The 230686-nt window shown below is 64.9% G+C and carries 191 protein-coding genes and 2 pseudogenes (2 of these 193 cut by a window edge); 85 read left to right on the top strand and 108 right to left on the bottom strand.

Annotated elements, in window-relative coordinates; all coding sequences use genetic code 11:
* The 5 genes from GDH07_RS13850 to GDH07_RS13870 all read left to right on the top strand — a co-directional run.
* Positions 1-1201, top strand: the 3' portion of a protein-coding gene (locus tag GDH07_RS13850) for an NAD(P)/FAD-dependent oxidoreductase (protein WP_152897905.1). 161 nt of this gene lie to the left of the window's left edge; only the last 1201 of its 1362 coding nucleotides appear in the window; its start codon lies beyond the left edge, outside the window; the stop codon is at positions 1199-1201.
* A gap of 83 nt (positions 1202-1284) precedes the next feature.
* A complete protein-coding gene (locus tag GDH07_RS13855; protein WP_152897906.1) occupies positions 1285-1887 on the top strand; it encodes a TetR/AcrR family transcriptional regulator in 603 nt (200 codons plus the stop codon).
* 19 nt (positions 1888-1906) lie between these two features.
* Entirely contained in the window at positions 1907-2659 is a 753-nt protein-coding gene (locus GDH07_RS13860; protein WP_152897907.1) for a DUF3313 family protein, read from the top strand.
* A 59-nt stretch (positions 2660-2718) separates the two neighbouring features.
* Complete coding sequence (locus GDH07_RS13865; protein WP_022644365.1) at positions 2719-2997, top strand: transporter suffix domain-containing protein; 279 nt, start codon at positions 2719-2721, stop codon at positions 2995-2997.
* Positions 2994-3302: a DUF7693 family protein gene (locus tag GDH07_RS13870; protein WP_022644364.1), complete on the top strand. Its 309-nt coding sequence runs from the start codon at positions 2994-2996 to the stop codon at positions 3300-3302. Before GDH07_RS13865 ends, GDH07_RS13870 begins: the two co-directional genes overlap by 4 nt.
* A 38-nt stretch (positions 3303-3340) precedes the next feature.
* On the opposite strand, the gene GDH07_RS13875 is transcribed toward GDH07_RS13870, so the two are convergent.
* The gene (locus GDH07_RS13875; protein ID WP_031321672.1) at positions 3341-3682 is read right to left on the bottom strand and encodes a hypothetical protein; all 342 of its coding nucleotides are present in this window, start codon (positions 3680-3682) and stop codon (positions 3341-3343) included.
* Positions 3683-3920: 238 nt separating this feature from the next.
* Here GDH07_RS13875 and GDH07_RS13880 point away from each other — a divergent pair, with 238 nt between their 5' ends.
* The gene (locus GDH07_RS13880; protein ID WP_022644362.1) at positions 3921-4169 is read left to right on the top strand and encodes a hypothetical protein; all 249 of its coding nucleotides are present in this window, start codon (positions 3921-3923) and stop codon (positions 4167-4169) included.
* Positions 4170-4236: 67 nt separating this feature from the next.
* Here GDH07_RS13880 and GDH07_RS13885 read toward each other — a convergent pair whose 3' ends face one another.
* Both GDH07_RS13885 and GDH07_RS13890 read right to left on the bottom strand, forming a co-directional pair.
* Complete coding sequence (locus tag GDH07_RS13885) at positions 4237-4671, bottom strand: nuclear transport factor 2 family protein (protein ID WP_152897908.1); 435 nt, start codon at positions 4669-4671, stop codon at positions 4237-4239.
* 74 nt (positions 4672-4745) lie between these two features.
* Positions 4746-5465, bottom strand: coding sequence for an SGNH/GDSL hydrolase family protein (locus tag GDH07_RS13890; protein ID WP_152897909.1), 720 nt, complete (start codon positions 5463-5465; stop codon positions 4746-4748).
* Between the two features lie 125 nt (positions 5466-5590).
* Here GDH07_RS13890 and GDH07_RS13895 point away from each other — a divergent pair, with 125 nt between their 5' ends.
* On the top strand, positions 5591-6214 hold the full coding sequence (locus GDH07_RS13895) for a TetR/AcrR family transcriptional regulator (protein ID WP_152897910.1): 624 nt from the start codon (positions 5591-5593) through the stop codon (positions 6212-6214).
* A gap of 128 nt (positions 6215-6342) precedes the next feature.
* Complete coding sequence (locus tag GDH07_RS13900) at positions 6343-6906, top strand: transcriptional regulator (RefSeq protein WP_022644358.1); 564 nt, start codon at positions 6343-6345, stop codon at positions 6904-6906.
* A 342-nt stretch (positions 6907-7248) separates the two neighbouring features.
* On the opposite strand, the gene GDH07_RS13905 is transcribed toward GDH07_RS13900, so the two are convergent.
* Entirely contained in the window at positions 7249-8571 is a 1323-nt protein-coding gene (locus GDH07_RS13905) for an MFS transporter (protein ID WP_152897911.1), read from the bottom strand.
* Positions 8572-8597: 26 nt separating this feature from the next.
* Positions 8598-9773: a M20 aminoacylase family protein gene (locus GDH07_RS13910; RefSeq protein ID WP_152897912.1), complete on the bottom strand. Its 1176-nt coding sequence runs from the start codon at positions 9771-9773 to the stop codon at positions 8598-8600.
* Positions 9774-9916: 143 nt separating this feature from the next.
* On the opposite strand from GDH07_RS13910, the gene GDH07_RS13915 reads away from it, so the two are divergent.
* The 3 genes from GDH07_RS13915 (at position 9917) to GDH07_RS13925 (ending at position 13448) form a co-directional block, all read left to right on the top strand.
* The gene (locus GDH07_RS13915; protein ID WP_152897913.1) at positions 9917-10867 is read left to right on the top strand and encodes a LysR substrate-binding domain-containing protein; all 951 of its coding nucleotides are present in this window, start codon (positions 9917-9919) and stop codon (positions 10865-10867) included.
* A gap of 86 nt (positions 10868-10953) precedes the next feature.
* A complete protein-coding gene (locus GDH07_RS13920; protein WP_022644353.1) occupies positions 10954-11334 on the top strand; it encodes a RidA family protein in 381 nt (126 codons plus the stop codon).
* Between the two features lie 113 nt (positions 11335-11447).
* Positions 11448-13448, top strand: a complete 2001-nt coding sequence (locus GDH07_RS13925; protein ID WP_152897914.1) for a peptidase U32 family protein — start codon at positions 11448-11450, stop codon at positions 13446-13448.
* A 231-nt stretch (positions 13449-13679) separates the two neighbouring features.
* Here GDH07_RS13925 and GDH07_RS13930 read toward each other — a convergent pair whose 3' ends face one another.
* Positions 13680-13871 carry a PLD nuclease N-terminal domain-containing protein gene (locus GDH07_RS13930; RefSeq protein ID WP_022644352.1) on the bottom strand — a complete coding sequence of 64 codons (192 nt, stop codon included), beginning with the start codon at positions 13869-13871 and terminating at the stop codon, positions 13680-13682.
* 301 nt (positions 13872-14172) lie between these two features.
* Here GDH07_RS13930 and GDH07_RS13935 point away from each other — a divergent pair, with 301 nt between their 5' ends.
* Positions 14173-14868, top strand: coding sequence for a peptidoglycan DD-metalloendopeptidase family protein (locus GDH07_RS13935; RefSeq protein WP_022644351.1), 696 nt, complete (start codon positions 14173-14175; stop codon positions 14866-14868).
* A 106-nt stretch (positions 14869-14974) separates the two neighbouring features.
* Here the strand turns inward: GDH07_RS13935 and GDH07_RS13940 are convergent, their stop codons facing one another.
* A complete protein-coding gene (locus tag GDH07_RS13940; RefSeq protein WP_152897915.1) occupies positions 14975-15304 on the bottom strand; it encodes a hypothetical protein in 330 nt (109 codons plus the stop codon).
* A gap of 650 nt (positions 15305-15954) precedes the next feature.
* Between GDH07_RS13940 and GDH07_RS13945 the strand changes: the two genes are divergently transcribed.
* The 3 genes from GDH07_RS13945 to GDH07_RS13955 all read left to right on the top strand — a co-directional run bounded on the left by GDH07_RS13945 (position 15955) and on the right by GDH07_RS13955 (position 17788).
* The gene (locus tag GDH07_RS13945) at positions 15955-16512 is read left to right on the top strand and encodes a CocE/NonD family hydrolase C-terminal non-catalytic domain-containing protein (protein ID WP_152897916.1); all 558 of its coding nucleotides are present in this window, start codon (positions 15955-15957) and stop codon (positions 16510-16512) included.
* 165 nt (positions 16513-16677) lie between these two features.
* Entirely contained in the window at positions 16678-17148 is a 471-nt protein-coding gene (locus GDH07_RS13950; protein WP_152897917.1) for a YbaK/EbsC family protein, read from the top strand.
* Between the two features lie 250 nt (positions 17149-17398).
* A complete protein-coding gene (locus GDH07_RS13955; RefSeq protein WP_022644347.1) occupies positions 17399-17788 on the top strand; it encodes a hypothetical protein in 390 nt (129 codons plus the stop codon).
* On the opposite strand, the gene GDH07_RS13960 is transcribed toward GDH07_RS13955, so the two are convergent.
* Positions 17785-18726, bottom strand: coding sequence for a helix-turn-helix domain-containing protein (locus tag GDH07_RS13960; RefSeq protein WP_152897918.1), 942 nt, complete (start codon positions 18724-18726; stop codon positions 17785-17787). The two genes, GDH07_RS13955 and GDH07_RS13960, sit on opposite strands and share 4 nt — an antisense overlap.
* Before the next feature lie 163 nt (positions 18727-18889).
* Here GDH07_RS13960 and GDH07_RS13965 point away from each other — a divergent pair, with 163 nt between their 5' ends.
* The 3 genes from GDH07_RS13965 to GDH07_RS13975 are packed head-to-tail and all read left to right on the top strand — an operon-like array spanning position 18890 to position 22695.
* Entirely contained in the window at positions 18890-20248 is a 1359-nt protein-coding gene (locus tag GDH07_RS13965) for a glutamine synthetase family protein (protein WP_022644343.1), read from the top strand.
* A 48-nt stretch (positions 20249-20296) separates the two neighbouring features.
* A complete protein-coding gene (locus GDH07_RS13970; RefSeq protein WP_152897919.1) occupies positions 20297-21385 on the top strand; it encodes a polyamine ABC transporter substrate-binding protein in 1089 nt (362 codons plus the stop codon).
* Entirely contained in the window at positions 21382-22695 is a 1314-nt protein-coding gene (locus GDH07_RS13975; protein ID WP_152897920.1) for an NAD(P)/FAD-dependent oxidoreductase, read from the top strand. The genes GDH07_RS13970 and GDH07_RS13975 overlap by 4 nt, the downstream gene beginning before the upstream one ends.
* Before the next feature lie 12 nt (positions 22696-22707).
* Here GDH07_RS13975 and GDH07_RS13980 read toward each other — a convergent pair whose 3' ends face one another.
* Entirely contained in the window at positions 22708-23655 is a 948-nt protein-coding gene (locus GDH07_RS13980) for an alpha/beta fold hydrolase (protein ID WP_152897921.1), read from the bottom strand.
* A 231-nt stretch (positions 23656-23886) separates the two neighbouring features.
* The gene (locus GDH07_RS13985; protein ID WP_152897922.1) at positions 23887-24636 is read right to left on the bottom strand and encodes a TetR/AcrR family transcriptional regulator; all 750 of its coding nucleotides are present in this window, start codon (positions 24634-24636) and stop codon (positions 23887-23889) included.
* A gap of 376 nt (positions 24637-25012) precedes the next feature.
* Here GDH07_RS13985 and GDH07_RS13990 point away from each other — a divergent pair, with 376 nt between their 5' ends.
* Genes GDH07_RS13990 through GDH07_RS14005 form a run of 4 tightly spaced genes read left to right on the top strand, consistent with a single transcriptional unit; the run spans position 25013 to position 29657 of the window.
* A complete protein-coding gene (locus tag GDH07_RS13990) occupies positions 25013-25690 on the top strand; it encodes an ABC transporter ATP-binding protein (protein WP_178124080.1) in 678 nt (225 codons plus the stop codon).
* Positions 25687-26886, top strand: a complete 1200-nt coding sequence (locus tag GDH07_RS13995; protein ID WP_152897924.1) for an ABC transporter permease — start codon at positions 25687-25689, stop codon at positions 26884-26886. Before GDH07_RS13990 ends, GDH07_RS13995 begins: the two co-directional genes overlap by 4 nt.
* Entirely contained in the window at positions 26879-28372 is a 1494-nt protein-coding gene (locus GDH07_RS14000; RefSeq protein WP_152897925.1) for a TolC family protein, read from the top strand. The genes GDH07_RS13995 and GDH07_RS14000 overlap by 8 nt, the downstream gene beginning before the upstream one ends.
* The gene (locus tag GDH07_RS14005) at positions 28362-29657 is read left to right on the top strand and encodes an efflux RND transporter periplasmic adaptor subunit (protein ID WP_152897926.1); all 1296 of its coding nucleotides are present in this window, start codon (positions 28362-28364) and stop codon (positions 29655-29657) included. Before GDH07_RS14000 ends, GDH07_RS14005 begins: the two co-directional genes overlap by 11 nt.
* A gap of 234 nt (positions 29658-29891) precedes the next feature.
* Here the strand turns inward: GDH07_RS14005 and GDH07_RS14010 are convergent, their stop codons facing one another.
* From GDH07_RS14010 to GDH07_RS14055, 10 genes are all read right to left on the bottom strand, one after another.
* On the bottom strand, positions 29892-31595 hold the full coding sequence (locus GDH07_RS14010) for an AMP-binding protein (RefSeq protein ID WP_152897927.1): 1704 nt from the start codon (positions 31593-31595) through the stop codon (positions 29892-29894).
* Between the two features lie 19 nt (positions 31596-31614).
* Entirely contained in the window at positions 31615-32913 is a 1299-nt protein-coding gene (locus GDH07_RS14015) for an acetyl-CoA C-acetyltransferase (protein WP_152897928.1), read from the bottom strand.
* Positions 32913-33803 carry a MaoC family dehydratase gene (locus tag GDH07_RS14020; RefSeq protein ID WP_152897929.1) on the bottom strand — a complete coding sequence of 297 codons (891 nt, stop codon included), beginning with the start codon at positions 33801-33803 and terminating at the stop codon, positions 32913-32915. The genes GDH07_RS14015 and GDH07_RS14020 overlap by 1 nt, the downstream gene beginning before the upstream one ends.
* Positions 33804-33806: 3 nt before the next feature.
* Positions 33807-35159, bottom strand: coding sequence for a 3-oxoacyl-ACP reductase (locus GDH07_RS14025; protein WP_152897930.1), 1353 nt, complete (start codon positions 35157-35159; stop codon positions 33807-33809).
* Positions 35160-35189: 30 nt separating this feature from the next.
* Positions 35190-37739: an acyl-CoA dehydrogenase gene (locus tag GDH07_RS14030; RefSeq protein WP_152897931.1), complete on the bottom strand. Its 2550-nt coding sequence runs from the start codon at positions 37737-37739 to the stop codon at positions 35190-35192.
* A gap of 267 nt (positions 37740-38006) precedes the next feature.
* On the bottom strand, positions 38007-39449 hold the full coding sequence (locus tag GDH07_RS14035; RefSeq protein WP_152897932.1) for a TonB-dependent receptor domain-containing protein: 1443 nt from the start codon (positions 39447-39449) through the stop codon (positions 38007-38009).
* Positions 39450-39571: 122 nt separating this feature from the next.
* Positions 39572-40078 carry an alkane oxidation protein activator PraB gene (gene praB / locus GDH07_RS14040; RefSeq protein WP_152897933.1) on the bottom strand — a complete coding sequence of 169 codons (507 nt, stop codon included), beginning with the start codon at positions 40076-40078 and terminating at the stop codon, positions 39572-39574.
* 134 nt (positions 40079-40212) lie between these two features.
* Complete coding sequence (praA, locus tag GDH07_RS14045) at positions 40213-40704, bottom strand: alkane oxidation protein activator PraA (RefSeq protein ID WP_022644327.1); 492 nt, start codon at positions 40702-40704, stop codon at positions 40213-40215.
* 156 nt (positions 40705-40860) lie between these two features.
* On the bottom strand, positions 40861-42138 hold the full coding sequence (locus tag GDH07_RS14050) for an alkane 1-monooxygenase (protein ID WP_085597775.1): 1278 nt from the start codon (positions 42136-42138) through the stop codon (positions 40861-40863).
* 290 nt (positions 42139-42428) lie between these two features.
* Positions 42429-43424, bottom strand: a complete 996-nt coding sequence (locus GDH07_RS14055) for an alpha/beta fold hydrolase (RefSeq protein ID WP_053129519.1) — start codon at positions 43422-43424, stop codon at positions 42429-42431.
* A 260-nt stretch (positions 43425-43684) separates the two neighbouring features.
* On the opposite strand from GDH07_RS14055, the gene GDH07_RS14060 reads away from it, so the two are divergent.
* From GDH07_RS14060 to GDH07_RS14075, 4 genes are all read left to right on the top strand, one after another.
* Positions 43685-45253 (top strand): flavin-containing monooxygenase, encoded by a 1569-nt coding sequence (locus tag GDH07_RS14060; RefSeq protein WP_022644323.1) that lies wholly within the window; start codon positions 43685-43687, stop codon positions 45251-45253.
* Positions 45240-46139, top strand: a complete 900-nt coding sequence (locus GDH07_RS14065; RefSeq protein ID WP_022644322.1) for an SDR family NAD(P)-dependent oxidoreductase — start codon at positions 45240-45242, stop codon at positions 46137-46139. Before GDH07_RS14060 ends, GDH07_RS14065 begins: the two co-directional genes overlap by 14 nt.
* Before the next feature lie 33 nt (positions 46140-46172).
* Positions 46173-47012 carry a metal-dependent hydrolase gene (locus GDH07_RS14070; protein ID WP_022644321.1) on the top strand — a complete coding sequence of 280 codons (840 nt, stop codon included), beginning with the start codon at positions 46173-46175 and terminating at the stop codon, positions 47010-47012.
* A gap of 170 nt (positions 47013-47182) precedes the next feature.
* Positions 47183-47968 carry a DJ-1/PfpI family protein gene (locus GDH07_RS14075; RefSeq protein ID WP_152897934.1) on the top strand — a complete coding sequence of 262 codons (786 nt, stop codon included), beginning with the start codon at positions 47183-47185 and terminating at the stop codon, positions 47966-47968.
* On the opposite strand, the gene GDH07_RS14080 is transcribed toward GDH07_RS14075, so the two are convergent.
* The 8 genes from GDH07_RS14080 to GDH07_RS14115 form a co-directional block, all read right to left on the bottom strand.
* A complete protein-coding gene (locus tag GDH07_RS14080; RefSeq protein ID WP_152897935.1) occupies positions 47944-49146 on the bottom strand; it encodes an MFS transporter in 1203 nt (400 codons plus the stop codon). The genes GDH07_RS14075 and GDH07_RS14080 overlap by 25 nt on opposite strands.
* Before the next feature lie 92 nt (positions 49147-49238).
* Entirely contained in the window at positions 49239-50105 is an 867-nt protein-coding gene (locus GDH07_RS14085; RefSeq protein ID WP_152897936.1) for an NAD(P)-dependent oxidoreductase, read from the bottom strand.
* Between the two features lie 124 nt (positions 50106-50229).
* Positions 50230-50814, bottom strand: a complete 585-nt coding sequence (locus GDH07_RS32765) for a TetR/AcrR family transcriptional regulator (RefSeq protein WP_022644316.1) — start codon at positions 50812-50814, stop codon at positions 50230-50232.
* A gap of 97 nt (positions 50815-50911) precedes the next feature.
* A complete protein-coding gene (locus tag GDH07_RS14095; protein WP_085597782.1) occupies positions 50912-51673 on the bottom strand; it encodes an ABC transporter permease in 762 nt (253 codons plus the stop codon).
* On the bottom strand, positions 51673-52872 hold the full coding sequence (locus GDH07_RS14100; RefSeq protein WP_053129501.1) for an ABC transporter substrate-binding protein: 1200 nt from the start codon (positions 52870-52872) through the stop codon (positions 51673-51675). Before GDH07_RS14100 ends, GDH07_RS14095 begins: the two co-directional genes overlap by 1 nt.
* Positions 52838-53677 (bottom strand): ABC transporter ATP-binding protein, encoded by an 840-nt coding sequence (locus tag GDH07_RS14105; RefSeq protein ID WP_022644313.1) that lies wholly within the window; start codon positions 53675-53677, stop codon positions 52838-52840. Before GDH07_RS14105 ends, GDH07_RS14100 begins: the two co-directional genes overlap by 35 nt.
* Positions 53674-54738, bottom strand: coding sequence for an acyl-CoA dehydrogenase family protein (locus GDH07_RS14110; protein ID WP_152897937.1), 1065 nt, complete (start codon positions 54736-54738; stop codon positions 53674-53676). Before GDH07_RS14110 ends, GDH07_RS14105 begins: the two co-directional genes overlap by 4 nt.
* A gap of 47 nt (positions 54739-54785) precedes the next feature.
* The gene (locus GDH07_RS14115) at positions 54786-55346 is read right to left on the bottom strand and encodes a carboxymuconolactone decarboxylase family protein (protein WP_022644311.1); all 561 of its coding nucleotides are present in this window, start codon (positions 55344-55346) and stop codon (positions 54786-54788) included.
* 104 nt (positions 55347-55450) lie between these two features.
* On the opposite strand from GDH07_RS14115, the gene GDH07_RS14120 reads away from it, so the two are divergent.
* The gene (locus tag GDH07_RS14120) at positions 55451-56362 is read left to right on the top strand and encodes an AraC family transcriptional regulator (protein ID WP_053129489.1); all 912 of its coding nucleotides are present in this window, start codon (positions 55451-55453) and stop codon (positions 56360-56362) included.
* Between the two features lie 3 nt (positions 56363-56365).
* Here the strand turns inward: GDH07_RS14120 and GDH07_RS14125 are convergent, their stop codons facing one another.
* Positions 56366-57880 (bottom strand): MFS transporter, encoded by a 1515-nt coding sequence (locus GDH07_RS14125; RefSeq protein ID WP_152897938.1) that lies wholly within the window; start codon positions 57878-57880, stop codon positions 56366-56368.
* Positions 57881-57969: 89 nt separating this feature from the next.
* On the opposite strand from GDH07_RS14125, the gene GDH07_RS14130 reads away from it, so the two are divergent.
* Positions 57970-58884 (top strand): LysR family transcriptional regulator, encoded by a 915-nt coding sequence (locus GDH07_RS14130; RefSeq protein WP_152897939.1) that lies wholly within the window; start codon positions 57970-57972, stop codon positions 58882-58884.
* Positions 58885-58892: 8 nt separating this feature from the next.
* Here the strand turns inward: GDH07_RS14130 and GDH07_RS14135 are convergent, their stop codons facing one another.
* The 5 genes from GDH07_RS14135 to GDH07_RS14155 are packed head-to-tail and all read right to left on the bottom strand — an operon-like array spanning position 58893 to position 62661.
* Positions 58893-59564 (bottom strand): methionine ABC transporter permease, encoded by a 672-nt coding sequence (locus GDH07_RS14135; protein WP_053129481.1) that lies wholly within the window; start codon positions 59562-59564, stop codon positions 58893-58895.
* A complete protein-coding gene (locus tag GDH07_RS14140) occupies positions 59561-60538 on the bottom strand; it encodes a methionine ABC transporter ATP-binding protein (RefSeq protein WP_152897940.1) in 978 nt (325 codons plus the stop codon). Before GDH07_RS14140 ends, GDH07_RS14135 begins: the two co-directional genes overlap by 4 nt.
* Positions 60535-61338: a MetQ/NlpA family ABC transporter substrate-binding protein gene (locus tag GDH07_RS14145; protein ID WP_152897941.1), complete on the bottom strand. Its 804-nt coding sequence runs from the start codon at positions 61336-61338 to the stop codon at positions 60535-60537. Before GDH07_RS14145 ends, GDH07_RS14140 begins: the two co-directional genes overlap by 4 nt.
* A 27-nt stretch (positions 61339-61365) precedes the next feature.
* Positions 61366-62403, bottom strand: coding sequence for an isopenicillin N synthase family dioxygenase (locus GDH07_RS14150; protein ID WP_152897942.1), 1038 nt, complete (start codon positions 62401-62403; stop codon positions 61366-61368).
* Between the two features lie 42 nt (positions 62404-62445).
* Positions 62446-62661, bottom strand: coding sequence for a TOBE domain-containing protein (locus GDH07_RS14155; RefSeq protein ID WP_022638908.1), 216 nt, complete (start codon positions 62659-62661; stop codon positions 62446-62448).
* Between the two features lie 232 nt (positions 62662-62893).
* On the opposite strand from GDH07_RS14155, the gene GDH07_RS14160 reads away from it, so the two are divergent.
* The 5 genes from GDH07_RS14160 to GDH07_RS14180 all read left to right on the top strand — a co-directional run bounded on the left by GDH07_RS14160 (position 62894) and on the right by GDH07_RS14180 (position 71350).
* A complete protein-coding gene (locus GDH07_RS14160; protein ID WP_152897943.1) occupies positions 62894-63715 on the top strand; it encodes an aldo/keto reductase in 822 nt (273 codons plus the stop codon).
* 163 nt (positions 63716-63878) lie between these two features.
* Positions 63879-66845 (top strand): ATP-binding protein, encoded by a 2967-nt coding sequence (locus tag GDH07_RS14165; RefSeq protein WP_152897944.1) that lies wholly within the window; start codon positions 63879-63881, stop codon positions 66843-66845.
* A gap of 141 nt (positions 66846-66986) precedes the next feature.
* A complete protein-coding gene (locus GDH07_RS14170; RefSeq protein ID WP_152897945.1) occupies positions 66987-70184 on the top strand; it encodes a hybrid sensor histidine kinase/response regulator in 3198 nt (1065 codons plus the stop codon).
* Between the two features lie 77 nt (positions 70185-70261).
* Positions 70262-70909: a response regulator gene (locus tag GDH07_RS14175; RefSeq protein WP_053129468.1), complete on the top strand. Its 648-nt coding sequence runs from the start codon at positions 70262-70264 to the stop codon at positions 70907-70909.
* Positions 70910-70939: 30 nt separating this feature from the next.
* Positions 70940-71350, top strand: coding sequence for a TIGR03067 domain-containing protein (locus tag GDH07_RS14180; protein ID WP_022638914.1), 411 nt, complete (start codon positions 70940-70942; stop codon positions 71348-71350).
* A gap of 41 nt (positions 71351-71391) precedes the next feature.
* Here the strand turns inward: GDH07_RS14180 and GDH07_RS14185 are convergent, their stop codons facing one another.
* A complete protein-coding gene (locus GDH07_RS14185; RefSeq protein WP_343038232.1) occupies positions 71392-73677 on the bottom strand; it encodes a helicase C-terminal domain-containing protein in 2286 nt (761 codons plus the stop codon).
* Positions 73674-75326, bottom strand: coding sequence for a VRR-NUC domain-containing protein (locus GDH07_RS14190; protein WP_343038233.1), 1653 nt, complete (start codon positions 75324-75326; stop codon positions 73674-73676). The genes GDH07_RS14185 and GDH07_RS14190 overlap by 4 nt, the downstream gene beginning before the upstream one ends.
* Before the next feature lie 202 nt (positions 75327-75528).
* Here GDH07_RS14190 and GDH07_RS14195 point away from each other — a divergent pair, with 202 nt between their 5' ends.
* Positions 75529-75753, top strand: coding sequence for a YgdI/YgdR family lipoprotein (locus GDH07_RS14195; protein WP_103325114.1), 225 nt, complete (start codon positions 75529-75531; stop codon positions 75751-75753).
* Between the two features lie 10 nt (positions 75754-75763).
* On the opposite strand, the gene GDH07_RS14200 is transcribed toward GDH07_RS14195, so the two are convergent.
* From GDH07_RS14200 to GDH07_RS14255, 12 genes are all read right to left on the bottom strand, one after another.
* On the bottom strand, positions 75764-76153 hold the full coding sequence (locus GDH07_RS14200; protein WP_343038234.1) for a hypothetical protein: 390 nt from the start codon (positions 76151-76153) through the stop codon (positions 75764-75766).
* Between the two features lie 167 nt (positions 76154-76320).
* The gene (locus GDH07_RS14205; protein WP_152897948.1) at positions 76321-78174 is read right to left on the bottom strand and encodes a polyurethane esterase; all 1854 of its coding nucleotides are present in this window, start codon (positions 78172-78174) and stop codon (positions 76321-76323) included.
* Positions 78175-78282: 108 nt separating this feature from the next.
* Entirely contained in the window at positions 78283-81282 is a 3000-nt protein-coding gene (locus GDH07_RS14210) for an autotransporter serine protease (RefSeq protein ID WP_178124081.1), read from the bottom strand.
* A 191-nt stretch (positions 81283-81473) separates the two neighbouring features.
* A complete protein-coding gene (eprS, locus tag GDH07_RS14215; RefSeq protein ID WP_152897949.1) occupies positions 81474-84470 on the bottom strand; it encodes an autotransporter serine peptidase EprS in 2997 nt (998 codons plus the stop codon).
* Positions 84471-84603: 133 nt separating this feature from the next.
* Entirely contained in the window at positions 84604-86289 is a 1686-nt protein-coding gene (locus GDH07_RS14220) for a polyurethane esterase (RefSeq protein ID WP_152897950.1), read from the bottom strand.
* Between the two features lie 47 nt (positions 86290-86336).
* Positions 86337-87698 carry a TolC family outer membrane protein gene (locus tag GDH07_RS14225; RefSeq protein WP_152897951.1) on the bottom strand — a complete coding sequence of 454 codons (1362 nt, stop codon included), beginning with the start codon at positions 87696-87698 and terminating at the stop codon, positions 86337-86339.
* 2 nt (positions 87699-87700) lie between these two features.
* On the bottom strand, positions 87701-89017 hold the full coding sequence (locus GDH07_RS14230; RefSeq protein ID WP_425502120.1) for an HlyD family type I secretion periplasmic adaptor subunit: 1317 nt from the start codon (positions 89015-89017) through the stop codon (positions 87701-87703).
* A 14-nt stretch (positions 89018-89031) separates the two neighbouring features.
* Positions 89032-90819, bottom strand: a complete 1788-nt coding sequence (locus GDH07_RS14235) for a type I secretion system permease/ATPase (RefSeq protein ID WP_152897953.1) — start codon at positions 90817-90819, stop codon at positions 89032-89034.
* A 210-nt stretch (positions 90820-91029) separates the two neighbouring features.
* Positions 91030-91416: an AprI/Inh family metalloprotease inhibitor gene (locus GDH07_RS14240; RefSeq protein ID WP_022638926.1), complete on the bottom strand. Its 387-nt coding sequence runs from the start codon at positions 91414-91416 to the stop codon at positions 91030-91032.
* 93 nt (positions 91417-91509) lie between these two features.
* Entirely contained in the window at positions 91510-92961 is a 1452-nt protein-coding gene (locus GDH07_RS14245) for a serralysin family metalloprotease (protein WP_152897954.1), read from the bottom strand.
* 286 nt (positions 92962-93247) lie between these two features.
* Positions 93248-94363, bottom strand: coding sequence for a DmpA family aminopeptidase (locus GDH07_RS14250; RefSeq protein WP_152897955.1), 1116 nt, complete (start codon positions 94361-94363; stop codon positions 93248-93250).
* A gap of 9 nt (positions 94364-94372) precedes the next feature.
* Positions 94373-95737 (bottom strand): APC family permease, encoded by a 1365-nt coding sequence (locus GDH07_RS14255; RefSeq protein ID WP_022638929.1) that lies wholly within the window; start codon positions 95735-95737, stop codon positions 94373-94375.
* A gap of 205 nt (positions 95738-95942) precedes the next feature.
* Here GDH07_RS14255 and GDH07_RS14260 point away from each other — a divergent pair, with 205 nt between their 5' ends.
* Complete coding sequence (locus GDH07_RS14260; RefSeq protein ID WP_022638930.1) at positions 95943-96746, top strand: helix-turn-helix transcriptional regulator; 804 nt, start codon at positions 95943-95945, stop codon at positions 96744-96746.
* 152 nt (positions 96747-96898) lie between these two features.
* Here the strand turns inward: GDH07_RS14260 and feaR are convergent, their stop codons facing one another.
* The 4 genes from feaR to GDH07_RS14280 all read right to left on the bottom strand — a co-directional run bounded on the left by feaR (position 96899) and on the right by GDH07_RS14280 (position 101673).
* A complete protein-coding gene (feaR, locus tag GDH07_RS14265) occupies positions 96899-97837 on the bottom strand; it encodes a transcriptional regulator FeaR (protein ID WP_343038235.1) in 939 nt (312 codons plus the stop codon).
* Positions 97838-97976: 139 nt separating this feature from the next.
* Positions 97977-98570, bottom strand: a complete 594-nt coding sequence (locus GDH07_RS14270; protein WP_152897957.1) for a DUF3156 family protein — start codon at positions 98568-98570, stop codon at positions 97977-97979.
* Positions 98536-100056, bottom strand: a complete 1521-nt coding sequence (locus GDH07_RS14275) for an APC family permease (protein WP_053129436.1) — start codon at positions 100054-100056, stop codon at positions 98536-98538. Before GDH07_RS14275 ends, GDH07_RS14270 begins: the two co-directional genes overlap by 35 nt.
* A 129-nt stretch (positions 100057-100185) precedes the next feature.
* Entirely contained in the window at positions 100186-101673 is a 1488-nt protein-coding gene (locus GDH07_RS14280) for an aldehyde dehydrogenase family protein (RefSeq protein WP_152897958.1), read from the bottom strand.
* A 225-nt stretch (positions 101674-101898) separates the two neighbouring features.
* Between GDH07_RS14280 and GDH07_RS14285 the strand changes: the two genes are divergently transcribed.
* The 5 genes from GDH07_RS14285 (at position 101899) to GDH07_RS14305 (ending at position 107110) form a co-directional block, all read left to right on the top strand.
* A complete protein-coding gene (locus GDH07_RS14285; RefSeq protein ID WP_343038236.1) occupies positions 101899-103233 on the top strand; it encodes an aspartate aminotransferase family protein in 1335 nt (444 codons plus the stop codon).
* Between the two features lie 129 nt (positions 103234-103362).
* Positions 103363-104028, top strand: a complete 666-nt coding sequence (locus tag GDH07_RS14290) for a helix-turn-helix transcriptional regulator (RefSeq protein ID WP_152897960.1) — start codon at positions 103363-103365, stop codon at positions 104026-104028.
* An 89-nt stretch (positions 104029-104117) separates the two neighbouring features.
* On the top strand, positions 104118-104933 hold the full coding sequence (locus GDH07_RS14295) for a molybdenum cofactor biosynthesis F family protein (RefSeq protein WP_152897961.1): 816 nt from the start codon (positions 104118-104120) through the stop codon (positions 104931-104933).
* A gap of 36 nt (positions 104934-104969) precedes the next feature.
* Complete coding sequence (locus tag GDH07_RS14300; RefSeq protein WP_103325099.1) at positions 104970-106352, top strand: aspartate aminotransferase family protein; 1383 nt, start codon at positions 104970-104972, stop codon at positions 106350-106352.
* Complete coding sequence (locus GDH07_RS14305; protein ID WP_152897962.1) at positions 106349-107110, top strand: SDR family oxidoreductase; 762 nt, start codon at positions 106349-106351, stop codon at positions 107108-107110. The genes GDH07_RS14300 and GDH07_RS14305 overlap by 4 nt, the downstream gene beginning before the upstream one ends.
* A 171-nt stretch (positions 107111-107281) precedes the next feature.
* Here the strand turns inward: GDH07_RS14305 and GDH07_RS14310 are convergent, their stop codons facing one another.
* Genes GDH07_RS14310 through GDH07_RS14325 form a run of 4 tightly spaced genes read right to left on the bottom strand, consistent with a single transcriptional unit; the run spans position 107282 to position 111090 of the window.
* Positions 107282-108373, bottom strand: a complete 1092-nt coding sequence (locus tag GDH07_RS14310; RefSeq protein ID WP_152897963.1) for a polyamine ABC transporter substrate-binding protein — start codon at positions 108371-108373, stop codon at positions 107282-107284.
* 46 nt (positions 108374-108419) lie between these two features.
* Positions 108420-108761 (bottom strand): cupin domain-containing protein, encoded by a 342-nt coding sequence (locus GDH07_RS14315; RefSeq protein ID WP_022639895.1) that lies wholly within the window; start codon positions 108759-108761, stop codon positions 108420-108422.
* A 55-nt stretch (positions 108762-108816) separates the two neighbouring features.
* Positions 108817-110223 (bottom strand): NAD(P)/FAD-dependent oxidoreductase, encoded by a 1407-nt coding sequence (locus GDH07_RS14320; RefSeq protein ID WP_152897964.1) that lies wholly within the window; start codon positions 110221-110223, stop codon positions 108817-108819.
* Positions 110224-110274: 51 nt separating this feature from the next.
* Positions 110275-111090 (bottom strand): helix-turn-helix transcriptional regulator, encoded by an 816-nt coding sequence (locus GDH07_RS14325; protein WP_152897965.1) that lies wholly within the window; start codon positions 111088-111090, stop codon positions 110275-110277.
* Between the two features lie 275 nt (positions 111091-111365).
* On the opposite strand from GDH07_RS14325, the gene GDH07_RS14330 reads away from it, so the two are divergent.
* Positions 111366-111635 (top strand): DUF1652 domain-containing protein, encoded by a 270-nt coding sequence (locus GDH07_RS14330; protein WP_053129414.1) that lies wholly within the window; start codon positions 111366-111368, stop codon positions 111633-111635.
* Positions 111636-111673: 38 nt separating this feature from the next.
* Here the strand turns inward: GDH07_RS14330 and GDH07_RS14335 are convergent, their stop codons facing one another.
* Positions 111674-114139 carry a UvrD-helicase domain-containing protein gene (locus GDH07_RS14335; protein ID WP_343038237.1) on the bottom strand — a complete coding sequence of 822 codons (2466 nt, stop codon included), beginning with the start codon at positions 114137-114139 and terminating at the stop codon, positions 111674-111676.
* 273 nt (positions 114140-114412) lie between these two features.
* On the opposite strand from GDH07_RS14335, the gene GDH07_RS14340 reads away from it, so the two are divergent.
* Positions 114413-115108: a pirin family protein gene (locus tag GDH07_RS14340; RefSeq protein ID WP_152897967.1), complete on the top strand. Its 696-nt coding sequence runs from the start codon at positions 114413-114415 to the stop codon at positions 115106-115108.
* Positions 115109-115187: 79 nt separating this feature from the next.
* Here the strand turns inward: GDH07_RS14340 and pgm are convergent, their stop codons facing one another.
* Together pgm and GDH07_RS14350 are read right to left on the bottom strand one after the other, a co-directional pair.
* Positions 115188-116834 (bottom strand): phosphoglucomutase (alpha-D-glucose-1,6-bisphosphate-dependent), encoded by a 1647-nt coding sequence (gene pgm, locus GDH07_RS14345; RefSeq protein ID WP_152897968.1) that lies wholly within the window; start codon positions 116832-116834, stop codon positions 115188-115190.
* Between the two features lie 209 nt (positions 116835-117043).
* Positions 117044-118066: a zinc-dependent alcohol dehydrogenase family protein gene (locus tag GDH07_RS14350; RefSeq protein ID WP_022639901.1), complete on the bottom strand. Its 1023-nt coding sequence runs from the start codon at positions 118064-118066 to the stop codon at positions 117044-117046.
* 259 nt (positions 118067-118325) lie between these two features.
* Between GDH07_RS14350 and GDH07_RS14355 the strand changes: the two genes are divergently transcribed.
* The 4 genes from GDH07_RS14355 to GDH07_RS14370 all read left to right on the top strand — a co-directional run bounded on the left by GDH07_RS14355 (position 118326) and on the right by GDH07_RS14370 (position 123914).
* Positions 118326-119240 (top strand): LysR family transcriptional regulator, encoded by a 915-nt coding sequence (locus GDH07_RS14355; protein ID WP_152897969.1) that lies wholly within the window; start codon positions 118326-118328, stop codon positions 119238-119240.
* 965 nt (positions 119241-120205) lie between these two features.
* A complete protein-coding gene (locus GDH07_RS14360) occupies positions 120206-121468 on the top strand; it encodes an ABC-three component system protein (RefSeq protein ID WP_152897970.1) in 1263 nt (420 codons plus the stop codon).
* Positions 121465-121953: a three component ABC system middle component gene (locus GDH07_RS14365; RefSeq protein ID WP_152897971.1), complete on the top strand. Its 489-nt coding sequence runs from the start codon at positions 121465-121467 to the stop codon at positions 121951-121953. Before GDH07_RS14360 ends, GDH07_RS14365 begins: the two co-directional genes overlap by 4 nt.
* A complete protein-coding gene (locus GDH07_RS14370) occupies positions 121950-123914 on the top strand; it encodes a DUF3732 domain-containing protein (RefSeq protein ID WP_152897972.1) in 1965 nt (654 codons plus the stop codon). The genes GDH07_RS14365 and GDH07_RS14370 overlap by 4 nt, the downstream gene beginning before the upstream one ends.
* A 187-nt stretch (positions 123915-124101) precedes the next feature.
* On the opposite strand, the gene GDH07_RS14375 is transcribed toward GDH07_RS14370, so the two are convergent.
* Positions 124102-125391 (bottom strand): DUF5623 domain-containing protein, encoded by a 1290-nt coding sequence (locus tag GDH07_RS14375; protein ID WP_152897973.1) that lies wholly within the window; start codon positions 125389-125391, stop codon positions 124102-124104.
* Positions 125392-125695: 304 nt separating this feature from the next.
* On the opposite strand from GDH07_RS14375, the gene GDH07_RS14380 reads away from it, so the two are divergent.
* The 6 genes and pseudogenes from GDH07_RS14380 to GDH07_RS14405 all read left to right on the top strand — a co-directional run bounded on the left by GDH07_RS14380 (position 125696) and on the right by GDH07_RS14405 (position 138710).
* Positions 125696-126655 (top strand): restriction endonuclease, encoded by a 960-nt coding sequence (locus GDH07_RS14380; protein ID WP_152897974.1) that lies wholly within the window; start codon positions 125696-125698, stop codon positions 126653-126655.
* A 560-nt stretch (positions 126656-127215) separates the two neighbouring features.
* On the top strand, positions 127216-127866 hold the full coding sequence (locus tag GDH07_RS14385) for a hypothetical protein (RefSeq protein WP_152897975.1): 651 nt from the start codon (positions 127216-127218) through the stop codon (positions 127864-127866).
* Between the two features lie 585 nt (positions 127867-128451).
* A pseudogene (locus GDH07_RS14390) lies at positions 128452-130325 on the top strand (AAA family ATPase).
* A 2-nt stretch (positions 130326-130327) separates the two neighbouring features.
* Positions 130328-130963, top strand: coding sequence for a 4Fe-4S single cluster domain-containing protein (locus GDH07_RS14395; protein ID WP_053129405.1), 636 nt, complete (start codon positions 130328-130330; stop codon positions 130961-130963).
* Positions 130964-130977: 14 nt separating this feature from the next.
* Positions 130978-137364 (top strand): AAA domain-containing protein, encoded by a 6387-nt coding sequence (locus tag GDH07_RS14400; protein WP_152897977.1) that lies wholly within the window; start codon positions 130978-130980, stop codon positions 137362-137364.
* Positions 137361-138710: a coiled-coil domain-containing protein gene (locus tag GDH07_RS14405; RefSeq protein ID WP_152897978.1), complete on the top strand. Its 1350-nt coding sequence runs from the start codon at positions 137361-137363 to the stop codon at positions 138708-138710. The genes GDH07_RS14400 and GDH07_RS14405 overlap by 4 nt, the downstream gene beginning before the upstream one ends.
* A gap of 60 nt (positions 138711-138770) precedes the next feature.
* Here GDH07_RS14405 and GDH07_RS32715 read toward each other — a convergent pair whose 3' ends face one another.
* Both GDH07_RS32715 and GDH07_RS14415 read right to left on the bottom strand, forming a co-directional pair.
* Positions 138771-139388 (bottom strand): TetR family transcriptional regulator, encoded by a 618-nt coding sequence (locus GDH07_RS32715; protein WP_218584736.1) that lies wholly within the window; start codon positions 139386-139388, stop codon positions 138771-138773.
* Positions 139389-139396: 8 nt separating this feature from the next.
* On the bottom strand, positions 139397-140179 hold the full coding sequence (locus tag GDH07_RS14415; protein WP_022639909.1) for an IclR family transcriptional regulator: 783 nt from the start codon (positions 140177-140179) through the stop codon (positions 139397-139399).
* 197 nt (positions 140180-140376) lie between these two features.
* Between GDH07_RS14415 and GDH07_RS14420 the strand changes: the two genes are divergently transcribed.
* Genes GDH07_RS14420 through GDH07_RS14430 form a run of 3 tightly spaced genes read left to right on the top strand, consistent with a single transcriptional unit; the run spans position 140377 to position 146131 of the window.
* A complete protein-coding gene (locus GDH07_RS14420) occupies positions 140377-141525 on the top strand; it encodes an efflux RND transporter periplasmic adaptor subunit (protein WP_343038238.1) in 1149 nt (382 codons plus the stop codon).
* A gap of 14 nt (positions 141526-141539) precedes the next feature.
* Positions 141540-144677: an efflux RND transporter permease subunit gene (locus GDH07_RS14425; protein ID WP_103325075.1), complete on the top strand. Its 3138-nt coding sequence runs from the start codon at positions 141540-141542 to the stop codon at positions 144675-144677.
* Positions 144674-146131: an efflux transporter outer membrane subunit gene (locus GDH07_RS14430; protein ID WP_152897979.1), complete on the top strand. Its 1458-nt coding sequence runs from the start codon at positions 144674-144676 to the stop codon at positions 146129-146131. The genes GDH07_RS14425 and GDH07_RS14430 overlap by 4 nt, the downstream gene beginning before the upstream one ends.
* Before the next feature lie 421 nt (positions 146132-146552).
* Here the strand turns inward: GDH07_RS14430 and GDH07_RS14435 are convergent, their stop codons facing one another.
* The 10 genes from GDH07_RS14435 to GDH07_RS14480 all read right to left on the bottom strand — a co-directional run bounded on the left by GDH07_RS14435 (position 146553) and on the right by GDH07_RS14480 (position 156767).
* On the bottom strand, positions 146553-147707 hold the full coding sequence (locus GDH07_RS14435) for an OmpP1/FadL family transporter (protein ID WP_083456825.1): 1155 nt from the start codon (positions 147705-147707) through the stop codon (positions 146553-146555).
* Positions 147708-147866: 159 nt separating this feature from the next.
* Complete coding sequence (locus GDH07_RS14440; RefSeq protein ID WP_152897980.1) at positions 147867-148778, bottom strand: SMP-30/gluconolactonase/LRE family protein; 912 nt, start codon at positions 148776-148778, stop codon at positions 147867-147869.
* A 79-nt stretch (positions 148779-148857) separates the two neighbouring features.
* Entirely contained in the window at positions 148858-150042 is a 1185-nt protein-coding gene (locus GDH07_RS14445) for an acetyl-CoA C-acyltransferase (protein WP_152897981.1), read from the bottom strand.
* Complete coding sequence (locus tag GDH07_RS14450) at positions 150035-150814, bottom strand: maleate cis-trans isomerase family protein (protein ID WP_152897982.1); 780 nt, start codon at positions 150812-150814, stop codon at positions 150035-150037. Before GDH07_RS14450 ends, GDH07_RS14445 begins: the two co-directional genes overlap by 8 nt.
* On the bottom strand, positions 150811-151269 hold the full coding sequence (locus tag GDH07_RS14455; RefSeq protein WP_053129376.1) for an acyl-CoA thioesterase: 459 nt from the start codon (positions 151267-151269) through the stop codon (positions 150811-150813). The genes GDH07_RS14450 and GDH07_RS14455 overlap by 4 nt, the downstream gene beginning before the upstream one ends.
* Positions 151266-152426 (bottom strand): FAD-dependent monooxygenase, encoded by a 1161-nt coding sequence (locus tag GDH07_RS14460; RefSeq protein ID WP_152897983.1) that lies wholly within the window; start codon positions 152424-152426, stop codon positions 151266-151268. The genes GDH07_RS14455 and GDH07_RS14460 overlap by 4 nt, the downstream gene beginning before the upstream one ends.
* Positions 152426-153268 carry a VOC family protein gene (locus GDH07_RS14465; RefSeq protein WP_152897984.1) on the bottom strand — a complete coding sequence of 281 codons (843 nt, stop codon included), beginning with the start codon at positions 153266-153268 and terminating at the stop codon, positions 152426-152428. The genes GDH07_RS14460 and GDH07_RS14465 overlap by 1 nt, the downstream gene beginning before the upstream one ends.
* 25 nt (positions 153269-153293) lie before the next feature.
* On the bottom strand, positions 153294-155027 hold the full coding sequence (locus tag GDH07_RS14470) for an AMP-binding protein (protein ID WP_152897985.1): 1734 nt from the start codon (positions 155025-155027) through the stop codon (positions 153294-153296).
* Positions 155028-155079: 52 nt separating this feature from the next.
* Positions 155080-156330 (bottom strand): alpha/beta hydrolase, encoded by a 1251-nt coding sequence (locus GDH07_RS14475; protein WP_218584737.1) that lies wholly within the window; start codon positions 156328-156330, stop codon positions 155080-155082.
* 101 nt (positions 156331-156431) lie between these two features.
* The gene (locus tag GDH07_RS14480) at positions 156432-156767 is read right to left on the bottom strand and encodes a LysR family transcriptional regulator (protein ID WP_053129370.1); all 336 of its coding nucleotides are present in this window, start codon (positions 156765-156767) and stop codon (positions 156432-156434) included.
* 81 nt (positions 156768-156848) lie between these two features.
* On the opposite strand from GDH07_RS14480, the gene GDH07_RS14485 reads away from it, so the two are divergent.
* On the top strand, positions 156849-157583 hold the full coding sequence (locus GDH07_RS14485; RefSeq protein ID WP_053129367.1) for a TetR/AcrR family transcriptional regulator: 735 nt from the start codon (positions 156849-156851) through the stop codon (positions 157581-157583).
* Positions 157584-157598: 15 nt separating this feature from the next.
* Here GDH07_RS14485 and qhpR read toward each other — a convergent pair whose 3' ends face one another.
* Together qhpR and GDH07_RS14495 are read right to left on the bottom strand one after the other, a co-directional pair.
* Positions 157599-158669 (bottom strand): AraC-like transcriptional regulator QhpR, encoded by a 1071-nt coding sequence (qhpR, locus tag GDH07_RS14490; protein WP_343038239.1) that lies wholly within the window; start codon positions 158667-158669, stop codon positions 157599-157601.
* Positions 158670-158853: 184 nt separating this feature from the next.
* Positions 158854-159870, bottom strand: a complete 1017-nt coding sequence (locus GDH07_RS14495) for a phosphotransferase enzyme family protein (RefSeq protein ID WP_152897986.1) — start codon at positions 159868-159870, stop codon at positions 158854-158856.
* A gap of 214 nt (positions 159871-160084) precedes the next feature.
* On the opposite strand from GDH07_RS14495, the gene fabG reads away from it, so the two are divergent.
* Genes fabG through GDH07_RS14510 form a run of 3 tightly spaced genes read left to right on the top strand, consistent with a single transcriptional unit; the run spans position 160085 to position 163763 of the window.
* Complete coding sequence (fabG, locus tag GDH07_RS14500) at positions 160085-160858, top strand: 3-oxoacyl-ACP reductase FabG (protein WP_053129362.1); 774 nt, start codon at positions 160085-160087, stop codon at positions 160856-160858.
* A 29-nt stretch (positions 160859-160887) separates the two neighbouring features.
* Positions 160888-162438: an APC family permease gene (locus GDH07_RS14505; protein ID WP_103325064.1), complete on the top strand. Its 1551-nt coding sequence runs from the start codon at positions 160888-160890 to the stop codon at positions 162436-162438.
* A gap of 11 nt (positions 162439-162449) precedes the next feature.
* A complete protein-coding gene (locus GDH07_RS14510; protein ID WP_152897987.1) occupies positions 162450-163763 on the top strand; it encodes an aspartate aminotransferase family protein in 1314 nt (437 codons plus the stop codon).
* A 332-nt stretch (positions 163764-164095) separates the two neighbouring features.
* Here the strand turns inward: GDH07_RS14510 and GDH07_RS14515 are convergent, their stop codons facing one another.
* From GDH07_RS14515 to GDH07_RS14570, 12 genes are all read right to left on the bottom strand, one after another.
* Positions 164096-166000 carry an acetate--CoA ligase gene (locus GDH07_RS14515; protein ID WP_152897988.1) on the bottom strand — a complete coding sequence of 635 codons (1905 nt, stop codon included), beginning with the start codon at positions 165998-166000 and terminating at the stop codon, positions 164096-164098.
* Between the two features lie 186 nt (positions 166001-166186).
* On the bottom strand, positions 166187-166882 hold the full coding sequence (locus GDH07_RS14520) for an anaerobic ribonucleoside-triphosphate reductase activating protein (RefSeq protein ID WP_152897989.1): 696 nt from the start codon (positions 166880-166882) through the stop codon (positions 166187-166189).
* Positions 166879-167046, bottom strand: a complete 168-nt coding sequence (nrdD, locus tag GDH07_RS32855) for an anaerobic ribonucleoside-triphosphate reductase (protein WP_053129344.1) — start codon at positions 167044-167046, stop codon at positions 166879-166881. Before nrdD ends, GDH07_RS14520 begins: the two co-directional genes overlap by 4 nt.
* 33 nt (positions 167047-167079) lie before the next feature.
* Positions 167080-169092 carry a ribonucleoside triphosphate reductase gene (locus tag GDH07_RS14530; RefSeq protein WP_053129342.1) on the bottom strand — a complete coding sequence of 671 codons (2013 nt, stop codon included), beginning with the start codon at positions 169090-169092 and terminating at the stop codon, positions 167080-167082.
* Between the two features lie 441 nt (positions 169093-169533).
* Complete coding sequence (moaA, locus tag GDH07_RS14535; protein ID WP_152897990.1) at positions 169534-170526, bottom strand: GTP 3',8-cyclase MoaA; 993 nt, start codon at positions 170524-170526, stop codon at positions 169534-169536.
* A 10-nt stretch (positions 170527-170536) separates the two neighbouring features.
* The gene (locus tag GDH07_RS14540; RefSeq protein ID WP_152897991.1) at positions 170537-171460 is read right to left on the bottom strand and encodes a peptidylprolyl isomerase; all 924 of its coding nucleotides are present in this window, start codon (positions 171458-171460) and stop codon (positions 170537-170539) included.
* Positions 171461-171470: 10 nt separating this feature from the next.
* Positions 171471-172151, bottom strand: coding sequence for a respiratory nitrate reductase subunit gamma (narI, locus tag GDH07_RS14545; RefSeq protein WP_152897992.1), 681 nt, complete (start codon positions 172149-172151; stop codon positions 171471-171473).
* Positions 172144-172899 (bottom strand): nitrate reductase molybdenum cofactor assembly chaperone, encoded by a 756-nt coding sequence (narJ, locus tag GDH07_RS14550; protein WP_152897993.1) that lies wholly within the window; start codon positions 172897-172899, stop codon positions 172144-172146. The genes narI and narJ overlap by 8 nt, the downstream gene beginning before the upstream one ends.
* 2 nt (positions 172900-172901) lie before the next feature.
* Positions 172902-174440, bottom strand: a complete 1539-nt coding sequence (narH, locus tag GDH07_RS14555) for a nitrate reductase subunit beta (protein WP_053129321.1) — start codon at positions 174438-174440, stop codon at positions 172902-172904.
* A gap of 11 nt (positions 174441-174451) precedes the next feature.
* Positions 174452-178219: a nitrate reductase subunit alpha gene (locus GDH07_RS14560; protein ID WP_152897994.1), complete on the bottom strand. Its 3768-nt coding sequence runs from the start codon at positions 178217-178219 to the stop codon at positions 174452-174454.
* A gap of 70 nt (positions 178220-178289) precedes the next feature.
* Complete coding sequence (locus tag GDH07_RS14565; protein WP_085597845.1) at positions 178290-179687, bottom strand: NarK family nitrate/nitrite MFS transporter; 1398 nt, start codon at positions 179685-179687, stop codon at positions 178290-178292.
* Complete coding sequence (locus GDH07_RS14570) at positions 179674-180969, bottom strand: MFS transporter (RefSeq protein WP_152897995.1); 1296 nt, start codon at positions 180967-180969, stop codon at positions 179674-179676. Before GDH07_RS14570 ends, GDH07_RS14565 begins: the two co-directional genes overlap by 14 nt.
* Before the next feature lie 314 nt (positions 180970-181283).
* Between GDH07_RS14570 and GDH07_RS14575 the strand changes: the two genes are divergently transcribed.
* From GDH07_RS14575 to GDH07_RS14585, 3 genes are all read left to right on the top strand, one after another.
* On the top strand, positions 181284-183074 hold the full coding sequence (locus GDH07_RS14575; RefSeq protein WP_152897996.1) for a HAMP domain-containing protein: 1791 nt from the start codon (positions 181284-181286) through the stop codon (positions 183072-183074).
* Positions 183071-183718, top strand: coding sequence for a two-component system response regulator NarL (gene narL, locus GDH07_RS14580; RefSeq protein ID WP_053129309.1), 648 nt, complete (start codon positions 183071-183073; stop codon positions 183716-183718). Before GDH07_RS14575 ends, narL begins: the two co-directional genes overlap by 4 nt.
* A gap of 81 nt (positions 183719-183799) precedes the next feature.
* Positions 183800-184477 carry a Crp/Fnr family transcriptional regulator gene (locus GDH07_RS14585; protein ID WP_053129307.1) on the top strand — a complete coding sequence of 226 codons (678 nt, stop codon included), beginning with the start codon at positions 183800-183802 and terminating at the stop codon, positions 184475-184477.
* On the opposite strand, the gene ubiT is transcribed toward GDH07_RS14585, so the two are convergent.
* The 7 genes from ubiT to norR all read right to left on the bottom strand — a co-directional run bounded on the left by ubiT (position 184465) and on the right by norR (position 191264).
* On the bottom strand, positions 184465-184965 hold the full coding sequence (gene ubiT / locus GDH07_RS14590) for a ubiquinone anaerobic biosynthesis accessory factor UbiT (RefSeq protein ID WP_152897997.1): 501 nt from the start codon (positions 184963-184965) through the stop codon (positions 184465-184467). The genes GDH07_RS14585 and ubiT overlap by 13 nt on opposite strands.
* Before the next feature lie 131 nt (positions 184966-185096).
* Positions 185097-185987, bottom strand: a complete 891-nt coding sequence (locus tag GDH07_RS14595; RefSeq protein ID WP_152897998.1) for a U32 family peptidase — start codon at positions 185985-185987, stop codon at positions 185097-185099.
* Positions 185988-185997: 10 nt separating this feature from the next.
* Positions 185998-186993: a ubiquinone anaerobic biosynthesis protein UbiU gene (gene ubiU / locus GDH07_RS14600; RefSeq protein WP_053129300.1), complete on the bottom strand. Its 996-nt coding sequence runs from the start codon at positions 186991-186993 to the stop codon at positions 185998-186000.
* 131 nt (positions 186994-187124) lie between these two features.
* Positions 187125-188360, bottom strand: coding sequence for a molybdopterin molybdotransferase MoeA (locus GDH07_RS14605; protein WP_152897999.1), 1236 nt, complete (start codon positions 188358-188360; stop codon positions 187125-187127).
* Positions 188357-188911 (bottom strand): molybdenum cofactor biosynthesis protein B, encoded by a 555-nt coding sequence (gene moaB / locus GDH07_RS14610; protein ID WP_152898000.1) that lies wholly within the window; start codon positions 188909-188911, stop codon positions 188357-188359. The genes GDH07_RS14605 and moaB overlap by 4 nt, the downstream gene beginning before the upstream one ends.
* A 103-nt stretch (positions 188912-189014) precedes the next feature.
* Entirely contained in the window at positions 189015-189662 is a 648-nt protein-coding gene (gene pdxH / locus GDH07_RS14615) for a pyridoxamine 5'-phosphate oxidase (RefSeq protein WP_152898001.1), read from the bottom strand.
* Between the two features lie 81 nt (positions 189663-189743).
* Positions 189744-191264: a nitric oxide reductase transcriptional regulator NorR gene (norR, locus tag GDH07_RS14620; protein ID WP_053129291.1), complete on the bottom strand. Its 1521-nt coding sequence runs from the start codon at positions 191262-191264 to the stop codon at positions 189744-189746.
* Positions 191265-191442: 178 nt separating this feature from the next.
* On the opposite strand from norR, the pseudogene GDH07_RS14625 reads away from it, so the two are divergent.
* Positions 191443-191877, top strand: a pseudogene (locus GDH07_RS14625) (hemerythrin domain-containing protein); the annotation flags it as partial.
* A gap of 57 nt (positions 191878-191934) precedes the next feature.
* Here GDH07_RS14625 and GDH07_RS14630 read toward each other — a convergent pair.
* Both GDH07_RS14630 and GDH07_RS14635 read right to left on the bottom strand, forming a co-directional pair.
* The gene (locus GDH07_RS14630) at positions 191935-192372 is read right to left on the bottom strand and encodes a hypothetical protein (protein ID WP_152898002.1); all 438 of its coding nucleotides are present in this window, start codon (positions 192370-192372) and stop codon (positions 191935-191937) included.
* Positions 192373-192390: 18 nt separating this feature from the next.
* Positions 192391-193581, bottom strand: a complete 1191-nt coding sequence (locus GDH07_RS14635; RefSeq protein ID WP_152898003.1) for an NnrS family protein — start codon at positions 193579-193581, stop codon at positions 192391-192393.
* A gap of 360 nt (positions 193582-193941) precedes the next feature.
* On the opposite strand from GDH07_RS14635, the gene GDH07_RS14640 reads away from it, so the two are divergent.
* The 3 genes from GDH07_RS14640 to GDH07_RS14650 all read left to right on the top strand — a co-directional run bounded on the left by GDH07_RS14640 (position 193942) and on the right by GDH07_RS14650 (position 195085).
* Positions 193942-194130, top strand: coding sequence for a hypothetical protein (locus GDH07_RS14640; RefSeq protein WP_152898004.1), 189 nt, complete (start codon positions 193942-193944; stop codon positions 194128-194130).
* An 83-nt stretch (positions 194131-194213) separates the two neighbouring features.
* Positions 194214-194897, top strand: coding sequence for a Crp/Fnr family transcriptional regulator (locus tag GDH07_RS14645; protein WP_053129273.1), 684 nt, complete (start codon positions 194214-194216; stop codon positions 194895-194897).
* The gene (locus tag GDH07_RS14650) at positions 194894-195085 is read left to right on the top strand and encodes a hypothetical protein (protein WP_085598211.1); all 192 of its coding nucleotides are present in this window, start codon (positions 194894-194896) and stop codon (positions 195083-195085) included. The genes GDH07_RS14645 and GDH07_RS14650 overlap by 4 nt, the downstream gene beginning before the upstream one ends.
* Before the next feature lie 20 nt (positions 195086-195105).
* On the opposite strand, the gene GDH07_RS14655 is transcribed toward GDH07_RS14650, so the two are convergent.
* From GDH07_RS14655 to GDH07_RS14680, 6 genes are all read right to left on the bottom strand, one after another.
* Entirely contained in the window at positions 195106-196944 is a 1839-nt protein-coding gene (locus GDH07_RS14655) for a nitric oxide reductase activation protein NorD (protein WP_152898005.1), read from the bottom strand.
* A 77-nt stretch (positions 196945-197021) separates the two neighbouring features.
* On the bottom strand, positions 197022-198449 hold the full coding sequence (locus GDH07_RS14660; RefSeq protein WP_053129261.1) for a cbb3-type cytochrome c oxidase subunit I: 1428 nt from the start codon (positions 198447-198449) through the stop codon (positions 197022-197024).
* Between the two features lie 3 nt (positions 198450-198452).
* The gene (locus GDH07_RS14665) at positions 198453-198893 is read right to left on the bottom strand and encodes a c-type cytochrome (RefSeq protein ID WP_053129258.1); all 441 of its coding nucleotides are present in this window, start codon (positions 198891-198893) and stop codon (positions 198453-198455) included.
* A 90-nt stretch (positions 198894-198983) separates the two neighbouring features.
* On the bottom strand, positions 198984-199226 hold the full coding sequence (locus GDH07_RS14670) for a cytochrome C oxidase subunit IV family protein (RefSeq protein ID WP_152898006.1): 243 nt from the start codon (positions 199224-199226) through the stop codon (positions 198984-198986).
* A gap of 10 nt (positions 199227-199236) precedes the next feature.
* Positions 199237-199809: a cytochrome c oxidase subunit 3 gene (locus tag GDH07_RS14675; protein WP_053129252.1), complete on the bottom strand. Its 573-nt coding sequence runs from the start codon at positions 199807-199809 to the stop codon at positions 199237-199239.
* Positions 199793-200587, bottom strand: a complete 795-nt coding sequence (locus tag GDH07_RS14680; protein WP_152898007.1) for a CbbQ/NirQ/NorQ/GpvN family protein — start codon at positions 200585-200587, stop codon at positions 199793-199795. Before GDH07_RS14680 ends, GDH07_RS14675 begins: the two co-directional genes overlap by 17 nt.
* A 197-nt stretch (positions 200588-200784) precedes the next feature.
* Between GDH07_RS14680 and GDH07_RS14685 the strand changes: the two genes are divergently transcribed.
* The 11 genes from GDH07_RS14685 to GDH07_RS14735 all read left to right on the top strand — a co-directional run bounded on the left by GDH07_RS14685 (position 200785) and on the right by GDH07_RS14735 (position 209786).
* Positions 200785-202473, top strand: coding sequence for a cytochrome D1 domain-containing protein (locus tag GDH07_RS14685; RefSeq protein ID WP_152898008.1), 1689 nt, complete (start codon positions 200785-200787; stop codon positions 202471-202473).
* A gap of 24 nt (positions 202474-202497) precedes the next feature.
* Positions 202498-202812 carry a c-type cytochrome gene (locus GDH07_RS14690; RefSeq protein WP_053129241.1) on the top strand — a complete coding sequence of 105 codons (315 nt, stop codon included), beginning with the start codon at positions 202498-202500 and terminating at the stop codon, positions 202810-202812.
* 19 nt (positions 202813-202831) lie between these two features.
* Positions 202832-203155 (top strand): c-type cytochrome, encoded by a 324-nt coding sequence (locus GDH07_RS14695; protein ID WP_053129239.1) that lies wholly within the window; start codon positions 202832-202834, stop codon positions 203153-203155.
* On the top strand, positions 203152-204330 hold the full coding sequence (locus GDH07_RS14700) for a cytochrome D1 domain-containing protein (RefSeq protein ID WP_152898009.1): 1179 nt from the start codon (positions 203152-203154) through the stop codon (positions 204328-204330). Before GDH07_RS14695 ends, GDH07_RS14700 begins: the two co-directional genes overlap by 4 nt.
* Before the next feature lies 1 nt (position 204331).
* Complete coding sequence (locus GDH07_RS14705) at positions 204332-204790, top strand: Lrp/AsnC family transcriptional regulator (RefSeq protein WP_152898010.1); 459 nt, start codon at positions 204332-204334, stop codon at positions 204788-204790.
* Positions 204787-205293, top strand: a complete 507-nt coding sequence (gene ahbB / locus GDH07_RS14710; protein ID WP_053129230.1) for a siroheme decarboxylase subunit beta — start codon at positions 204787-204789, stop codon at positions 205291-205293. The genes GDH07_RS14705 and ahbB (GDH07_RS14710) overlap by 4 nt, the downstream gene beginning before the upstream one ends.
* Positions 205286-205729 carry an Lrp/AsnC family transcriptional regulator gene (locus GDH07_RS14715; protein ID WP_152898011.1) on the top strand — a complete coding sequence of 148 codons (444 nt, stop codon included), beginning with the start codon at positions 205286-205288 and terminating at the stop codon, positions 205727-205729. Before ahbB (GDH07_RS14710) ends, GDH07_RS14715 begins: the two co-directional genes overlap by 8 nt.
* Positions 205704-206207 carry a siroheme decarboxylase subunit beta gene (gene ahbB, locus GDH07_RS14720; RefSeq protein WP_124346724.1) on the top strand — a complete coding sequence of 168 codons (504 nt, stop codon included), beginning with the start codon at positions 205704-205706 and terminating at the stop codon, positions 206205-206207. The genes GDH07_RS14715 and ahbB (GDH07_RS14720) overlap by 26 nt, the downstream gene beginning before the upstream one ends.
* A gap of 15 nt (positions 206208-206222) precedes the next feature.
* Positions 206223-207401, top strand: coding sequence for a heme d1 biosynthesis radical SAM protein NirJ (nirJ, locus tag GDH07_RS14725; protein WP_152898012.1), 1179 nt, complete (start codon positions 206223-206225; stop codon positions 207399-207401).
* A gap of 70 nt (positions 207402-207471) precedes the next feature.
* Positions 207472-208302: a uroporphyrinogen-III C-methyltransferase gene (cobA, locus tag GDH07_RS14730; RefSeq protein ID WP_085598221.1), complete on the top strand. Its 831-nt coding sequence runs from the start codon at positions 207472-207474 to the stop codon at positions 208300-208302.
* Positions 208299-209786 (top strand): nitrite reductase, encoded by a 1488-nt coding sequence (locus GDH07_RS14735; protein WP_152898013.1) that lies wholly within the window; start codon positions 208299-208301, stop codon positions 209784-209786. The genes cobA and GDH07_RS14735 overlap by 4 nt, the downstream gene beginning before the upstream one ends.
* A gap of 181 nt (positions 209787-209967) precedes the next feature.
* Here the strand turns inward: GDH07_RS14735 and GDH07_RS14740 are convergent, their stop codons facing one another.
* Together GDH07_RS14740 and GDH07_RS14745 are read right to left on the bottom strand one after the other, a co-directional pair.
* On the bottom strand, positions 209968-211311 hold the full coding sequence (locus GDH07_RS14740) for an oxygen-independent coproporphyrinogen III oxidase (RefSeq protein ID WP_152898014.1): 1344 nt from the start codon (positions 211309-211311) through the stop codon (positions 209968-209970).
* Between the two features lie 105 nt (positions 211312-211416).
* Complete coding sequence (locus tag GDH07_RS14745; protein WP_053131310.1) at positions 211417-211860, bottom strand: CopD family copper resistance protein; 444 nt, start codon at positions 211858-211860, stop codon at positions 211417-211419.
* A 295-nt stretch (positions 211861-212155) separates the two neighbouring features.
* On the opposite strand from GDH07_RS14745, the gene mexE reads away from it, so the two are divergent.
* The 7 genes from mexE to GDH07_RS14780 all read left to right on the top strand — a co-directional run bounded on the left by mexE (position 212156) and on the right by GDH07_RS14780 (position 223793).
* Entirely contained in the window at positions 212156-213403 is a 1248-nt protein-coding gene (mexE, locus tag GDH07_RS14750) for a multidrug efflux RND transporter periplasmic adaptor subunit MexE (RefSeq protein WP_152898015.1), read from the top strand.
* 15 nt (positions 213404-213418) lie between these two features.
* Positions 213419-216598 carry an efflux RND transporter permease subunit gene (locus GDH07_RS14755; RefSeq protein WP_053129211.1) on the top strand — a complete coding sequence of 1060 codons (3180 nt, stop codon included), beginning with the start codon at positions 213419-213421 and terminating at the stop codon, positions 216596-216598.
* Positions 216595-218016 carry an efflux transporter outer membrane subunit gene (locus GDH07_RS14760; protein WP_053129208.1) on the top strand — a complete coding sequence of 474 codons (1422 nt, stop codon included), beginning with the start codon at positions 216595-216597 and terminating at the stop codon, positions 218014-218016. Before GDH07_RS14755 ends, GDH07_RS14760 begins: the two co-directional genes overlap by 4 nt.
* Before the next feature lie 350 nt (positions 218017-218366).
* Positions 218367-219266 (top strand): bestrophin family protein, encoded by a 900-nt coding sequence (locus GDH07_RS14765; RefSeq protein WP_053129206.1) that lies wholly within the window; start codon positions 218367-218369, stop codon positions 219264-219266.
* A 71-nt stretch (positions 219267-219337) separates the two neighbouring features.
* Positions 219338-220393: a HEAT repeat domain-containing protein gene (locus GDH07_RS14770; RefSeq protein WP_152898307.1), complete on the top strand. Its 1056-nt coding sequence runs from the start codon at positions 219338-219340 to the stop codon at positions 220391-220393.
* 230 nt (positions 220394-220623) lie between these two features.
* The gene (locus GDH07_RS14775) at positions 220624-222126 is read left to right on the top strand and encodes an ATPase domain-containing protein (RefSeq protein WP_152898016.1); all 1503 of its coding nucleotides are present in this window, start codon (positions 220624-220626) and stop codon (positions 222124-222126) included.
* On the top strand, positions 222123-223793 hold the full coding sequence (locus GDH07_RS14780) for an ATP-binding protein (protein ID WP_152898017.1): 1671 nt from the start codon (positions 222123-222125) through the stop codon (positions 223791-223793). Before GDH07_RS14775 ends, GDH07_RS14780 begins: the two co-directional genes overlap by 4 nt.
* A 7-nt stretch (positions 223794-223800) precedes the next feature.
* On the opposite strand, the gene GDH07_RS14785 is transcribed toward GDH07_RS14780, so the two are convergent.
* From GDH07_RS14785 to GDH07_RS14805, 5 genes are all read right to left on the bottom strand, one after another.
* Positions 223801-224178 carry a response regulator gene (locus GDH07_RS14785; RefSeq protein ID WP_053129197.1) on the bottom strand — a complete coding sequence of 126 codons (378 nt, stop codon included), beginning with the start codon at positions 224176-224178 and terminating at the stop codon, positions 223801-223803.
* 125 nt (positions 224179-224303) lie between these two features.
* Positions 224304-225512 carry a hybrid sensor histidine kinase/response regulator gene (locus GDH07_RS14790; RefSeq protein ID WP_152898018.1) on the bottom strand — a complete coding sequence of 403 codons (1209 nt, stop codon included), beginning with the start codon at positions 225510-225512 and terminating at the stop codon, positions 224304-224306.
* Positions 225506-226111, bottom strand: a complete 606-nt coding sequence (locus GDH07_RS14795; protein ID WP_053129191.1) for a chemotaxis protein CheB — start codon at positions 226109-226111, stop codon at positions 225506-225508. Before GDH07_RS14795 ends, GDH07_RS14790 begins: the two co-directional genes overlap by 7 nt.
* Positions 226108-226923: a CheR family methyltransferase gene (locus GDH07_RS14800; RefSeq protein WP_343038240.1), complete on the bottom strand. Its 816-nt coding sequence runs from the start codon at positions 226921-226923 to the stop codon at positions 226108-226110. The genes GDH07_RS14795 and GDH07_RS14800 overlap by 4 nt, the downstream gene beginning before the upstream one ends.
* On the bottom strand, positions 226923-230414 hold the full coding sequence (locus GDH07_RS14805; RefSeq protein ID WP_053129187.1) for a response regulator: 3492 nt from the start codon (positions 230412-230414) through the stop codon (positions 226923-226925). The genes GDH07_RS14800 and GDH07_RS14805 overlap by 1 nt, the downstream gene beginning before the upstream one ends.
* A gap of 253 nt (positions 230415-230667) precedes the next feature.
* Here GDH07_RS14805 and GDH07_RS14810 point away from each other — a divergent pair, with 253 nt between their 5' ends.
* Positions 230668-230686, top strand: partial view of a response regulator gene (locus GDH07_RS14810; RefSeq protein ID WP_152898019.1) — the 5' portion only. 341 nt of this gene lie beyond the right edge of the window; only the first 19 of its 360 coding nucleotides appear in the window; the start codon lies at positions 230668-230670; its stop codon lies off the right edge, out of view.

Genomic DNA, 230686 nt, shown 5'->3' on the forward strand with positions numbered 1-230686 from the left:
GGACAACCCCAACGCACGGGTGGTGGTGGTCGAGGCGGCGGTCATCGGCTTCGGGGCTAGCGGTCGCAATGCCGGCTTCAGCACCAAGCTGTTCGGCCTGGAACCGGAACTGGTACTGCTGCGTTGGGGCAAGCAGAAGATGATCGATGCCCACCACTACCTGAAGCTGGCGGTGGCTCACACCCGCGAGCTGATCGAGACCCATGCCCTGGGCAGCGACTATCGCCACACGGGGCTGGTACGCATCAGCTACTCGCCGAAGCAGTCGCAGCGCATGCGCAAGACCTACCAGTTGTTCCAGGACCTGGGCCTGGACAGCGACATGCAATGGCGGGAAGCGGCCCAGGTCCGGGACGATTTCAATTCGCCGCGCTTCAACGATGCCATCTACGAATCCGATACCGGCTACCTGGACCCGTGCAAACAGGTCCGCGGACTCAAGGCCCTGGCCGAGGCGGCCGGGGTGAGGATCCATGAGCTGACCCCGGTCAGCGCGATCCAGCCTGCGGCAGGCGCGGTGATCCTGCAGACTCCCGGCGGGCGGATCCGCACCGACAAGGTGGTGCTGGCGACCAACGCCTATTCACGCCAGGTCCCCGGGCCCGAGCAACTCAAGGAGCGCCAGTTCCCCCTCTGGACCTACCAGGTCGTTACCGAGCCCTTGAGCCCGGCCATCTGGGACAGCATCGGCTGGCCGCAACGCCAGGCCTTCGGCGATAACCGGCAGATGCTGCATTACTTCAGGCCCACCCTCGACGGCAGGATCGTCATGGGCGGTGGCGACGTGATCGCCCAGCGCAGCCCGGCCATGCAGGACGCGCCCTCGCCCAGCACCTGGCAGCACTGCGAGGCGCACCTGAAGTGGATCTACCCACAGTTGGCGAACACCAGGATCGACTACCGCTGGGGCGGACCGGTATCGGTGAACCTGGACATGGTGCCGGAGATCAGCTTCATCGGTGACGAGCGCATCATCTATTCCGGTGGCTGCTTCGGCCATGGCGTGGCCCTGACCCACCTCAACGGCCGCACCATTGCCGACCTGCTCAATGGGTACAAGACCGAGCTGACGGACTTCTGGATCGTCAACCGCAAGTCGATCGCCATGCCCGGCGATACCCTGGCGTTCTGGGGCGGCAAGGTCGCACGCCGGGCGCTCAAGGCCTGGGATTGGTGGGAGGAGCGCGAACTCAGGGCCTGACATGGCCGATCACCGATCATTGACGGAGCGAATGGGCTGCCAACATAATGCGACTATTCAGTCCGATTATTAAGCAAGTTCCCATGGCCCGTACCCGCAACGAACAACTGCATGAACAGCGCCGCGAACAGATCCTGCTGGCGGCCGCCCGTGTCTTCAAGGAAAAGGGCTTCCATGGCGCCCGCACCGAGGACATCTGCCAACGGGCGGGCATGAGTGCCGGCGCGGTGTTCCGCTATTTCCGCGACAAGCGCGAGATCATCGATGCGATAGTCGAGATCGAGATCGAGCGCTACACCAACCAGATCCGGCAACTGCTCAGCAAGGAAGGCCTGCATGCGCTGGCCAGGATCAGCGCCGAGGAACTGCTGGCCGAACTGCATTCAGGAGAACTGGATCTCAGCCTGGACAGCTGGCTGGAAGTGACCCGTGGCAACCAGCACGGCCGGATGATCGAAATGGACCAGCGGATGCGCATCGAGCTGGGCGAGCTCCTGGCCACCGGTCAGCGTGAAGGCTGGATTCGCCCCGAACTGTCGCCCCTGGGTACAGCGGGCCTGGTGTTTTCCCTGTTCAGCGGCCTATGGCTGGAGCTGAGCCTGGGCCTGGCCATCGACGCCAATCAGGCCGCAACAGCCCTGGGTGATTTCGTCCGGACCTACCTGCTTACTCCTCAATCGCAATGAAACCCAGGATCACCACACTATGCAGAACCCTCTCTCGCGCCTGTCCACCGCCCTTGCCCGGGGCGGCCAGGGCATCAACGAAAAACGCCCCTCGCCGCTGGGCTTTTTTTTGTCCAATAACGAGACGAAGTACTCCGTTTATTTTTCACCAAGCCAGCTCAAGAACCGTCATTGGCTACTGATCGCGATCGCCGTCCTCCTGCTCAGCGCTTGCACTACTCCCCAGGTCACGCGCTCGGGCCAGGCCAAGAGCTACCAGGGGCTACAGAAGATCGGTGAACACGGCATGGGGATCACTCCCCAGGCGGCTCGCGGCGGGCACTATGCCCAGGTTCTGGTGGCACCGCTGCAAGTAACGGCGGCAGTCGCCCGGCAGGTCACTCCCGAGGTAGCGCTGGAAGTCGAACGCACCCTGCGTCAATCCCTGGAAGCCGAGTTGAGCCGCAGCTTCATGCTTACACCGCGCAACCCTGGCGCCGACACCCTGATAGTCAGGACCCGCATCACCCGGGTCGCTGAAGCCTCGCCGGTCATCAATGCCATGACCACCCTGCTGCTGGGCCCGGTGAAGAACGGTGGACTGTCCGTGGAGTTCGAAGCCGTCGATGGCCGCAGCGGGCAACAACAAGCCTTGTTGCTACTGGCCGACGATGCCGGGTTCGCGGACATCCTCGACAGCTACCAACGCGCCGCCCATGCCCAGGCCCTGGCACGAAGATTCGCCGGTGAAGCGGCTGGCTTCTTCTCTCCACTCGGGCGTGCTGCCCGCTAAGACGAATCGGTGCGAGGGACGGCGCAGGTTCGCCGTAACCTGGCAACAAGAGGTTGGATATGAAAGAAAAAACCACGGGGTTGCGGAAAAAAATTGGCTTGTCGCTGCTGGCGCTGGTGTTGCTTTACTGGATCGCACTGCCTATCTTGCCGTTCCTCGAGATACCCCATAAGGCCCTGGTCATTCCCTCCCTGGCGCTGTTCGGCGAACTGCTGACCCTGGTGGTCATGGCCATCCTCGGCAAGGAATACTGGGGACAACTCAAGCTCGGGGCCCGGCGGTTGTTGCGCCGCCACGAAAAACAACCGCCAACCACGGATGACAAGCAAACACCATGAACCAGCCCCCTGCCCTCGACGCCCGCACGGTTTGCCAACGCCTGCGCGAAGCCGCCCTGGGCACCCATCGGCTACAGGTGCTGGATCGACCATGCAAGACTGATCCCCTCAGGGTGGATATCGAGGGTTGGCGCCTGATGCTGGAACTGGACGGTGGGCGTTTGCTGCACTGCCAGAGCTGCCAGGCCCCCGGAGGGTTGCAATGGCAACTCGACACCCGGCAACGCTTCGGTACCGATCCGGTCAGCCTGCTCAGCACTTGGGAACTGGCCCGGATCGAACACCTGCTCGAAACGGCGGGTTGAATCCGCCCCGGCACACCAGGGCGACTCATTTCAGCCGGTTACAGGCAATCCTGGGCGGCCCGGGAAAAGTTCGAGGGCGCAAAGCTCGACGCCAGCAAATGGCGCTCGTACAGGAACACCTTGCCGCCATTGGGCGCCTTGTACGCCTCCAGCACGTTGTTGGCCGCCACTTTGCTGGGCACTACGATCCGGTAGCTGCGCTGGGTCTGGGAAACCGTAGGGGCCAGCGCCTGGTCACGCAATTTGGGCACTACGCAATCAGCGTATTCGGCGGGGGTCTTGTTCGTCTGCATGACCAGGGTCGGGTCGTTCGGGGCCGTGGCGCAGGCGCTCAGCAGCAGGGAACCTAGGGTCAAGGCAACAACGGGTGCAACACGCATCGGTGAAATCCTGGAAAAGTCTGGTTCGGTGCACAGCGGTTCGGCGTCACGGCGCCGCCGCTGCGTTCATCAATGGACTCCAGACGCCAGGGGGCGGCGTCTGTGACGGCGGCGATTTTCCCTGATTGGCGGGCGCAGCAGAATAGGTGTTTCTTGATTGTCACTATTACTTGAACCGATAGTTACGCCACGTGCAGACTGCCTGACAGCCCGAATACAAATAGAAAAGGAAATCCCCGTGCGAACTTTTGACCTGATTCGTGATGCCGTCTTGCCGGAATTCCGTGAGCGAGTGGCCGACTATCTCATCGACTATGAAACCGCCCTGGGCGATAGCGCTACCGACTCGCAAGAGCGACGCGCCGTTGCCTACCAGTTGCGTGGCTACCTGCGCGGTTTGAACACCACCCGGGTCCTGGGCATGGCTGACTGGGAAGAACTCGACCGGCGAGTGGTAGCGTCCTGGCTGAGCCAGCCACCAGCCTGAAGCCCCCTGCCCGGCCAGACAGCACTCGGCGGCGGCCGATGGCACGCCGCCCCCGGATGCGAAAGTCCTAGGCCCCGGACTTGCTGGCGGCCAGGTAGGCCCCCAGGCGCCGGCCCATCTCTTCGCCCAATGCCTGCAACCCGCTCATGGGCCGAACCATCACCTCGAACTCGACGATCTTGCCGTGCTCATCGAAGCGGATCATGTCGATCCCCTTGAGCTGCCGGTCGCCGACCCGTGCGCTGAACTCCAGCACCACGCTCAAGCCGTCGGCCGTGGCCAGTTGCCGGTGGTAGGCAAAATCCTCGAAGACTTGCAGCACCGTGCGCAAGATGCTCGCCACCACGGGAGCCCCCGGATAGGCGGTGTGGGCCATGGGCGAGCGGAACAGCACATTGGCGTCGAGCAACTCGGGCAGGTCGCCAAGATCCTCGTGCTCGACCATCGCGTGCCAGCGTTTCAAGGAAGCGTCGGCCTGGGGATGCAGTTTCAATTCGGACATCGGGTTCTCCTATCCAGCTTCAAGGGTACGTCTCAAGAACCCTCGGCCCCGGTCGGTCCGGGAGCGAGGGCGTTTCAGGCGCCAACCGGCGCGGCAAAACGTTTGCGCAGCAAGGTCGCGGACTGCTCGGCCCAGATCCGGTAGGCCGGTGCTCCGGGATGAAAACCATCAGCGGCCAGCAGGCTGGCATCCAGTGGTAGAGAGTCGCCCAGCAGCGTCACCTGGGGCTGATCCCGGCTCCACTGTTCCAGCAGGCGATTGAAGTGCCGCGCCCTGCTTCCCAGGTACCAGCGCAAAGGCTGCGGCAAGGCGATGAAGGCATGCATCGGCGGCAGGCGCGAGAGCAAAACCTGATGTACCCGGAATCGTTGCCGCAGGCGCTGTACCAGCGTCGCCAGGCACGCCAGCCAAGCCTCGGCGGTAATCGCGCTGGTGACGTCGTTGACTCCCACACACACCAGCACCGCATCGAAGCCTTGCCCGGGGCTGTCTTCGATCCTGCGTAACAATTGCCGGGTATCGAGGCCAGCCTCGGCCAGCAGTTGCCAGGACAGGCTGAAGTCACGGGCCAGGCAGGTCGCCAGCTGGCCGGCCAGGGCATCGTCCTGGTGGCTCACACCGACGCCGGCGGCGGCCGAGTCGCCGACGACCAGCAGGCGCAGGGATGGGCCTTGGCCACAGCTGCCGGCTCGTGGGCCCTGGGGCTCGGGCAGCCTGGGGGTGAACCGACGCACATACAGCCCCTGGGCCAGCAGCAGCGGCCCCAGGACGATCCTGGACAGGCTCTCGATCATGATCCATGCACCCGATGGCAGTGGTGGCACGCAGGCTACGGCGCAATCTTAACAGCGTCAAGATTCTTCATCATGCTAAGATTCGCCGCGTTCCAAACCTTCCGTCCGACCTTTTCGAGCCGTGCATGACCAAGAACTCCCCGCGCTCGCGCGACTCCTACCACGTGGGCAACCTGGCGCCGCAGTTGCTGGACGCCGCCCGGACGCTGCTCGAGGAAGTAGGCCCGACCCGGCTGTCGTTGCGGGCAGTGTCCGAGCGGGTCGGCGTCAGCTCCACCGCCGCCTATCACCACTTCGCCAACCGCACGCAGTTGATCGGCAGCCTGGCGGCCCAGGGGTTTCGCGAGCTGGCGGCGGTGCTGGTACTCAAGGACCGCGATTGCGGCGGCGTGCAACGATTGCGCAGCGCCTGCCTGAGCTATTTCAGTTTCGCCCGGGCCAATCCCGCGTTGTACCAGCTGATGTTCGGCCCGGAGTTCGCCGGCGGCGACATGCCACCGGAACTGGGCAGCGCCCGCGAGCAGGCCTTCGGTGAACTGCGGCGGATCATCGCCGGCCTGCTGGAGCAGGATGTGCAGAGCGCCGAGGTGCGCCGGGCCGCCCTCGCCGGCTGGTCCTACACCCACGGCCTGGCGTCCCTGGTGATCCACGGAGTGCTGGACTTCCCCGAGGGCACCAGCGACGAGCGCTTCGTCGACAGCACCCTGCAAGGCCTGCAACAGCTGTTCCGGGCCAGCAGTCCGGGCTGAGCCCCAGGCGATCAGCGGCAAAAGCCCGCTGGAACGATCATTTTCCTGGCTGAAGCGGTCATTTACGTTGAAGCCAACGACTATTTCTGCACAATGCGTGCAATTGAAAACTGACTAGAGGCCCACTGATGCTCTTGACCCCTCAAGACGAACGACTCATCAAGGCGCTGGCCCAGGCCATCGTCGACCGTCCGCGGGCGACCCTCAAGGAGCTGGCGGAACTCGCCGGAGTGAGCAAGGCCACCCTGCACCGCTTCTGCGGCACGCGCGACAAGCTGTTGCAGATGATGGAAGACCATGGGCAAGGCGTGCTCAAACGCATCATCGACGGCACTGACCTGCAACATGACGAACCCGTGGCCGCCCTGCGCACGTTGGTCAGCGAACACCTGGCTCACCGCGAGATGCTGGTATTCCTGTTGTTCCAGTACCGTCCCGACACCATGCTCAACGATGGCGAGGACGAGCGCTGGCAGTTCTACACCGATGCCCTGGATGCGTTCTTCCTGCGAGGCCAGCAACTGGGGGTGTTCCGTATCGACATCACCGCCCAGGTGTTCACCGAGCTGTTCCTGACCCTGATCTTCGGCATCGTCGATGCCGAGCGCCGTGGCCGCGCGGCCAGCGCCAACTCGGCCAATGTGGTGGAGCAGATGTTCCTCCACGGCGCCATCGCCACCAAGCCTGCCTGAGCCCTCGCCTCTAGCTCCGGTGCCTTGCCGGAGCATAAAAAAGCCCCGCGACCCTGGGGCCAACGGGGCAAAACTGGCTGGTTGCGACCAACCAAAGGAGCTGGACCGACAAATCCATCCGTACCATGGCCCATGGCAGGGCGACGCGGCCATGGCACTGCGTGCTGTTGGAACCTGAGGGACGGTGTCAGCGCCTTCCCTGCGCACGCGGATTGCCGATGAAACGCCCGGAGCAGTTCCGGAGTGGAATGAAGATACTTTCAAGACTCCAATGAGTCAATATTGACTCATGCGAGCTATGAAAATATCCAACTGCCCTGCCCCTGACTACCACCTCGCCGCTCAGTCCAGCTCCTTGCCTGCCGTTTCAGGCGCCAGCTTCAGCCCTGCCAGGCACAGCATGATCGCCGCGAACATGTACCAGGCCGGAGCATTGGGGCTGCCCGTAAGGCTCACCAGGCCGGTGGCGAACAGCTGGGTAAAGCCGCCGAATACCGCCACTCCGAGGCAATAGCAGATGGACATGCCGCTGGCCCGTATGCGCGCCGGGAACAGCTCCGGCAGCAGCGCCATGTTGGGCACTATGGTGTAGGTCAACGGGATGCTGAGCAGCGTCACCAGCGCCAGCAGCACACCGATATGCGGGTGCTGGTTGATCAGCAGGAACGCCGGGTAGATCGCCAGCAGCAGGATCGGCAGAGGCCAGAAGATCGACTTGCGCCGGCCAATCCGATCGCTCAAGCGCCCGGCATGGGCCGACAACAGCAAGGGTGGCAGGCAAGCGAAGATGGCAGCCCAGGTGGCGATCCCCAGGGGCATGTGCAACACGCTGATGGCGTGGTTCGCCAGGTAGAACTGGATGGTGTAGATCGGCACCGTGGCGCCGATCACCAGCAGCACTCCCGCCGCCAGTTGCCGGGGGTGGCCCAACAGCAACCTGAGGGAATGGGCGGCGGTATCGCCGTGGCGCCCCTGGTGGCGGTGCACCGGAGTCTCCGGCAACCGGTGGCGGATGTATTCGCTTACCGGAATGGCCAGGATGCCGATGGCGAACACCAGCCTCCAGCCCCAGCTGTCCATGGCCTCGGCGCTCAGCAGATTGCTCAGGCTCATCACCAGTACACCGCCAAAGACGATGCCCAGGCTCTGGCTGAAGGTTTGCCAACTGCAGTAGTAACCCCGTGAATGCTTGTCCGCATACTCCATCAGCATGGTGGTGGAGCTGCCGATCTGCCCGCCCACGGCGAACCCCTGGATCAGCCGCGCGATGATGATCAGCGCCGGTCCGAACAGGCCAGCCTGGGCATAGGTCGGTGCCACGGTGAACAACAGCGAACCCGTGGCCATCAACCACAGCGTCAGGCGCAATGCCGCCTTGCGTCCGGCGTGGTCGGCATACAGGCCGATGACCAGGCCACCCAGCGGGCGCATGACGAAGCCGGTGCCGAACACGGCCAGCGACAGCATCAATGGAATCAGCGAATCATCGCCGAAGGGAAAGAACAGCCGCGCCATCAGGGTCGCCAGCATGCTGTAGACCAGGAAGTCGTAGAACTCCAGGGCGTTGCCCAGGCAGATGGCGGCAATCGCTCGAGGGTTCTTCACCAAGGGTGGGGCATGGCAGGTATCGGTGATGGAGTTGATGGTTGTTTTTGTTGTTGTCATCGATGGTTCCTCTCAGGGTGTTCGGTTCAGGTCAGGAAACGCTGGGCCAGGCGCACCCAGAAACTGGCCCCCAAGGGCAAGGCCTGATCGTTGAAGTCGTATCCGGGGTGGTGTACCTCGCAACCGCCGGCGCCATCGCCGTTGCCGATCAGCAGATAGCAGCCGGGCACGCGCTCCAGCCAGAAGGCAAAATCGTCGCTGGCGCATATCGGTCGCATGTCCGGCACCAGCCCCTCCTCGCCCAGCCAGTCGCGGATCACCTGGGCGGCCAGGGCGCTGGCGCCCGGATCGTTGACCAGCACGGGGTAGCCCTCGCCGAAGATCACCTCGGCCCTGGCGCCGAAACTGCTGGCATGCAGCTCGGCCAGGCTCTTGATCCGCTGCCTGAGCATCTGCCGGACCGCAGGTTGCAAGGCCCGGACGCTCAAGCGCAGTTCCGCGCGTTGCGGTATGACATTGGCTGCGTCGCCAGCCAGGAAGGCCCCGACGGTGATGATGGCGGTCTCGCTGGGCGGCGCGTTGCGCGAGACCAGGCTCTGCAGGGCCATGACCAGCGAGGCGCCGATCACCACCGGGTCCTGGGTCTTGTCGGGCATCGCGCCGTGGCCGCCGGCGCCGTGGATCAGGATCACGATGTTATCGGTACTGGCCATGCATGGCCCGGCCAGCACCCCGAACTTGCCCAGGGGCATGCCCGGCGAGTTGTGCAGGGCGAAGATGGCGTCGCAGGGAAATCGCTCGAACACCTGCTCTTCCAGCATGTGCCTGGCACCGGAGCCGCCATGGCCTTCCTCGGCGGGCTGGAAGAACAACTGCAGAGTCCCGCGCCAGGCAGGTTTGCGAGCCAGCTCCCAGGCCGCCGCCAGGAGCATCGCGATGTGCCCGTCATGGCCGCAGGCGTGCATCTTGCCCGGGGTGCGGCTGCGCCAGGGGCGCTCGCCCTGCTCCTGGATCGGCAACGCATCGAGTTCGGCACGCAACCCCAGGCGCGGACCCTGGCCATTGCCCAGGGTGGCCACCAGCGCGGTGCCGGCCATGGCCGGGTGGATCTGGTAGCCCCACTCTTGCAGGCACTGGGCCACGCGCTCGCGGGTGAGGAATTCTTCATGGCCCAACTCTGGCTGGGCATGGATCGCCCGGCGCAACTCGATCATGGCCGGGGCGATTTCGGCGATGCCGGGGGTTATCCAGCTTTCATGCATGGGGAATGTCCTGAGTGACAAGGAAAGCCTGCTACGGCGATTGGACCGGTCTTGGCCCAGTGGCTAACCTAGCGCCGGAAAAAGCCCGGCATAAGCCGCAAAAACGTTGTCGTGACAACCTTTGGTATTCAGGGGAAAGCGCCGTGAAGCTACATCAACTGCAAGCCTTGCTGGCCGTTGCCGAAGGCGGTGGGATTCGCGCCGCCGCGCGTATCCTGGGGTTGTCCCAGGCCGCGGTGACCCGAGCCTTGCGCGAGCTGGAGGAGGAACAAGGCCTGGCCTTGCTGGTGCGCCATACCGGGGGCGCCAGGCTGACGCCGGCAGGCAAGGTGCTGCTCCCCCACGCCAGCCAGATCGCCAGCCAGTTGCAGCGGGCCCAGCACGAACTGGCGCAGTTGCGCGGTGCAACCCCGGCGCGGCTGTGCGTAGGCGTCACCCCCTGGCTGGGCCAGACCTTGCTCGCGCCGACGCTGCGGGCATTCCGCCTGGCGCTGCCCTCGGTCCAGCTGGAGATCTATGAAGGCCTGCAGGCAGTGAGCCTGCCATTGCTGCGCAGCGGCTTGATGCACCTCGCCCTGGGCCCGGCCAGCACCCTGCCGGCCCAGGAATTCGTCCACCAGCCCCTGGTTCGCTACCGCATGCAGGTCCTGGCTTCCTGTGGGCATCCGCGCGGCACGGCGCGCTCCCTGGGCGAGCTGCTGGAGGAGGACTGGGTGATGAACTTCGGCCCCTCCGGCCCTGCCCCGCTGGTCCAGCAGTTGTTCGAGCGCCACGGCTGGAGCATCGCCGCCGGGCGTATCGTCGGCGCCCAGTCCAGTGCCATGCTCAGCAGCCTGATCGTGGATGCCGGCATGCTTGGGTATTCACCGGAGCCCATGCTGCTGTGCGCCCCCCTGCGGGGCCGGGCCCAGGCCCTGGACCTGGTCGAACCGCTGGAAGAGGCACAAGTCAGCGTGATCCACCTGCGCGACCAGCCGCTGGACGCCGCCGCGCTGTGCTTCGTCCAGTGCCTGCAGGACAGCCTGAAAGCCTGCGGCCGCTCCCGCAGCCCCGAGCAGCGCCAGCTGGCGGGGATGCTCGAGCTGTTCTTCTGAGTCCCTCACCGCGTACGCCTCGACTGGTAAATGCCGCCATTGATGGCATCATGCGAGGCCCGTTTTCCCAAGGACAAGAAAAGCCCATGGCCAACCACGATATTTCCTTCCTGCCCGACCCGGACGCCGACTCCATTTCTTCCGACGTTGCCGGCTTCGGCGGCCTGCTGGTCTCCACCCAGATCCCGACCCATGCCGACGGCAGCCTGGAACTGGGTGACATCACCCGGCAAAGCGAGTGCACCCTGCAAGCGCTGAAGGTGGCCCTGGAACGCGCCGGCAGCTCCATGGACCGGGTCCTGCACCTGACCATCTACCTCACCGACATGGCTGACCGCGCAGCCTTCAACGAGGTCTACCAGCGCTTCTTCGCCAAACCCTGGCCGGTACGCGCGGCCGTTGGCGTAGCGGCGCTGGCGGTTCCTGGCATGCGTGTGGAAGTCACCGCGATGGCCGCCAAGGCCTGATGCCAAGCGGCTGCGCCAGGTGCGCAGCCGCCACCGGGCAGTACACGGGTGCCGGGCAAGCGTTTCGCCGCTACAATGCGCGCCTTGCCCCTGATAAGCCTGATTAGAAAAACATGTCCTTGCCCAAACACCACCTCGAACTGCTCAGCCCTGCCCGCGATGTCGGTATCGCCCGCGAAGCCATCCTGCATGGCGCCGACGCGGTCTACATCGGTGGCCCGAGTTTCGGCGCCCGCCACAACGCCAGCAACGAGGTGAGCGAGATCGCCCAGCTGGTGGAGTTCGCCCGTCGCTATCATGCCCGGGTGTTCACCACCCTCAACACCATCCTCCATGACAACGAACTGGAGCCGGCGCGCAAGCTGATCCACCAGTTGTACGACGCTGGTGTCGACGCGCTGATCGTCCAGGACCTGGGGGTGATGGAGCTGGACATCCCGCCCATCGAACTGCATGCCAGCACCCAGACCGATATCCGCACCCTGGCCCGGGCCAAGTTCCTCGACCAGGCCGGTTTCTCCCAGCTGGTACTGGCTCGAGAGCTGAACCTCAAGGAAATCAGCGCCATCGCCGCCGAGACCGACGCGGCCATCGAATTCTTCATCCACGGCGCCCTGTGCGTGGCCTTCTCCGGCCAGTGCAACATCTCCCACGCCCAGACTGGCCGCAGCGCCAACCGTGGCGACTGCTCCCAGGCCTGCCGCCTGCCCTACACCCTGAAGGACGAGCACGGCGGGGTGATTGCCTACGAGAAGCACTTGCTGTCGATGAAGGACAACAACCAGAGCGCCAACATCCGCGCCCTGGTCGAGGCCGGGGTGCGCTCGTTCAAGATCGAGGGTCGCTATAAGGACATGGGGTATGTGAAAAACATCACCGCCTACTACCGCCAGCGCCTGGACGATGTGCTGGAGGACCGTCCGGACCTGGCCCGCGCTTCCAGCGGCCGCACCGCACACTTCTTCGTTCCCGATCCGGACAAGACCTTCCACCGTGGCAGTACCGACTACTTCGTCAGCGAGCGCAAGATCGACATCGGCGCGTTCGACTCACCGACGTTCACCGGCCTGCCGGTGGGCGTGGTGGAAAAGGTCGGCAAGCGTGACCTGCAAGTGGTGACCTTCGAGCCATTGTCCAACGGTGACGGCCTCAACCTGCTGGTCAAGCGCGAAGTGGTGGGTTTCCGCGCCAATATCGCCGAAGCCCGTGGCGAGTTCGAGGAAGACGGTGAAAAACGCTATCGCTATCGCGTCGAGCCCAACGAGATGCCCGAGGGCCTGCACCGCCTGCGCCCCAACCATCCGCTGAGCCGCAACCTGGACCACAACTGGCAGCAGGCCCTGACCCGCACCTCCGCCGAACGCCGCATCGGCCTGGCCTGGCAGGCTCGCCTGCGCGAAGAGCGCCTGGAACTGAGCGCCACCAGTGAAGAAGGTATCGGTATCAGCGTCGCCCTGGACGGTCCCTTCGGCGTAGCCAACAAGCCGGAGCAGGCCCTGGAGCAATTGCGTGACCTGCTGGGCCAGCTGGGCACCACCTGCTACCACGCCACCGACATCAAGCTGGATGCGCCCCAGGCCTACTTCATCCCCAACTCCCAGCTCAAGGCCCTGCGCCGGGAAGCCATCGAGGCCCTGGACGCCGCGCGTATCGCCGCCCACCCCCGGGGCTCGCGCAAAGCCGAGAGCAACCCGCCACCGGTCTACCCCGAATCGCACCTGTCGTTCCTGGCCAACGTCTACAACCAGAAGGCCCGGGACTTCTACCATCGCCACGGGGTGCAGTTGATCGACGCGGCGTTCGAAGCCCACGAGGAACACGGCGAAGTACCGGTGATGATCACCAAGCATTGCCTGCGCTTCTCCTTCAACTTGTGCCCCAAGCAGGCCAAGGGCGTGACGGGGGTGCGCACCAAGGTGGCACCGATGCAGCTAGTGCACGGTGACGAGGTACTGACCCTGAAGTTCGACTGCAAGCCTTGCGAAATGCACGTGGTGGGCAAGATCAAGGGCCATATCCTCGACTTGCCGCTGCCCGGCAGCGCCGCAGACTCGGTGGTTGGCCATATCAGCCCCGAGGACCTGCTCAAGACCATCCCCCGCGCGCCGCACTGACAGCTGGGCGAGCGCGGCGCAATGCCGTCGCGCTCGCGGCTCCGATCAGGGGCCACATCTGCCGATGGCATCCCCGGCTACAGCGCTGTCGGCAGTCCCCAGAAAGCTCCAGATGCCACAGCTGCCAGCCCATGCCATGGGCGATATCCGTCGCGCTCTACCTTTTCCGGTACCGCGAGCCACCCCGGCTGTGCCGACCAGCGCGCCTCAGTCTCTGCCCGCCCCGGGATGCTAACCATGCGCTTGCCTTGGGCCCACGCATAACCAGAGCAAGAACCCCAGCAGCGGGACGAAGATGATCACCACTAGCCATGCCCCCTTGTTTTCGGAGCTGGCCCCGCTACGCAGCAGGCTCTTGATGGCCCAGAACTCGATCAGCAAGACGATGACAGCCAACGCTATCCAGATGTATTCGATGTGCATGGATTTCCTCCCGGTCTGTATTGGCTTAGGAAGGAACCCTTAGCCGAGGTTCAGTTTGATTGATCCGAGGCGTCACAACGGAGCCGGCGAACCAGGGCTATCTGGCGGGAGCAGGAGTTAGGCCACTATGGCCATGGCGGCTTTTTTTCCGACGGCGGGAGTTCGATGCCTGTTGCGGTGGTCTACTACGCGCCGAGCGTTCGGCAAACAGGTATAGTTGCCGGCTTCGTCGCCCAGCGATTGGATTCAGCGCTGGCCGTGCGTTCCGGGCCCAGGCCCATCAAGACAGAATGGATAGCGTGTGTTCGCAAGATTCATATTCATTGCCCTGCTGCTGACCCTCTCGGCCTGCAGCTCCAACTCACCCAGCTCCGGGCCTCTGAAGGCCGGGGAGTACCGGGTCAAGCGCGGCGATACCCTGTATTCCATCGCCAGCCGCAACGGCACGAACTGGAAGGAAGTGGCGCGACTCAACGGCCTGAAGGCGCCCTATACCGTGGAAGTCGGCCAGGTGCTGAAGGTTGGCGGCAGCACGCCCAGGACGACCCGGGTGGCCAGCAGCAAGACACGGACCTCCAGCAGCCGGAGCAAGGCCCCGCCGCCCCCGCCGCCGATGCCCAAGGTCACCCTCAAGGGCTGGACCTGGCCACTGCGTGGAGTGCTGATCGGACGTTTCTCGCCCACCGGCAAGCTCAACCAGGGCATCCGCATCGCCACCACCCAGGGCCAGCCGATCCACGCCAGCCTGGGCGGCAAGGTCGCGTTCGCCGGCTACATGCGTGGCTACGGCAACCTGATGATCCTCCAGCACGGCCCGTCCTACACCAGCACTTATGCCTACAACAGCAAGCTGGTGGTCAAGGAGGGCCAGATGGTGATCAAGGGCCAGAAGATCGCCGAGGCCGGCTCCCAGGATACCGATCGCGCCCAGCTGTACTTCGAGATCCGCGCCAACGGCGTGCCGGTGGACCCGTTGCGCTTGCTGCCACCGGGCTGAGTGCCCAGCCCAGCAGTTCATACGGCGCCAGCAGCGCCAACAGGGCGCCAATCCACAAGGGCGCCTTCAGCCCATAACCGGCCCGGGCGATCCAGGCCGGCATCGATCATCGACACCTGCGGCTGTTGACCAGGGGATTGGGATTGGCAGTGCGCATCACCCGCACGATCAGCGCCAGGCTCATGCCAATGGCCAGGAATGCCGCGACACCAACCAACATCTGCTTGGCACAAAGTGCCAAGGCCAAAAGGGCCAGGCCCGGCAGCAATCCCGAACTCAGCACAGCGAAGGTGTAACGATCGGTGTAGCTTCCCACCCGGCTGTTGCCACTGCCCGGGACGCTGAACTGCTGGTCCAGACCGACGCTGCCCGCCTGCCCTGAGGCCGGTACCTGTGCCACGACTACCACCAGGCACAAGGCCTCATCATTACCCACGGCCAGAAGCTGGCACGTCAGCCCGAGTACTGGTCGATCGAGGCAACCACCGGCTCCCCGACCACAGTGGCCAGCATCATGGCGCTGAGCACTCTGGATGAGCCCTGCCCTCGCCTGTCATCAGAGATGGTTTAACCGACCTTGAACCCGATTGATGAGACATATATGTACAGCAACTAACTTCAAACTAACTCAAGGATCGGCCCCGTCATGACAGGCAACTTCTACAGCACTCTTCACTTCCAGTTTGTAGATTCTCGTTCACTTTAAATTACATTCAAACGAGCTCGCAGCCAGCGCCACCCGGACTCGCCCTATCAGGCCCCATGGGCGCTGCGGTCTGCCTGCGAATCAAGGATTGGCCCACGGCACTCAACTTTCATCGAGTGGCCTGGTAACTCGCCCCTTCATTACCGAGAAACTCCAGCGGCGTAAAACAACAACTTCCACCCCAACTTTTCTCCATGGAGAGATGCAGTGAACAGGACACTTACGACTCCCGCACCGCCGTCGCGCAAAATCGGTGGGGGCCTAAGCCAGACGCTGACGGCGCGCCATCACGGTACCGCTACCCGGTGCCAAGCCCGGCGGTGAACGATCCGGACCACGAAGGCTGGCCGGCAGTGGCCGAGTGACAGAAAGCTGGCCAACTGACCTTCACCACCGCGGCCCTGCCCCAAGACCTGAGCTTCTATGGCGAAGGCTCGGCGGACCTGTGGATCAGCGCCACCGCCAAGGACACCGACCTGCAGGTGACCCTGTCCGAGGTGCGCCCGGACGGTCAGGAAATGTTCGTCCAGCGTGGCTGGCTGCGCGCCTCCAAACGCGCCCTGGACCCGGCCCGCTCCACCGAGTTGCGCCCGTTCGGCCACTACCCCCAGGCCGCGCTGAACCCGCTCAAGGCCCGCCAGGCCAACCTCACGCGCATCGAGATCAACAAGTTCGCCCATGTGTTCCGCGCCGGTTCCAGCCTGCGGCTGACCATCGATACGCCGTCACAGACCGGCTACTGGAAGTTCGGCCACCTGCCCGACGCCTCCACCAACAGCATCTGGCATGACCGCCAGCATCCGTCGAGCCTGGTACTGGGCTACCTGCCCTACACCCATGCCAGCGGCTTGCCGGACTGCGCCACGACCTTGCGCCAACCCTGCCGGGCGAACGCCGTACCAGTGCCGGCCGGCGTCGGGCCGGACCTGCCGCGCTGAAACTGGGCCAAGGCCCCACTTGGCGCGCATGCTGATCGAGACAACCCGCAAGGATGCCAGGTTGAGCACTCGGTTGGTGAGGCGCGCTCCCTGGCTAGGACAAGCTCGCCGGCCTGGCGACCGGCGCCAGCTATTCTTCGCCTTCCCATCCCAGGAGAAATTCCCATGAGCATCAGTAAACGAGCCCAACAGTTCCAGGACCTGCTCCACCAGCGTGGACTCGACCTGACGGTACAAGAACTCCCGGACTCGACCCGCACCGCCGACGACGCGGCCAACGCCCTGGGCTGCGAAAAAGCCCAAATCGTCAAATCCCTGGTGTTTCGTAGCACGCTCGACACTCCTGTGCTGGTCCTCGCCAGCGGTCCCAACCGAGTCAATGAGCAAGCCATTTCCCGTTTGCTCGGCGACAAGATCACCAAGGCCGACGCCGATTTCGTCAAACAGGTGACCGGCTTCGCCATCGGGGGCGTGCCACCGCTCGGGCACCGGCAAGAGCTCGAGCTGTTGGTCGATGAAGACCTGCTGAACTTCGATGAAGTCTGGGCTGCCGCCGGCACCCCCAATGCCGTGTTCCGGATTACCGGCCCACTGACCGCCATCCTGCCCAGGCACCAGGTGATCTGCGTCAAGTAGCCGAGCAGCGAAGGCACCCGCGATCTACCCGACGCCTTGCCGCGTCGGGCGCAACCCGGAATCGGTTGACGACTGTCGAGCCGGCGTTTCTAATGCGTCGCCCCACGCAAGTCCCCATTCCAACGACAGGTGCAGGATGCACGTTCCACTCAATTGCGCAGTTCACTACGATTTGCAGCCCCCACTGCCAGCCGCTCCCCGGTTTCATCCCACACCCCGCTCGTTTGCTCCTTTCATCAGGGGCGCGCTATTGGCCCTGACGGCGTTCGCACTCCATGGCTGCGTGGGCGCCTGGGTGGACATGCCTGAGGAACAGGTATCGAAGACCGCTGCCCACCGACGACTGATCGAAAATGCCATAACGCCCGTCATCACGCGCACGCAGAAGAACTCGCCCGAACGACAATGGTGTGGCGCCACACTCCTGGTGGTGATCCTGCCGATCCCGCTCAAGCTGCCGGTGTGCGAGTCCTACAGCAATGCCATCGCCTACGGCAACGACATCAACGGCACTGAGGTACCCCTGCTGCGCTCGAGCCGCAAGATCAGTTCGGACTTCCATGCCTGCGGCCCCTTCATGTTCCTCGGCCCCCTCATGCACGGCTACCAGGGTAATGCGCTCTGCGGAACATTCCGCTAATCGCGCTTGCGCCATCCCGTGGGTTGAAGATGGTGGCCCCGGGCGCGCCTCAGGGTCTGGCTCGGCAACTCCCCGAACAAGGCCCGATAGCTGCTGGAAAAACGCCCCAGGTGCCAGAACGACCAGTGCATTGCCACCTCGGCCACCGTGGTGTCCGCCGGGCCGCGGCTGAGCAATTCGCGATGGGCGCTGTTGAGCCGGCGCAAGCGCAGCCATTGGCTGGGAGCCATGCCGGTAAAGCCCTTGAAGGCGCTCTGCAACTGGCGCAGGGACACCCCGGCAACCTGGGCCAGCTCCAGCAGGTTGAGGGTTTCCTCGGGGACATCGGCGGCCCATTGCGCAACCCGCTGCATGATCGCCCGTTCCTCCGTGCGCCGTTGCAAACCACCGGGGTCCAGACGCACGCAGGCGTTGTCGAGGATGTACAGGCAATCGTCCAGCAACTGCTGGGCCAGGGCCTCGCGACTCGGTGGATCGAGGGTCTGTGACAGCCGGGTCAGGGTCGCGCTCAGCCAGCGACAGAACAACGGGTTCTGCTGGCAGGTCAAGGGCGCCATGAACAAACCATCGAGGCGCTCGACTCCCAAGGCCCGGCCCTGGACGAACTCGGGGCCGAACACCACTGCCACCTCCTGGTAGTTCTCGGGGGTGATCCAGATGTTGCGGCTTTCGCCATTGAGCACGTACAGCGCGTTGTCGCTGCGATCGAAACAGAACGCCAGGGCCCCTTCGGGGGCGTTGAAGTTCTGTTCGACCCGGGTATTCATGCGCTCTTCGTAAATTTCCACGCCCTGCAGGTCCAGGTAGCGCACCAGGCCATTGAAATGCCCGGGGGACATCTGCCGGTACTGCTGGACCCAACCTGGCGTGGCCCGGACCTGGTCGAGCACATCGAAGCTCTTGAAAGCCTGGACCTGAAGCGGATTGGACGTCGTCATGGGAAGACCTTACGCACTCTTTTGGTGCGTTTTGCTTCTGTTTAAAGTGGATAGATGAAACCACAAGGCTTGCCCAAGATAGTCGCCAATGCGCTGCAGGGGAAGCCTTGCCGGGATACTCCCGCTCACCTGGGTGCAGATGAAAACAATCATCGAGGTCTTTATGAACGCCCCTTTCGATCAGCTTTCCTCATGGCTGAAAGAGCACAAGATCACCGAAGTAGAGTGCGTGGTCAGCGACCTGACCGGGATCGCCCGCGGCAAGATCGCCCCCACCAACAAGTTCCTGCATGAGCGAGGCATGCGCCTGCCGGAAAGTGTCCTGCTGCAAACGGTCACCGGGGATTTCGTCGACGACGACCTGTACTACGAGCTGCTGGATCCGGCGGACATCGACATGCTCTGCCGCCCCGATCCCTCGTCGATCTTCCTGGTGCCCTGGGCCCTGGAACCCACCGCCATCGTCATCCACGACACCTTCGACAAGTTCGGCAACCCCATCGAGCTGTCGCCACGCAACGTGCTGAAGAAAGTCCTGCAGTTGTACACCGACAAGGGCTGGCAGCCGATCGTGGCTCCGGAAATGGAGTTCTACCTGACCCAGCGCTGCGAAGACCCGGACCTGCCGCTGCAAGCCCCCCTGGGGCGTTCGGGGCGTGCCGAGAGCGGCCGGCAGTCGTTCTCCATCGATGCCGCCAACGAATTCGACCCGTTGTTCGAGGATGTCTACGACTGGTGCGAAGCCCAGGGCCTGGACCTGGACACGCTGATCCACGAAGACGGCCCGGCGCAGATGGAGATCAACTTCCGCCATGGCGACGCCCTGGACCTGGCGGACCAGATCACTGTGTTCAAGCGCACCATGCGCGAGGCCGCGCTCAAGCACAACGTCACCGCCACCTTCATGGCCAAGCCGATCACCGATGAGCCCGGCAGCGCCATGCACCTGCACCAGAGCGTGGTGGACATCGCCACCGGCAAGCCGGTGTTCACCAACGACGACGGCAGCATGAGCGAGCTGTTCCTGCAGCACATCGGCGGTTTGCAGAAGTACATCCCCAAGGTACTGCCGATGTTCGCCCCCAACGTCAACTCGTTCCGCCGCTTCCTGCCGGATACCTCGGCCCCGGTGAACGTCGAATGGGGCGTGGAAAACCGCACCGCCGGCCTGCGGGTACCGACCTCCAGCCCGGATGCCACGCGGGTGGAGAACCGCTTGCCCGGCGCCGATGCCAACCCCTACCTGGCGATCGCCGCGAGCCTGCTGTGCGGCTACCTGGGCATGGTCGAGGGCATCGCCCCCAGCGCCGCGGTGGAAGGCCGCGCCTACGAGCGACGCAACCTGCGCCTGCCGATCACCATCGAGGACGCCCTGGCGCACATGGAGGAGTGCCCGGTCATCGAGCAGTACCTGGGGCGCAAGTTCGTGCGTGGCTACGTCGCGGTCAAGCGCGCCGAGAACGAGAACTTCAAGCGGGTGATCAGCTCCTGGGAACGCGAATTCCTGCTGCTCAGCGTCTGACCCCGGCGATTTTTCGCACAACAAAAACATCCCACAGAGGTGTCGAACATGCGTCTATTCAAAGCAGTGATCCCGGTCGCCCTGGCGACCTTGTGCAGCACCGCCGTCCAGGCCGAGCCCAGTGTCAGCGTATACAACTGGAGCGACTACATAGGCAAGACGACCCTGGCCGACTTCCAGGCCCAGACCGGGATCAAGGTGATCTACGATGTGTTCGATTCCAACGAGACCCTGGAAGGCAAGCTGCTGGCCGGGCGTACCGGCTACGACGTGGTGGTGCCTTCCAACCACTTCCTCACCCGCCAGGTGAAGGCCGGGGCCTTCCTCAAGCTGGACCGGACGCAACTGCCCAACTGGAAGAACCTGGACCCGAAGCTGATGACCCTGTTGCAGCAGAACGATCCCGGCAACCAGTACTCGGTGCCCTACCTGTGGGGCACCAATGGCATCGGCTACAACGTCGACAAGGTCAAGCAGGTACTGGGCATCGACCATATCGACTCCTGGGCGGTGTTGTTCGAACCGCAGAACCTGAAGAAGCTGGCGCAATGCGGGGTCTCGCTGATGGACTCGCCCGATGAGGTCATGCCGGCGATGCTCAACTACCTGGGCCTGGACCCCAACAGCCAATCGGCGGCCGACTACCAGAAGGCCGAGGCCAAGCTGTTGAGCCTGCGCCCCTACATCACCTACTTCCACTCCTCCAAGTACGTCTCGGACCTGGCCAACGGCAATATCTGCGTGGCGTTCGCCTACTCCGGCGATGCCTTCCAGGCCGCCAACCGGGCCAGGGAAGCCAAGAATGGCGTGAACATCGCCTATGCCATTCCCAAGGAAGGCAGCAACCTGTGGTTCGACCTGATGGCCATCCCCGCGGACGCCACCAATACCAAGCAGGCCCATGCCTTCATCAACTACCTGCTGGACCCGCAGGTGATCGCCAAGGTCAGTGCCCAGGTCGGCTACGCCAACCCCACGCCGGCCTCCCAGCAGTACATGGACGCCCAACTGGTGAGCGATCCCGAGGTCTATCCGCCCAAGGAGGTACTGGACAAGCTGTACATCGCCAGTACCCCTTCCCCGGCGATCATGCGCGTCATGACTCGTTCGTGGAGCAAAGTGAAGTCCAACAAATGAACCAGCCATTCTCCCTGGGCGGCGCCAACGGGCACGCCCCCTCCTACTACGCCGCCTCGGTCGGCGCCCTGCCCGGCTACCCATCCCTGGAAGGCGACCTGCACGCCGATGTCTGCGTGATCGGCGGCGGTTTCACCGGGGTCAATACCGCCATCGAGCTGGCCCAGCGCGGGCTCTCGGTGATCCTGCTGGAGGCCCGGCGCATCGGCTGGGGCGCCAGCGGGCGCAACGGCGGGCAACTGATCCGTGGCATCGGCCATGAAGTCGGCGGCTTTGCCCGTTACGTCGGCCAGGAAGGAATCAAATACCTGGAGCGTGCCGGCATCGACTCGGTGGAACTGGTAGGCCGGCGCATCGCCGAACACGGCATCGACTGCGACCTGCGCTGGGGCTTCTGCGAGCTGGCCAACACCAAGGCCCAATACGCCGCGTTCCAGGCTGAGCAAGACCACTTGGTGGGCCTGGGCTACCATCACCCGACTCGCCTGGTGGCCGCGCAAGACATGCATCAGGTGGTGGCGTCCCGAGTCTATGCCGGCGGGCTGGTGGACATGGGCTCCGGACACCTGCACCCACTCAAGCTGGTGGTCGGCGAAGCCCGATTGGCCAGCAGCCTGGGAGTGCGGATCTTCGAGCAGAGCCCGGTGCTGGAACTGCGCCACGGCGATAGCGTGACGCTGCGCTGCGCCGCGGGCACGGTGCGCGCCGGACGCCTGGTGCTGGCCTGCAACGCCCACCTGGAAGACCTGGAGCCACGCCTGAGCGGCAAGGTCCTGCCCGCTGGCAGCTACATCATCGCCACCGAACCGCTGCCCGAGGTCCTGGCCAGGCAACTGATCCCGGACAACCTGGCGCTGTGCGACCAGAAAGTCGGCCTGGACTACTACCGCCTCACTGCCGATCGCCGCCTGCTGTTCGGCGGCGCTTGCCATTATTCAGGCCGCGACCCGGTGGATATCGCCGGCTACATGCGGCCGAAGATGCTCAAGGTGTTCCCGCAACTGGGGGACATCGGTATCGACTTCCAATGGGGCGGCAAGATCGGTATCACCGCCAACCGTTTTCCCCAGGTCGGGCGCCTGCGCCAGTATCCCAATGTGTACTACGCCCAGGGTTACTCGGGCCATGGGCTGAACGTCACCCACTGGACGGCGCGCCTGCTGGCCGAGGCGATCCATGCCGGGCACAGCCAAGGCCTGGATGTGTTCAGCGCCGTGCCGCACATGACCTTCCCTGGCGGCCGGGCCCTGCGCGCGCCGCTGCTGGCACTGGGCATGTTCTGGCATCGGATGCGCGAGGTGCTGGGCTGATATCCGGGCGCCTCAAGCAAAGCGTCGCTGCAGGAAGTCCAGCAGCAAGCGGTTGACCTGTTCGGGACATTCGCTTTGCAGCCAGTGCCCGCAGTCTTGCAGCAGATGTTGCTCGAGGTCGACGACCTGGTCGGGCATGCGCTTGAGGGTATGGGCTTCCAGGACCCCGACCGGGTCGCTATCGCCCAGCAGGAACAAGGTGGGCTGGACGATTGGGGCTTGAGCGAGGAACTCGCTGCGCTGCCAGTTGCGCTCGAAGTTGCGGTACCAGTTCAACGCCCCACGGAAACCGCGGCCAGCGAAGGTTTGCCGATAAGCCTGGAAATCCTCTTCGGAACACCAGGCGGGCAAGCCTTCGGGGATAGTCACGCCGTCGAACAAGCGGGCCTCGGCCGGCTTGGGTTGCAGCAACGCGTCGATGTTGCCCATGAACAAGCGCAGGCTGGCATCGATATCGGCATCCAGCTCAGCTTCGGCCAGCCCTGGTTCCTGGAAGTACAGGATGTAGTTGAAGTGCGCGCCGTGTACCTGGCGCATGATGTCCGTAGCCGGACGCTTGGGCCTTCCGGCAAAAGGCACCGACATCGTCACCAGCGCCGCCACCCGCTGCGGTTCCAGCAGCGCCAGGTGCCAGGCCACCGGGGCGCCCCAATCATGGCCGACCATGCACACCCGGCCATGACCGAAGGCGTCCATGGCCTGCTGGATGTCGGCGCACAGGGTCAGCAGGTCATAGTCTTCTATCGCCTGGGGAGCCGAGCTGCGGCCGTAGCCACGCATTTCCGGGACGAAGACCTGGAACCCTGCCGCCACCAATGCCGCCGCCTGGTGGCGCCAGGAATGCCAGCATTCGGGAAACCCATGCAGCAACCAGACCGGCCGGCCCTGCTGCGGGCCGGCTACGCGGACGCTGAGTTCGATGCCGTTGACGGCCAGAATGTGCTGCTGGAATGAAGTCATGGCGAGGGCTCCTGGCGAGTGCCAGGAAAACCTAGCAGATGTCCCGCCAGGTACCGAGCATCATCCACCGGCCGAATGATGCGGGTAGCGCACCTGCCCAGCGAGGTGAATGAGTGGGGCTGGCGCTGCATGTAGTCGCGGGTACCAGCCGCGCAGCGGGAGTCGGCTCAGGTTGATCCGCGACCTGCAACTGCTGCGCAGTCGGCCGCAGCCTCACCAGCTCGGCAGCGGCTACAGGTGCCCGGCCAGGGCATGGCTTTGCTGGCGAATCAGTCGCTGGGTCGCGAGGACCTTTTCAAGTGCCTGCTCTGAATCCGGGTCCTGCATCGGCGCCCGAATGGCCGCCGATACCAGGCTGATCAGCTTGGCCATGACCTCGGCGTCGGTAGCTGGACGGCCCAGGCTCATGGCCTGCATCAGCAAGCGCAGTTCGGTACCGGCCATTACCCCGGAAATCGCCTTGAGGGCGAACTGCAAGCGCACCCCCAGCTCGTTGCGCGGCAGATCCGGCAGGGCCAGGGCGAACGCCTTGAAAAAGCGCTCGAACACCGGCTGGTAGTGTTCCTTGAGGTATTCCTGGATGAAGGGCGAGGTATCGCTGTACACCCGGCCAAGGAAGCGGATGAACGAACGCCCTTCCACCCCGCCGCTTTCATCACTGCGCTCCATGCCCATGGCCGGGGCGAACAACACCCCCAGCAGGGTTTCGCAGTCCAGGGGGCCATCGGCCTGCTCCTCGCACTTGGCCAAGAGTTCCAGGCGCTGGTCGTTGAGTGGGCCCAGGCGCTGCATGAGCAGGGCCTTCATCAGCGAGTCCTTGTCGCCGAAGTGATAGTTCACCGCCGCCAGGTTGACCTTGGCCCGTTCGGTAATCTGGCGCAACAGCACGGCGTCGTAGCCGTACTTGATGAATAATGCCTCGGTCGCTTCCAGCAGTCGGGTCTTGGTGACATTGGGGGCACTGAGTTTCTTGGCGACCATGGAGGGCTAACCTTTACTGGATGAAAAACTGACCGTTCGAACAGTGTTTTAAAAAAAAATTTGATTTTTTATACCCGCGAGATTCCCTAAAAGCAAGGGCCTGAGGGACTCTCAAAGCGCCCATAGGCCGTTTTGTGACCAGTGGGTTCCTACCCCGAACCTGTCAAAAAAAGCTCTCGATTACCCGCCCTAGACGGCTGGCGCATGGGAATGAACGCAGTTACTATTCAAACAAGTTTTTTAAAATAATAAATAAAACCAGAGCTTGGCGCTGTCTCGAAAACCCTCCATGCCCTTCAAGGCGTGGTTTTTTTCGAACAGGCCGCCGAGCCAGCCGGCGCAGTAAGCAATGACAGAGACGATAATCGAACAAGGTTTGATCTCCCTGCAGGGCATAGGCAAGAGCTATCGGCTGGCAGAACAACCTCTGCATATCCTCAAGAATGTTTCCCTGTCCATCGATGCCGGCGAAAGCTGCGCCATCCTCGGCGCCTCGGGCTCCGGCAAGAGCACCCTGCTGAATATCCTCGGCCTGCTGGACCTGCCCGACAGCGGTGACTACCGCTTCGCCGGCCACGATATCTTTCGCGCCAGCCCCGACCAGCTGGCGGCGATCCGCAACCGCCAGATCGGCTTTGTATTCCAGAGCTTCAACCTGCTGCCGCGCCTCAGCGCCCTGGACAACGTCGCCCTGCCCCTGAGCTACCGCGGCGTGGCTCGGCGCGAATCCCTGGAGCGGGCCATGCACGTACTCGACCAGGTCGGGCTCGGCCAGCGTGCCGATCACCGCCCGGCGGACCTGTCCGGAGGCCAGCGGCAACGGGTGGCCATCGCCCGGGCGCTGGTGGGCGAACCCTCGGTGATCCTGGCCGACGAGCCCACCGGCAACCTCGACAGCCACACGGCCCGGGACATCATGGACCTGCTGCTGTCGCTGAACCGTGAGCGGCAGGTGACCCTGATCATCGTCACCCACGATCCCGGCATCGCCCAGCGCCTGGAGCGGCAGATCCGGGTCAACAACGGCGTAGTGCAAGAGGTCTGCCCGGCATGAGCCTGATGCTCGAGCAAAGCGCCAGCCAGCTGCTGCACGAAGCTTTCGTCAGCCTGCGGACCCTGGGCAAGCGCTCGATCCTGGCTTTGCTGGGCATCGTCATCGGCAGCTCTTCGGTGGTGGCCCTGATCAACATCGGCCATAACGCGGCAGAGGATGCTGCGGCGATCTTCCAGGACATGGGCACCGACACCCTGGTGGCACGCTTTCCCGGCAATGGCGACACACGCACGCCGATGCCGGAGGTTCTCGATGCCCAAGCCCTGAAGCAGGCAGTTCCCAGCCTGCTCGAAGTTGCCCCAATAGCCCTGCTCAGCGGACCGGTGGTATTCAATGGCCGCACCGCCAATGCAAGCCTGGTCGGAGCCACCACCGGGTTGGCTGCAGCCATGCGCCTGCACCTGCGCGAAGGGCGCTTCCTGTCCGATTTCGATCAGGGCGAGACCTATGCGGTGGTAGGCCACCAGATCGCCCAAACCCTGGGTACCCCGGGACAGCCGCTGAGGCCGGGTGACCGAATACGAATCAACGACTACTTGTTCTTGGTCATCGGTATTCTCCAGAGCCAGCCCAACGCGGTACTGGTGCCGGTCCAGGCCAACGAATCGGTGTTCCTCCCCCTGTCCGGCATGCGACGCATCTTCGCTTCGCCGCAGATCAGCAACGTGGTGACCCGCGCCGCACCAGGCCAGGACATGGAGCAAGTGGCGGCGGCCATGACCCAGGCGTTGAAGACCATCTTGCGCGGTAGAGACGTGGAGGTGCAGGTGCCGCAACAGATCATCGATGGCATGACCCGGCAAAGCCGGACCTTCGGTTACCTGCTGATGGCCCTGGGTGGTATTTCCCTGGTGGGAGGCGGCGTCGGGGTGATGAACGTAATGCTGATGAATGTCTCCGAGCGGCGCCGGGAGATCGGTATCCGCATGGCACTGGGCGCACGCCAGAGAGACATCCGTAACCTGTTCCTGTTGGAGGCTTTGACCCTGACCGCGATCGGGGCGCTGTCAGGGGCGGTGCTCGGGGTCACATCGGCGTTCATCTACGCAAAGATGTCCGGCTGGCATTTTTCCCTGGCTGCCGCCTCGCTACCGCTGGGCATTGGCAGCACCCTGCTGGTGGGCCTGTTCTTCGGCTTGTATCCGGCGGTCTCGGCCTCCAGGCTGCAACCGGTGGAGGCGCTGCGCGATGAATGATTGGCGTCTCTGGGCCCTGGCCTACCTGTGCCTGTGCCTGACGAGTCCCTGGGGCCAGGCCAGAGAGCTGGTCGCGCCACCTTCGGTACCCACCATGCGCAGCAGTTACGAACGCAGTGCGCTGCTCAGCCAGCAACTGACCGACCTGACCCTGGGAGATGCCGTCTACCTGGGATTGCGTAACAACCGCAGCATCCGCAGTACCTATCTGCAACGTGTGGCACAGAAGTTCGACTTGCGGGTAGCCGAGGACACCTTCAACCCCAAGCTGCTGATCACCGGCTCCTACCGTAGTTCCAGGAGCACCAGCGACGCGGAACAAAGGGCCAGGGTGACCCCCACCACCAGCCTGCTCAGCGAATATGGCACCAGGCTGAGCATGGCCTGGACCCAGGACCTGAGCAGGGCCGACAATGCGGGGCGCTATCGCAGTGACGGCCTGGACCTGTCGATAGTCCAGCCGCTGCTGCGGGGTGCCGGATGGGACGTAACCACTGCCCCGTTGCGACTGGCACGGCTCACCGAGCAAGGCAACCGCCTGAACCTCAAGGCAACGGTCGCCCAGACCATCAGCACGATCATCACCACCTACCGGGAGCTGCTGCGTTCCCAGGAGCAACTGGCGATTGCCCAGGATGCCCTGAAACGTGCGACCACCCTGCTGGATGTCAACCGGGCACTGATCACGGCCGGGCGCATGGCCGAATTCGAGATCGTGCAGACCGAAGCCGATATCGCCAGCCAGGAGCTGGGAGTCGAGGAAGCACGCAACCAGGTGGATCTCAACCGTCTGGCCTTGCTGCGCCTGCTGGCTCTGGACCTGTCATCGCGGATTCGCGCCAGCGAAGCCTTGCAGGCATCGAAGATCAGCATCGACCAACGTGAAGCCTTGCGTCTGGCCCAGGCTCAGCAACCCGAATACCTTGCCACCCTGTTGGGCAGCCAGCAGGCCGAATTGGGTCTGGTGATGGCCAAGGACCAGGCACGCTGGGATGTCAACCTGGTCGCGGGAGCCAACCAGACCCGCAACCGGTTCGACACTGGCACTCGCAATGGCTCGGAGCGCAGCTGGAATGGCTACACCGGTGTCGAGATCAGTATTCCCATCGGCGACCTGAGTACCCGCCAGGCCGAAGTCCGGGCACAGGTCAATGTGGAGAACCAGGAGATCCTCCTGGCCGATGCGCGTCAGGTACTCGAGCGCGACGTCAACAACGTAGTGCGCGACCTGGGCACCCGCTGGCGCCAGTACGAGATTGCCCAGCGAGCCAGCGAGCTGTCGAAACGCAAGCTGGAAATCGAACGGGACAAGCTCAGCGCCGGTCGTTCCAGCAACTTCCAGGTACTGAGCTTCGAGAGCGACCTGCGCAATGCCGAGAATGCCCGGCTAAACGCACTGATCGCCTACCTCAATGCCCAGACACAACTGGACCTCACCTTGGGCATGACTTTGGAAAGCTGGGAGATTGCGCTCAATGACTTCTGACAAGCCACAGGCTGGCAAGCGTCGTCGCCACGCCCTACAGGCGCTCGCGCTGGCCGTGGGCATCGCCATCGGCGGAGCGATCCTGATCGATTACCGATCACCGGCAGCCGACCAACCTGGCCTTGGCCGCTGGATCGCGATCCAAGGTGCCCAGCTCACCCACCAGATCGGCCTGGTGGGCAAGATCGAGCCGCAGAAGACCATCGTCCTGACGGCGCCTTTCGAAGGGAATGTGCAAGCCAACCTGGTAGAACAGGGCCAGCGCGTCGAGGCTGGGCAGGTGCTGTTGCAGATGGATCCGGCGCTGGTGGAAATCCAGCTGCGCGACGCGCTTGCCGTACAGCTCAAGGCTCGTCGTTCGGTCCAGGAACTGCGGGACTGGAACAACGGCAGCACGGTTGCCCGGGCACGACGGACCCTGCGTAATTCGCAGATGTCCCTGGCCAATAGCGAGCGCAAGCTGCGTGAAAGCCAGGACCTGTTCAAGCGCGGCATCATCCCGCGCAATGAACTGAACGACCAGGAGCAACAGGCACAGATCCAGCGCATGGACCTGGCGGCCGCCCAGGGTGAGTTGCAGCAGGCGCTCAACCAGGGATCGGGTGAATACCGGCAGATTGCCGAGATGGAACTGACCAATGCCACGGTCAAGTATGAAAGCCTGCGCAAGCTCCTGGAGGCTAAGGAAGTGGTCGCGCCCTTCGCCGGAATAGTCGTTCCACCTCCCGGCGGCAGCTCAGGCAACAATCCGGCAACGACCAGCACAGGACCGGTACAGGCTGGCGCGCACCTGGGCCAGGGCCAGGTATTGTTCGGCCTGGCCAACATCGAACAGCTGAAGATCGTCAGCAAGGTTTCGGAACTGGATATCAACCAGCTGCACCAGGGCCAGCGCGTGGAGATCCTCGGCGATGGCTTCGATGGCGAACGCCTGGAAGGCGTGGTGGATATCGTCAGCAGCCTGGCCATCCCCAACGATTCGCCCGGGGCCAGCGCCCAGTTCCCGGTGACCCTGTCGATTCCCAAGCTGGCCCCGGAGCAACTGCAACGGGTGCGTCTGGGCATGAGTGCCCGGCTGACCATCATCACCTACAGCAACGACCAGGCGATCGTGGTGCCCCCCGCGGCGATCCAGCGCAGCGCCGAAGGCATGAGCGTGGAGTTTCGCCCCGCAGTCGACCAGCCGGCACGGCGAGTACCCGTGACTACAGGCCAATCCACAGCCGAAGGCGTGGAAGTGTTCGGCCTGCAAGCGGGCCAGGTACGCCTGCCCGAGGACCAGTGAACACGCAGGGATGACATGGCTGGCCAGCCTTGTGGAAACAGCGGAGGTAAAAAACGCCCCCGCAGGGCAAGGCCGATCGGTTAGGGAAATCAGGCGCGAGGCTCGCCCGCAATGGCGTTCAGGGCGCTGCGTTTATCCAGCCAATACGCGCTGCCGCTAACGACCATCGCGAGCAAGCTTCGCTCCTGCCGGGGATCTTATACCCTCCGGCAGGAGCGCCCGGTGTGCTGGGGTTCAGCGCAGGGCCCGGCGCAGGACCTTGCCGACGGTGGTCTTGGGTAACTCTTCGGTACGGAACTCGACGTAGCGCGGCACCTTGTAGCCAGTGAGGTACTCGCGGCAGTGGGCGAGCAATTGTTCCTGGGTCAGGTTCGGGTCCTTGCGCACCACGAAGATCTTCACCTTCTCCCCTGTCACTCCATCCTCGACGCCAATGGCCGCCACCTCCGCCACTCCCGGATGCAAGGCCACCACATCCTCGATCTCGTTGGGATACACGTTGAAGCCGGACACCAGGATCATGTCCTTCTTGCGGTCCACCAGGCGGATGAAGCCGCGTTCGTTCATCACCCCGATATCACCGGTGGAGAGCCAGCCATGGCGATCCAGGACCTTGGCGGTTTCCTCGGGCCGCTGCCAGTAGCCCTTCATCACCTGCGGGCCACGTACCTGCAGCTCGCCCTCTTCGCCGACGTCCGCCAACTGGCCGTCCTCGCGTATGAAGCGCACCCAAGTGGAGGGCAACGGCACCCCGATGGTGCCGCTGAAGTCGCTTTCACGCATCCGGGAAATGTCGATCGGACTGATGCTCACCACCGGCGAGCATTCGGTCAGGCCATAACCTTCGACGATCGGCACCCCGGTGACTTCCTTCCAGCGCTGGGCCACGGCGGTATGGGTGGCCATGCCACCGGCGATCGACAGTTTCAGGTCGGAGAAGTCGCGCCCACGGAACTCCTCGTTCTCCAGCAGGCCATTGAACAAGGTGTTGACCCCGACGATGCCGCTGAACTTCTCCTTGCGCAGGATCATCTGCACCCGCTTCACGTCGCGCGGGTTGGCGATCAGGATGTTGCGCCCGCCCAGGCACATGAACATCAGGCAGTTCACCGTCAGCGACAGCACGTGGTACAGCGGCAGCAGGGTGACGTTGGTTTCCTGCTGGTTCTCGTCCAGCTGGTCGCCGACCCAGGCCTTGGCCTGCATCAGGTTGGCCAGGATGTTGCGGTGGGTAAGCATGGCACCCTTGGCATCGCCCGTGGTTCCGCCGGTGTACTGCAAGAAGGCAATGTCGTCCTGCGCAAGGTCCACCGGTCGATGCTCCAGCACCGCCGCCAGCTTCATCATCGCCGGGAAGCGAATCGAGCCTGGCAGGTTGAACTTGGGAACCTGCTTCTGCACGTGGCGCAGGACGAAGTTCAGTGCCGCGCCCTTGAAGGTGCCCACCAGGTCGCCGATGGAGGCCACCACGATGTTCTTCAACTTGCTGCCCGGCATGGCCTGTTCCAGGGTATGGGCGAAGTTCTCGAAGATCACCACGGTCTCGGCACCGCTGTCCTTGAGCAGGTGCCGCAATTCATGGGCGGTGTACAGCGGGTTGACGTTGACCACCACCGCTCCCACCAGCAGGGTGCCGAACAGGCAGATCGGATACTGCAGGCTGTTGGGCATCATCAAGGCTACCCGGTCGCCCTTCTTCACGCCCTTGGACTGCAACCAGGCGGCGAAGGCGAACACCCGCTTCTCCCACAAGTCATAGCCCATCTCGGTGCCAATGCTGACATAGGCCACCCGTTGTCGATACTTGTCCACGTGTTCGAGAAACACCTCGCGCAGCGACTGGTAGCGGTCGATGTCGGCTTCGATATCGCTGGGTACACCCGGCATATAGGCGTTGAGCCAGATACGCTCCACGGGCTGCAGGCTTACGACGCTCATTGGCAGTCTCCTTGTTATTTTATTTTTCGACGATGGCGGTGACACCCAACCCGCCTGCCGCACAGACGGAAATCAGTCCGCGGCCTCCACCGCGCTCGTGGATGGCCTTGGCCAGGGATGCCAGCAGGCGCCCGCCGGTGGCGGCAAAAGGATGCCCGCAACCCAGGGAGCCGCCGTTGACGTTGAGTTTGGCCCGATCGATGCTGCCCAGTGGTCCTTCGAGCCCGAGCCTGTCCCGACAATAGTCGGCATCTTCCCAAGCCTTGAGGGTGCATAGCACCTGGGCAGCGAAGGCTTCGTGGATCTCATAGAAGTCAAAGTCGCCAAGCCCCAGCCCCTCCCGGGCCAGCATACGCGGCACCGCGTAGGCTGGAGCCATCAGCAGGCCCTCGGTGCCATCGACGAAACTCACCGCCGCGGTCTCCCCGGTACGCAGGTAGGCCAGCACTGGCAGATTGTTGGCTGCGGCCCATTCTTCGCTGGCCAGCAGCACCACCGAGGCGCCATCGGTCAGGGGCGTCGAGTTGCCCGCGGTCAGGGTGCCGTTGTTGCGATCGTAGGCCGGGCCCAGGCCGGCGAGCTTCTCCAGGCTGGCATCGGCGCGCAGGTTGTTGTCCCGCGCAAGGCCGCGATACGGCGTCAGCAGGTCGTCGAAAAAACCCCGCTGGTAGGCCGCACTCAACCGCTGGTGGCTGGCCAGGGTCAGTTCGTCCTGGGCCAGGCGCTTGATCTGCCAACGCTTGGCCATTTCCTCGCAGTGCTCGCCCATGGACAGGCCGGTGCGCGGCTCGCCGTTACGCGGCAGCAATGGCTTGAAGAACATCCCGGGGCGCACCTTGAGCAGGCTGCGCAGCTTGTTGCCAGTACCCTTGGCGCGATTGGCCGCGAGCAAGGTGCGACGCAAACCCTCGTTGATGCCGATGGGCGCATCGGAGGTGGTATCGGAACCCCCGGCGATGCCCACCTCGATCTGCCCCAGGGCAATCTTGTTGGCCACCAACAGCGCTGCCTCGAGCCCGGTACCACAGGCCTGCTGGATATCGTAGGCCGGAGTCTGCGGCGACAGCGTGGTGGACATCACGCACTCGCGGGCCAGGTTGAAATCCCGCGAGTGCTTGATCACCGCCCCCGCGGCGAACTCCCCCAGGCGTTGTCCGGCAAGGCCGTACCTGTCCACCAGGCCTTGCAGGGCCGCCACCAGCAGGTCCTGGTTACTGTCGTTGGCGTACACCGTGTTTGAGCGGGCGAACGGAATCCGGTTGCCACCGATGATCGCTACCCGGCGCACTGGCGCCGGATTGAAACTGTACTCAGTCATTACCGAGCTCCCCAGGTCAGTAGGCCGCGCATGTGGGGCTTGTCGCCCGCGTTGTTGCGCACTTCGAATTCATGGCGCGGGCCGTCGGGCACGCGACTCCACAGGCTCACCGAGGCCGGCAGGAAGATCGGCAGCTTGAACTCGCAGTCCAGCTGCGCCGCAGCCAGTGGATGCGGTGGTTGTTGTGCCGCCAGGGCCCGGCCCAGGGTCCACATGCCGTGGGCGATGGGTCGGCGGAAACCGAACAGCCGCGCCCCCAGCCAGGAGGTGTGGATCGGATTGAAGTCGCCGCTGACCTTGGCGAAACGCCGGCCCAGGTCCCCGGCCAGGCCCCAGCGTTGGGTGCGTACCAGGGCCTGTTCGTCCAGCTCCAGCGCGCCCGCCCAGGGTTCGCCCACAGGGCCGGAGACACCGCGGCGCAGATACAGGCTGTCGCCCTCCCAGACCAAGCCGCCGCCACTGAAGGCACGAGTGGCGATGGACAGGGCCTGGCCCTTGGGATGAGCCACCCAGCGCTCGGCAAAGACTTCCAGGCGCAGGGCCTGGCCTTCCTCCAGGCGCTGATGCTGGCGAATACGGTTGGCCAGATGGACCATGCCGCTGGCCGGATAGGGAAAGGTCCGGCTGGTGAGCAGCAATAGATGCAGGGGGAACGCCAGGGTATGGGGGAACGACAGCGGCACCCCATGCTCGCGGCGGAACCCGCAGGCCTGGGCATAACGGGCGACCTGCGTCGCCTGCAGCTCCACCGCCGGGCGCACCAGGCGCTCGGTGGGAAGCTGCGGTGCAGTCTCCAGCTTGGGCTTGCGCAAACCGCGCAGGCCGTCGTAGAGCAACTGGCCACGGGACGGTGGCGGCTCGATGATGCGAATCGCGGAATCGGCACTCATGGCTCAGGCTCCCAGCAGGCTTTGCCCGCAAACGCGGACCACCTGCCCATTGATCCCGCCGGAGGCTGGATGGGCCAGCCAGGCGATGGTCTCGGCCACATCCACCGCCTGCCCGCCCTGGGACATGGAGTTCATCCGCCGTCCCGCCTCGCGGATCATCAACGGGATCTTCGCGGTCATCTGGGTTTCGATGAATCCCGGAGCCACGCCATTGACCGTGATCTGCTGGCGAGCCGCCAACGGCGCCAGGGCCTGTACCAGGCCGATGACCCCGGCCTTGGACGTGGCGTAGTTGCTCTGGCCGAGGTTGCCGGCGATACCGGAAATCGACGACACGCAGACAATCCGCCCGCCTGGATTGAGCCCCTGCCCCTCCAGCAGTGCCTGGCTGAGCAGCAACGGCGCTTGCAGATTGACGGCCATGACCTTGCGCCAGGCGGCCTCGGTCATCTTCGCCAGGGTCTTGTCCAGGGTGATGCCGGCGTTGTGCACCACGATATCGAAGGCGCCCTGCTCGGCGACGAACGCCAGCAAGCGCTGGCCGGCATCGGTCGCAGTGATGTCCAGGGCCAGGGCGCTGCCGCCCAAGCTGGCGGCGGCCTGTTGCAGCTCGGCCTCACTCTGTGGGATATCCAGGCACACCACCTGGGCGCCTTCGCGGGCCAGGACCTTGGCGATGGCCAGGCCGATACCGCGACAAGCCCCGGTAACCAGGGCCCGGCGCCCGTCCAGCGGACGCTGCCAATCCAGCTGGCGAGGCACATCCACCGGTTCGCCAATACGCACCACCTGGCCCGAGACATAGGCCGAGGCCCGGGACAGGAAGAAGCGCAGGCTGCTTTCCAGCTCGGCTTCGGCACCGGGCTCGACATACAGCAGCTGTACGGTGATGGCCCGACGCAGCTCCTTGCCCAGGGAGCGCACGAACCCTTCCAGCGCGCGCTGGGCCACGGCCTGCTCCAGCCCGGTGCAATGCTCCGGCGGGGTTCCCAGGATCAGCACCCGGCCATGGGCGGTCAGGCGCCGGACGTTGGCATGGAAGAAGCGGTACAGCTCATCGAGCTGGGCCACATCGCCCAGCCCACTGGCGTCGAATACCACGCCCTGGACCTTCACGGTCGAGGGTGCGTTGATGCTTGCGGCCTGCGCCGCCACGATGTCGGTGGCGGCGAAGATCCGTTGCAGCTCGCCCAGCAACCGCCCCTCGGGCGCCGCAGCGAGGATCACCGGGTTGATCAGGTTGCCGCCCTGCCCCTCGCGGTTGCGCTGCAGCGGCACCGGTTGTGGCAGGCCGGTACGCTGGGCCAGCCAGCGGCCCCACCCGGAATTGACGAACGAAAGATAACCGTCAGACATATAAGGATCCCGAACAAAACCAGTAGAGGGTCAATAGGCCGAATCGCTGGCCGCCACCGCGTCTTCGCTGCTGGCGCTGCGTTTGCGCGAGGCTGGCTTGGCGCCCTGCTCGAAGTGCGCCTGGCGCTGCTGCAAGGCCTCCAGCAAACCGAAGTCCTGCGGGAAGTCGTCCACCTGGATCGCGTGGTCACCGTACTCTACGTAGCGGTCGAGCAACTCATCCTCGTCCTGGCTGATCAACTGCAGCTCCAGAGCCTGTACTCGCCAAGCGTCGAAGGCCGTGCGGGAGATCGGCAGCGGCCCCAGGGTGCCCTGCTTGATCGCCGGCTTGAGTCGCGCCTCGATCAGCTCCACCTGCGGTTGCAGGCGGAACGCCAGTTCGCCGTAGGCCAGCTTGTCGATGTCCGGTTGCGGAATGTAGGAGTCGGCCAGCAGGCGGTCGCGGGTCGCGCCCGGGGTCTGTACCAGTTCGGCGACTTCCGCCAGCAGGCGGTCGCTGGGTTTGTTCTGGGGAATGCCGAACGGGAAGCTCAGGCCGCGAATGATCCGCGCCGCCGCCTTGGACGGATAGTTTTCCAACACTTCGGCCAGGGCTTCATGAGCTCGCAGCAGCGCGTCCTGGGCAGCCCAGTGCACCAGGGGCAGATCGGCCTGGGGCCGGCCATCGTCCTCGAAGCGCTTGAACACGCAGGACAGGATGTACAGCTGGGAGAGAATGTCGCCCAAACGCCCGGTGATGCTTTCCTTGCGCTTGAGCGCGCCGCCCAACACGCCCATGGAGATGTCCGAAGCCAGGGCCAGCACCACCGACAGGCGCTCGACCTGGCGGTAGTAAGGCGCCAGGGCCTTGTCGGTGTTGCCCGGGGTCTTGATCAGGCGCCCGCCGGTAACCGCATGCACGGCAGCACGCACGGTGTTGGCGAAGACGAAGCTGATATGGCCGAACATGGCGCTGTCGAACGCTTCCAGGCCCTTGCGCCCGGTATCGCGGGCCGCCTCCATCTCGCGAAAGACGTAAGGATGGCAACGGATCAGCCCCTGGCCGTAGATGATCAGGCAGCGGGTCATGATGTTCGCGCCTTCCACGGTGATGGCGATCGGGCTCTGCTGGTAGGCGCGGGCCAGGAAGTTGTTGGGCCCCATGCAGATACCCTTGCCGGCGACGATATCCATACCATCGTTGACGATGATCCGCGCGCGCTCGGTGACGTGGTATTTGGCGATGGCCGAGATCACCGAGGGTTTCTCGCCGGCATCCAGGGACGCCACCGATACCCGGCGCACCGAATCACAGGCGTACAGGTGCCCGGACATGCGCGCCAGGGGTGCCTGGACGCCCTCGAACTTGCCGATGGGCAAGCCGAACTGCTTGCGCATCGCCGCATAGGCGGTGGTGCCACGGACCGCGACCTTGCCCAGGCCGACGTTGGACGACGGCAGGGAAATCGCCCGTCCGGCGGCCAGGCACTCCATCAGCATGCGCCAGCCGTTGCCCACCTGCGCCGCGCCGCCAATCACCCACTCCAGGGGAATGAACACATCCTTGCCGGTGGTCGGGCCGTTCTGGAATACCGCGTTCAGCGGCCAATGCCGACGTCCGGTATTCACCCCCGGATGGGTAGTGGGAATCAGTGCGCAGGTGATGCCCAGGCTGCCCTTCTTGCCCAGCAGGCCGTCCGGGTCTTCGGCGCGAAAGGCCAGGCCCAGCACGGTGGCGATCGGCCCCAGGGTGATGTAGCGCTTGTCCCAGGTGACACGAAAGCCCAGCACTTCCTGGCCCTCGAACTGGCCCTTGCAGACCACGCCGGTATCGGGGATGGCCCCGGCGTCGGAACCGGCATAGGGGCTGGTCAGGGCAAAGCACGGAATGTCTTCGCCACGGGCCAGGCGCGGCAGGTAGTGCTGGCGCTGGGCCTCGGTGCCGTAGTGCAGCAGCAGCTCGGCCGGGCCCAAGGAGTTGGGCACCATGACCGAGATCGCCGCTGCCGAGCAGCGGGTGGAAAGCTTCATCACCACCTGGGAATGGGCATAGTGGGAGAAACCTTTGCCGCCGTACTGCTTGGGAATGATCATCCCCAGGAAGCCGGCTTCCTTGGTGTACTGCCAGGCCTTTGGCGACAGGTCCTGCCAGACCTGGGTGGTTTCCCAGTCGTTGGCCATGTCGCACAGGGTTTCCACTTCGTTGTCCATGAACGCCTGTTCCTCGGCGCTCAGGCTGGCCGGCGCGGCGCCCAGCAGGCGCTTCCAGTCAGGCTTGCCGCTGAACAGCTCGGCATCCCACCACACGGTGCCGGACTCGATGGCTGCGCGTTCGGTATCGGACATGGCCGGCATGATCTTGCGAAACATCGCCAGGGCCTTGCTGGTGAGCAAGACGCGGCGCAGGGGCTTAACCGTCATCAGGGCCGCCGGCAGCACCACCAGCAACACGCCCAGGGCCAGGCCCAGGGTGCCCACCAGGCTCAGCAGATGACCAGCCGCCAGCCACACCAGGCCGGCGCCCAGCCACAGGGCCGCGCTCGCCTGTCGATACGCCAGGGCCAGCGCCGCGGCAACTCCCACCAATAACCAGACAATCATGGAATACCTCTCTTGTTCTAACGAGACAGCTCCTTGGAGCCCGGGCGTTGTGCCGGCCCCTCGGAAACCACACTACAAAGGAACCAAGCGCGTTTCAAATTTTATTTTGAAATTTTTATTTAACGAATTTCAGCAAAACGAAATGGCCGAACGGAGTCAGCCTGGGGTTGAAAAAAATGAATGAAAACGGGCCCTGGAACGGCCCGTTCAGTCAACGACAGCAGCGCAATCCTTTGGCGCTGCCGTTGTGTCTTGCGGGGTCAGCCCTTAGAAGTGATAGGTCGCGGACAGGCTGACCACCTCGCCCTTGGCGTTGACCTTGCCGTCCAATCGCGAGGCACCGAGACGATCCACGTTCTGGGTCTTGATCTTGGCTTCCTTGACGAATTGCCGCGAGTAGGCACCGTCGATGGTCAGGCCGGGAATGGCCTTTATGTCATAACCAAAACCCAGGGAAGTGAACCAGCGGTCGTTGTCCGGAATACGCGGGTCACGCGTCTCGTTCCGGGTAGGCGTCTGGTCATAGGCCACACCGGCACGCAGGGTCAACTGGTCGGTAAACCGGTAATCGCCACCCAGTGAGTACATCATGGTGTTCTTGTACTTGTAGGGGATCGACACCAGGGTATTGCCCTGGGACTTCAGGGTCAGGTCCTCGAATGACGACCACTCGGTCCAGAGCATGCTGGCACCCAGGGTGAAACGATCATCGAACACGTGTACCCAATCCAGGCCGATGGTGGCCGGAATATCCAGCTTGGCCGAGGCTTTGGCGCCATCCGGATTGAGCCTCAGATCAGAATAAGCCGCTTCCACCAGCGGCTTCCCGTTAATCACGGGCGCCGTCATGGCATTGCGACCAAACTCATCGGCATAGATGTTGTATTTACCCTTCATATTATTCTTGATCTTGGCGTGATAATTCAGGCCAAGAGTGTCGCGGTCCGTGGGTTTCCAGACCACACCCGTGAACCAGCCCACCGAGGTGTTATCCACCTTGACGCGCATCAGGTTCGACCCCACTCCTGATGGAAAGGGAACTCCGCCGAGCCCTGGCGAAACCGCGGCAGCGCCCGTCAGGTTGAGGTTCTGGCTGACGAAACCCTTACTGTGCTGGACGATGACACCAGCGCCCAGGGAGAAATCATCATTGACTTTGAACGACAGGGATCCGGTCAGACCCACCGTCTCGATCTTGGTATCGACTGCGAAATCGCGGATCTTGGAATTGTTTTCATCCCAGGTACTGCGCATGCCCATGGGCACCACCTGGCTGAGCCCGAAGGCGAACCGATCATTGATCGGAACCACCATGAAACCTGTTGGCAGCCAGGCGGTGAAGCCGCCTTGTCCACCATTGCCATTCAGAGGCACCGGGGCGCCTTGTCCTCCGTTTGCATCAATCGGTATGGTAGTTGCCGGGTTGCCTTGGTAATCGAAGGCATCTCCTTTGTACTTCATCTTGATGCGGGCATAGTCGACCGTCATCTGGACCACGTTCTGGTCGATGAATGCCATGGCCGCCGGGTTGTTGAAGGCTGCACTTGGATCGTTCTTGAACAGAGAACCACCACCGAAGGCCCGGCCCCACCCAGGAGCACCATAGGTGGGCGTGGAAAAGCCACCTGCCTGCACTGTACCGATAGCGCTGAAGCTCCCCAGTATCGCCAGTGCTACTGCTGCGCGCAGCTGTTGTTTCTTATTATTCATGCCCCTCTCCTTATTCTTATAGATGACAAGCGACACTGCAGGGCAACCCTTGCCCGCAGATCACCGCCTCTTGCGAGGCGGTGTCCTTCAGCGGGTGATCAGCCCTTGGTTCCAGCCAATGCTTAAATCACTTTGGCCTTAGGATCCGGCTTGGCATTCAGGACATCGACGGTGCAACCACCGGCCAGAGACTGAGGAGTACTCAGGCTGAGGGAGTTGGTGGTGTTGCTCCAGGCCACAGCGATCGTGGTTGGGCCGCAGTTGGTGGACGGGAAGGATGAAATGCTGTAGCCCACATTGGTCACGGTGCCGGCGGTGGTGCTATTGGCTGTCAGGGTCCATGGCAAACCGGTGATCTTCGGCAAGCTGCACAGTGGATTGCTGCCGCTGACAGTCGCGCCGGTGATGCTGGCAACGCCGTTGTTGATGGAGCCGCTGAAATTGATATTGCAAGTTACTGGCGCGCCAAACGACGAAGGCGAACGTACGGTGATGCTGCCGCCCGGAGTGGTGAAGTTACCACTCGTAGCTCCGCTATCGAAAACGATACTGGCAGCGTTAGCCATGGAGGCAGCGCCCAGGCAGGTGAAAAGAGCAGTAGCGGACACGAGAGTTTTGATGCCTTTCATTGTTGTTTTTCCTCACATGTATGGCGATTTATTCGCCGGGGGTTAATGGCCCTGAACGAGACGACGCGGAGAACAACGACCGAGCTTCCCTTTCCAGCCAAATCTTCAATTCGTTTTATAGGTACACCGTCGACTCAGGGCGCGACCCGGAACGTGGGCGGCATCTGGATCGATACGGTCTTGATGGTGCAACCGCCGTCGAGGCTGACCTGGGTCGCCTCGAGCTTGCCGGTGCTGTTGTTCCAGCTACCTTCGGCGGTGCTCGGCCCGCACTCGCCCCCCACCAGGGGCGCGTGCACCGTGACTCGGATACCTGACATGGCGCCGCTGGTTTCATCCTTGGCGACCAGCTTCCAGGGCAAGTGCGTGGCTTCGACCTGGCCACACTTGAGCCCGCCGCTGAAATCCACTTGCTCGACACTGGCATAGCTACCGTCGGCGCTGACCTTGCCGCTGACCTGGATGGTGCAATCGGCGTTGATGATGCTCTTGGCGAAACTGATGGGGCCCTTGGCGGTGAACGGCGTATTGGCCGGCTCGATACGCGCGGCCTCGGCAGCACCCATCAGCGACACCCCCACCAGGACAACGAACAGACGGGCTGCGAATAGCGGTGAGATAGACATCCGTGACTTCCTTACAGTTGCTTATTGTTGTTGTCGGTCAACGTGTTTAAGGACTTCTGTCTTGCTTTGCTCACCGCTCAAGGGGCGAATCGCAGGTGAACACGACCTATTCACGAGCACTTGAGGTGGTGAGCAGTACAACTAAAAAGCGGTATCTCAATCGGTTGCGTTGAAGCCGTAACGCTTGAGAATCTCGGCGCGCTTGGCCGGGTGAATGTTGGCCAGTCGTACGTCACCCGAGTAGTGAGCCAGCACCCGATGGTCCATCAGCCGGCGCCAGAGGAACGGCACGTAGGCCCAGACGATCATGGTGGCGTAGCCGTAGGGCAACTGGGGTGACTCGTCGAAGTGGCGCAGGGCCTGGTACGCACGGGTCGGGTTGGCATGGTGGTCCGAGTGCCGCTGCAGTTGGAACAGGAAGATGTTGGTGACGATCCGGTTGCTGTTCCAGGAGTGACGTGGCGAGCAGCGCTCGTAGCGACCGTTGGCCTGTTTCTGGCGCAGCAGGCCGTAGTGCTCCACGTAGTTCACCACCTCCAGCAGGGAGAAACCGTAGATGCCCTGGATCACCAGGAAAGGAATCACCGCGACACCGAGCCAGGCGATCAACACGCCCCACAGCACCGCGCTGTAAGCCCAGGAACTGAGTACGGTGTTTTTCCAGTGCAGGGTCGGCAGGCCCTGCTTGCGCAGCCGCTCGCTCTCCAGGTGCCAGGCCGAGCGCAGGCTGAACCATACGGTGCGAGGCAGGAAACTCCAGAACGATTCACCCAGGCGCGAGCTGGCGGGATCTTCCGGCGTTGCTACGCGAACATGGTGCCCGCGGTTATGTTCGACGAAGAAGTGTCCATAGAAGGTCGAAGCCAGGGCCAGCTTGGCCAGGAACTTGGCCATCGGCAGGTTCTTGTGCCCCAGTTCATGGGCGATGTTGATGGCGATGCCGGTGGCCGCGCCAGTGGACATGGCCATGCCTATATAGGTGAACCAGGTCACGCTGCCATGCAACTGCGAACGCTCGGTGACGAATGCCGCGAAGTTCGCCAGGCCGCCCTGCAGGTGCAACTGCTCACTCAACTGGACCAAACCGCCGGCCATGACCCAGTCCACCCCGTGGACCGCCATCCAGGCGGTGACGACCAGGGACAGCACCGAGAGCACGGCGCAGCTGTAGACGATGAAACGGTAGTAGGGTTGTTTTTCCAGGTCCGGAACGGCGGACTCAGGCGGGTTGCTGGTGTCTTCGCCGATCAGCCCGTCGATCAGGGGAATCAGGCCGAAAATTACCAGTACACCGATCCACCAGGAGAGCTGGACGCCGGTGAGGAGCGCGAACACTCCGGACAACAAGGGGGTGATCATGGGCAAGGTACCCAGCCACCACAGGTGACGCTTGCCATCGGTCCAGACTTGAGGTGCCGCCACTGAAATATTCATGGCAGCCTCCGCAGGATGGCAGTCGACAAGGATGCTATAAAGGAAAGCGCATCAGCGCTGTCCGAAGCGTGAATGAATGAAGATGAAGCGTGAAATGGCGGTATTTTCATTATTTTAACCACTCAATTGCACTTTCAAAAAAAACATTCAAAACATTTTTTTAAAATAAATAGCGCGGATTCGATAGCTCGTCAACTATTTTTTCAGTCTGTTTTGAATGTCGCCCGTAAAGCAGTTACAGCTGCTGCCAGAGTCGTCGCCAGGTACCGAAAGCACCCCGCATCACGCCCCTAGCCTGCCCGTGAAGCCGCGAACGGCGGATGCAGCACCGTGGCGCTGCGTTGTGGCGCGGCCTGGGAAGCTACCTGATGGACCATCGCCACCACGTGCTCCACGGCGCTGATGGGCAACATGTGCCCACGCCCCTGAACGATTTCCAGCATCAATCCCGGCACCTTGCCGACCATGGCTTCACCATGCCGGCGATAGCTGAGCACCGGGTCCCTGGAGCCGTAGATCAAGCCCACCGGCAGCTTCAGGCTCGGGTAATGCTTGACCATGTCGGGCAAGTCCCGGTTGACCACGGCGATCTCGCTGGAAGCGTTGTAGAAGTTGTTCGAGCGCATGCCCAGCAAGCCGCCGCCGCGCACGTCGAAATCCTCGGGCACCGAGTCCGGGGCGAATACCGCCTTGACCAGCTTGTGCCGACCGAGCATGGCCATGGGTGCCGCCAGCGTCAGCGACATCCAGCGGCGCAGCAGCGCCGGGCGCACCCCCAGGGACAGGAACACCAGGGGCAGCATGCGTTGGGGGTGGGTAAGCGGCGCGACCAGGACCAGTCCGGACACCGACTGCGGATGGTTCAACGCCAGGGACAAGGCGATGGCGCCGCCCAGTGAGTGCCCGAGCACCAGGGGCTGGTTCAAATCCAGGGCGCGAATGAACTTGGCGACCAGGCTGGCCTGGGCCGGCAGGTCCGCCGGCGCCCCGCGACTACGGGTGGAATAACCGGAACCTGGCCGATCCAGGGTGATCACCCGGTAGCGGTCACGCAACTGCGGCGCCAGGGAATGAGTCAGGTTGCGTCCACACCCGGACAGGCCGTGGATCATCAGCAAGGCGGGCCCCCTGCCCTCATCGGTGTAGTGCAGGCGCTCGCCACCGACTTCGAGGAAACGCCCATTGATCGGCACTTGGCTTTCGATCCGGCGGTCGATGCGAAAACTCACCACCCAGAGCACCACGCTGACTACCAGGAATATCGCCGCCGCTATCAGCCATTCCATGACTCGCCCCCTCGAGCTGCCCCGCACCATGACCGGATCGGAATGATCTGGCTGGCTTGCCGGCCTGGCCTGGTGCCGCCTGTGGCGCTTCGTTCCGCTTGCGGAAGAGCCCCGTAAATCCACAGGCGACGAGCGCAGGTGACATTTGCAGGTGATTTATTTAAATTAATTTTTAAAACATTATTTTAAATTGTGCAATCCTGAGTTTTCATCCACGGACGAAAGTCACCCCAAGCGTCAATACAATCGAGGTACACACAATGAATGCGTACTCGCCACCCGATGACCCCGAGGTCGTCGATATCGCCATCATCGGCGCCGGCTTCGCCGGACTGTGCATGGCGATCAAGCTCAAGCAAGCCGGCATCGAGGATTTCTTCGTCGCCGAACAGGCCGCCGCCCTGGGCGGCACCTGGCGCGACAACCACTACCCCGGCTGCGCCTGCGATGTGCAATCCCATGTCTATTCCTTCTCCTTCGCCCCCAATCCGAACTGGACCCGGCAATTCGCCCCGCAACCGGAAATCCGCGAATACCTGGAGAACTGCGCCCGGGATTTCGCCCTGGCCCCCTATCTGCGTTTCGACATGGCCCTTGAGCAGGCAGTCTTCGATGAGGATCGCGAGCGTTGGCAACTGCGCTTCAGCAATGGCCGCCGGGTCAGCGCACGGGTCCTGGTGTCCGGCATGGGCGGCCTGTCGCGCCCGTCGATCCCGGACATCCCTGGGCTGGAGAACTTCACCGGCAAGCGCTTCCACTCCCAGCAGTGGGACCACCGCTATTCTCTGCAAGGCAAGCGGGTGGCCGTGATCGGCACCGGGGCCAGCGCGATCCAGTTCGTACCCAAGATCGCCCCGCGGGTGGCCCAGCTCAAGCTGTTCCAGCGCACCCCGCCGTGGATCATGCCCAAGCCTGACCGGGAGCTCGGCGCCCTGGAGCGCTGGGCCTTCAAGCACCTGCCCTTCACCCAGCGCCTGGCGCGTTCAGCGCTGTACTGGGCCCTGGAAAGCCGGGTAATCGCCTTCGCCCGGCGACCCAGACTGATGAAGGTGGTGCAACGCGTAGCCCTGCGCCACTTGCGCAAGCAAGTGCCCGACCCATTGCTGCGCCAGCGCCTGACCCCCGACTACACCATCGGCTGCAAGCGCATCCTGATTTCCAACGACTACTACCCGGCGCTGTCCCGGGGCAACGTCGGCGTGGTCAGCGATGCCATCCAGCGGATCGAGGCCGATGCCGTGGTCACCGCCGACGGCAATCGCCATCCGGTGGACTGCATCATCTTCGGCACCGGCTTCCAGGCCACCGACCCGCTGCCCCATGGCCTGCTCTTCGGCCGTCGTGGCCAGGACGTGATGGACTACTGGTCCCGCGGGGCCCATGCCTACCTGGGCACCTGCCTGCCGGGCTTCCCCAACCTGTTCATGATCATCGGCCCCAACACCGGGCTGGGGCATAACTCGATGATCCTGATGATCGAGGCCCAGGTGGACTACATCCTCAAGGCCCTGGAACGGATGCGCCAGGAAGGCATCGGCACCCTTGAGGTCAAGGCCGACGTCGAGCGCCAGTACAACCAGCGCCTGCAGCAACGCCTGGCCGGGGCGATCTGGTCCACCGGCGGTTGCCGCAGCTGGTACCTGGACCCGCGCAGCGGGCAGAACACCACGCTCTGGCCCGGCTCCACCTTGAGCTTTCGCAAGGCCGTGCAGCACTTTGAGCTGCAGGACTACCTGGCCAGCCGCCTGCCGGCTGCCGCTGTCGCCAGCGCGCCGGTCGTCGCGCGCCCACTGAACCTGCAAGAGGCCGCCACCCATGAAGAACTTTAACGGTAAAGTCGCCGCCATCACCGGCGCCGCCTCAGGCATGGGCCGTGCCCTGGCCATAGCCCTGGCCCGGGAAGGCTGCCACCTGGCCCTGGCCGACAAGAACCCCCAGGGCCTGGCCCAGACCGTGGCCCAGGCCCGCGCCGCCACCTTGTTGCCGTTGCGCATCAGCAGCCAGGAACTGGACGTCGGCGACCGTGACGCGATGTTCGCCTGGGCTGCCGCCAGCGCCGCCGAGCATGGCCAGATCAACCTGATCTTCAACAACGCCGGCGTGGCCCTGTCGAGCACCGTCGAAGGCTCGAGCCTGGCGGACCTGGAGTGGATCGTCGACGTCAACTTCTGGGGCGTGGTGCACGGCACCCAGGCCTTCCTGCCCTACCTCAAGCAGGCGGGCGAAGGTCACATCATCAACACCTCCAGCGTGTTCGGGTTGTTCTCGCAACCGGGCATGAGCGGCTACAACGCCACCAAGTTCGCCGTGCGCGGCTTTACCGAGTCCCTGCGCCAGGAACTGGACCTGCAAGGCAACGGGGTCTCGGCCACCTGCGTGCATCCAGGCGGCATCCGTACCGAGATCGCTCGCACCAGCCGCATCAGCGACAACGTCAAGGGGTTCTTGATCGACAACGAACAACAGGCCCGCGACGACTTCGAGAAACTGTTCATCACCTCGGCAGAAACCGCGGCCAAGGTGATCCTGCTGGGCGTGCGCAAGAACAAGCGCCGGGTGCTGATCGGCCGCGATGCGCATTTTCTCGACCTGTTCATCCGCCTGCTGCCCAGCGCCTACCAGGCCCTGGTGGTGTGGGCCAGCCGGCGCATGGCGCCCAAGCCTGGCAAACAGCACGCACCAGTCTACGAACCCCAGGACGAGCGCGGCCTCTAGGCCGCCCTTGCCATGTCTAGAGGAGCGACAGCCATGCTGCCCATCCGCCGCGACATCAAGGTCGAACTGCCTGCCGAGCGCATCTGCGACTGGCATGAACAAGGCAGCCACGTGACCCATTTCTTCAATGCCCTGTCCCTGCTGTTTCCTTCCGGCGAGCTGTTCTTCATGGACAGCGTGCGCCACTACCGCGAGCGCATCCACGACCCCGAACTCAAGCGCCAGATCCAGGGTTTCATCGGCCAGGAGGCCATGCACAGCCGCGAACACCAGCACTACAACGACCTGCTGCAGGACGCCGGCTTGCCGGCCCACCTGCTGGACCGAAGGCTGCGGATGATCCTCGACTTCCAGAAGAAGCACTTCGCACCGGCGTTCAACCTGGCCCTGACCATCGCCCTGGAGCACTACACGGCGATCCTCGCCGACCTGCTGCTGCGCGACCCCAGCCGTTTCGGCGCTTCGGTCGAAGGCTACCGGCAGATGTGGCAATGGCACGCCCTGGAGGAAACCGAGCACAAGGCGGTGGCCTATGACGTGTGGAACACCGTGCTCAAGCCAGGGCCCAAGCGCTACCTGATCCGTACCGGCACCATGCTGTTCACCACCCTGACCTTCTGGCTGGTGGTGTTCGATTTCCATGTGCGCATGTTGATCGCCGATCGCAAGCGCGGCGGCCACTGGCGCGGAATGTGGCAGGTGATCAAGTACCTGTACGGCCCCAAGGGGGTGTTCCCACGGATCGCCCTGCCCTGGCTGCAGTACTTCAAGCCGGGTTTTCACCCCTGGGACCATGACAACCGCCACCAGCTGCAACGCATCGACGGCCTGGTGCAGGACATCCAGCAGACTCGCGCCGCAGCGACCAAGTGACGTGGGCCAACCACCCTCGATCGACAATCCGCCGGCAGCGCCCATGGCTGCCGGCACTCATCCGGCCAGCCGCCGGACAACCTTGATGCAAGGCACCGGCCGGCATCCAGCTACGCCCCGCCAGCCGCCTGCTAATCTGCAGCGGACCTTGTGTGCCGCGAGCCTGCGCCATGTTCCTGATCTTGCTGCCCCACCTGGGTTGCGACCCCACCGAAAGCAGCCTGCCCTGGCAGGCCGCCCGCGCCGCCGGCTTCGAGGCCTGCTTCGCCACGCCCCTGGGAATGCCGGCCTATGCCGATGCACGACTGGTAAGCATAGGTTTCGGCCCGCTAAATCCCGTGTTGATGACCCGTGCGGCAGATCTCGAGCACTACCGGCAGATGACCTGTGACCCGGCCTTTCGCAGCCCCCTGGGGTATGCCGAGGTCGACCCGCAGGCGTTCGAAGGGCTGCTGATCCCCGGCGGTCATGCCCGGGGCATGCGCAGCCTGCTGGAGTCGGCGCAGGTACGGCGAATCATCCTGGCGTTCTTCCAGGCCGACAGACCGGTGGCAGCGGTCTGCCATGGCCCCCTGGCCCTGGCCCGCTGCATCGATCCGCAAAGCGGACGCTCGGTGCTCTACGGACGCAAGGTCACCGCCTTGCTGGCCGGCCCCATGGAGCTGATGGCCTGGATCGTCACCGCGCCATGGCTGGGCCGCTACTACCGCACCTACGACCAATGCGTCGAGCAGGAGATCAAGGCGCTGCTGGCCAGCCCGGCGGACTTCCTGCGCGGCCCGCTGCTACCCCGGCGCGACTCGGCGGAGCATCCCGAGCGCGGTTTCGTGGTCCGTGACGGCAACCTGCTGACCGCCCGCTGGCCCGGGGATTGCCACCGTTTCGCCACCGAGTGGGTGACGCTGTTGCAGCAAGCGCGCGCGGCCGCGCCTCAGCCGCTGCAGGCCAGCCGCTGACCGGGCTTGAAGGCATGCCGATGGGCACTCCAGACCAGCACCAGCCCTACCACGGCCAGCGCCGCCATCGCCCAGGGGAACGACCCCGCACCATGGCGTTGCAGCAACAGGCCGCCCACCACACCGCCGCCGGCGATCCCCAGGTTGAAGATGGTCACCAGCATCGACTGGGCGACCTCGGCGCCCTCCCCGGCAGCATCCGCCACCGCCGTCTGCAGCAGGGTCGGCGCGCCCCCGAAGGTCAAGCCCCAGGCGACGATGGCCGGCCACACCAACCACGGCTGTTCGGCACCGATCCCCAGGAGTAACGACGCCAGGGCGAAGCCGGCCAGGCTGCACAGGGTCAGCCCGCGCAACCAGCGGTCCACCAGCAGCCCGGTGCCCCAGATGCCCAGCAGCGAGGCCAGGCCGAACAGCAGCAAAGCCCGGTCCAGGGCGCCGGCCAGCCCCAGGGATTCGAGGAATGGGGCGATGTAGGTGTAGAGAATGTTGTGGGCCAGGATCCAGGCGAAGATCACCAGCAGCGCCTGGACAATCCCCGGGGCCAGGAAAATCTCCAGCACCGGTTGGCGTCGTTCGGCCTGCTGGCCGGGATGATCGGGCACCGCCAGGCGTACCCAGACCCACAGTCCCAGGGCCAACAGCGACAAGCCCCAGAACACCAGTTGCCAGTCCATCCAGCTTCCCAGCCAGGTGCCCAGCGGCACGCCCAGGCACAGGGCCAGCGGCTGGCCCACCCCTACCACCGCCAGGGCCCGCCCCTGCAACGCCGGGACCACCAGGCGCCGAGCGTAACCGGCCAACAAACCCCAGATCAGCCCTGCGGCCATGCCGGCGGCGAACCGCACGGCCAGGGTCAAGCCGTAATGAGTCGAAAGCGCCGTGAGACTGTTGCACAGCAGCAAGCCGCCGATGGCCAGCAGTAGCAATGGTCGGCGCCGCCAGCTGCGGGTCGCGGCGATCAACGGAATGGCCGCCACCACCGAGCCCAGGGCATAGACGCTGATCAACTGCCCGGCCATGGCCGGGTCGATGGCCAGGCCAGTGCTGATCTGGGGCAGCAGCCCGGCAGGCAGGGTCTCGGTAACGATGGCGATGAAGCCGGCCAGGGTCAGGGCCAGCAGGCGCCAGACCGGCAGCCGGCTGGCAACGGCCGGTACAGGTGGGTGGATAGTCATCCGCAAGGTACTCACGCAAGAAGAGAACAAAGCGCCGCCAGGCACGGTCGGACCGCGCCTGTACACGCCCAGGATCGATTGGAGCAGCAGGCTCAGGCCAGGTAGGAGGCGGCCATGTCCTTGTCGCCGTGGCCCAGGTCCAGGTCCAGTGCACGCTGGAAACGCTGGATGCCGGCTTCGGCCAGGTCCACCCTGACCCCAGCCTGCTGCGCCGCGGCCACCATCAATTGGGCGTCCTTCAGGGCGTTGGCCAGGGTGAAGCTCGGACGGTAGTCGTCATTGAGCATGGCGGCGGTCTTGACCTGGAAATAACCGCTGTCCAGCGGACCACCCGTCACCAGCTCCACCACCAGCGCCGGATCCACTCCCAGCCCCTTGGCCAGGGCCAGGCTTTCCGCCGCACCGTGGGTCAAGGCCAGGACCCAGCTGTTGAGGGCCAACTTCAAGCGGCTGGCGCCGCCGGGCTGCTCACTGGCCCACAGCACCCGCTTGGCAATGGCATCGAACAGTGGCTGCAACTCGGCCCGGTGCGCCTCGGGCCCGGCCCCCAGCACCAGCAGTTGTCCCTGCTCCGCCGGTTGTCGGGTACCCAGTACCGGAGCGTCGTAGAACACCAGCTCCCGGGCCCGGGCAAACGCCTCCAGCTCGGCGCAGGCCTGGACGCCCACCGTGGCCATCTGCAGCCACAGCGTGCCCGGTTGCAAGGCACTGGCGGCCTGCTCCATGGCTGCCAGCACCGCCGGCCCGTCCTTGTGCAGGGTGATGATCACCTCGGCCCCGCCTACGGCTTCGCTCGCCTGCGTGCAAAACCGGACCCCATCGGCTGCCAGTGCCTGGGCCTTGTGCGGCGTGCGGTTCCAGGCCCGCACGGCAAACCCCTGGCGTTGCAGGTTGCGCGCCACCGCGGCGCCCATGATGCCGATACCCAGTACAGCCACGGAACGCAATTGCTTGGTCATCTTCGATTTCTCCGGTTTCAGCAAATTAATGGAATGATCATTCCAATACAGGGCAAAAAAACCGGCCATTCCACCGGATGGCCGATCGACAATCAGTCTTGCCCATGGTTCGCAGCCTGGTGAACTAGGCCAGGCTGGCCAAGGCTACCTCCACCACATCCAGCAGACGCCGACGGCGCTCCTGCGGCAAACTGCCCTTGCCCAGCACCCGCAGGCCCTGGACGGTGCATACCACGAAGCTGGCCAGCGCCCGGGGATCCTTGTGCGCAGCGACCTGCCCCTGCTCCTGGCCGCGGCGCAACAGCCGCTCCAGGGCCGCCTCGATACGCTGGAAGTTCTGCGCCACCAGTTGCGCCACCAGCGAATCCTGCCCGGCGACCTCGAGCGCGGCATTGGCCGCCAGGCAGCCCAGGCGCTGGTCGTCTTGCAGTTCGTTGTCGACGATCTTCATCAATAGGCGCCGGACCAACTCCGGGGCCGGGGCGTCTTCGGCCAGCAGCTCGACGTTGGCCGTGGTCAATTGCTGGTAGCGCTTGAGCGCGCAGGTGTACAGGCCGTGCTTGCTGTCGAAGGCGTTGTACAGGCTGCTGCGACTCAGGCCAGTGCCCTCCACCAGGTCCTGGATCGAGGTGGCGGCATACCCGCGCTGCCAGAACACCTGCATGGCCGCATCGGCGATCTGGTCGGGGTCGAACTCCTTGGGACGCACGGCAAGTACCTTTTCTGGAATGAACGTTCCACAATTTAGAGGTACAAGCGCTGTTCGTCAACCGCCCCGGAGAAGGCTCCAGGGCGGCGAGCTGGTTTCAAGCGTGGACCCAGCGCCGATGCAGGTCCCGGGCCAGGGCATCGAGGACAAAACCGAGGACGCCGATCAGCAGCACCATGGCCATCAGTTCCGAGTAGGCCAGGCGATCGCGGGTATCGAGGATGAAATACCCCAGGCCGGCACTGACCCCGAGCATCTCGCACGGCACCAGCACGATCCACAGGATGCCGATGGCCAGGCGCACGCCGGTCAGTACATGCCCCAGCACCCCCGGCAGGATCACCTTGCGCAGGGTTTCCCAGCGCGTGGCACTCAGGCTGCGGCTCAGTTGCAGCCAGCGCGGGTCCAGTTGCCGCACCCCGGCTGCGGTGTTGAGCAGGATCGGCCACAGGGCGGCGAAGGCCAGCAGGAAATAGATCGGCTGGTCGCCCACGCCCATCAGCATCACCACCACCGGCATCCAGGACAGCGGCGAGATCATCCGCAGGAACTGGAACGCCGGGGTGGTGGCCGCCTCCAGATGCCGATAGCTGCCCACCAGCAAGCCCAGGGGCACGCCGATCAACAGGGCCAGCAACAGTCCCACCAGGATCCGCTTGAGACTCACCCAGGCATGTTCGTACACCTGGGGTTGCCCAAGCAGCTCGAACAGGCTGGCGAACGTCGCCTCGGGAGAGAAGCGTGCCGCCAGTCCATCGTCACCCGCCAGGTGCACGCCCAGCCACCAGCCCAGCAACAGGCTCGCCAGCCCGGCCAGCCCCAGGCCCCAATGCCCCAGGGAGGAAGGTCGCTTGTCCATCAAGGGGCGAACTCCTCACTGCGCTCGAAGCTATCGGCCAGGCCGAAAGCCTTGAGCCCGCCGACGCTGGCGATGGCGTTGCGCACGAAGCGATCGTCCACCAGGTCCCGGGCAGTGTGCTGGGGGTCGAGAGCGGCAAGGAAACCCTTGTCGCCTTCGATCAAGGTGTCCTTCAGGCGCTTGACCAACTCCTCGGTGTAGCTGGGGAACGGATACGGCTGGAAGTCGATACGCTGCTCATCCCATTGGCCATTGCGGATCGCTCCACTGGCCAGGTAAGCCTCGCGGTCCGTGGCGGCTGGCGCCAACACCCGGTCCAGCACCTGGGGCGCGTGGGGGGTGTAGCGGTTGCTGCCGTCCTTGGACAGCAATCGGGCGGCTTCGGCGCGGTGGTCGCGGGTCCAGAGCTGGGCCTTGACGATGGCGTTGACCACCTTCTGCGACCACTCGGGACGGTTGTTCAAGTCTTGCTCGTGCATGAACACCACGCAGCAGGCGTGGTTGCGCCAGACATCACCGGTGAAGCGTTGTACCCGGCCGACCTTGAGTTCCTCGGCCAGGGCATTGAAGGGCTCGGCGACGATGTAGCCGGCAATGCGCTTGCTGGCCAGGGCCGGCGGCATGTCCGACGGCGGCAGCACTACCAGGTTGACCTCGTTGGCGCCCAGGGCGCTGCCTGCGGCCTTGCTCACCGGCACCAGGCCGTTGTCGCGCAGCAGCTGCTGCAGCACCACGTTGTGGATCGAGTACCAGAACGGAATCGCCAGGGACTGCCCCGCCAACTGCCGGACCTCGGTGATGCCGGGAGCCACGGTCAGGCCGGAACCGCCGACATGGTTCCAGGCCACCACCTTGGCCGGCACCTTGCTGCCGTAGCGGGCCCAGACGGTCATCGGCGACAGCAGGTGGATGACGTTGACCTGTCCGGAGATAAAGGCCTCGATCACTTGGGCCCAACTGCGTAACAGCACCGGACGCTCGGCCTTGATTCCCTCGGCCTCGAACAGGCCGTTGTTGTGGGCGACCAACAATGGCGTGGCATCGGTGATCGGCAGGTAGCCGATGCGTACCGGCGCATCCGGCTCCAGGGCCGCGCGAGCCTGCAGGCTGTTGAGCAGCGGCAAGGCGCCACCGGCGGTCAGTAGCGCGCTGAGCTTGAGGAAGTCACGACGCGTGTGGGTGAAGTCGTCCAGGCACATGGTCAATCTCCGACGGTGCAGGCAAAGGGGAAGTGAGAGGGTTGCGGCTCGCCCGCCGAAGGGTCTTGAGAATCTCGATGCGCAAGGCGCCCAGTTCCTCGATCCGTTCGGCGCGCGGAGCCGGCAGGTCGATACGCCACTGGCCGAGGATGTGCGCCGGGCTGTTACCCAGTAGCAGCACCCGGTCGGACAGCAGCAGGGCCTCATCGATATCGTGGGTGATCAGCAGCGCCGCAGTGCGGTGCTGGCCGATCACCTGGAGCAGCAGTTGCTGCATGTCGGCCCGGGTCACCTCGTCCAGGGCGCCGAAGGGCTCGTCCAGCAACAGCACCTGGGGTTGGCGGGCCAGGCAGCGGGCCAGCGCGGTACGCTGGGCCATGCCGCCCGACAACTGCGCCGGGTAGCGCTGGCGCGCATGTTCCAGGCCGACATCGGCGATGGCCTGGTCGATGCGCTCCTTGCGCTGGCGGGCACTCAGGTGCGGCTGGCGAGCGAAGTCCAGGCCAAAGGCGACGTTGTGTTCAAGGTTCAGCCAGGGCAGCAGGCTCGGGTCCTGGAAAGCCACCGCAACCCGTGGATGGGGGCCTTCCAGCACCTCGCCGGCCAGGCTCACCTGGCCCTTGTGCGGTGCCTGCAAACCGGCCAGGACCCGCAGCAGGCTGGATTTGCCGACGCCGCTGGGGCCCAGTACCGAGACCACTTCCCCGGCTTGCAACTGCAGGTCGAAGTCCTCCAGTACCGAGTGCCAGCCATCTGGCCCGTGGTACCCCAGGCTCACCTGCCGGGCGTTCAACAGGCCGCTCATGCAGCGTTCCGCGCCTGGCGTTGCAGCTCGGCGCGCAGTTGCACCAGGCTCGGGGTGACGATGGGCACGAACGCCGACTCACGCCAGCGCCGGGCGAAACCACTGCCGTGCTCGCACAGGTAGGCCTTGCCGCCACTGGCCTGCAGTTCCAGTTGCACGGCACTGGCAGTGACCTCGGCCAGGGCGATGCGCACCCGGAACAGCGCGGCTGGCTGGCTGAGGAAGCGTCCATCGAGCAGGCCGGCCTTGAGCTCCGTAACGCTCTGCTCCAGCGCCTGGCGCTGCTGCTGCAGAGGCTCCTGGAGTATCGAGCGCTCCCCCAGGTGGCTCTCGACTTCGGCCAGAGCCCGGCGCGCCAGGCCAATGGACAAGGCGCATTGCAAGCCGAGGAACCCAGGGCGCACCGCCGGCAGGAACACCCGGGCGTCGTCGTGCAGCAGCCATTCGCGAGTGAGCTGCACCTGCTCCAGGTCCAGGGCCGCGGTGTTGCTCGATTGCAGGCCCATCAGTTGCAGATCGTCGGAACGCTGCAGCCCCGGCAAGGCATCGGGGATCGCCAGGATCAAGGGCGCACCACCCTCCTCGCGTTCCACCGCCGCGGCCACCACGAACCCGCTCCTGCGCAGGTTGGTGACCCAGTGCAGGCGCCCGTTCAGGCTCCAGCCGTGTTCCTGGTCCCGGGCGCGGACCTGCAGGGCCTCGATTCCGGAAAGGTACTTCATGGCGTTGGACAGCCCAGTGGCACCGGCCAGCTCGCCACTGAGCAGCGCTGGCAACAGGCGCTCGCGCAGGGCCTGGTTGGGGCTGTGCAGCAAGTACTCGATGAAGGCCCGCTGGCCCCAGCAGACGAACGCTGCCGCCAGGGAATGACTGGCCACTTCGGCCATGGCCTCCAGGGTATCGGTCAGGTCGCCGCCGCTTCCCCCCAGGTCCTGGTCGATGCCGATTCGTAGCACGCCACCGGCCGCCAGCTGGGCGAGCACCGACTGCGGGTCGCATTGCCCCAGGTCCAGTGCCTGGGCCTGGGCATCCAGCCATTGACTTAATTGCGTATCGAGCATGTGATTTCTCCTTGAAAAAGGCGCCGCCAACCTGCCGGCGCCCTGGCTCATTGACCTTGCGCGGACCAGCGATACTTGGCCAGCTCGGGGTTCAGTTCAGTACCGGCGAACACGTTGGCGAAGTTGCACAGGGTCGCCAGGCTGATGCCCAGGATCACCTCCAGGGCATTGCCTTCGCTGTATCCTGCGGCCTTGAATTCGGCATAACGCTGGTCGCTGACCTTGCCCCGGGTGGCGATGACTTCCCGGGCGAAGGCCGCCAGGGCCTCCAGCCGGGCCTCGGGCAAGGTGCTCTGCTCACGCAGGGCGCTGACCACCGGATCGGCGAGTTTGGCCTTGTTCAGGGCCACGGCGGTATGACCTGCGACACAAAAATCGCAACCATGGGTGGTCGCGGCAATCAATTGCACCACTTCACGCTCGGCCAGGCTCAGTTCGGACTTGGCGTTGAGTCCCGAGACCGTGACATAGGTTTCCAGGGCAGCCGGGGCATTGGCCAGGATGCCCAGCAGGTTGGGAATGTAGCCTGAGTTCTTCTGGGCGTTTTCCAGGAATGGCCGGGCCGCTTCTGGAGCGCTGGACAAGGTGTGTAGAGTGACGCGGGACATGGAGTGGACTCCTGCTGTGTAGGTGTGCGTCAAGTCTGTTGGTTATAAGAATTCCGATCCATATTCTAAAGTAGCGATTACTTGCTCCTGAGTATTTCCCTTAGATGATTTCGTCGAACCCAATGGTTGATTGGTTATTAGAAGGCCTGGAGCTGGACGCCAGCCTGTTCCACGTCGGACGCTACTGCGGCGGCTGGCATGCCAGTACCCAGGGCCTGGCCCGGGCCAGTTTCCACCTGATCGTGCAGGGGCACTGCTGGCTGCATATCGACGGGCTGTCCCAGGCGGAGCGCCTGGAAGCTGGTGATGCGGTGTTCCTGTTGCAGGACCTGGACTACCGGTTGTCCAGCGCGCAGCAAGCTTCCCAGGCACAGCAGCTGCCACGCATGCCCATGGCCGCCCTGGACCTGGGCGCCCAGGATGGGGTCGGACTGGTGTGCGGTTTCTTTCACTTCAAGTCCGGGCTGTCGTCGCTGATCATCGAGGGCTTGCCCGGCTGGATCGTGCTGCGCGCCGGCGATCCATCGCTCGCCGCGGCCCGGGCCCTGTTCCAGCTGATTCTCGAGGAGTGCCGGCGCGACCCCGCACCATCCGCCGCCCTGCTGGAGCGCCTGAGCCACTTGCTGTTCCTGTATGTGCTGCGCCAGCAAGTCAATGATCGCCAAGACCTGGGTGGCCTGGTGGCGCTGGCCCGGCACCCGGCCTTCGCGCCGTTGCTCGAGCAGTTGATCCAGCATCCCGGCCAGCCCTGGCCCCTGGAAAGCATGGCGGCCCTCACCGGCCTCTCGCGCTCGGCGTTCTTCAAGCGCTTCAACGAGCTGGCCGGGCAGTCACCGGGGCAGGTACTGCTGGCCTTGCGCATGCGCCATGCCTGCCAGTTGCTCAAGGCCAACCAGACCGTTGAACAAGCCGGCGCCGCCGTCGGTTACCAGTCCATCGCCGCCTTCACCCGAGCCTTCACCAAGGCCGTGGGCCTGCAACCGGGGGCCTATCGCAAGCAGCATGAGGGACGCTGAGCCTCAGGAGCGGCTCGGGCACCCCAGCGTCCGTGGCTGGCGCAAGGCCAAGGCGCAACAGCAAGCCGCGACCAGGGTGATGGCGGCCATTACCTGCAGCAACTGGGCGAAAGCCTGGCTATAGAGCTGCCACAGCAAAGGCTGCGACAGCGCATCGGCCAACGTCGGCAGCACGGCCCCATCGCCCATGGCCAAGGCAGTGGCCGCAGCCGCCACGGCACTTGGGCCATATCCCGGCAAGCCGCTGGCCAACCCACCAGCGAGCAGGTCCTTGAGCAAGGCCAGGCCGGCCGCCACGCAGATCGCTTCTGCGCAGGCGCGCATGGTGGTGAAGATGCCCGTAGCCATCCCGGCCCGCTCCACCGGCACCACACTGACCGACAGATCATCCATCAGCCCCCAGGGCAGGCCGGTGCCGATGCCGATCACCAGCAGCGGCCAGAGCAGCGCCATGGCCGGCTGTCCCACCGGCACTTGGCTCAACCAGAGCAGGCCGCCGGCAGCGATCACCAGCCCCAGGCACGACAGGCTGGCCGCGCTGCACCAGCGAACCAGCAGGCCCGCCACGAACGGCACCACCGCCATCGGCGCCGACAAGGCGATCATCATCGCCCCGGCACGCCAGGGGCCCAGGCCTTCGATGCCGATCAGGCGCAATGGCAGGAGAATCAGCAGGACGATGAAGCAGACAGCGGTCGCCACCGGCAACAGCTGGATCCCGATGAATCTTCGGTAACCGAACAGGCTCAGGTCCAGCATTGGCCGCCGGTGCCGCAACTCGATGTGGATGAACAACCCCAGGCTCAGTGCTGCGCCCACCAGCAGGCCCAGGACCCGCAGGCTACCGAGGCCATCCTGGGGGATCTGCATGATGGCGAACGTGAGCAATACCAGGAATGTGCTGAAGGTGAAGATGCCTGGCTTGTCCAGTGCCTGGGCCCCGGGGTCGCGGCTCTCTTGCATACGCGGTACACCGAAGATCAGCACCGCGCCACCTATCACCGCACCCAGCAGGAAGATCGATTGCCAGCCCGCTAGCTGTACCAGGGCCCCGGCGATCACCGGCCCGGAGGCCAGGCCCAGGCCGAAGGCGCTGCCCAGCAGGCTGAAGGCCCGGGTCCGGGCCCGACCTTCGAACGCCTGGGCCAGGGCCGCAGCGCCGGCGGCCATGGCCAGGGCCGCCGCGAATCCTTGCAAGCCCCGCAACAGATCCAGCAGCCAGACCTCGCGGCAGAAGCCGATCAGCAGCGACAGCGCGGTGAAACCGGCCATGCCCAGGACGAAGATGCGCTTGCGCCCGTAGCGATCGGCCAGGGTTCCGGCCAGCATCACCGAACTGCCGAAGCTCAGGGCGAAGGCGTTGATCACCCAGGCCAGGGCCACCGGGCCGCCGCCCAGGGCATGCTCGATGGCGGGCAAGGCCATGGCCGGGCCGGTGTACTCCAGGGGCAGGATCAGGCCAGCGGCGCAGACGGCGAACAAGATCCAGTAACGATCGGTAGCAGTGGAAGAAGACATGGGGCCGGGCTCGAAATCCAATGAGCCTGCGATGCTATTGCTGCGCCTTGCGCATTGACATGACTGCAATATCAAAATCAAATTGCGTCATGCGCAAGAATCCAGACAACGCCGCATGGCGGGTATTTTTCCGGGTAGTGGAGCGCGGCAGCCTGACCCTGGCCGCCGAGGACCTGGCCCTGGAGCCCTCCTCGGTCAGCCGCCAGCTCACCGCCCTGGAACACCGGCTCAATACCCAGTTGCTCAATCGCAGCACCCGCAAGGTCAGCCTGACACCGGCCGGCACCCGGGCCTATGAACAGATGCGCCCGCTGCTGGAGGAGATGGACGCCTTGCTGGCCAGCCTCGACCAGGGCACTCCCGAGCTCTCTGGACGCCTGCGGGTCAGCGCCCCGGTGGCCCTGGGCGAACGTCATGTCAGTACCTGGCTAGCCGGGTTCCAGCGCCAGCATCCGGCCGTGGTCCTGGACCTGGTGCTGTCCGACCGGGCGCTGGACCTGATGGCCGAAGGCATCGATGTCGCGCTGCGGGTGGGCCACCTGCGGGCCTCGTCCCTGGTGGCCCGGCCCCTGGGGCGGTTGTCCCATGGTCTGTACGCCAGCCCTGACTATCTGCGAGTCCATGGCGCCCCACTCCAGCCAGCGGATCTGGGCGAACATCGGGCGCTGGTCTACTCCTGGATGACCGAGCAGAACCCGAGCCAGCTGCTGCTCAGCCAAGCCGGCGAGGTGGCGAAAGTGGAGCTCAAGGCCAGCTTCTTGCTCAACAGCCTCGGCGCCATCCACAGCGCCCTGCTGGCCGGCGCCGGACTGCACGCCGGGCCGGACTGGCTGCTGGCGCCGTCGGCACGCCGTGGAGAATTGGTGAAGCTCCTGCCCGACTGGCAGCTACCCGCCCTGCCGGTACACCTGGTACGCCTGCACAGCCGTTTCGTGCCCCAGCGCATCAGCGCCCTGTGCGATTGGCTGGAGCAATGCTGGCAGCAGTTGGAAGACTTGCGCTGAGCGTCAGTTCAGCGTCGATGAGCCAAGGACCTGACCAGGCGATCGCCGGCACTCTGCACCCCCTGGACCAGCAGCACCAGGATCACCACCGTGGCCACCATGACCTGGTTGTTGAAGCGTTGGTAACCGTAGCGGATCGCCAGGTCCCCCAGGCCCCCGCCACCAATGACCCCAGCCATGGAAGAAAAACCGATCAGCAGCACCAGGGTCAGGGTCAACCCGGCCAGCAGCGCCGGCAGGGCCTCGGGCAGCAGCACCTTGCCGATCACATGGCCGACATGCCCGCCCATGGCCAGCACCGCCTCGATCCGGCCCTTGTCCACCTCGTCCAGGGCGTTCTCGACGATCCGGGCAAAGAACGGGAAGGCGCCGATGGTGATCGGCACTACAGCGGCGGTGCTGCCCAAGGTGGTCCCCACCACCAGCCGGGTCAGGGGGATCAGGGCGATCAGCAGCACCACGAAGGGCAATGAGCGCCCCAGGTTGACCAACATCCCCAGCAAGCGATTGAGTCGCACCATGGGGAGCAGCCCGTCCTGGCGACTGACGAACAGCAAGATACCCAGGGGTAAACCGATCAGCACAGTGAACAGCGCGGCCAGCAGCACCATGTACAGGGTTTCGCCGGTGGCGTTGAGCAGCAGTTGCGCCAGTTCGGTCCCATCCAGTGCCAGGCTCATAGCCGCTCACTCCGCACGCCGCGCTGGGCCAAGGCGCCCAACAGCTGCTCGAAGCGGCCTGGGTCCGCAGCGCTGGCAGCGATGCGCAAGCGCCCTACCCGCTGACCAGCCACGGTCTCCACTCCGGCGGCCAGGACCTGCAGCTTCAGCGCCTGCTGTTGGCTCAACTGTTCCAGTAGCGGTGCGGCGCGCTGGTTATCGAAAAAGGTCAATTCGGCCTGCAGTTGCTCGCCTGCCACGGGCAGGTTGTAGCCCGGCAGCAGTGCCCGCCCGAGCGCGGACTGCGGATCCGCCAGCAGGCGCTCGATCGGCCCGCACTCGAGCAACTGCCCACCAGCCAGCGAGGCCGCGTGGCTGCAGATCGAGCGTACGACCTCCAGTTCATGGGTGATCAGCACTATGGTCAGCCCCAACTCACGGTTGATCCGTTGCAACAGCTGCAGGATCGAGGCCGTGGTTTCAGGGTCCAGGGCACTGGTAGCCTCGTCCGAGAGCAGGTAGCGCGGACCGGCCGCCAGGGCGCGGGCGATGCCTACCCGTTGCTTCTGGCCACCGGACAACTGCCCGGGAAACGCCAGGGCCTTGTCGCCCAGCCCCACCAGTTCCAGCAGTTCCAGGACCCGGGCGCGGCGTTGCGCCTTGGCCAGGCCGGCGATCTCCAGCGGTACCGCGACGTTATCCAGCACCGTGCGCGAATGCAGCAGGTTGAAGCCCTGGAAGATCATGCCGATGCGCCGGCGCTGGCGACGCAACTCGGCCCCGGACAGGCAGCCCAGGTCCTGGCCATCCACCAGCACCCGCCCGCTGCTGGGGCGCTCCAGCAGGTTCAGGCAGCGCAACAGGGTGGACTTGCCCGCGCCGCTGCGGCCGAGGATGCCGTAGATCGCCCCGTCGGGAATCTCCAGCGATACCTGCTGCAAGGCCGCCGGCTGGCCGTCACCGTAGCTCTTGCCCAGTTGCTGGACCTGGATCATGGCTGCTGGCCCGCGACCGGGAGTACCGAGCCAGCGAAGGTCCGGGTGATGAAGCCGGCCACTTCGGGCGACGCCAGGTCCTTGGCCAGTTGGCGAATACGGGGATCGTCCTTGAGTTCGAGCGTGGTCACCAGGATGTTGGCATAGGGGTTGTGCTCGGCCTGCTCCAGGCCCAGGGCATCCTTGGCCGGCACCAGCCCGGCCTCCAGGGCATAGTTGCCGTTGATCACCGCCAGGTCCACGTCCTCCAGGGCCCGGGGAATCTGCGGCGACTCGATCTCGAGGATCTTCAGGCGCCGGGGGTTCTCGGCAATGTCCTTGGGAGTCGCCTGGTCGCGGGCCGGATCACTGAAGCCGGACTTGAGGCGGATCAACCCATGGTCCTGCAACAGGTACAGGGCGCGGCTGAGGTTGGTGACGTTGTTGGGCACCGCCACCGTACCGCCCTGGGGCACCTGGTCGAAAGCCTGGTGCCGCCGGGAATAGATGCCCAAGGGTTCGATATGCACGCTGGCCGCCACGGCGAACGGCTGCCCGAGGGCCTGCTCCTGAGACTTGAGGTATGGCAGGTGCTGGAAGTAGTTGGCGTCCACGTCGCCATGGGCCAGCAGCTCATTGGAATTCACACCATTGGGAATCTCGATCACCTTGAGCTCCAACTGGGGGTCGAGCTTTTGCACATAGGCCAGGATCTGGGCGTGGGGCACCGGGTCGGCGGCGACTCGCAACGGTTGCGCGGCGGCGCCCAAGGGGCCGAGCCCGATCAGCAACGCCAGGGCGGACAGATAGGTCTTCTGCATGGGCAATGTCCTTGATCGACGAAAGGGTCAGGCACTCGCGGCCTTGGGCACCAGGGCATCGGCATAGAAGCGCCGGGCCACATCCGGATGCGAACGCAGGCGGCCCTTGAGGTAGTTCCAGCCAACTTCTCGAAACAGCGGGTTGTGCGGGTCGCTGGCCGGGCCGCGGGCCTCGTCTCGCAGCGCTGCGGGCAATGGATACAGCGGCACTCGGGCATCCAGCTGGGCGCCGAGGAAAAACGCCAGGGACAGCCGCTCGCGCCCCGCCGGTGGCGACAGTACCCGGTGCACGGTAGCCCGCAGGTAGCCATGGGTGGCCAGCTCCAGCAGCTCGCCGATGTTCACCACCAGGGTGCCTTCCCGTGGCGGGGCGTCGATCCAGCGGTCCTCCTGCACTTGCACTTGCAAGCCTGCCTGCTGGTCCTGCAACAGGAAGCTGAGGAACCCCGAGTCCTTGTGCGCCCCGACGCCCTGGTTGCTCTGCCCGGGCACCTGGCCCGGATAGCGGATCAGCTTGATATGTTCGTTGGGACGCTCCCCGTACAACTCATCGAACGCCGCTTCCGGTAACGACAACGCCTGGGCGAAGGCGCGCAGCAGGCGCAGGGACATGCCGGTCATCGCCTGCTGCCACTGAAGCAGCAGCGGCTTGAATTCAGGCAACGGCCCAGGCCACTGGTTGGGTCCTTGCAGGCGGGCCCAGGCTGGACTGTACGGTTCAAGGTCCAGGGCCGGGCGCTCGGCCCCCAGGTCGAACTGTTCGCGCAGGTCCGGCTGGCCACGGGTGATTTCCGACGCCGCGCGGGTGTAGCCACGAAAGTGCGGCGAGTGGATCATGTCTACCGCAGCCTTGTCGGCCTCGGGCAAGGCGAAAAAGGCCCTGGCCTGGTCCTGCACCCGACGCAACAGCTGGCCATCGATGCCATGCCCGCTGAGGTAGAAAAAGCCGACATCCCGCGCCGCCTGGCGCAGGCCGTCGAGAAAGGCCTGGCGCGGTTCGGGCGCGGCGTCCAACTGGGCCAGATCCAGGACAGGTAATGCAGTGATATCCAGCGAATGCGACATGTTTCACTCCCCTGTGAATGACCATCTCCGAAGAGCGATGGCTCAGAGCTTGGCGAGGGAAACCTCGGTGGACTTGACGAAGGCGATCACTTCGCTGCCGACCTTGAGCTCCAGGTCACGCACCGAACGCGTGGTGATCACCGAAGTGACGATGCCCGAAGCAGTCTGCACATCGATTTCCGAAACCACCTGGCCCTGGTGGATCTCCTTGATCACGCCCTTGAACTGATTGCGTACGTTGATCGCTTGAATGGTCATGCGGGCACATCCTCTGTTGGCACCGGACTCAGGAGTTGAGCGGCTGGCGATTAACATGCACCTTCGATCAAAGCCTTAAAAGGAATAAATAATTAGAACTTTATTCTTTTTAGAGATATGCGAGTTTCCACCGTCTTGCTTTCATTCCCACGCCTTCGGTGCTTGACCGGCACTGGACGCTTTGTTTCCCTGTGCCCTTCCCTCATCGATCCACAGATGCCAGGAGATAGTCATGCGCAGGTTGCAGCTCGCGGGTATGCAGGTTCCAGTCATTGGTCAAGGCACCTGGCGAATGGGCGAGGATCCTCGGCAACGAGACCGGGAAGTCGCAGCATTGCGCTGCGGACTCGACCTCGGGTTGAGCTTGATCGATACCGCCGAGATGTACGGCGAAGGCGGCGCCGAGGAAGTGGTCGGCCGAGCCATTGCCGGACGGCGCGACGAAGTATTTCTGGTCAGCAAGGCCTATCCCCACAACGCCGGCCGCAAGAGCCTGCCCCAGGCCTGCGAACGCAGCTTGCAGCGCCTGAATACCGAGGTCATCGACCTGTATCTGCTGCACTGGCGTGGCCAGTATCCGCTGGAGGAAACGGTCGCGGCCTTCGAGCGCTTGCGCCAGGACGGCAAGATCCGCCGCTGGGGCGTCTCCAACTTCGATGTGGCGGACCTGGACGAGCTCGATACGCCGGCCTGCGCCACCAACCAGGTGCTGTACAACCTGGAGTCCCGGGGGATCGAGTTCGACCTGTTGCCAACCTGCCAGCGACTGGGAATGCCGCTCATGGCCTACTGCCCGATCGGCCAGGGCGGCGCCTTGCTGGCCGAACCGGTGCTGCTACAAGTGGCACGGCGCCATGGCGTTACGCCAGCCCAGGTGGCCCTGGCCTGGCTGTTGCGCCAGGACGGCGTACTGGCCATTCCCAAGGCCGTACATCCTGAACACGTACGCCTCAATGCCGAGGCTGGCGAGCTGCAACTGCAACCCCAGGATGTGCAGGAGCTGGACCGGGTGTTTCCGCCCCCCGCTCGCAAGCAGCGCCTGGGGATGGTCTGAGACATGTCCGAACCCAAGCCCAGGCTAGACTCCAATTGAACGATCCACGCCCGCCGTGACACCAGGTGGGCTATGGCGTTGTGCTCGGAAAAATCTAATTTGCCGCTGATGATTTAAGAATTGTCTGATCCCGGCCTGTCATGCCCACAATTACAGTTGGCGCATGAGATTAAAAAGCTATCTACATCAGATCAATCCTCTCTTTTCCTCTCCCGAAGCAGCCCGCCGGCTGCTTCGCGTCGTTGCGCTGATTTTCCTGATCGTCCTGCTGGGCGCCGTCTACAACTTCCTGCGCTCGACCCTCAACAATGAGTTGTCTCAGCGTCGCGGCTACATGAGCAGTGCCATCACCGAAGCCCAGGCATTCTTCACCACCCGTGAAGCCCTGCTGGAAAGCCTCAGCCTGGCCACCGTGTACCAACCCCTGCCGATCACCGCCGACCTCACGCCAAGCAACGACTCCTCCGAAGAGATCCACCTGCGCCTGGGCTCCCATGGCGAACAACAGTGGGGCATCTGGCTCACCCAGCGCATGCGCGACCATCTCAAGCACAAGCAACTGACGCTGTTGTACGTCCAGGCAGGGCCACAGCCCGAAGTCCAGCAGTTGTTCAGCCCCCATCACGAAACCGCCAATCTGCCCCGCCCCCTGCTTGCAAGGTTGTCCAGCCTGACGCCCGACGAAGTGCCCATGGGCGATGAGCTGTGGCTGACGGATCATTCTTCCGGGGCTGCCCGGCTATACATCTTCACCCGCCTCGACGAACGCTTCGCCGACTCCGGCTGGCTGGGCCTGGAAATGGACAGTAGTAGCGTCTCCGAGGCCCTGCAGAACCAGGACGCCGGTGACTTCATGATGTTCAGTTCCTTGGGCGGACTGCTCCTGAGCAGCACTCCCGACCTCCAGCTGATCGAGGCTGTGCAGCGGGTCAAGGGTGAAAGCTTCTTCGGTTTCCTGGGCGGCCGCTGGTGGCCCGACCACGTGGTGATCCGCAAGCAACTCGGCACTTCCGATTGGCAGTTGGTGTACTCCTTCGACCTGTACACCCTGCTCAAGACCCTGTTGCCACAACTGCTCGCCGCGTTGCTGATCAGCCTCCTCGGCATGGCCCTGATCGGCTTGCTGACCCACTGGATCGAGATACGTCTGATAGCCCCAGCCATGCATCGGCTCCAGGCGCTGATCGAAAGCGAGGCGTTCAGCCGCGACGTGGTCCAGATCGCCCCCGTGGCCCTGTGCGTATTGCGCCGCAGCGATGGCCAGGTAGTGCTGGAAAATGCCCTGTCCCAGCAGTGGTTGGGCTACGGCAGCGAACGCGAGCAATTGTGCGCCAGCTGGATCGGCCGGGCGTTCGACGCCAATCGCTCCGATGGCTCGGACTACTTCGAGACTGCCGCTGGCCGCCACCTCTATCTCTGTTCGGCGCCCACCCGCTACAAGGGCGAAGACGTGCTGTTCTGCGCTTTCAGCGACATCACGGCGCGCAAGCAGATCGAGGCCACCCTGGAAGAAGCCAAGCGCCTGGCCGATACCGCCAACGAAGCCAAGACCCTGTTCCTGGCCACCATGAGCCACGAGATCCGCACGCCCCTGTATGGAGTCCTCGGGACCCTGGAGCTGCTGGCGCGTACCCGCCTTGACGAGCAACAACGGGATTACCTGCGGGCCATCGAAGGCTCCTCCGGTACCCTGCTGCAACTGATCTGCGACGTACTCGACGTATCCAAGATCGAGGCCGGGCAACTAGCCTTGGAACTCAGCGAGTTCAATACGCTGGAGTTGGTGCACGAGCTCATCCAGAGCTATGCCGCAGCCGCCCGGGCCAAGGGCCTGCAACTCTATGCCTGTGTCGACCCGCAATTGCCGGAGGCACTCCTGGGCGATGTCACGCGGATTCGCCAGATCCTCAGCAACCTGTTGAACAACGCGGTCAAGTTCACCGATTCGGGACGCATCGTCCTGCGGGTCAGGGGCGGCCTCCACGACGGCCAGCAGCGCTACTTCGCCTGGCAAGTGTCCGACACCGGCCGGGGCATCTCCCGAGACGACCAGGCGCTGATCTTCGAGCCCTTCTACCAAACCGAAGGCAACACCAACGTCATCGCCGGTACCGGCCTGGGCCTGCCTATCTGCCAGCGCCTGACCCTGCTGATGGGTGGCACCTTGCGCATGGTGAGTGAACCGGGGCTGGGCAGTAGCTTCAGCCTCACCCTGCCACTGGAAGCTGGCAGCACCACGCCACGGCTCGTGCTCGCCTGCCCAACGCCTGCACGGATGATCCACGTGGTATCACCGATACGCGAACTGGCCGAATCGGTGACCGGCTGGTTACGTCGCTGGGGCGCGCGGGCCCAGGTCGGCCTGTCGGGCCGCAGTAGCCATGACAGCGACAGCGTCCTGATCGAAGTACACCCCGGCATCATGGAGCAGCGACTGGAGCCCGGCTGGACCGGACCATTGGTACTGGCCAGCGGTGACGGGCACCACGCAACACGCACCCATGATGGTATTTGGCAGGTCAACAGCAACAACCTGCGGGCGATCCACCAGGCCGTCAGCCAGGCCCTGGGAACCTGGCTGAGTGAGGATGAAGAACACCATGAGAGCCGTGAGCTGAAGAGACTCAGCCTGCATGTACTGGTGGTCGAGGACAACTTGATCAACCAATTGATCCTCAAGGACCAGCTGGAAGAACTGGGCTGCAGCGTAGAGCAGGCAGCCAATGGCGAAGAAGCGCTAGGCATCTGGGAGAACGGAGACTTCGACATGGTGCTGACCGATGTGAACATGCCCAGGCTCAACGGCTACCAGTTGGCCAGGGAGCTGCGTCGCCGCGGTTGCTCGATACCCATCATCGGGGCGACGGCCAACGCCATGCGCGGCGAAGAACAATCGTGCCTAGACGCCGGGATGAATCACTGCCTGGTCAAACCCTTCGCCTTGAGGGCGTTGTTCAACTACCTGGCGTTGTATGAAAAAACCGCCCATGAAGCCCCGAAGCATTTCGATCGCCGAAAGTCCACGACTCCCGGGGGGCGACACTCTGGTGCCCCACCACCCGGGGACGACCCCCGACGCACCAAGCCGACCTTGAGCCGAACGCTTGCCCCGCGACCGGGCGCAGGCTGATTCGCAGGGGCTCGGCCAGCGGGCCGGTCCATCCGACATCGATCCCCCCGCCCACTGTCCCGGCCTTCTGCGGGACGTAGAACCGTATTCAAAGAAACAGCCCCGTCATCGGGTCTTAGCCATGTGCTCGGTATATCAGTGATGAAGTACACCCCCCTCTTCCTGGAGTACCTGGTTCGCTACCAGGCGCGACTGAACCTGGGCCTGTTGATCCTGTTGGGACTGGCCCTGCCATGCAGCACTCTGGGCTGGGTAGCGATGCGCCTGGCGGAGCGACAGTCCGACCACCTGCGGGTGCATTTCACTCGGTTGATGGAAAATATCCAGGAACAGGAACTGTTCCTCAAACATGCAGCGAGCCTGGCCCCAGCCAGCTCTCATTTGGGCAATACCCGCTATCCACTGCCACTGCATCCTGCCTCCGGGTCCCTGGCCCATGACAATTGCAATGACCGGCAACTACCGGGCTCCCTGGTCCTGGATCGCCCCCTGATCGCCAATGACCTGCCGCATCTGCTCATGGTGGGCATGCATCTGTCGACGCTCTATCGCAGCTTCTGGTCGGACTCTCGCCACAGCCCTCCCAGGGTGCTGCTGCTCAATGCCTGCGGCGGTCTCGACCTGGCTACCCTCGCACCCCGCACCCGATCCGGCACGCTTGAATCCCGTGATGATGCCGGCGGTCCGTCGCTACCAGAGCTACGCCTGGCGCTACTGAAGCAGCAACGCCTCGCCCCGCATCAGGTTAACTGGCAACTCTATTCTCAGTCCGGCTCGAACGGCAGCGGTGCTCAACTGCTGGCCCATACCACCCTGCGCTTGGCTCCGACACAGCTACAAGTGATTGGAGCCGACGGCTGGATGAAGATGGTCTCGCTGCTGGCGCTGGACGAAGCCGGCAAACAGGAAGGCCTGCTGGCTGCGCCAGTCTATGACGACTTCACCCTGATCGACCCGGCTGGCACCCTATTGGCCGGCTCCCGAGGATCGGCAACGACCCTGCACGAGGGTCTGAACTTCGGCCACCAAGGCATCACCCTGAAGCTCACCAGTCACACCCCGCCCCTCTGGACCGGGCTCTACGGCATCAGCTACCGCAAGCTCTACGGGCAAGCGCCATGGGTCACGGCCAGCCTGCTGGGATTGATACTGGCAGCTGTCGCCTGGGGTTGGGTGGCCAGCCGCTGGCAACGCAACCGCAAACCGGTCGCGATGCACACGCCCCACGAGCAGGTAGTGGAAAGCGAGGCCTTCAGCCGCACCATCATCGAGACCGTCCCCACGGGCCTGTGTGTAGTGCGCCGCGAAGACTTCAAGCTCCTGCTGGAAAATCCCCACGCCCGACAAGGAGCAGGCAGCAGCGGCCTGCTATCGATACTGGAGCAGGACCCGCACCGTATCGACAACGGCGAGTCTTGCCTGACCGTCGGCGGACGCCACTTGCAGGTGAAGTTCGTCGCGACCCGCTACCAGGACCAGGAGGCGGTGCTCTGCGCCTTCAACGACATCACCCGGCAGGTTGAAAACAGCCGCGCGCTGAGGCAGGCCAGGCTTGCTGCCGACCTGGCCTGCGAAGCCAGGGCCCGGTTCCTGGCGATCATGAGCCACCGGCTGCGAACGCCGCTGTATGCAGCATTGGGGACCCTCGAGCTGCTCGGCCTGACCCCATTGGACCCACGCCAGACCGACTATCTGCGCACCAGCCAGCGTTGCTCGAATGCCCTGCTCCAATTGATCAGCAACATCCTCGACATCTCTCGGGTCGAGGCCGGGCATATCAGCATCGCTGCGGTGGAGTTCTGTCCGCTGGACATGGCAGAGGCAGCCCTGCAGGAGTTCGCGGCCGCCGCCCAGCAGCGGGGCCTGCTGCTCTACGCCTCCATCGACCCCAAACTGCCGGACCTGCTGCGGGGAGACGCCCGGCGGATCCGCCAGATACTCGACAACCTGCTGGGCAATGCCATCAAGTTCACCGACAGCGGCCGGGTGGTGTTGCGCCTCCGGCTACTGGAATCGGTTGGACAGCGAGCCTGCATCGAATGGCAGGTCACCGATACCGGCATCGGCATCCCCCCCGCGGATCAGGCACGGTTGTTCGATCTGCATCAGCAGTTGGGCGATACCTCCAGTCGTGCCGGCTTGGGCCTGCCCCTCTGCCAGCAGCTCTGCACCCTGATGGGTGGACGATTGCAGGTCACCAGCGAACCTGGCTTGGGCAGCAGTTTTTCCCTGCGTCTGGAATTGCCGCACCTTCCCGGCTCCTCGCCAAGGCTGAAGCCTCTTGCGGAAGGGCCACCCGTGCACGTCCGGGCACCGGTACCGGAGCTGCTGAAAAACACCTGCGACTGGCTCAACCGCCTGGGCATCCAGGCCTCGCCGGCACCTGCCGACTGGGGCCAGCAGCCCCAGCAGCGGGTACTGGTCGACTTGCTACCCAAAACGACCCTGTGCTCCTGGCCAGGACCACGGGTCAGCGCGCTATGCGCCCCATCCCCGGAGCAACAACCCCAGGACCAGGAATGGATAGTCAGCGCCTACGATATCCGGGCCATCGCCGAGGCGGCCTCCCAGGCCCGTCAAGGGCGACAGTCTGCCGTGGCGCCACCGGCCGATGGCACCAGGAGCCCGCTGCTCCTGCACGTACTGGTGGCCGAGGATAACCCTCTCAACCAGGCCATCATCCAGGAGCAGCTACAGGCCCTGGGCTGTCGCGCGACCCTGGCGGCCGATGGCGAACAAGCCCTGCAGCACTGGCAACCACAGCTGTTCGACCTGGTACTGGCGGACCTGGACATGCCGCTCATGGACGGTTACGAACTGGCCAGGCAGCTGCGCCAGCGCGATCCTCGACTACCGATCATCGGCATCACAGCCAATGCCCTGCGTGAGGAGCGCAGTCGTTGTCTCGCCGCCGGGATGAACGCCTGGATCGTCAAGCCCATGGACCTGCAGCACCTGTGGCGGCAACTGTCACAGCTCTGCCCGCCCACGGCCGGAACGCTTGCGCCTGCGCCTGCGTCACAGCCGTCCCACCCCAGCGAACCCGAGCACCCACATTTCCCCCAGCTCTCCCCGAGGATGCGTCCGTTGTTCGTCCAGACCATGAATCACGACCTGCAACGTCTGGATCAAACGCTCGCAAGCACCGACCTGCAAAGTGCCGCCGAACGCCTGCACAGCATCGCCGGAGCCCTGGGCGCAGTGCAGGCCCCGGCCCTGGCCAGGGCCTGTGCCGAGATGGAGTGTCGCCTGCAGGACGGGCCATGGAGCTCATCCCTGGAGCAGCAGGTCCGGCAACTGATGCAGCGGTTGTCCGAACTGCTGGCATTTCTTGAATAACCAGTGGCGGTGATTGCATATGCCGCCCGCCCTACGTTCACCCAGCCGATTGGCGTACTACACGGATTGTCTCTGTCATGGAAAAACTCAAAGTAATCATTGCCGATGACCACCCCATCGTACTGCTCGGCATCCGCGAACTGATGGAGCGCGACGAACGCTTCGAGATCGTCGGCGAAGCCATGTGCTCGGAGGAGCTGGTACGGCTGCTGGAGAGTCGGCACGCGGATCTGGTCATCACCGACTACAACATGCCCGGGGATTCGCCCTACGGCGACGGCCTGAAGCTGGTGGAGTTCATCACCCGTAACTTCCAACGCGTGCAGATTCTGGTCCTGACCATGATCTCCAACCCGCTGATCCTCAGCCGCCTGCATGAACTGGGGGTGATGGGAATCATCCAGAAGAACCAGCTGCACGAGGAAATCCAGCTGGCTCTCAAGGCCTTCGCACAGAAGGGTATCTACCGCAGCCAAGCGCTCTCTAGCCACTCGGTGGTGGAGTCGAACATAGCGCTCAACGAGCGGATCGCGACCTTGTCACCCAAGGAATATGAGATATTGCGCCTGTTCATATCCGGCAAGAGCGTCAGCGATATCGCTCGCAGCCAGAATCGCAGCTCCAAGACCATCAGCGCCCAGAAGATCTCTGCCATGCGCAAGCTGGAGGTGCAGAGCGACCTGGACCTCCTGACCTATTGCATTGGCCGCAATCTCTTCAACTGAAACCCACCCGCAAAAGGAATCGCCCCGACCATGAACCCGTCAACGGACCGTGACACCGACCTGCTGGACCTGGAACGCCTGCAAGGCGCCTGGGAACAGACCGGAATGGAGGACAGCGGCATCGTCAATCCGCCCGACGAGCACAGCGCCCCGGGCGCCCTGACCTGGATCGAGGGCGAACGCTTTCGCGTGGTGACCGTGGATGGCCAGTTGCTGCTGGCCGGCAGCTTCACCCTAGATAGCAGCACCACGCCCAAGTCCATTACCTGGGTCGACTCGATCGGCGCCGATGCCGGCCAGCCATTGCCGGCCAGCTACGAGCTGACGGACGACGAGTTCGTCTTCATCGCCGCCGATAGCGGCCAACCCCGGCCTACCCGCTTCCACACCGGCCCCGGGCAAACCCTGCGGCGCTTCGCCAGGGTTCGTCAGGGCCGCTGAAGCCCCCAACCCTGCACGCCCCATCGACGGCGCAGCAACTGCTACTGGCAGTCCTGCGCCGTTTCTTCTTCGGCGATAGCCCACCAGCGCGGCAACAACCGACGCACCTGTGGCTCGGCAAAACGATCGTCGATCAGCATCAGCACCCCTCGATCGGCCTGGCTCCGGATCACCCGCCCTGCCGCCTGCACCACCTTCTGCAAGCCGGGGTAGAGGTAGGTGTAGTCATAACCTGCACCGAACAACGCGCCCATGCGCTGCTTCATCTGCTCGTTCAAGGCATTGAGCTGGGGCAAGCCCAGGGTGGCGACAAAAGCCCCGATCAAGCGCGAACCCGGCAAGTCGATGCCTTCGCCGAACACGCCGCCGAGTACAGCGAAACCTATGCCCTGCCCCTCGGCCTGGAACCGCTGCAGAAACTCCTCCCGCAAGCTTTCGTCCATGCCTCGCGACTGCAGCCAGATGGGAATTTCCGGATGCTTGCGGGCCAAAAGCTCGGCCACCTGCTGCAAGTATTCGAAACTGCTGAAAAACGCCAGATAGTTGCCAGGACGAGCCGCGAACTGGCCGGCCATCAACTCGACGATGGGCACCAGCGAGGCCTGCCGCCGGGCATAACGGGTCGAGATCTGGCTGACGATGTGCACATCCAGTTGCGTGGCCGCGAACGGCGATTCGACATCCAGCCACACGGCACTATCGGGTACACCCAACAGGTCGCGATAGTAACGCTGGGGCTCGAGGGTCGCGGAAAACAGCACCACGCTGCGGGCCGCCTCCAGGCGCGGGCGCAGCAGCGCCGCCGGCACCACGTTGCGCAGGCTCAGGCGCGACAGGCTGCGCCGGGCGTTCAAGGTGCGCTTGCTGACGTCGAAGATGAAGGACTGCTCGGCGAACAGCTCCGCCACCCGGGCAAACTGCAGTAGCTCGAAATACAACCCCTGCACAGCCGCGTCCAGGCCCTGGGGGTGTTCATTGAAGTAGTCGCCGATGGCCGCCACGCACAACCCCAGGGCCTTGAGCCAGGCGCCGGGCAAGCACCCATGGGCCTGGTACGGCGCGACCTGGTCCTTGTGCAGGGCATTCCACTCGCGATTCAGGCGCTGCAAGGAGCTCTTCAGGACCTGCGGCGCATTCTTGCGCACCTGGGCCAGTTGCTGCTGGTCGAGGCTGGCGCTGTACATGCCGCGACCGCGCTCCACCAGGTTGTGGGCTTCGTCCACCAACACCGCCAGTCGCCACTGTTCGGCCTGGGCCAGGCCGAACAACAAGGCAGTGAAATCGAAGTAGTAGTTGTAGTCGGCCACCACCAGGTCGCTCCAGCGGGCCATTTCCTGGCTCAGGTAATAGGGACAGACCTGATACTCCAGGGCCAGCTGGCGCAACGCCTGGCGATCCAGCAATGGCACCTGGCTGGCTGCCTGGCGGGCCGCCGGCAGACGCTGGTAGAAACCCTTGGCCAATGGGCAGGACTCGCCATGACAGGCGTTGTCCGGGTACTCGCAGGCCTTGTCCCGGGCCACCAGTTCCAGGACCCGCAGCGGCAACCGCGGATGCTCGGCGAACAGTACCCTGGCGGCGTCCAGGGCCAATTGTCGGCCCGGGGTCTTGGCGGTGAGGAACAGCACCTTGTCCAGTTGCTGCGGGGCCATGGCCTTGAGCATGGGGAACAACGTGCCCAGGGTCTTGCCGATACCGGTGGGAGCCTGGGCCAACAGGCAGCGACCGGTACTGACCGCCTTGTACACCGACTCGGCCAAGTGGCGCTGGCCGGGGCGGAACTGCCCATGGGGGAAAGCCAGCTCGCGACAGGCTCGATCCCGCTCTGCGCGGTGCTGCAACTGCTGTTGCGCCCAATCCAGGAAGATCGCGCATTGCTGCTCGAAAAACGCCTGCAACTGCCCAGCGCTGTACTCCTCTACCAGGGCGGTTTCCTTTTCGCTATGGATGTCGAAATACACCAGCGCCACGCGGATACCCGGCAACTGCCGGCTCTGGCACAGCAGCCAGCCATAGACCTTGGCTTGGGCCCAGTGCAGTTGCCGGTGGTTGTCGGGCATGCGCGACAAGTCGCCGCGAAAGGTCTTGATCTCCTCCAGCAGGTTCTGCCGGGGGTCGTAGCCATCGGCCCGGCCCTTGACCAGCAACGGGCCATGCTGGCCCTCCAGGGATACTTCGCTCTGGTACTCGGGATTGCGCCGGGCGGCCACCGTGCGATGGCCCTGCATACCCTCCTGGGCGGTGGGCGATGGAGTGAAGCGCAGGTCCAGGTCCCCGTGCTTGGCGCTGAACTCGCACAAGGCGCGCACCGCGATGCGATAACTCACGCCGGGGCGTCCTGCCATTGCACGTAGCACACCGCCACCGGCATGCCGTGCTCCTGGCAGAAGTCCAGCCAGCGCAACTGGTTGTCCTGCAAGCGGTCGCCCGGGCCCTTGACCTCGATCATGCGGTAGCTCTTGTCCTCGGGCCAGAACTGGATCAGGTCCGGCATGCCGGCGCGGTTGGCCTTGATATCCAGCAGCAGGCGTTCGAACCAGTGCTTGAGGTGCGCAGCCGGCAGGCAGCCCAGGGCCAACTCCAGTAGTTCCTCGCTCAAGTCTCCCCAGAAGACGAAGGGCGATTGCAGGCCCCACTTGGCCACGAAACGCCGGCGGATGCTGTCGCGGTAACGACCATCGTCCAGCTCTTCCAGGCAGGCCTGGAACAGCTCGCGGCGGCGCTCATGGAAGTCCTCGCTCAGCAGATCCACCGGACCGCGCTGGAACGGGTGGAAGAACGCGCCTGGCAACGGTGCGAAGATCGCCGGCCAGCAGAGCAATCCGAACAATGAATTGACCAGGCTGTTCTCCACATAGTGCACCGGGGCCAGGGGTTGATGCAGATGAGCCTGGACCACCTGCTCCACCGCCAGGCCCTCGCCATCGCGCGGCAGGCACAGCTCCAGGCGGGATACTTCACGGCTCGCCACCCGGGCCACCGGCGGCCCACCCAGCTTGCGTCGCAGGCGCGGCAACATGCGCAGCAACTGCTGAGCCTCGGCAGCGCTTTGCGGCGCCGAAGCGGCTTGCTCGGCCAGAGCCAGGGCGGCAGGATAGTCGGCGCTGCGCTCCAGGACCCGGATCAGGCGCAAACGGGCTCCGGGATATGGGCAGCGCTGGTAGATCAGCCTGGCCTGCTCCCAATCCGCCAGGCGCTCGCAGTGCTGGCCCAGCAGGAACAACAGCTTGTCGCGACGCTTGTGCAACCAGGGGTTGGCGCTGTCGAAGGCGCTGATGCGAGCCAGCAGCCCAGGCAGCTGCGCGCCGGCCTCGAACGCTTCCTGGCACTGGTGCAGGTAGATGAAGCCATCCACATCGGCACGACTGCGCAAGGCCCGGGCATCGGCGCTGATCTGCACGGTCTCGTAGCTGTAGACCCCAAGATCCGCCAGGACGAACTCCGACCAGTCCTGGTAGAGGTTGCCGAAGAACATCAGGCGCAGGCGATCGCACAGGTCCATGACCGTCAGGCTCAGCAACCGATCCTCCAGCTGCGGGCACCACTGGCCGAATGCCCGGGCCTGGGGATAGGCCCCCTGCAACACTTGCAGCCACTGCTCCTTCCTGGCCTTGGCCGGCAAGGCCTGGTCCTTGAAGCACAACTGGATCTCGGGCTTGGCCAGCAGGCCGAACAGTTCTTCCAGGGGCAGTGGCGCCTGGTCGTCGATCCAGCCCAGCTCGAGCAATGGCGCCAGGGCCCGGGCCGTATCGCCGATCTCCGGATAGCTCAGCCGGGCCAGGCGAAAATGCCGTCCCTTGCGCATCACCATGCGCACCAGCAGTGCCTGTGCCGGCTGCCCAAGCGAGGCGAAATCGGCGATGAAACGCTGCTCTTCGCCGCTCAGCACATCGGCATAGCGCTGCTCCAGCCAGCCCAGCACTTGCTGGAAGTTATGCAGGTAGTAAAGAGGGTTCTCGAGGGGGTTGGAAGTCACGGGAGAAAGGCGCCACGGCAGGTCTATACTGGTTATGCGTACAGATAACAGCCGCTACCCCTGGCTGGCAAACGTTATTGGATAAATGGTGGAGAGAAGATTTTTTCCATGGACCAGCGAACTTTCGTCGTCTTCACTACACCAAGGGCCAAGGCTTATAGTGCCCGCGCAATGCGGATACCCCATCGATATCGAGGTCTGTATGAACCTGAAGAACCTGGGCCTGCCCCTGGCCATCCTCGCCACCCTGGCCCTGGCAGGCTGCTCCACCCCAACCGTGGTAACCCTGCAGAACGGTACCCAGTACCTGACCCGCGACCAACCCAAGACCAAGACCGCCGACGGTTTCTATGAGTTCCAGGACATCTCCGGCAAAACCATCCGGGTCAAGGCCGACGATGTCGCCACCGTCCGCAAGGAAAAATGACCTGCCCGGCTCAGGGCGACCAGGGTGACCAGGGCAAACCGCCCTGCCCCGGTTCACAGAACACCCCGGCGGCCTTGCCACGCTTGACCAGTTCATCCCTTACCTGTCGGCAGCGCTGACGCTCCCGGGCGTTGGCATTGTCGATGCTGATGTTGCCGGTAGTGTCCGGAACCTTGTTGTCGCCCAGGCGCAGATTCACCACTGGCTGCTCGGGCTCCAGCCGGAAGCGACTGGTGGTGTCCGGTTGGCTGCCTGCTGGTGCCGGCTGCCCCGCCGGCAGTTGGTCCGGACTGATCCCGTAGCGTTTCAGAATCGAACTGGGAGGCAGCTCCCCAGCCGATGCCAACGTGGCCCACAGGGCCAGCACCAGGCCGCTCGCATACCTCTTGCTGCTACTCACTGTCAAAACTCTCCAATACCTTGAATCGATTGCACCGTGTGTCATGTGCCTGAAGTAACGCATCGGCGCCACGACACTTTAAGAGTATTGGAGTCACTGGTTGACCATATGGTCACTTGATTGCCCAAAAACAGCGCGAGTCCTGTCGAAGTCGCGCTGCTCGCCTGTCAGGCGATGGTGATGCCGGAACCGTTTAGCTGCGCAAGGCTGACGCCCACCAGCGTCACCGAGTCCTGGCCGAAGGTCAGTACGGTATCGTTGCCGCTGCTGCTGGCATGGGCCCGGTAGTCCTGTTCCGGCAGGACTCCGCTGACGCCCATGAACACCAGCTTGTCGCCGCCTTGGTAACCGACGATACGGTCCTGGCCGAAGTGGCCGGTGAACAGGAAGGTATTGTTGCCGCCCCCCGACTCCATCAGGTCGTTGCCGGCCCCGCCGACGAATACATCGTTGCCCTGGCCACCGATCAGGTGGTCGTTGCCATCCAGGCCGAACAGCCAGTCGCCGCCGGCATGGGCCTTGAGCACGTTGTCGCCGGCATCGCCCCGCACCGACGAGGCGTAGCGGGTCAGTTCGTCACCAACCTTCAGCCCCTGGTCGGTGACCTGGTGTACCACGTCGTCCTTGAACAAGCCCCAGAGGAACCCCGGTTCCTTGCTCTGGATCGCGCCAATGTCGCGGGTGATGCTGATCCCGCCGTTGGCGTCGCGCACATACAGGGTGCCGGCGCCGTCGCTGGCGAAGCTGTAGTCGCTCACCGAGTGCTGCAAGTCGAGGACGTTGCTGCCCTTGCCGCCGAGGATGATGTTGTAGCCGCCGGCATCACGGAAGGTATCGTTGCCATCGCGCCCCTCCAGGTAATCGTTGCCGCTGCCACCCTGGATCAGGTCGTTGCCGTCGGTGCCGATGATGAAGGTGCTGCCCTTGTGGGTCTCGGCATTGCGGTTCAGGTCCTGGACCCAGGTGGTGGCCCGGGCCGGGTCCGACAGATTGGCCACCACGATGGTGGAGTCCTTGCTGGTGTACTCATAGAACTTCGAGTCCAGCACCCGGGTCAGGCCATCGCCATAGCCGGTGGGCAGGTGGGAGATCCAGGTGGAGATCTTGAGGATCGAGAACGGCACCACGTTCCATAGGGTCGAGGCGTAGTGGTCGTTGAAGTTGACGATGTTGTTGGTGGCCGACGCCTGATGGGTATCGTGGATGCCCACCGAGGCCAGGTTGAAGCTCGAGCCGTCAAGAGCGCGGAACACCGGGTCGTTCTCATAACCGATGTTCAGCACCTTGTCGCTGGCACTCTGGGTCGGCGAGGCATAGGCGATGTAGTTGGCGTCCTTGAAGAAGCCCGACCAGCGTCCACCACTCAGGTCCGCCAGGCTGTTGACCGCCAGGCCGCCCAGGCTGTGGCCACTGACCAGGATGTCCTTGCCGGACAGGCCATTGGCCTGGGCGAAGGCAGCGACATCCCCCAGCAGCTTGCCGAAGGCCTCGCCGGCGTAGTTCTTGGCGTAGTCCTTGGGCCCCAGCGCTGCCAGCAGGTCGCTGATCAGGTCGCCGATAGAGTCGCTGATCAACGACTCCCGCGGCCCACTGGTACCGCGAAAGGCGATGCCGATGGAACTCAGGTGCCCTTCTGCATCGTACTTGCCGAGGATCTCCACCTGGGCCGTCTCATAGCCGTTCTTTTCCCCGAAGAAAGTCCCCCGGGCATCAACCTTGCCGGTATAGCCCAGTTGCTGGGCGCTGATGGTGGACCAGCCCGCCTTGTTCAGCGCCTCCTTGGCGGCCTTTTCCGAATCCGGGTTCCAGGGGATACCGGGGATCACCCCCTGGGAATCGCTGCTGCCGATCAGCGCGGTGATCAGGGTCGCCGGCAGGCCGAAGCCGAAACCATTGTGCTGGTAACCCACGGCAAAGCCGTTGTCGAGGTTGTGGTAGGAATACAGCGTGATAGCCATGGCATCGGTGAACAGCGCCTTGGATTCAGCCGTACTGAGGTTTTTGTAGTCATAGACACCCATGGTATTGCCTCTCTTTTGTTGGAGTTTTCAGAGATAGCTCGTGCCCCGCGAACCCGTTGTCGGGCCCGCGAGACTGGTACAACACCTTGCATATCCTTTGCCGGGGCCTCAGAACGCCCAATCCAGGGTCAGGCCGACCCCGTGGCTCTTGTCGCGGCTTCCCAGCAGTGCGTTGTAGTCCAGGTTGACCCGGGCCTGGCGGCCCAGCGCGATCCCCGCCCGTGCGCCGATCACCGCCGCATCGCGATCCAGGGACAGCGCCTGGACCTTGTAGGTATCGCCCTGGCCAGCGAAAGCCAGGTGCTGGTCGGACCCGGTGGAACTCAGGTTGTGCTGCCAGCCCAGGGTGGCGGACAGCTCCAGCGCCTGGCCGCTGGACAATTGCAGTTGCTTGCCGGCACGCATGCCCAGGGTCGAGAGCCAGGCATCGCGATTGTCCTGCCCACCCTTGAGCGCGGCAGCACCGCCATGCTCCTTGAAGCTGTCGCTGGCGATATGCACATAGGCCAGGTTGGCGAACGGCTCCAGCGCCATGCTCGGCAGCGCGACCTTCCACGCGGCCTCGCCGAATACCTGGGTGCTCTGGGCATCGCGCTTGCTCTTCTGGCGATCGGAGACCTCGTTGTACTGCAGCTCGCGCTTGGTTTCGATACGGTGCCAGCTGTGGCTGCCACCCAGGCTCAGGCGCACCTGCTCCAGCTCCTTGCCGGCATAGGCACCCAGATGGTAGCTGTCGACGCTGGCCGAAGAGTGACGGTCATCGCCCATGCTCAGCGAACTGTCGCTGTAGCCGGTGAAGACCCCGACGCGGGTGTCCTCGCTCATCTGCCCGTCGATCCCCAGCAACATGCCGCCAATCGAACTGCTATAGCGCGCATGTCCGGAGTCACCTTCGGCCTTGCCCCAGGCTCCCAGGGCCTTGACCCACAGGCCGTTGCCCTGGCCTTCAACCGCCGGAGCGGCGGCGATGCCCTGCTGACGGGTACGCTCGCCCACGGCATCGCGCAGTTGACGGCTGTCGTTGAGCAGCAGGTTGCCCACCGCCGGGTGGATTTCCCCGGACAGTTGATCGAAAGCCTGCTGCGCGCTGCTGGCATTGGCCGACAACAGCAGGCTCTCGTAGACCGGATTGCCCGCGCCAAGCTGATCGGCGGCCGCGGCCACCGAACGCTGGTTGGCGGTCAAGCCGACACTGGCGAAGGACGTGGCGTTGCGCTGCACGGCCAGTTGGACCCCGCTGCCGGTATAGGCCAGGCCTCCCCCGAGAAACAGCGAATTGGACTGCACATTGGCGAAACCACCCTGTACCCCTCCTGCGGCAGACAGGATGTCGAACTGCCGTCCCACCAGGCTCGTGGCTTGCCGGGACTGCAACGAAACCCCGGGGTTCTGCAGATCCAGGGCCAGGTTCGCACCGCCCAGGCTGACCTTGCCATCGCTGACCAGGCGGTCGCTGCCAGCGGCGTCCATCTCCACGGCATAAGTCGAGCCCGGCTGGAAGGTCACGTCGGAACTGACGTGCAAGGTGCCGATGGAATTGCCCGGGGCCACCACGCCGCCGGCATTGGCCACCAGCGCGCCGATCCGGCCATTGCCGCCCAGCACGCCGCCGTCGTTGACCGTCACCGTCGATTGCAGCGAACCATTGACCGCCAGGCGCCCCTGGTTGACCAGGGTCGGTCCGGAGTAGGTGTTGTTGCCGGTAAGCACCAGGGTACCGATGCCCTGCTTGGTCAAGCCGCCGTGGCCGGAGATATCGTTGCTCCACAGGTCCAGCATGCAGCTCAGGTCGTTGCAGCGCCGCTGAGTCGGCTTGCCGGCATCCACCAGGGCGCCGATTCCCGGCAGGTCGACCACGAACTGGCTCGGGCCATAACCGCCGGCGATGCGGAACTCCTCGGGAATGTCCTGTTCGGTAACCAACATGCCCGGGCCACGGATGCCCTTGTCCAGGTTGATCATGCCCCAGCCGTACAGGGCATCGATGCCCGGCGCGCCCAGGTCGGTGGCGGTGGTGCGCAGCACGCTGGCGATCTGCGCGCCGCTCATGTAGGGAAAGCGCTCCATCAGCACCGCCGCCGCTCCAGCAGCATGGGGCGCGGCCATGGACGTGCCGTTCTTGTTGGCGTAGCCCAGGGTCAGGTCCTCCAGGCTGGTACCGCCAATCACCGCGCTGTAGATCCGGGTACCTGGGGCCGATACGCAGAAGCTCGCGGTATAGCCGCAGCGGGACGAGAACGTACTGATCACGTACGGATTGGCGCTGCTGGTGTCGGGGTTCTGCTGCAACGCTGCCACGGTCATCCAGTTGGGAGCGATTTGCGGGACGAAATAGCCCAGTCCGGCAATCGCATCGGGGTTGTTCAGGTTGTAGTCGTTGCCGGCAGCGAAGATAGTCAGGACTCCGCTACGGGCCGCCGCGATGGCGCCGTCATAGGCTCCGCCGGGCAAGGTGCCCAGCAGTGGCTGGATCTGTGCGAACTGCGCGCGGGCATCGTCCACGGTGAAATGCGGGAACGCAGGATCGCGCCCGCCCTTGGCGAAGCGGTCGGTGATGCCGATGCCCCAGCTGTTGTTGATGATCCGTGCGCCACTGGCCACCAGGCTGTCCCAGCCGGCCTTGTACACCGCGCCGTCGTTGCCCAGGACGATGCCGTCCTCGGGGCCGGGGTCGCCGTTGTCGGCGCTGATGATCTGCGCATCGAAAGCCACGCCGTGCATCGACACACCGTCGCGGTTGCCGGCGGCGATGCCGCCGACGTGGGTGCCGTGGGAACCCAGCTTGCCATCCGAACCCACCGACGGGCTGCCGTCATAGCGGAAGGCATCGCCAGCCTTCACCGGGATGTAGGGGTCGGTGTACTGACGGGTACCACTGGTGATGAGGGTCACGATCTTGTCCTTGCCGGCGAACTCCGGGTGCTTGGCATACACCGGTTGGTCGAAGATCCCCAGCTTGACGTCCTTGCCGCTGTAGCCGGCGGCATAGGCGCTGTCGGCGTTGATCGCTCCCAACCCCCAGTCGGCCTTGAATTCGCTGCTGCGCCAGCTGCTGGCATCGCCCAGCCGCCCAGTTTCCACGTAGGGCGCGGCCTGGGTCGTACCCATCAGCGCCGCCCAACCCACCAGTGCCCGCCCCAGTGGGGCCAGGTACCAACCCTGCCCGAGCGCGCGGTCATCCTTTCTGACTTGCTTCACTACGACCTTCCTTAGTTGCATTGATGAAAAACTGCGTTGGTCAAACTCCGTATTGCAACGCCTGGCCGGCAAGCCCGCAGACCGGCCAGGGCCATGGCGCTTCAGAAGCGCCACTGCAGGTTGAGCCCAGCTCCATGCTGTTGCTCACGACTGGCCAGGCGTGCCTGGTAGTCCAGGCTCAGATCCAGGTCGCGGGTCAGCCCGACCCGGGCCTGCAGGCCCACCAGCGCGGCGTCGCGCAAGGCCGGCGCCGTCTGCACCCGGAACGGCAAGTCGCTACCGGCAAAGGCCAGGTGCTCGCGATCCTGGGTTCCGCTCAGGCGGTGCTGCCAGCCCAGGCTCGCCGCCAGTTGCAGGTCCTGTTGCGGGCCCAGTTGCCATTGCTGGCGCCCACGCAAGCCCAGGGTGCTGAGCCAGGCATCACGCTGCTCGTCACCGGCATGCAGTGCCGCAGCGTCGCCCTTCTCGTGGAAGGCATCGCGATCCAGGTGCTGGTAGGTCAGGCTGGCGAAGGGTTCCAACTGCACCGCCGACAACGCCAGGCGATAGGCCGCCTCGGCGAACAGCTGCTGGCTGCGGGCATCGAGCCGTGCGCGCTGGCGACCGGACACCTGGCCATAGTCCAGGTCACGCCGGACCTCGGCGCGGTGCCAGCTGTAGCTGCCACCCAGGCTCAAGCGCCACTGATCCAGGTCGTGACGGGCATAGGCACCAAGGTGGTAGCTGTCGACCGTGGCCCGGGAATGGCTGCCGCCCATGCCCAGGGAGCTGTCGCTGTAGCCGGCGGCCAGGCCGGCCCGGGTCTGCTCGTCGAAGTCACGGTCCAGGCCCAGCAGCAGGCCGCCCAGGGAGCTGCTGTAGGATTCACTGCCCTGCACGCCCTCGATCCGCCCCCAACTGCCCAGGCCCTTCAGCCAGAACTGAGCACCCGGCTCGCCCGATGTGGTGCCAGCGGCGTTGCTCTGCAGGGCTCCACCTTGCGCACGCTCGCCCAGGGCATCGCTCACTACCGCGCCCTGGCTGAGCAGCATCGAGTCCAGCGCCGGGTAGATCTCCCCGGCCAACTGCCGCAGGCCATCCCGGGCCTGGTCCGCCGAGGTCGAGAGCAACAGGCTTTCGTACACGGGGTTGCCCGGCCCCAACCGCTCCACGGCGCCCCCACTGGCGCGCTGGTTGGCCGTGGCCCCGACACTGTCGAAGGTCGCGGCGCTGCGGGTCACGTCCAGCTGCACGCCGTTGGCCGAATAATCGAGCAAGGTTCCGAGGAACAGGTAGCCGGGCTGGACCTGGGCGAAGCGCCCGTTGACCCCGCCCGCGGCCTGCAGGATGTCGAACTGGCGCCCCACCAGGCTCGCCACCGGGCCGCCGGCCAGCAGGTTCGGCTGGGCCTCGGGCACCAGGCTGAGATTGGCGCCAGCGATACTCGCCTGGCCGCCAACCACAAGCCGGTCGCTGGCCGTGGGCGACAGCTCCACCCGATAGGTCGAGCCCGGCTGCAAATCCAGGTTGCCGGCGACATTCAAGGTACCGATGGAATTACCCGGCGCCACCACGCCCCCGGCGCTGGCAGTCAGGGCAGCGATCCGGCCGTTGCCGCCCAGGGTGCCGCCGGCGTTGACCGTCACCGTCGATTGCAGGTTGCCATTGACCGCCAGCAACCCGCCATCGACCCGGGTCGGGCCGCGGTAGCTACTGTCCCCCGCAAGCACCAGCCAACCGGCGCCGGACTTGACCAGGCTACCCTGGTAGACCCGTTGCGCGGCGGCCGCGTCCCGGGCTATGCCCAGGGCGTAGTCAGTACGATCCTGCTGGCTGGCTCCCGCTGTCAGGCCATTTTCCCAGCCGCGGTCCTTGAGGGTCTGCTGCCAGGCTTGGCGTTCCGCGGCATCCTCGGCTTGGCGCTGCACCAGGGCCTGGTCGGAGATTCCGTTGCTCCAGATATCGCCCTGCCCACGTCCCAGGTTGACGTCGAATTCCCCCAGCAATTGCCCGGGGCCATGCAGCGCCCGGCCCAGGTCCGGTACCCCCCAGCCCACCAGGTCGCTTGGTCCCTGGGTCGGCGAGCCATCGAGCTGGCGCGAGGTGGTCAGCAGCACTTGCAGGGCCTGCTGGTTGTTCAGGTAGGGATAACGCTCCATCACCAGGGCCAGGGCCCCGGTGGCATGGGGCGCGGCCATCGAGGTGCCGTTGTAGGTGGCATAGCCGCCACCAGGCACGGTACTGGTGATCGCCGCGCCCGGGGTGGCCAGGCACCAGTACTTGGCGATGCCGCACTGGTTGTATTTCTGCTGGTTGTTCTTGTCCAGGCCCGACACCGCCAGCCAGTGGCCTTCCAGCTCCGGCTGGAAGTACGGCAGTGCAGAGCGCACGCTGGCATTGGCATAACCGCTGTTGCCGGCGCTGAACACGTTGATCACACCGCGGCGCGCCACGTCGCCGGCGGCGTCGAGCCAGGTGTCCTGCTGGAAATGCTGGGCATAGGCCGCGCGCAAATCACCCAGGGTCTGGTAACTGACATCCTTGGGCTGGCTGCCCCAGCTGTTGTTGATGACCCGCACCCCGGCATCCACCAGGGCACCGTAGACCGCCTTGAAATAGCGCGGATCGGGGTCGGTGCCGAACAGCAACTTGTCGTTCTTGTTGGTGTTGCCCACATACACCTGGGCATTGAAGGCCACGCCATGCATGCCCACGCCGTCACGGGCCGCGCCCATGGTGCCAGTGACGTGGGTGCCGTGGCTGTCGTTGGCGCCATTGAGCACCCCGGACACACTGAACGGGGTGCCGTCCAGGTACTGGCCGGTGGCGGTAACCGAGTGAAAACGTCCGGGGCTGGCCTCGGGGTGGACGGCATCGAATCCCGAGTCCAGGGCGCCGATGCTGACCCCGGCGCCGGTAATCCCGGCGGCGTAGGCCTGGCTCGCCTGCATGCGCTCCAGCCCCCAATCCTGCTGGTATTCGAGCGAACGCCAGCTGGCGGAATCACCCAGGCGGCCGGACTCTTGATAGGCCGCCGCAGCCGACAGCGGCAACCCGGTGGCGAACGCCAGGCACAGGGTGCCCGTCAGCGTCTTGAGCTGATCACATCTCACATCCATGTCGATGACTTCTCTTGTTTTTGTTGTCGGATCGCCCGTTCCAGGTCGATCGGTATGTCGCTGCATTGCCTGGCCGCAAGCCCGCGGCCATCGAGCCGGCGGCGGTCATCCGCCCCGGCCTGTTACTTGGACTTCAGGCGAAAACGAAGCTCGAGCCGTTGACTCCCTCCATGCCGACGCCCAGCAGCGTCACCGAGTAGTCGCCCACCTTGAGCAAGGTGTCGCCACCGCTCTGGGACAGGTGCTGGCTGTAGTCGAAATGGCCATCGACCCCCGGCACTCCCATGAACACCAGCTTGTCGCTCGCCTGGTAACCGTGGATCAGGTCATCGCCGAAGTTGCCGCTGAACAAAAAGGTGTTCACTCCGCCACCGCCGGACTGCATCACGTCGTTGCCGCTGCCACCGACGAAGGTCACGTTGGGTCTGTCGCTACCCAGGAAGTCGTTGCCATCATGGCCGAACAACCAGTCGCCATCGACGCCGGCCAGCAGGGTGTTGCCATAGCCATCGCCATTGAGGGAATGGTTGTAGGCGTACCACGCATGGCCGTCGAACATGCCGTCGGCGCTGAGGCTGTAGGTGACGTCCCGACCGCCCCACTGCCAGAAGCTGCCCTGCTCGTGGCTGACCAGCGCGCCGATATCGCGGGTCATGCTGATACCGCCGTAGGCATCGCGGATGTACAAGGTGCCGTCGCCGTCGTTGGCGATGGAGAAATTCTGCAAGGGTTGGCGCAGCTCCAGCACGTTATGGCCCTGGCCACCGTGGATGATGTTGTAACCGCCATCATCGCGGAACCGATCGTCGCCGGCGCCGCCATCCAGGTAGTCGTTGCCCTTACCGCCGTGCAGCAGGTCGTTGCCATCGGTGCCGATGATGAAGGTGCTGCCGCTGTGCTGCTCAGAGTAGAGGTTGAGGTCCTTGACCCAGACCTGGTCGCGCTTGCCCTCGGACAGGTTGGAGATCACCACCGTGGAATCGCGATTGGTCAGGTCATAGAAATCCGAGGCGATAAGGCGATTCAGGCCCGCGGCGTAGTCCACCGCACTGTGGGCCGACCAGGACGCGGGGTTGAGGATGCTCTGGGGCACCAGCTTGCCCAGTAGCGACGAATAGTGATCGGTGAAACTGACGATATTGTTGGTCGCCGATTCCTGAGGACGGTCATGGGTGCCCAGGGATGAGCCGTTGAAATGGGTACCGTCCAACACCCGGAATACCGGATCGTTCTCATAACCGATGTTCAGCACCTGATGACTGTCGGCACTCTGGGTCGGCGAGGCGAAGGCCACATAGTTGGCATCCTTGAAAAAACCTCCCCAGTGCTCGCCGCTCATGGCCGCCAGGCTGTTGACTCCCAGCCCGCCCAGGCTATGCCCGGTGACCAGCACGTCCTTGCCGGCCAGGCCCTGGGCAGCGGCGAAGGCAGCGACCTTGCCCAGCAGGTTGTCGAAGGCCAGGCGGCTGTAGTTGTCGGCAAAGCCCGGGGAAAACGCCGCCTGCAGGTCGTTCACCGCATCGGCCAGGCTGTCGGTGCCGCGAAAGCTGATGCCGATGGACAGCAACTGCCCACTGGCGTCGTACTTGCCGAGGATCTCCACCTGGGCATCGCTGACCGAGGCTTGCTCGCCGCAAATGGTGCCCTGGGCGCTGACGTTGCCCTCATAGCCCAGCTGTGTCGCGCTGATCGGTCGCCAGGAAGTGCCCGGCAAGGGTTGTCCCGTGGGGGACGAGGCGTACAGGGCCAGGTTGATGGCGTCGCTGTACTGGGTTTTACCGGCACTGCCAAGGGCGTTCTTGTAATCGAAGATGCTCATCTGCTTTCTCCTTTTTTATCCCTGTGCCCGCGTCCTTCGGCAAAGGCCTAGGGCACCGGGCGTTGACCGAAGGCCTCGTCGACCCTGGCCAGGTCGGCTTCATGCAGGGTTCCTGCGTAGTAGTGCAACTTGGTCCAGGCCATCAGGTAGTCGTAGCGAGCCTGGGCCAGATCGCGTCGGGTGGTGTACAGCTGCTGCTCGGCGTTCAGCGCATCGAGGTTGACCCGCTCGCCCCCCAGGATGCTCTGCTTGGTGGAGACCACCAGCGCCTCGGCCGAAGTCAAGGCCTTCTGATAGGCGCGCAGCTTGTTCACCCCTGATAGACAGGCACTGAATTGCCGGCGCAGTTCAATCAGGGTTTCCCGGGTCCTGCCGTCCAGTTCGTATTCGGCCTGTTCCATGTTGCGACTGGCCTGGCGCGTCGAGGCCGAGACGCCGCCACCGGCATACAAGGGCATGCTGATCTCGATACCGACGGTGTTGGTGTCGTAGCGCTGGTTATAGGTGTTGCCGCTCTCCGACTCGTTCTGGCGCGACGTCGCATAGGCGCTGAGCCTGGGCAGATGCCCGGCGCGATTGCGCTCCACTTCATAGCGGGCCACCTCCACCCGCTGGCGCTGGGAGGCCAGCATCGGGTTGTTGCTCAGGGCCATTTCGTGCCAGCTGTCGTAGTTGGCCGGGCTCAAGGCGAACGACTGGAAACCTTCCTGCAACGGATCCAGGTCGCGTACGTCGATGGCCGGTTCGCCGATCAGCGCCGCCAGCTCGCGCAGGGCCGCGTCCTGTTCGTCCCGAGCCTGGATTTCCTCGGCAGTGGCCAGTTCGTAGCGCGACTCGGCCTCGAGGATGTCGGTACGGGTACCCTCACCCTGCTCGAACAGGTGGCGGTTCTGCTGGAACTGCTGGTCGAAGGCCTTTTTCTTGGCCAGGGCGATGTCGATCTGGTCCTGGGCGAACAAGGCTTTGGTGTAGTAGTCCAGGACCCGCACCAGCAGCTCCTGGCTCTTGCTGCGAAAGTTCTCGTCGGCGAACAGCGCCTGGGCCACGCCCTTGCGGTAGTTGGCGTAGGCCTCGTAGTCCAGCAAGGGCTGCTGCAAGGTCAGGGACGAGCCATAGCTGTCGTAGCTGCGCTTGTCGGTCTGGCTACCGCCCCGGGGAGCCGGATAGGTGGCCTTGGAGTTGTTGTGACCCTTGTTGTAGCTGTAACTCAACTTGGGCAGCAAGCCGGCACGGCCGATGATGCGGTTCTCGAGGCCGGCGTCGCGCTCCTTGATGGCGGCCAGGAACACCGGGTCGTTGCGCAGCGCCAGTTCGTAGACCTGGAATGGCCCCATGGCCTGGGCCCCCTGGCACACCAGCAAGGACAACGTTGCAGCGAGGATGGAAAACTTACTCATGCGACGCGACATCCTTATTCTTCGGTCAGGGCGGAACCAGCACGGTCGATCAGGGGCTTGAACAGGTAGTTGAGCAACGAGCGCTCGCCGGTACGCACGAACATCTCAGCCGGCATCCCCGGCTTGATCACCAGGCCGTCGAGTTTTTCCATGGCCTGGTCGCTGACGCTGCTGCGCAGCACGTAGTACGGCATGCCGGTGCGCTCATCGATCATCTGGTCGGCGGAGACCAGGCTGACCTCGCCGGAGGCCCGGGGGGTGCGGCTCTGGTTGAAGGCCGTGAACAGGATGTCCACCGGCAGCTGGGTGCCGACCTTGTCCACCAGGTTCACCGGCAGCCGCCCTTCCACTTCCAGGTGGGTACCCTGGGGCACGATTTCCAACAGGGTGTCGCCCTGGCGCACCACCGCGCCCTCGGTATGCACCCCAAGGTTGACGGCGATGCCGTCGGCGGTGGCGATGATCTCGCTGTGCTGCAGGTCGAACCCGGCGGATGTCAGCTGCTGCTCCAGGGTCTGGGTCTTGAGCTGGGCCTCGGCCAACTGGCTACGCACCTCTTTCTGGTATTCCTCATTGTGCTGCTGCAGCTTGAGCCGGGACTCGAGGATGCCCTGCTCCACCCGGCCGCTTTCCCCGGTGTTCTGCGCCAGCTCCTGCTGGACCTGGGACAACTGGCGCTGATACTCCAGCAAGCGGTTGCGCGGTATATAGCCGTTGTCGGCCAAGGGTTGCAGGTTAGCCAACTGCTGGCGCAGGGAGTCGGCCTGGTTGCCCAGGTCGTTACGGGCCCGACGCATGCCCGCCAGTTGCGCGGTGGCGCCTTCGATATTGGCGCGGATCCCCGCCTGTTCACGCATGAAGGCCTCGCGCCGACTGCTGAACAGCTGCCGCTGGCCCTCGAGCACCAGCGCCAGGCGTGGGTCGTCGCTGCTGGACAGTTGTGCCGGGAAGTCCACCTGCTTGAGGTTGTCGCGTTCGCTGCGCCAGCGCGCCAGGCTGGCCATGGCCATGCGGTACTGGGCCTGCAACGACTGCACGTCCGCCGCCACCTGGGTCTGGTCCAGGCGGAACAGCGGCTGGCCCTGCTTCACGCTTTCGCCTTCACGCACCAGGATCCGGCTGACCACACCGCTGCTCATGGACTGCACGGCCTTGCGCTTGCCGGACACCACCACCGTGCCTTGCACCGGGATCCCCTGGTCCAGGGGAGCCAGGGCGGCCCAGAGGAAGAAGCTGCCGGCGCCGGCCAGTGCCAGGAACCAGCCCAGGCGGGCAAAGAAACCGGCGTCGCGTTCGACCCGTTCGGGCACGTAGTCCTGTTCGATCATCATGTTGCTGTCCTTGCTCATGCGCCTTGATTCCGCGTCGGGGCCTGGTACTGGCGGCTCATGCTCAAGCCGCCGGGAGCCGCTGCGGTAGGTCGCTCCCGAGGTGCTTCCGAGGCCTGGGCTTGCTGTGCGCCGGCCAGGGCCTTGAGCACTTCCTGGCTGGGGCCGAAGGCTTGCAGGCGTCCTTCATTGAGCACCAGCAGCTTGTCGGCCAGGGCCAGCACCGAAGACCTATGGGTCACCAGCACCACGCTGGTCCCCCGGGCCTTGAGCTGGGCGATCGCCGCCGCCAGGGCGCTTTCGCCCACGGTGTCGAGGTTGGAGTTGGGTTCGTCGAGCACCACCAGGCTCGGGCTGCCATACAGCGCCCGGGCCAGGGCCACCCGCTGCTTCTGGCCGCCGGACAGGCCGCTGCCATCATCGCCCAGGATCGTGTCGTACCCCTGGGGCAGACGCAGGATCAGCTCATGCACCCCGGCCATCTGCGCGGCCTGGACCACCTGCTCCGGATCGGCCTGGCGAAACCGCGCGATGTTCTCGGCGACGCTGCCGGTGAACAGTTCGATGTCCTGGGGCAAGTAGCCGATGTAGGGGCCCAGTTCATCGCGGTTCCAGCGGTGGATATCGGCGCCATCCAGGCGCACCGTACCGGCCAGGGTCGGCCACACGCCCACCAGCACTCGAGCCAGGGTCGATTTGCCGGAGCCGGAAGCACCCAGTACCCCCAGTACTTCACCGGCATTGATGCTGAAGTTCACCTGCTGCAGGGTCGCCATGCGCCGTCCGGGCGGGCCGGCGCTGACCTGTTCGAAGCTCACCTGGCCCTTGGGCGCGGGCAGCGACATGGCGCTGTCACCTGGAGGAAACTCGCGCAGCAGTGAATCCAATCGGTTGTAGGCCAGCTTGGCGGCGCTCCACTGTTTCCACACCGCGATCAGCTGGTCGATGGGACTCAGGGCCCGGCCCATGAGGATCGAGCCGGCGATCATCATCCCGGCGGTCATGTCACCCTTGATCACCAGCCAGGCGCCCAGCCCCAGCACCAGGGATTGCAGGCACAGGCGCAAGGTCTTGCTCAGGGAACTGATGACCGCGCCAGTGTCGCTGGCCTGGTTCTGCAGGCCGAGAAACCGCGAGTGCACGCCGAACCAGCGCTTGCGCAGGGAACCGAGCATGCCCATGGCCTGGATGGTCTCGGCGTTGTGCAAGTGGCTGGTGGCCAACTGCGTGGACTGCTGCGAATACCCGCTGGCCTCGCTCAAGGGCTTCTTGGTCATGGCCTCGTTGAGGAATGCCAGGGCGATCAGCAGGGCTGCGCCCGCGGTGGCCATGACTCCGAGCCAGACGTTGAAGGCGAAGATCACCAGCAGGTAGATGGGGAACCAGGGGGCGTCGAAGAATGCGAACAACGCCGGCCCGGTGAGGAACTGGCGGATCTGGGTCAAGTCGCCCAGGGACTGTCCGGCATACCCCTCGCCGCGGGCGAGGTTGCGTTCGAACGCGGCCTGGTAGACCCGCAGGTTGAAGCGCCGCTCCAGTTGGCTGCCGATGCGGATGACGATGAAGCTGCGCAGCACTTCCAGCAGGCCGATGAAGACGAAGAAGCCCACCACCATCAGCGACAGCATCGCCAGGGTGGTCTCGTTCTGCGAAGACAGCACCCGGTCATAGACTTGCAGCATATAGATAGAAGGAACCAGCATAAGCAAGTTGATCAGCGCGGTAAAACAGCCAACGCTGATCAGGATGCCTTTATATTCGCCCAGTGCCTTGAACAGTGGTGCGGGATGAGTGTTCTTCACCATTTTTTAACCATATCCCTGAGCTGTTAATCCGCGTTCGATTGCGAGGAGACAATGTAGTACATAACTAACAGAGTGCTCTTCTTAGTTCATAAAGCCTGCGGACACAGACAATTCGGACAGCTGTTTGCAACAGCAGCCCGAACATACTCCTGTCGGTCAAGCGAAAGACAAAATAGTGGCCGTCGAATACTAGACGAACATCACCAAGCGTTAATTAGCGGCGCGCTGCAGTACTATCAGGCCGTCACTTTTCAGGCGCGCTTCGTACAGGCCTTCCTGCTGGCGACTGAAAAAGATCACCCTGGAACCTTCGCGCCCGGTGATGGAGATGCCGTCGGGTTCGGGGAACCAGCCCACGGCGGCTTCACCGATCCACCTGGACAGGCATTCGGCGCCATCGCCCAGGGCCGAGCCCTGCAGCAAGTCCAGGGTGCAGGACTCGCCCGGCTGGGCCGCCTGCTGCAATTGCCAGTGTCCAACCAGCTCCGAGGGGTCCGCCAAACGCAGGCTGCTTGCCATGATCATCGCTCCATAAAACATCGTCAGCGTCGCCAGCAACCGCAAGGCCGCCTTGCAACTCAAGGTGTGTGGGGTCATAGGGTACTCCGTCAGCGCAGTAGAATCGCTCAGCCCCAGGGCCGATACAACAAAGGAAGGCGACGCATGTGCGCCGCCCTCCACCTACTTCACTCAGGCGACGATGTCGCTGACTGCTGCCTGGCCGACGGTGGTGACCAGGAAGTCCGCCACGCCGTGCCCGGAGAAGTCCACCGACAGGGTGCTGACACCACCGGAGGTGGTGAGGATGGCATCACCCGCCGCGCCGGTGAAGGCGTTGACGAAGTGCAGGCCGGCGCCCTTGGTGATACCGGTCAGATCGATCTTGTCCTGGCCACTGACGAAATCCATGATCTGGTCGGCCGCACCTGGCTTGGAGTCGGTGCTGGCACCGAACACGAAGGTGTCCGAACCGGAACCGCCCCACAACTTATCGGCACCGCCGCCACCGTAGATGATGTCGTTGCCGGCACCACCCTTGAGTTCGTTGGCGACGTTGTTACCGATCAGCAGGTCGTTGCCCGAACCACCGATCGCGTTCTCCACGGTCACACCCTTGGCAATGGAAACGTTGCCGATCAGGCCACCAACATCGGAGAACGAAGTCTCATTGAGGTTGATTTTCTGATTCTGGGTAAAACCGGAGAAGTCTAGGGTGTCGTTGCCACCACCGTCCCACACCGAGAACACCAGCTTGTCGGCCGACGAGGTCGCGCTGTAGAAATCGCGCCCGGTGTTGGAGTTGAAGCCGTAGGTGGTGTCACCGGCACGGGTGGCGTAGTTGGCTCCGTAGAGCTTCTGGATCGCCGCGATGTCATCGATCAGCGGAGCGGACGCATAGGCTTCGACCCCGCCCTTGCTGAAGTTCTGGCTGGTATTGCTTTCACTCCAGTAGCTCATGATGCTGTAGCCGCGGGTGTCCTGCCCGTAGGTCGCATCCTTGTAGGTCGGGTTGCCGTTCCCGGCATTGTAGTCGCCAGGGTGGGCCAGGCCCAGGGTGTGGCCAATCTCGTGGGTCAGGGTCTGGCGACCGTAGTTGTTCAGGTCCGGGGTCTTGTTCGGGGTATAGCTGCTGTTGATCAGGTACCACGAAGTACCGTCATAACCCGCGCCAGTGCCCGGCAGGTAGGCAAATGCCGCTGCGCCATCCTGGCCGCCGCTGTAGTTGCCGAAGGTCATGTGGCCGTCACCACCGGAGGCCTTCTCGGTGAAGACCACGTTGGCCACATCGGCCCAGGATTGCATGGCCAGCACGGCCTGGGCTTTTTGCTGGGCATTGAACTGGCTGAACCCGGAGATACCATGCTTGTACATGGTGCTCGAGGAAGCCGAGGTCAGGAAGGTATAGGTCAGATCGATCTTGCCATTGCCGTTCAAGTCCTTGTAGGAAGCACCATCACGCAGGATCTGCGTGGCGGCCTGGTCGACCGAGAACGAAGGTTTGCCATTGACCGTGAGATTGCCGCCACGATCGTACTGGTGGCTGAAGCTATTGACCTGGTTATAAGCCGAACTTGCTGCTGCCAGTGGCACCAGTTGTTGTTCAGCTGCATCAATAGCGTCATTCACTTTTACTTTCGACATAAACACACTTCCTTGTAATCAATGGAACAGTTTTTGTCCGATAGCGACAATCCCTGGCGAGATCGTCCTATCACTCGCCCTAAGTAGGCGCAAGGAAACTGACACAATTTGAAATCGGGCGTCCACTACTTTTTTGACGTCAAATTCCACTGCTCCACAAAACTCCAGCAAATAATGACTGCCCAGTCGAAACACTCCCTTTTCAATTGCTGGGCAGCACTCATTGTCTGACAATCTACAATTTAATTATTAAATATCGTCCCTGTTGAATTATGCCAACTGTGTCTCAGTTTTCCGGTACTTGTTTATTGTTCCAACCACTGAGTTGCAGTGCATTTCTCAATATTTGCGGGGTCAGGGCCGGTACTTGCACGCCGTCGGCGCTGGTCATCGGCTCGCCAGCCAGCAAGGCATTGATGATCGCCTCTTCCACCGCTTCGGCGGCAGCGCTGAACAGCGGCGAAATGTGATCGTTGTTGAGCATTGCCAGCGGTGAAGTGAAGCCCAGGTCCTTGCGCGCATAGTCCGCCGCCGGCAGGTCCCGGTTTCCCGTGGCAAAGGCCAGGAAGATATCGCCGCTGGAATCCTCGGTCCCACCGCCGGTACGTGCGATACCGACGGACGCCCTCTGGGCCAGCCGCTGGCACTGGTGTGGCAACAGCGGCGCATCGGTGGCCAGGATCACCACGATCGAGCCCATGCCCGGGGTTCCGCGCTCGGCGAAGGGCGAGACGATATCGCGCAACTGGCGCCCCACTGGATAACCATCGACCCGCAGCTCCTCGCGCTTGCCATGGTTGGCCTGGACCAGCGCGCCGACGGTGTAGCCGCCCTGCTCCGGCGCCAGGCGCCGGGACGCGGTGCCGATCCCGCCCTTGAACTCATGGCAGATCATCCCCGTGCCACCGCCCACCGCGCCCTCGTCCACCGGCCCGGATTCGGCCAGGGCCGATGCCTCGCGCACCTGCTGCGGCCCCACATGCTGGCCCCAGATATCGTTCAGCAGGCCGTCGAAGGTTTCCATCACCACCGGCATGCACCAGTACACCGAAGGATCGGCCAGTTCCTCGCGTTCCAGGGCGATCAGCGCATCGCGCACCACGCCCACGCTATGGGTGTTGGTGATGGCGATCGGCGTGGTCAAGGTGCCCGCCTCGCGGATCCACTCCAGCCCCGTGGCATCACCATTGCCATTGAGTACATGGCAGCCGGCGAAACACGGCTGCAGGCGCGCATGCCCGGCGCGCGGCTGGATCAGCGTGACACCGGTGCGCACCTGCTTGCCGCCGATCTCGGTCTTGAGGGTGCTGTGGCCGACCCGCACCCCCGGAACATCGGTGATCGCATTGAACGGGCCAGGTGTTACCAGCCCCAGGCTGATGCCCGCTTGACGTGCTCGCATAACCACTCCTTACAGTTTCTGGAACGCCGGGCTGTACCGGCCATTGGTGCCATAGAGGATCACCGACAGCGCCAGCAGGCCGACGATCACCATGATGTCGCGCAGGGACGCTTCGAGGAACAGGTTGACCAGCAGGTAGCCGGCGCCGATCACCGCCAGCAGGGCCGGCAACGGCCACAGCGGCATGCGATAGGGATGCTCGCGATCGCGCAGCAACACGCGGCTCAGCAACGCACTGAGGGCCACCACCAGGTACACCAGCATGATCAACAGCACGCTGAAGGACGTCAGGTCCGCCAGGTTCGAGCTGAAGCTGAGCACCGCCGAGGGAATCGCCAGGAACAGCGTGGCCAGCCAGGGTGAATCCCAGCGCGGATGGATGCGGGTGAACAGGCGATTGATGCCTGGCGTCCACAGGGCATCGCGACCGCTGCTGAACACCACCCGGCCGATCTGGATGACGATGGCGACGATGGCGTTGAACACCGAGAGGAAGATCCCGGCGCTGACCACCCGGGCCAGGGTTTCATTGCCATGGCTGGTGAGCAGGTAGCCGATGGGATCGGGGCTGGCGAGCATCTGGCTCAGCGAAGGCGCGCCGATGAGCAGTGCCGTGAGCGGCACCAGCTCGATGATCACCACCAACACCAGGGACCAGAGCACTGCCTTGTGCACCCCACGCCCGCCGCACTTCATGTCTTCGGCCAGCAACACTGCCGGACCGTAGCCGTTATAGGAGAACAGGCCGATACCCACCGCGCCGATCACCAGGGCCCAGGGCGCCAGTTGCAGCACCCCATGGTCGACGATCTGCGGCTGCAGCAGGATGCTCACCGGCTGGCTGGCGTTGCCGAACCCCAGCCAGACGATCACCAGCAACGCCGCCACTTCCAGCAACAGGCAGGTGCCGGTGATCCAGGCATTGAGCTTGATGTTGAGAATCCCCAGCAGGTAGCTGCAGGTGACGATCACCAGGGCTACGGTCTGGGAATCGTACTGGGTGCCCAGGGCATTGTTCAGGTAAGTGGCGGCACCCGTGGCCAGTACCGGCGGGATGAACAGCAACATCACCAGCACCGTGAGGAAGGTCGCGTAGCCCGCCAGGCCGCCGAACACCCGCTTGGCATACACATACTCGCCGCCGGCGCTGTTGTGGGCCCGGCCCAGCTCGGCGTAGCAGAAGGCGAACATCAGCGCCAACAGGCCTGCCATGACAAAGGCCAGGAACACCCCGCTGCCGGCTTGGTGGATGGCGAAGGGGGCTATCACGAACACCGAGCTGGCGGGGGTCACGCCAGACACCGTGATGGCCACCACATCGAACACGCTCAAGGTGGGTTTCAGCGCGCCATCGGGCGCAGAGGGAGAGCTCATATCGTTATCCTCGTGCTTATTGTTGGTCTGAGGCAGGAACGAGATTCATCGGGCGGGTGCGCTCTGGGTCGCACTTGACCGCAGCTACTCTAGGCAGTGGCGCGATGGCGACCAATTCCCCTATTGGAGTACTCCCCCTTGACGGCATCCGGCAAATCGACGAAACCCTGCCAGGACACTTGCAATAGACCTTGGAGTAAAACCTTTGAGTAACCTGTTCAGGGAAGTCGGCCTGCACGCCAGCCTGGGGCGCACCCTCTCGCTGATCGGCCACCCACGCCTGTGGAAGCAGTTGATCCTGCTGTTGCACCAGGCCACGCCGTTCGACAACGCCCTGGCGATCTTCTACCCGGTGGACGGCCCGCCCCGGGCGCTGGAGGAGTACGACGCCGAACCCAGCAGCAAGCCGGCGTCGATGCTCACCTACCTCAATGGCCTGTATCTGCTGGACCCGTTTTTCCAGGCCTGTCGCGAGGGCTACCCCAGCGGCCTGTACCGTCTCGAAGAGGTGGCGCCGGACCACTTTCGCCAGAGCGAGTACTTTCTCAACTACTTTCACGACAACGTGCTGGAGGACGAAGTGCAGTTCATCCTGCAACTGCCTGGGGCCGGCACCCTGTCGCTGTCACTGGGCAGCCAGCGGTTGTTCAGCAGCGAAGCCATCGGCCAGCTCACCACCTTCGCCGCCTGGGTGTTGCCCCTCATGGAACAGCACTGGCAGCACAGCCAGGCCCGCCCGCAACTGCCGGCCGCCGAGGAAATGGCCAGCCAGATCCGCGATGCCCTGAGCCATTTCGGCAGTGGCGTGCTGTCGGAGCGGGAACTGGAGATCGCCCGGCTGATCCTGCGCGGGTTTTCCTCCAAGGCCATGGCCGAACGCTTGAAGATCTCCCCGGACACCGTCAAGGTCCACCGCCGGCACCTCTACGCCAAGCTGGACATCTCCAGCCAACCGGAGCTGTTCTCGTTGTTCATCCAGTCCCTGGGCCACGACCTGGAAAACCCCTGAGCCCGCGGCCGCTGCGCACCCGTGCGCAGCCTGCGGCAGCGGCCAAACGCAGCACGAACCTGTAGCCGCTGCTGAGCCTGCGAAGCTGCGACAAGGCCCACAGGGCCTTCTGGGGACCGCCTCGCCCCACCGACGCCGGCGGCAAAACGCCCTCAGGCATTCAATGAACGCGCGCGGTAGTCCCGGGGCGACTGCTCGAAGTGTTTCTTGAAGGTGCGGCTGAAATGCGCCGAATCGGTGAAGCCCCACTTGAAGGCGATATCGGTGATCGATTCGTTGCGCAGGTGCGGGTTGCTCAGGTCCGCCGCACTGCGCTTGAGCCGCGAACGCTGGATGAAGCGACAGACGCTGTCGCCCTGCTCCTCGAACAATCGGTACAACTGGCGCACCGAGATGTTCAACTGGCCGGCCAGGGCCACCGGGGTCAGCCCCGGCTCATTGAGCGATTGCTGGATCAGTTGCCGGGCCTGGTCGCGCAGGCACTGGCCATGCAGGGCTTCATCGTGACCGGCAAGACTGTCGGCGGTCTGGCGCAGGGTCGGGCCGAGCAAGGCGATCAGCGCCTCCTGCAAGGCCTGGCCCTCCTGTTGCGCCGCACAGCCATGCAGGTCGCCGGCGCAGATCTGCTCCACCAGCAGGCGCATCAGCCGGCCACTGGCGCAATTCTGCGACAACTTGCCGAACTTGCGTTGTTGGGCCGGCAGGTGCCGGTAGACCTCCTCCCGGCACAAATGGAACGAGGCATGCTCGATCAAGCCATGGGGCACGATTTCGCAAGCTCCGGCGGAATCCAGCAGGGCCATGTCGCCAGGCGCCAGTTCCACGCTCTCGCCATCCTGGCTCAGGCGCGCATGCCCGCTGCGCTGGACGATCAGGAAACAGTGCCGATCGTCGGCCTGGTCGGCCCGGGTGCCTTGCCGGGAAATCAGCCCGGCATTGGTGCGGATCTGCGCCACCTCCAGCCCGGCATAGTCCTGCAAGCCCACTTCGCCGATGAACAGCGCGGGGTTGTGCGCCGGGCGGGCATCGAAACGACCGCAGACGCCCTGCAGGGCGCCCAGCCAGGAACTGAAACTTTGGGAAGCAAGCACTGTGCACCTCCAGGAGCCGGTTCGGGCCGCCATTGTTTTTATGGCGATATCATTAACATGTTATCTATTTGCCAGGCAAGGCGCCCGGCAGCAGGAATAACCTGTCACGGCTCAAGCAGGGGTCGTGCCAATGGACGCTTCAGTAATCCGCCAGCAAGCGCTGCAGATGACCGAGGCTGCCCAGCAGCGCCTCTCGTTGCACAGCATTCAAACGGATATAGCGGCGCATGCCCGGCAGGCGATTGACCACCTCGCTGGCGCCGAAGTGCTCCAGGCGCACCTGCCAACCCTGGTCATCGCGGTGCAGCTCCAGGCGCTTGAAATCCAGGGGCAGCAACTCGGCCAGCAGCTGTGGGTCCTGGCACAGGCGCTGGAGAAGAGGCGTCCAGCCGGCCTGCTCGCCGTCACGCACGCGAGCGGCAAGCCCCTGGCGGCGAATTGCCCCGGTATGGCGCAAGCTGATGCGCGCCCGACCCGGCCCGGCAGCGGGCACCCGCATCTGCCATTGGCACACCACGATATGCATCAGGAACTGCGCCTGGGGGCACTCCGCCACTTCGAACTCCAGGCCGCGCCGAGGGCAACGAAAGCGCCCCTGGGCTGCGCCCTGGCTAACATAGTCGAGCCCCGCCAAATCCCGGCGCAACTGGCCCAGGGTCAGCCCCGGGCGATAACCCGAGGGTGGCCGGTGCCACAGTTCAAAGAGGTTTTGTCGCCAGCTTGAAAGGTTCATCGGCCACCTCCTGCCGAGGGTTCGGGAGATCTTCCGGGGCCAAGCCCAGGGCCTGTTCCAGCACCTCTTCCACCGGAACCGGGCGAAACGGATTGACCTTCTGCACCACCAGGGTCCAGACCAGCGCATACGCCGCGGTCAGGCCCAGCATGCTGCCGAACGGCAAGTAGATGTCCCTCGGGTTCATCCCCGGTGGAGTGATGAACCACATGCCCAGCAGGATGCCCACCGAAGAAAGGATCTGCGGCAGTGGGAACCACGGCGACTTGTAGGGCCTTGGCAGGTCCGGCCGGCGAATGCGCAGCATCACCACCGACAGCGTGACCAGCAGATACGCCGTGCTCCAGGCACAAACCGCCGCCAGCACCAGGTGCATGATGCTGTCGGTGCTGCCGCCCAGCCACCAGGCGTGCAGGCAAGGAATCAGCACCGCCACGGCGATGCACAGCAACGGCGTCTTGAAGCGCGGATGCAGGTAGGTGAACACCTTCGGCAAGGCGCCGTCCTGGGCCATGCCATAGAGGATGCGCGGTAACCCGGCCATCAGCGTATTGATGGTAGCGGCACCGGCGAACAGCAGGCCGATCCCCAGCCAGATCCGCCCGAACGGACCCATGATCTGCTCGGCGAAATGCGGGATGGCCATGGGTGTCTCCAGCAGGTGCACGCTGCCGTCCTCGCTCAGGGCGACGTTGGCCACCTGGCGCTTCATCGCCGCGCCATAGATGAACATGCACACCGCGACCCCCACCAATCCCAGGGCCATGGCCCGGGGAATGGTCCGCGAGGCCTTGCGTACGTCCGGGGTCAGGGGCGTGACGAACTCGCAGCCGACGAACATGAACATCGCCATGCCCACCAGGGACAGGATGGTGGGCAGGTCGGTGCCCACCGTGGAAGCCCCGAACCAGCCATCGAGCTGCACCGCCGGGGCCTTGAGCACGCCCATCACGCCGAAGATGATCAGGGTGCTCCACATGCCGAAGGTCAGGATCACCTCGGCGCGGCTGAAGGCCGTGATCCCCACGGCGTTGAGCAGGCCGAAGAACAGCACCAGCCCCACCCCCACCAGCCAGGCGCTGCCGCTCTGCTCCAGCAGGGTATTGAGGGACTCGAAATTGACCAGGGCCATGACCCCGCTGAGGATGGTTTCCGCGGTGCCGGCGAACACGTGGACGATCAGGTAGGCCGACAGGGTGCCGGTGATGGCGAAGAAACGCCCCAGGCCGCAGGCCAGGTAGTCATAGACCGAACCGTTGGTGGGCAACAGGCAGGCCGCTTCGGCGAAGGTGGTGGACTGCGCCAGCATCATCAGCAGGGCGATCACCATGGCGGCGGCGAAGGCCCCGCCGCCGATGCCGAAACCGGTGGTGGCGGTGAGGATCACCGGGCTGGCCATGATCAGGCCCACGGCACTGGCCAGGGCCGTGGGAAAACCGACGACACCCTGGTGCAGGTGCCGGTTGAGTCTGTCGTTGAGCGACATGCTGGTAAACCTCGAAAGCATGGGTTGATGATTATTGTTCTAGGCATTTCAAGGGCACGCGTGGCCGCAATGCTCGGCTGTCTGGCGCAGCCTGGAGTCGTCCCGCAGGGCTGGCCTGCGGGGTCTGGCTCAATAGGCGATGCACACCGACTTGTTCTCGGTGTAGGCCTCGATGGCCGCATGGCCCATCTCGCGACCGATACCGGACTGCTTGTAGCCACCGAAGGGCATCGATGGGTCGAGCATGTTGTGGGTGTTGACCCAGACCGTACCGGCCTTGATCTGCGGGATCAGTTGCATGACCTGCCCCAGGTCGTTGGACCAGATGCTCGCGCCCAGGCCGTACTGGTTGTCGTTGGCCAGCGCCACCACCTCTTCCAGGGTGTCGAAAGGCATGGCGACCACCACCGGGCCGAAGATTTCCTCGCGCACCAGCTGCTGCCCGGCCTGCACATCGGCCACCACCGTGGGCCTGACATAGAAGCCGCGCTCGCCAAAGGGCGTACCACCACACAGCACCCGCGCGCCCTCCTCGACTCCGCGCTCGACCATCTGCAGTACCCGGCGCTGCTGCTTGGCCGAGATCAGCGGGTTGATCTGCGCCTGTTCGTCCAGGCCCGGGCCGATGCTCAGCGAGCCGGCAATGGCCACCAACCGGTCGAGCACCTGCTGATAGATGCCGCGCTGGATGTACAGCCGCGAACCAGCAGTACAAACCTGGCCCTGGTTGAAGAAGATCGCCGCACTGGCGCCAGCGGCAGCGCTGTCCGGATCGCAGTCATCGAGCACGATCACCGGCGATTTGCCACCCAGTTCCAGGGAAAATCGAGTCATGTTTTCCACCGCCGCATGGCCGATCAGCTTGCCCACCTGGGTCGAGCCGGTGAAGGCCAGCTTGTCGATGCCCGGATGGGCCGCCAGCGCCGCCCCGGCCCCGGCACCAGTGCCGGTCACCACGTTGACCACCCCGGGGGCGATGCCCGCCTCCAGGCACAACTGGCCCAGGCGCAGCGCGGTGAGCGGGGTCTCGTCCGCCGGCTTGAGCACCACGGTGCAACCACAGGCCAGGGCCGGAACGATCTTCCAGATGGCCATCAGCAGCGGGAAGTTCCACGGCACGATGGCCCCCACCACGCCCACCGGCTCCGGCACCGTGTAGGCCCGGTACTGCGCGCCGGGCACTGCGGCGATGGACACATCCAGGCTCTTGCCCTCGATCTTGGTCGCCCAGCCGGCCATGTAGCGGGTGAACTCCGCCGCCGCGCCCACTTCCAGGGCCCGGGCCAGGTGGATCGACTGGCCGTTGTTGAGGGTTTCCAGTTGCGCCAGCTCCTCGCCATTGGCCTCGAGCAAATCCGCCAGTTTCAGCAACAGGCGTTCGCGATCGGCCGGGCGCTGCGCTTTCCAGCTACCTTCGAAGGCGCGCCGGGCAGCGCCCACCGCCAGGTCGATGTCGGCCTGGGCGGCCATGGCCACTTCGGTCAATTGCTCGCCGGTGGCCGGGTTATGGACCGGCATCCGCGCCCCGGAGAGCGCCGGGCGGCTATGGCCGTCGATCAGCAGGCCGTGCTGGCTGTCTATGAATGCGGCGACACGTGGGTCGATGGCAACGCTCATCGTCAATCCTCTTGGTTGTACCTGTTGACCGAGACTCTGAGCCCAAAGCCCGATGCCGTCTTGATCCTGGCTGCCGCAAAACTTGGCGCTGGCTGCCAAGCCCGACAGGCTCGACAAACACCTGGCAGCCTGGATCAAATGCCCTGGCACACAGAGGCAAGCAACACGTCGGCCAATCGCGCCCTAATGGTCCCAAGCTGTTCGAGCCCTATCAGGAGATCCAACGTGAGCCAAACAAGCCATTTCTGGCATCCCATGCTGCACCCCAACGAGATGAAGCAACGCGAGCCGATCCGCATCGTGCGCGGCGATGGCTGCTATGTGTACGACGACCAGGGCCGTCAACTGGTGGATGGCGTGGCCGGGTTGTGGAACGTCAACGTTGGCCACAACCGCAAGGAAGTGAAGGCGGCCATCACCGCCCAGCTCGATGAGCTGGAGTACTTCCAGCTGTTCGACGGGGTCAGCCATCCCCGCGCCGAGGAGCTGTCGCGGGTCTTGATGAACCTGCTGGAACCTGAAGACATGCGCCGCGTAGCCTTCAGCTCGGGCGGCTCGGACGCTATCGAAAGCGCCCTGAAGCTGGCTCGCCAGTACTGGAAGCTCGAGGGCCAGGCCGATCGCACCAAGTTCATTTCCCTGCGCCAGGGCTACCATGGCACCCACTTCGGTGGCGCCTCGGTCAACGGCAACACGGTGTTCCGGCGCAACTACGAGCCGCTGCTGCCCGGTTGCTACCACATCGACACCCCGTGGCTGTACCGCAACCCCTACAGCCAGGACCCGGAGGAGCTGGGCAAGATCTGCGCCGACCTGCTGGAGCGGGAAATCCAGTTCCAGAGCCCGGACACCGTGGCGGCCTTCATCGCCGAACCGATCCAGGGCGCGGGCGGGGTCATCGTGCCGCCGGCCAACTACTGGCCATTGATCCGCGAGGTTTGCGACAAGTACGGCGTGCTGTTGATCGCCGACGAAGTGGTCACCGGCTTCGGCCGCAGCGGCTCGATGTTCGGCAGCCGCCTGTGGGGGGTCAAGCCGGACATCATGTGCCTGGCCAAGGGCATCACCTCGGGCTACATCCCCCTGGGCGCCACCGTGGTCAACCGGCGGATCGAGGAAGCGTTCGAGAAGAACGGCAACTTCACCGGCGCCATCATGCACGGCTACACCTACGCCGGGCATCCGGTGGCCTGCGCCGCGGCCCTGGCCTGCCTGGACATCGTGGTCAAGGAAGACCTGCCGGCCAACGCGGCGAAGATGGGCGACTACCTGCTGGCCAAGCTGCAGCCGTTCGTCGAGCGCTTCGACAGCGTTGGCGAAGTGCGTGGCCAGGGCCTGATGGTGGCCCTGGACCTGGTGGCCGACAAGAGCACCCGCGAGCCCATCGACCCCACCAGCGGCTACGCCAACCAAGTGGCGCAGATCGCCCGGGAACACGGGGTCATGGTGCGCCCGGTGGGCACCAAGATCATTCTCTCGCCGCCTCTGGTGATCCAGCCGGCGCAGGTGGATGTCATCGTCGACGCCCTCGCCCAGGGCCTGAACCAGGCCCGGCGCTGACCGGCCCACCGGCGCTGCCCGCATTCGCGGCGGGCAGCGCCGGCACTCTCCAATGGCCGGCCGCCATCGCGCGGCCCGCTACCTGCGCCAGCCCCGAGCCCCTGCCCAGCGGGCAGCCAGGAGTCTTCCATGCACGCAGTCGCCATGCCCCATGAGCTGGGCCAACGCTGCATCGCCGCCTTCACCCGGGTAGTGCCCGCCACCCTCTGCGCCTTCTACCGCATCGACCCACAGTTGCAAGCCCAAGACTTCGCGCTGTACCGCATGCCCGAACAGATGCACCAGGCCTACCTGCAACGCTATCGGCGCTACGACCCGCTGCAACCACAGCTGTGCGCGGCCGCCGGGCGCCCGGTGCTGTCGCTGCACATGGGCATGGCCCGCCAGGATCGTCACGACACCCTGGTGTACCAGGGCTTCCTGCAGCGCCACGGAGTGCTGGATGTGGTGGAGATCCTGGCCTGCGACAAACAGCGCCCCATCGCCGGGCTTTCGCTGCTACGCGACGCCAGCCTCGGGCGCTTCAGCAACGATGAGCTGACCACCCTGCAAGCCTTGCAGGGGCTGCTGGAAATCGCCGCCCGGGCCCCGTGCCCCGAGGCCGACCCGCGCTTGGCCGGGCTGACGCCCCGTGAACGGGAAATCGCCTGGCTGCTGCGCGACGGCGCGGACAACAAGACCATCGCCCGGCGCCTGGACCTGGGCCTGCCCACGGTCAAGACCCACCTGATCAACCTGTTCCGCAAGGTCGGCGCGGGCAACCGCACCGAACTGGTAAGCACGCTGTTCCTCTGAAACAGCCAGGACTCAACCATCCGGTTGATGGGCAGGCGCCGCACCAGGCCCGAACATGCAGCTCTACGACAACGCACAAGAGCCTTGCCATGAACCAGCAACCTGAATGGATCACCGTCGGCGCCCTGGCCGACGGTTTTGCCGGCGACAACCACATCCTCCCCGCCCGCGACGATTTGGCCGGGCGCCACCTGACCCTGCACTTCGACAACGGCTGGCAGATCGAGCATCGCTTCGGCGCCGCCACCCTGAGCTGGAACAACATCGGCGAAAGCGCCGGCGAGGAACTGGCCTACCGCGCCACCTCGCTGCGCCCCGGCCTGTACCTGGTGGATTTTCTCAAGCAGGACCAGGGTGCCACCCATTCGGTAAGCCTGGTCCTGGACCTGGAGCGCCAGTGCTTCACCGCCGTCCTCGGGCAGATGCCCAGCCGTGACGAAACCCGGACCGATTTGTTCAGTCGGGCCCTGGCCGGCGGCGAGCTGACCAGCGTCAAGGCGCAGTTCCTGCACGGTGCCATCGACCGGCCATGCACCGCCGACACGCCACGGCACGCCCCCACGGAGGAACTGATCGGCCTGCGCAACCAGTACGTCTACAGCGCCAGCGAGGCCTACGAACACGTCTACCTCAATGCCGACTTCTACAGCTGGCAGTGCCTCAAGGGCGTCGAGCAAGGGCTGGCGGACACCGACCGCTGCCACTACTACAAGGTCGCCGAGCAGCTGTACCTGTTCGTCTGGCGGGAAAAGATCGTCCCGACCCTGGGCCTGGTGCTGATCGACCTCGCAGCCGGGCGCAGCGACGGCAAGATCTTCGGCTACCAGGGCGCGGACTTCGAAAGTTTCGCCAACTTCCCGGTGGGCGCCCTGGCCCGGGTGCTCAATCGCACCAGCCATTGCTGAGCCTTTGCCACCGCACATTTTTCACAGGACCTTGCCATGACCCTGGGACTCGACCTGCAACGCGTCGCCGACTGCTACCAGAGCGAACTGCAACTGTTTGCCGAACGCCATCCGCGCTCCGGCGCCTTCTACCGCCAGAACCTCGAGCATTGGCTCTACGGTGCCCCGCTGCACTGGATGCAGCAATGGCCCGGCTCGTACCCGATCATGGTGGCCGACGCCCAGGGTGCGACCCTGACCGACTGCGATGGCCGGCAGTACGTCGACTTCGCCCTGGGCGACACCGGGGCCATGTTCGGCCACGCCCAACCGGTGGTGGCAGCAGCCATCGCCGAGCAAGCACGGCATGGCTCGACCCTGATGCTGCCCACCGCCGACAGCCTGTGGGTCGGCCAGGAGCTGAGCCGGCGCTTCAAGCTGCCCTATTGGCAGGTCACCACCTCGGCCACCGATGCCAATCGCTTCGTCTTGCGCCTGTGCCGGATGATCACCGGCCGGCAGAAAGTGCTGGTGTTCAATTGCAACTACCACGGCAGCGTCGACGAGTCCCAGGTGGAGTTCGATGCCGGCGGCCAGATGATTCCCCGTGAAGGCGTGCATGCCAACGGCCTGCATCACCAGGCCACCACCCGCCTGGTGGAGTTCAACGACCTGCCGGCCCTGGAAGCGGCCCTGGCCCATGGCGACGTGGCCGCGGTACTGACCGAACCCTTCATGACCAACGTCGGCATGGTGCCGCCGGCGCCGGGCTTCCATGATGGCCTGCGGCAACTGACCCGGCGCTACGACGTGCCGCTGATCATCGACGAAACCCATACCCTGTCCTGCGGCCCTGGCGGCTACTGCGGCGAGCATGGCCTGGAACCGGACTTCTTCGTCCTCGGCAAGTGCATCGCCGGGGGCATTCCCACCGCGGTCTGGGGCGCCAGCCAAGCCATGGCCGAGCGGATCTGGCAGGTCCTGCCGCACTTTACGCCGGGCCAGGCGATCAACCATTTCGGCTTCGGCGGCACCCTGGCCGGCAACGCCCTGCAGATGGCCGCCATGCGCGCCACCTTCAGCGAGGTGATGAACGAGGCCAACTACCAACGTATGTTCCAGCTGGCCGAACGCCTGCGGGCCGGGGTCGAGGCGATCATCCAGCGCCACCGCCTGCCCTGGCACGTGACCCGCATCGGCGCCCGGGTCGAGTACCTGTTCATGCCCCATGCCCCGCGCAACGGCGGCGAAGCCCACCATGCGCGGCACGGGCTGATCGAGGCCTACCTGCACCTGTACCTGCTCAATCGCGGGGTGCTGCTGACGCCGTTCCACAACATGGCCCTGCTGTGCCCCAGCGCCAGCGAGGAGCAGGTGGACCTGCACAACCGCCTGCTGGACCAGTGCCTGGCCCAGGTGCTGCCGGGAGCAGCTTCATGAGCGGCGCACAGGCAGGACGCATCGCCCTGGTCACCGGCTCCGGCCAGGGCATCGGCCGGGCCATCGCCCAGCTGTTCGCCGCCCAGGGCGCCAAGGTGATGCTGGCCACCCGCAGCGCTGCCGCCGGCGCCGAGACCCTGCGCCTGATCCGCGAGGCCGGCGGCTGCGCCGAGCTGCTGGCCATCGACCTGGGTACCCGGGCCGCCGCCGAGCAGGCCGTGGCCGCTACCGAACAGGCCTTCGGCGGCCTCGACCTGCTGCTGCACAACGCCGGGATCTTCCCCATGCAGCGGCTCGCCGAACTGGAGGACGCGACCCTGGACAGCACCCTGGCGGTCAATCTCAAGAGCTGCTTCTGGCTGGCCCGGGCCGCCCTGCCGGCGCTGCGCCGGGCCCAGGACCCGCGGATCGTCGTGACCTCCTCGGTCACCGGGCCGCGCACGGCGATACCCGGGCTGGCCCACTACGCGGCGTCCAAGGCCGGGGTCAACGGGTTCATCCGCGCTGCGGCGCTGGAGCTGGCGGAATACGGGATCACGGTCAATGGCGTCGAGCCGGGGTTGATCGCCACCCAAGCCACCGACAACCTGGGGGATGCCGGTGCCCTGGCCGGGCACATTCCGCTCAAACGCCTGGGCGCGCCCCAGGACATTGCCTGGGCCATGGCCTTCCTGGCCTCCCGGCAAGCCGGCTACATCACCGGGCAGACCCTGGTGGTGGATGGCGGCGCCTTGCTTGCGGAGAACACCCAGATCTAGCAGGAGGTTGAAGAACTACCTGCGTTGCCATCGCGGCGTTAAAAACAAGCTGGTGCGCCAGCCCGGTCAAAATGCTCATTCAGCACTCGTAAACTGCGCTTTTTCGCCTGTTTTGCCTTGCGCTGGCTGCCTTGCCTAGGTTTTTCAACGGCCTGTTAGCGGCTTGGGCTGTCAGTTGCCGCTGCGGATCTTGTTCCACAAACGGGTGCGGAGCCGGTCGATATCCAGCGGCATGGCCTGCAAGGCGAACAGCTTGTCCATCATCGCCGGACTCGGGTAGATCTTGGGGTCGCCCTTGATCGCCGGATCCACCCGGCTGTCGGCTTGCTGGTTGCCATTGGCGTAATGCACGTGGTTGCTGACTTCGGCCATCACCTCGGGACGCAGCAGGTAGTCCATGTAGGCGTAGCCGGCCTTCTCATCCGGGGCGTCCACCGGCATGGCCACCATGTCGAACCACAGCGGCGAACCCTCCCGGGGAATCGAGTAACCGATCTGGATACCGTTGCCGGCCTCCTTGGCGCGGCTTTCGGCCTGCAGGATGTCTCCGGAAAAGCCCACTGCCACGCAGATGTTGCCGTTGGCCAGGTCGCTGGTGTACTTCGAGGAATGGAAATAGCTCACATAAGGCCGGACCTTCATCAGCAAGGCTTCGGCTTTTTTGTAGTCCGCCGGATTCTTGCTGTGGTGCGCCAACCCCAGGTAGTTCAGGGCTGCCGGTATCAGTTCCGGGCCGTTGTCCAGGATCGCCACCCCGCACTTCTGCAACTTCTGCATGTACTCGGGCTTGAAGATCAGGTCCCAGGAATCCAATGGTGCATCGTCCCCGAGCACTGCCTTGACCTTGGCCACGTTGTAGCCGATGCCCGTGGTGCCCCAGAGGTAGGGGAAGCCGTACTGGTTACCCGGATCATTGACCTCAAGGGCCTTGAGCAGCACCGGGTTGAGGTTCTGCCAGTTGGGCAATTGGGTCTTGTCGAGCTTCTTCAGGGCCCCGCCCTGGATCTGCCGGGCCATGAAGTGGTTGGAAGGAAAGACCACGTCGTAACCGGATTTTCCGGTCATCAACTTTCCGTCCAGGGTTTCGTTGCTGTCATAGACGTCGTAGGTGAAACCGATCCCGGTCGCCTTCTGGAACTGGCGGTTGGTGTCCGGTGCGATGTAGTCGGACCAGTTGTAGATCTTCACCGTATCGGCGGCCTGGGCCAGGGCGGCGGCCAGGCACAACGGGCTCAGCAGCAAAGCGCGAGTCTTGCGGGTCATGGAGCGATACCTGTGGTTGGTTTTGTTATTGGCAGGCAGTTGGCGATTAGAAGATCAGGACGTAGGTCTTGCGCACAGTCTCGAGGATGTCCCAGGTCCCGGTGCTGTTGGCCGGCAACATCAAGGCATCGCCGGCCTGGATGTGCACGGTTGCGCCGTTGTCGGGGGTGAAGGTGCAGCGGCCCTGGATAAAGTGGCAGAACTCCTGGGCGACGATCTGTCGCCGCCAGCGCCCTGGCGTGCACTCCCAGATGCCGGTCTCGACTCCGTCGCTGCGCTCCACGGCGGTGACCGAGGTCACGGCCAACGGCTCGCCAAGTGGCACGGCGACCGGAGCCGATTGCTCGAGGATGGCCGTGGCGGTGTTCTTCAATTGCGTGATGCTCATGGTGCTACCTCAGGCGGAAGCGCCGAGCGCACAGCGCCCGGCAGGTGAAGCCGGGTCAGTGCATGAAGCCTTCCATGAACCCGGCGATCCGGCTGGCCATCCTGCGCCGCCAGGGAGCCGTGGCCGGATTGGCCAGGGTCTGGTCTTCGTGAACGAAGCTTTGAATGATCGCGTTGTAGCCCAGCCAGCGGCACGGCTCGGGCTCCCAGGCCCGCAGTCGCTCCAGGCCGCCTTCGGGCAGGACCCAGGGCTGGCGTACCAAGGGGCTGTCACGCTGCAGAATCAGCTCGGCCAGCGTCCGGCCGCCCAGGTTGCTGGCCCCCACTCCTTCGCCACCGTAGCCACCGGCCAGGGCGATGCCCTTGCGGCGGTCGCAGAGCATGTGCGGATGGAACTGGCGCGACATGCCCAGGTTGCCGCCCCAGGCATGGGTGATGCGCACGTTCTTGAGTTGTGGAAACAGCTCGCCGAACAGGTAGCGGCGCAATTGCACTTCGTCCTCGCTCAGGTTGAAGTCGTGGCGCAGCTTGCCGGCGAACTGATAGCCACCCCGGGCGCCGAACACCAGGCGGTCGTCCAGGGTGCGCTGGCCGTAGGTGACCTGGCGACTGCCCTCGCTGAAGGCCTGGCCCTGGCTCAGGCCGATCTCGTCCCAGGTGGACTGGGGCAGCGGCTCGGTGGCCACCAGCAGGCTCTGCACCGGCAGTTGGTAGCGCCCCAGGGGTGCCAGGGTCACCGAATAGCCCTCCACCGCCGGTACTATCCAGCGGCTGCGCACCGCCGCCCGTGGAGTCTGCAGGCTGCCGGACTGCCAATGGGTCACCGGGCTGTTCTCGTAGAGCGCCACCCCCAGGCGCTCCACCGCCCGGGCCAGGCCGCGCACCAGCTTGGCCGGCTGGATGGTGGCGCAATGGGCAGCCTGGATCGCCCCATAGGCATTGGCCACGCGCAGTTGCCCAGCCAGTTGCTCGGGAGTCAGCCACCGGTAGTCGGCCTCGCCCAGGCCCTGGTCATGCAGATGCGCCAGGTACTGGCGCAGGCTGGCGTGCTGCTCCGGATAACGAGCGGCGCAATACAGCACGCCGCCCTTGCGGTAGTCGCAGTCGATGCCTTCACGTTCGATGACGTTAGCCACCTCATCGGGTATGTCATGCAGCAGTTCATAGGAGGCCCGGCGCTGTTCGACCGGTAGCGGTGCCAGCAGGCGGTCCTCGCCCAGCAGGTTGCCCATCAGCCAGCCGCCATTGCGCCCGGAGGCACCGAAACCGGCGATCTGCGCCTCGAATACGGCGATCTTCAACCCCGGCTCCAGGCGCTTGAGGTAATAGGCGGTCCACAGGCCAGTGTAGCCGGCGCCGATGATCGCCACGTCCAGGTCCAGGTCCCGTTCCAGGGCTGGCCGGGGGGTTAGCGGCTCGTCGAGCTGATCCATCCACAAACTGATATTGCGCCAAGCAGGCATGCCAACACTCCGCCAACCGAACTTTCGATGGGCCGATGCTAGTGCCCCGTCTCAGGCGCTGTCTTGTGCCCGTGCACGCAAGGAAATTTCCCGGGCATAGGCCTTGGGGGTCTGGCCGGTGTGCTGGCGAAAGCAGTTGTAGAACGCCGACAGTGAATTGAAGCCCGCGGCGAAGGCCAGCTCATCGATCCGCAGCGGCGGCACAGCCTGCTCCAGAGCCGCCAGCACGTGTTGCAGGCGCGCCTGGTTCACGTAGCGGTAGAAGCTCTGGCCCAACACCTGGTTGAGCAGGTAGGAAATCTGGTTGCGGCTGTAGCCGGATTCGCCAGCCACCCGTTGCAGGTCCAGCTCCGGGTCCAGATAGGGTTGCTGACGCTGGAAATACTGCTCCAGGTCGTCGGCCATGCGTCCCAGCTGGCGCGGTGACAACCCCAGGCGGCTGGCTGCCGGGCGCGGGCCGCCGGCAGGCTGGGCCGAAGACCCCTCGCGCACCAGGGCCGCATATTCGTTGACCCGCCAGATCAGGCCGTCACGCACGGTGATCGCTTCGCTGGCCCGGAACGACACCAGCCCCTGGCCGCCCCTCAGGGTCACCTGGTACTGGATGAAAGCCGTGTCGCCATCCAGGCGGATGCGATCGCAGTGCTCCAGGGTCTCGTCCGGGGCCCGCGGCATGCTGGCCTGCACGTATTCGCGCAGCTCGGCCAGGGCCAGCGTGCGGTTCTGGAAGAAGTCGTTGTATTGGATCTGCGGGTGATACAGCGCCATCACCCCTTCGAGATCGCGCAGTTTCCAGCACAGGTGGTAGCGCATCACCGCATCGCCGGTGATGGCGGCTTGCAGGGGCCCATCATCAGCGGCAGCCATAGATTTTCCGAGAAGAAAAAAGTGCAGCTTGCCGAACTTGCCGACAAGCGGCAATCACCACCCCGATAACTGGGACAAACAACACGCTCGGTCATCCAATGCAGACGTGACTGGCATCAAACTTTCATGAACGAACCGCCGGACGGTGGCCAAAAAAACTGCAAGCGCCCATGACCCGGTGCTATTTTTAGAGCCTCAACCGAGCGGCTCAGCGACGAGCCCTCGTTCCTACCGCGAGCACAAGGAAGCGCTCAATGAATCAAGGTGGGCCATCGATGAACACAGTCTGGGCCAGCAAAGTCACCTTTCCCAACGCCTGCCAGCTGATGCGCTGGCATTTTCATCCCATGGGTTTCGAAGCCAGCATGGATGCGCCTGGCAGCATGATCGCCCGGCTCTTCGACCGCGCCAGCGGCGAAACCATGATCGCCATAGCCGGTATTCCCTGCGCAACGGTGATGAGCGCCGCAGACGTCGAACGAATAATCGAGGCGGTGGAGGATGAGCTGGAGGCCTTCTCGCCCTCCCTGGCCCTCAAGGCCTGATCCCCCTTCACCCAGGCCCGCCCAACCGGCGGGCTTTTTCATGGCCGTTGTCGCAGATCCTGGAAGTACGGCTTGTCCTTCGGCACCCGGTCCGAGGCCCTCGGAGCATTGCCTGCACTGGAGTCCTGGCGCTCGACATACCAGTAGCAATGCTTGACCGCACGGGTGATACCCACATAGGCCAGACGCAGGATCTCGTCTTTCTGGGCGCTGTCGTAGGGCGTGGCGTCGCCGTCCTTGCCCAGCCCGGCCATGCGATACACCTGGTTCTTGTACGGTGAGCTGCTCAGGTGCTGGCAATCGCCCAGCAGGAACACCACATCCGCCTGCAAGCCCTTGGCGCTGTGAAAGGTCAACTGCTTGAGCCGGCGAGCCGCCAACGGCAAGCTAGAATCAACATTAACTATTTGTGAAATACTGTTTTCAATCAATAACTTATCGCTACCTTTTCGAAACAGCATCAAGATCGAATCACCCTGTCGATAGTGCTCCGCCAAACGCAGGGCCAAGCCTTCGTCATCCCGATCCAGCACCTGCACCGGCCATGGTTCGCGGGCCTCGCCGCTGGCCTTGGCCTTTTTCCCGGCGATGGCCGGGGCCGCACGGACAATGTGCTCGGCGGCATCGATCACATGCTGATGACTGCGGTAGTTCTCGCTGAGCATGACCCGGGTGGTGCTCGGCGAAACGAACTCCTTGTTGAACTCGATGAAGTAGCGCGGCGAGCTGCCACGCCAGCCATAGATCGACTGCCAGTCGTCACCCACGCACAACAGCGAGGAATGCTGTGCCCCCCGCCCCAGGTGCAGGGCTGCGCCACGGCGGCGGATCTCGCCGAGGCTGGCCTTGATCCAGGAGACGATCTGCGGCGAAACATCCTGGAACTCGTCGATCATCAGGTGCGACATCGGCCTCAGGCAGGCGTCGGCCAACAGTTTGAAGTTCTCCGGCGAACGCTCGCTGAACAGGGCGAACATGCGGTTGTAGGTCATGATCGGTGGCGACTGGTCCAGCAGATGGTCCTCCAGGGCACGCCAGAACAGGCTCAGGGCCTCGAAGAAGTACCGATCCGGGTCGTCCTGGGCAAAGCTCATGCGGCCCACGGCGTCGCCCACCTCCAGCCCCAGGTTCTCGATGAACCCTGCGGCGGCGACGAAACAGTCCAGCAGCGGTGCCGAAGCCAGCTCGCCCTTGACCCGGTAATCGAAGCCAGGGCCGGTACTGGCCTGGGCCGAAAAAGCGCCGAGCGCGCGCTTTGAATCTTCATAACTATCAAGCCAAATCAATGGCTTACGACAGAAAGCTTGAAACAGGGTGCGCTTTACCGCCCACTCCGCACGGACGCTCAGCTTGGCCCCGGGCCGGGTGATCTGCGGGTTTTCCCGCGGGTCGAAGCCCAGCACCACCCAGGCATCGAGTTCGGCGCAGTAGCCATGGCAGTGGAACGGTGCGCCGTTGATCTCGAAGCGCTGGCGCTTGGGTTCGATACCCTTGATCGGCCAGGCCCCGGCCCTGAACCACAGGTCCTCGAGGGTGTCGCACAGTTCTTCATCGCGCTTGGCCGCCAGTTCGGTGACGGCCATGCGCTTTTGCACATCCGGGTGGTCACGCTCCAGCTCCTTGAGTTGCAGGGCGTGGCGCAACAGCGGTTTCAAGGCCTGGCGAAAACGCTCGTCGTTGTTGTACAGCGCCTGGTAGCAGGCATTGAGGTGCTGGCGCTGGGCATCGTTGATGCGCAGGTCGAAGGGGTTGCTGTCCACCTCGGCATCGTGGCCCGGTTGCCGCTCGTTGAGGTTCTCGAACGCCTGCAGCCGCTCGAACCCCGGCAGGCTGCGAACCATGGGCAGGATCCGTGAATGGAAGGTGCGCACCAGGTCCCGGGCCTGCCGGGCATCCAGTTGCCGGTCCCACAGGGCGAACACCTGGATCAGCTTGGCGATGAAATCCTTGCGCGACTCCCGGGTGAAGGTCACCACGGTCATGGAGTCCAGCTCGAACCCCAGGTAGTGATGGAGCAACAGCAGACGCAGCACCAGCGAGGTCGACTTGCCGGCCCCGGCGCCAGCGATCACCGCGGTAGCTGGAGTGTCGCTGAAGATCATTTTCCATTGCGCGGCGCTGGGCTGGGCCTCGGGCGCCAGCAAGCGCGCGACATCGGCCTTGAAGCGCTTCTTCAGCTCGGCCCCCAGGGGCAGGCGCCAATCGTCGAACAACCGGTCATCCACGCCAGGGGGCCTGTGCTCGGTATCGCGGCTGTCGCGGATCAGCAACACCTGGCGGCCTTCCTCCAAGCCTTCGAGTCGCCCCTCGCGGTAGCCGTACTCCACGCCCGCGGTATGGCCACTGCGAAAGCCATCGGCCTGGCCGTGCAGCCAGGAAGCCCGATGCTGGGCTCGCAGGCGGGTCAGGCCGTGGCCGAAGAAACGCGCCGCCAGGCGCTTGAACAACGACATCTGGGCCAGGGGCATGAGCTCGGGGGGCAGATCGGGGGTGTGTTGCGACACGCGGACTCCAGGGTGTGGTGCTTGAGCGGTAATGGTCGCTGGATTTTCTCGGAGCATCCAGCGAATTGCTTGCAGGTCATCAACTTAAGCGATGAAGCGAAGGTTTGACACCAGCTTTCGCCTCGAAAAAACATCTAATTTATCGATTGGATAAAGGCATTTTTTGCGCTTTTTATCGATCAATGACTGATAGAAGATGCACGCCATCAACCCACGGCTATCGTCCTTGGCCAGGTGCAACATGCCATGACGAGCCTTGATCAGGAGACGATCATGCTTGAACTCAGACCCTTCAGTTCCCTGGGCGGCGCCAACCACGGCTGGCTGGATGCCCATCACCACTTTTCCTTTGCCGAGTACTACGATCCCGAGCGCATGCACTGGGGCAACCTGCGGGTCTGGAACGACGATGTGATCGCCCCTGGCACCGGCTTCCCGCAGCATCCGCACCGGGATATGGAGATCATCACCTATGTGCGCGAAGGCGCCATCAGCCACCAGGACAACCTGGGCAACAAGGGGCGTACCGAGGCTGGCGACGTGCAGGTGATGAGTGCCGGTACCGGCATCGCCCACAGCGAGTACAACCTTGAAGACACGCCAACCAAGATCTTCCAGATCTGGATCATCCCCAACCAGGCCGGTTCTGCACCTTCCTGGGGTGCCAAACCGTTTCCCAAGGGGCAACGTGAAGGCTTCGTGACCCTGGCCAGCGGCAAGGATGGCGACACACAGAGCCTGCGCATCCGTGCCGATGCGCGGTTGGTGGCAGCCAACCTCAAGGCCGGTGAAAGCGCCGAGTACCACCTGGACGCCGGGCGCCGCGCCTACCTGGTGCCGGCCACCGGGGTCATCGAGATCAACGGCTTGCGCGCCGAAGCTCGAGATGGCGTCGCCGTACAGGATGAACGGGTGCTACGGGTAACCGCCGTACAGGACAGCGAGATCGTCCTGGTGGACCTGGCCTGAGACCGGACACGGCATAGCGGCGAATAAAAAAGGGGCGACCGTGATGGTCGCCCCTTTTTTATTGCCGGCAATCGCCTGATCAGTTACCGCTGATGGCGCCATCCACCAGGGCCTGGGCTTGCTCTACCAATTGCTTGAGGTGATCGTCGCCGATGAAGCTTTCGGCGTAGATCTTGTAGATGTCCTCCGTGCCCGACGGCCGAGCGGCGAACCAGCCGTTCTCGGTCATGACCTTCAAGCCACCAATGGCCTGGTCGTTGCCCGGAGCGTGGCTGAGGATCTGCTGGATCGGCTCGCCCGCCAGCTCAGTGGAGGTCACCTGCTGTGGCGACAGCTTGCTGAGCAACGCCTTCTGTTGCGGGTTGGCCTTGGCATCGACCCGTACCGAGAACGGCTGGCCCAGCTCACCGCACAATGCACGATAGGCCTGGCTCGGATCGCGCCCCGTGCGAGCGGTCATTTCCGCCGCCAGCAACGCCGGGATCAGGCCGTCCTTGTCGGTGCACCACACACCGCCATCCCGACGCAGGAACGAAGCACCCGCACTTTCTTCGCCGCCAAAGCCCAGGGAGCCGTCGAACAAGCCGTCGGCAAACCACTTGAAGCCCACCGGCACTTCATACAAGCGCCGGCCCAGGCGGGCCGCCACGCGGTCGATCAAACCGCTGCTGACCACGGTCTTGCCTACCGCGGCATCGGCACGCCAGTGCGGACGGTTCTGGAACAGGTAGTCGATGGACACCGCCAGGTAGTTGTTCGGTGCCAGCAGGCCACCGCTGGGGGTGACGATGCCGTGGCGGTCGTGATCCGGGTCGCAGGCGAAGGCCACGTCGAAGCGCTCCTTCAGGCCGATCAGGCCCTGCATGGCGTGGCTGGAGGATGGGTCCATGCGGATCTGCCCGTCCCAGTCCACCGACATGAAGCGGAAAGTCGCGTCGACCTCACGGTTCACCACGTCCAGATCCAGCTTGTAGTGCTCGGCGATCGCCGACCAGTAGCGCACCCCTGCTCCGCCCAGCGGATCCACGCCCAGGCGCAGCTTGGCGTTGCGTATGGCATCCAGATCGATGACGTTGATCAGGTCGGCGACATAGCTATTGAGGTAGTCGTGGCGATGGGTAGTGTCGGCCCTCAGCGCCTGCTCATGGCTGATGCGCTTGACCCCGGCGAGCCGGGCCGCCAGCAGTTCGTTGGCCTTGGCCTCGATCCACTTGGTGATATGGGTATCGGCCGGGCCGCCGTTGGTGGGGTTGTACTTGAAGCCACCGCTTTGTGGCGGGTTGTGCGACGGCGTGATGACGATGCCGTCCGCCAGGCCCGAGGTACGACCGCGGTTGTAGCAAAGGATGGCGTGGGACACCGCCGGCGTCGGCGTGTATTCGTCGCCTTCGGCGATCATCACGGTCACGCCGTTGGCGGCCAGCACTTCCAGGGCGCTGGCCCCGGCCGGGGTGGACAGGGCGTGGGTATCGATACCGAGGAACAGCGGGCCATCGATGCCCTGGGCTTCGCGGTACAGGCAGATGGCCTGGCTGATGGCCAGGACGTGCCATTCATTGAAACTCAGGTCGAACGAGCTGCCACGGTGCCCGGAGGTACCGAAGGCCACGCGCTGGGTAGGAACCGATGCATCAGGCTGACCGGTGTAGTACGCCGTAACCAGTCGCGGGATGTCGACCAACAACTGCGTTGGTGCCGGTTTGCCCGCAAAAGGACTGAGAGTCATGCAAAACCTCAAAAAAAGGATGGTTCGGAAATGCCGCGCAGTTTACTGGCAGTTCGACCATCGCGCGACGGAATCTATCCCGGGATCGACAGCAAGATTTATCGACGGATATACGCCCGCAATACCGGCCATGGGCGGTAGCAGGGAGCAAGGAAGGAAAGAAGGAAGGAAAAAGCACCAGGCCCCGCGACTGGGGGCCTGGGATCGGGTCAGGCCGGCTCGACCTGCAAGGCGACTCGTTCGCGGCATGGGCATTCGTCCATGTAGCGGTGCGCCTGGACGAACTCGTTGAACGGGAACACCCGGGTCTTGAGCGGCAGCAATACCCGGTCGGCGGTCAACTGGTTGATATCGCGCAGGGCGCGCTGCAGCGCCACCTGGTCCTGGCTGATGCCCAGCTCGGGCTTGCCGGTGAAGTTGCCGATGCAGTGCACGAAGAACTGGATGTTCTTCTGGAACGCCGCGCAAGCCGGGAACGGTGTCTGGTTGCCGCCCTGCAAGCCGTACAGCACCAGGCTGCCACGGGGCGCCAGGACATCGCCGAGCATCGACATCTGCGGCCCGCCGAGGCCATCGAAGACCACGTCGACCCCACGGCTGTCGGTGAGCTTGTTGACCTGCATCAGCAGGTCCTGCTCCTCGGTGACTATGACTTTTTCCGCCCCCAGGGACAGCAGGTATTCACGCTCGTCGGCATTCTTGGTGACCGCGATCACCCTTACGCCCAAGGCCTTGCCCAGCTGCACGAAGGCCGGTCCGGCGCAGTGGCTGGCATCGGTGACCAGAGCGAACTGCCCGGGCTTGACCCGGGCCAGGTCGGCGTAGGCGAAGTAGGCGATCAGCAACGGCGTGTAGTGCACCGCCGCCTCGATCGGGCTCAAGACCTCCGGATAACGGGTCAGGGCCGAGCGCGGCAAGACGATCTGCTCGCCATACACCGGGTAGTCGTTGGGGCTCTCGGCGGGGAAGCTGGCGACCTTGTCGCCGACCGCCAGGTCCTCGATCCCCTCGCCCACGGCGGTGACCACACCGGCCATCTCATGGCCCAGGCCGGAAGGCAGGCGGGCATGGGAGGAAGCCAGGTTCTGCCGCCAGAGCACGTCATACCAGCTGATACCGATGGCTTCGACTCGTACCTGCACTTCGCCTGGCGCAGGCAACGAGGCCGCATGCTCTTCGCATTTGAGCACCTCGGCCGCTCCAAACTTGTGAAAACGAATCGTGCGGGACATCGCAAACCTCGTCAAAAAATAACCTCTAATGCCGCGGACTTTATCCGGGCTTTGAAAGCAAGACTATCAGTGCCTATTAATAGTCGACATGCCTGTCATCGATTCCGTGCCCTTGAAAATCGGGGCTGGGCGGTCTGCGAGCCGCCTGCCAGGCAATTTAGCCGGTGCAGAGTAGCAGCCTTTACCCGTAAGATTCACGCCGGCCATTGTTTCGATATGGCCGCTCCAGTCAAGCTCGCTGAATCTGCCAGGACTCCAGATGAATCGTAATGACCTGCGTCGTGTCGACCTGAATCTGTTGATCGTGTTCGAAACATTGATGCACGAACGCAGTGTGACCCGCGCCGCCGAGAAACTGTTCCTTGGCCAGCCCGCCATCAGCGCGGCCTTGTCGCGCCTGCGCAACCTGTTCGACGACCCGCTGTTCGTGCGTACCGGCCGTAGCATGGAGCCTACCGCCCGGGCGACGGAGATCTTTGCCCTGCTGTCCCCGGCCCTGGACTCGATCTCCACCGCCGTGAGCCGCGCTGCCGAGTTCGACCCGGCCACCAGCAATGCGGTATTTCGCATCGGCCTGTCCGACGACGTCGAGTTCGCACTGCTGCCGATGCTGCTCAAGCGCCTGCGCGCCGAAGCCCCTGGCATCGTGCTAGTGGTGCGCCGGACCAACTACCTGCTGATGCCCTCGCTGCTGGCTTCCGGGGAGATCTCCATCGGCGTCAGCTACACCACCGACCTGCCGGCCAACGCCAAGCGCAAGATCCTGCGCCGCAGCATGCCCAAGCTGCTGCGCGCCGACACCGTGCCCGGTCCCCTGGGCCTGGACGACTTCTGCGCCCGCCCCCACGCCCTGGTGTCGTTCGCCGGCGACCTGAGCGGCTTCATCGATGAAGAACTGGAAAAGCTCGGGCGCAAGCGCCATGTCGTGCTGGCGGTGCCTCAATTTAACGGCCTGAGCACCCTGCTGGCCGGCACCGATATCCTCGCCACCGTCCCCGACTACACCGCCGAAGCCCTCACCGCCGCCGGCGGCGTACGTGCCGAAGACCCGCCCCTGCCGGTGCGCAGCTTCGAAATGCACATGGCCTGGCGCGGCTCCCAGGACAACGACCCCGGAGAGCGCTGGCTGCGCTCGCGGATCCAGATGTTCTTCGGCGACCCTGACAGCCTTTGACTGGACTCAACCAATAAATACGTTAACAAACAAGTAGTTAAGGTAAATTCACATCCACTACTGTCCGTCGCACTCCGCTAGTTTCCAAGGCTATCGGGGGGATCTTTGAGGGTACTTTTCACTCCTCGAGAAACGGTACCTCCAGCGATGTCCCCCGAAACTTCACCAAAATTCCGGCGTAAGCTCAGCGATGCCTTCATCCGCCGATATCGAGCAATTGATCAGCTTGAACACCATCGCTCCCACTCGCCTGGCAAGTGCTATTGCACCTAGGTCACCTGGTTGAAAACGACATACCTCTGATTGTGACAGAACAGTGATTCAGCGATGACCAGCAGGCCTAGCAGGTACGTGGCCATTGCGGTTCTGCCAGGCTGAAGTTTTGCAAAGTGCTGAACCAGAGACTCGCGCATGATTGCCATATGCCATCATCCAAATCAGAATACGCCCAAAGGAGATTTGGTCAGGTCATGTCGATCATAGAAAGGATGCCGTTACGTGCCTTATGCGCTGGGAAGATCCAGACCCAACGCGTGTCCGTTCTGGATCAGGCACCGAAGCTTACCTCACCCTGCACGGGGGGAGATCGTTCCCTTCTCACTACCGAGTGTCGCACCTCCTCTCCTCTGCCAAAAAGTACCGATAGCCAGAACATATTATCCGTGCGGGGCCACTGCCCTGACTGTTGGTCGTTCTCGGATCCTACCCAGACCTCCTCCTGTGCCGGCGTCGTTTCAACGCGCTCACCGGGCACCATCCAGCTTTTCACTCGCAAGACGTGGTGGCTTCGTGGGCAATCCTCTCGCTTCAATGCCCACCGCCACTCAGACAGTAATCAACCACCACACATCAGGCGTTGCTTGCGGCGTGCGAAACCGCAGCAGAAGGCGATCGAGCTACTCGGTTCGCCCCCATTCCGGGCCCAGAAAGCCTCGAATGAACGACCTTGGAACATGGGCTGAATTATGAGTGCTGTAGCAACCAATGACTCCGCAGGCAAAAAGAAAGACAACGATCCCTATAGCGCCAGAGAACAGGGGTTGGGCTACATCTTCCAGCCCCGCTTTGCGCTGTATCAGGCATTAGAGCTTCCTGAGGACACCGCGATTCTCATCGAGATGGAGGATGACCTGGATTTCCTGGAGTCCTCCGGTAAGAAGACACTGGCCTCACTCAAACACAAGGCGGCGGGGGAACGTCTGAATGACCTATCTGTCGACTTCTGGAAGTCGGTCAATATTTGGCTAACCCGTTACCATGACAACGGGCGGGTTGAGTCCGACTACCAGTTTTTCCTGTTCACAACATCGTCCGTTGCACCAGGTTCATTCTTGAACTTCTTCCTGTACGGCGCCGATGTAACCCAGGCAAAGCCAAGCCTGTGGGAACTGACAGAGAGCACGCTCGCCACCAGTACGTCGAAATCGTTCATCAAGATCAAGGACTTGCTCTCTAAGCTCACAGCGCTAGAGAAAGAGGACTTCGTATCGAGAATCACGATTATTGATAGCACCCCTCGGATCGGCGACCTCCCCGCGCTTATCAAGGCCCAGAAAATGAGGGCCATACGCCCCGAGCATCGGGATGCGGTCTTTGAGCGGCTAGAAGGATGGTGGAATGACCTCATCATCCAGATGCTTTGTGCCCCTCAGAGCGAGCCCGTTTATGGCCGAGACGTTTCGGAGAAGCTGTTCACCTTCAGTGAGGAGTACAAGGATGACAATCTTCCCATCACCTTTGAGGACGCGACGCCTACAGCTCCCATCGATGCGAGTACCGATACCCGGCTGTTCGTGAGTCAACTGCGTGATTTGAAACTGAGCCCCAACCGCATCCGCAATGCGGTTTTGGACTACTACAGGGCATTTGAGCAGCGCTCTGCCTGGGCAAGGCAGCGCCTGGTGGGCTCCGAAGAAATCATCCGCTATGAAAGGCGGCTGACGGATGAGTGGGAGCGCACCAAGGACGTCCTGATCGATGACGAGCTCGATGGGCCGATCGAGGGCTGCTCTGATCCGGAACTGATTGCCGTCGGCAAGAAGCTCTATACCTGGGCCGAGACGGAAGCACAGAAGCTTGCTCACCTGAAAATCCGGGCACGCGTGACTGAGCCTTACGTACTTCGCGGCAGCTACCAGATTCTCGCCAACAAACGCCCCTACCCTACCGTTTACTGGCATCCGCAGCTTCTGGATCGCCTATCCAAGGCTGCTGGAGAAACTGAATGATTCGCTGGGATGAGCGTCCGTTTGAGACCAAAAATCTGTTCAACCCTGCCTTCTGCGCAGTAGTCCTGATGCGTGCGCTCAAGGCCTATTCGGTGGTAGACCCCAAGGGCATGCCCTTTTCGATGTCACTGCTGATATTGCCGCTGAGCCTCCATCACGAGTCTCGCAGTGCACTGCTCAAGCACTACAAGGGCTATCTGCTCAAGACGGTGGAAACATACCCCCAGATGCAAATCGGGCTGGCCGAGCGGGTAACCGAGATGCTGCCATTCACGTTCGAGGCATTTGCGTTGGCGCACTACTTCGATTGCTTCGAAGTTACCCCGCAGGGACGACTTCTTCCGAAAGCCAGGAGGGTCAAACCAGACGTTGAGGGCACCGAGGAATCAGTGGCATGCCAACGCGCAGCGGCTCTGCTGGGGAGAGAGTTCGCCAAAATTGCAGACAGGGTTACGGTGTACACCGCTTTTGGAATTCGACCATGAAAATCAGCTCCATCCATGTATACAGCCACGACGGCCAGCGCCGCGACGTAAACTTCGAAGTCGATGGGCTCAACATCATCACGGGCCGCTCGTCGACAGGTAAATCCGCCCTTTCGGACATCATCGAATACTGCATGGGCCAATCCAACTTCAACGTTTCGGATGGCGTTATCCAGGACAAGGTGTCCTGGTTCGCAGTGATCTTTCAATTTCCGGACGTGCAGGTCATGGTCGCGAAACCAGCCCCACGCTCAGGCGGCGCGAGCTGTAGCCTGGCCATGACGCGCACTGGGGAATTCGTGCAGCCTCCAGAGTTTTCCGAGCTTGTGGTCAACACAGACGACATCGCCGTCACTTCGTTGCTGTCACGTCAGTTAGGCATTCCTGAAAACCGTACAGAGGTGGCGGAGGACCACACGCGTAATAGCTACGAAGCCTCCATCAAGCATTCGTACTACTACCTCTTCCAACGGCAGGGTCTGGTGACCAACAAGGATCAACTTTTCTATCGTCAGAACGAGCCTTTCCAGCCTCAGGCGATCAAAGATACGCTTCCCATTCTGCTGGGTGCCTCCACTAACGAGCGATACGAGCTGCAGACCAAGCTTCGGACAGCTCAGCGAGATTTGAGATCCCAGGCAAAGCTGCTGGAGCAAGCAAAGCAGGCGGTGGGCAACAATAGAAACCAGGCCATCGCCCTGCTGACTGAAGCCAAAGCGGTAGGAATACTCCCTCAAGAGTCCTCCATCGGGGAGGTCGAAGAAATCATCGCTGCCCTCAAATCAGCAGCGCAGTGGACGCCCGCTAAACCGCATGCCCAACCTGAGGACAAGGTATCCAAGTTGGAGGCTGAGCTGGCCAGGCTAAGAAAAACCAAGCGCGAGATAAAATCCAAAATTGAGGCGGGCCAAATATTCGAACGGCGTGCCGGCGGCTTCCAGGGTGAGGCATCGGAGCACATCGACCGCCTCTTATCCATCAAGTCACTTCCGAAGAATGCAACCACAGGTGAATGGCAGTGGCCCTTCGCCGAAAAGAACTTGGCCATGGAAACGCCCATAGCCCAAGCGCTCATCGGCGAACTGGCTTCCCTTGAAGCAGAGATGCAGACGGTGATGGGCCAACGTCCGCAGATTCAGGGCTACCTAGCGGAGGAAAACCAACGTCTTCAAGACACGAGCAAGTCGATTGCCGAGAAAGAGGCTGAGCTAACAGCCGCAATCGCCGCCAATACAGTGCTGGCCAACGCACAAAAGCAAAGCGACGCTGCCAAGCATGTCGTGGGGCGCATCAGCTTTTTCCTTGAAGGCTTCGTCCCCGACAATTCGCTGAAACAGCAAGAGGCAGACTATCGTCGTCGAGAAATGCGCGTCCAGGAGCTTGAAAAGGCACTGGCCGATGTCGACGTCGACGAACGCTTAGCGTCGATCCTGAACAGCATCTCGGCACAGTTCAATCTGTACAATAAGCGCTTCGAGTCTGAATTCAGTGCCTACCCGGCTCGATTCGACCTGAAGAAGCTGACTATCATTTTCGATCGCCCAGAGCGCTCTGTGCCCATGTCTCGGACAGGCGGTGGCGAGAACTACCTGGCGTATCACCTCTCTGCTCTGCTCGCCCTGCATTGGTACTGCGTAAAGAGCAATCGACCCATGCCGCGCTTCTTGGTGATCGATCAGCCGACCCAGGTGTATTTCCCCTCAGAGGAGTCCTACAAAGCGGTCGACGGCACGGTTTCGAACACCGAACAATCCGATGCCGACATGGACTCGGTACGCAAGCTGTTCAATCTGTTGTACCAGTTCACAGTCGAGGACGTTCCAGGGTTCCAGATCATCATCACCGAGCATGCCAATCTCCGGGATGACTGGTTCCAGAAATCTCTGGTAGAGGCGCCCTGGAGCAAACCTCCGGCGTTGGTGCCTGAGGGCTGGCCACTCAAGAGTGAGGTGACACACTGACGGATTGAGGCGTACATCCTTCCGCACCGATCAGGGAGTGAGAGGTTGCCCTCTCACTCCATTGGTAGGCCGCTCCATCCATGGCTAACAGCCAGCCAATGGTTGAAACGATGCCTCAACGCTGGCCCTGATCTCTCAGAGTGACGTCAAAGAAAGCCGGCGCGCTACCGCACCGGCTATTGAGTTTTCAGCCAGCTGCCGCAAGGATCAACTGCCGAGCCGAGTCGAGCTTCTTGAGGTAATCCCTAAGCGGCTTCGAGTCCAGATACGTTCCTGTCAAGATTGAACGCAGATGGTCAACCGCTGAGACCATGGCCTCGACGCCCGAATACTTCTTAAGGTGGTGGCCTCCGTAGTAGACATCAACGTCGACATCGTCACGATCCTCCAACCGGTACTCGGCGAACATCCAGTTCTCAAGCTCAGACTGTATCTCCTGGAGCTTGGCATGGGCCTGAAGTGGAGTGTTTGAGGCATAGAGGCGCTTGAGCGTGAGCCCCATCTCCTGATGGTTCTGCATACTCATTTGCTGTGCTGGACGCCAGCGCGATGCATACCCTTCCTGCCAACTGTACTCAACAGCGTTTTTGCTGAAGCCGTATGTAGTACCTGGGCGCGGCTTGCGTTTTTTGCCATCCCGCTCGCGAGCGGGACTCACGAATTGGCCGTTGTAGGGCTGGGAACTGAAGGTCCAAGCAGCGATGCCGGCACGATGTTGCTCTGCCAGCCGCTCAACGGTCGCAACTGTTCTGCGGAGCAGCTCAGAGTCTTTGGCCACAAAGTACGGTACCGCATGGCCCGGGTAATACAACCCTTCCCATTCCGGCTTGGCCCAATGCAGGCCGCAGGAGCGCACCCATGCATCACGCACCTGAGTTTCGCTCTGCCTCGCCACGTGATCGTAGGGCTCGTCCAGCATGAGCCAATCCCCACTCCCCTCGCAGATCCACCGCGACACGTGATCGCAATCAGGAAGTTGCTCGGCGTGTTCCATAGCTTTGCGTTGGGACTTTGTCGTGGCTGGCCGAATACGAGCTGCTTCCAAGAACTGCAACGCCAATGCCGCGCGAGTCAGCAACTCTTTCGCCCGCGCCTGGCTGTCAGCATTACTGCGCATTTCAACGTGGTCGGAATATTCGAAGAAGAAACCCTGCAGATTCTGCGCAAACCCACACTGATACCTGCTCAGGAATTCTGCCAACGGCCTGGGCAATTTCAGTTCGAGAATTTCGAGGCCCGATGACGGCCTTACAGTTGAATCACGCCAGTAAGCAGACAGGAAGATGCTGTGCATCCGATGCGCACGTTGATCGCGCTGAATCACTTTCTGAGCGTGTTGGAAGCTTTCGAAGCCAGACAGCCTGGCAGAAGCATCCAGGGCCGCACGGTGAGGAAGGTTATGATCGCGGCCAAGGAATTTGGCCTTACGCTTGATCCCAGGAAGGGTGGACGCGCGTACGTCGAGGGTAGTGCTCATGTTTTTTTCTCCGCCCTACCGCAACGCCACCCGCCTACGCTGCATTGGGGCCTCGAAAAAAGGGGCCTTCAGCAAAAAAAACAACAGGTAGTACCGTTTCCAGCTTTCATGACGGGTGAGATGCGCCTACCCAGCGCAACGCAAATCTAGCAAGCGAACTTAATTAACGCAAGCCACTCCTCTCCCTTCAGCGGACATGCTGAAGACATCCTTCATGGGGATTTACCTTGCCATACCCCCCCGTCATGATGATCCAAAAGAGCTACTGGCAAGCTCTCAGAGGTTACGGATAAGGGGATAAATCATGGCTGAGCAGTTCCACTACCCTCACGACATCTTAGAGCTCCTGGTGGAGACCATTCCTCGCCTAGTCAAATCCAAGAAGGACGTCATCCTGTTTTTCGAAGGTGCAGGCGTAGATGAAGCAGACTTCAGTGACGCCCGCACCACGCTCTCCAGAGCACCTCAGTCCATCAACAAATTCGAGATTGCCCGTGACGTGCTGACCCGCTTAAACCGGCGAGGTGACAGCGGACTTGCGGCTCGGCGCGAAATCATCAAGCGAGTGACCCAGTTCGAGAGTTTTGAATCCTGCTGGGAGAACGAAAGGCTCAAAGCCAAAGGGTTGGTGGCAAGCGTCCGTGAGGCGGTCAACGCAAAAGACGCATTCACCCGGATGAGACAGGAGCGGGATTTCGAACGTGAACAGACTCAAGCACGCCATCGTGAGGAGCAGCAGCAGGCGGTAAAGAAACGCAACGAAATTGAGGACATCAAGTCCCGGCTATTTGGCCTGTTTTCGATGAGTGACAAACCGCAGGAGCGTGGAAAGCTCCTTGAGAGCGTCCTCAATGATCTTTTCCGAGCCTATGGCATCCACGTCAGAGAAAACTTCGTTCGCAAGCCACTGGATGGTGCCACCGTACTGGAACAGATCGACGGAGTGATCGAATTGGGTGGCAAGATCCATTTGGTGGAGATGAAGTGGCTGAAGGATCCTGTGGGTGTGTCGGACTTCGGGCCCCATCTTGTGAGAGTGATGGGTCGAGCAGATGCCTCAGGCATCTTCATTTCCAATAGTGAATTCACCCAACCGGCCATCACGCAATGCGCGGACTTTCTGAACCACAGAACGACGTTCCTGTGTTCACTGGAGGAGATCGTCATGCTCCTGCAGCGCCAAGGTGATCTGGTGGACTTTTTAAAGACAAAGTCTCATGCCGCGATCATCAACAAACAGCCTTTCCTGAAGATCCTCAATTGAGCCCAATGGATACTGCCAGAATTTCCAGAGTCCTACGGCCTATGCGCGCTGGCTGGAGAAGCAGTCGGCACAGGGTAGCCTGGTGTGATCAACCAAGTGCTGACTCACTTTGCATTGCCCATGAAATGCCTCAGTTTCTCGGTCACCACGAACCTGAAAACTGCGGCTGCTAGTTGCACATGCCATGGTCAATTCGCATAAGCGCATCGTAAATGTCGGAGTAGCGCAAAGGTAGAAGCTGTGCAACGTAACCCAGAGCTTTTTACAAGCTGATCTACGCATAGCTGCCTGAGGGAGTCAGCCGATGCGCTACTCCCACCTCTCCACCTCCAGCGTTATGCCCGTTACATGCAGCGTTGATCTCAGTCAAGGAGGATCTCCCCCAGCTCGCCACTCTGCGCAAGCTGCAGTTTGATCCTGCTGCTCCTGTTAGCTGGCGGGAAATCATCTACCCGAAATACACCCCTCATGCGTTCGAGGCGCAGGACTGCACGTGTCAATAGCTGGGTTCCCTCAGCGAGGGCCATCAGGCACTCCGGACTTTTGATGAGGTAGGCACATTGGACGTAGATTTTTTCCTCAAGGAGCGCACTGCATTCATCAAACACTACTTTGATGAGGCTTCAGCCCCCTTCATCGAAACCATGCGCAAGATCGACGCGGAAGAGCCACCGTTTGAACCGCCATACTTCGATCCTGAAACCATGCCAGCAGAGCCTGCTTTCCAGGAGGAGTGGCTGCGCGCGCAGACCGGACTTGAGGTTGTGGGGCAGACCTGCGTGTCCATGCTCTCAGAATCCTTGAAAATTTTTTTCGTCACCCATGAAAAAATTGCTGGCTTGGACTGCGAAAAATCGTGCGGAGAAAAAGTTTTCAGCAAAGGGTTCATCAAAGGCTATCGAACCTGTTTCGCTAAGCATGGCGTTGACTGGAACCAGTGCCCTGTGAACTTCTCCATTCTGGAGCAGGTGGTGCTCGCTAGGAATGCTAGTCAGCATGCAACGTCTATAACGTCCACACGGGCAATCCACAATGAAAGAGCCCTTCGGAAGCACCCAAGCCCTCTATTTGTCAGTAGCTACGAGAAGAGTCTTTTGGCTAGCAGAGGCGGCAGCTGGATGATGGCGCCAACTGTTCATGTAACCCGCGATGCGCTTCATGCCGCGATCGATGAGGTGGAGAAACTTGCTGAATGGCTGGAGCAAGACTGAAGCCTGGGAAAGCATCACTGAACAATGAGAAGTCGCGAAAAGTCACACAGATTCTCAGCCATCGCTGTGATCTGCTCGGATTCGGGAAGCGCTAGAAGCGCTCGCTGCAGCACTGGAGGACGGCGTGCGGATCAGCCGGCACAGGCCCCCACAAACACTTCCCCATCTGAGCAACCTCCCCCGCTGTGAAAACGTAGCTATGGATAATTGCCTGCGTTGAGTTGCCCTTCGTCTGCGATCCAATGCGAATTGGTTATCTCGGTACCGCCGCCCTCCCCACGGAGGTACACTGAGTTCCATCTGGCTCCAACTCGGCAGCCTTCAGAAATCGCCGTCCTAGATCGCGCATCCATCCAAGGGTATCGAGGGTATTTTTGCGGGTATATCTCTGTATTTTTGAGTCGTAAGTAGCGATCTAGAGCCATATTCAAATGTTCTTCGGCGACCCTGACAGCCTCTAAGGCCACCTCCAGGACTTTCCATCGATCTGCAGGCTCGCTGACCAGGTCCCCGCCAGTATCGACCGGCACCATCAATAAGCAGGAAATTTCCTAACCCGAAGCTGGAAAACCTGAGCATGGGGCAATACCCTGCCACCACCGCCCAAGGTTACGAGCTGAAACATGTCAGGGAATACACCGTTTGAAAGCCCACGTTGGATGCGTGATCTGGTCCGCTTCCTGCCACTCAAGAGCCAGTTTGTCCTGTCCGGCAATATCCGCGACTTGCAGGCCAGCGAGATGGCCCCCGGCACGGTCACGGCCCTGAGCTTCAACCAGACCCTCTGCGACACCCTGCTCGCGGCCGGCTACGCCCATGTACTGACGTGGGACCCGGTGACCGGCATGCGCGCCATCGGCAAGCCGGACAGCGATCCGGCGGCGGGCCAGACCCTGCTCAAGGAGCTGGGCCTGACCCCGGTGGATGGCGCCGCCCCGGCAGGCCCCGATCTCTTGGCCGCCACCGTGCAGCGCCTGGTGAATCGCGCCGGCCCGCCGATTGCCCTGGTCATCGACTTCGCTTCGCGCCTGGTGGTGCGCAACGACTCTCTCAGCGCCGCCGAACACCAGCTGTTCACCCAGGCCCTGGTGCACTCCCACCAGGCCCGCAGCCGGCCGCTGCCGGAGCTGCGCAAACCCTTCTTCAATACCCTGCTGTGGCTGGTGGAAAAGGAAGGCGATCTGCCCGACTGGCTGCTGGTGGACAACCCGCGGCTGCGCCACATTCCGGTATCCCGGCCCGACCAGCTGACCCGCCGCGCCCTGGCCCCGGCCCTGCTCAAGAGCCTGGCCGGCAGCCAGGAAGCCAGCGAGGACAGCACGCGCGAGGCGGTGGATGCCTTCGTGCAGAATACCGAAGGCCTGCTGCTGCTCGATCTGAGCGCCATCGCCCAGCTGGCACGGGTCGAGGGCGTGGCCATGGAGCAGATCGCCGATGCCGTGCGCCGCTACAAGATCGGGGTCACCGAAGATCCCTGGCTGCGCATCGACCGCCAGCAGATCCGCCAGGCCGATGAACGAGTGCACCAGCGGGTCAAGGGCCAGGATCATGCGGTGACCCACATGCTGGACATCGTCAAGCGGGCGATGACCGGGGTCGGCGCCAGCCGCAAGGGCAACCGGCCCCGGGGCGTGGCCTTCCTCGCCGGTCCCACGGGCGTGGGCAAGACCGAACTGGCCAAGACCATCACCAGCTTGCTGTTCGGCGATGAAAGCGCCTATATCCGCTTCGACATGTCGGAGTTCAGTGCCGAGCACGCCGACCAGCGCCTGATCGGCGCACCGCCCGGTTATGTCGGCTACGACGTGGGCGGCGAGCTGACCAACGCCATCCGTGAAAAACCCTTCAGCGTGGTGCTGTTCGACGAAATCGAGAAGGCCCACCCGCGCATCCTCGATAAATTCCTGCAGATCCTCGACGACGGCGTGCTCACCTCCGGGCGCGGCGACCGGGTGTATTTCTCCGAGGCGCTGATCGTGTTCACCTCCAACCTGGGCATCTATCGCCAGGGCGACAACGGCGAGCGCGTTGCCAACGTGCTGCCCGGCGAACCCTTCGAACAGATGCAGGAGAAGGTCCACAACGAGATCGACCGCTACTTCAAGCTGGTGCTGAACCGCCCGGAGATCCTCAACCGCATTGGCGAGAACATCATCGTCTTCGACTTCATCCGCGAGGATGTGGCGATCCAGATCTTCGAGCAGATGGTCGACACCACCTTCAAGGACCTGCAACAGCAACAGGCGTTGTTCATCGAATTGAGCCCCCAGGCCCGCCAAGGCCTGCGCACGCTGTGCCTGCATGACCTGTCCAATGGCGGCCGGGGCATTCGCAACCAGCTCGAGGCGCGCCTGCTCAATCCATTGTCCCGGGCCCTGTTCGACCAGGATGCGCAGCCGGGCGAGCGTTTCTCGATCACCGCGCTGGACGCCGGCGGGCTGCTCATGGAACGCCGCTGAAGATGCAACTGAGCCTGTCGCGGGTGCATTTCCCGGTCACCACCCTGGGCCCCGGGCGGCGCCTGGGCATCTGGTTCCAGGGTTGCAGCATCCGCTGCCCCGGGTGCATTTCCGCCGATACCTGGGGACCGGGCCAGCGGCGCCTGGACATCGACCAGCTGCTCACGCAACTGGCGCCCTGGCTGCGCGAAGCCGACGGCATCACCCTGTCCGGCGGCGAGCCCTTCGATCAGTTCGAGGCCCTGCTGCTTTTACTCCAAGGGCTGCGCCGCCAAAGTCCGGTGGACATCCTGGTCTACAGCGGCTATCCGCTGGAGCGCCTGCAACCCCAGTTACGCAAGGCCGAGGGTCTGATCGACGGGCTGATCAGCGACCCCTACGAGGAACGCCTCGAACAATCCCTGGCGCTGCGCGGCAGCGACAACCAGCGCCTGACCCTGCTCACGCCCCTCGGCCATGCGCGCCTGGCGTCCTACGAGCGTCCACTGGAAGCCGCCGACAAGGCCCTGGACCTGATGTTCGACGCCAATGGCAGCGTCTGGATGGCCGGCATCCCCCGACGTGACGACCTGCTGCACCTGCGCGACCTGCTGCAGGAGCAAGGCCACCAAATACAGACCAGTGCGCACCGCCACTGAATGGAATTCTCCCGATGATTCGCTTCTGCCCCAATTGCCAGACCGAACGCCCACTCCAGGAGCTGTTCTGCGAAGGCACCGTCGACCAGCACCCTTGTAACTGGGACCTGGCCGGCGAACCGCTGCGCGCCGACGGCTGGCGGCCCCAGGTCATCGTCACTCAAGACGCCATGCCGCAAGATCCCATGCCCCAGCACGGCCCAGGCCAGGACAGCCCGCCGCCAGAGGCCCCGGCCCAGCCCGAGACCATCGCGCCGGGCCTGGTTTGCAGCAACGGCCATGCCATGGAACCAGGCGACTTGATGTGCCTGGAGTGCGACGCGCCCCCGGCCCAGGACCAGGCCCAGGTTCCTGGCAACGCGACGCCTGGGCCGGCACTCCCTGATGCCGGAGGCGACCCGGCCAGCCCCAGCCAGACCCTGATCGACGGCTGGGCGTTGATCCGCCAGATCAGCAGCACCGACGGTGTGCGCGAACGCTACCTGGCAAGCCACCAGGCAACGCCACTCCAGGCGGTGTTGACGCTCTACCGCCCCGGCGCCGAACCCGACCCGGCGATCTACGACGTGATCCGCCGCCTGCCCCGTGCGCATGTGCCCGAGATCATCGCCACCGGACGCTGGGACGGCCGGGCCTACGAGGTCATCGAAGAGCTCAGCGGCGGCACCCTGGCGGACCTGGGCAGCATCATTCGCGACGCCGACAGCGTGCGCCATGTGGTCCGGGAACTGGGCCAGGCGCTGCATGCCTTCAACGAAGCCGGGCTGCGCCATCGCGACCTGCGCCCGGCCAGCCTGCTGGTACGCGCCCGCGAGCCGCTGGACCTGGTGATCAGCGGCTTCGGCTCGGCGCGCCTGTCGGAGTTCGACCTGGATATCGTGTCGCCCCTGGAAACCAGCCGCTACATGGCCCCGGAAGCCATCGCCGGCGGGGTAGCCGCGGCCTCGGACTGGTGGAGCCTGGGGATGATCCTGCTCGAGCAGTTGACCCAGGGCGCCTGTTTCGAAGGCATCCATGCCAATGCCTTCCTTATTCATGTACTGGCCAACGGGGTGCCGATCCCCGATGACCTGGACCCGGGGCTCAACCTGTTGCTGCGCGGGCTGCTGGCCCGGGACCGGCACCAGCGCTGGCAGTGGCCTGAGGTCGAGGCCTGGCTCGATGGCCATCCGGTCGCGGCGCCGGCCTCGTCGTTCCAGGAGCGCGACGACGGCGAAGGCGCCACCTTGCAGCTGGGCCAGCGCCACTACCACAAACCCCGGGTGTTCGCCCTGGCCGCGGCCCAGGCCGAACACTGGGCCCAGGCCCTGGACCACCTGCTGCGCGGGGTGATCGTAACCTGGGCCGAACAGCTCGGCCTGCCCTCCTCGCTGCTCGCCGGCCTGCGCCAGGTGGTCCAGCATGACGGCCTGGAAGACGACTTGCGCCTGATGCTGGCGCTCAAGCTGCTCAATCCGCAAGTGCCGCTGATCCATCGCGGCGACATCGTCACCCCAGGCTGGTTGCTCGAACACCCGTTGGAAGGCTACCGGCTGATCAGCGGTTCGGCTCCCGATCTGCTGGAGCAGCTGCAGACCGACAACTGGCTGTCGCGCCTCAAGCTGCGCGCCGAGCAGGTGCGCCAGCGCGCCCTGCACCAGCAGGTCGAACTGGTGGAAGAGACCCTGCGCATCTACCTGCTGTCGACCTCTCGCGCCAGGCTCGCCACCCAGTGGCAAGAGCGCCAGCGCCTGCTGCCGGATACCGAGCATCCTGGCCTGGCCTACCTGTCGGAACGGCGGGTGATCGCCGAAGAAGACCTGATCGTGCTGCTCAGCGCCGCCATCGAGCAATTCCGCTCGGTCGACTCGATCATCCAGGAAGCCACCGAGCTGGCCCAGCGCACCGAGGTCGGCTGGTTCGACAGCGAGCAAGCAAGCGCACTGCTTGAGCACCCGCGCCAGGAGCTGTACCGCAGCGTCGACGAGCGCATCCGTGGTTTCGCCCGCAGCGGCGTGCCGGCGGTGGATGAGTGGGCCGAGCAGTTTCGCCTGGAACGGCGCATGCCCCTGGCCAAGGTCCTGGTGCTGCTGGCCATTCCCGAGAGCCAGTGGCTGGAGCCGCAAAAGCAGCACTACGTATCGCAGATCCTCGACTTCTTCGAAAAGAAGGTGGTCACCGCAGTGATGCGCGGCCCTTTGGTGCGCATGAACATCGGCAAGACCACCGCCCGCGTCGACCTGACCGAATTGCACAGCGAGCGCCGCCCCGCCGCCGCCCTGCTCGACCACCTGCTGCAACGCAACGAGCGCGCGGTGAACCTCGACCCGGAATGCTTCCAGGCCGATCCGCGGATCGAGGCCCGACTGCATGCGCTGTACCGCCAGAGCGCGTTGTACAAGCGCGATACCGGCATCGACGGGCTCTACCTGGGCTTCCCCTTCTTGCTCAGCCGCGATCCGCGCGGCAACGCCCGCCCGCGGATCATCCCGTTGCTGCTGTGGCCGGTGAAACTGCTGCTGGAGCTGGGCCAGCGCGGCAACGCGCGGCTGGCCTTCGACGGCGAACGCGAAGAGGTGCGCCTGAACCCCGCGCTGGACAGCGTGCTCGGCGCCGAGACCTGCAAACTCTGGCGCAAGACCGCCGATGAACTGCTCGGCCGCTCGTCCATCCGCACCAGCGACGTGATGGATGCCTTCGGCATGCTCGCCGGCGTACGCTCGCGCACCTTCGCCAGCCTGCCGGCCAGCACGGTGGAGGTCGCGCCCTACCAGGACGAACTGGCCTGTGCGGCGGTGCTGTTCCACGTCACCTTCATGGGCCAGGCCATTGGCGAGGACCTGCGCCAGCTCAAGTCGCTGTCACCCAACGGCACGGGCCTCGAGACCGCCTTGCGTCTCAGGAATGGCGAGGACGAACAGCCACCGGCCGATCCCGGGGAGTTGCAGCGCTATTTCACCGTGGCCAGCGACCCGTCCCAGGAAGCGGCGGTGCTCCAGGCCCGGCAAGGCCCCGGCCTGCTGGTGGAGGGGCCACCCGGCACCGGCAAGAGCCAGACCATCGTCAACATGGTGGCCGACGCCATCGGCCGCCAGCGCAGCCTGCTCATCGTCTGCCAGAAACATGCGGCGCTGGAGGTGGTACACAAACGCCTGGTGGCCGAAGGGCTTGGCCAGCGCATCGTCATGCTCAACGACGTCAACCGCGACCGCGAACCGATCATCCGCAGTATCCGCGAGCAGCTGGAGGCCCTATTCGTCGCTGGCGGCGACAGCCAGGGCTGGTTGCGCCAGCGTGAACAGACAGCGGCGCGCATCGAGGCCCTCGAGGGCGAGCTCGATCGCTACCACCAGAGCCTGCATCACCCGGACCCGGCCAGCGGCCTGAGCTATCGCCGCCTGTTGGGCGAGCTGATCGAACTGGAAGATGGCCCCGCGCCCCTGGAATTCCCGGCCCTGCGCCAGCACCTGGCGCCCCTGGACCCAGCCAGCCTGACCCGCCTGGAAGAGCGCTGCGCGCCGCTGGTTCGCCTGTGGTTGCCGGCACGCTACGAAGGCAGCCCCCTGGCGCAGCTGCAAGCCTTCGCCGCCGATCGCCCGACCCTGCAAGCCTTCGACGACAACCTGCGGGACTTCGCCCAGGCCGAGGCCGATCGCCAGGCCACGCTGCAAGCGCATCCGGCCAGTTTCGAGATCGACGACCCCGCGCCCTACCGCGCATGGATGGCGGCCCACGTCGCCACCTTGCTCGACCTGGACCCGCAGCAGCGGCTGCGCCTGGCCCGCTGGCTACCGCTGTTCCGCCTGCGCGAGCATGAACCGCTGCCCCGTGGCGAGGCGATCCTCGACGAGCTGCGGCAATTGCAGCAGCAACTGCGCCAGTTGCCGGAAGATCGCTACCAGGCGGTGCTGTCGCCCGCCCTGGGGCTGATCGACCACAAGCGCCTCGGCAGCCTGGGCCAGGATTGCGCCAAGGTCATGACCTCCCGTTCCTGGTGGTCGCGGATCAACCCCTTGCACCTGCTGCGCCGTGGCCGGCTGCGCGAGTTCCTGCAGGAACGGGGTGAAAACCGGGTCGAGGAAGTCCTGCCCGCACTGCACGCGGCCATCGACCTGGAGCGCCAATGGCGCCCGCTGCGCGCCGAACTCACGGCCCTGCAACGGGAGCTGGGACTGGACGCCCCGGCCCCCGAAGCCGGCCTGGAGCTGAGCACGACAGTCACCCACGACATCCGCCAGCTGCTGGAGATCCAGGTCCTGGCCCAGGCCCTGGCCCAATCGCCCCGCGCCCGCCAGGCCGACGCTGCGGTGCTCAGCGGCGACAAGCGCGAGTTCGAAGCGTTGCTCGGTGACCTGGACGCCTCGCTGATTCGCCAGGGCGTACGCCAGATCAGCCTCGACCAGCTCAAGCTGCTCGGCCACTGGCTGGGCGCCGAACTGCTTGGGCAACTGCAACAGGCTATCGAGCACAACCAGAGCAACGAGTTGCCCCTGGCCCGCCTGCAACAAGCCCTGCCCTGCCTCGGCGCCTACCAGGCGTTCCGTGGCCGAGCCAGCCTGCTGGGCCCAGAGGAGCTGGAGCTGCTGGCCCTGCTACGCCAACGCCAGGCGCAATTGGACGCCCTGGCGCCCGAGCAACTGGAAGCCGCCGTGCGCCGCCTGCTGAACCGCGAGGCGCGGCTGGGCTGGAAGCACCGCATCGAGCAAGCCAACCCCGAGTTGCTGTACGGCCAGGACGAAACCCAGGCCAAGGTCGCCAGCCTGGCCCAGGCCGATACCCGCATGCGCGAACTCAACCGCGAGCTGCTGGCCAAGGGTATCGACCCCTCGCGCCTGGGCAATCGCAAGCAATGGGAAGACGTGACCCGGCTCACCGGCAAGCGCTCGCGGCGCCTGCGCGAATTCATCGAGCTGGGTGCTCCGCTGGGGCTGATGAACCTGCGCCCGGTGTGGCTGATGAACCCGGACGTGGCCAGTCGCGTGCTGCCGCTCAAGGCCGGCCTGTTCGATACCGTGATCTACGACGAAGCCTCGCAGATGCCGGTGGAGTTCGCCCTGCCGACCCTGTTTCGCGGGCAGGTCACGGTGGTCAGCGGCGACGAGAAGCAGATGCCGCCGACGGCGTTCTTCTCCAGCCGGGTGGAAAGCGACGAAGCCGAACTGTTCGACGGCGACGAACCCGACGCAGAAGCCGACCAGGAGCAACGCGAGGCCTTCGAAGACACCTGGAACCGCCGGGAGATCAAGGACTGCCCCGACCTGCTGCAACTGGCGCGCAATGCCCTGCCCAGCACCACGTTGCAGATCCACTATCGCTCCGCCTACCGCGAGCTGATCGGCTTCTCCAATGCCTCGTTCTATGGCAACCGCCTGAATGTGCCCGTGCGCCATCCACAAGCCAGCATCGAGCGGGTCAAGCCGCTGGAGCTGATCCAGGTCGAGGGCCTGTACCAGAACCAGAGCAACGCCCAGGAAGCCGAGCGTGTCGTGCAGTACCTGGCCGAGCTGTGGCGCCAACCCTACGAAGAGCGCCCCTCGGTCGGCGTGGTGACCTTCAACCGCAAGCAGGCCGAGCTGATCGAGGAACACCTGGAGGCCCACGCCGCCCAGGACGAGGGGTTCCGCAGCGCCTACGCCCAGGAGCGCGAACGCAGCGAGGACGGCGAGGACATGTCGGTGTTCGTCAAGAACGTGGAGAACGTCCAGGGTGACGAGCGCGACGTGATCGTCTTCTCCTCGACCTTCGGCCGCAACAGCCAGGGCACCTTCCGCCGCAGCTTCGGGGTACTTGGCCAGACCGGCGGCGAACGGCGCCTGAACGTGGCGGTCACCCGCGCACGGCACAAGGTGGTGATGATCACCTCGATGCCCATCGGCGACATCTCCGACATGCTCAATACCCACCGTGCGCCGGCCAGCCCCAGGGACTACCTGCAAGGCTACCTGGAATACGCCCGGGCGCTGTGCGCCGGGGAGTTCGACTACACCGGCAAGCTGCTCGACCGGCTGCAGACCGACCGCAGCGACCTGCAACGCGGCCAGGGCCAGGATCGCGACGGCTTCGCCAGGATCGTCGGCCGATACCTCCAGGCCCAGGGCTGGCAGGCCGCGCCGGCCAGCGAGGGCGACGCCTTCGGCCTGGACTTCGCCATCGAAAACCCCGGTACCGGCACCTACGCCATCGGCATCGAATGCGACGCCCCCAGCCACGCCCTGCTGGAACGCGCCCGCGCCCGGGAGATCTGGCGCCCGTCGGTCCTGCGCCGGGCGATCCCGCATATCCACCGGGTGTCGTCCCAGGCCTGGTACCACGACGGCGACAACGAGCGCGCCCGTCTGCGCGAGGCCATCGAACGGGCACTGCCGTCCGCCCAGCCAGATCCGGTCACGGCCCCTTCCAGCGATACGGAGATCTGCCCATGAGTGGTCCCAAGGTAGTGCGGATCGTCACCCGCGAAGAAATCATCGCCCTGTGCGAGGGGCACCTGCAGCGCCTGGAACAGGCCATGGCCCGCTGGGAAGCCCAGGCCGCCAGGCTCGGCGAATTGAACGAGGAACAACGCAACGCCACCCATGCCCGCGCTGAGCGCCTGCGCGCCCTGCTCGGCCAGGAACAGTTCGCCCAATTGCAGAGAGCCGTGCCGATCGAGATCGAGTACCTGCGCCGCGACCAGACAGAACGCGAGGAACGCGCGGTGCTGCGTGCGACCGAGCAACGCCAGCGCCAGCGCCGCCAGCAAGAAAATGCCGCGACCCTGCTCGGCGCCCTGCGCGCCGCACAGGCAGCGGTTGCGCCCGAGCTGTTGCAAGACGTGGCGCGCCTGGCCGAAGGCGCCGACCTCGACCATGCGCAGCAGGTCCTGGCCCAGGGCTTCAGCCAGCTGGCCAGGGTCGACGAGACGGACAGCTTGAGCGAGCGCCAACGCGAACTGGCCCGGCAACTGCGCGAAGAGACACCCCAAGCCAGCCTCGAACAGTGGATCGCCGCGCAACAGCCAGCCGAGCGTGATCCGCGCCTGCAACGCATCGACCGGCATATCGCCGAACTGCAATTGCTCCAGGGCGCGCCAGCCGCGACCCCGTTCCTGCAACGGCTGGCCCGGGCCGAAGCCCAGGAGCAGGTGCAGCAGCGCAACCTGTTGCTCGACAGCCTGGTGATCGAACTGGCCGAGGCCACGCGCGACTTCCAGCAGCGCCGCGAGCTGCTTGGCCAGGTCCAGGACCTGGCCAGCGAACTCCATACCCATGCCACGACCGATCACGCGGTCCTGCTGCGCCAGGTCGCCGAGTGCCACGAGCACAGCGACCTGGCGCTGCTGCAAGCGCTGAAGTCCGAATGCGAGGCCGCGCTCACCGCTGTGCTACAGGCCCAGGCTGCGCTGGCCCGGCGCCAGGCCATGCTCGAGGGGCTGGCCCGGCTCGGCTACGAGGTTCGCGAAGGCATGGCCACCGCCTGGGCCGAGTCCGGCAAGGTGGTACTGCGCAAGAGCGCCACCCCAGGTTACGGCGTCGAAGTCGGTGGCAAGGCCGACAACGGCCGCCTGCAGGTGCGCGCTGTGGCCCTCGACCCACAGCGGGACAAGGGGCGCGATCGGGATATCGAGACGATCTGGTGCAACGAATTCCAGCGCCTGCAAGCACTGCTCAAGGACAGCGGCGGCGAACTGCTGATCGAACGCGCTTTGGGGGTGGGTGAGGTGCCGCTCAAGGAAGCCACGGTCATGGACGAGGAACGAGAAGCGGCGAACCTCCAGCAGCGGACGCTTTGAGCCTAGCGTCCAGCAGCGCTTGCGCCACGTCCCGGGGTTTCCCGCCTCCTGGCACGGCCCCTAACCCTCCAGCAACAGGTGCCGGGGCGGGGCCTTGGCCACATGCTGCAGCACCGCCAGGGTCGCGGAGATCGCCTCCTGCGGGTGCGGGTTGTCATGCAGGCATTCATACAACAGGCCGGTAATGGCGATGCAACAGAACTCCAGCACCCCCGGCACATCGAGGCTGGGCGGCAGTTCCTGGCGCGACACGGCGCTTTCCAGCAGCCGCCGCAGGTGATGCTGGAGCAGCCCCCTGACCCAGTCCAACCGCCGCTGATGGGTGCTGGGGTCGCTGCCGCAGGCGCCCTGGTACAACATGATTTCCGAAAGACGGCGCGGCCCCTCGCCACTGACGGTGGCCACCAGGTCGTCGTGCAGCCGTTGCCAGCCGCGATGGAAATCCACGGCTTGCGGCCGGTCGTTCTCCAGGGGCAGGGTCTGTTCGCTGAACAGCGCATCGAGCAGGTCCTGCTTGCCCTTGAAATGCCAGTAGATCGCCCCCCGCGTGACCCCGGCCTGCCGGGCGATCTGATCCAGGGTGGTGCTGGACACTCCTTCCCGGGAGAACAGTTCGCTGGCTGCCTCCAGGATCCGGCGACGGGTGCGTGCGGCCTCGGCTGCGGTCTTCCTGGCCATGGCCGGGGCTAGTCCTGGACCACGCGAGGAGTCCGGCCGATCATCTCCTCGATCTTCTGCTTGCACGCCTGCAAGGCCTGCTGGAACGCCTCGCCCCTGGCCGCCGCCCGTGAATTGGGGGCGACGATGGAGATCGAGTAATGGCCAAGGTAGGTGTCCAGCAGCACTGCGTAGGAACACAGGCCCTCGATGTACTCGTCCTGGTCATTGGCCGCGCCACGGCCCTTGATGGCCCGCAACTGTTCCAGCAGGGCCGCACGCCCCAGGCTCTTGGGGGTGCACACGGGCAACGGATCGGGCAGCAGCGCCTGCTGGGCCTCGCTCGACAACTGCGCCAGTAGCACCTTGCCGCCGGAAGTGGCCGTGGCCGGCACATGGATGCCGATGGGGAACACCACGCGCAACTCACGCTCGGCGACGATGCGATCCAGCACATAGACCTTGTCGCCAGACAGCGACGCCAGGCAGGTCGACTCCTGCACTTCCTCGGACAGGGCGCTCAGGTACGGCCTGACCAGGGAAATGATATCGACCTGGGCCTGGGTCACCAGTTGGCCGAAGGCCGGGCCCAGGCGAAAGCCGCCGGCCGGGCCCAGGGTCTCGACCAGATGCTCCACGCACAGGGCATTGATGATGCGCTGCACCGTCGAGCGCGGCAGTTCCACCACCTGGGCGATGGCCCCCAGGCTCAAGCCCTGGGGGTTGCTGCCCAAGGCCCGCATGACCGACGCGGCCCGCGCGATGACCTGTATCCCGCCGTGCTTGGCGCTGCTTTCTTCCGAATCATTCATACGACTCCTTGGGGCTGGCCGCGAGGCCGTCGTGCCGGGTTCTGTGGATTGGCCGCCACTCTAGTGGCAAGCGGCCGATCAGGCCAGCCGAGCAAATCCGAGCTTGCATTCGCTGAATCTCATGGTGGTACACTGTATCGCAATACGGACCACAAGTCGTAATTTTTGACTATTCAGTCCCACAACAGGAGACGAGCGTGAGACTCAAGCAAGCTTTGTGTGCGCGGCCTTTCATTCCTCTGGCGGCCTTGTGCCTACTGGCCGGTTGCGGCGCCAAGGAGACGGAAATGGCTGCCGCCCCCGCCCCGGAGGTCGGCGTCTATACCGCCAAGGCCCAGGCACTGACCCTGACCACCGACCTGCCGGGCCGGACCTCGGCCTATCGCGTCTCGGAAGTCCGGCCCCAGGTGTCCGGGATCCTCCAGCGCCGGCTGTTCGCCGAAGGCGCCGAGGTCAAGGATGGCCAGCAGCTGTACCAGATCGATCCGCGCACCTACCAGGCCCGCCTGGCCCGGGCCGAGGCCAGCCTGCTCACCGCGCAGAACCTGGCCCAGCGCTACGAGCGCCTGCTCAAGACCAACGCCGTCAGCCAGCAGCAGTACGACGATGCCCTGGCCACCTGGAAACAAGCCCAGGCAGACGCACAGATGGCCCGTATCGACGTGCAATACACCAAGGTCCTGGCACCGATTTCCGGACGTATCGGGCGTTCGGCCGTCACCGAGGGCGCACTGGTGACCAACGGCCAGGAACAGGCCCTGGCCACCGTGACCCAGCTCGATCCGATCTATGTCGACGTCAACCAGCCCATCACCAAGCTGCTGGGCCTCAAGCAGGCCCTGGAGTCCGGGCGTTTGCAGGCCAGCGGCCCGGACCAGGCGCAAGTCAGCCTGACCCTGGACGACGGCACCCCCTACCCGCTCAAGGGCACCTTGAAGTTCTCCGAGGTCAGCGTCGATCCCACCACCGGTTCGGTGACCCTGCGCGCCGAGTTCCCCAACCCCGACCGCAAGCTGCTGCCGGGCATGTTCGTCCATGCCCAGCTCAAGGAAGGCGAGCAACAGGCCGCCATCCTGATCCCGCAACAAGCGGTCGGCCGGGATGCCCGCGGCGTACCCACCGCCTGGGTGGTCAAGGCCGACGACACCGTCGAGCAACGTGAACTGCAGACCCTGCGCACCGTGGGCAACGCCTGGCTGATCGGCGCCGGCATCGCCGACGGCGAGCGGGTAGTCACCGAAGGCGTGCAGCGCGTGCGCAGTGGCCTGGCCGTCAAGCCGGTGGCGGCCGGCAACGTCAAGCTGGTGGCCGAGTTCGGTGCCGCCGCTGGCCCCCAGGCCCATTGAGGAGTCACTGATCCATGTCCCGTTTCTTCATCGACCGGCCGATCTTCGCCTGGGTGCTGGCCATCGTCGCGATGCTCGCCGGCGCCCTGTCGCTGCTGAAGATGCCCGTCAGCCAGTACCCCAACATCGCCGCACCCGCGGTCTCGATCCAGGTCAGCTACCCCGGAGCCTCGGCCAAGACCGTGCAAGACACCGTGGTCCAGGTCATCGAACAACAACTGGCCGGGCTTGACGGCTTTCGCTACATGTCCGCCGAAAGCAACGCCGATGGCAGCATGAACATCATCGTCACCTTCGAGCAGGGCACCAACCCCGACATCGCCCAGGTCCAGGTGCAGAACAAGCTGCAACTGGCCACCCCGCGCCTGCCCGAGGAGGTCCAGCGCCAGGGCCTGCGCGTGGTGAAGTACCAGATGAACTTCTTCCTCATCGTCGGCCTGGTGGACAACACCGGCAAGCTGGACAACTTCGACCTCGGCAACCTGATCGCCTCGCAGTTGCAAGACCCGATCTCGCGGATCAACGGCGTTGGCGACTTCCAGCTGTTCGGCTCGCCCTATGCCATGCGCATCTGGCTCGACCCCGGCAAGCTCAACAGCTACCAGCTGACCCCCGGCGACGTGGCCCAGGCCATTCGCGAGCAGAACGTGCAGGTCTCCGCCGGCCAGCTCGGCGGCCTGCCGACCCGTTCCGGCGTGCAGCTCAACGCCACGGTGCTGGGCAAGACGCGCATGACCAGCGTCGCCGATTTCGAGGAGATCCTGGTCAAGGTCAAGGCCGACGGCTCGCAAGTGCGGGTCAAGGACCTGGGCAACGTCAGCCTGTCCTCGGACAACTTCGCGATCTCCTCCAAGTACAAGGGCAAGGAATCGGCCGGCCTGGCCCTGCGCCTGGCCAGCGGCGGCAACCTGCTGGAGACGGTCAAGGCGGTCAAGGCGGTGCTGGAGAAGCAGAAGGCCTACCTGCCCGAGGGCGTGGAGGTCATCTACCCCTACGACACCACCCCAGTGGTGCAAGCGTCGATCCATTCGGTGATCCACACCATCTTCGAAGCCGTGGCCCTGGTGTTCCTGGTGATGCTGCTGTTCTTGCAGAGCATCCGCGCCACCCTGATCCCGACCCTGGCGGTGCCGGTGGTGCTGCTGGCGGCCTTCGCCCTGCTGCCCCTGTTTGGCCTGAGCATCAACGTGCTGACCATGTACGCCATGGTCCTGGCGATCGGCCTGCTGGTGGACGATGCCATCGTGGTGGTGGAGAACGTCGAACGCTTGATGCATGAGGAGGGCCTGTCGCCGCTGGAGGCGACACGCAAGTCGATGCAGCAGATCTCCGGTGCGCTGATGGGCATCGGCATGGTGCTCTCGGCGGTATTCGTGCCCATGGCCTTCTTCGGTGGCTCGGCCGGCATCATCTACAAGCAGTTCGCGGTGACCATCGTGGTCTGCATGGGCCTGTCGGTGCTGGTGGCGCTGATCTTCACCCCGGCCCTGTGCGCCACCATCCTCAAGGCCCCCAAGGGCGACGCGCACCACGAGAAGAAAGGCTTCTTCGGCTGGTTCAATCGCACCTTCGACCGCAGCACCCAGCGCTTCGAGCGGGGCGTGGGCGGCATGCTCAAGCATCGTGGGCGCTACCTGCTGGCCTTCGTGCTGATCACCGGCGGCACGGGCTTTCTGTTCACCCAGATTCCCAAGGCGTTCCTGCCCAACGAAGACCAGGGCCTGATGATGGCCGAGGTGCGCATGCCGCTCAACGCCACGGCCGAACGCACCGAAGCGGTACTCCAGGAGGTCAAGGACTACCTGGTCAACGAGGAAGGCGAGCGCGTCGAGCACGTCATGACCGTCAACGGCTTCAACTTCGCCGGCCGCGGGCAGAACTCCGGCCTGGTGCTGGTGGTGCTCAAGGACTGGGCCGTGCGCAAGGCCGCAGGTGAGGACGTGTTCAGCGTCGCCCGCCGCGCCAACCAGCGCTTCGCCAAGATCAAGGACGCCACGGTGATGGCCTTCGTGCCGCCGGCGATCCTGGAGATGGGCAACGCCATGGGCTTCGACCTCTTCCTGCAGGACAACTCCGGCCTCGGGCACGAGGCGCTGATGGCCGCGCGCAACCAGTTCCTCGCCCTGGCGGCGCAGAACCCCAAGCTGCGCTCGGTACGCCCCAACGGCAAGGACGACGAACCGCAGTTCCAGGTGCGCATCGACGATGAGAAGGCCCGTGCCCTGCAGGTCAGCATCGCGGCGATCAACGAAACCATGAGCGCGGCCTGGGGCTCGATGTACGTCAACGACTTCATCGACCTGGGCCGGGTCAAGCGGGTCTACCTGCAAGGCGTGGACAGCTCGCGGATATCCCCGGAAGACTTCGACAAATGGTACGTGCGCAACAGCCTGGGGCAGATGGTGCCGTTCTCCGCGTTCGCCACCGGCGAGTGGATCTACGGCTCGCCCAAGCTGGAACGCTACGGTGGCATTCCCGCGGTGCAGATCCTCGGTGAACCGGCGCCCGGCTACAGCACCGGCGACGCGATGCTGGCCATCGCCCAGATCATGCAGCAGCTGCCGGCGGGTATCGGCCTGAGCTACAACGGCCTGTCCTACGAGGAGATCCAGACCGGCGACCAGGCGCCCATGCTCTACGCCCTGACCGTGCTGATCGTGTTCCTGTGCCTGGCGGCGCTGTACGAGAGCTGGTCGGTGCCGGTGTCGGTGATGCTGGTGGTGCCGCTGGGTATCCTCGGTGCGGTGCTGGCCACCCTGTGGCGCGGGCTGGAGGCCGATGTGTACTTCCAGATCGGCCTGATGACCACGGTCGGCCTGTCGGCGAAGAACGCGATCCTGATCATCGAGTTCGCCAAGGAACTCTACGAGAAGGAAGGCCTGCCCCTGGCCAAGGCCGCCATCGAGGCCGCCAAGCTGCGCCTGCGCCCGATCATCATGACCTCCCTGGCCTTCACCTTCGGCGTGCTGCCCATGGCCATCGCCTCGGGTGCCGGCGCTGGCAGCCAGCACTCCATTGCCACCGGCGTGGTCGGCGGGATGATCACCGCCACGGTGCTCGCGGTGTTCTTCGTGCCCCTGTTCTACGTAGTGGTGGTGAAAGTGTTCGAACGCAACAAGCCAGCGGTAGCCGCTGAAGGAGAAACGGCATGAAGCGCACCGGCCTCTCGATCGCCCTGGCGCTAGCCCTTGGCGGTTGCAGCCTGATCCCCGAGTACCAGCGCCCCACTGCCCCCGTGCAAGCGGACTGGCCCCAGGGCGCGGCCTATGACCAGGCGACCACCGCCAACCAGGCCCAGCCCGAGACCGGCGATGCGGTCCTGGACTGGCGGCTGTTCTTGCGCGATCCGTCGCTGCGCACGCTGGTGGCCACGGCCCTGGACAACAACCGCGACCTGCGCCAGGCCGCCTTGAATGTCGAGGCCTACCGTGCCCTGCACCGGATCGAGCGTTCGGCGCTGTTCCCCAGCGTCGATGCCAGCGCCGGCGGCAGCCGCCAACGCCAGCCCGCCGACCTGTCGCCCAGCGGCAAAGCCGGAATCCAGAGCCAGTACAGCGTGGCCCTGGGGTTGTCCTATGAAGTCGACCTGTTCGGTCGCTTGCGCAGCCTGGAACGGGCGGCGCTGGAGCAATACCTGGCCAGTGCCGAGGCGCAGCGTGGCGTGCAGATCGCCCTGGTGGGGGATGTGACCATCGCCTACCTGACCTGGCGTAGCGACCAGGAACAACTGGAACTGGCACGCTCGACCCTGGTCAGCTATCGGCAGAGCCTGGAGCTGATCCAGTCGAGTCGCGAAGTCGGCACCGCGTCGGCGCTCGATGTGCGCCAGGCCCGCAGCCTGGTGGAAACCGCGCGAGTGCAGCAAGCGCTGTACACGCGCCAGGTCGCCCAGGACGTCAATGCCTTGCAGTTGCTGCTCGGCACCGCGTTGCCCGCCGGCTTGTCGCGGACCACGGCCTTCGAGCAACCGCTGGCCGCGCCAACCCCGGGCCTGCCGGCCGACCTGCTGCTACGGCGCCCGGATATCCGCGCCGCCGAGCATCGCCTGCTGGCCGCCAATGCCGACATCGGCGCGGCGCGCGCGGCGTTCTTCCCGAGCATCAGCCTGACCGCCGCGGCCGGCACCACCAGCCGCGAGCTGGATGGCCTGTTCGAGGGAGGGTCGGGACTGTGGAGCTTCGCACCGCAGATCAACCTGCCGATCTTCACGGCCGGGCGCCTGCGCGGCAACCTCGACTACCGCAAGGTGCTCAAGGACGTCAACGTCGCGGCCTATGAGCAAAGCATCCAGACCGCGTTTCGCGAAGTGGCCGACGGCCTCGCGGCCCGGGGTACCTTCGGCGAGCAGCTACAGGCCCAGCGCGACCTGGTGAGCAACGACCAGGCGTACTACGCACTGGCCAACCAGCGTTACGACGAAGGCGTCGACAGCTACCTGGCGGTACTCGACGCCCAGCGTGAACTGTTCGGCGCGCAACAACAGCTGATCCGCGATCGGCTGAACCAGCTCAGCAGCGAAGTGAAGCTGTTCAAGGCCCTGGGCGGTGGCTGGGACGGCCACGAGCCCCTGGCCCTGGCCACCCAAGGCCAAGGCGGCAACCAGTAGTTGAGCGGGCGTTCAGGCGAGCGGCCACGCCCCGCTCGGCTGAACGCCCAGGACCAGGTGACACCACGGGTTTCTTCCCGCTTGGCCAGTTCATGCAGTTCCCCACTGCATGGCTGGTCTTTTTTATTGCCCGCCCCATCCCGGCTCGCACCGGCCGAACACATACCGATCAACCAGGGCAATGCCCTGCCCCCGCGCCTGGCCCGCCTGAGGCCTGCGGCGTCACTCACCACAAGCCCATCACCCTGGCCTTTTTGAAGACCGGGGGCGCAGTTCAGGGTGCGCAAGAACGTGATTTGAAAGCGGCACGGCCCGGTGATCGTGGGCACCGGGCCGCACCATGCCCTCCTGGCGGACGGACAGCGGCCGGCCTGGTGAGCGCCGGCCCTGCCCAGGCTTCCATGCCTGGAACCCTTGAGGACTAGAAGCGGTAGCCCAGGCCCACCGTCAGCATGTGCAGCTCGCCACCGGCCTCGACACCTTCGCTGGCGCCCTCGCCCTTGGTGATGTGCCGCAAGTCGTACATGTAGGCGCCCGTCACCTCCAACTGGTCCGAGACCTGGTAGGTCAGCCCCAGGTGCAGGCTCTTGGGCTGGTTGCAGGGGGCGATGGAGACCAGCGTGGCCTCGCGATCCGGAACCTGGTGATTGGCCAGGGACACACCGGTACGCAACTGCAGGCGCTCGCTGTAGTGGTAGTTGACCCCGAAGCGGAAGACCTGCTGGTCGCGCCAGCCGAACCCCGGCCCGTTGCCGGCTCCCGGTGGCCCGCCCTGGGTCAGTGAATTGGCCAGGGCCTTCTCGCTGCTCCAGTCGATCCACAGGTAGTCGAAGGCGAAGGTCCAGGGTCCCGAGTCATAGGCCAGGCCGAGGCCCGCCTGCTGCGGCATGTTCAGGCGGCCATTGGGGATGATGTCCTCGTGGGCATCGAGCTTCTGGAACCACACCGGGCTCGAGTAGGTCAGGCCCAGGCGCAACCCGGGGGCGATGGTCCCCAGGTAGCCGATGCCCAGGCCCGCGCCCAGGGCATGGTCCCGGTCGTTGCTCGCGCCGAAGTTCTCCAATCCGTGGAGCATCAGGGTCTCGTACCCCAGCTTGAGCGACAGGCCGAGGTAGTGCCCCGGCTGGAACTCGTAGGTGGCCGTGGGCGCCACCAGCATCTGCGCCAGCTCGGACTTGACCTTCGAGGAGCCGAAGGCCGGCACCGACTTGCCGTAGTCGATACCGGCGCCATAGCCGGATACCGCGACGCCGACAGTGATGTCCGGACGGTACTGGTAGTTGGCGCCGAACCCCGGTACGAACACCAGCACGTCATCGCTGTTCTTCGCGCCCTGCACGTTCGAGCGCAACTGCCCGGTGGTGGCGGTCAGGCTGCCATCGATCCGGGTGCCGACCAGGCCCATGCCGGCGGGGTTGTTGACCGCCGCCACCGCGTCGGTGGGGTTGGCGATGGCGGCGCCGCCCATGCCCATGGCCTGGGCACCGTAGCCGGCGTACTGCGGTCCGTTGGAAGCGCCCGCGGTGGTCGCGACCAGCAGCGGACTGGCGAGCAGCAATCGGGAAAATCTGTTCATGACCCTGGTTCCTTGTAGTTGTTGTGATCAGGTCAATGGTTGGCGGTCCTGCGCCGGGCACAGCGTCGCCCGGGGCGCTTGCTGGCGGGCAGGCACCGTCGATAGGTACACAAGGCAAACGCGGGCGCCCAGGCGCCCGCTGTCACTCAGCCCCGGGGGCTAGGGGCGGCCCGCACCTTTGCCGATGGCAACGCGGGTGGTAAAGATCGTGGTTTCGGTGCGCAGGTTGACCATGGCCTCGAAGATGTTGTCGCCCTCGACCTTGGTCGCCACCAGGAACAGGGTCTTGCCGTCCTCGCCGCCAAAGGTGCTGGCCACGCATTCGTAGCCCGGCATCGGGATGCGGTGGGTGACTTCGCCCTGGGGGCTGATGCGCATGAACTGCTCGGCGCGCAGCATGCTCAGCCAGATGCCGCCTTCGGCATCGATGGAGATCCCATCGACGCAACCACGCTTGCGGGCACGGTCTTCTGGCGAAGGGAACAGCAGCGTCAGGTCCAGCAGTACGCGGCGGTTGACCAGCTGGCCGTCGACGATGTCCACCGCGCTGAGGCGCTCGGCGAAGGTCTCGACGAATACCAGGGTCTTCTGATCCGGGGTGATGACGATGCCGTTGGGGAAGTTGCAGTCCTCCACCCCCACCGAGATCTCGCCGTTGGGCTCGACGATCACGATGCGCCCCGGCTTGAGCGGTTCACCCTCGAAGACCCGGGCCCCGACATCGTCGACATAGATCCGGCCCTGCTGGTCGATCACCATGTCGCCGACATAACCGGTGAACACAGCGGACAGGTCGGCATAGAGTTCCGGGCCCTGGGGGGTCCAGCGGTACAGCCGGGCTTCGTGCATGGAGCTGAGGATCAGCTCGCCATTGGGCAAGAACCCCATGCCGTTGGGCTTGTGGGGCATTTCGGCGATGACCCGGCGATTGCCGGCGGCATCGATGGCATAGACCTTCTTGCCCAGCATGTCCGAGACATACAGGGTGCCGTCACGCCAGCGTGGGCTTTCACCGAAGTACAGGCCGCGGGTCAGTTCGTTCAGTGCATATTGTTCTTGTTCTACGGTCATTTTGCGTACTACCTCTGGTTTGTTGTCTGGTGGGTGGCGGCCCCGGCCCCAGGCAGGGCCATGGCGCGGGCCGCCACCGTCAAGCGATCTCGAACAACCCCGCTGCGCCCATGCCGCCGCCGACGCACATCGACACCACCACGTAGCGCGCCTTGCGCCGCTTGCCTTCGAGCAGCGCGTGCCCCACCTGGCGTGCGCCGGTCATGCCGTAGGGGTGGCCGATGGCGATGGCGCCACCATTGACGTTGCAGCATTCGGGGTCGATATCCAGCTGGCGCTGGCAATACAGGGCCTGGCAGGCGAACGCCTCGTTGAGCTCCCACAGGTCGATGTCCCGGAGCTGCAAGCCGTGCTGCTTGAGCAGCTTGGGAATGGCCAGCAGCGGGCCGAGGCCCATCTCCTGCGGCGCCAGCCCGGCCACCGCCATGCCGCGATACAGGCCCAGCGCGCTGTAGCCCCGCTGCTCGGCCAGGCGCCGGTCCACCAGCACGCAGGCACTGGCGCCATCGGACAGCTGGCTGGCATTGCCGGCGGTGATGCTTCCGCCATCGAGCACCGGCGCCAGGCGCGCCAGGCCGTCCAGCGTGGTCTCGGGCCGGTTGCCCTCATCCTGGTGCAGGGTCAGCGCCTGCAAGCGGGAAACCCCGGTGAGCTTGTCGACGATCTGCTGCCGGACCTCGATAGGCACGATCTCATCGGCAAACAGTCCCTGGGCCTGGGCCCGGGCGGTACGCAACTGCGAGACATAGGCGAACTCATCCTGCTGTTCGCGGCTGATGCCGTACTTGCGCGCCACCACCTCCGCCGTTTGCAGCATCGGCATGTAGGCATGGGGCACCGCCTGGATCACCGCGTCATCCTGCTCGTCGGCGACCCACTGGAAATAGCGTTGCTGCACCGCGGAGATATTGTCCTGGCCGCCCGCGGCCACCACGTCCATGCCATCGACGATGATCTGCTTGGCCGCCGTGGCGATCGCCATCAACCCCGAGGAACACTGGCGATCCAGGGTCTGCGCGCTCACCGAGACCGGCAAACCGGCGGCGAACACCGCATTGCGCCCCAGGTTGGAGCCAGCAGTCCCGGCGGCCAGCACCGTGCCGATGACCACATCGTCGATGGCCCCGGGCTCGACCCCCGCGCGCTCGACGGCATGGCGCAGGGCATGGCCCATCAGCGTCGGTGACTTGATGTGGTTCAGCGCGCCACGCCCGGCCTTGCCGATCGGCGTGCGCGCGGTGGAGACGATCAGTGCCTCACGCATGGGCCCCCTCCTTCACCGCCGGATACCGCCCCGAGAGCAACGCGCCGGCACCGGGCACCACAGGCTCCAGGCCCAGGTGGTCGAGCATGCGGCGCACCGTGCACACCGCAGTGGAAGTCACCGGGATGCCCAGGGCGTCCTCGGCCGCCTGGATCGACGGCAGCGACTGCATCTGCACGCAGGCCGACAGCACCACCACGTCCACGCCCCGGGTATCCAGGCGCCGCACATCCTCGAGCAACAACGCCGGATCACGCTTGCCCACCTCGAGGTTGTCGGGGATCTCGAAGGCGATCGAGTCGACCACCTCGATGCCTTCGCTCTCGATGTATTCCACCACCCGATCGCACAAGCTGCGCATGTACGGCGCCAGCAAGGAGATGCGCTTGGCACCCATGATCTTCAGGCCTTCGACCAGGGCCCCGGCCGAGGTCATCACCGGCGCCTGGCACTGGTTGGCCCGGGCGATGGCCGTCAGCTCCTTCTGGACCTTGCGGTGGTAGCCGTTGCCCATGGCCATGATCGCCACCAGGCAGGCAGTGCTCATCACGTCCACCCGGGCGTCCGCCAGCTCGGCCGCGCAACGCAGGGCTTCGCGGTTCATCGCCTCCAGCTCCTCGCGGGTCACCTTGTGCATGCGCATGCGGCTGGAGTGGAAGGTGAAGCGTTGCGGACGGATCAGTTGCCGGGCATGGAGCATGGCCGGGATCTCGGTTTCCATCGTGGTGTTGGAGCTGGGCACGATCTGGCCAATTCGATAGGTCGCATTCATGGGCGGCCCCCTTCATCAGTGATGTGGTGGAACTGCAGGATGTCTCGCAGGGCAGGCGGGATCGGCACCCCACGGCGCTCCCGTGGCTCGATGCAGATCGGCGCGAACACGCCTTCGAAAGCCAGGCGCCCGTCCGCCAGCCAGGCATGGGCCAAGAGGTCGAAGCTGCGCTCGCGAATCGCTCCGACCCGGATCATGATGTCCACCGTGGTTTCCGGCGGCAGGCTCACGTGGAAGGTCAGCGCCATGTGCTTGCAAGGCAGGCCGACATTGGCCTCGCCCTTGGCCCCCGGGCCCCAGCCGATATGCCGGTAGAAGTGCATGACGGCACCGATCAGGTACTCGCTGAAACGCCCGGTGAAGGCCACTCCCGCCGGGTCGCAATCGATCCAGCGCACCGTGCGCCGCACCGTGAACGGCTGATGGTCGACGACCATCTCGACACTCTCGTTCATGCCGGGCTCCCGACACGACCCAGGCGCGCCATCAGTTCCGGGTATTCGCGGCGCAGGCGCTGGTCATCCACGCGGCCGGTGCGGGTCATGAACTGGTAGACGAATTGCTCGGCGCTGTAGTCGTCCATCCAGCGCGCCATGTCCTCGTACCACAGGTAGGAGCGCTCCGAGGCGCGGATCAGCTTCTGCTTGCTGGGCTTGTGGCCCTGCTCGTAGGCCGCGAGGCCAGCCAGGGCATCGCCGTTGCAATGAAGCAGCGCCCGGGCCAGGGCAATGGAGTCGTTCATGGCGATGCGCGTGCCCGAACCGATGGAGAAATGCGCGCTGGCCAGGGCATCGCCCACCAGCACGTGGCGGCCATGGGTCCAGTGGGCATTGCGGATCACCGGGAACTGGCGCCAGACCACCCGGGCGCCACCGTCGAGCAACGGCGCGCCTTGCAACTCGGGGGCGAAGATCTTTTCCATCAGCGCCTGGCGCTGGCCGTCGCTGAGGCTGCCCAGGTCCAGGCGCTGCCAGGTAGCGTCGTCGCACTCGGCGACGAAGGTGCTCATGGTGTCGCTGTAGGCGTAGTAATGGGCCACGAAATGCCCGCCGCCATACTTGCGGAACACCAGCGCCGAGGCGTCGAACACCTTGGGCGTGCCGTACCAGGCGAAGTGGTTGCCCAGGGTGCTGCTGGTGGTGCCGAAACCGCCTTCGAAGGCCCGGCGCACCACCGAGTTGATACCGTCGGCGCCCACCACCACATCGGCGTCGTCCAGCCCCAGGCGGGCCAGGTCGGCAAGGCTTTCCAGGCGTTCGCGGTAATGCACCCGCACTCCCGCGGCTTCGGCTTGCTGCTCGAGGATCTGCAACAGGGTCAGGCGTGGAATGGCCCCGCCCTTGACCGGCAGGCGGATATCGATGGCGGTTTCCGCCTGCACGATCACCTGGTGTTCGTGCTGCTTGGTGGCGGCACACAGGGCGTCATAGGACGCCTCGTCAGCCTCGCGCAGTTGCTGCAGCCCGCTGTCGGCCAGCACCACGCCAAAACCGAAGGTCGCGTCCGCCGCGTTCTGCTCCACCACTTCCACTTGCCAGTCCGGCGCGCCGCGCTTGAGCAGCAAGCCCAGGTAGAGCCCCGAAGGGCCGCCACCGACAATCGCGATCTTCATCACTGCTCTCCCCGGCTGATCTGCAACCGATAACGGTCGAATTCACTCACCTGGCCGACGAAACCACCGGTCAACGCGGCGTTCCACAAGGCCGGCACGAAGCCCAGCTGCTTGCGCTCGAACACCAGGGCGTCTTCGGTGGTGATCTTCCAATAGCCGTTGCCGAGCTTTTCCAGGTGCACGCCGCTGGCCTGCTGCGCCGCTTGCACCAACGGCGAGAACTCCGGCGCATCGAGCACGTACAAGGCCAGCTCGTCGTCGGCCCCGGGATCGATGGCCCTGGCCTTGGCCCGCCATACCTGGTCGATGCTGGTGAATGCACCGCCACTGGCCTGCAGGCCGTCTTCCAGGGCCATGGCCGCTTCCAGGGTGCGGGTGGCATCCTCGGCGTCCAGGGCGTCCATCGGCCGCTCCTGGATGGTGATCTCCAGGTAGTAGCCGTTCGGATCGTTGAAATAGATCGACTCGATCAGCTCGTGGCGGATCTGGAAGATCAACGCGATGCCCTGGCTCTCCAGGCGCTCGCGCCAGGCCAGCAACTCCTCGCGGCTGTCGACGCGCCAGGCGGTGTGGGTGGCCTCGTAGCGGTAGTCCGCCACGGGCTGGGTGTAGTCCGGCTGCTCGGTGTTGATGTAGTAGAAGAACGCGATGGTGCTGTGCTGGCCGCTGTCGAAGAAAAAGTGCAGGAAATCGGGGTGGTTGGACGGTCCCCAACCACGGGCCGAGATCGCATGAACCAGCGGCAGCCCCAATTTGTCGCGGTAGAACTCCACGGTCTCGCGCAGTTTCCAGGTGGGCCTGGCACTGTGGTGGACGCCTTTGAGAACGGGCTGGTTTGCCATTTTCGGTACTCCTTTGAACGGTCTGTCAGTTCGCTTGCTTGGCCTTTTCATGCAGCACGTTGGCCTCGACCTGCTCGCGCAGTTTTTCCTTGCTGAGCTTGCCGGAGGCTGTCAGCGGGAAGGCCTCCAGCACTTCGATGCGCTCCGGCCACTTGAACTTGGCCAGGCCGTAGTCCTCGAGGAAGGCGCCCAGCTCGGCGACCGTGGGCGCGGCGAAACCGTCGCGCAGCACCAGGGCGGCGCACAGGCGCTCATCGAATACCGGGCATGGGTAACCCACGGCCGCCACCGCGGCGACGGCCGGATGCCCGGCGACCGCCAGTTCGACTTCCTCGCAATTGATCTTTTCGCCACCGCGGCTGACCAGGTCCTTCAGGCGGCCGCAGAACACGAAGTAGGTCTTGCCGTCCAGGACCTTGGTGTACATCAGGTCGCCGGAGCGGTAGTAACCGTCGCGGGTGAAGGTTTCGCGGTTGCGCTCCTCGGCACGGAAATAGCCGTGGATGGTGTACGGCCCCTTGAACGCCGGCTCGCCGATCTCGCCGGGCTCGGCGTCCTGCTCGGTGCCGGGCACCAGGATGCGGATGTCGTCGAAGGCCGAGACTGGCCGGCCATTGGTAGTGTCGTGGGCCTCGGCCCCGTCTTCGCGGTGGCCGAACATGATCACGCCTTCGGTGATGCCGAACACATTGTGGGTCCGCACCCCCAGCAGCTTCTGCAACTTGGCGGCACTGTTGGCCACCAGCACGCCCCGGGCATTGCCCAGGTCGACCCGGCCATCCTGGATCGCCGATTCCAGGCGAGCGATGATCGGCCCGCCAAGCATCAGCCAGGTCGGCCTGGTCGAGGCGATCAACGCAATCAGGGTTTCCGGCTGCAGGTCGGGGGTCACTGTGATGGTGCCGCCGGTCATCAGGAACGGCCCGAAGCAGCAACCCATGTTGAGGTTGTGCACCATCGGTTGCGGCATGAACAGCACGTCGTCAGCCCGGTAATCGAGCCACTGGGCCACGGCGCGCATGTTGTACAGGTACTCGTTGTGAAAGCGCGGGATGATCTTCGGCACCCCGGTGGTGCCGCCGGACAGCTGGTAGACCGCCACCTGGAACGGGTCCAGGCGCACGCCTTGCAACAGCGCTTCGGCACTGGCCAGGTCGATGCCGTCCACCAGCGCATCCTGGTGCAGCACGCCGTCCTGGGCCGGGCCCCGGACCTGCATGATCAACTGCAACGACGGCGTGGCTTCGCGCATCTTGCGGGCGAAACCGATGCTGTCGAACTTGGCGTCATCGCCCTGGACGATATGCAGCCTGGCCTCGGCCAGGTTGGCCAGGTAGCCGATCTCGCGCTCGCGGTGCGCCGCCAGGGTGCAGATCGGGATCAACCCGGCCTTGAGGCAGGCGAGGAAGGCGATCACCAGTTGCTCGCTGTCGCGCAGCTGGAACACCACCGGGTCCAGCGGTTGCAGGCCCTGCTGCAGGAAGGCCCCCGCCAGGCGAGTGGAGCGCTGGTCCAGCTCACGATAGGTGATGCGCAGCCCGGGGCCGAGCAGCGCGACGTTGTCCGGGTACTGGCGGGCGATGGCGGCAAAACCATCGACCAGAGTCTGGAAACCGAGCACCCCTTCACGCAGGTAGCGCTCGAGCTCGCCCTGGGGCGGATAGACCACCCCGGGAATCGGCGCGGCGACGTGGCGCAGGGGTTCGCCGCGGGTATCCGAGGCAGTGGCGGAAGAGGCTTGAGTTGTTGTAATTGTCATGACTGCACGCTCTTGATCGTTAGGATGCTTGGCCGTTCAGGCTCTTGGTCGTCTAGAAGTGGTCCTGGAGCCACCGTTGCAAATGCCTGCCGGCGAGGATCTGGCCGCTGGTCTCGGCTTCCTCCAGGGCCTGGCCGTGATGGTTGCCGCGCACCCGCTGGCGCTCCTTGCTGGATGCTGGAATGGCGTCGTAGATGGCGTCGGCGTCACCGGGGAATACGCAGTTGTCGCCGCTGTACTCGATCAGCAGCAGGGGCTGCTCCATGGCCCCGGCGCACTTGGCCAGGGAGGCGTTCGAGGACAACCCGGACCAGGTCGACAGCCACGACTCCGGGGTCACCGTGCGGGCGAAGCTGACGCTGCCCAGGTTGGAAATAAACGGGTCGCTGCCCCACAGGGAGCCGACATAGCGGTCGGACGGGTCGAGGCTGGTGTCCCAGCAGCGCAGGTCGGCATCGGTGCGCCACACCTGGAAGATCGGGCCATGGCTGGCCACGGCCTTGTCCTGGCGCGAGCCACCGCTCTTGAGGCGCTCGCGCGCGGCCTGGCGTTGTTCGACCAGGTGCCGGGCGAAGGTATCGATGCGAGCGACCCGCTGGCGCTGCGCGGCGCGATAACGCTCGATGAACTCGGCGCTGTAGCGCGAGCTGTCCGGCGGTGCGCAAAAGCCATTGGCGGCGCTGAACGGATCGAGCCGCGGATCCACCGAGAACGGGTCCAGCTCATCGGTGACCGAGGGGTCCAGGGCGTTCATCAGCAAGATGCCCTGGCCCGGATGCGGCGACACCAGGGCGATGCCGTCCGCCGCGGGCAGGTCGGCACTGGCGAAACGGGTGGGCCGTCCGGCGGGGGTATGGCTGATGCGCTGTTCGGGAGCGCACAGGGCCTGCTGGTTGTAGAAGGCGAACAGCCCGGCGCCCCCCGAATTGCCCAGCAGCACGATGGTCTCGAAACCCTGCGTCCGCAGGTGACGCATGCCGGCGGCGACATCGTAAAGCGCGAATTCGTGCTCCAGGCGCAGGTCGTTGCCGATCGAGCGCGCGCCCTGGACCCAGCAAGCCCAGCCCGCATCCAGGGCATCGGGCACCAGGTAGTGGGTCAGCACCAGCTCGCGAGGATGCATGATGAACAGCACCTTGCGCTCGCCACCCCGGGAAAACAGCATGCCCAGGGCGCCTTGGCCGTCTTCGGTCAGCAACGGGTACGGGGTGGATCGATACGGCTCGAGCATGCGCTGGGCACTCCAGGATGCACCACGCAGACCGGCGGTCACTGCGACTTTCTTGTTGTTGGGATTAGCCACGACGGGCCCTCCTGCCAGATCCCGAAGGATCGCTTACAAGCAATAATTGAGATGCACTCAATTAAACCTGAAGCCAGACTAGAACAACAATTGAGATAGTGTCAATTATAGTCCTGAAAAAATTTCCCGCCCTCGCCCGAAGGCGCTTGTGGATAGCCGGCCAACACCACCTCCAGCGCCCCGAGGGCCGGTTGCAGGTCCTCGGCCAGGCGGATGGCGAAGGGGGTGGGCGCCAGTTGTCGGCCTGTGCGCAGGAACAGCGGATCGTTGAAGCGCCGGCGCAACTTGCCCAGCACATTGCTCACCGCGGGCTGGGTCAGGCCCAGGCAGTGCGCCGCATGGGAGACGTTGCGCTCGCGGTAGACCGCGACGAAGGCCACCAGGGCGTTGAGGTCCAGGCTGCGCAGCAGGCAGGGGTCGAGGGAAGTGGATGGCATAATTGACAGGCCCTTAATTTGAACCCGGCAAAAGCTAGATGCTAATCTGAGAGCCTGTCAATTAGCCCATGGGACATCTGGATGTCTGAGAAACCCGCCTCCCCCGTCACCGCCAAGGCCGCCCCTCGCAAACGTTCGGGACGTCGTCCCAAGGGCGACCAGGACGTCTCGCGCGAGGCCATGATCAACTGCGCCATCGGCATCGCCCAGGGCGAATCCCTGGCGGAGGTCAGCATGGTCAGGATCGGCAAGGAACTGGGGGTCGCCGCCGGCATGGTCCACTATCACCTGGGCAACCGCGACGAACTGATCAGCGCGGTGATCAACGCCGCGTTCAAAGAGCGCCTGCAGCAACTGCCGCCGATCACCGGCCACTGGCGCCAGGACATCGAGGCCTTCGCCCACTCGTCGCTGGCGATCCTCGAACGCTGGCCGGGCCTGGCGACCTACATCCTCACCGAAAACAAGTTCCGCCTGTTCCAGCGCGTGCAGCCGGGCGAGATCGACTATGGCCTGGCCTACTTCGATCACATCGGCCGGATCCTCGAACAGGCCGCCCTGCCCCAGCCCTTCGCCGCCATGGCCTATCACCTGTTGCTGCTGTTCATCTCGGTGATCGCCGCAGAAAAGGAAAACCACCAGGCGCCACAAGCCCACGGCGACTTCATCAGCGGCTACCTGGCCAGGTCCGCCGGCGACTATCCGGGAGCGGCCTTCCTCGGCACGCACTTTGTCCAGGTCAACAGCGGCTCCACCTTCGAAGCCGGCCTGGGCCTGCTGCTGGATGGTTTCGAAGCCTGGCGCCGACCGGCCTGAGGACCCCGCTCGCCTTCAGGCCGACCCTGGTTCCAAGCCGCGATGGGCCTGGCGCCACTGGATCGGGCTGACGCCGTACCAGCGGCGAAAGGCCCGGGAAAACGCGCTGATTTCCGAATAGCCCAGGGCCAGGGCCAGCTCGGAGATCGGCAGGGTCGATTGCTGCAGGTAGTACAGCGCCAGTTCCTGGCGCACGGTGTCCACCAGGCTCGAGAAGGTCAGGCCGCTTTCCCCCAGGCGGCGCTGGATGGTCCAGCTGGGCATGCGCAGGTTATGGGCCACTTGCTCCAGGCACGGGTAACCCTCGCCGAGCAGGTCGCGCACCTGGGCCCGCACCTCGGCGACCATGTCCGGACGGGCCTGGTCGCCGCCGGCCACCGCGAGCTTGTGCAGGCTCTCCAAGAGGATCGCCAGCAGTTTCGGGTCGTGCCCGGGCATCGGCCGCTGCAGCACGCTGCGGCGAAACACCAGCGCGTTGCAGGGTTGGCCGAACAGTACCGGGGCATCGAACACCTTGCAGTGCTCATGCCAGGCCTCGGGCTGCGGATGCTCGAAATGCACCCGCTCCGGCGCCCAGTTCTGGCCCAGGGCATGGCGTATCAGGTTGGCGAACATGCCCAGGGACAGCTCGGCATCCTGGCGCTTGCGCAAGATGGCGCCGTATTGCACCTGGTAGTCGAAGCGACACAGCTCGCCGTCCTCCACCAATCGCAGCAGGCTGCCCTGCTGGTGCGCCGGAAAGGCCCGGGCGACGTTGCGCAGGCCCTCGCCAAGGGTCGCCGAGCACATCCCCACATAACCCAGCAGGCCCAGGGAGTCCGGACGGAACTGCTGGCCATAGCGCAGGCCGAAATTATGGTTGCCGGTCTGCCGTGCCGCCTCCTCGAACACCGAGCAATACTGGTTCAGGTCCAGGCTCAGGGTCGGGTGCAGCAGTTGCTCGGGATCGATGCCGGTCATGCCCAGGATGCGTTCGGGATTACCGCCGTGCATCTGGATGAAATCGCTCAGGCCGCTGGCGGCCGAGGCCAGGACGCCGACCTGGCTTTCATGGGGACGGCTCGTGGACGTGGTGATGAGGGGCACCGGGAACCTCCTTGCGCAATCACCATGGACGGGGGGCTGGACTACGCAAGTTCCATTCCAGATCCCCGCCTGGCCCCGCGGCGCCGGGCTCCGTGGTCTCAAGCCCGGCACTGTCGGCGCTAGGCGTTGCTCGGTGCCGGGCGACAGTGCACCGGTGCAGGGCGTAGCGGTTTGTAACATCGATTCAGTACCCCCCGTGCGCCAGGACACTCCGCAAGCCGTCATCCAGGTAGCGCCGGCATAACCCCAGGGTCTGCTGCACCCACTCGCGCCCCAGGCACTCGACCTGCGCCGTCCCCCGGTGGGTTCCGGTCCAGGCCAGCAATTGCAGGCGCCGCTGCATGATCAGGGTCGGCAGCATGGCCAGGTCCTCGGCCGCAAGCGCCAGCTGGCTGCAGTAGCCCTGCAGCCAATTGTCGATCCATTGCGCCAGCTCAGGGTGATGCTCGAAGAAACTCAAGGCCGCGGCCAGGTCGTGCAAGTACCAGCCCAGCCCGCAATCGTCGAAGTCGATGATGCGCGTGTGCTCGCCCTGCACCAGCAGGTTGGCCAGGCGCAGGTCGGCATGGATCAGGCCGAAACGCTCGGGCCCCTGGCCATAGTCGGCCAGGCGCTGGCCGAGGACGCCGACCACCTCGCCGATCAGCGCCCGAGCCCCCTCGTCCAGGTAAGGTGCCTGCTGCCAGGGGCCCCAATGCCCTTCGGGACCGAGCATGCTCGCGTGGTTCCAGGTCATGCGCGTGAAGTCCCGGGGCTGGTGCCAGCGCCGGGCCTGTTGGTGCAGGCGCGCATTGATCGCCCCCAGGCGGCGAAACGAAGCATCGAGGCCGTGGGACGAAGGCTCGCTGCCCTCGATCCAGTCGAACAGCACCACATACCGGCTGCCCAGCCCGGCCAGCTCGACTTGCTGGATCAACTGGCCATCCAGGCCGGCGATGGCGTCGGGCACTTGCAGCCCCTCCTCGCGCAGCGCCGCCAGCCAGGCCAGCTCGCTGGCGATCTCCTGGAACGAGTGATAGGCCTGGCGATGCACCCGCATCACCGAACGCCGGCGGCTGTTGTGCAACAAGTAGGTGGCGTTCTCCGAATGGCTGAGCAGGCGCAGCTCACCGTGCAGCGCCGGGGCATAGCGCAGGATGGCCTGGCTGGCCAGGGGGGCAACGGCATCCAGGTCGTTGGCGGGGTTCGAGGCAGTCATCATCAGCGCGCTCCAGGGTAGATAGGCCACCACAGGATGCGAGGCGGCCGGCGCGCATCGCTTGACCGCCCGGGGCGAAATCTTGACTCCAGGACACAAGGCACGCGGCCGTCGCCACAGATTTGATATTTCAGGGTAAAAGTTGTGCCGCGCGGTCAAGTGCGACCCAGCGTCCGCGCTCCACCATCCAGATCAATCCACGCAAAAGGACTTATCCATGCTCACTTCACTTCAAGGCAAAAGCGTCCTGGTCACCGGCGCCACCAGCGGCATCGGCCTGGGCATCGCCTATGGCTTCGCTCGCCAGGGCGCGCGGGTCGCCATCAGCGCCCGCCACGCCGACAAGGTCCAGGGCGTTGCCCGGCGCATGCGTGACGAAGGCCTGCAGGTCGAGGGGTTCGTCGCCGATGTAGCCCAGGGCGCCGCGGTCCGCCAACTGCTGGCCGACGTCGCCGGCAGCCACGGCGGGCTGGACGTGCTGTGCTGCAATGCCGGAGTGTTCCCCTCGGCCAGCCTCGAACAGATGAGCGAAGCCGACTGGGACGGGGTGCTGGCCACCAACGCCAAGGGCAACTTCCTCTGTGTCCAGGCGGCCCTGCCCTACCTGCGCCAGGCCGAGTACGGGCGGGTGATCCTCACCTCGTCGATCACCGGCCCCGTGACCGGCTTCCCCGGCTGGGCCCACTACGGCGCCAGCAAGGCCGCGCAACTGGGCTTCATGCGTACCGCGGCGATCGAGCTGGCCCGCGATGGCATCACCATCAACGCCGTGCTGCCGGGCAACATCCTCACCGAAGGCCTGCAGGACATGGGCCAGGAGTACCAGGACAGCATGGCCGCCTCGGTGCCGCTGCGGCGCCTGGGCAGCGTCGAGGACATCGCCAGCGCCGCGCTGTTCTTCGCCTCCCGCGAAGCCGGCTACATCACCGGGCAGAGCCTGGTCGTCGACGGCGGCCAGATCCTGCCCGAATCCCTCCAGGCCCTTGCCTAGAGGATTTACCTCTCTGACGGAGTGCCCCCATGAGCGAGATCTACACGGACAAGCTGTCCCAGCAACTCGATGACCCGGCCCGGCCCCAGGAAGTCCAGCGCTTGCGCAGGAACGCCGTGGGCTTGATGGGGGTACTGTTCATGACGGTGGCCACGGCGGCGCCGATCACCGCCATGCTCGGCAACGTGCCGATCGCCATCGGCAGCGGCAACGGCCAGTACGCGCCCGCCGGCTACCTGGTGGCGACGGTGATCCTGGCGCTGTTCGCCATCGGCTACGCGCAGATGGCCAAGTACATCACCGCCACGGGGGCCTTCTACGGGTTCATTTCCCACGGGCTCGGGCGGGTGGTGGGCATGGCCGCCGGCATCGCCGTGACCCTGACCTACATCGTCTTCGAAGCGGCCCTGGTGGGCATCTTCGCCTTCTTCTGCGTCGACCTGCTGGCCAGTGCGAGCGGGCTCCAGGCGCCCTGGATCCTGTTCGCCCTGGCCATGCTGGCGGCCAACGGCATCCTCAGCTACTTCGACATTTCCCTGACCGCCAAGGTGCTGGGCATCTGCCTGGTGCTGGAGATCCTGATGCTGGCACTGATGGCCGGCGCCGTGCTCTGGCACGGTGGCGGCCCCCAGGGCCTGGCGCCAGAGTCGATCAATCCGCTCAAGGCCTTCACCCCGGCCCAGGGAGTGATCGGCGCCAATGCCGGCATCGGCCTGTTCTTCGCCTTCTGGTCCTGGGTCGGCTTCGAGTCCTCGGCCATGTATGGCGAGGAATCGCGCAATCCGAAGAAGATCATTCCCCTGGCCACGCTGCTGGCGGTGATCGGTATCGGCGTGTTTTATGTCTTCGTGTCGTGGATGGCCATCGCCGGCTCCGGCCCCAGCGAAGCCATCCGCCTGGCCCAGGACCCGGCCCAGGCCGCCGAGGTGTTCTACGGCCCTACCCGGCTGTACCTGGGCGAGTGGGCGGTGAGCCTGTTCAAGCTGCTGGTGGTGACCGGCTCGTTCGCCTGCGGCATGGCCTTCCACAACTGCGCCTCGCGCTACATCTATGCCCTGGGCCGGGAGAACCTGTTCGACTGCCTCGGCCGCAGCGTCGGCCGCACCCACCCGCGCCACGGCTCGCCCCATGTGGCCTCCACCGTGCAGAGCCTGATCGCCACGGCCATCGTCCTGGCCTTCCTGGCCGCGGGCAAGGACCCCTATGCCGATCTCTACGCGTTGCTGGCGATCCTCGGCACCATGGGCATCCTGATCGTCCAGGCGCTCTGCGCCTTCGCGGTGGTCTGCTACTTCCACCTGGGCACCCGCCATGTGGCCCAGCGCCATTGGTTCAAGACCTTCCTCGCACCCTTGCTGGGCGGGCTGGGCATGCTCTACGTGGTCTACCTGCTATTCGCCAATCTCAGCTTCGCCGCCGGCAGCGCCGCGCAATCGCTGCTGTTCAAGCTGATCCCCTGGATCGTCGCCGCCAGCTTCGCCCTGGGTGCGGCCATCGCCCTGTACTTCCGGCATTTCGACCGACGCAAGTACCACATCATCGGCAGCATCGTCATGGACGATGAGCGCCAAGAGCCCTGAGGAGCCTCGCCATGTTGAAAGTCAACGCCTTCCAAACCGAACACGCCGAGGCCCTGGACAGCGCCCAGCGCGCCATGATCGAGCGCCGGCAACGCTTGCTGGGACCGGCCTACCAGCTGTTCTACGAACAACCCCTGCACCTGGTCAGCGGCAGCGGCGCCTGGCTGCAGGACCGCGCCGGGCGGCGCTACCTGGACCTGTACAACAACGTCGCCTCGGTCGGCCATTGCCATCCCCGGGTGGTCCAGGCCCTGGCCGGGCAAGCCGCACAACTCAATACCCATACCCGCTACCTGCACGAAGGCGTGCTGGACTACGCCGAAAAACTCCTGGCCACCCTGCCCGTGGAACTGGGCCAGGCGATGTTCACCTGCACCGGCAGCGAGGCCAACGACCTGGCCCTGCGCATCGCCCGGGACTACAGCGGCGGCACCGGGGTGATCGTCACCCGCTACGCCTACCACGGCATGACCCTGGCGATTGCCGAGCTGTCGCCCTCGGTGGGCGACTACGTGCCGCTGTCCCGGGACTGCCGGGTGGTGGATGCGCCGCTGCACGCCGCCCGGCACCCGGAACGGGTGGGCCAGGTCTTCGCCAACCAGGTGCGCGCGGCCATCGCCGATATGCAGCGCCATGGCATCCGCCCGGCGGCGTTGCTGGTGGACACCCTGTTCACCAGCGACGGGGTATTCGCCGACCCGCCGGGCTTCCTCGCCCCGGCGGCGCAAGCCATCCGCGAGGCTGGCGGCCTGTTCATCGCCGACGAAGTACAACCGGGGTTCGCCCGCACCGGCAGCCACATGTGGGGCTTCGAGCGCCACGGCCTGGTACCGGACCTGGTGACCATGGGCAAACCGATGGGCAACGGCCACCCGCTGGCGGGCTTGGCGGTACGCCCGCATATCGTCCAGCGCTTCGGCCAGCACGCCAGCTACTTCAACACCTTCGGCGGCAACCCGGTGTCGGCCGCGGTGGGCCTGGCGGTGCTGCAGGTGATCGAGGAAGAAGGCCTGCAAGCCAATGCCTTGCAAGTGGGCGGCCTGCTCATGCAGGGCCTGCAGAGCCTGGCGGCGGATCATCCGGTGCTGGCCGAGGTGCGTGGCGCCGGTTTGTTCCTGGGCGTCGATATCCGCCAGCCGGACAGCGGCACGCTGGACCCGGAGACCGCCCGGCGCCTGGTCAACCAGTTGCGTGACGAAGGCATGTTGATCGGCGTTGCCGGAGCGGCCAACAGCACCCTGAAGATCCGCCCGCCGCTGTGCTTCAGCCAGGATCAGGCCGGGCAGTTCCTCGACGCCCTGGAGCGAGTCCTGCGGCGCCTGTAAGGGCACCGCTAAAAACTACCTGTATTGCCATCGCTGCGTTAAAAACCGGCTGGTGCGCCAGCCCGGTCAAAATGCTCATTTACCCCTTGTAAACTGCGCTTTTTCGCCGGTTTTTGCCTTGCGCTGGCTGCCTCGCCTACGTTTTTAGAGACGCCCTGCAAGGGCCAGGCCCGCGTTGAAAAACCCGCCAGTCAGTCAACCTGCAGGAGCGAAGCTTGCTCGCGATGATCGTTAACGCCAGCGCGTTTTGACTGGCTCAACCCAGCGTTCCGAAGTCCATCGCGGGCAAGCCGGATCGCCGCCTGCTCGCTCCTACAATCTCCTTTAAAAGCCTAGCCCGGTCCTGCTCCATAGAAGCCCTGCTCGGCGAACAGCTGGCGCAGCTCATCGAGCACCTGGACGTCCTCGATGGTCGCCGGCACCGCCACTTCCGGGCCCCGGGCCAGGCTGCGCATGGTCTTGCGCAGGATCTTCCCCGAGCGGGTCTTGGGCAGGCGCTTGAGCACCAGTACCCGACGCAGCGAAGCCAGGGCCCCAACCTGCTCGCGTACCCGCTGCACCAGTTCCTGCTCCAGTTGCCCGGGGTCCACCCGGGCGTCCTGCTTGAGCACCACGAAACCCACCGGCACCTCGCCCTTGAGGGCATCGTCCAGGGCCACCACGGCGCATTCGGCCACCGCCGGGTGCTCGCCCAGGGCCTGTTCCAGGCTACCGCTGGACAGGCGATGGCCGGCGACGTTGATCACATCGTCGATGCGCCCCATGACGAACACATAACCCTGGGCATCCACATAGCCACCGTCGCCGCTCAGGTAGTAGCCGGGAAAGGTCCCCAGGTAGCTGTCGAGAAAACGCTGGCGGTCCTGCCACAAGGTATTGAGCACCCCGGGCGGCAAAGGCAGGCGCAGCACGATGTTGCCCGGTTCGCCACAGGGCACCGGCTCGCCCTGGTCATCGAGCACCGCCAACTGGTAGCCGGGCACCGGTAGCCCGGCCGAACCGGTCTTGACCGGGTAACCACCGGTTGCACGCGGCGTGCTGACCACCGGCCAGCCGGTCTCGGTCTGCCACCAGTGATCGATCACCGGGCATGGCAACGACTCGCGCAGCCAGTCGTAGGTGGCAGGGTCCAGGCGCTCGCCGGCCACGTACACCGCCTTCAGGCAGGACAGATCGTGTTCCTGGCGTAGCCGGCCATGGGGGTCCTCGCGCTTGATGGCGCGAAAGGCGGTGGGCGCGGTGAAGAACACATTCACCCGGTGCTCGGCGATCACCCGCCAGAACGCCCCGGCATCGGGGGTGCGCACCGGTTTGCCCTCGTAGAGCAAGGTGGTGCAACCACGGATCAGGGGCCCATAGACGATGTACGAATGCCCCACCACCCAACCGATGTCCGAGGCAGCCCAGAACACCTCCCCGGGCTGGGCGTCGTAGACCGCCTGCATGCTGTAGTTCAGGGCCACCGCATGGCCGCCATTGTCGCGCAGCACGCCCTTGGGCTTGCCCGTGGTGCCCGAGGTATGCAGCACGTACAACGGTTCGCCGGCCAGCAATGGCACCGCCGGCACTGCCTCGGCATCGGTCATCAGCGCCGCCCAGTCGACATCCCGGCCTTGGCGCAGTTCGGCGCCGGCCTGGGGCCGGGCCACGACCACCACCCGCTCCGGCGGCTGTGCCACCAGTTCCAGGGCCTTGTCCACCAGCGGCTTGTAGGGCACCACGCGTTCGTACTCGATGCCGCAACTGGCGGTCAGCAGGACCTTGGGCCGGGCATCGTCGATGCGCACCGCCAGCTCCGCCGCCGAGAAACCGCCGAACACCACCGAATGCACCGCCCCCAGCCGGGCGCAGGCCAGCATGCCGATCACCGCCTCGGGGATCATCGGCATGTACAGCACCACCCGGTCACCCTGCTCCACCCCCAACCCACGCAGCATGCCGGCGCAGCGCGCCACCTGTTCCAGCAACTGCGCGTAGCTCAGGCGTCGTTGCTGGCCGGTGACCGGGGAGTCGTAGATCAATGCCAGGCGCTCGCCATGCCCGGCCTCGACATGCCGGTCCAGGGCCAGTTGGCAGGTATTGAGCTGCCCATCGGCGAACCATTGGTAGGTCTGGGGATCCTGCTGCTGGAAGATCTGCCGGGGAAAGCGCATCCAGTCCAGCAAGCGGGCCTGCTGGTGCCAGAAGTCGACGGGATCGGCCTGGGCATGGGCCAAGGCGGTCAGGTAGGCATTCATTGCGCGATGTCCTGTTCTTGTTGGAGGTTCGATAGGCCGCGCTCGCCGTGCAGGTCCGCCGCCGGCCTGCGCCCATCCTGGGCAGGCCGTCCGGTCCCTGCTTGACCCTGCACCACAGTTTTTTGACTCTGCGCCGCGAGCCTCCTGGCAGCCTAGTCGATCCGCCACGGCCGGCCAGCCTGGCCCTCAGCTGCGCAGTTGGAAATCGGCGAAGAGTTCGCCCAGCTCCTGCCACAATCCAGGCAACCCCTGCTGGGGCGCTGCCGCAGGCAGGTCGGCATCGAGCATGCGCGCCGTGCGCACCAGTTGCACCACGAAGCGTTGCACGCCGTAGGCCTGCAAGCGCCGCCCCAGGGCCAGCAACCGCGCAGGGTCCGCCAGGTGCCAGTGCACCGTGGTCCGGCATTCGTAGTCCACGTCACTTTGCAGCAGGTATTCCAGGCTGCGCCAGTTGGCCGCGCCGCTGCCACGCACGCCGGTGATGGCCTGGCAATCCTCGGCCAGGGACTTGACGTCGAAACCCACCCAGTCGGCCAATGGCAAGGCCCGGGCCAGGGCTTCGGGCTTGATCCCGGCGCTGTGCAGGCCCACGGCGAAGCCCAGCTCGCGGACCTGGGCCATGGCGTCCGGCAACCCCTCCTGCAAGGTCGGCTCGCCACCACTGAACACCACCGCTTCCAGCAGCCCCTGGCGGCGCCGGAGGAACTCCAGGACCTGCTCCCAGGGACGCTCATCGAGGCCTCGGGGCGGGATCAGTTGCGGGTTGTGGCAGTAGCGGCAGCGCCAGGCGCAGCCCTGGCAGAACAGCACGCAGGCCAGCCGCCCCGGGTAGTCGAGGGTGGTCAGGGGCACCAGGCCCCCGACCCGTAGTGCTCGGTTCAAGGGTGAGCGGCCGTGGCCGCGCGTTCGTTGAAGTGCAGGCGCTCGCGATGCTCGGACTGTTTGCCGGGATTGAACGCGGCGACCGGGCGGTGGTAGCCCATCACCCGGGTCCAGACTTCGCAGCGCTGGCGTTGGGCGGTAGGCAGGTTGGCTTGTGCAGTCATGGGAGAAACTCCTTGGTCTTCAGGGAAAGTGGCTCAGTGCAGGCTGCCCTGGCGCTGCGCCAGCAACAGGGCCTCATCGCATTTCGGGCAGAACTCGTGCTCGCCATCCAGGTAGCCGTGTACCGGGCAGATGGAGAAGGTCGGGGTGATCGTCAGGTATGGCAGGCGGAACCGCTCCAGCGCCCGGCGCACCAGTTGCTTGCAGGCCTGGGCCGAGGAAATCCGCTCGGCCATGTACAGGTGCAGCACCGTGCCGCCGGTGTACTTGCATTGCAGCTCGTCCTGCAGTTCCAGGGCCTCGAACGGATCGTCGGTGTAGCCCACCGGCAGCTGCGAGGAGTTGGTGTAGTACGGTGCCTCATGGCAGCCGGCCTGGAGGATGCCGGGGAAGCGCTTGCGATCCTCCTTGGCGAAACGGTAGGTGGTGCCCTCGGCCGGCGTGGCTTCGAGGTTGTACAAATGCCCGGTCTCTTCCTGGAAGCGCACCAGGGTGGCGCGCACGTGGTCCAGCAGGTTCAGGGCGAAGCGCCGGCCCTGGGCGGTGTGCAGGCCCATCTGGTCGTCGCTGAAGTTGCGCAGCATCTCGTGCAGGCCGTTGACGCCGATGGTGGAGAAGTGATTGCGCAAGGTGCCCAGGTAGCGCTTGGTGTAGGGATACAGGCCGGCGTCCATGTGGTGCTGGATCACCTTGCGCTTGACCTCCAGGCTCTCCATGGCCAGTTCCATCAGCAGGTCCAGGCGCCGCAGCAAGCCGCTGGCATCGCCCTTGTACAGGTAGCCCAGGCGCGCGCAGTTGAGGGTCACTACGCCCAGTGAGCCGGTCTGCTCCGCCGAGCCGAACAGCCCGCCGCCGCGCTTGAGCAGTTCGCGCACGTCCAGTTGCAAGCGGCAGCACATGGAGCGCACCTGGTTGGGTTGCATGTCCGAGTTGAGGAAGTTCTGGAAGTACGGCAAGCCATAGCGGGCGGTCATCTGGAACAGCCGCTCGGCGTTGTCGCTGTCCCAGGGAAAGTCATGGGTGATGTTGTAGGTGGGAATCGGGAAGGTGAACACCCGGCCCTTGGCGTCGCCGGCCTGCATGACCTCGATATAGGCGCGGTTGATCAGGTCCATTTCCTCTTGCAGCTCGCCATAGGCGAAAGGCATTTCCTCCCCGCCGATCACCGGGATCTGCTCGCGCAGATCCTGCGGGCATACCCAGTCGAAGGTCAGGTTGGTGAAGGGGGTCTGGGTTCCCCAGCGCGACGGTACGTTGAGGTTGTAGATGAACTCCTGGATGGCCTGGCGCACCTCTTCGAAACCCAGCCGGTCCTTGCGCACATAGGGCGCAAGATAGGTATCGAAGGAACTGAAGGCCTGGGCCCCGGCCCATTCGTTCTGCAAGGTGCCAAGGAAGTTGACCATCTGCCCCAGGGCGCTGCCCAGGTGCTTGGGCGGCGCTGCCTCGACCCGCCCCGGCACGCCGTTGAGGCCCTCGTGCAGCAGGGTGCGCAGGGACCAGCCGGCGCAATAGCCGGCGAGCATGTCCAGGTCGTGGATGTGCAGGTCGGCCTCGCGGTGGGCGCGGCCAATGGCTTCGCTGTAGACCTCGTCGAGCCAGTAGTTGGCGGTGACCTTGCCGGATACGTTGAGGATCAGCCCGCCCAGGGAATAACCCTGGTTGGCATTGGCCTGGACCCGCCAGTCCTGGCGGTCCAGGTACTCGTTCATCGAGGCCGCCACCTCCACCAGGGTCTTGCGGTCGCGGCGCAGGCGCCCGTGCTGTTCGCGGTAGACGATGTAGGCGCGTAGCGAGAGGAAGTGCCCGGCATCCATCAGCACCCGTTCGACCCGGTCCTGGATCTGCTCCACATGCAGCTGCGGACACCCTTCCAGGTGGGCCAGGACCGCCGCCAAAAGGCCTTCGCTTTCGGCTTCGGCGTACTCGCCGGTGGCCTTGCCGGCCGCAATCAGCGCCTGGCGGATCTTGTCCGCGTCAAAGGCCACCAGGCTGCCATCGCGCTTGTGCAGCCGGTTGTGCCCCACTTCGATCAGTGTGCTGTGCATCCACCCTCCTGACACTACATATAGGTGTTTTGGAATTTCAAAACACAAGATGCAGGGATATTACGGAGCATGAGATTGATTGCCATTGATCGTGATCAAGTATTTTCCCGCTCCCCGGCGACTGCCCGACGCCAAACCCTGTAACCGCTGCCGAGCAGCGCGAGACACCGCACGAGACCGCAGGACTCGCCAGGCAGGCAACACAATCCGCAAGGTTTGCGAGGTGTCAGGTTTGACGGCCCTGCGGGCCGGTCGCAGCCTCGCTGCGCTTGGCAGCGGCTACAAAAACGCGTCAACCGCATCTCAAAGGTGCACCCAACGCCATACCCTGTAGCCGCTGCCGAGCAGCGCGAGACACCGCACGAGACCGCAGGACTCGCCAGGCAGGCAACACCTTTCGCAAGGTTCTGCGGGATGGAAGGCTTGGCGGCGAGTGGCGCGTCAACCCCCACTCATGTTCATGAAGCGCACCAGTTGCACCGCGCCTTGGGGATCGAAGTCATGGCGCAGCGGCTTGCGCCGCAACGCCTGTTGCAGGGCATCGATCAGCGGCGCATCGTCCAGCGGATAGCGGCGCAGCAGGCCGCGCAAGTCCAGGGAATCTTCCTGGCCCAGGCACAGCAACAGCTTGCCTTCGACGGTCAGGCGCACCCGGTTGCAGGTGGCGCAGAAGTTGTGGCTGTTGGGTGAAATGAAACCGACGCGGGTTCGCGGATGCTCCACCAGGCGCATGTAGCGCGCCGGGCCGCCGCTGTTCTCGGCGCTATCGAGCAAGGCATGGCGGCTGGCGATCAGCCGCCGCACCTGGTCGCTGGCACAGAACGCCTCGCCCCGCGAGCGCCCCACCTCCCCCAGCGGCATTTCCTCGATGAAGGTGATATCGATGCCCTGGTCGATAGCGTATTGCAGCAGCGCCGGCACCTCGTCGAAATTGCGTCCCTGCATCACCACGCAGTTGAGCTTGATGCCTTCGAAACCGGCCTGCCGCGCGGCCTCGATACCGCGCAGCACCTGGTCCAGGTCACCGTTGCGGGTGATGGCCCGAAAGCGCTGGCCGTCCAGGCTGTCCAGGCTGATATTCAGCCGGCGCACCCCGGCGTAGGCCAGGGGCCGGGCCAGGCGCTGCAACTGCGTGCCGTTGGTGGTCATCACCAACTCCCGCAGGCCCGGCAAGGCCGCGATCTGCCGGCACAGCTCGACGATCCCCGGGCGCACCAGCGGTTCGCCGCCGGTCAGGCGGATCTTGCGTACACCCTGGCCGACGAACAGCGTGGCCAGGCGCAGCAATTCCTCCAGGGTCAGCACCTGCTGGCGCGGCAGGAACGTCATGTCGCTGGCCATGCAATAGACACAACGCAAATCGCAGCGATCGGTCACCGACAGGCGCAGGTAGTCGATCTGCCGCCCGAAGCCATCCTGCATCAACTTGCCCATGCTCCTGCTCCTATTGCACCAGCGGCGAATCGGCACCCTGCAGGCGGATCCCGCGGATGTCCGCGGCGCCCACCAGGGTCTGCAGGTACTGCACCACCGCCTTCTGCCATACCCCCTGCTGCAGCTGGGTACGGATCGCCGTGGCCACCGCCTCGTAGGGCAAGGGCTGGCCCTCGATCCGCTGGTCGACGCTCAGCACGTGCCAGCCATAACGACTCTCCAAAGGCTTGGCCACCAGGCCCTGGGCCTGGGTGAACAACTGGCGCTCCAGCTCCGGCACGGTCTGGCCCTTGCTGATCTGCCCCAACTCGCCGCCCTGCTCCTTGGACGGACAGGCCGAGTACTTGCGCGCCAGCTCGGCGAACTGCCCGGGGAACTGCACCAACCGCTCGCAGAGAATCTGCGCCTGGGTTAAGGCCTGGGCCCGCGCCTGGGCATCGTCCGGGGCGCACTCGAGCAGGATATGCCGCACCGCCAGCAGCGGCGCGCTGTGGAAGCGCCCGCGGTTGCTGGCGTAGTAGCGCTGGCAGCTGGCCTCGTCGCATTCGGGCACCTGCACCTCATGTTCCAGGAGCAAGCGGGTGGCCGCCTCCTCCTGGTTCTCCCCGGCCCCGAGCCGGGCCCCAAGGCCCAGCTCGGCGATCCGTTGCTGCAGCAGCTCGCGGATCACCAGCGCCCTGGCGGCCAGGAACACCGCCTCCTGGCGATCGGCCGCTGGATGGTATTGCAGCTCCTGGGCCATGGCCTGGGGCTCGATCAGGGTGCCGTTGACACTGACCACCGGCCATTCCTGCTCACTGCTGGCAATCAGCTGCGGCGTTACCTCCACCGCCAGCTCCGGCCCCTGCCCCACCGCCTGGGGCGGGTGCACTGCCGAGGAGGAGCAGCCGCCATTGCCACCCCCATTACCGCCACATCCGCATCCACTGGTCATGGTCGCCTCCTCAGGCTTTGTGCCGCACGATTTGATAACGCCGGCCCAGGTACCACACCGGGGCACTGACGATGTGCACCAGGCGGGTAAAGGGAAACAGCACGAACAGGCTCAGGCCCAGCAGCACATGCAGCTTGTACACCAGGGCCACCGGGGCGATGGCCGCCGCCGCATCCACCGGCCGCAACAGCACGGTGTACTGCGCCCAGTCGGCGAGCATCACCATCACCGAACCGTCCATGTGCCCGGTGGAGGCGACGATGGTCAGCAAGCCCAGCAGCAACTGGGCCAGCAGCACCAGCAGGATCAGGATGTCCGAAGTGCTGGAGGTCGCCCGTACCCGAGGGTCGGTCAGGCGTCGCTTGATCAGCAGCACCAGGCCCAGCAGGCACAGGAGGCCGAAAAAGCCACCGGAAACCATGGCCAGCAGTTGCTTGTGCTCGGTGCTGATCACGTGGTGATAGACCGAGGCCGGGGTCAGCAAGCCGACGAAATGCCCGGCCAGGACGAACAGCACGCCGATGTGAAACAGGTTGCTCGCCAGCCGCATGCCACGGCTGGAGAGCATCTGGCTGGAGCCGGCCCTCCAGGTGTACTGGGACAGGTCGAACCGCGCCCAACTGCCCAGCAGGCAGATCGCCAGGGCCACATAGGGATACACCCCGAACAACAACAGGTTCCACTTAGACATTACCCACCTCCCCGGCCGGCTTGCGGGCCAGCCCTTGATCCTGAAAATCCACCCAGTGCAGCGGCACCGCGCTTTCCTCCCGGGGCTTGCCCGGCGCACTGGCCTGTCCGGCGCAACGGTCCTGCTGCTGGGCCTGGAGGAAGTCCACCGCCTCCTCCTCCCAGATCTTGTCCAGGGCCTCCAGGGAGCCGTCGCGCTGCTCCGCCGCCACCTGCTCACGCACATCGGCCACGGCCTGGTGCGGCTCGGCCCCAGCGATCTGCAACAAGGCGCGGAAGCAGCCGGCATAGAAGCTCTCGCGCTCCTCCAGGCGGGCGGCGAGCAGCGCCAGCAGGTGCGCGACATCGGCCAGGCCCTCGCGCGCCTCCAGCTCATCGCGAGTCGACAGGTACTCCAGGTACAGCGGGATGTAGTCCGGCAGCTCCTTGACGCCCAGGTCGAAACCCGCCGCCTCGTACTGGGCCAGCAGGTCGACCATGGCCTGGCCGCGATCGCGGGACTCGCCGTGCACGTGCTCGAACAGCAGCAGCGACAGCGAGCGGCCCCGGCCGAACAGCGCCCCGTAGTGTTCCTGGCGGTCCATCAGGTCGTTGTTGCAGATCAGCTCCAGCAGTTCGAACAGCGCCCCGCGCTGGCGCGGGCTGATCTCCCGGGCCTGGATGATCGCCTGCTCCAGTTCGTCGCGGCCCGCGACCAGTTCCTGGGTCGGGTAGTCGAGCAGCAGTGAAATCACCTTGAGAATGCGCATGGTCAGTCCTCCCACAGCTGGACGGTCTTGATGATGTCGCGGCGGTTGGCCTTCTTCGCGCCGAACAGGTTGGTGTCGGAACTGCCGCTGCAGCCGCTGCCGAAGCTGAAGCCGCAGCCCGAACGCTCGGCGAAGGCGTCGCTCATGGCCTCTTCGCGATGGGCGCTGGGCACCACGTAGCGATCTTCGTAGTTGGCGATGGCCAGGTAGCGGTACATCTCCTCGACCTGGGCCACGCTCAGGCCGACGTCGGCCAGGACTTGCAGGTCCGGCGTGCCGTCCACCTGTTCCGAGCGCTTGTAGGCGCGCATCGCCAGCAGGCGCTTGAGCGCGCGCCGCACCGGTCGCTCGTCACCGGCGGTCAGCAGGTTGGCCAGGTAGCGCAACGGAATGCGCAGGCTGTCGACATCCGGGATCACCCCGCTCATACCCACGGTGCCGGCCGCCGCGGCGTTCTGGATCGGCGACAGCGGCGGCACGTACCAGACCATCGGCAAGGTCCGGTATTCCGGGTGTAGCGGCAGCGCCAGTTGCCAGTCCACGGCCATCTTGTACACCGGCGAGCGCTGCGCGGCGTCGATCACCGACTGCGGCACGCCATCGGCCAGGGCCTGGCGGATCACCGCCGGATCGTGGGGGTCGAGGAAGATCTCCAGCTGCTTCTGGTACAGGTCCTGCTCGTCGGCGGTGCTGGCCACCTCGCTGATGCGGTCGGCATCGTAGAGCAGCACGCCGAGGTAGCGAATGCGCCCGACGCAGGTCTCGGCGCACACGGTGGGCATGCCGGCCTCGATCCGTGGGTAGCAGAAGATGCACTTCTCGGACTTGCCGCTCTTCCAGTTGAAATAGATCTTCTTGTACGGGCAGCCGCTGATGCACATGCGCCAGCCACGGCACTTCTCCTGGTCGATCAGGACGATGCCGTCTTCCTCGCGCTTGTAGATCGCCCCGCTCGGGCAGGACGCCGCGCAGGCCGGGTTCAGGCAGTGCTCGCACAGGCGCGGCAGGTACATCATGAAGGTGTTTTCGTACTCACCGTAGATGTCCGCCTGGATCTGGTCGAAGTTGCGATCCTTGCGGCGCTTGGCGAACTCGCTGCCCAGGATCTCCTCCCAGTTGGGCCCCCACTCGATCTTCTCCATGCGCTTGCCCGACACCACCGAGCGTGGTCGCGCGGTGGGCTGGTGGTTGCCCGAAGGCGCGGTGTGCAGGTGCTGGTAGTCGAAGTCGAAGGGCTCGTAGTAGTCGTCCAGACCGGGCAGCTCGGGGTTGGCGAAGATATTGGCCAACACCCGGAACTTGCCGCCGATGCGCGGGTTGATCGAGCCATTGGCGTTGCGCACCCAACCGCCCTTCCACTTGTCCTGGTTCTCCCACTCCTTGGGGTAGCCGATCCCGGGCTTGGTCTCGACGTTGTTGAACCAGGCGTATTCCATACCCTCACGGCTGGTCCAGACGTTCTTGCAGGTGACCGAGCAGGTGTGGCAGCCAATGCATTTGTCCAGGTTCAGGACCATGCCGATTTGCGAACGGATCTTCATGACTGCATTCCTCATTCCATCTCGGTGGGCAACGGCTGTGGCAGCTCGTCGCCACGGGAACCGTCGAGCCAGTCGACCTCGGCCATCTTGCGCACCACGACGAACTCGTCGCGGTTGCAACCGACCGTGCCGTAATAGTTGAAACCGTAGGCCTGCTGGGCATAGCCGCCGATCATGTGGGTGGGCTTGAGCACCACCCGGGTCACCGAGTTGTGGTGGCCGCCACGGGTGCCGGTGGTCTCGGAACCGGGCACGTTCACGATCCGTTCCTGGGCGTGGTACATCATCACCATGCCCTCCTTGACCCGCTGGCTGACAACCGCCCGGGCGGTCGCCGCGCCGTTGGCGTTGAAACACTCGATCCAGTCGTTGTCCTGGATACCGGCGCGCTTGGCGTCGATCTCCGAGAGCCAGACGATCGGCCCGCCACGGCTCAGGGTGAGCATCAGCAGGTTGTCGCTGTAGGTGCTGTGGATCCCCCACTTCTGGTGCGGGGTGATCCAGTTGAGGACGATCTCCGGATTGCCGTTGGCGCGTTTGCCCTTCACCGCTTCGATGGTCCGGGTGTCCACCGGTGGCCGGTAGTTCATCAACTGCTCGCCGAAGGCCTGCATCCACGGGTGGTCCTGGTAGAACTGCTGGCGCCCGGTGATGGTGCGCCACGGGATGTTCTCGTGGACGTTGGTGTAGCCGGCGTTGTAGCTCACGTGGTCGTCTTCCAGGCCGGACCAGGTCGGGCTGGAGATGATCTTGCGCGGCTGGGCCTGGATATCGCGGAAGCGGATCGCCTCATGGGCCTTGGATTGCGCCAGGTGGCTGTGGTCGATACCGGTAAACCGCGACAGGGCTTCCCAGGCCTTGAGCGCAACGCGACCGTTGGTTTCCGGGGCCAGGGACAGCACCACTTCGGCGGCGTCGATGGCGGTGTCGATCTTCGGCCGGCCCTGGCTGACGCCCGCCTCCTGCTCGCGGTAGTTCAACTCGCCGAGCAGTTGGACTTCCTCCTCGGTATTCCAGTTGATGCCCTTGCCGCCGTTGCCGAGCTTTTCCAGCAACGGGCCCAGGGAAGTGAACTGCTTGTAGATGTTCGGGTAGTTGCGCTCCACCACTTGCAGGTTCGGCGCATTCTTGCCCGGTTGCGGCGCCACTCCGGCGCTCTTCCAGTCGCTGCCGCCGAAGGGTTGGGCCAGCTCGCCGACGCTGTCATGCAGCAGCGGCACGGTGACCAGGTCCTGCTCGACCCCCAGGTGCCCTGCGCTCATCTCGGAGAAGGCCTTGGCGATGCTCTTGTAGATCTCCCAGTCGGTGCGCGATTCCCAGGCCGGGTCGATGGCCGCCGACAGCGGGTGGATGAAGGGGTGCATGTCCGAGGTGTTCATGTCGTCCTTCTCGTACCAGGTCGCGGTCGGCAGGACGATGTCGGAATACACGCAGGTCGAGGACATGCGGAAATCCAGGGTGGTGACCAGGTCCAGCTTGCCGGTCGGGCCCTGCTCGACCCATTCGGCTTCTTGCGGCTTGCAGTCGCCGGACTGGCCGATGTCCTCGTTCATCACGCCGTTGCGGGTGCCCAGCAGGTACTTGAGCATGTACTCGTGGCCCTTGCCGGAGGAGCCCAGCAGGTTGGAACGCCAGATGAACATGTTACGCGGGAAGTTGGCCGGATCGTCCGGCTGCTCGCAGGCGAAGCGCAGGCTGCCGTCCTGCCAGGCCTTGACCACGTAGTCCTTGGGCGCCATGCCGGCCGCGGCGGCGTCGCGGCAGATGTGCAGCGGGTTGCTGCTGAACTGCGGCGAGCTGGGCAGCCAGCCGGCGCGCTCGGCGCGGATGTTGTAGTCCAGGGCGTGCTCGGGGAACTGGCTCTTGTCGGCCAGGGGCGAGAGCACGTCGTGCATGTTCATCTTCTCGTGGCGCCACTGCGAGCTGTGGGCATAGAAGAAACTGGTGCCGTTCATCTGCCGGGGTGGCCGGCTCCAGTCCAGGCCGAAGGTCAGGGGCAGCCAGCCGCACTGCGGGCGCAGTTTCTCCTGGCCGACGTAGTGGGCCCAGCCGCCACCGGTCTGGCCGATGCAGCCGCAGAGCATGAGCATGTTGATCAGCCCGCGGTAGCTCATGTCCATGTGGTACCAGTGGTTGAGCGCCGCGCCGAGGATGATCATCGAGCGGCCACGGGTCTTGTCGGCGTTGTCGGCGAACTCCCGGGCGATCTGGATCGCCTTCTCGCGGCTGACGCCGGTGATCTGCTCCTGCCAGGCCGGGGTCCCGGGTACGTTGGCATCGTCGTAGTCGCGAGCGACGTTGGCGCCGCCCAGGCCGCGGTCGATGGCCAGGTTGGCCGCCGACAGGTCGAACACCGTGGCCACCTTGACCTGGCTGCCGTCGGCCAGGGTCAGGCTGCGCACCGGCACCCGGCGAAACTGCACGGCATCGCCCGCCACATGCTCGAAGTGCTCGTGGCCGGCACCGGCGAAGTAGGGGAACGCCACCTCGGCGACGTCGCCGCCGATCAGGCTCAAGCGCAGGTCGATCTCGCGCCCGGTGCCACCCTCGCGGGGCAGGATGTTCCACTTGCCCTGCTCGCCCCAGCGATAGCCGATCGAGCCTTGGGGCGAGACCAGCTGGTCATCGGCATCCAGAGCGATGGTCTTCCACTCGGGGTTGTTGTCCTGGCCCAGGTTGTCGGCCAGGTCCGAGGCGCGCAGGAAGCGGTCCGGCTGGTAGCCGGCGCCCGGCGCGGTGCCGAGCATCGGCTTGAGCAGCACCAGCACCGGCAGGTCGGTGTAGCGCTTGGCGTATTCGGTGAAATAGGCGCTGGGCCGCTCCAGGTGGAATTCCTTGAAGATCACATGGTTGAAGGCCTGGGCCAGGGCCGCGTCGGTCCCCTGCTTGGGGTTGAGCCACAGGTCGGTGAGCTTGGCCACCTCCGAATAGTCCGGGGTGATGGCCACGGTCTTGGTGCCCTTGTAGCGCACCTCGGTGAAGAAGTGCGCATCAGGGGTACGGGTCTGCGGGACGTTGGAACCCCAGGCGATGATGTAGTTGGAGTTGTACCAGTCGGCCGACTCCGGCACGTCGGTCTGCTCGCCCCAGACCATCGGCGAGGCGGGAGGCAGGTCGCAGTACCAGTCGTAGAAGCTCAGGCAGGTGCCGCCGATCAGCGACAGGTAACGGGCGCCGGCGGCGTAGCTGATCATCGACATGGCCGGGATCGGCGAGAACCCCACCACCCGGTCCGGGCCGTACTGCTTCACGGTGTAGACGTTGGCGGCGGCGATGATCTGGGTCACCTCGTCCCAGCTGGAACGGATGAAACCGCCCATGCCGCGCTTGCTCTTGTAGGAGTCGGCCTTGGCCCGGTCCTCGACGATGCTGGCCCAGGCCTCCACGGGTGGCAGGGTCTGGCGCGCCTCGCGCCACAGCTTGAGCAGCGCCTTGCGTACCTTGGGGTACTTCAGGCGGTTGGCGCTGTAGATGTACCAGCTGTAGCTGGCGCCCCGGGGGCAACCACGGGGCTCGTGGTTGGGCAGGTCGGTGCGGGTGCGCGGGTAGTCGGTCTGCTGGGTTTCCCAGGTGATCAGGCCGTTCTTCACGTAGATCTTCCACGAACACGATCCGGTGCAGTTCACCCCGTGGGTGGAGCGCACGATCTTGTCGTACTGCCAGCGCGAACGGTAGACGTTCTCCCAGTCGCGCGATTCCTTGCGAGTTTCCCCGTGACCGGCGGAAAACTCGCCTTGCTTGCGGTTGAAAAACCGCAGTTGATCCAGCAAGTGACTCATGATGCTGTCCTCTCAGGCGTGCTGCGGGGTTCTGCGCCCCGACTCGGCAAAGGTTGGATACGGGGGCATGTCAGCAAGGGGTCTGGGCGCCCTTGCGGGCGTACCACCACCAGGTCACGACGATGCAGCTCAGGTAGAACACCACGAACATGTAGAAGGCCAGCGCCGGGCTGCCGGTCAGGCTCATCGAGGTGCCGAAGGTCTTGGGAATGAAGAAGGCGCCGAAGGCCCCCATGGCCGAGCTGAAGCCCAGCACCGCGGCCGACTCCTTGCCGGCGTCCTTGAGGGCCTGCTCGCGGGCGGCACTGCCCTTGCCGCTGGCGGCGCGCTCATGCAGGGTGCGAAAGATCACCGGGATCATGCGAAAGGTCGAACCGTTGCCGATGCCGGTGGTGATGAACAGCAGCATGAACAGGCCGAGAAAGCCGTAGAAGTTGCCGCTCTGCCCCGGCTGCGGAATGAACGCCAGCACGCCGAAGACCATCAGGATCATCAGTACGAAGTTCCACAGGGTCACCCGCGCGCCGCCCAGCTTGTCCGCCAGCCAGCCGCCCAGTGGCCGGACCAGGGCGCCCACCAGCGGGCCGAGGAAGGCGAACGTCAGGGCGTTGACCTGGGGAAAGGCAGTCTTGATCAGCAGCGGGAACGCCGCCGAGAAGCCGATGAACGAGCCGAAGGTGGCCAGGTACAACCAGCACATCAGCCAGTTGTGCTTGCGCTTGAAGATCACCGCCTGCTCGCTGAACGAGGCCCTGGCGCTGGACAGGTCGTTCATGCCGAACCAGGCCGCCAGGGTCACCAGCAGGATGAACGGCACCCAGATGAAACCAGCGTTCTGCAACCACAACCGGCCACCGTCGGCCAGCACCTGGGGTTGGCCGCCCAGCACCCCGAACAGGCCGAAGGTGATCACCAGCGGTACGCAGAACTGCATCACCGACACCCCGAGGTTGCCCAGCCCGGCGTTCAAGCCCAGGGCCGTGCCCTGCTGCGACTTGGGGTAGAAGAAGCTGATGTTGGCCATGCTCGAGGCGAAGTTGCCACCGCCAAAACCGCACAGCAGCGCGATCATCACGAACACGCTGTAGGGCGTGGCCGGGTCCTGCACGGCAAAGCCCATCCACAGCGACGGCGCCAGCAGCGAGGCGGTGCTCAGGGCGGTCCAGCGCCGGCCACCGAAGATCGGCACCATGAACGAGTAGAACACTCGCAGCGCCGCTCCCGAGAGTCCCGGCAGGGCCGCCAGCCAGAACAGCTGGTCGGTACTGAAGCTGAAGCCGATGGCGTTGAGGCGCACGATCACCGTGCTCCAGACCATCCACACGGCGAAAGCCAGCAACAGCGCGGGAATCGAGATCCACAGGTTGCGGGTGGCCGTGCGCTTGCCGCTCTGGCCCCAGAAGGCAGGGTCCTCCGGGCGCCAGTCGTGGATCACCGGGCCAGTGCCGGGCGTATTAAGAACCGACATGTTCTTCTCCTTGGGAAATGCTCGAAAACGGTGCCTGGATGGCGGATGGGTGCTTGCCCAGCAGCGGGCGCCGGCGGATCTCGCTGAGGTACATCCAGATCAGCGACACCCAGACCACGCCGTACATCAACATGAAGCAGGAAGAGCGCACGCCGGTGAGGTCCACCAGGGCGCCGAACAGGATCGGCAGGATGAACCCGCCCAGGCCGCCGGCCAGGCCGACGATGCCGGACACCGCGCCCATGTTCTGCGGGTAGTCGTTGGCGATGTACTTGAAGACCGAGGCCTTGCCGAAGGCGAAGGCGATGCCCATGACGAACAGCAGTACGGTGAACAGCACCGGGCTCAGGCCAATGTGCAAGTCCAGCGTGCCGTCGACGGTCTGCACCTGCAGTTGGGTCTGCGGGTAGGACAGCAGGAACAGGCAGATCCAGCTCACCCACAGCACCCACCAGGTCACGCTCTGGGCGCCCCAGCGGTCCGACATCCAGCCGCCGACGGCGCGCAGCACCCCGCCCGGCAGGGAGAAACAGGCGGCCAGCAGCGCGGCGCTCTGCAGGCTGAAGCCGTACTCCTGCACGTAGTACTTGGTCATCCACAGGGCCAGGGCCACATACCCGCCGAAGACGATCGAGTAGTACTGGCAGTAGCGCCACACGGCAGGCTCGGCCAGGGCCTTGAGCTGTTCGCCCAGGCCGACCGTGGACACCCGGCGATGGGCCTTGTTGTCGGCGCTGAAGAACCAGAACAGTAGCGCGGTGAGGAACAGGATGGCGCTGAACACCTTGGGTACCAGTTGCCAGCTGCCGGCGGCGATCAGCGCCGGGGCAAGGAACTTGGTGACCGCCGAGCCTGCATTGCCCGCACCGAAGATGCCCATGGCCAGGCCCTGGTTGTCCTGGTCGAACCACTTGGCGACATAGGCGATGCCTACCGAGAACGAGCTCCCGGCCAAGCCGACGAACAAGCCCAGCACCAGGAACTGCCAATAGGTGGTGGCGTGGCTGACCAGGTACAGCGGCAACACGCAGGCCAGCATCAGCAGGCAGAACACGCTGCGTCCGCCGAAGCGGTCGGTGAGCATGCCCAGCGGCAGGCGCACCAGGGAACCGGTCAGCACCGGGGTGGCGGTCAGCAGGCCGAACTGGGTTTCGTTGAGTTGCAACAGCTCCTTGATCGGCACGCCGAGCACGGCAAACATCATCCAGACCATGAAGCAGACAGTGAAGGCCAGCGTACTCATGCCCAGCACCAGGCCTTGGCGTAAACGCGGTTGAGTCATTTCGGAGTCTCCAGCCAGTGAATCTTGGCTGCAGACTAGGGAGGCCAACCCCGATAAAACTTGACTCCGATCAAAGAAGCCCGGGCGCCTGCATGTCTATGCTTGCGCCGCCTACCTCCAAGGAGGTAGCGCCGAAAAACCTCTGAACCCTTTGTTTATCAGGGTCTTGCCGGTTTCCCCAGGAGCCGCGCGAGGCAACCTTGGGTGAACAACTCTTTGGAGGTAGAGCGCCAGGGACAGGCTGCGAAACAACCTTTTGCCATCCCGGAGCGCTACATGTCCCCTTCTCTGCTGCCCGCTTTCGGTGATCGCCGATGATCGCCTGGTTGCGCAGTTCGCTACCGGCCCGCGCCGGCCTGGCGGTGATCCTGATCAGCGTGCTGGCCCTGGCCAGCTCCCTCAGCGCCGGCCTGATCGCCTGGTTCAGCCAGGGCGACGCAGCGGCGATCAATACCGCAGGTTCGGTGCGCATGGAGACCTACCACCTGAGCTGGAAACTGGCCGCCGGGGCCGGGGCCGACGAGCTCGAGCGCATCAGCCAGAGCCTGCAGCAACGCCTCAACAGCCCGGCGCTCAAGGCCGTGCTGGAAGATGGCAATGACCTCGACCTGCAACTCAGCTACCGGCAGTTGCAGGACGACTGGCAGCAGATCCTGCAACCGGCGCTGCAACGCGGCGATGCCAGGCTGTTCCAGGCCAGCACCCAGCCCTTCGTCGAGCGGCTCAACCAGTTCGTCAGCCTGTTGCAGCACGAGAACGAGCACAAGCAAGGCTGGCAGCAACTGATCCAGGGCGCGGCCTTGTTCACCACCATGATCGTCCTGCTGTTCGGCCTGTACGAACTGCAATCCAACGTGATCAGTCCGCTCAAGGAGCTGGTGGACGCCACCCAGCGCTTTCGCTGCGGCGATTTCCGGGCCCGGGTCAACCACCAGTCCGAGGACGAACTGGGCCAGCTGGCCACCAGTTTCAACGCCATGGCCGAGACCATCGAGCAGTCCCATCGCACCCTGGAAACCCAGGTCCGACAGAAGACCCTGCACCTGCAACAGGCCAACGCCGCGCTGGAGCTGCTGTACCAGAGCAGTCGCAACCTGGCCACCCGCCAGGCCAATGCCGAAGGCCTGGACGAGCTGATCCGGCGCTTCCAGGAGCGCCTGCCGGGCCTGCGCCTGTCGTTGTGCCTGCAAGGCCAGGCCCAGGCCAAGCAACTGCTGGCCCTGCATGGCAGCGACAACCGGCAGATCTGCGCCAGCAGCGACTGCGCCAGCTGCCGCCAGCGCAGCGACAGCCTGGCCTTCGACATCAGCCACCAGGGCGGCGCCTTCGGTGAACTCAAGGCGCACTTTCACAACGGCCTGGAACCCCAGCCCTGGGAAATCGAACTGATCCAGGCCCTGGCCAACCTGATCGGCACCTCGTTGCAGCTCAAGCGCCAGCGCGAGCAGGATCACCGCCTGGTACTGCTGGAAGAACGCGCGATCATCGCCCGCGAACTGCACGACTCCCTGGCCCAGGCACTGTCCTACATGAAGCTGCAGGTCAGCCGCATGCAGACCCTGATGCGCCGGGGCGAGCCGGTGGCGACCCTGGAGAACGTCACCAGCGAGCTGCGTGAAGGCCTGAACACCGCCTACCGCCAATTGCGCGAGTTGCTGACCACCTTCCGCCTGCGGATCCAGGACGCCGGGCTGGTGCAGGAACTCAAGGACACTGCCGGTGAGTTTTCGCGCCGGGGCGAGTTCCAGGTCCACCTGCACATCGACAGCCTGGCCTTCGAGCTGTCGGCCAGCGAACAGATCCACATCCTGCAGATCACCCGCGAGGCCCTGTCCAACTGCCTGCGCCATGCCCACGCGCAAAACGCCTGGCTGCAACTGCGCCAGCACGGCGAACGGCTGTGCCTGTCGATCGAGGACGATGGCCGTGGCTTCAGCGGGAGCCACGATCTGCGCGAGCACCACGGCTTGAACATCATGGACGAGCGGGCCCGCAGCCTGCGTGGCCAATTGCAGATTTTTTCCCGGGAGCCCCAGGGCACCCTGGTCAAGATGGAGTTTCGCCCGGAATTCCTCGGGCGCCTGACAGAAGGTAATCCCTCATGAACCCCTCCCCGCGCCACCGCATCCTGCTGGTGGACGACCATCCGATGATGCGCCGCGGCATCCGCCAGATGCTCGAGCTCGAAGACGACTTCACCATCGTCGGCGAAGCCAACCACGGCGCCGAGGCCCTGGCCCTGCTGGACTCGCTGCAACCGGACCTGATCCTGCTGGACAACAACATGCCGCAGATGAACGGCCTGGAAACCCTGCGCCACCTGCGCGCGCAGGATTTTGCCGGCAAGGTCCTGCTGTTCACCGTATCCGATGCCGAGGACGACATTCGCGATGCCCTGCGCCTGGACGCCGATGGCTACCTGCTCAAGGACATGGAACCGGAGCTGCTGATCCAGTACATCCGCGACGCCATGGACGGCGTCCTGGTGATCAGCCCGGGGCTGACCCGGGTCATGGCCCAGGCCCTGCGCTCGCCACCACGGCAGAACGAAGTCGAGCTCACCGAGCGCGAGCGCCAGGTCCTGCGCAGCATCGCCAGCGGCTACAGCAACAAGGTCATCGGCCACAAGCTGGGTATCACCGAGGGCACGGTCAAGGTGCATGTGAAGAACCTGCTGCACAAGCTGGGCCTGCGCTCGCGGGTCGAAGCCGCCGTGTGGGCCATGGAGCACCTGCGCCAGGTCTCCTGACTGCTCCCTTGGAGGTAGGCCGGTGGAGGCATGGGCCACCGGCGTCCGCCGCCCTACCATGGGCGGCAGCGGAGGTACGCCATGCTCAATCACCCATCCACCGTCCTGCTGTTGCGTCGCCACTACCTGTTCGCCAAGCTGCCGGGCCAGGTCTTCGAGGACGTCTGCGCCCTGGCGACCCTCAAGCGCCTGGCCTGCCACGACATCCTGGTGCGCCAGGGCGAACCGGCCAAGCGCTTCTTCCTGCTGGTCAGCGGCCAGATCAAGCTGTACCGGCTCAACGTCGAGGGCCAGGAACACCTGGTGGAAATCATCCAGCCGGGCCAGACCTTCGCCGAGGCCTTGCAGTTCAGCCAGGCCCACAGCTTTCCGGTGAGCGCCGGTGCCCTCAAGGATTGCGTGCTGGTGAGCATCGACGGCGCGCACTATCGCCACGCCCTGCAGGACCAGCCGCAGGTGTGCCTGGCAGTCATGGCCAGCATGAGCCAGCACCTGCACCAGCGCCTGCGGGACATCGACACCCTGATCCTGCCCAATGCCAGCCGCCGGGTGATCAACTTCCTGCTCCAGGAATGCGACCCCAGCGATGGCCGGGTCGAGTTGCAGGTTTCCAAGCGCCTGGTGGCCTCCAAGCTCGGCATCCAGCCGGAGACCTTCTCGCGGACCCTGCACCGGCTGGTGGACGAGGGCTTGATCAGCATGCAGCGGCGCAGCATCCAGATCCTCGCCCTCGACCGCCTGGCCGACTACCCCGGCTGAGCGCCGGGCCCAGCGGTGCCGGCCAGGCCCTGGCCGGCCCGTTCCAGGTTGCGCCACAACCACCCCGGCAACACCTGCGGGTCAAGGCTGTCGATCAGGTTCTTCAGGGTCAGGCCCAGCTCGGTATCGCCCTCGATCACCAGGCGCCGGCGGAAGAACAAGGTATCCGGGTCTTCCTGGCGGCTGGCCAGCAGCAGGAACTCGCGCCAGTTGCCGCGGATGCTGACATCGGCTCGGGCCCGCCGGGCGATGTGCAGGCCATCGCGCTGGCGCGTCAGGTACCAGGTCAGGTCCAGGTCGCTGATGCGCAGGCACAACCAGCGCCCGCGCAACAGGTCGAACTCGCCATCGGCCAGGGGCTCGGCCAGGCAGCGGTTGAGCGCCTGCTCCAGGGCCAGGCGCTGGAGGCCGAACGGCACCCGGCGTACCAGCGGCAAAATCCGGTCGGCGCCCTTGAGGGCACCTCTAAAAACTACCTGCGTTGCCATCGCTGCGTTAAAAACCGGCTCAAAATGCTCATTCACTTCAAGTGAACTGCGCTTTTTCGCCGGTTTTTGCCTTGCGCTGGCGGCCTCGCCCACGATTTTAGCGACGCCCTTGAGCAGCCATTGCGTAGGTTTCAGCACAGTCCCGCCTCCTCGACCCGCAACATGCCCGCCTGGCCATGCCAGTAACCATTGCAGCCGTCCACACACAGCGGTGGCGCCTCGCCCTGGCGGACCCGGGCGAAGGCCTCCACCACCTGGACCATGCCTTCTGCCCGGGGGCTCAGACGCAACAGGTCGGCGCCACAGGCCACCAGCCCCGGATAATCGGCCAGCAGGTTGGTGACCTCGGCCGACATGGTCTGGATGCCATTGAGGGTGAACAGCGCCTGGCCTTCCTGGCTGCTCAGGGCCAGCCCATCGGGGTAGTTGATGCAGCAGAACTGGCAGTCGTCCTTGGGGCGATTTTCCGCACGGGCGGTGAAGCAACGCGCCGAGTAGGCCAGTGGCAGGTGGCCGTAGGCGAACACCTCGACCTCGGGCAAGGCCCGGCCCAGCCCGGCAACTTGCTCGAGCACGGCGCGCACCAGCGCCGCGGAGCATTCCACCGGTGGCACCCAGCGGATCATCCCGCAGTCCTGCAGCTTGGCCAGGGCATGGCCGTTGTACAGGTTCAGCGCCGGGCCGGCCACGAACGGCAGTTGGCGCTCGGCCAGGAACTGCACCGCGCCCATGTCGTTGGCCTCCACCAGGAACTGGCCGTTGTCACACAGCCGGCGCAGGCTCGACAGCTCGGAGGCGGCCTCGATCAGGGTCAGGCCCGACAGCACGATCTGCGCCGCACCGGCCTGCTGCAGCTCGCGGCCCAGGCCCAGCCACTGGTCCAGGTTGAGCACCCGGCGCTTGGAGCACACGGTTTCCCCCAGGTAGATCACATCCAGCGCCAGGCTGGCCATCTGTTCGTAGAATCGCGCCAAGCGCTCCTTGTCCCAGTAGTAGAGGACGGGTCCCAGGCTGAGCTTCATCGGTAATCCCTCATTGCCATGAACGGTGGTAGGCGCCCAGCGTGGTCTGGCTGCCTTCGGAAAGCCCGGCCAGCACATGCCGCCACTGGTCCTTGACCGCAAAACGCTCGGGCGCCAGGCGATGGGCATCCAGCGCCGCGCGCCAGACCCGGGTGACTTGCTCGACATAGGCCGGGCTGCGCTGGCGCCCTTCGATCTTCACCGCCTGCACGCCGATCGCCGCCAACTCCGGCAGCAGGTCGAGGGTGTCGAGGCTGGTGGGCTCCTCCAGGGCATGGAAGCGCTTGCCGCCGACCATGAACCGCCCCTTGCACAGGGTCGGGTAGCCGGCCGGCTCGTCGGGCCCATAGCGGTCGATCAGCACTTCGCTCAGGCGGGCGCTCAAGCCCTCGGCATCCTCGCTCCAGCGCACCGCCTTGGCCGGCGAGCAGACCCCGCACAGGTTCGGCGATTCGCCTGTGATGTAGGACGACAGGTGGCAACGGCCCTCGGCCATGATGCACAGGCTGCCGAAGGCGAACACCTCGATGGGCACCGCGCTGTTGACCGCCACCTGGCGCACCTGGGCCAGGGACAGCACCCTGGGCAACACCGCGCGACGGATGTTGTAGTGCTGGGAGTAGAACGCCAGGGCACTGGCGTTGGTGGCCGAGCCTTGCACCGACAGGTGCAGGCTCAGGTGCGGATGGCGCTCGGTGGCATAGCCCAGGACCCCGGGATCGGCGGCGATCAAGGCATCCACGCCATGGTCGGCGGCGCGGTCCACCGCCCGTTGCCAGCGCTCCCAGCCCTGGGGCTGGGGGTAGGTGTTGACCGCCACATAGAGCTGGCGCTGGTGTTGGCGGATATGGGCGACGGCGGCGTCGAACTGCTTGTCGTCCATGTTCAGCCCGGCAAAGCTGCGGGCATTGGTGTCATCGCGAAAACCGACGTAGACCGCGTCGGCGCCTTGGCGTACCGCGGCCTTGAGTGCAGGCAGGTTGCCTGCCGGGCAGACCAGTTGCATGGGCATTCCTCTTCAAAGAATCTGCTCCACCCACCTTTCGTGCAGACCGCCAGCAGGCCCGGAGCGCTGGAAAAAAGCGCTGCCAGTCTAGCCAGCGCACCCGCCAGGACCTTGACGATAATCAAGAGCGCTCACTGCATCAGCTCGGCGAACGAGAGGAACTGCACCGGATCGTCCTGGCGCAGTTGCTGCTGGCACTCCACCAGCGCCAGGCCATCGGCCCAGCAGGCGGCACTGAGCATCGCCGAACTCTGCTGGGGATGCAGTTGCACGCGGCACTGGCCGTTATCCCCCGGCACCAGCCGGGCGCGCAGGTACTGGCGCCGGCGATTGGCTTGCGGCCAGTCGAAGCCGGCCGGCAATGCCACCGGTTGCGGCACGACATCGCGCAGGCCCTGGCTGCGCAGCAGGAACGGGCGCAACACCACCAGCGCGGTGATCAACGCCGCCGCCGGGTTGCCCGGCAGGCCGAGCCAGGGCTTGCCCGCCACGGTGCCAAAGGCCAGGGGCTTGCCCGGCTGGATGGCCAGGCGCCAGAAGTCCACCTGGCCCAGTTCGCGGATCGCCTGCTTGAGGTGATCCTCCTCGCCCACCGAGACCCCGCCGGAGCTGAGCAACAGGTCGCATTCCTGGGCGGCCAGGTGCAGGGTCTGCTTGCTGGCCTGTAGTTCATCGGCCATCGCGCCGTAGTCGTGGACTTCGACGCCCCATCCCTTCAGCAGCGCCGACAGGCAATAGCGGTTGCTGTTGTAGATCTGCCCAGGCGCCAGGGGCTGGCCGGGTTCGCGCAGCTCGTCGCCACTGCTCAGCAGGCCAACCCGCAGCGGCCGGTAGACCTCGACCCAACTGACCCCGCAAGCCGCCAGCAGGCCCAGCTCCTGGGCCCGCAGGCGCTTGCCGGCGGGCAACAGTAGATGCCCTTCACGGACTTCTTCGCCGGCCTTGCGCACGTGCTGGCCAACGCTGACCGCCGGCAACCACAGTTGCTGGCCCTCGACCCGGCACAGCTCCTGGGGCACCACCGTATCGGCGCCCGGCGGCAGCGGCGCGCCGGTGAAGATCCGCACCGCTTGCCCGGCCAGCAACGCCGTGGTCGCCGCCTGGCCCGCAGCGACCCGCCCGGCCAGGACCAGGCAGCCACCCGCGGGCGGCAGGTCGGCAGCGCGCAAGGCATAGCCGTCCATGGCGCTGTTGTCCCAGCCTGGCAAGGCACGCGGGGCGTGGACATCGGTCCCGAGGACCCGGCCCAGGGCCTGTTCCAGGGCCAGGCAATGCAGTTGCGGCGGGCGTGGCGCGCGTTCGAGCAAATGGCCGATGGCCAGGTCCACCGGCAGCAGCGTGCCGCTGTCGCAAGGCCCGACGCTCATGGTCGTGCCTCGCAGGCGGCGATGGCCGCGCCGGGTTGCGGCTTCAGATGCGGGGCGAAGTTGCACGGGCCGGTACGGCTGTCCAGCTGGTTGTGCAGGATCTGCGTCCAGGCGGTGCGGCAGGCCCCGGGCGAGCCCGGTACGCAGCACACCAGCACGCCATTGCTCATCCCGGCCAGGGCGCGGGATTGCAGGGTCGACATGCCGATCTCCGCCAGGGAGACCTGGCGGAACAATTCGCCGAAGCCTTCCACGTGCTTGTCCAATAGCGGCAACACCGCCTGGGGCGTGTTGTCCCGGGCAGTGAAGCCAGTGCCGCCGGTGGTCAGCACCACCTGCACCGCCGGGTCGGCGATCCAGCGCGAGAGCGTGGCGCGGATCTGGTAGATATCGTCCCGGACCAGCTCGCGGTCCACCAGCGCATGGCCGGCGGCCTGCAACAGGTCGACCAGGGTCTGTCCGGAACTGTCGGTCTCGAAGGAGCGGGTATCGCTGATGGTCAACACGGCGATGTTCAAGGATACAAAGGTGCGTTGCGACAAATGGGCCATGGCCTGGGTGTCCTGTAGCTGGGGAATCGGCTTTGGGCCCAAGCCTGGACCCAAAGCTCCGGCGGGCCCATTCCTCCTTGGAGGTACCTCCGGGGGGTGCGACTCAGGGCGCCAGGCGCTGACGCCGCCACTGGCCGCCCTGGCGCCGATAGTCGAGACGGTCGTGCAGGCGGTCGGCCCGACCTTGCCAAAACTCCAGGCGCTCGGGTTGCAGGCAATAGCCACCCCAGTGCGCGGGCCGGTGCAGGGGTTCTTCGACGAAGCGGCGGATGGTCTGGGCCAGCAGCGCCTGCAGTTCATCGCGATCGGCCAGCGGCCGGCTCTGGGGCGAGGCCCAGGCGCCGAGGCGGCTGGCCAGAGGCCGGGAATCGAAATAGGCGTCGGACAGCTCATCCGCCAGGCGCGCCACCGGGCCCTCGATCCGCACCTGGCGCTCCAGGGCCGGCCAGAAGAAGGTCATGGCGGCCTGGGGGTTGGCCGCCAGCTCCAGGCCCTTGGCACTCTGGTAATTGCCGAAGAAGGTGAACCCCTCAGCGCTCACCCCCTTGAGCAGCAACACCCGGCCATGGGGCCGGCCCTGGCTGTCCACGGTGGCCAGGTGCATGCTGTTGGCCTCCACGGGAGCGCTCTCGGTTTCCCGCGCCTGCTCCAGCCACTGGCCGAACAGCAGCAGCGGATCGTCCGGTGCCTGCTCTTCGTGCAGGCCACCTAGGGTGTAGTTACGGCGCATCTGGGCAAGGGACAGCGGCATGGCGGTGATCTCCTGGTAAGTGCCGCGCAGTCTGTAAGCAGCGCCACCTACGCGCCTTGACCGCCATCAACGCCGCTGGCGCTACTTGAGCCGCAAGCGCCTGGCCAGCTTGTGCAGGTTGCTCGGGTCCACTGCCAGCAGCCGCGCCGCAGCGGCCCAGTTGTCGCCGCTCAGGCGCAAGGCCTGGACGATGCACTGGCGCTGGCAGGCATCCACCGCATCCCCCAGGGAGGTCAAGGGCACGCCCGGGGCCGCCGGCTGCTCGGGCACCGGTGGCGCTGCCGGGGTGCTGTCCAGGTCCAGGGCTTCGGGCTCCAGGGTGATGATCAGGCTGCGGCTGCCGTCGCGGCTGAGCTGCTTGAGCGCGGCCCGGCCGATCACGTGTTCCAGTTCGCGCACGTTGCCCGGCCAGCGGTAGCCCAGCAGCGCCCGCTCGGCCGCCGCCGACAGGCGCAGCCCGCGCAAGCCCAGGCGGGTTCGGTTGAGTTCGAGAAAGTGCCCGGCGATCAGCAGTACATCGTGGCCACGCTCGCGCAGCGGCGGGATCGGCACCGGGTACACCGACAAGCGATGATAGAGGTCGGCGCGAAACAGGCCATCGCGGATGCTGTCGGGCAAGTGCCGGTTGGTGGCGGCGATGATGCGCACATTGACGTGCAACGGCTTGTCCGCCCCCAGCCGCTGGATCTCGCCATTTTGCAAGGTGCGCAGCAGCTTGGCCTGGACGCTCAGGGGCAACTCGCCCACCTCGTCGAGGAACAGCGTGCCGCCGTTGGCCGCGTCGAAGCGCCCGGCGCGATCGCTGGTGGCACCGGAGAACGCCCCTTTGACATGGCCGAACAGCTCGCTCTCGGCCAGGGATTCGGGCAAGGCCGCGCAGTTGACCTGCACCAGAGGCTTGTGGCTGCGCCGCGACAGGCGATGCAGGCGCCGGGCGAACAGCTCCTTGCCAACCCCGGTCTCGCCCAACAGCAACACCGGCAGCTCGGAGTCGGCCAGCACGTCCAGCTCATTGAGCAACTGGTGCAACACATCGCTCTGGCCGAGGATCTCGCCCTCCTCCACGGGCCGCCGCACATCCACAGGTTCGCTGCGGGATAAGCGCAGGCTGCGGTTCTCCTGCTCCAGGCGGGTGACGCGCACGGCCGCCTCGATCTGCAAGGTGCAGCGCTTGAGTTCGTCCCGGGCGTCATCGTCAAAGGTGCCGGCCTGCAAGGCATCGAGGGTGATCGCGCCCCAGATCCGGCCTTCGATGTACAGGCTCACGCCCATGCAGTCGTGCACGGCCAAGGGTTCGCTGACGGCGGTATCGAGCAGGCCGTCGTAAGGGTCCGGCAGGCGGCTGTCGGGCTCGAACCAGGTCGGCTCGCGCGAGGCCATGATCGCCGCCAGCCGGGGGTGCTGGGCGATCACGAAGCGCCGCCCGAGGGCCTCGTGCACCAGGCCGACGGTGGCCAGCGGCCGCAGGCTGTCGTCCTCCAGGCGCAACAGGCCGACCGCACCGCAACGAAAGTATTCGCGCAGGGTCTGCACCAGTCGTTGCAACCGCACGGCATTGGGCAACTCGACGATCAGGTCGGCGGCCAGGCTTTCTCGCAACATGGTGGTCCTCACCCTCTATGGTCATATCTACCCTGGGAAATCGCGGTGGATTTCACCATAGCCCAGGAAACGGCCATTGATTCCGGGCAATCAAAGCTGGCATGGGCGATGCACTCACCAGGCAGGACCCATACCACCCAGGAACCTCCTGATGAACCAGACACTGTCCCAAAGCGAACTCATCGAACACATCCTGTCGCGTTTTCACGACCGCCACCGCGAGCAACTGCCGGAACTGATCCGCCTGGCCCGCCGGGTGGAACAGGTGCATGCCGGCGACAGCCACTGCCCCGAAGGCCTGGCCGATCACTTGCAGGACATGCAACAGGAACTGGAAAGCCACATGCTCAAGGAGGAACAGGTGCTGTTCCCGCTGCTGCAGCGGGGCATGGGCCGCCAGGCCGGCGCGCCGATCCACGTGATGCGCCTGGAGCACGACCAGCACGGCGAAGCCCTGGAACGGTTGATGCAACTGACGGGGCAGATCACCACCCCAGAGGCCGCCTGCAACACCTGGCGCACCCTGTACAGCGGCCTGCAGGAGTTTCGCGACGACTTGCTGGAGCACATCCAGCTGGAAAACGACGTGCTGTTCACCCAGGCCCTGCAATAACCCGCACCCCTCCCGGACCGGCCCGCTCCCAGGTGGAAACGGGCCGGACCGCGCCGGTCAATGCCAATAGAACATGGCCTTGGCCAGGATCACGATCAACACCATATGCCCAAGGATGCTGCGGCGGATGCCCAGCGCCCGGGCCTCGCTCAGGCGTCCGCCCAGCAGCCAGAACGCCAGCAGCAGGTAATGGCCGATGATGCTCAGGGCCAGGACGATCTTCAGCCCCAGCAAGCTGGCGAAGGTGCTGCCCAGCGGATGCGCCAGGGCCAGGCGATGGTGCCAGGCCAGGCCAACGCCGGCGCCATAGAGCAACAGCACCACGCCATGCAGGACCTTGCGCGAACGCACCGACAGCGCCTGGTCGACCCCGGCCTGGGCCGCGGCCGGCACCTGGCGGCGCACCGCCGGCCAGATGAGCAGCTCGAAGAACAACGTGCCGATGAATGCGATGGCCGCCAGCAGGTGGATCAACAACAGATAGGGATAGAACATCCTGGACTCTCCCGGACCTTAACCTGGGTGGCCGTCGACCCGTGGCTGCAGCAGCATCGGCCCGTAGCGCCAGGCATACAGGGCGAAGGCCAGGGCCCAGCACGCGCCCGCCAGCCACAACCCGGCCTGGGGCAGCCAGGGCACCAGCAGCACCCGGCAGACGCCGGCCAGGTTGATCAGGATAAAGGCCTGGGTCATCCCCGCCGGTGGCTGCAACGGCCGTCCGGTATGGCCGAGGCTGACCCGCGCGATCATCGCCAGGATCAACCCGGCCATGGCGCCGATGGTCAGGCAGTGCACCGCCAGGCTCGGGTTCAGCGCCACCCCGCCATGCCACAGGGCCATGCCCAGACAGGCCAGCGCCAGCCAGGCATAGGCCAGGTGCAGCGACCACAGCAGCGGTACCTGCCACAGACCGCGATCATGCCAGCGCCACAGGCGTACCAGGTGCCCGAGCGCCAGGAAGACGAACAACAGGCCCAGCCAGGGGCTCGGGGCCAGGGCCAGCCCAGCGGCATACAGCAGCGCCACCAGGGCCGAACCGCCCAGCAACAGCCAGTCGAGCCAGGGCCAGGGCGCCACCGCCTCGGCCCGCCCCAGCCCGCGCTGGGTGAAGAACGGAATCACCCGGCCACCGATCAGGCCCATGATCGCCGCCACCAGCCAGATACCGGCCAGCACCGCCTGGCGCTGCCAGCCCTCATCGCCACGCACCAGGCCGCACACCGCCAGGCCATCCACCGCCGTCAGCAACAGCAGGACCAGCACCAGCGGATAGTTGCGCTGCTGGCGTACCCGCCACAGGGTCCGCGCCATGACCAGCGCCACCAGCAATGGAAAACCCAGTTCCAGCAGCGCCAGCAGCGGCCAGGGCAGGTTCGCCAGCCAGGCTACCCGGGCGGCCAGCCACAACAGCGCCAGGCCCGCCAGCGGCTTGCCGGACAGGCCCGGCTGGCCGGTCCAGGTCTGCACCGCGGTGAGCAGGAACCCGGCGATGATCGCCAGGCCGAAACCGAATACCAGCTCGTGGCGGTGCCAGGCCAGCCAGCCGCCCGCGGGCTGCCAACTGCCCAGCACGCCCTGCAGCGCCGCCAGCCACAGCGGTATCGCCAGCAGCGCGAGGACGCAGCCGGCGAGGAACATCGGACGGAACGCCAGGCGCAACAACGGCGCTACGGCCAGGGCCTTACGGCGATCAAGTACTTGCATCAAGCCACTCCTTACCTTGTTGCCGGTGCTATCCACGGCGAAGCGAATCCCGGCGTCACCTTCTGCCATTCGCCGACCGTCGCCGCTGCGCCACATCAACGAAGCAGTCGATGGGCTGGTCGACGACAACCGCAACCTGGCTGTCCAGGCTTGTATTGCAAGGGTCGTGCCCTGTGCCCGGGCGCGGCTGGCCGGCACCCTTGTGCCCATCACAGGGTAAAAACAACCCGGTCATGGTCATTAGAACCCTAATCAACAGGGTCATTTAAACCCTGCCGCCATTCAGGCCCAGGATTTGCGGGCGCCCGGGCCTGGTCCGGGTCTTGCTCGGCAAGGCTGTCCCGCGTTCCTGGAGTTCCCATGAAAAACATCATCCAGCCCCTGGCCTGGTTCTGCATCCTCAGCGCCCTGGTGGCGGCCGCCAGCGGTATTTCCCTGAGAGCCTGTTCACGCTCTAGCGAGCGACGCTCAGGCAAGGCAAAAATGGCTGAGAAAGCGCAATTTAGGGCCCTAAATGAGCATTTCGAAGGCATTTTTAACGCCGCATGAGCTAAGCGCAGCAGATCGTGAACAGGTTCTGAGCCTGGTCTGAACCCCCTTCCCTGCCCTTGCCCACACGAGGATCAATAGCCATGGTGCTTCACCGAGTCCACCACCAGATCTTGCGCAGCCATCACCTGTTCGAGCCCTTGAACGACGAGCAGCTTGACGAGCTGATGGCCACCAGCCAACTGCTCAGCGTCGACAAGGGCGAGCCGCTGTTCCACCAGGGCGAAGCGGCCGATGCGTTCTATTTCGTCATTGCCGGGGCGGTGAAGATCTACCGCCTGACCCCGGACGGCCAGGAGAAGGTCTTCGAGGTGATCGGCCCGCGCCAGACCTTCGCCGAAGCGATGATGCTGATGGACACCCCCAACTATGTGGCCTCGGCCGAGGCCGTCGGCCCCACGCAGCTCTACCGGCTGTCCAATGCCACCTATATCCGCCTGCTGCAAAGCAACAGCCGGCTGACCTTCGCCCTGCTGGGCAAGCTCTGCGTACGCCTGCACCAGCGGGTCAACGAGATCGAGACGCTGTCGCTGAAGAACGCCACCCACCGGGTGGTGCGCTACCTGCTCACCCAGCTGATGCAGGCCCAGCCTGTGGAGCGCCAGTTCGAGCTGCCGATGGCCAAGCAACTGATCGCCGGGCACCTGGCGATCCAGCCCGAGACCTTCTCGCGGATCATCCGGCGCCTGATCGACGACAAGATCATCAGCCAGGACGGCCGGCGCATCGTCATTCTCGACCGGCCACGGCTGGAGCAATTCGAATGAGCTCCCAGGTGCAATGCCTGTATTGCCAACAAGACAGTCCGCCCGAGGCCGGCCACTGCCAGCACTGCGGCATGCCATTGCCGGCCAGGGCGGCCCAGGCCGGGGCACGCCGGCAGAAGCGCTTCATGGGGTTCTGCATCGCCCTGACGCTGTTCTGCCTGGCGATGGTGCTGTGGTTGCCGCGCTAGGAATCGCCCTCGACCCGGCCTCAGGGCTGGGTCAATTGGCGGTACAGCTGCGGCAGGCGCAGGGGTAGCTGCTCGGGCTGGTGGATCAGGCTGTAGCCGTGGCTGCCGAACATGTACGGCAGATAGGCCCCGGCCTCGCGATCGATGGTGATGCAGAACGGCGTGAGCCCCTGGCGCCGGGCTTCGCGCAGCGCCTCGCGGGTGTCTTCGACGCCATAGCGCCCTTCGTACAGATCCAGGTCGTTGGGCTTGCCATCGGTGAGCAGCAACAGCAGCTTGCGCTGGTGCTTGCGCCCTTGCAGCAGGCGCGTGGCCTGGCGGATCGCTGCGCCCATGCGGGTGTAGTAGCCGGGCCTGAGGCCCTGGATCTTGCCCCGGATACGGTCGTCGTAGGCCTGGTCGAAACCCTTGAGTTCCTGCAGCCGTACCTGCTGGCGGCGCAGCGAGGAGAAACCGTACAAGGCGAAATCGTCGCCGAGCAGCGACAAGGTCTCGCCGAACAGCAGCAGGCTGTCGCGGATCACCTCGATCACCCGGTGCTGGTCGTTCAGGTGCGCATCGGTGGACATCGACACATCCGCCAGCAGCAGGCACGCCAGGTCGCGCTGGGTCTGGCGCCGCTCCAGGAACAAACCGCGCGCGGCGCTGCGCCCGTGCTGGCGCTCGACGTGGAAATCCAACCAGGCTTGCAGGTCCAGCTCGCTGCCCTGGGGTTGCTGGCGCAGCCATTGGCGACGGTCGCGCAACTGCTCGAACTGGCGGCGCAAACGCCGGGCCGGGGCCTGCAGATGGCCCGGCAGCGCTTGCGGTTGGCAATCCCGTGGCTCGAACAGCTGCAGATTGACGAAGTCCTCCCGCAGCCGGCCCTGGCGATAATCCCACTCCGGCAGCTTGATGCCCTCGCCCAGGGGCAGGTCGTCGATGTCCGCCGGTGGCAGGTCCAGGTGCAACTTGAGGCCGCCGCCCTTGCGGATCCGCGTGCGCGACAGGGTCAAGTGGTCGAGGTCCTCGGCGACCCGGGCGGCGTCGGGGTCCTGGCTGTCATCCTCCCAGCGGTCGAGCTCGACGTGTTCGGTCCAACTGAACAGGTTCTCCAGGCGTACGATCAACAGGCCGCCCTTGGCCGGCGCTTCGTCGATGCGCGTGGCCCGCTTGCGCCCGCCCTGCTGCTCACCGGCACTGGCCGGCAGTGGGCTGTCGTCCTGCTCGAAGTCCGCCGCCTGCGGGCTGCAAAGGTACAGCGGCGGATACAGCCACAGGGGCAGCGGCCAGGCGGCCCGTTCGCTACGGGGAAACTCACGGACACTGCCCGGCTCGCGCAGGGCCTGGCGCAGGGCGCGCTCCAGGGCTGCCTCGTCCGGTCGCAGCGTGGCCGGGTCGGGGCGCAACTGCAGGTGCGCCTCCACCAGGCGCCGGTAGCGCGCGGCCAGCCCCGGATAGGCCTGCAGCAATGCCTGGGTCCAGCGCTGGTTGTCTCGCCCCCAGTGGCGCATGGGGCCGGCCTGGGCCGCCAGCAACACCAACCAGCGGTAGAGTTCCGCATTCAGTTGTGGATCGGGAAACACCGCCAGGCTGGCCGGCAAGCGCAGGTGTTGTTCATCGCAGCAGGCCAGGGGCGCTTGCCGGCACGTCCCGGCGATCTGCTGCAGCAGGCTGCGGCGCAGCAACAGGTCGCGCTCGCTGGCCGCCTCGAGGTTCTTGCCGGGCGCACCGCCCATGGCCCGATACAGCACGGCCAGGGCCCGCTGCCGGGACGCCAGCTCGACCCGTGCCTCGGGAAAATCGCTACTGGCCCGGCGAGTGATGAAGCGATGCCAGACGCTGCCGACCCATTCTTCCAGTTCAACCGTGAAGGCCATTGCGGCACCTCCTCTGAACGCCAGGAAGCGGCCCGCCGTGCTGGCCGGGCCGCGTTTTTTTCAAGCGCCAGCCAGCCTCAGGACGCTACCACCGGGGCCGGTGCGGCCAGGGCGGCGCGACCACGCTGGCGAAAGCTCAGCAGGTAGCAGATCAGCCCGGCCATGAAGCCCACGCCACTGGCCAGGCGCGCCCAGAACAGGCCGCGCAGGTGCTCGGTGGTGGACATGAACGGCAAGGCGCTACCGTCTTCGGCCCAGCGTTGCAGCAGCACCTGGACCACACCGGCGGCGGTGAGCAGCAAGGTGATCATCACCATCGACAGGGTCATCAGCCAGAAGCCCCAGATTTCCAGCGTCTGCGCACGCTCGTCGGGCGCCTCGCCCAGACCGCGCAAGCGCGGCATGGCGTAGCTGATCAGGGTCATGACGATCATCGCGTAGGCCCCGTAGAACGACAGGTGACCGTGGGCCGCAGTCAGTTGCGTGCCGTGGGTGTAGTAGTTGACCGGCGCCAGGGTGTGCAGGAAGCCCCAGACCCCGGCACCGAAGAACGCGGTGACCGTGGTGCCCTTGGCCCACAGTGTGGCGGCGCGGTTGGGGTGCTGGCGCCGGCGGTTGCGCACCATGGTGAAGGCGAACATCACCATGGCCAGGAACGGCAGCGGTTCCAGGGCCGAGAAGATCGAGCCGACCCACAACCAGACCTCGGGCGCGCCGATCCAGAAGAAGTGGTGGCCGGTGCCGATGATGCCGCTGATCAGCGCCATGGCGATGATCACGTACAGCCACTTCTCCACGACCTCGCGGTCGACGCCGGTGATCTTGATCAGCACGAAGGCCAGCATCGAACCCATGATCAATTCCCACACGCCTTCCACCCAGAGGTGCACCACCCACCACCAGTAGAACTTGTCGCGGGCCAGGTTGCCGGGATTGTAGAAGGAGAACAGGAAGAACACCGCCAGGCCGATCAGGCCGGTCATCATCACCATGCTGACCGTGGTCTTGCGACCCTTGAGCAGGGTCATGCCGATGTTGTAGAGGAACCCCAGGCACACCAGCACGATGCCCAGCTTGGTGATGGTCGGCTGCTCCAGGAACTCCCGGCCCATGGTCGGCAGCAGTTCGTTGTGGGTCAGCCGGGCCAGGCCCGCATAGGGCACCAGCAGGTAGCCGAGGATGGTCAGCACCCCGGCCACGGCGAACACCCAGAACAGCACGATCGCCAGTTTCGGACTGTGCAGTTCACGGTCGGCTTCCTCCGGCACCAGGTAGTAGGCCGCGCCCATGAAGCCGAACAGCAGCCAGACGATCAGCAGATTGGTGTGGACCATGCGTGCCACGTTGAACGGGATGGTGGGGAACAGGAAGTCGCCGACCACGTATTGCAGGCCCATGATCAGGCCGAACAGCACCTGGCCGAGGAACAGCATCAGGGCGAATACGAAGTAGGGTTTGGCCACGGCCTGCGAGGCGAATTTCAGATGTGGATTGGCAATGCTCATCACTCAGCCCTCCTTGTTGGGCGGCCAGCCGTTGGTGTCGATGTTCGAGCTCCACTTGAGGAATTCGGCGATATCGTCGACCTCTTGCTCGCTCAGGTGGAACTGCGGCATGGCCCGGCGCCCGGGCACGCCCAAAGGCTGCATCTTCATCCAGGCCTGCATGAAGGGCTTGAACCCCTCCTCGCCGCCACGGCGCTTGTAGACGTTGCCCAGCTCCGGCGCGAAGTACGCGCCCTCGCCCAGCAGCGTGTGGCAGCCGACGCAGTTGTTCTGCTCCCAGACCGTCTTGCCGCGCACCACTGCCTCGGTCAGCTGCGCCTGGTTGCTACGTTTGGGAAAGGTCTGCTCGGTGTGATAGGTCAAGGCCAGGAATATCAGGAAGAAGAACACGCTTCCCCCGAAATAGATGTTCCTGGCCATGCCCTTGGTGAAGGTCTCTGACATGGTCGCGTCCTCTTTGCTTGGCGTGGCCATGATAGAAAGCGCGGGGTCCGAAGCCGCTTGATGGCAATCAAGAAAGGCCGATTGTTTTACTCAGGCTTTGCCCGACAGGTGCGATACCAGGCCCACCAGGGCCAGCACCACCAGGGCCCAGGCCAGCAGAGGCAAGCGCCAGCGCCAGGGGCTGTGACGCAATTCCATGAAGCCCTCGGTGATCAGCCAGGCCTTGGCCACCGCCAGGGCCATGACCCACCCGCCCTGGCCCAGCAGCATGGTGCCCAGGCTGAGCACGGCCAGGGCCAGCCCGCACAGCAGCAGGATGCGTGAAGCCGTCATGGGGATCTCCTCAATCCAGGATGTAGACCAGCGGGAACAGCACCACCCACACCAGGTCCACCATGTGCCAATACAGCACCCCGGATTCGAAGCCGCTATCGACTAGCGGGGCCCGGGTCCAGGCGCGGTACGCCAGCCAGGCGAGGATCGCCATGCCCGGCAGCACATGCAGGAAGTGAAAGCCGGTGAGCAGCCAGTACAGGGTGAAGAAGGTGTCGTGCTCCAGCCCCAGGCCCAGGTCCGCCAGGTGCCGGTACTCGCCGAGCTTGAGCCAGGCATAGACCCCGGCCACGCAGCAGGCCAGGCCCAGCAGGCAGGCCGCCCGCCGAGGCCGCAGCTCGCGCAGTTGCTCCAGGGCCAGCGCCGCCAGCAACCCGGCCCCCAGCAGGCTCAGGGTCATGGCCAGGCCGGTGGAGGTGTCGAGCAAGGCGCGGCCGCTGGCGAACAGTTGCGGCTTGAGTTGCGCGGTCACGGCGAACGCCAGGATCAGCAAGGCGAACACCGACAGCTCGACCAGGATGAACAGCCACATCGCCAGGTCCCCCGGCAAGCGGCGCGCCCTCGGTTCAGGGGAAGTGCACATCGACCACGTCCATCAGCGCCGCCACGGTCACCGGGTCGTCGCTCAGTGGCTCGGCCAGGCAGGCCAGGCACGCCTGGCGCGGGTCCATGCCGGCGCCGATCAGGCGCGCGGTGAAGATCAGCAAGCGGGTCGAGGCCACCTCCTCCAGGTCGTGCTGGTCGAGCCGGCGCAGGGCCTGGCCGAGCTTGACCACCTGGCTGGCCAGGGCCGCATCGACCCCGGCCTCGCGGCGAACGATGCGCTCCTCCTGCGCGGCATCCGGGTAACCCAGGCGCATGGCCACGAAGCGCTGGCGGGTGCTGGGTTTCATGCCCTTGAGCAGGTTCTGGTAGCCGGGGTTATAGGACGCCACCAGCATGAACGACGGCGGCGCCTTGAGCACTTCGCCGGTGCGTTCCAAAAACAGCTCGCGGCGGTCGTCGGCCAAAGGGTGCAGCACCACCACGGTGTCCTGGCGCGCCTCCACCACTTCGTCGAGGTAGCAGATACCGCCCTCGCGCACCGCCCGGGTCAGCGGGCCGTCCTGCCACCAGGTGCCCTGGGCACCGATCAGGTGCCGCCCCACCAGGTCGGCGGCGCTCAGGTCGTCGTGGCAGGCCACGGTGTGCAGCGGCAGTTGCAGGCGCTGGGCCATGTGCTGGACGAAGCGGGTCTTGCCGCAGCCGGTGGGGCCCTTGATCAGCACCGGCAGGCCGTGGCGCCATGCTTGCTCGAACAGGGCCGGCTCGTTGCCCTGAGCCTGGTAGAAGGGTTCGCAGCGGGGTTCAGTGAGGTCCATGGGATACCTGGATGACGACGGGTTCGCGATCACGCTAAGAGTCCCTGCGACAACCTGGCAAGCAGCGCGAAAGGCAAACTTGATCGCGATCAAGTGAGCAATGCCCTGCTGCGCAATAGCCTTCTTGTGCACCAAGAACCTGCGCTCTGTCCTGGCCCTCCCAGCACATCGCAAAGGTCATGCCTGAGGAGAGAAGGATGCTGATCAGTAATCGAAAAACCCTTGCCCTGTCCGTCGCCAGCCTGTGTTCGGCGCTGGCGCTGGCCCTTCCCACTGCCGCCGCCGAGTCCAAGGCATCGGGTGCGGCACCGCCGGCCATGGTCACCAGCGCCGGGGCGCCGGACATGAGCCAGGCCGACTTCGACGCCGCCAAGGAGATCTACTTCCAGCGCTGTGCCGGTTGCCATGGCGTACTGCGCAAGGGCGCCACCGGCAAGCCCCTGACTCCGGACATCACCCAGGCCCGTGGCCAGGCCTACCTCGAAGCGCTGATCACCTACGGCTCGCCGGCGGGCATGCCCAACTGGGGCACCTCCAACGCCCTGACCAAGGCGCAGATCACCACCATGGCCAACTTCATCCAGCACACCCCGCCCACCCCGCCGGAATGGGGCATGGCCGAGACCCGCAACACCTGGAAGCTGCTGGTCAAGCCCGAGGACCGCCCGACCCGGCAAATGAACACCCTCAACCTGCAGAACCTGTTCTCGGTGACCCTGCGCGACGACGGCAAGATCGCCCTGGTGGACGGCGACAGCAAGCAGATCGTCAAGCTCATCGAGACCGGCTATGCCGTGCACATTTCGCGGATCTCCGCGTCCGGACGCTACTTGCTGGTGATCGGCCGCGATGCGCGCATCGACATGATCGACCTGTGGCCCAAGGAGCCGACCAAGGTTGCGGAGATCAAGGTGGGCATCGAGGCACGCTCGGTGGAGACCTCCAAGTTCAAGGGCTACGAGGACAAGTACGCCATCGCCGGCTCCTACTGGCCGCCGCAGTTCACCATCATGGATGGCGAGACCCTGGAGCCCAAGCAGATCGTCTCGACCCGGGGCATGACCGTCGACAAGCAGGAGTACCACCCCGAGCCACGGGTGGCGGCGATCATCGCCTCCCACGAATGGCCGGAGTTCATCGTCAACGTCAAGGAAACCGGCAAGGTCATGCTGGTCAACTACGAGGACATCAAGAACCTGACCATCACCAGCATCGATGCCGCGCCGTTCCTGCATGACGGCGGCTGGGACAGCAGCCACCGCTACTTCATGACGGCGGCCAACAACTCCAACAAGGTGGCGGTGATCGACTCCAAGGAGCGTCGCCTGACCGCCCTGGTGGACGTCGGCAAGACCCCGCACCCGGGCCGTGGCGCCAACTTCGACCATCCGCAGTTCGGCCCGGTGTGGGCCACCAGCCACCTGGGCGACGCCGGCATCTCGATGATCGGCACCGACCCGGCCAAGCACCCGCAATACGCCTGGAAACAAGTGGGCTCGCTCAAGGGCCAGGGCGGCGGCTCGCTGTTCATCAAGACCCACCCCGCATCCCGCCACCTGTACGTGGATACCACCCTCAACCCCGACGCCAAGCTCAGCCAGTCGGTGGCGGTGTTCGACATCGACAAGCTCGACGCCGGCTACAAGGTGCTGCCGATCGCCGAATACTCCGGCATCAAGCAAGGCGCCCTGCGGGTGGTGCAGCCCGAGTACAACAAGGCCGGTGACGAGGTCTGGTTCTCGGTGTGGAACGGCCAGACCGAGGAGTCGGCACTGGTGGTGATCGACGACAAGACCCTGGCCGTCAAGCAGGTGATCAAGGACCAGCGGCTGATCACCCCCACCGGCAAGTTCAATGTCTACAACACCCAGAACGACATTTATTGAGTTTTATCAACGCAAGGAATCGCCATGAAAAATACCCTGCTTTCACTCTTCGTCCTGAGCTGTGCGTTGAACCTGCAAACCGCCTTGGCCGACGACGGCCTGGCCCTGTTCCAGAGCAAGTCCTGCGTGGCCTGCCATAGCGTGGACAGCAAGCTGGTGGGGCCTGCGCTCAAGGAGGTGGCGGCCAAGAATGCCGGGGTCGCCGGTGCGGCCCAGACCCTGGCCGGACACATCAAGAACGGCACCCAGGGCAACTGGGGGCCGATCCCGATGCCGGCCAACGCGGTCAGCGAAGAAGAAGCGGCGCAGCTGGCCAAGTGGGTCCTGAGCCTGAAATGAAACCGACCAGGAGGGCGTCATGAACAGCTACCCCCGCGCAGTGATCCTGGCGACCCTCCTGCTTTGCCCCCCTCTTCATGCCGCGCCTGACGCCCAGCGCCAGGCGCAGCTGCAACATCTGCTGGAACAGGACTGCGGCGCCTGCCATGGCCTGCACCTGACCGGCGGCCTGGGCCCGGAACTGACCCCTGCCGCCCTGGCCGGCAAACCCCGCGACGGCCTGGTCGCCACCGTGCGCCTGGGTCGCCCCGGCACCGCCATGCCGCCCTGGGAGCCGCTACTGAGCGCCGAGGACATCGGCTGGCTGGTCGATCATCTCTTGCAAGGAACCTCTGAACCATGATCCGTCCCCTGATGCTCGGCGCGGCGTGCGCCCTGCTGTTGTCCGCCTGTGCCCAGGTCCCGCTGCGTGGCAGTGGCGACCTGGGCCTGGTGGTGGAGCGTGCCACCGGCAGCGTGCAGATCGTCGAGAGCAGCCAGGGCCGGGCCCTGGCCCGTATCGAAGGGCTGGGCGACCTGTCCCACGCCTCCGCGGTGTTCTCCCGCGACCAGCGCTACGCCTATGTGTTCGGCCGCGACGGCGGCCTGACCCAGGTCGACCTGCTCGAACAGCGCATCGCCCGGCGGGTGATCCAGGGCGGCAACAGCATCGGCGGCGCCATCAGCCAGGACGGGCGCTTGATCGCGGTATCCAACTATGTGCCGGGCGGGGTCAAGGTGTTCGACGCCGCCACCCTGGAGCTTGTGGCCGATATCCCCGCCACCCTGCTGGCCGACGGCAAGAAGCGCTCGCGGGTGGTGGGCCTGGTGGATGCCCCGGGCCAGCGCTTCGTGTTCAGCCTGTTCGACACCGGCGAGATCTGGAGCGCCGACTTCAGCCAGGGCAACACGCCGCGCATCACCCGTTACACCGGCATCGGCCAGCAGCCCTACGATGCGCTGATCACCACCGACGGCCGCTATTACATGGCCGGCCTGTTCGGCGAGGACGGCATGGCCCAGCTCGACCTCTGGCACCCGGAACGCGGGGTCAAGCGAGTGCTTGGCGACTATGGCCGCGGCCAGGAAAAACTGCCGGTGTACAAGATGCCCCACCTGGAAGGCTGGGCCGTGGCCGGCGACCAGGCGTTCGTCCCCGCCGTGGGCCGCCACCAGGTACTGGTGATGGATGCGCACAGTTGGCAGCAGAGCGCCGCCATCGCCGTGGCCGGCCAGCCGGTGTTCGTCACCGCGCGCCCCGATGGCCGCCAGCTGTGGGTCAACTTCGCCTACCCGGACAACGACCGGGTGCAGGTGATCGACAGCGAGAGCCACCAGATCGTCGCCGACCTGCGGCCCGGGCCCGGGGTGCTGCATATGGAATTCACCGCCCGTGGCGACCAGTTGTGGCTGTCGGTGCGCGATGGCGACCAGTTGCAAATCTGGGATCCCTACCGCCTCCAGCTGCGGCATAGCCTGCCGGCCGCCGCGCCAAGCGGGATCTTCTTCAGCAGCCGCGCCCAGCAGATGGGGTACTGACATGCCCCTCGATACCCTGGAACAACGCCTGATCGAACGCTTCCAGCACGGCATGCCGGTGTGCGCCGAACCCTACGTGGAAATGGCCCAGGCCCTGGATTGCAGCCAGGAGCAGGTGATCGCCTGCCTGCAGCGGATGGCCGAGCACGGGCGCCTGTCGCGCATCGGCCCGGTGTTCGACCACCGCCGCGCCGGGGCCAGCACCCTGGCGGCCCTGGCGGTGCCCCAGGAGCGCCTGCAGCAAGTGGCCGAGCGTATCAACCACTACCCCGAGGTCAATCACAACTACGCCCGCGAGCACTACTACAACCTGTGGTTCGTGCTCACCGGACCGGACCGGGCGCACCTGCAGAACGTCCTCGCCGAATTGCAGGCCGACACCGGCCTGGTCCCCCTGGACTTGCCGATGCTCACGGCCTATCGCATCGACCTGGGTTTCGCCCTGGGAGACGCCCCATGAACGCCGCCCTCGATGCCTGCCAGGCCCTGGCCCTGCGCCGCCTGCTGGAGACCGGCCTGCCGTTGGAGGCCCGCCCCTACCAAGCCCTGGCCCGGCAGATCGGCGCCGAAGAGCCCCAGGTGCTGGCCCAGGTCGAACAATGGCAGCACCAGGGGCTGTTCCGCCGCCTGGGCCTGGTGCTCAACCATCGCGCCCTGGGTTTTACCGCCAACGCCATGCTGGTGCTGGACATTCCCGACGCGCTGATCGACGAAGTCGGCCAGCGCCTGGGCGGCGAGTCGGCGGTGAGCCTGTGCTACCAGCGGCCGCGGCGCCTGCCGCAATGGCGCTACAACCTGTTCTGCATGATCCACGGCCGCCAGCGCCAACGGGTCGAGGCGCAGATCCACGACCTGTTGCAGCGCCATCTGCTCAGTGACCTGCCCCACCAGGTGCTGTTCAGCACCCAGGCCTTCAAGCAGTGCGGCGGGCGCTTCGCCCCAGGGGCGGTGAGCCATGGATGAGCTGGACCGGCGCCTGGTCAACCGCCTGCAACTGGGCCTGCCGCTGGTGCCCGATCCCTGGCAGGTATTGGCCCTGGAGCTCTGCAGCGACAGCCAGGTCCTGCGCCAGCGCGTGCAGCGCCTGCTGGACGACGGCACCCTGACCCGCTTCGGCCCGATGTTCGATATCGAGCGCCTGGGCGGCGCCTTCACCCTGGCGGCGCTGCGCGTGCCCGAGGAACGCTTCGAGGCAGTCGCGGCGCTGCTGGAGGCCATGCCCGAGGTGGCCCACAACTACCGTCGCGAACATGCCTGGAACATGTGGTTCGTGCTCGGTTGCGCCAGCGAGCGCGAGCTGCGCCAGACCCTGCGGCGCATTGAGCAGGACAGCGGCCTTGCCGTGCTCAACCTGCCCAAGGAGGAGACCTACCATGTCGGCCTGTACTTCCCGGTCTGAACGCGCGCTGGAGCTGCGCCTGGTGGCCCTGACCCAGGCCGGCCTGCCCCTGGTGGACGACCCCTGGGGCTGGCTGGCCGAGCAACTGCAACTGAGCCGCGACGCAACCCTGGAGCTGCTCCAGCGCCTGCAGGCCGAGGGCGCCATCCGCCGCATCGCCGCGGTGCCCAACCACTATCGCCTGGGTTATCGCTTCAACGGCATGACCGTCTGGGACGTCGACGACGAGCACATGCCGCGGCTGGGCCAACTGATCGGCGCCCAGCCCTTCGTCAGCCATTGCTACCGGCGCCCGCGCCGCGAGCAGTGGCGCTACAACCTGTTCGCCATGGTCCACGGCCGCAGCGCCATGGAGATCGACAGCTATCGCGAGCACCTGCGCTATCTGCTGGGAGAGGCCTGCCGGGCCGACGAGATGCTGGTCAGCAGCCGCATCCTGAAGAAGACCGGCCTGCGCCTGCACGCCCAACAGCACTGAGACAAGGAGAGTTGCATGTTGAGGATCAGCCATTACCTGCGCGTCCTGGCCGGCCAGGCGCCGCCTCCCCGCACCAGCATACCGGGCAGCAACCGCCCGCCGGTGGTGATCTGGAACCTGCTGCGCCGGTGCAACCTGACCTGCAAGCACTGCTACGCCACCTCGGCCGACAGCGTGTTCCGCGACGAGCTCGACACCCCGGCGGCCTTGCAGGTGATCGACGATTTGGCCGAGGCCGGGGTCAAGGTGCTGATTCTCTCCGGCGGCGAGCCGCTGCTGCGCGACGATCTGTTCCAGCTCAGCGCCCACGCCAGGGCCCATGGCATGTTCGTCGCGCTGTCGAGCAACGGCACGCTGATCGACGAGAACAATATCGAGCAAGTGAGCGCCGCCGATTTCGACTACGTGGGCATCAGCATCGACGGCCTGCAGGACACCCACGACAGCTTTCGCCAGCTCAAGGGCAGCTTCGCCCGCTCGCTCAAGGCCATGCGCCTGTGTCGCGAGCGAGGCATCCGCGTGGGCATGCGCACCACCCTGACCCGCGACAACCACCAACAACTGCCCGAGCTGCTGGCCCTGATGCGCGACCTGGACGTGCAGAAGTTCTACCTCTCGCACCTCAACTACAGTGGCCGGGGCAAACGCAGCCGCGGCCTCGATGCCCACCTGCAGATGAGCCGCGAGGCCATGGCACTGTTGTTCGACCGGGCCTGGGAGGATATCGCCCAGGGCCGTGACAGCGACTTCGTCAGCGGCAACAACGACGCCGACGCCATCCTCCTGCTGCACTGGACCCGGCGCCAGTTGCCCGACCGGTACCCACAGCTGGAACAGATGCTCCGGGCCTGGGGCGGCAATGCCTCGGGCAGCGGCATCGCCAACATCGACAACACCGGCGAAGTGCACCCCGACACCTACTGGTGGCAACACTCGGTGGGCAACGTGCGGCGCACGCCATTTCGCACCCTGTGGCTGGAGCAACCCGACGTCCTGCTGCGCCAGTTGCGCCAGCATCCGCGCGCCGTCACCGGGCGTTGCGCCAGCTGCCGCTGGCTGGACATCTGCAACGGCAATACCCGCACCCGCGCCTGGGCCGCCGGCGACCTCTGGGGCCAGGACCCGGGCTGCCACCTGAGCGATGAAGAAATCGGCCTGCCCCCGCTCGCCCGCATTCCCTGCGTCACCTGTTGAGAACCTGGCCTCGGCAAGCGTCGATACAGGCGCAGCCGGCCACCCTGATGATGGATCGAGGATCGCCCACATGCATTCAGCCCTCACTCTACCTGCCGCCCTGCACTCGCCGTTCAACCCCGGGGAAGTCGCCCTGGTCGGCGCCGGGCCGGGCGATCCGCGCCTGTTGACCCTGCGTGCCTGGAGCTTGCTGATGCAGGCCGATGCCGTGGTCCATGACCGGCTGATCAGCGCCGAGCTGCTAGCGCTGATCCCCAGCCGTTGCCAGCGCCACTACGTGGGCAAGAGCAGCGGCTACCACAGCCTGCCGCAACCACGGATCAACCAGTTGCTGGCCGAGCTGGCCCAACAAGGGCTGAGGGTGGTGCGGCTCAAGGGCGGCGATCCGTTCATCTTCGGCCGTGGCGCCGAGGAACTGGACTACCTGCTGCAACAAGGCGTGGACTGCCAGGTGGTGCCGGGCATCACCGCCGCGGCCGGTTGCAGCGCCTATGCCGGGATTCCCCTGACCCATCGTGACCTGGTCAGCTCCTGCCGCTTCATCACGGGCCACCTGCAACGCGATGGCGCCCTCGACCTGCCCTGGCAGAGCCTGGCCGACAGCAGCCAGACCCTGGTGTTCTACATGGGGCTGGGCAACCTCGGGTTGATCACCGAGCGCCTGCTGGCCGCCGGCTTGGCCGCCGATACCCCGGCGGCGTTGATCAGCCGGGGCACCTGCCGCGACCAGCAGGTCCTGCGTGGCCGCCTGGCGCAACTGCCAGCATTGGCCGGGCAATGCTCCCTGGCCACCCCGACGCTCACCGTGATCGGCAAGGTGGTCGGCTTGTTCGCCCAGCACAGCATGGAGCAACCCGCGCATTTCGCCGGCGCCGGGCTCGAACTGGAGCTGACGCCATGAGGGCCCTGTGGTTGCTGCCGCTGTTGTGGATCAGCCCGGCCCATGGCAGCCCGGCCCTCGACCAGGCCGCCCGGGATTACCAGCAGTATTGCCAGGCCTGCCACGCTGCCAACCGCTTTGGCGGCAGCGGGCCGGCGTTGCTGCCCGAGAGCCTGGGACGGATCAAGCCGGCCGAGATCCGCCAAGTGATCAGCGCCGGCCGTCCGGCCAGCCAGATGGCCGGCTTCGCCCAGGTGCTGGGGCCGGAGCGCATCGACGCCCTGGCCGCCTACCTGCAACGACCGCCGGCCACGCTGCCGACCTGGAGCGAGGAGCAGGTCCGCGCCAGCCACCAGGTGCTCAACCCCATCGAGCAACTGCCCGCCACACCCCAGCATGGCGCCGACCCGCTGAACCTGTTCGTGGTGGTGGAAGCCGGCGACCATCACATCAGCATCCTCGATGGCGACCGCTTCACCGTGCTGGCGCGTTTCGCCACCCATTTCGCCGTGCACGGCGGGCCGAAATTCTCCCCCGACGGGCGCTTCGTCTACCTGGCCTCCCGCGATGGCTGGGTCAGCCAGTACGACCTGCACAACCTCAAGCTGGTGGCCGAGGTGCGGGCCGGGCTCAACACCCGCAACCTGGCGGTGAGCAAGAATGGACGCTGGGTGCTGGTGGGCAACTACCTGCCGGGCAACCTGGTGCTGCTGGACGCCCGCGACCTGACCCCGGTCAAGAGCATCGCCGCCATCGGCCAGGACGGCACCCCGTCGCGGGTCAGCGCGGTGTACACCGCCCCACCCCGGGACAGCTTCATCGTCGCGCTCAAGGACGTGAAGGAAGTCTGGGAGCTGTCCAGCGCCGGCAGCAACCCGGACTTCAGCCCACGGCGGATCCAGGCCCAGGACATGCTCGACGACTTTTCCTTCTCACCCGACTACCGCCAATTGCTGGCCACTTCGCGCCAGGCCCAGGGCGGCCAGGTGCTGGACCTGGACAGCGGCCGGGTGGTGGCCAACATCGCCCTGCCCGGCATGCCGCACCTGGGCTCGGGGACCTACTGGCAGCGCAACGGCGACTGGGTGTTCGCCACGCCGAACATCAGCAAGGGCCTGGTCTCGGTGATCGACCTCAAGACCTGGAAGCTGATCAAGGAGATTCCGACCCTGGGCCCGGGCTTCTTCATGCGCAGCCATGCCAACTCGGCCTACGCCTGGACCGATGTGTTCTTCGGCCCGGACAACGACGCCATCCACCTGATCGACAAACAGACCCTGGAAATCGCCCACACCTTGCGCCCGGTGCCGGGCAAGACCGCCGCCCATGTGGAGTTCAGCCATGACGGCCGCTACCTGTTGCTGAGCATCTGGGCCAACGACGGCGCGTTGATCGTCTACGACAGCCAGACGCTGAAGGAGATCAAGCGCATTCCCATGAACAAGCCTTCAGGCAAGTACAACGTGGGCAACAAGATCGAGTTCGCCGAGGGCACCTCGCACTAGCAGACCGTCGAAAAACGTAGGCGAGGCAGTCAGCGCAAGACAAGAACAGGCGAAAAAGCGCAGTTTACGAGTGGTAAATGAGCATTTTGACCGGGCTGGCGCACCGGCTTGTGTTCAACGCAGCGATGGCAACGCAGGCAGTTTTTCAACGGCCTGCTAGCCCTGGCCAACGCGCCCGCCATCAAGGACGGGCGTCGTGGTCCAGCCAGTCGCTCCCGGCCGCCGGTCCCGCCGGCGCCAGGTGCTCGAACAGCTGGCAGATGGCGTCCACTTCCAGGCGCCCGGCCGGCAGGATGCTGATGAAATCCTCGCTCAGTTCCACCAGCCCTGCGCTGCTCATGGCCTCGAGCGCACGCCAGGCACCGGGGAAGAACTGGCGCAAGACCAGACCATGACGTTGCTCGACGGCTCGCACATCCAGCTCCAGGTCACAGGCCAGGCGCTCCATCACTTGCTGACGGATCTGCGCGCCGCCCTCGCAGCGCCAGCCGCCCCAGGTGGCCAGCTGGTTGTGTTGCAACTGCTCCAGGTAGTCGCCCAGCACCTCGGTGTTCTGCGCATGCAGAGCATCGAACTGGCTGACCGCGCCCAGCCCCAGGCCGATCTGGTCGCAGTAGCCGTGCCGGGTGAAGCCCTGGTAATTGCGACTCAGGGCGCCACGCTCCTGGGCCATGGCCAGGTCATCATCGGGACGTACGAACAGCCCCAGGCCGATGTGCAGGTAGCCCGCCTGGGGCAGGCGCTCGAAACACAGGCGGCGCATCCGCGCCTTGTCCCCCAGGGTGCTGGCCGCCTGCCGGGGAGCCTGGGCATAGCGCCGGGGCGGTTGCGCGTAGTCGAATACTTGCACGCGGTCGGGCTCCAGCTCGACCAGGGTATCGAGCTTCAGGGCGAAGCTGTCCGGGGTCTGCCAGGCGTGGCCGTACCCCAGGTCGACACTCACCGAGCGATAACCGAAGGTACGCGCCGCATCGAGCAACGACTGGATCGGCGCCGGATCCTGGCGCCAGGCCGGCGCGCGCTCGCAGGCACAAGCATCATCGGGCACGCCGATGCTCACGTGGTTGAAACCCTGGTCGCGGAGCAGGCCCATGCTGGCCCAGTCGGTGCTCGGCAAATCGACCTCGACGCCATAGTCGCCGCTGTCGTGGTCGAGGAAGTTGAAGCGCTTGCGCAGCAGCTCCATCAGCCGCTGCAAGTGCGCCGGGTCGGGGGTGCCGCCGGCAAAGTGGAACTGCTCGACCCGCTGGGCATTGCCCAGGTGGCAGGCCACTAGCTGGATCTCCCGGGACAGGGCATCCAGGTAGGCCGCCATGGGTTGACCGGCGATCCGCAGCCTGCCGGGCAGGTGCAGGTTCAGGGCCAGTGGCCGGGGTTTGCTTCGGCTGGCGCGCAAGGCCCGCAGCACATCCAGGGAGCCGACGCCGGCATGGAACTGGCCGACCTCGACATGGTAGCGGGGCTCGAGTCCCCCCTGGTCACGCTGCACGCCCCGTCCGCGGCGAGAGTGAATGACATCGAACATGACAGAAGCTCCGAGACGGGCTGCAAAACTTCAGTGTCGACCGCTGGCCGCAGAGGGACCTTGACCTGCATCAAACCCACCTGGGGTGGCCGGCGCGGGGCGCGGCTACCAGGTGAGGTAGAACATGGCCTTGGCCAGCAGCACTATGGCCAGCATATGGGTGAAGACGCTGCCGTGGATGAAGCGCACCCAGCGGGCGGTCATGCGCTCGGTACGGAACAGCAGCATGGCGCCGAGGAAATGCACCAGGACGCTGGCGGCCAGCAGGATCTTGAGCAGCAGCAAGGTGCCGAACGAGGACTCCAGCGGCGCAGCCAGCAACGGCAGGTAACGCTGCCAGACCATGCCGATGCCGGCGCCGAACAGCACCAGCAATACCCAGGGCATCAGTTGTCGCGCCCGGCGGCCGACGGCCTGTTCGAGCAACAGCATGAGCCTGGCCGGCAATTGCCGGCGGATGTTCTCCAGGAACAGCACTTCGAAGAACACCGTGCCGATGAATACCAGCGCGGCGAACAGATGCAGGATCAGCAGTACGGGATAGATCATCATCCCCTCGTCGATGGCCGGTGTGGATTCCAGCCTAGCGCCGCACTGGCTTGAGCCGTTTGATGCCAATCAAGGAATTTAGCGTCGAGGTAGCGCCGCGCCAATATTGCGTCCAGGACAATAATTATTTGCGCCCAGGGGAATTGATAGGGGCCTAACGAAAGGCGCATGCTAGAGGGCTTGCCATGGGCTTATATCATTCCGAATGATAGTTACCTTTGCTTCATTCGATTCGTGAGATACAAACCCGCCGAGCATCATCCGCCCATCTCAAATTACCTTGGCGGATGTACCCATGGACCAGTCAGTCAAACTCTTAAGTTTTCCACTAGCCGCGCTCGCCGTGCTGGTGTTGAGCGCCTGCGGCAAGGCTCCACAGACCGCCTCCGCCCCGGCGGCAGCCAAGGTCAGCGTGGCCAAGGTGCTGGAGCAGCCCGTCAACGAGTGGGATGAGTTCACCGGGCGCCTGGAGGCGCCGGAAACCGTCGAGATCCGCCCACGGGTCTCGGGCCAGATCGACCAGGTGGCCTTCACCGAAGGTGCCCTGGTGAAGAAAGGCGACCTGCTGTTCCAGATCGACCCTCGGCCGTTCCAGGCCGAAGTGCGTCGCCTGGAAGCCCAGCTGCAACAGGCCCGGGCCACCGCGACCCGCAGCGCCAACGAAGCCCAGCGTGGCCAGCGCCTGTTGACCAGCAACGCGATTTCCGCCGAGCTGGCCGACACCCGCACCAGCGCCGCCCAGGAAGCCCGGGCCGGGGTCGACGCGATCCAGGCGCAACTGGACCTGGCCAAGCTCAACCTCAGCTTCACCCGCGTCCTCGCGCCCATCAGCGGCCGGGTCAGCCGGGCGCAGATCACCGCCGGCAACCTGGTGACCGCCGACGTCACCGCGCTGACCAGCGTGGTCTCCACCGACAAGGTCTACGCCTACTTCGACGCCGACGAGCGCGTGTACCTCAAGTACACCCAGCTTGCCCGCCAGGGCCAGCGCGGCCAGAGCACCCCGGTATACCTGGGCCTGTCCAACGAGGACGGCCACCCGCACCTGGGCCAGATGAACTTCGTCGACAACCAGGTCAACCCCAAGACCGGCACCATCCGTGGCCGCGCGGTGTTCGACAACAGCGACGGCAGCTACACCCCGGGCCTCTACGCCCGGCTGAAGCTGGTGGGCAGCGGTACTTACTCGGCGATGCTGATCAACGACGAAGCCGTGGGCACCGACCTGGGCAAGAAGTTCGTGCTGGTGATGGACGCCGATAACAAGCCGGCCTACCGCGCCGTCGAACTGGGACCGAAGATCGAAGGCCTGCGCATCGTGCGCAACGGCCTGAGCAAGGACGACACCATCATCGTCAAGGGCCTGCAACGGGCACGCCCGGGGGCACCGGTCACGCCTGAAGTGATCCCCATGGCCAGCAAGGAAACCCTCGCCGCCCTGGCCCAACAACGCCAAGCACTGGAAGCCAGCAACCTGCCGCAGGTCAGCCCTGCCAAGCCGGCTGTGGCCGTGAAACTCGCCGCCGCGACTCCGCGCGGTTAAGGGACGACTCTCAAGATGAATTTTTCCCAATTCTTCATATCAAGGCCGATCTTCGCAGCGGTGCTATCGCTGCTGATCCTGATCGCCGGCGCCATCTCGCTGTTCCAGCTCCCCATCAGCGAATACCCGGAAGTAGTGCCGCCGACCGTGGTGGTACGCGCCAACTTCCCGGGGGCCAACCCCAAGGTGATCGGTGAAACCGTGGCCGCGCCGCTGGAGCAGGCCATCACCGGGGTCGAGAACATGCTCTACATGTCCTCGCAATCCACCGCCGACGGCAAGATCACCCTGACCGTGACCTTCGCCCTGGGCACCGACCTGGACAACGCCCAGGTCCAGGTGCAGAACCGCGTGACCCGGACCCAGCCCAAGCTGCCGGAAGAAGTGACGCGCATCGGTATCACCGTGGACAAGGCCTCCCCCGACCTGACCATGGTGGTGCACCTGACCTCGCCGGACAAACGCTACGACATGCTCTACCTGTCCAACTACGCCATCCTCAACATCAAGGATGAGCTGGCGCGCCTGGGCGGCGTGGGCGACGTGCAGCTGTTCGGCATGGGCGACTACTCGCTGCGCGTGTGGCTGGACCCGAACAAGACCGCTTCGCGCAACCTGACCGCCACCGACGTGGTCACCGCGATCCGTGAACAGAACCGCCAGGTGGCTGCCGGTGCCCTGGGCGCGCCACCTGCGCCCAACGCCACCAGCTTCCAGCTGTCGGTCAACACCCAGGGCCGCCTGGTCACCGAGGAAGAGTTCGAGAACATCATCATTCGCTCCGGCGAAGACGGCGAGATCACCCGCCTGAAGGACATCGCCCGGGTCGAGCTGGGGTCGAGCCAGTACGCCCTGCGCTCGCTGCTGGACAATCAGCCGGCGGTAGCGATCCCGATCTTCCAGCGTCCGGGCTCCAATGCCATCGAGATCTCCAACGAAGTGCGGGCCAAGATGGCCGAGCTCAAGCAGAGTTTCCCCGAAGGCATGGACTTCAGCATCGTCTACGACCCGACCATCTTCGTCCGTGGCTCCATCGAGGCAGTGGTGCATACCCTGTTCGAAGCCCTGGTACTGGTGGTGCTGGTGGTGATCCTGTTCCTGCAGACCTGGCGCGCCTCGATCATCCCGCTGGTGGCCGTCCCGGTCTCGCTGATCGGCACCTTCGCGGTGATGCACATGTTCGGCTTCTCGCTCAACGCGCTGTCGCTGTTCGGCCTGGTACTGGCCATCGGCATCGTGGTGGACGACGCCATCGTGGTGGTGGAGAACGTCGAACGTAACATCGGCCTGGGCCTGAACCCGGTGGAAGCCACCAAGCGCGCCATGCGCGAAGTGACCGGCCCGATCATCGCCACCGCCCTGGTGCTATGCGCGGTATTCGTGCCCGCGGCCTTCATCAGTGGCCTGACCGGACAGTTCTACAAGCAGTTCGCCCTGACCATCGCCATTTCCACGGTGATCTCGGCCTTCAACTCCCTGACCCTGTCCCCGGCCCTGGCGGCAGTGCTGCTCAAGGAGCACCACGCGCCCAAGGACCGTTTCTCGCTGTTCCTCGACAAGCTACTGGGTGGCTGGCTGTTCAAGCCGTTCAACCGCTTCTTCGAGCGCGCCAGCAACGGCTACGTCGGCACGGTGCGCCGGGTCATTCGTGGCAGCGGCATCGCCCTGTTCCTGTATGCCGGCCTGATGGTCCTGACCTGGTTCGGCTTCGCCCACACGCCCACCGGCTTCGTTCCGGCCCAGGACAAGCAGTACCTGGTGGCCTTCGCCCAGTTGCCGGATGCGGCGAGCCTGGATCGTACCGAGGACGTGATCAAGCGCATGTCCGACATCGCCCTGAAGCAGCCTGGGGTGGAAAGCGCCGTGGCCTTCCCCGGCCTGTCGATCAACGGCTTCACCAACAGCCCGAACAACGGCATCGTCTTCGTCACCTTGAAGCCCTTTGAGGAGCGCAAGGACCCGAGCATGTCCGCCGGTGCCATCGCCGGGGCCCTGAACGGCAAGTACGCTGACATCCAGGATGCCTACATGGCGATCTTCCCACCGCCACCGGTACAGGGCCTGGGCACCATCGGCGGGTTCCGCCTGCAGGTCGAGGACCGTGGCGGCCTGGGCTACGAGGACCTGTACAAGGAAGTGCAGAACGTCATTGCCAAGAGCCGCAACGTGCCGGAACTGGCCGGGTTGTTCACCAGCTACCAGGTCAACGTGCCCCAGGTGGACGCGGCCATCGACCGGGAAAAGGCCAAGACCCACGGCGTGGCGATCTCGGACATCTTCGACACCCTGCAGATCTACCTGGGTTCGCTGTATGCCAACGACTTCAACCGCTTCGGACGCACCTACCAGGTCAACGTCCAGGCCGAGCAGCAGTTCCGCCTGGAAGCCGAGCAGATCGGCCAGCTGAAAGTGCGCAACAACAAGGGCGAGATGATCCCCCTGGCGACCTTCATCAAGGTCAGCGACACCGCAGGTCCCGACCGCGTCATGCACTACAACGGCTTCGTCACCGCCGAGATCAACGGCGCGGCAGCTCCGGGCTACAGCTCCGGGCAAGCGGAAGCGGCGATCGAGAAACTGCTCAAGGAAGAACTGCCCAACGGCATGACCTATGAATGGACCGAGTTGACCTACCAGCAGATCCTGGCTGGCAACACCGCGCTGTTCGTGTTCCCGCTGTGCGTACTGCTGGCCTTCCTGGTGCTGGCCGCCCAGTACGAAAGCTGGAGCCTGCCACTGGCGGTGATCCTGATCGTGCCCATGACCCTGCTGTCGGCCATTGCCGGGGTGATCATCTCCGGGGGCGACAACAACATCTTCACCCAGATCGGCTTGATCGTACTGGTGGGCCTGGCGTGCAAGAACGCGATCCTGATCGTCGAGTTCGCCAAGGACAAGCAAGAGGAAGGCCTGGACCCGCTGGCCGCCGTACTGGAAGCCTGCCGCCTGCGCCTGCGGCCGATCCTGATGACCTCCTTCGCCTTCATCATGGGCGTGGTGCCCCTGGTGATCTCCAGCGGCGCAGGTGCGGAAATGCGTCATGCCATGGGTGTGGCGGTGTTCTCCGGGATGCTCGGGGTGACCTTCTTCGGCCTGCTGCTGACCCCGGTGTTCTATGTCCTGATCCGCAACTACGTGGAGCGCAGCGAGGCCCGCAAGGCCGCCCGCGCCCTGCAACTGGAGACGCAACAATGAGTTCGAAAGTCTTCCTGCCGAGCCTGCTGGTACTGGCCCTGAGCGCCTGTGCGGTAGGTCCGGACTACCAGACCCCGAGCACCGAGGCGGCGCATATCAGCGCCGCCGGCGACACCGCTGCGGGCCAGAAGAACTTCGATCGCGCGCGCTTCGAAGGCATCTGGTGGCAGCAGTTCGACGATCCGACGCTCAACCAGCTGGTGAGCCAGTCGCTCAAGGGTAACCGTGAGCTGCGGGTGGCCTTCGCCCGCCTGCGGGCCGCCCGGGCGATCCGCGATGACGCCAGCAATGACGCCATGCCGACCATCACCAGCCGCGCCAGCAGCAACCTGGGCAAGGGCCAGGTGCCCGGCCAGACCAGCAAGCGGGTCAATAGCGAGCGCTACGACCTGGGGCTGGACATGGCCTGGGAGCTGGACCTGTTCGGCCGCATCCAGCGCAACCTGGAAGCCACCGAAGCCGACCAGCAAGCCGCCGAGGCCGACCTCTACCAGTTGCAGGTGACCATGATCGCCGAGCTGGTGGATGCCTACGGCCAGCTGCGTGGCGCACAACTGCGGGAAAAGATCGCCCTGGCCAACCTGGACAACCAGAAGGCCTCGCGCAAGATCACCGAAAGCCTGCGTGATGCCGGAGTGGGCGACCAGCTGGACGTGGTCCGCGCCGATGCGCGCCTGGCCGCGGTGGAGGCCAGCGTGCCGCAACTGCAGGCCGAGCAGGTGCGCCAGCGCAACCGCATCGCCACCCTGCTGGGTGAGCGCCCGGACAAACTCAGTGTCGACCTTTCGCCCGCGCAGTTGCCGGCCATCGCCAAGGCCTTGCCGATCGGCGATCCGGGCGAGCTGCTGCAGCGCCGGCCGGACATCCTCAGCGCCGAACGCAAGCTGGCCGCCGCCACTGCGCGAATCGGCGTGGCCAAGGCCGATCTGTTCCCGCGGGTCAGCCTCAGTGGTTTCCTCGGCTTCACCGCCGGGCGTGGTTCGCAGATCGGCTCCTCGGCGGCCAATGCCTGGGCCCTGGGCCCGAGCATCACCTGGGCCGCCTTCGACCTGGGCAGTGTGCGGGCGCGCCTGCGCGGCGCCGACGCCAATGCCGACGGCGCCCTGGCCAACTATGAGCAGCAGGTGCTGCTGGCCCTGGAAGAGTCGGAGAATGCCTTCAGCGACTACGGCAAGCGCCAGCAGCGCCTGCTCTCGCTGATCCGCCAGAGCGAGTCCAGTCGCGCCGCCGCCGACCTGGCCGAGATCCGCTATCGCGAAGGCACCGTGGACTTCCTGGTGCTGCTGGACGCCCAGCGCGAGCGCCTGGCCGCCGAAGACTCCCAGGCCCAGGCCGAAGTCGAGCTGTACCGCGGCATCGTCGCCATCTACAAGGCCCTGGGCGGTGGCTGGCAACCCGAGACGGTGGCCAGCAACTAAAGAATTGCAACGAGCTCCTTTGGTTGGCCGCAACCAACCAATGTTTGGCCCCGTGGATCATTCGGTCGCGGGGCCTTTTTTTGCCCGGATACCGACCTGCCGCCACGCAAGGCTGCGTCCGGCTTGGGCGGCATGTCGAAGTAGCAGGTGCAGGCGCTTGCAACCGCTGAAGATCGCCAAGCAAGGTCCTGCGGACCTTCGTGCAGCCTCGCCGATGGCTCGACAGCGGCTACACGGCGAAGGATCGTCGATAGAGGGGATCGATCAACCAGTCGGCCATTACGATTGGACAGCCACCCGGCCCGCTCCTAACCTGCGCTCGCCTCGTAGTCGCCCAGGCCTTCATGCCCATGATCGTGCGTCCCAAACCGAACCTGATCGCCCTGCTCTTCGCCCTCAAGGGCTCGATCGCCAAGCGCATCGCCTTGCGCTGCGCCCTGGTGACCCTGCTGGCCTCGGTCATTGTGCTGGTGGAAACCCTGCAGCCCAGCTACTTTTCCAGGGTCAGCGCCACACCGTTCACCCTGCTGGGGCTGTCGTTGTCGATTTTCATGAGCTTTCGCAACAACGCCTGCTATGACCGCTGGTGGGAGGGCCGCAAGCAACTGGGGCAGCTGGCCATCGAGGTGCGCTCGCTGATCCGCGAGAGCCTGGTGCTCGAAGGCCATCGCGAACGTGAAGGCTTGCTGCGTGATCTCTGTGGTTTCGCCCATAGCCTGATCGCCCGGCTGCGCCACGAGGACGAGGCCAGTGCCCTGGCACCCTGGGCCCAGGCGCCCGTGGACCGGCAGCACCCGAACCTGACCGACGCCCAGTTGCAGCACATCGGCCGGCGCTGCTCGCAATGGGCACGACAAGGGCTGATCAGCGAATGGCGCTATACCCAGCTGGAAACTCGCCTGGTCAGCCTGAGCCTGGTCCAGGCGGCCTGCGAACGTATCCAGAACACTCCGCTGCCCTTTCCCTATACCCTGCTGCTGCACCGCACCATCTACCTGTTCTGCATTCTCCTGCCGTTCGCCATGGCCGAACCGCTGGGCTGGCTGGCGCCGATCTTCACCGCCATCGTCAGCTACACCTTCCTGGGCCTGGACGAAATCGGCGACGACCTCGAAAACCCCTTCGGCTACGACGACAACGACCTGCCCTGCAGTGCTCTACTGCGCGGCCTGGAGCGCGAAGTGCTGGCGGCGTTGGGTGAACCGCAACTGCCACCGCCGCTGGAACCCCGGGAATACGTGTTGACCTGATCGCGGGTTTGACTCGGGCCGGTTCCTGGTCGAAGCTTGCTCCCTCTTCAAGTCGCCAATTTCCCATGCCTATGACCCGAGTCCGTCGCTACCTGCTGATCAGCCTGCCCATCGTCATCCTCCTGGTCCTGGCCTGGTCGTTCTGGCGCAGCGCTCCGCCGGCGGTGCCGGATGCCATCAGGCACGGCTACGGCCAGGCCCTGGAGAAGGCGCGCAACGGCCAACCCGGTGCGGCCAGGGTGCTCTACCAGCAACTGGGGCGTCCGGATCTCGATGACCAGCAACGTATCCGCCTGCTGGCGGTACTGCCCAACTACCCCAGCCCCCAGGCCCTGAAGCTGGCCGATGCCGACCTGCAGCACCCTTCGCCCGAAGTGCGCAAGGCGGCCATCAAGAGCGTGCTCGGCCTGGTGCCCAGCGGCAAGCGCAGTCTGCTGCTGGGGCCTTTGCTGAGCGATCCGGAGCAAAGCGTGCGCTTCGCCGCGGTGGACGCCCTGCTGGGCCTGTCCCCGGACGACCAGGGCCTGTACTTCGGCCCGCTGCAGCAGGTGATCGATGAATACACCCAGGTGCTCAGGACCCGTGGCGACAATGTCGAAGCCCAGTACCAGCTGGCTCGCCTGTACCTGCATAACGCCGACCTGGCCAGGGCCCAGCAGACCCTGGAGCAGGCACTGAAACTGGCGCCGGACAACCTGCAGGCGGTGGTCTTGCAGATCGAGGTGCTGGACAAGCAGGGCCAGAGCGAGGCGGCCCGCCAACTGCTGGCCAAGCAACTGCAGGCCCAGCAGGACTCGGCCTACCTGCAGCACGCCCTGGGGCTCTGGCTGCTGCACCACGGCCAGGGTGAATTCGCCCTGCTGGGCCTGGCCCGGGCAGTGGAGCTGGAGCCGAACAATGCCGCCTACCGCTACGACCTGGCCACTACCCTGCACAGCGAGCAGGAACTGGAGGCCGCGCAGAAGCAGCTGGAGGAAATCGTCCAGCGCCAACCCTACAACCGCAAGGCGCGGGTGCTGCTGATCAGTTACTGGAAGGAAAGCGGCCAGTTGCAGAATGTCCAGGTGCTGTTGGCCCAGCTGGAACAACAGAACCCCGACGACCCGGCCCTGCAGCAAGGGCTCTGACCTTTCGCCCCCTACCGCGCGATCCCTTTCGTGGCCGCTACGCGCCCGCGAGGCTGCGCCAAGGTCCGCAGGACCTTCTTGCGATCTTCAGGCGATCCCTCCTGCGGCAGCGGCTATAACCCATGGTGGCGATAAAAGGTTGAACCGCGCTGGCGGCAAACGGTCAAGTGATCAAAGCGGCATCGCGCCCCGCGTGCCGCCGCCGATCGGATCCATTGCGAGGGGATTGCTTGATCACTTCATCTGCGTTGCTCAGCGAAAAGGCCAGCATCGGCATCGAAGGCCTGGACGACATTCTCAACGGCGGCCTGTCCCGCAGCCACGTATTCCTGCTGGAGGGCGAGCCTGGCACGGGCAAGACCACCATCGCCCTGCACTTTTTGCGGGCCGGGGCCCAGGCCGGTGAGCGCTGCCTGTACATCACCCTGTCCGAAACCGAGCGCGAACTGCGCCAGGGCGCCCAGTCCCATGGCTGGGAGCTGGACGACAATATCCATATCTTCGAGCTGACCCCACCGGAGAGCCTGCTCGATACCGAACACCAGCAAAGCCTGCTGTATTCCTCGGACCTGGAACTGGGAGAAGCCACAAGGCAGATCTTCGAGGTGGTGGAACGGGTCAAGCCGACCCGGGTGGTGGTGGACAGCCTCTCGGAGATCCGCTTGCTGGCGCAGAACTCCCTGCGTTATCGCCGCCAGATCCTGGCGATCAAGCACTACTTCGTGCGCTACGACGCCACCGTCCTGCTGCTGGACGACCTGACCAGCGACACCCTGGACAAGACCGTGCACAGCGTGGCCCATGGAGTGATCCGCCTGGAAGAACTGACGCCAAGCTACGGCTCCGAGCGCCGGCGTATCCGGATAATGAAGTACCGCGGCCAGAAGTATCGCGGCGGCTACCATGACTTCACCATCCAGGGCGGCGGCGTGCATGTATTCCCGCGCCTGGTGGCGGCCGAGCACCGCAGCGGCTACCAGCGCGGCACCTTGACCAGCGGCATCGCCGAACTGGACTCCCTGCTCGGCGGCGGGATAGCCAGCGGTTCCAGCACCCTGATCCTCGGCCCGGCCGGCACCGGCAAGTCGTTGCTGGCGCTGATCTTCGCCACCGCCGCCGTGGCCCGGGGGGAAAAGGCTGCGCTGTTCATCTTCGATGAAGAACTGGGGCTCTTGTTCGAGCGCATGACCAAGCTGGGCATCGACCTGCAAGCCCTGCGCGACAGCGGCAACCTGGTGGTCGAACAGGTGGACGCCGCCGAGCTGACGCCAGGCGAGCTGTCGCACCGGGTGCGGCGCTGCGTCGACCATGGCCAGATCAAGACCGTGGTGATCGACAGCATCAATGGCTACCAGGCGGCGATGCCCGAGGAGAACGCCCTGGTACTGCATATGCACGAGCTATTGCTGTACCTCAACCGCCAGGGCGCGGCGACCTTCATGACCGTGGCCCAGCATGGCCTGGTGGGCGACATGCAAGCCCCGGTGGACATCACCTACCTGGCCGATACGGTGATCCTGCTGCGCTACTTCGAAGCCCTGGGCAAGGTGCGCCGAGCCATCTCGATCATCAAGAAACGCACCGGCAGCCACGAATCGACCATCCGCGAGTACCGCATCAGCGGCCAGGGCCTGACCATCGGCGAGCCCCTGGAGGCCTTCCAGGGCGTACTGCGTGGCGTGCCCAACTACCAGGGCGAGGACAAGCCATTGCTCAAGGACGAGGTGCCATGACCCTGGGCCCGGCCTTTTCCGAACGGGCCCTGGTGCTAACGCCCCATGGCCGCGACAGCCAGCTGGCGCAGATGATGCTGGGCGAAGCCGGCGTCAGCAGCTTGATCATCCCGCATCTGGGTGCCCTGTGCGAAGAACTGGAGCAAGGCGCGGGGCTGGCGATCATCGCCGCCGAAGCCTTGCTGGGGGTCGACCTCGAGCCGTTGCTGCGCCATCTGGAGCAACAACCGGCCTGGTCGGACCTGCCCATTGTGTTGCTGACCCACCATGGCGGGCCGGAACAGAATCCGGCCGCCAGGTTCAGTACGCCGTTGGGCAATGTCAGCTTCCTCGAACGGCCGTTCCACCCCGCTACCCTGATCAGCCTGGTCAGTACCGCATTGCGTGGCCGGCGCCGCCAATACGAAGCCCGGGACCGGCTGATCGACCTGAGCCAGAGCGAGCTGCGCCTGCAACGCACCCTGGAAACCCTGGAACAGCAGGTGGAGGAACGCACCGCGCAGCTGCGGCACAACGAAGAGGCCCTGCGCCAGTCGCAGAAGATGGAAGCGGTCGGCCAGCTCACCGGCGGTATCGCCCATGACTTCAACAACATGCTCACCGGCATCATCGGCAGCCTGGAGCTGCTGCGCCGGCGCCTGGCCCGGGGCCGGACCGAGGACCTGGACAGCCTGATCGAACTCGGGGTGACCTCGGCCAACCGCGCCGCCGGCCTGACCCACCGCCTGCTGGCCTTCTCCCGGCGCCAATCGCTGGATGCCAAGCCCGTGGAGATGAATGCCCTGGTCAGCTCCATGGGCGAGCTGCTGCAACGCAGCCTCAGCGAGAACATCCGGCTGGAACTGCGCCTGTGCGAGCAGCTGTGGGTGGCCGAGGCCGACCCCAACCAGCTCGAGAGCGCCCTGCTCAACCTCGCGCTCAATGCCCGGGATGCCATGCCCAACGGTGGCCAGTTGCTGGTGGAGACCTGCAATCGCCAGCTGGACGCAGCCTTCACTCAGGCCCACGACAACCTCGAACCTGGCGACTACGTGGTGCTGCGGGTCAGCGACAACGGCTGCGGCATGCCCGAAGCCATCCTCAATCGAGTATTCGACCCCTTCTTCACCACCAAGCCCATCGGCCAGGGCACTGGCCTGGGGCTGTCGATGATCTATGGCTTCAGCAAGCAGTCCCACGGCCATGTGACCCTGGACAGTACCCAGGGCCAGGGCACCCAGGTCTGCCTGTACCTGCCGCGTTTTCGCGGTGACTCGGCCAGCGACGAACATCAGGTGGAGGAGCATGCGGTCGCCGCACAAAACGGCGAGACGGTCTTGATCGTCGAGGACGACCCGGCGGTGCGGGTGCTGGTCAGTACCGTGCTGGGCGAGTTGGGCTACCACTTCCTCGAGGCCGGCGACGCCCAGGGCGCCATGCCGATTCTCGATTCACCACAGCGTATCGACCTCCTGGTCAGCGACGTGGGCCTGCCAGGCATGAACGGCCGGCAACTGGCGGAAATCGGGCGGCAATTGCGCCCACAGCTCAAGGTGCTGTTCATCACCGGCTACGCCGAGCATGCGGCGGTCCGGGGCGGTTTCCTCGACCCTGGCATGCAGCTGATCACCAAGCCGTTCACCTTCGACCTGCTGACCACCAAGGTGCGGGAAATGCTCCGCGAGTGAGGCCGGTTCAGGCCAGCAGCTGCTGGATCTGCTCGTGCAGGCTATTGAGGTCGAACGGCTTGGCCAGGATCGGCGCCTTGCGGGTGATGGGGCTATCGCACTCGAGGATTTCGTTGGGATAACCACTGATGAAGATCACCTTCAGGTCCGGGCGCAGCTTGACCGCGGGTTCGGCGATCATCACCCCGGTGATGCCACCCGGCAGCCGGTAATCGGTGACCATCAGGTCCAGGTTGGGCTTGGTGGCCAGGATCTCGAACGCCTGCTCGCCGTTCTCGGCCTGCAGCACCCGATACCCCAGGCCCGACAGGTAGTCGGCCAGCAGCATCAGGATCACCGGTTCATCTTCGACGATCAGTACGACGTCTTGTGCATCTTCACTCATGGAAAACCTTTGTTCGGTCAATTACTGCAAGGAGCTGTTGGCGTTTGCCGACCTGCCCGCAGGCAAACGTCAGCAGCCACTGTACGACCATTGGCTCACGCAGAGGTTGCGTGGGCGTGACGCTTTTACGCACCAGTGGGCAATTCCACCTCCGCCAGGGGCAGCGCGACCCGGAACAGGGCGCCCTCGCCAATCCGGCTTTCGACGCTGATCGTGCCGCCGTGGGCAGTGACGATCTGCTCGGAAATGAACAGGCCCAGGCCCAGGCCCGCGGCCACATGGCTGGCGCTGACCCGCTCGAACTGCTGGAAGATGCGCCGCTGGTTGTCTTCGCTGATCCCGATCCCATGGTCCCTGACCTCGACCCGGGCCTCTCCCGCGTGACAGTAGACCCGCACCTGGATGGGGCTCTTGGCACCATAGCGCAGGGCGTTGGTCAGCAAGTTGGAAACCACCTGCTCGATACGGAACTCGTCCCAGTTGCCTTCCACCGGCGCCTCGGCATCCAGGCTCAGGGTGGACTGCGCCGCCTCCACCTGGGGCGCGAAGTTTTCCACCAGGCCCCGCACCAACTGCACCAGGTCGAAACGTGACGGGCGGATCGACAACTTGCCGGTACGAATTCGCGAGATATCCAGCATGTCCTCGATCAGGCGGATCAGGCTCTTGATCTGCCGTTCGTCGCGATCGACCATGGCGTGCATCTTGTCCAGGCTGAAGGCCGCGGCATTGTCCCGGGCCAGGTGCATCTTGCGCAGCTGGGTCTCGAGGATCAGGCCATTGAGCGGGGTACGCACTTCGTGGGCGACGATCGACATGAAGTCATCGCGCATGCGCACGGCCTGTTCCAACTCGTTCTGGGTGGACTGCAATTGCCTGAGCAGGGCCTCCTGCTCGCGCCGGCTCTGCTCCAGGGCCTCGACCTGCTGCTTCATGGCCTTGCTCTGGCGGTACAGGTCGACGAACACGTTGACCTTGCTCTTGACCGCGTGGATGTCCAGGGGCTTGTGCAGGAAGTCCACCGCCCCGCTCTCGTAGCCCTTGAAGGCATAGTTGAGCTCGCGCCCGGCGGCACTGACGAAGATGATGGGGATGTTCTTGGTCTTCTCGGTGCCGCGCATCAGTTCCGCCAGCTCGAAGCCGTTCATGCCCGGCATCTGCACATCGAGGATGGCCATGGCGAACTCATGCTGGAGCAACAGCGACAAGGCTTCGTCGGCCGACAGCGCCTTGTACACCTGGCGGTCCTCGCGCTTGATCAGCGCCTCCAGGGCCAGCAGGTTTTCCGGCAGATCGTCGACGATCAGCAACTTGGCTTGGATATTACTTAACATGCGATTGGTTCCAGCTCGGCCAGCAGCAAGCTGATACCGCGCAAAGGGAGGATATGGTCCGGCTGGTGCAGGGCCAGTGCAGCATCGGGCATGGTCGAGACATGGGCCTCGTCGGGGTCCTGGACGATGGTCAGGCCGCCCTGGCGCTTGACCTCGGCCAGCCCGGCGGCCCCGTCCTGGTTGGCCCCGGTCAGCAGCACGGCGGCCAGGTGCTCGCCATAGGCATCGGCGGCGGACTCGAACAGGTAGTCGATGGATGGACGCGAATGGTGGATCCGCTCCTCCTGGCTCAGGGACAGGCTGCGGTCCTGCTCCACCGACAGGTGGTAGCCGGGGGCCGCGAAATACAGGGTGCCCGGCACGATCTGTTCCTTGTCGTCGGCTTCCTTGACTCGCAACGACAGGCGCCGGTCGAACACTTCGGCCAGTTGGCTGCGGCGCTCATCGGGCAGGTGCAGGACCACGATCACCGGCAGGCGAAACCCGCGACCCAAGCCGCCGAACAGGCTGAGCAAGGCTTCGACGCCGCCAGCGGAAGCTCCCACCACCACGGCCTCGATCTGTGGCCGGGGATTGGTACTGCGGATGTCCTGGCTCATGACTTGCGGTAGATCCGTTCTTGTTTGACCAAGGGTTCGAAATGCTTGGCATAGGCGGAGAAGTCCAGGGTCTCCTTGCTGCCCAGCACCAGGAAACCACGGTGGCAAAGGGACTCATGAAACAGCCCGAAGGCCCGATCCTGAAGCTTTTTATTGAAATAAATCAATACGTTACGGCAAGAAATCAAATGCGTCTCGGAAAATACGCTGTCGGTGGCCAGGCTGTGGTCGGCGAAGGTCACGTTCTCGCGCAGGCTCTTGTCGAAGATCGCGTAGTCGTAGGCCGCGGTGTAGTAGTCGGCGAATGAACGCTTGCCGCCGGCACGCTGGTAGTTGTGGGTATAGGCCCGCACGTTCTCCAGGGAGAAGATGCCCTGCTTGGCCTTTTCCAGGGAGCTGGGGTTGATGTCCGTGGCATAGATGATGGTGCGCTCCAGCAGCCCCTCCTCGCGCAACAGGATGGCCATGGAGTAGACCTCCTCACCGGTGCTGCACCCGGCGATCCAGATCTTCAGCGACGGATAGGTCCTGAGCAGCGGCACCACTTCCTGGCGGATGGCCAGGAAATGCGAGGGGTCGCGAAACATCTCGCTGACCGGGATGGTCAGGAACTGCAGCAACTGCATGAACGCGGTCGGGTCGTGCAGGACCCGTTCCTGCAAGGCGGAAATGGTCTTGCAGTCGAACTGGCGCAAGGCATGTTGCACCCGGCGCTTGATCGAGGCGCCGGAGTAATCGCGAAAGTCGTAGCTGTATTTGAGGTAGATAGCTTCGATCAACAGACGCAGTTCGATCTCGGTATTGCGCTCCACTAAATTCTTTCCATCTTGGGTAGCCACACGCGGATAAGTGAAAACAACCGGTCGAGATCGATGGGCTTGGCCAGGTAGTCGTTGGCGCCGGCCTGCAGGCAACGCTCCTGGTCGTCCTTCATGGCCTTGGCGGTGACGGCGATGATCGGCAGCTTGCGCCAGCGCGGATCCTTGCGGATCTGCGCCGTGGCCTCGAAACCGTCCATCTCCGGCATCATCACGTCCATCAGTACCAAATCGATATCCTCGACCTCGTTGAGCCTTGCGATGGCTTCCAGGCCGTTACGGCCGATCACCACCACCGCGCCCTTGTGTTCCAGGGCGCTGGTCAGGGCGAAGATGTTGCGCACGTCATCGTCCACCAGGAGGATCTTGCGCCCCTCGAACACCTTGTCGCGGCTGCGGGCGGTCTTGAGCATCTTCTGCCGTTCATGGGACAACTGGGATTCGACTTTGTGCAGAAAAAGCGTCACTTCGTCCAGCAGGCGCTCCGGTGAACGCGCGCCCTTGATGATGATCGAGCGCGAATACTTGCGCAGCTCGGCCTCTTCGTCGCGGGTCAGGTTGCGCCCGGTGTAGACGATCACCGGCGGGAAGGAACAGATGTCCTCGGTGGACATGCGCTTGAGCAGGTCGTTGCCCAGCATGTCCGGCAGCTTGAGGTCGATGACCATGCAGTCGTAGATGTTCTCGCGCAGCAGCTCCAGGGCGTCCTGGGCCAGGCCCACGGCGGTGATCTCGATATCGTCGTCGCCGATCAGCCGGGCGATGCTGTCGCGCTGCAGGTCGTCGTCCTCCACCAGCAGCACGCGCTTGACCTTCTGGGTCAGCTTGGCCTCCAGGCGGGCGAACACGTCCTTGAGCTCCTCGCGGGTGGTGGGCTTGACCGCATAGCCCACGGCGCCCATGTGCATCGCCGCCTCCACCCGGTCTTCGACCGAGATCACGTGCACCGGGATGTGCCGGGTCTGCGGATGCTCCTTGAGCCGCTGCAGCACGGTCAGGCCGGAATGGTCGGGCAGGCGCATGTCCAGAAGGATCGCGTCGGGGATGAACTGCGTGGCCAGGCCGTAGCCTTCGTCTGCGCCGTGGGCCACCAGGCACTGGTAGCCCAGCTCGTGGGCCAGGTCGAAGAGGATATGGGCGAAGTTGGCTTCATCCTCCACCACCAGGATGCTGCGGCCGCTGAACGGCGCCTTGTCCCGGTCGTCGGCGAAACGCGGGATCGGGGCAAGCTCCACCGCCACCTCCGGCATCGCTTGCGGCGGTTGTGCCACGGCCACCGGCGCAATGGCAGCAGGTTCCGCCGGGAGCACCGGCGACTCGGCATCGTAGTGCTCCGGCAACACCAGGGTGAAGATGCTGCCGCGCCCCGGCTCGCTGCTGACGCTGATGGAGCCCCCCAGCAGGTTGGCCAGGTCGCGGGAAATGGACAGGCCCAGGCCGGTGCCGCCATAACGCCGGTTGGTGGTGCCATCGGCCTGGCGGAAGGCTTCGAAGATGCTTTCCTGCTGGTCCTGGGCGATGCCGATCCCGGAGTCCTGCACGGCGAAGGCGATCCCGGCACCGGGGTGGGCGGACACCGTCAGGCTGACCTGGCCCTGCTCGGTGAACTTGACGGCGTTGGACAGCAGGTTCTTGAGCACCTGCTCGACCCGCTGGCGATCGGTGAACAGCGTCTGCGGCGCCCCGGGTTGCAACTCGACGCGAAACTCCAGGCCTTTTTCCGCCGTCAGTGGCTGGAACAGGTTGCTCAAGCCCTCCACCAGGCGCGATACGCTGGCGTTCTCCGGGCGGACCTCGAGCTTGCCGGCCTCGACCTTGGAGATGTCCAGGATGTCGTTGATCAGGTTCAGCAGGTCGTTGCCTGCGGAATAGATCGACTCGGCGAACTTGACCTGCTCCTCGCTGAGGTTTTCCTGGGCGTTCTCGGCCAGGAGCTTGGCCAGGATCAGCGAACTGTTGAGCGGCGTGCGCAGCTCGTGGGACATGTTGGCAAGGAACTCGGACTTGTATTTGCTCGAGCGCTGCAGCTCTTCGGCGCGCTCCTGCAGCTCGATCTGCGCATCGTTGAGCTCGCTGTTCTTGCGGTCCATGGCGTCGCGCTGCTCGGACAGCACCTGGGCCTGCTCCGCCAACTGTTCGTTGGTCTGCTCCAGCTCCACTTGCTGGGTTTCCAGGTGCGCCTGGGACTCCTTGAGAATCCGCGACTGTTCTTCCAGTTCCTCGTTGGCGGTCTTGAGCTCTTCCTGCTGGACCTGCAGCTCTTCGTTGAGCTGCTGGGTCTCGGCCAGCACTTCCTGCAAGCGCTGGCGATAGCGCGCCGCCTCGATGGAGGTGCCGATGTTGCCGGCGATCAGTTCCAGGAACTCGATATCGCGCTCGCCCAGCTCACGCAGGAAGCCCAGCTCGACCACCCCGTTGACCCGCCCGTCATCATGGGTCGGCACCACCAGCACGCTGCGGGGCAGGCCCTCGCCCAGGCCGGAGCTGACCTTGAAGTAATCGACCGGCACCTCGTCCAGGCGAATCACCCGCTTGTGCTGGGCCGCCTGGCCCACCAGGCCTTCGTCGCTGTACAACGCCTGGCCCTGGTCCTCCTGCTCGCGGGAAAAGCCATAGGCGGCCACGCGTTTGAGACCGCCGTGCTCCTCGCGCACATACAAGGCCGCCACCGCCGTCCCCAGGTACTGGGCGCAGAACTGCAAGACGTTGCGCCCCAGCAGGTTCAGGCTCAGTTGCCCCAGCATCTGTTCGGCCAGTTCGGTCTGGCCGCTGCGCAACCAGGCCTGGCGCTCCAGGCTGCGGGCACTGCGCAGTTCGGCCTCGAGGTTGTCGCTGTAGCTGCGCGACAGGGACAACAGGTCACGGCGCCCGACATAGGCCAGCAAGCCGCTGATGCCCACCACGAACAGCAGGTACAGGGCAACGCTGAAAATCGTGGTACGGCTGACGTTTTCATTACGCTGCTGGCGCAGTTGCTGCTCCATGGCCACCGCGTCGTCGTATTCCTTGCGGACCTCGTCGGTCAGGCGCTTGCCGCGCCCGGCCTGCACCGCCTCGCGGTAGTCGCCGTTCTTGCGGCGCAGCTCGATCATGCCCTGGGCATAGTTGTTCCATTCCAGTTGCAGGGCCTCGATGCGCCGGATCCGGTCCACCTGCTGCGGGTTGTCCGCCACCAGTTCCTGCAAGCCGCGCAGCTCGCTGATGATGCGCGGCTTGGCCACTTCGTAGGGATCGAGGAAATGTTCGTTGCCGGTGATCAGGAAACCGCGCATGCCGGTTTCCAGGTCGATGGTCAGGCGCGCGGCCTCGTTGAAGTTGTTGATCACCCGGTCGGTGTGCTGCACCCACTGGATCACCGACAACAGGTAGGTGATCAAGGACACGAAAAACACCGCACTGAGTACGCCCACGCCAAGCGGCAGGCTGATGTTGCGGGTCAGCAGCTTGCGAAAACTCTGTTCATCAACCGAGGACGGACGAATCATTGGATGGACCTTGGCACTGGTGAAAGGAAGGAAGTTTGCCCCACATTCGGCCATCGCAGCTATTTTTTATAACCTGCATGCCGGTAATCTGGGATTTGCCCTGCCGTAGCACAATAGAAGCGGTTATTCTTGCCGGCACTTGTACAAGTGATTTTTTTTGTACAGCTTCGGGAACTTGTGACCTCGCGCCATTTACTGATGCACAGGGCCGCCTGCTGCGGTTCCACCGAATCCAACCCTTGAGAGTGCCCCTATGCCCGCTAGTGCCCCCA

This window comes from Pseudomonas piscis, from assembly GCF_009380155.1.
In the GTDB taxonomy this organism is placed as follows: Bacteria; Pseudomonadota; Gammaproteobacteria; order Pseudomonadales; family Pseudomonadaceae; genus Aquipseudomonas; species Aquipseudomonas piscis.

Coding starts and splice junctions, on each gene's coding strand:
- GDH07_RS13855 (WP_152897906.1), top strand. CDS start 1,285: ATGGCCCGTACCCGCAACGAACAACTGCATGAACAGCGCCGCGAACAG.
- GDH07_RS13860 (WP_152897907.1), top strand. CDS start 1,907: ATGCAGAACCCTCTCTCGCGCCTGTCCACCGCCCTTGCCCGGGGCGGC.
- GDH07_RS13865 (WP_022644365.1), top strand. CDS start 2,719: ATGAAAGAAAAAACCACGGGGTTGCGGAAAAAAATTGGCTTGTCGCTG.
- GDH07_RS13870 (WP_022644364.1), top strand. CDS start 2,994: ATGAACCAGCCCCCTGCCCTCGACGCCCGCACGGTTTGCCAACGCCTG.
- GDH07_RS13875 (WP_031321672.1), bottom strand. CDS start 3,682: ATGCGTGTTGCACCCGTTGTTGCCTTGACCCTAGGTTCCCTGCTGCTG.
- GDH07_RS13885 (WP_152897908.1), bottom strand. CDS start 4,671: ATGTCCGAATTGAAACTGCATCCCCAGGCCGACGCTTCCTTGAAACGC.
- GDH07_RS13890 (WP_152897909.1), bottom strand. CDS start 5,465: ATGATCGAGAGCCTGTCCAGGATCGTCCTGGGGCCGCTGCTGCTGGCC.
- GDH07_RS13895 (WP_152897910.1), top strand. CDS start 5,591: ATGACCAAGAACTCCCCGCGCTCGCGCGACTCCTACCACGTGGGCAAC.
- GDH07_RS13900 (WP_022644358.1), top strand. CDS start 6,343: ATGCTCTTGACCCCTCAAGACGAACGACTCATCAAGGCGCTGGCCCAG.
- GDH07_RS13905 (WP_152897911.1), bottom strand. CDS start 8,571: ATGACAACAACAAAAACAACCATCAACTCCATCACCGATACCTGCCAT.
- GDH07_RS13910 (WP_152897912.1), bottom strand. CDS start 9,773: ATGCATGAAAGCTGGATAACCCCCGGCATCGCCGAAATCGCCCCGGCC.
- GDH07_RS13920 (WP_022644353.1), top strand. CDS start 10,954: ATGGCCAACCACGATATTTCCTTCCTGCCCGACCCGGACGCCGACTCC.
- GDH07_RS13925 (WP_152897914.1), top strand. CDS start 11,448: ATGTCCTTGCCCAAACACCACCTCGAACTGCTCAGCCCTGCCCGCGAT.
- GDH07_RS13930 (WP_022644352.1), bottom strand. CDS start 13,871: ATGCACATCGAATACATCTGGATAGCGTTGGCTGTCATCGTCTTGCTG.
- GDH07_RS13950 (WP_152897917.1), top strand. CDS start 16,678: ATGAGCATCAGTAAACGAGCCCAACAGTTCCAGGACCTGCTCCACCAG.
- GDH07_RS13960 (WP_152897918.1), bottom strand. CDS start 18,726: ATGACGACGTCCAATCCGCTTCAGGTCCAGGCTTTCAAGAGCTTCGAT.
- GDH07_RS13965 (WP_022644343.1), top strand. CDS start 18,890: ATGAACGCCCCTTTCGATCAGCTTTCCTCATGGCTGAAAGAGCACAAG.
- GDH07_RS13970 (WP_152897919.1), top strand. CDS start 20,297: ATGCGTCTATTCAAAGCAGTGATCCCGGTCGCCCTGGCGACCTTGTGC.
- GDH07_RS13975 (WP_152897920.1), top strand. CDS start 21,382: ATGAACCAGCCATTCTCCCTGGGCGGCGCCAACGGGCACGCCCCCTCC.
- GDH07_RS13980 (WP_152897921.1), bottom strand. CDS start 23,655: ATGACTTCATTCCAGCAGCACATTCTGGCCGTCAACGGCATCGAACTC.
- GDH07_RS13985 (WP_152897922.1), bottom strand. CDS start 24,636: ATGGTCGCCAAGAAACTCAGTGCCCCCAATGTCACCAAGACCCGACTG.
- GDH07_RS13995 (WP_152897924.1), top strand. CDS start 25,687: ATGAGCCTGATGCTCGAGCAAAGCGCCAGCCAGCTGCTGCACGAAGCT.
- GDH07_RS14000 (WP_152897925.1), top strand. CDS start 26,879: ATGAATGATTGGCGTCTCTGGGCCCTGGCCTACCTGTGCCTGTGCCTG.
- GDH07_RS14005 (WP_152897926.1), top strand. CDS start 28,362: ATGACTTCTGACAAGCCACAGGCTGGCAAGCGTCGTCGCCACGCCCTA.
- GDH07_RS14010 (WP_152897927.1), bottom strand. CDS start 31,595: ATGAGCGTCGTAAGCCTGCAGCCCGTGGAGCGTATCTGGCTCAACGCC.
- GDH07_RS14015 (WP_152897928.1), bottom strand. CDS start 32,913: ATGACTGAGTACAGTTTCAATCCGGCGCCAGTGCGCCGGGTAGCGATC.
- GDH07_RS14020 (WP_152897929.1), bottom strand. CDS start 33,803: ATGAGTGCCGATTCCGCGATTCGCATCATCGAGCCGCCACCGTCCCGT.
- GDH07_RS14025 (WP_152897930.1), bottom strand. CDS start 35,159: ATGTCTGACGGTTATCTTTCGTTCGTCAATTCCGGGTGGGGCCGCTGG.
- GDH07_RS14030 (WP_152897931.1), bottom strand. CDS start 37,739: ATGATTGTCTGGTTATTGGTGGGAGTTGCCGCGGCGCTGGCCCTGGCG.
- GDH07_RS14035 (WP_152897932.1), bottom strand. CDS start 39,449: ATGAATAATAAGAAACAACAGCTGCGCGCAGCAGTAGCACTGGCGATA.
- praB (WP_152897933.1), bottom strand. CDS start 40,078: ATGAAAGGCATCAAAACTCTCGTGTCCGCTACTGCTCTTTTCACCTGC.
- praA (WP_022644327.1), bottom strand. CDS start 40,704: ATGTCTATCTCACCGCTATTCGCAGCCCGTCTGTTCGTTGTCCTGGTG.
- GDH07_RS14050 (WP_085597775.1), bottom strand. CDS start 42,138: ATGAATATTTCAGTGGCGGCACCTCAAGTCTGGACCGATGGCAAGCGT.
- GDH07_RS14055 (WP_053129519.1), bottom strand. CDS start 43,424: ATGGAATGGCTGATAGCGGCGGCGATATTCCTGGTAGTCAGCGTGGTG.
- GDH07_RS14060 (WP_022644323.1), top strand. CDS start 43,685: ATGAATGCGTACTCGCCACCCGATGACCCCGAGGTCGTCGATATCGCC.
- GDH07_RS14065 (WP_022644322.1), top strand. CDS start 45,240: ATGAAGAACTTTAACGGTAAAGTCGCCGCCATCACCGGCGCCGCCTCA.
- GDH07_RS14070 (WP_022644321.1), top strand. CDS start 46,173: ATGCTGCCCATCCGCCGCGACATCAAGGTCGAACTGCCTGCCGAGCGC.
- GDH07_RS14075 (WP_152897934.1), top strand. CDS start 47,183: ATGTTCCTGATCTTGCTGCCCCACCTGGGTTGCGACCCCACCGAAAGC.
- GDH07_RS14080 (WP_152897935.1), bottom strand. CDS start 49,146: ATGACTATCCACCCACCTGTACCGGCCGTTGCCAGCCGGCTGCCGGTC.
- GDH07_RS14085 (WP_152897936.1), bottom strand. CDS start 50,105: ATGACCAAGCAATTGCGTTCCGTGGCTGTACTGGGTATCGGCATCATG.
- GDH07_RS14095 (WP_085597782.1), bottom strand. CDS start 51,673: ATGGACAAGCGACCTTCCTCCCTGGGGCATTGGGGCCTGGGGCTGGCC.
- GDH07_RS14100 (WP_053129501.1), bottom strand. CDS start 52,872: ATGTGCCTGGACGACTTCACCCACACGCGTCGTGACTTCCTCAAGCTC.
- GDH07_RS14105 (WP_022644313.1), bottom strand. CDS start 53,677: ATGAGCGGCCTGTTGAACGCCCGGCAGGTGAGCCTGGGGTACCACGGG.
- GDH07_RS14110 (WP_152897937.1), bottom strand. CDS start 54,738: ATGCTCGATACGCAATTAAGTCAATGGCTGGATGCCCAGGCCCAGGCA.
- GDH07_RS14115 (WP_022644311.1), bottom strand. CDS start 55,346: ATGTCCCGCGTCACTCTACACACCTTGTCCAGCGCTCCAGAAGCGGCC.
- GDH07_RS14120 (WP_053129489.1), top strand. CDS start 55,451: ATGATTTCGTCGAACCCAATGGTTGATTGGTTATTAGAAGGCCTGGAG.
- GDH07_RS14125 (WP_152897938.1), bottom strand. CDS start 57,880: ATGTCTTCTTCCACTGCTACCGATCGTTACTGGATCTTGTTCGCCGTC.
- GDH07_RS14130 (WP_152897939.1), top strand. CDS start 57,970: ATGCGCAAGAATCCAGACAACGCCGCATGGCGGGTATTTTTCCGGGTA.
- GDH07_RS14135 (WP_053129481.1), bottom strand. CDS start 59,564: ATGAGCCTGGCACTGGATGGGACCGAACTGGCGCAACTGCTGCTCAAC.
- GDH07_RS14140 (WP_152897940.1), bottom strand. CDS start 60,538: ATGATCCAGGTCCAGCAACTGGGCAAGAGCTACGGTGACGGCCAGCCG.
- GDH07_RS14145 (WP_152897941.1), bottom strand. CDS start 61,338: ATGCAGAAGACCTATCTGTCCGCCCTGGCGTTGCTGATCGGGCTCGGC.
- GDH07_RS14150 (WP_152897942.1), bottom strand. CDS start 62,403: ATGTCGCATTCGCTGGATATCACTGCATTACCTGTCCTGGATCTGGCC.
- GDH07_RS14155 (WP_022638908.1), bottom strand. CDS start 62,661: ATGACCATTCAAGCGATCAACGTACGCAATCAGTTCAAGGGCGTGATC.
- GDH07_RS14160 (WP_152897943.1), top strand. CDS start 62,894: ATGCGCAGGTTGCAGCTCGCGGGTATGCAGGTTCCAGTCATTGGTCAA.
- GDH07_RS14165 (WP_152897944.1), top strand. CDS start 63,879: ATGAGATTAAAAAGCTATCTACATCAGATCAATCCTCTCTTTTCCTCT.
- GDH07_RS14170 (WP_152897945.1), top strand. CDS start 66,987: ATGAAGTACACCCCCCTCTTCCTGGAGTACCTGGTTCGCTACCAGGCG.
- GDH07_RS14175 (WP_053129468.1), top strand. CDS start 70,262: ATGGAAAAACTCAAAGTAATCATTGCCGATGACCACCCCATCGTACTG.
- GDH07_RS14180 (WP_022638914.1), top strand. CDS start 70,940: ATGAACCCGTCAACGGACCGTGACACCGACCTGCTGGACCTGGAACGC.
- GDH07_RS14195 (WP_103325114.1), top strand. CDS start 75,529: ATGAACCTGAAGAACCTGGGCCTGCCCCTGGCCATCCTCGCCACCCTG.
- GDH07_RS14205 (WP_152897948.1), bottom strand. CDS start 78,174: ATGGGTGTCTATGACTACAAAAACCTCAGTACGGCTGAATCCAAGGCG.
- GDH07_RS14210 (WP_178124081.1), bottom strand. CDS start 81,282: ATGGGTACGACCCAGGCCGCGCCCTACGTGGAAACTGGGCGGCTGGGC.
- eprS (WP_152897949.1), bottom strand. CDS start 84,470: ATGGATGTGAGATGTGATCAGCTCAAGACGCTGACGGGCACCCTGTGC.
- GDH07_RS14220 (WP_152897950.1), bottom strand. CDS start 86,289: ATGAGCATCTTCGATTACAAGAACGCCCTTGGCAGTGCCGGTAAAACC.
- GDH07_RS14225 (WP_152897951.1), bottom strand. CDS start 87,698: ATGTCGCGTCGCATGAGTAAGTTTTCCATCCTCGCTGCAACGTTGTCC.
- GDH07_RS14230 (WP_425502120.1), bottom strand. CDS start 89,017: ATGATGATCGAACAGGACTACGTGCCCGAACGGGTCGAACGCGACGCC.
- GDH07_RS14235 (WP_152897953.1), bottom strand. CDS start 90,819: ATGGTGAAGAACACTCATCCCGCACCACTGTTCAAGGCACTGGGCGAA.
- GDH07_RS14240 (WP_022638926.1), bottom strand. CDS start 91,416: ATGACCCCACACACCTTGAGTTGCAAGGCGGCCTTGCGGTTGCTGGCG.
- GDH07_RS14245 (WP_152897954.1), bottom strand. CDS start 92,961: ATGTCGAAAGTAAAAGTGAATGACGCTATTGATGCAGCTGAACAACAA.
- GDH07_RS14250 (WP_152897955.1), bottom strand. CDS start 94,363: ATGCGAGCACGTCAAGCGGGCATCAGCCTGGGGCTGGTAACACCTGGC.
- GDH07_RS14255 (WP_022638929.1), bottom strand. CDS start 95,737: ATGAGCTCTCCCTCTGCGCCCGATGGCGCGCTGAAACCCACCTTGAGC.
- GDH07_RS14270 (WP_152897957.1), bottom strand. CDS start 98,570: ATGAACCTTTCAAGCTGGCGACAAAACCTCTTTGAACTGTGGCACCGG.
- GDH07_RS14275 (WP_053129436.1), bottom strand. CDS start 100,056: ATGTCGCTCAACGACAGACTCAACCGGCACCTGCACCAGGGTGTCGTC.
- GDH07_RS14280 (WP_152897958.1), bottom strand. CDS start 101,673: ATGAGCGTTGCCATCGACCCACGTGTCGCCGCATTCATAGACAGCCAG.
- GDH07_RS14290 (WP_152897960.1), top strand. CDS start 103,363: ATGCACGCAGTCGCCATGCCCCATGAGCTGGGCCAACGCTGCATCGCC.
- GDH07_RS14295 (WP_152897961.1), top strand. CDS start 104,118: ATGAACCAGCAACCTGAATGGATCACCGTCGGCGCCCTGGCCGACGGT.
- GDH07_RS14300 (WP_103325099.1), top strand. CDS start 104,970: ATGACCCTGGGACTCGACCTGCAACGCGTCGCCGACTGCTACCAGAGC.
- GDH07_RS14305 (WP_152897962.1), top strand. CDS start 106,349: ATGAGCGGCGCACAGGCAGGACGCATCGCCCTGGTCACCGGCTCCGGC.
- GDH07_RS14310 (WP_152897963.1), bottom strand. CDS start 108,373: ATGACCCGCAAGACTCGCGCTTTGCTGCTGAGCCCGTTGTGCCTGGCC.
- GDH07_RS14315 (WP_022639895.1), bottom strand. CDS start 108,761: ATGAGCATCACGCAATTGAAGAACACCGCCACGGCCATCCTCGAGCAA.
- GDH07_RS14320 (WP_152897964.1), bottom strand. CDS start 110,223: ATGCCTGCTTGGCGCAATATCAGTTTGTGGATGGATCAGCTCGACGAG.
- GDH07_RS14325 (WP_152897965.1), bottom strand. CDS start 111,090: ATGGCTGCCGCTGATGATGGGCCCCTGCAAGCCGCCATCACCGGCGAT.
- GDH07_RS14330 (WP_053129414.1), top strand. CDS start 111,366: ATGAACACAGTCTGGGCCAGCAAAGTCACCTTTCCCAACGCCTGCCAG.
- GDH07_RS14340 (WP_152897967.1), top strand. CDS start 114,413: ATGCTTGAACTCAGACCCTTCAGTTCCCTGGGCGGCGCCAACCACGGC.
- pgm (WP_152897968.1), bottom strand. CDS start 116,834: ATGACTCTCAGTCCTTTTGCGGGCAAACCGGCACCAACGCAGTTGTTG.
- GDH07_RS14350 (WP_022639901.1), bottom strand. CDS start 118,066: ATGTCCCGCACGATTCGTTTTCACAAGTTTGGAGCGGCCGAGGTGCTC.
- GDH07_RS14355 (WP_152897969.1), top strand. CDS start 118,326: ATGAATCGTAATGACCTGCGTCGTGTCGACCTGAATCTGTTGATCGTG.
- GDH07_RS14360 (WP_152897970.1), top strand. CDS start 120,206: ATGAGTGCTGTAGCAACCAATGACTCCGCAGGCAAAAAGAAAGACAAC.
- GDH07_RS14365 (WP_152897971.1), top strand. CDS start 121,465: ATGATTCGCTGGGATGAGCGTCCGTTTGAGACCAAAAATCTGTTCAAC.
- GDH07_RS14370 (WP_152897972.1), top strand. CDS start 121,950: ATGAAAATCAGCTCCATCCATGTATACAGCCACGACGGCCAGCGCCGC.
- GDH07_RS14375 (WP_152897973.1), bottom strand. CDS start 125,391: ATGAGCACTACCCTCGACGTACGCGCGTCCACCCTTCCTGGGATCAAG.
- GDH07_RS14380 (WP_152897974.1), top strand. CDS start 125,696: ATGGCTGAGCAGTTCCACTACCCTCACGACATCTTAGAGCTCCTGGTG.
- GDH07_RS14395 (WP_053129405.1), top strand. CDS start 130,328: ATGCAACTGAGCCTGTCGCGGGTGCATTTCCCGGTCACCACCCTGGGC.
- GDH07_RS14400 (WP_152897977.1), top strand. CDS start 130,978: ATGATTCGCTTCTGCCCCAATTGCCAGACCGAACGCCCACTCCAGGAG.
- GDH07_RS14405 (WP_152897978.1), top strand. CDS start 137,361: ATGAGTGGTCCCAAGGTAGTGCGGATCGTCACCCGCGAAGAAATCATC.
- GDH07_RS32715 (WP_218584736.1), bottom strand. CDS start 139,388: ATGGCCAGGAAGACCGCAGCCGAGGCCGCACGCACCCGTCGCCGGATC.
- GDH07_RS14415 (WP_022639909.1), bottom strand. CDS start 140,179: ATGAATGATTCGGAAGAAAGCAGCGCCAAGCACGGCGGGATACAGGTC.
- GDH07_RS14425 (WP_103325075.1), top strand. CDS start 141,540: ATGTCCCGTTTCTTCATCGACCGGCCGATCTTCGCCTGGGTGCTGGCC.
- GDH07_RS14430 (WP_152897979.1), top strand. CDS start 144,674: ATGAAGCGCACCGGCCTCTCGATCGCCCTGGCGCTAGCCCTTGGCGGT.
- GDH07_RS14435 (WP_083456825.1), bottom strand. CDS start 147,707: ATGAACAGATTTTCCCGATTGCTGCTCGCCAGTCCGCTGCTGGTCGCG.
- GDH07_RS14440 (WP_152897980.1), bottom strand. CDS start 148,778: ATGACCGTAGAACAAGAACAATATGCACTGAACGAACTGACCCGCGGC.
- GDH07_RS14445 (WP_152897981.1), bottom strand. CDS start 150,042: ATGCGTGAGGCACTGATCGTCTCCACCGCGCGCACGCCGATCGGCAAG.
- GDH07_RS14450 (WP_152897982.1), bottom strand. CDS start 150,814: ATGAATGCGACCTATCGAATTGGCCAGATCGTGCCCAGCTCCAACACC.
- GDH07_RS14455 (WP_053129376.1), bottom strand. CDS start 151,269: ATGAACGAGAGTGTCGAGATGGTCGTCGACCATCAGCCGTTCACGGTG.
- GDH07_RS14460 (WP_152897983.1), bottom strand. CDS start 152,426: ATGAAGATCGCGATTGTCGGTGGCGGCCCTTCGGGGCTCTACCTGGGC.
- GDH07_RS14465 (WP_152897984.1), bottom strand. CDS start 153,268: ATGGCAAACCAGCCCGTTCTCAAAGGCGTCCACCACAGTGCCAGGCCC.
- GDH07_RS14470 (WP_152897985.1), bottom strand. CDS start 155,027: ATGACAATTACAACAACTCAAGCCTCTTCCGCCACTGCCTCGGATACC.
- GDH07_RS14480 (WP_053129370.1), bottom strand. CDS start 156,767: ATGCCATCCACTTCCCTCGACCCCTGCCTGCTGCGCAGCCTGGACCTC.
- GDH07_RS14485 (WP_053129367.1), top strand. CDS start 156,849: ATGTCTGAGAAACCCGCCTCCCCCGTCACCGCCAAGGCCGCCCCTCGC.
- GDH07_RS14495 (WP_152897986.1), bottom strand. CDS start 159,870: ATGATGACTGCCTCGAACCCCGCCAACGACCTGGATGCCGTTGCCCCC.
- fabG (WP_053129362.1), top strand. CDS start 160,085: ATGCTCACTTCACTTCAAGGCAAAAGCGTCCTGGTCACCGGCGCCACC.
- GDH07_RS14505 (WP_103325064.1), top strand. CDS start 160,888: ATGAGCGAGATCTACACGGACAAGCTGTCCCAGCAACTCGATGACCCG.
- GDH07_RS14510 (WP_152897987.1), top strand. CDS start 162,450: ATGTTGAAAGTCAACGCCTTCCAAACCGAACACGCCGAGGCCCTGGAC.
- GDH07_RS14515 (WP_152897988.1), bottom strand. CDS start 166,000: ATGAATGCCTACCTGACCGCCTTGGCCCATGCCCAGGCCGATCCCGTC.
- nrdD (WP_053129344.1), bottom strand. CDS start 167,046: ATGACTGCACAAGCCAACCTGCCTACCGCCCAACGCCAGCGCTGCGAA.
- GDH07_RS14530 (WP_053129342.1), bottom strand. CDS start 169,092: ATGCACAGCACACTGATCGAAGTGGGGCACAACCGGCTGCACAAGCGC.
- moaA (WP_152897990.1), bottom strand. CDS start 170,526: ATGGGCAAGTTGATGCAGGATGGCTTCGGGCGGCAGATCGACTACCTG.
- GDH07_RS14540 (WP_152897991.1), bottom strand. CDS start 171,460: ATGACCAGTGGATGCGGATGTGGCGGTAATGGGGGTGGCAATGGCGGC.
- narI (WP_152897992.1), bottom strand. CDS start 172,151: ATGTCTAAGTGGAACCTGTTGTTGTTCGGGGTGTATCCCTATGTGGCC.
- narJ (WP_152897993.1), bottom strand. CDS start 172,899: ATGCGCATTCTCAAGGTGATTTCACTGCTGCTCGACTACCCGACCCAG.
- narH (WP_053129321.1), bottom strand. CDS start 174,440: ATGAAGATCCGTTCGCAAATCGGCATGGTCCTGAACCTGGACAAATGC.
- GDH07_RS14560 (WP_152897994.1), bottom strand. CDS start 178,219: ATGAGTCACTTGCTGGATCAACTGCGGTTTTTCAACCGCAAGCAAGGC.
- GDH07_RS14565 (WP_085597845.1), bottom strand. CDS start 179,687: ATGTCGGTTCTTAATACGCCCGGCACTGGCCCGGTGATCCACGACTGG.
- GDH07_RS14570 (WP_152897995.1), bottom strand. CDS start 180,969: ATGACTCAACCGCGTTTACGCCAAGGCCTGGTGCTGGGCATGAGTACG.
- GDH07_RS14575 (WP_152897996.1), top strand. CDS start 181,284: ATGATCGCCTGGTTGCGCAGTTCGCTACCGGCCCGCGCCGGCCTGGCG.
- narL (WP_053129309.1), top strand. CDS start 183,071: ATGAACCCCTCCCCGCGCCACCGCATCCTGCTGGTGGACGACCATCCG.
- GDH07_RS14585 (WP_053129307.1), top strand. CDS start 183,800: ATGCTCAATCACCCATCCACCGTCCTGCTGTTGCGTCGCCACTACCTG.
- ubiT (WP_152897997.1), bottom strand. CDS start 184,965: ATGGCAACGCAGGTAGTTTTTAGAGGTGCCCTCAAGGGCGCCGACCGG.
- GDH07_RS14595 (WP_152897998.1), bottom strand. CDS start 185,987: ATGAAGCTCAGCCTGGGACCCGTCCTCTACTACTGGGACAAGGAGCGC.
- ubiU (WP_053129300.1), bottom strand. CDS start 186,993: ATGCAACTGGTCTGCCCGGCAGGCAACCTGCCTGCACTCAAGGCCGCG.
- GDH07_RS14605 (WP_152897999.1), bottom strand. CDS start 188,360: ATGAGCGTCGGGCCTTGCGACAGCGGCACGCTGCTGCCGGTGGACCTG.
- moaB (WP_152898000.1), bottom strand. CDS start 188,911: ATGGCCCATTTGTCGCAACGCACCTTTGTATCCTTGAACATCGCCGTG.
- pdxH (WP_152898001.1), bottom strand. CDS start 189,662: ATGCCGCTGTCCCTTGCCCAGATGCGCCGTAACTACACCCTAGGTGGC.
- norR (WP_053129291.1), bottom strand. CDS start 191,264: ATGTTGCGAGAAAGCCTGGCCGCCGACCTGATCGTCGAGTTGCCCAAT.
- GDH07_RS14630 (WP_152898002.1), bottom strand. CDS start 192,372: ATGTTCTATCCCTATCTGTTGTTGATCCACCTGCTGGCGGCCATCGCA.
- GDH07_RS14635 (WP_152898003.1), bottom strand. CDS start 193,581: ATGCAAGTACTTGATCGCCGTAAGGCCCTGGCCGTAGCGCCGTTGTTG.
- GDH07_RS14640 (WP_152898004.1), top strand. CDS start 193,942: ATGAAAAACATCATCCAGCCCCTGGCCTGGTTCTGCATCCTCAGCGCC.
- GDH07_RS14645 (WP_053129273.1), top strand. CDS start 194,214: ATGGTGCTTCACCGAGTCCACCACCAGATCTTGCGCAGCCATCACCTG.
- GDH07_RS14650 (WP_085598211.1), top strand. CDS start 194,894: ATGAGCTCCCAGGTGCAATGCCTGTATTGCCAACAAGACAGTCCGCCC.
- GDH07_RS14655 (WP_152898005.1), bottom strand. CDS start 196,944: ATGGCCTTCACGGTTGAACTGGAAGAATGGGTCGGCAGCGTCTGGCAT.
- GDH07_RS14660 (WP_053129261.1), bottom strand. CDS start 198,449: ATGAGCATTGCCAATCCACATCTGAAATTCGCCTCGCAGGCCGTGGCC.
- GDH07_RS14665 (WP_053129258.1), bottom strand. CDS start 198,893: ATGTCAGAGACCTTCACCAAGGGCATGGCCAGGAACATCTATTTCGGG.
- GDH07_RS14670 (WP_152898006.1), bottom strand. CDS start 199,226: ATGACGGCTTCACGCATCCTGCTGCTGTGCGGGCTGGCCCTGGCCGTG.
- GDH07_RS14675 (WP_053129252.1), bottom strand. CDS start 199,809: ATGTGCACTTCCCCTGAACCGAGGGCGCGCCGCTTGCCGGGGGACCTG.
- GDH07_RS14680 (WP_152898007.1), bottom strand. CDS start 200,587: ATGGACCTCACTGAACCCCGCTGCGAACCCTTCTACCAGGCTCAGGGC.
- GDH07_RS14685 (WP_152898008.1), top strand. CDS start 200,785: ATGCTGATCAGTAATCGAAAAACCCTTGCCCTGTCCGTCGCCAGCCTG.
- GDH07_RS14690 (WP_053129241.1), top strand. CDS start 202,498: ATGAAAAATACCCTGCTTTCACTCTTCGTCCTGAGCTGTGCGTTGAAC.
- GDH07_RS14695 (WP_053129239.1), top strand. CDS start 202,832: ATGAACAGCTACCCCCGCGCAGTGATCCTGGCGACCCTCCTGCTTTGC.
- GDH07_RS14700 (WP_152898009.1), top strand. CDS start 203,152: ATGATCCGTCCCCTGATGCTCGGCGCGGCGTGCGCCCTGCTGTTGTCC.
- GDH07_RS14705 (WP_152898010.1), top strand. CDS start 204,332: ATGCCCCTCGATACCCTGGAACAACGCCTGATCGAACGCTTCCAGCAC.
- ahbB (WP_053129230.1), top strand. CDS start 204,787: ATGAACGCCGCCCTCGATGCCTGCCAGGCCCTGGCCCTGCGCCGCCTG.
- GDH07_RS14715 (WP_152898011.1), top strand. CDS start 205,286: ATGGATGAGCTGGACCGGCGCCTGGTCAACCGCCTGCAACTGGGCCTG.
- ahbB (WP_124346724.1), top strand. CDS start 205,704: ATGTCGGCCTGTACTTCCCGGTCTGAACGCGCGCTGGAGCTGCGCCTG.
- nirJ (WP_152898012.1), top strand. CDS start 206,223: ATGTTGAGGATCAGCCATTACCTGCGCGTCCTGGCCGGCCAGGCGCCG.
- cobA (WP_085598221.1), top strand. CDS start 207,472: ATGCATTCAGCCCTCACTCTACCTGCCGCCCTGCACTCGCCGTTCAAC.
- GDH07_RS14735 (WP_152898013.1), top strand. CDS start 208,299: ATGAGGGCCCTGTGGTTGCTGCCGCTGTTGTGGATCAGCCCGGCCCAT.
- GDH07_RS14740 (WP_152898014.1), bottom strand. CDS start 211,311: ATGTTCGATGTCATTCACTCTCGCCGCGGACGGGGCGTGCAGCGTGAC.
- GDH07_RS14745 (WP_053131310.1), bottom strand. CDS start 211,860: ATGATCTATCCCGTACTGCTGATCCTGCATCTGTTCGCCGCGCTGGTA.
- mexE (WP_152898015.1), top strand. CDS start 212,156: ATGGACCAGTCAGTCAAACTCTTAAGTTTTCCACTAGCCGCGCTCGCC.
- GDH07_RS14755 (WP_053129211.1), top strand. CDS start 213,419: ATGAATTTTTCCCAATTCTTCATATCAAGGCCGATCTTCGCAGCGGTG.
- GDH07_RS14760 (WP_053129208.1), top strand. CDS start 216,595: ATGAGTTCGAAAGTCTTCCTGCCGAGCCTGCTGGTACTGGCCCTGAGC.
- GDH07_RS14765 (WP_053129206.1), top strand. CDS start 218,367: ATGATCGTGCGTCCCAAACCGAACCTGATCGCCCTGCTCTTCGCCCTC.
- GDH07_RS14770 (WP_152898307.1), top strand. CDS start 219,338: ATGACCCGAGTCCGTCGCTACCTGCTGATCAGCCTGCCCATCGTCATC.
- GDH07_RS14780 (WP_152898017.1), top strand. CDS start 222,123: ATGACCCTGGGCCCGGCCTTTTCCGAACGGGCCCTGGTGCTAACGCCC.
- GDH07_RS14785 (WP_053129197.1), bottom strand. CDS start 224,178: ATGAGTGAAGATGCACAAGACGTCGTACTGATCGTCGAAGATGAACCG.
- GDH07_RS14790 (WP_152898018.1), bottom strand. CDS start 225,512: ATGTTAAGTAATATCCAAGCCAAGTTGCTGATCGTCGACGATCTGCCG.
- GDH07_RS14795 (WP_053129191.1), bottom strand. CDS start 226,111: ATGAGCCAGGACATCCGCAGTACCAATCCCCGGCCACAGATCGAGGCC.
- GDH07_RS14805 (WP_053129187.1), bottom strand. CDS start 230,414: ATGATTCGTCCGTCCTCGGTTGATGAACAGAGTTTTCGCAAGCTGCTG.